Genomic DNA, 230686 nt, shown 5'->3' with positions numbered 1-230686 from the left:
GTGCAGTTCGGCTGAGCGGCCGGTGGTCCTGGCCGGAGCGTGGTCCGGACGGGACCCGGGGCGGGGCTCGCAGGCAGGGCTCGCCCTGTCCCGGTTGTCACTGGTTGCCGCCGGTTGCCTCCCCCGCGGAGGTCGCGGGGGGGTGGGCTTCGCGCGGAAGGCGCTGGATACGGCGTACCTCGGAATCGTCTGTGAATCCGTGTCCGTGGCAACCATCTGGCGGCGCCGTCCGTCTTCAAGGTGGGAGAGCGGTCACGGACGACGTTGTTCCGGCGCGAAGACGACGGTGTCGAACGCGACGGTGTCGAACGTGACGACGCCGAACGTAGTGGTGTCGAAGGCGATGGCGCCGAATGTGAGGCTGCCGAACGCGACGGCGCCGAACGCGAGGTGTCGTACGTGACGGGCGTCTCACGTACGTAGCGGTCGTACGGGTCCGTGAGTGCGTCGGCGGCGGCTGACGCTCCCGGCCTGACCTGCATATCTGTACGTTCTGACCGCTTTGGTCCTGTCGTGTGGTGCGACAGGGTACTGCATGATCAGAAAAATCCAGGTGCGGGTTGGGAATTCTGTCCTGATTCCAGTCGTTGTTTCCAGCAGATGCCGGGCACCCGGGAGGGTGAAGCCGGATGTCCAGGACCACCCGCAAGCCCACCACGCAAGGGAGCACGCATGGCAACCCGTGCCGTCGCCCGTCGTCAGTCCGCCACCGGCGGGACCGCCGGCGCGGCGCGCAGTGTTCGCGCCGGAGGCGGCGAAATCGCCGACCGCGACCTGGTCGGCATGTACCTCGACGAGATCGCGCGAACACCGTTGCTCGACGCCGCCAAGGAAGTCGAGTTGTCCCAGGTCATCGAAGCGGGTGTGTTCGCGCGGCAGATCCTCGACGGTGAGGCGGAGGCCGGGGCGGAGGCGTCCCGTGCGGAGTTGGAGGCGCTGTTCGCCGACAGCGAGCGCGCGAAGGACGTCTTCATCCGCTCGAACCTGAGGCTGGTCGTGGCCGTGGCGCGCCGGTATCCGCGCAGCGGTCTGCCCCTGCTCGACCTGATCCAGGAGGGCAACGCCGGTCTGGTGCGCGCGGTCGAGAAGTTCGACTACCGCAAGGGCTTCAAGTTCTCGACGTACGCCACCTGGTGGATCCGTCAGGCCATCACCCGTTCCATCGCCGACCAGTCACGCACGATCCGTCTTCCCGTCCATCTGGTCGAGGAGCTGGGCCGCATCCGTCGCGTGCAGCGCGAGTTCAACCGCGAGCACGGGCGCGAGCCGGAGCACGCGGAGATAGCCACCGAGCTCGGCACGACGCCCGAGCGCGTGGGCGACGTGCTGGACTGGGCACGCGACCCGGTCTCGCTGAACATGGCGGTGGACGACGAGGGCGAGACCCAGTTCGGCGACCTGCTCGAGGACACCTCGGCGGTCTCGCCTGAGCAGTCGGTCCTCACGCTGCTGCGCAGCGAGGAACTGGACGACCTGATCGGCCACCTCGACCAGCGCACCGCGTCCATCATCAAGATGCGGTACGGCATCGAGGACGGCCGGGAGCGGACGCTCACGGAGGTGGGCAAGGAGCACGGGCTCACGCGTGAGCGCATCCGTCAGATCGAGAAGCACGCCCTGCTCGAACTGAAGAAGCTGGCGCGCGACACCGGATTCGACGCGGCGGCGTAACGGCGGCGAGGTCGGCGGGGTGTGCGGGGCGTGTGCGGGGGCGGGGCGAGTGAGCGGGGTGAGCCGAGCGGGCGGGCCGGCTGGGCCGTACGGGTTCATTCGCCACGAGGGCGCCGGACCCGCTCTGCCCGGTCCGCACACGGGCACCACCGCCACGTTGGCCACAAGTCGACCAGACATGGCCATGTAAGGCCGCTTCAACCTGCTAGGCCCTGGGAACAAGACTTCAGGGTCCACGCTTCGGGCCCCGTCCGAGCGGCAGAAGCCAACAGAAGTACCCGGCGAGAACACCTGGCGGAAGCACACCGCAGTACCGAGCGGAAGCACACCGCGACATAGAGCGGAAGCACACCGCTCCCAAGAACCGAGTCCCGACGCACACCCCCCCCGCGCCGGGACTCTCCCAGAGTCGAGCTTCGGCGCCTCCCCCCCCCGGCGCCGGAGCTCGGCTCCTTTTTGCCCCGCGGGGACGGCGGACGGGGATCGGGGGCCTCAGCAGGACGAGGATCGAGGCGTCCGAGCAGGGGTGGGTCGAGCGCGGTGGATCTCCGGGCATCTCTGGGTATCTCCGGGCGGCATGAGAACGGGCCACCCCGAACCTGAACCCCGGGGTGACCCGACGGCAGATTGTGCCACAGCGACATAACCTGCCGTCGCCGATGGTCCACCGGGTGTCACCACCCCCGTGGCGCACGGCCGACCGTCAAGCGCCGTCAGTCTGCGGCACTCCCCCCGCCCGGCTCAGCCTCGCACCCAACACCCTTACGTAATCCACAAGTTCCGGGGGTTCCCGGACGGTGAAGTCGCAGTCGACCATCGCGATCCGCACCGCGAGCCAGTCCACCGAGTCGCTGGAGGAGGCCCGCAGACGGCAGCTGTGCTCGTCGATCGGCTCGGGCGTACCGACCCAGGCGGGCACACGTGCGGCCACGAACCCGACCGGGGCGGCGAAGACGACGTCGAACGTGTAGGTCTCCTGGCGCCGGTGCATCGACTGCCGCAGGAATTCGGCGGCGTCCCCGGCCGGCAGTTCGCGGGGCGTGAACCGCGCCCCCGTCGCGAAGGGCTCGGTCACCCGGTCGACGCGGAACGTCCGCCAGTCACCGCGGTCGAGGTCGTAGGCGACGAGATACCAGCGCCGGCCGGTGGAGACCAGCCGGTACGGCTCGGTCAGCCGCCGCGACGGTGTTCCGTCCCCGGAGCGGTAGGCGAACCGCAGCCGTTCCGGCCCCGCGATGGCCGACGCCATCACGGTCAGCGTCTCGGGCGCGATACTCGCCCCGTCTCCACTGGTCAGGGGGGTGGTGGCGGCCTGGAGTGTGGACACACGGCGGCGCAGCCGGGACGGCAGCACCTGCTCCAGTTTGGCCAGCGCCCGTACGGAGGCCTCGTCCACCCCCGCGACCGCGTGCCCGGCGCCGGCCCGCAGGCCCACCGCGATGGCCACGGCCTCCTCGTCGTCGAGGACGAGCGGGGGCATCGCCGTGCCCGCCACCAGCCGGTAGCCGCCGTCCGCGCCCTTGGTCGCCTGCACCGGATAGCCCAGCTCGCGCAGCCGGTCGACATCGCGGCGGACCGTACGACGTGACACCCCAAGACGCTCGGACAGCTCGCCGCCGGGCCACTCGCGGGGCGTCTGGAGCAGAGAGAGAAGCTGGAGAAGCCTGGCCGGTGTATCGGTCGTCATGGCTTCCAGGGTGCCGGAGAATTAGGTCATGATCTGACCTAATAGGCCTCTAGGTTTGTCACATGACCTCCACCGACACTCCTGAGACAGCTCTCGGCGGCCCCGCACCCGGCGCCATGGCCGACCGACGGCGCTGGCTCGCCCTCGCCATCGTGATGACCGCGGCCTTCATGGACCTGGTCGACGTCACGATCGTCAACATCGCGATCCCGTCGATCCAGCGGGACGCGGGCGCCACCTTCAGCCAGATCCAGTGGATCACCGCGGGATACGCGCTGGCCTTCGCCGCGGGACTCATCACCGGCGGGCGGCTCGGCGACATCCACGGCCGCAAGCGGCTCTTCCTCCTCGGTGTGGCAGGCTTCACCGTCGCCTCCGCGCTGTGCGGGTTCGCGGTGAACCCGGAGATGCTCGTCGCCTCCCGCATCCTTCAGGGCGCCATGGCCGCGATGATGGTGCCGCAGGTCCTGTCGATCGTGCACGCCACCTTCCCGGCGCACGAGCGCGGAAAGGTCTTCGGCCTCTTCGGCGCGATCGTCGGACTGGGCGCGGTCTCGGGCCCGCTCCTCGGCGCGCTGCTCACCGAGTGGAACCTGTTCGGCCTGGAATGGCGGCCGATCTTCCTCATCAACCTGCCGGTCGGCGTTGTCGCGCTGATCCTGGGCCGCCGCTTCATCAGCGAGTCCAAGGCCCCGCGGGCCCTCAAGCTCGACCTCGTCGGCGTCGCCCTCGTCACGCTCGGCCTGCTCATGCTGCTCTACCCGCTGACCCGCGGCCGCGAACTGGGCTGGCCGCTGTGGGGTTACGTGTCGATGGCCGGCTCCCTCGTGGTCTTCGCGGCGCTCGTGGCGTACGAGAAGCGGAAGGCGGCACGGGACGGTTCCCCGCTGGTCGAGCTGTCGCTGTTCAAGGTGAAGAGCTTCGCGGCGGGCATCGCCGTGCAGACCGTCTTCGGTGTCGCCCTCGGCATCTTCTTCCTGGTCTGGACGCTGTACATGCAGATCGGACTGGGCTGGAGCCCGCTGCATGCGGGGCTGACCGGAGTGCCGTTCTCGATCGCCGTCTCGGCGGCGGCGGGCATGTCCGTACAACTGCTGGTCCCGCGCTTCGGGCGCAAGGTGCTCCAGGCGGGCGCGCTGGTCATGGCGGTCGGTGTACTGCTCTACATCTGGGAGTCCGACCGGTACGGCATGGACATCGCCTCCTGGCAGATGGCCCTCCCGCTGGTCGTCATGGGGGCCGGCATGGGCTTCATCGTCGCGCCGCTGACGGACGCCGTGCTCTCGGAGGTTCCGCGTGAGCACTCGGGCTCGGCCTCGGGTCTGATCAACACCGTTCAGCAGATGGGCAACGCGCTCGGCCTCGGCCTGGTCTCGGTCCTCTTCTTCGGCGAGATCGGCGACCGCCTGACCCGCGTCCAGGTGGGCCCGGCCTTCGTGAACGCCTTCCAGCACGCGCTGGGCTGGGTCGCGGCCGTGCTGACCGTCATCTTCCTGCTGATGTTCGCCCTGCCGAAGCGGCCGGCCCAGCATGTGGAGGGAGCGCAGCCCGAGACGGACACCCAGGCCCTGAGCCAGGGTCGGGACCAGGATCGGTCCCAGGGCCTGGAGGAGAACGAGGGCCTGGAGGAGAACGAGGGGCAAGAGGTCGAGGACCGGGAAGGCAAGGTCCAGGAGGCCGAGGGCCAGGAGGGCACGGGCCGGAAGCCGGAGTTCGTGGGCCGGGGCTGATCCCTGCCCAGGCCCGCCGTCACCCGCGTGACGCGGAGGTCCGAACGGGAAGGGGCCCCGGCACCTCAGGTGCCGGGGCCCCTTCCCGTGCCGCGTCAGCCCAGTCGTGCCGCTCGTCGCTCCATCGCGTCCCGGGCCGCGTCCTCCGTCGCGTACACCTCGCACATGTGCCGCCGGTCCGGTGTGGCCGTGTGCTCGACCTCCCACAGGGAGATCTCCTGCCCGTCGCGCAGCAGGAACGCGTGCTCGTAGAGCGAGAAGCACAGCCCCGCCTGGCCCGCGCGGCAAGGGCGCCCGAAAGCCTGCGTGATCTGGTGCGCGAACGCCTCCCGGAGCAGCAGCGACGTGAGGTCGGCGCCCGGCCGGTCCGGATTCTCCGCGCGACGCAGGAGCCGGCGCGCGTGATCGGCGGAGCCGTCGGGAACGTAGGTGTGACGCGGCTCGGGGATCGACGACAACTGCACGAATACGGGCAGCTCGAAGTCCGGCGCGTCAGGCGGGAGCGGGAGCCGGGCCGTGGCGGTGCGCAGCTCCTCCTCGTCGACGTAGACCTCGTGCTGGGCGTCCTGACCGGTGGCCGTGTTGTGCACCAGCTCCCACAGGGTGACGGCGGAACCGTCGGCGAGCAGCCAGGTGTGTCGGTACGTCTCCCGGTGCAGCCCCGCGCTGTGGTGCGCGGAGTGCAGCGAACTGTCGTGCGCCAGAGCGCAGTCGAGCCGCCGTATGGCCTCGTCGGGCAGCTCGAACGAGTTCAGGGCGCGGCCCAGAAGTCGTTCGAGATGCTCCTCCGGAGACTCGGGCGACTCGGGTGGTTCGTACGCTGCTGTCTCGTACGGAACGCTCAAGGTTTCTCCCGGCGTTGCTGCATGTCACCTTGTGGGTGCATACCGTAGCCCCTCGGTCGGACATCATGTCCGCGAACCGAGAAAACGTACGGACGGAAAACGGGCGGCCCGCGCGGTGAGTTCCCGCGCGACCCGCAGATACGTCAAAAGGCCCTCGTCAGACGGCACTTCCAGTGGTCCACGCGTCCCGCGAAAGGTTCCGGCCGCCGCACCCATTGTCCGGCAAGGCGCCCTTGTCGCACCAGTTCCCGGCCGCTACGACATCCCCGGCCCGGCCTCTCCGTAAAGCCCTTCGTACGACGGCCACGCCCCGCCCGGACCGTCCACCGGCTCCGCCGCGCGCACCGCGCGCACGATCGCGCGGGTCACCAGATCCGCGCCGGCCGCGAGGATCTCGTTGAGCGCCAGGGGGTTGTCGGCGGCGAGGAGCCGGTCACCCGTGGCCAGCGCGAACACCGTGTCGCCGTCGTTCAGCAGGTGCACCGGCCGCACGGCACGCGCGATCCCGTCGTGCGCCGTACCCGCGAGCTTCTGCGCCTGCGCCCGAGTCAGACCGGCGTCGGTGGCGACGACGGCGAGCGTGGTGTTCAAAGGCGGCGGCGCGTTCCTCGCGGCGGCCTCCGCGAGCCGCAGCCGGGCGCTCTCGCGCACCGCGGCGGACGGACACGCGGTACGCCCCCGCGCCAACTCCCCGTACAGCGCCCCCGTTTCCGGCTCCACCACCGAGCCCACCGCGTTGGCCACCACCAGCGCCGCCACCGTGACACCGGACTCCAGCACGGCGCTCGCCGTCCCGACCCCGCCCTTGAGCCGCCCCACCACCGCCCCCGTGCCGGCGCCCACACACCCCTCGGGCACCGGTGCGCCCGGTGCGCTCGCGTCGGCCGCCTCGACCGCGGCCACCCCGGTGGAAGCGTCCGGCCGGGCCCGGAAGTCGCCCCCGCGCCCGAGATCGAAGACGCAGGCCGCCGGCACGACGGGTACGACGTGCGTCGGGTCGGGACCCACGCGCACCCCGCGCCCCCGCTCCTCCAGCCACGCCATCACGCCCGAAGCGGAGTCCAGCCCGTACGCGCTGCCCCCGGTCAGGACGACCGCCTCGACCTTCTGCACCAGGTTGCGCGGATCGAGCGCGTCCGTCTCCTTGGTGCCGGGCCCGCCTCCGCGCACGTCCACGGCGGCGATCGCACCGCCCTCGGGAGCGAGCACCACCGTCGTCCCCGTGAGCCAACCGTCCCCGCTGCGCGTCGCGTGCCCCACCCGCAGACCCGCGACATCTGTCAGAGCGTCAACTGTCATACGCCCAGTCTTCCCTCACCGCGGGCCCCGGCGTCCCCTCTCTACACGCTTCCAGCCGTTCCGGTCACCGCCTGCCGTGTCACCGTCCGCGTCGTCATCACCACCCCGACCACCACCGCGAGCGCGGAGACGATCCCCGCGGCCAGGACCGCCCAGTCGCCCAGGAAGGTGCACAGGATGACGAGCAGCGCGGTGGTCGGCAGTACGAGCTGCTGGGCGATGCCGACCTTGAAATGGCGGGAGTGCAGTCCCCAGACGGTGAGGAAGTACAGAGCGGTCGGCAGCGTCACCGCGGCGGACGCCGAGAGCGCCGAGATGTGCGCGGTGCCGACCGTCTGCTCCACCGCGACTTCGAGACCCGCACCGATCGCCGCGGCCGACGCGAAGATCAGATAGTGGCCGTAGCCCCACAGGAAGGCCTGCCCGCTGGACCGCAGATGGCCGTGGATCGGCACCACGAAGTAGATCCACCACGCGGAGAAAACGATCAGTAGGCCGCCCGCGGCGATGGGCAGCAGCTCGCCCAGGGCGTCGTGCTCGTCGACGGCCGACTTCACCGCGACCGTGGCGGCGGCGATCGTCTCGCCCAGCACGATGATCGTGAACAGCCCGTAGCGCTCGGCGATGTGGTGCGGATGCCAGGACGTGGTGAAGTCCTTCTCCGCGTACAGCGGGACGCACAGCTCGGCGACGGCCACCACCAGGAAGACCCAGGGGCGGCTGGCCTCCGGCGCGAACAGGAGGCCGAGCCAGCCGATCTGGCACAGCAGTACGCCGCCCGCGTACCGCAGTGCCGTCGTTCTCTCCGTCCCCTCCGTGGACCGGGCCACCCGAAGCCACTGCGCGATCATCGCGAACCGCATGATCGCGTAGCCCAGCCAGACGACGAGGAAGTCGTGGCTCCCGAACGCCTTGGACACCCCGGCCGCGAGGACCAGGACGCCGGCGATCTGTACCAGCGTGACCACCCGGTAGAGCACGTCGTCGTTGTCGTAGGCCGACGCGAACCAGCTGAAGTTCATCCACGCCCACCAGATCGCGAAGAAGATCATCGCGTAGTCGAGGATGCCCTGGCCCGCGTGCCCCTCCGCAACGGCGTGCACCAGCTCGCCGCCCGCCTGGGCGATGGCCACCACGAAACACAGGTCGAACAGGAGCTCCAGCGGCGAGGCGACCCGGTGCACCTCGTCGCGGCCGCGTGCGGTCATTCTGCGCAGCGGCCGGTGCCCCGCGGGCCGTGGTGACGATGCGGATTCCGGAGCGGAACGGGAGGTCATGGGGCCAAGCACAGCAGAAAAGTGCCGGAAATTCTTGTGAATGCCTTCACAAGCGACGCGGGTGGTGAAGGTCCGACGGGGTGCCGGGCGGCCTGGGCGCCGGGGAGGCGCGGCCGCCGTGGCCTCGAGGTGCCCGGGCCGGTCCGGGTGGGCCCTCACCCCTGCGGCGTACCCTGGGCCCATGAGTCCCGCCCCCGCCCCCGAACCGCGCGATCCGAAGCCTGCCCTGGTCTTCGACGATCCGCTGAACCAGCAGTCCTCGGACGATACGGACCGTGGGTGGGGCGAGCGGGCCGACAGCACCGGTGACAGTGCCGCCGACCTGAAGCGCTTCCTCGACGAGAAGCCGCCCCACCACATCTGAGCCCGTCCCGGGGTGTCCTCACCCCTGGGTCGGCCCACGGTCTCCGGGTGCCGGCGCCCGACGGGCTGCCGGGCGTGCGCACCCGGCCTCGGCGTCAGTACTCGCGGCGTCCCTGACCGCGCTGGGCGACCAGCTCGTCGCGGATCTCCTTCAGCACCTCCAGCTCGGACACCTCGATGATCTCCCTGGTGCCTTCCTTCGCCTTCTGGCGCGCCGCCTGCCGGGCCAGGAACTTGGCCATCGGCAGCACCATCAGGAAGTAGACGACGCTCGCGGTGATCACGAAGCTGAGCGCGGCACCGAGCACCGAGCCCCACATGATGTGGATGCCCGTGGCGTTCGCCCCGGTGCCCTTGCAGGGGGCCTCCAGGCAGGAGGTGTAGTTGTCGAGGTTCTTCGTGCCGACAGCGCCGACCAGCGGGTTGATGATGTCCTTCACCACGGCGTTGACGATGTTGGTGAAGGCGGCACCGATGACCACGGCGACAGCCAGGTCGATGACGTTGCCCCGCATGAGAAAGGCCTTGAAGCCCTCCCAGACGCCGGACTGCTTGTTTTCGCTCACTAGGAGGCCCCTCCGCACAGGTTGTGGAACAAACAGCTCCGCAACCTACGGCAGGGCATGACGGGCCTTGCGAACTGGGTAGCTCGAACGAGGCACTTGACACGGTTTCGGCGGTCATCGAAGTGTCACCGCCAGCCGTGATGTGGTGCCGGCGCCCGCCAGCCGCGCGGCCGTCGCGCGCGGAACCGAGAGGACGACCAGCGCTCCGGTGTCGGTGGTGCCGACGTCCGGAACCCCGGTGACACGCGCCCCGGCCGCGACCACCCGGACCTTGCCGCCGCTGTCCGCCGCGACCACGTCGACCCGGTCGCCGGGACGCAGCAGGCCGACCGTGGCGCCGTCCGCGATCCGGACCGGTGCCCGCACCGTCTCGACCGCGCCCGGTCCGCCCGCGCGAGAGGAAGCCGTGCCGGGGGCGGACGCGGTGGTCGCGGAGGGCGTGGACGCCGGGTGTCCGCGCGCCCGCCCGGCATCGCCCGGGCCGGCCGCCACGAGAGCGGCCGCCGTCATGGCCAGGCCGGCCGCGGCCGCGCGCCTCTTGTGCCACGTGAGGAGCCGCAGCCGTTGGCGCCCGCCGCGCACACGGACGGGCGCGAACTGCGGCACCTCGCACGTGGGAGGTGTGTCCGCGCCGGGCGGGCGAATGTACTGACAGGGCTGTGCCATGGTGACCACCACCTGTGACGAGGGACCGGCTTGCGATCCCACGATGAGGTCTCGCGGCGAAGCGCGCAGGCACCCGTGGACCACCCGGGGATTGTGGACAACTCCCTCACCCGAACGGGAGGTTTCGCCGCCCCACCTCCACCCAGGTCCCCGTCACCCCGGCCCGGCCCGGATCGTCACCTCGCCCCGGACCGTCACGTCACCCCGTCCCGGACCGTCACCCGACCCCACTCCACCCGGGCCCCGCCACCCCGTCCCTGTCACCCCACCTCACCCCGGCCCCGACACCCAACGGCCCGGACGGTCACCCCGTCCCGGACCCTGGGCGGCGCGGACGCCGCGGATGCCGCAGATGCAGCGGATGCCCTTAAGGCAGCTCGAAGCCGGGGTCCATCCCGCCCAGCGCCTTCGTGCACAGACAGTCCCGTGATCCGCTCGCCGGCAGCCCCGCGACCGCGTCGAAGAGCACCCCCCGCAGCCGGTCCACGTTCGCCGCGAACACCTTCAGCACGTCGTCGTGCGAGACGCCCTCGCCGGTCTCGGCGCCCGCGTCGAGGTCGGTGACCAGTGTCAACGACGTGTAGCAGAGCTCCAGTTCGCGGGCGAGCGCCGCCTCGGGGTGCCCGGTCATGCCGACCACCGACCAGCCCTGCGCCTGGTGCCAGAGGGATTCGGCCCGAGTGGAGAACCGCGGCCCCTCTATGACCACGAGCGTGCCGCCGTCGACCGCTTCCCAGTCACGTCCCCGCGCGGACTCAAGGGCGACCTGGCGGCCGACGGGGCAGTAAGGGTCGGCCAGCGACACGTGCACCACGTTCGGCATCGCGCCGCCCGGCAGCGGCAGCCCGTCGAAGTAGGACTGCGCCCGCGACTTCGTACGGTCCACGAACTGGTCCGGGACGAGCAGGGTCCCGGGCCCGTACTCGGGACGCAGTCCGCCCACGGCGCAGGGGCCGAGGATCTGGCGGGCGCCGACGGAGCGCAGTGCCCACAGGTTGGCCCGGTAGTTGATGCGGTGCGGCGGCAGATGGTGGCCGCGGCCGTGGCGGGGCAGGAAGGCGACCCGCCGGCCGGCGATCTCGCCGAGGAACAGGGAGTCGCTCGGCGGACCGTAAGGGGTGTCCACCCGCAGCTCGGTCACGTCGTCGAGGAAGGAGTAGAAGCCCGAGCCGCCGATGACGCCGATCTCGGCCGAGGCCGTCGACTGCTCCCCGGCCGGGGTCTGTGGGTTCTCCGTGTTCGCCATGAACGGCACCCTACGGGCTGCCCCGGATGGAAGAAGGCCGAAGCCCACCCGCCGGAAGAAGGCCGAAGCCCCCTACCGGAATGCGGACGAAGGCCGAAGCCCACCCGCCGGAAGCAGGCCGAAGGCCCGGTGGCGGACCAGGCCGAAGGTCGCGTGACGGAAGCGGTTCGAGATGGCCCCGTCGCGGAAGCGGACCGAAGCCCGGTCCCGTAGGAACGCCGAAGACCCCGTCGTCGTACGACGACGGGGTCCCGTGGAAACGAGTCCTGTGAGGCCTGACGGGGCCTTGTGGCGACGGCTGGCCGGGACGCGAGCCCCGGCGGACCGGGGAGCCTCAGGCGGCGGAGCTGCCTGCCGAACCGGTGCCCGACGACTTCGCGCCCGAGGACGACGACGAGGTGGACGCCGGCGACGAGGACTTCGCGTCCGAGGTCGAGGACGTGGACGGCTTCGACACCGGCGAGCTGCTCGACGAGGAGCCGCGGCTGTCGTTGCGGTAGAAGCCCGAGCCCTTGAAGACAATGCCGACGGCCGAGAACACCTTCTTCAGGCGGCCGTCGCAGTCGGGGCATACGGTCAGGGCGTCATCGGTGAACTTCTGCACCGCCTCGAGGCCTTCGCCGCACTCGGTGCACTGGTACTGGTAGGTCGGCACTTGTCTTCCTCCTGGCACTCTCACTCAGTGAGTGCTAACGACGGTCCATACTGACGTATTCCGCGAGATCAGTCCACTGTCACCGGCACGCGGTGACCGACGCCACGTGCGACGGCGCGGCTCGGGGCCACTGTGGCGAGGCGCGAACGCAGTGCGACGAGAGCCGCCAGAGCCAGCGCCGTACCGGCCATCGGCACCAGGAACCCGGCGCCGTCCCAGAGCCTGTCCTCCATCTGTCCCGCGACGGTGACGGCCGCCGCCTGGCCGAGCGCGACGGCTCCGGTGAGCCAGGTGAACGCCTCCGTGCGGGCGCCCCGCGGAACGAGGCTGTCGACCAGGGTGTAGCCGGTGATCAGGGCCGGAGCGATGCAGATGCCGACCACCAGGCCGAGGCCGGCGAGAAGGATCACCGAATTGGCGGCCCACAGCCCGGAGGCTGCCACCGCGAGGGCGGCGTACCCGATGACGAGCCGTCGCTGCGGGGCCGCCTTCCAGGCGACTGCGCCGCAGACGACGCCCGAGAGCATGTTGCCCGCCGCGAAGACCCCGTACAGGACACCGTTCAGGCCGGGCTCGCCGATCGACTCGCTGTACGCGGCCAGCGAGACCTGCATGCCGCCGAAGACGGTGCCGATGCCCAGGAAGGTCATGATCAGAACGCGTACCCCGGGGATCCGCAGGGCGGAACCGTGCTCCACGCGCGCGTGCCCGGCGGCGGCGACCGCGGGCTGTGTGCTCTTCTGCGCGGCGAACAGCAGACCGCCGACGAGGGTCAGTGACGCCTCGGTCAGCAGGCCCGCGGCGGGGGCGACGGCCGTGCACAGCGCGGTGGCGAGCAGGGGGCCGAAGACGAACGTCAGCTCGTCCGTGACGGACTCGAAGGCGGCCGCGGTCGGCATCAGGGGCGAGTCCTGGAGCTTGACGCCCCAGCGGGCCCGCACCATCGGGCCGACCTGCGGCACCGAGGCACCGGTCGGCACGGCGGCGGCGAAAAGCACCCACAGGGGGGCGTCCGCCAGCGCGAGCGCGGTCAGGGAGAAGCCGGCCAGGGCGTGCACGAGGACGCCGGGCAGCAGGACGGCCCGCTGTCCGTGCCGGTCGGCCAGACGCCCGGTGAGGGGCGCGACGAGGGCCATGGAGACACCGGTGACGGCCGCGACCGCGCCGGCCGCTCCGTACGAGCCGGTGGTGTGCTGCACGAGCAGCACGATGGAGATCGTCAGCATGGCGAACGGCTGACGGGCGGCGAAGCCGGGGAGCAGGAACGTCCAGGCGCCGCGGGTACGCAGCAGCTGTCCGTACCCAGGGCGGGAGGTGACCGTGGATGCCACGGCCCGTGCCTTTCTGCCGCCTGGTAGCGCGCCCGTGCGGGGGCGCCGAGAGCTGTCCTCTTGCGCGGATCTGCGGTAGATACCGGCGTCCACTGCGGAAGGACGTCACGGCCGCCATACGGTCGCGCCAGCTCTGCGTCAGGCAGAGTTGGTTCGATCAAGGTGTGCGTTCATCGTACAGGGGGTGGGTGCCGGTCCGGGCCTGTGAAAAGGAGCACTGTCCGGTCGTACGCCTGTGAACGCCTCTCGTTTTCCGCAATTTGTGTTCGATTTTTCGTCAGGGTCGCGGTCCGTGCTTCTTAAGAAGAGCGTCCGGCGTTTCGTAAGAGTCCGGCGGGAAGCCCGGCGGTCACTTCACAGACCCGTCCGGTGCTGTGTCCGGTGTTCCGTTCCGTCGCCGCCGATGCCCAGCCAGTCGGCGAGCTTGCCGCCCTGGCCCACCGCGCGAAGGCGTCTCTCGGTCGCGTCGCGGACCGGGTCGGTCGCCACGACCAGCAGTTCGTCGCCGAGCCGCAGTACCGTCGTCGGCATCGGTACGAAGGACTTCGCGTCGCGTACGACGAGGGTGACCGCCGCCCCCGGAGGCAGCCGCAGCTCGCCCACCTCGACACCGTGCATACGCGACCCCTTGGGGATCGCGACGGACAGCAGATGTCCTCGCAGCCGCTCCAGGGGTGCCGATTCGATGCCGAGGTCGGCGGCCCCGGCGGACTCCCCGAGCCGGAGCTTGCGGGCCAGCCAGGGCAGGGTGGGCCCCTGGATGAGGGTGTAGACGACGACCAGGACGAAGACGATGTTGAAGATCCGCTTGCTCTCGGAGATGCCGCTCACCATCGGGATCGTCGCCAGGATGATGGGCACGGCGCCGCGCAGTCCCGCCCAGGACAGCAGGGCCTGCTCCTGCCACGGGATGCGGAACGGGAGCAGGCTGGCGACCACGCTCAGCGGCCGCGCCACCATCGTCAGCACCAGGCCGATGACGAGGGCCGGGACGATGTCGTCACCCATCTCGTGCGGGGTGACCAGCAGGCCGAGCAGCACGAACATGCCGATCTGGGCGATCCAGCCGAGCCCCTCGGCGAAGCCGCGCGTGGCGGGCCAGTGGGGCAGCTTCGCGTTTCCGAGCACCATGGAGGCGAGGTAGACGGCGAGGAAGCCGCTGCCGTGGGCGAGCGCGCCGGCGGCGTAGGCGGAGACGGCGATCGCCATCACGGCGATGGGGTACAGGCCCGAGGCGGGCAGCGCGACGTGCCGCAGTCCGTACGCGCCCAGCCAGCCGACCGCGAGACCGATGGCGGCGCCGATGGTCAGCTCCAGCGCTATCTCGCCGATCAGGGTGTACCAGTGCTCCACCGGGCCCGCTGTGGAGAACGCGACGACCAGGATGACCACCGGGGCGTCGTTGAAGCCCGACTCGGCCTCCAGGATGCCCGTCACGCGCGAGGGGAGGGGGATCTTGCGCAGGACCGAGAAGACCGCCGCCGCGTCCGTCGACGAGACGACCGCCCCGATGATGAGCGCCTGGTGCCACTCGAGACCGATCAGATGGTGCGCGGCCGTGGCCGTGACGCCGACGCTCACCGCGACGCCCACCGTCGCCAGCGCGGAGGCAGCCGGCAGGGCCGGTCTGATCTCCTTCCACTTCGTGCCGAGACCGCCCTCGGCCAGGATCACGACCAGGGCCGCGTATCCGATGACCTGGGTCAGTTCGGCGTTGCTGAAATGGACGTCGCCGACTCCGTCCTGGCCGATCGCGACGCCTATCCCCAGATATACGAGCAGCGTGGGGAGCCCGCTGCGTGAGGAGATCCGGACCGCCGCCACCGCGAGGAGCAGGACGAGCGAGCACACGAGCAGGAGCTGGTTGAGGTGGTGGACAGTCAGGGGCTGTTCCTTTCTCGCCGATCCGGGTCCGCGGGCGGTATCCGGATCTGAGCACCGGAAGCCGGCCACTTCAGTGCAAGTACTTCGTTACCTTACCTAACTCTTGACGCTTTCTTGACGTTCCCGGAGGCAAGATCGAACGGTCGTGCTTCCCGGTTTCCTACTCCGCGTAAAGGCGCGGTTGGCCCTGCGCCTATGGTTGCCCCAGCACTCCAGGACCGCCTGCCGCTCGCGTTAGGACAGCAAGGACAGCGATGCCCCCCAACACCACCGCCTCTTCCGGCCAGCAGCCCGGCAAGTCCGGCAGGAAGAAGGGGCGCAAAGCCCGACTGTTCTTGATTGTCCTGGTTCTCGCCGTCATCGGAGGCATCGCCTTCGGCGGGTACTGGGGCGTCAGCACTGTGCGTGCCTCATTCCCGCAGACCAAGGGCTCCATCCGGCTCGACGGACTCTCGGGGCCCGTGACCGTGCAGCGCGACGGCAACGGGATCCCGCAGATCTACGCCTCGTCCGACGCGGACCTGTTCATGGCCCAGGGCTTCGTCCAGGCGCAGGACCGGTTCTACGAGATGGACGTGCGCCGCCACATGACATCGGGCCGGCTGTCCGAGATGTTCGGCGAGGGCCAGGTCAAGAACGACGAGTTCCTGCGCACGCTCGGCTGGGACCGGATCGCGAAGAAGGAGTACGACACCAAGCTGTCGGCCTCCACGAAGAAGTACCTCCAGGCGTACTCCGAGGGTGTCAACGCCTACCTGAAGGGCAAGAGCGGCGAGGACATCTCCCTGGAGTACGCCGCTCTCGGCTTCACCAACGACTACGAGCCGACCCGGTGGACCCCGGTCGACTCGGTCTCCTGGCTCAAGGCGATGGCGTGGGACCTGCGCGGCAACATGCAGGAGGAGATCGACCGCTCCCTGATGACGAGCCGGCTCGGCCCGAAGCAGATCGCGGACCTGTACCCGGAGTACCCGTACAGCCGGAACAAGACGATCGTCCGTGAGGGCGCGTACGACAGTGTCACCGGGACGTACAGCTCCTCGGACACCGCCTCGACGACCACGGCGGGCACGGGGCTCGCGGGCAACACCGCGGCGCCCTCCGGGTTCCAGAGCCAGCTCTCAGGGCTCTACAAGGTCCTCGACGGCCTGCCCACCGCCGTCGGCGTGAACGGCAACGGCATCGGCTCCAACTCCTGGGTCGTCGCCGGAAGCCACACCATCACCGGCAAGCCGCTGCTGGCGAACGACCCGCACCTGTCGGCGTCGCTGCCCTCGGTCTGGTACCAGATGGGCCTGCACTGCACCACGGTCTCCGCCAAGTGCCAGTACGACGTCACCGGCTACACCTTCGCGGGCATGCCCGGCGTGGTCATCGGCCACAACGCGGACATGGCCTGGGGCATGACCAACTCCGGGGTCGACGTCACCGACCTCTACCTGGAGAAGATCACCGGCGAGGGCTACGAGTACGACGGCAAGGTGCTGCCGTTCACGACCCGCAAGGAAACGATCAAGGTCGCGGGCGGTTCCGCCAAGACGATCGTCGTCCGGCAGACCCAGGACGGAATGCCGCTGCTCTCCGACCGTGACGACGAACTCGTCCAGGTCGGCAAGAAGGCGACGGTCGACGCCGGGGCGCCCGACCGCGGCGACGGCTACGCGATAGCACTGCGCTGGACCGCGCTGGACCCGGGCAACACCATGGACGCCGTCTTCGAGATGGACAAGGCGTCGAACTGGACCGAGTTCCGCAAGGCGGCCACCTCCTTCCAGGTGCCGTCCCAGAACCTGGTCTACGCCGACGGGGCCGGCGCGAGCGGCAACATCGGCTACCAGCTGCCCGGCAGGATCCCCACGCGCGCCAAGGGCGACGACGGCTCGCTGCCCTCGCCCGGCTGGAACTCCAAGTACCGCTGGACGGGCTACATCAAGCAGTCCGCGCTGCCGTACGAGTACAACCCCAAGCGCGGCTACATCGTGACCGCGAACCAGGCGGTCGTCGAGCCGGACAAGTACCCGTACACGCTCACCACGGACTGGGGCTACGGCACCCGCAGCCAGCGGATCACCGATCTGATCGAGGCGAAGACCAAGGGCGGCGCCAAGATCTCGACCGATGACATGCGCCAGATGCAGCTCGACAACAGCAGCGAGATCGCCAAGCTGATCGTGCCCAAGCTGCTCAAGATCGACGTGCCCGACAAGGACGTCCGCGACGCGCAGAAGCTTCTGGAGGGCTGGGACTACACCCAGGACGCCGACTCCGCCGCGGCCGCCTACTTCAACGCCACCTGGCGCAACATCCTGAAGCTCGCCTTCGGCAACAAGCTGCCCAAGGAACTGCGGGTCAAGGGGCAGTGCCTGTGGGTCGACCGCATCGACACCACCGGTCCCGCGGACGAGGACCAGATGGTGCGCGAGTGCGGCGAGCGCGAGCCGGACCAGGCGCAGCCGGACGGCGGCGACCGCTGGTTCGAGGTGATCCGCAAGATCATCGACGACGAGAACAACGACTGGTGGAAGCTGCCCAGGACGCGCACCCAGGACGCGACCACCACCCGGGACAAGCTGTTCAGCCGGGCCATGACGGACGCCCGCTGGGAGCTGACCGCCAAGCTCGGCAAGGACATCGACACCTGGAGCTGGGGCCGGCTGCACCGCCTGTTCCTGAAGAACCAGACGCTCGGTACCGAAGGCCCCGGCTTCCTCCAGTACATGCTCAACCGCGGCCCCTGGAACCTCAGCGGCGGCGAGGCGACGGTCAACGCGACCGGCTGGAACGCGGCGGGCGGCTACGGAGTGGTCTGGGTCCCCTCGATGCGGATGGTCGTCAACCTCGGGGACCTCGACAAGTCCAAGTGGATAAACCTCTCGGGCGCCTCGGGGCACGCCTACAGCGCGCACTACACCGACCAGACGGAGTTGTGGGCCAAGGGTGAGCTCCTGCCGTGGGCCTTCACCAAGAAGGCCGTCGACGACAGGACGAGCGACACCCTGGTCCTGAAGCCCTGACGCTTCGGCGGCCGGCGTTCTCGCCGGGCCCGACACCCTGAAGCCGGTGAAAGCGGCCCTCCACGCGTGCGTGGAGGGCCGCTTTCGTGTCAGCCGTCAGCCGTCAGCCGTCCGCCGTCGGGGTCCAGGTATGCCGTCCGCCGTTCGCCGCCTCCGTGCCTCAGCGGAAGCGGCGCACGCCGGAGGGCGTCACCACCGCGTGGACGGGCCGGTCGTGCGCTTCCTCCGGGACACGGTCCACGACCTCCGTGTCGTACAGGAGCACCACGAGCGCGGGGTCGGCGCCCGCGCGGTCCAGACGGGCCAGCACACGGTCGTACGAGCCTCCGCCGCGCCCCAGCCGCATACCGAGGGTGTCGACGGCGAGGCCGGGCAGCAGAACGGCGTCGGCGTCCTGGACGGCCTCAGGCCCCAGCCGCTCGCCCACGGGCTCCAAGAGGGCCATTTTCCCGCCGTGCCTGACCTCCGCGAGGGAGCCCGGCCCTGTGTACGCGCCCCAGTCCAGGTCGTTGTCCGGCAGCAGGACCGGCAGCAGGACACGCACCCCGCGCGCGCGGAGCGCGTCCAGGAGCGCGAGGGTGCCCGGTTCGCTCCCGACGGAGACATAGGCCGCCACCGTGCGGGCCTGTGCCAGTTCGGGCAGCTCCAGGGCGCGGACGGCGAGGGCGGCGGCGGTCTTCCGCACGTCACCGGCCGTCAACCCGTTTCTCACCGACAGGAATCCCCGCCGCAACGTTCGCTTGTCAGGCTCTGGTTCACGTCCGACGTGTCTCACAGTCGACTCCTGTAGTTCTCTTAATCCGTTCATATGACCGTGAATTGACCGGGAGCACAGATTCCGCACATAGCCACCGGTTATGGTTGCGGACATGACTGAGTCACACCCCAGGATCACCAAGGCTGTCATTCCCGCGGCAGGCCTCGGCACCCGGTTCCTGCCGGCCACCAAGGCCACTCCCAAGGAGATGCTGCCGGTCGTCGACAAGCCGGCGATCCAGTACGTGGTCGAAGAGGCCGTGTCGGCGGGTCTCGACGACGTCCTGATGATCACAGGCCGCAACAAGCGCCCCCTCGAAGACCACTTCGACCGCAACTACGAGCTGGAATCCGCCCTCCAGAAGAAGGGCGACGCGAGCCGGCTCGCCAAGGTCCAGGAGTCCAGCGACCTCGCGACCATGCACTACGTACGTCAGGGCGACCCCAGGGGCCTCGGTCACGCGGTCCTGTGTGCCGCCCCGCACGTCGGCCACGAGCCCTTCGCCGTACTCCTCGGCGACGACCTGATCGACCCCCGCGACCCTCTGCTGGCCCGCATGGTCGAGGTCCAGGAGCGGCACGGCGGCAGCGTCATCGCGCTCATGGAGGTCGCGCCCGAGCAGATCCACCTCTATGGATGCGCCGCCGTCGAGGAGACCGACGAGGGCGACCTGGTCAAGGTGACCGGCCTGGTCGAGAAGCCGGACGCGGCGGACGCGCCCAGCCGTTACGCCGTCATCGGACGTTACGTTCTCGACCCGCACATCTTCGACATACTGCGCAAGACCGAGCCGGGCCGCGGCGGCGAGATCCAGCTCACCGACGCCCTTCAGCAGCTCGCCGCGGACGAGAAGGTCGGCGGACCCGTGCACGGCGTCGTCTTCAAGGGCCGCCGCTATGACACCGGGGACCGCGGCGACTACCTGCGTGCCATTGTCAGACTCGCATGCGAACGTGAAGACCTGGGCCCGGACTTCCGGACCTGGCTCCGCAGTTACGTAGCCGAGGAGATGTAGGGACTTTGAGCAGCGCCGCGACCCGCACCACCGGCCAGGAACACCTCTGGTCGGTGGCCGACCACCTGGAGGACATCCTCACCACCGTCCGCCCCCTCGAACCCATCGAGCTCCAACTCCTCGACGCCCAGGGCTGCGTCCTGCTCGAGGACGTCACGGTGCCGGTCTCCCTGCCACCGTTCGACAACAGCTCGATGGACGGGTACGCGGTCCGGGTCGCGGACGTGGCGGGCGCGAGCGAGGAATACCCGGCGGTCCTGACGGTCGTCGGCGATGTCGCGGCCGGCCAGGCCGAACAGCCCTACGTGGGCCCCGGCCAGGCCGCCCGCATCATGACCGGCGCCCCGCTGCCGCCCGGCGCCGAAGCGGTCGTCCCCGTCGAGTGGACGGACGGCGGCCTCGGCGAGGGACCGGTCTCCAGGATGCGCGCGCACAGCGCGTCCCCCGAGGGTGCCTACGGACAGGTCCACGTCCACCGCCAGGCCGAGCCACGCGCGCACGTACGCGCCAAGGGCAGCGATGTGAAGGCGGGCGACCGCGCCCTCGAAGCCGGCACCGTCCTCGGCCCGCCGCAGATCGGCCTGCTCGCCGCGATCGGCCGCGGCACCGTGCGGGTGCACCCCCGCCCACGCGTGGTCGTCCTGTCCACCGGCAGTGAACTCATCCAGCCCGACGAGGAGTTGGGCACCGGCCAGATCTACGACTCCAACAGCTTCGCCCTCTGCGCGGCCGCCCGCGACGCGGGAGCCATCGCCTACCGCGTCGGCGCCGTCGCCGACGACGCCGAGACACTGCGCTCGACCATCGAGGACCAACTCGTCCGCGCCGACCTGCTCGTCACGACCGGCGGGGTGAGCGTCGGCGCCTACGACGTCGTCAAGGAAGCACTGTCGTCGGTCGCCGACGAGGACGAGGAGGGCGGCGGCATCGACTTCCGCACCCTCGCCATGCAGCCGGGCAAACCCCAGGGCTTCGGGTCCATCGGCCCCGACCACACACCGCTGCTCGCGCTCCCCGGCAACCCCGTGTCGTCCTACGTCTCCTTCGAGCTCTTCGTGCGCCCCGCCATCCGCACCCTGATGGGACTGACGGACGTCCACCGGCCCACGACCAGGGCGAAGCTCTCCGCGGACAAGGCGCTGACCTCGCCGAAGGGCCGTCGGCAGTTCCTGCGCGGGACGTACGCGGACGGCACCGTGACGCCCGTCGGCGGCGCCGGATCCCACCTGGTGGCGGCCCTCGCGCACGCCGACGCGCTGATCGTCGTCCCCGAGCACGACACCTCGGTCGAGCCCGGCGCCGAGGTCGAGGTGGTGCTCCTCGGCTGAACGGCCGGGCGCGGCCGGCGCCCGCCGGGGGCCTCACCGCGGGGTGCCAAGGTCGCGCGAGGGGCGCACAGCCCCTGACCGCGGGCGTAGTGGCGGGCGGACGGGCGGTAACGTGTCGCGCACACCAGGCCCACGCGCCGCACCGCGACGGGCCCTGACCGGGAGCGCCCACGCACATGACTGTTCCGTCCCGGGGGGAGACCTCCGGACCGCCCGCGCAGAACCGGCTGACACACATCGACGAGGCCGGCGCCGCGCGTATGGTCGACGTGTCCGCGAAGGACGTGACCGCCCGCACCGCGCGCGCGAGCGGCCGGGTCCTGGTCTCGCCGCGTGTCGTGGAACTGCTGCGCGGAGAGGGCGTCCCCAAGGGCGACGCCCTCGCCACCGCGCGCATCGCCGGGATCATGGGAGCCAAGCGCACGCCCGACCTGATCCCGCTGTGCCACCCGTTGTCGGTGTCCGGTGTCAAGATTGATCTGTCGGTCACGGACGACGCCGTCGAGATCCTCGCCACCGTCAAGACGACCGACCGCACGGGCGTCGAGATGGAAGCCCTCACCGCGGTCAGCGTGGCGGCCCTCACCGTGATCGACATGGTCAAGGCTGTCGACAAGGGGGCTGTCATCACGGACGTACGGGTGGAAGAGAAGACGGGCGGGAAATCGGGCGACTGGAGCCGGGCGTGAGCGGCGACACCGTCATCGGCGGGGCGCTCCCGGCGGACTACAGCGCGCTGGTCGTCACGGCCTCCAACCGAGCCGCCGCCGGTGTCTACGAGGACAAGGGCGGACCCCTGATCGCCGCGGGCCTCGCGGAATCCGGCTTCGCGGTCGACGGCCCCTGGGTCGTGCCCGACGGGGACCCCGTGGAGGAGGCGCTGCGCGCCGGAGTCGAGGCGGGCTACGACGTCATCGTCACCACCGGCGGTACGGGGATCTCACCCACCGACCGCACCCCCGAGGCCACCCTGCGCGTGCTCGACCACGAGATTCCCGGCATCCCGGAGGCCATCAGGGCGTTCGGCAGGGACAAGGTGCCCACCGCGGCGCTCTCGCGGGGACTCGCCGGAGTGGCCCGCGGGACGCTGATCGTCAACCTGCCGGGCTCCACCGGCGGGGTCAGGGACGGACTGGCCGTCCTGGAACCCCTCCTGATCCACGCCGTCGACCAGATCCGCGGCGGCGACCACCAGAGACCCAGCGGCAGTGGGGGTGCGAGCTGAACAGCCCGTCCTGGCCGGTCGAGCTGGTGGACGGCGATGTCGTCCTCCGGCCGATAAGGCTGCGCGACCAGCGGGCCTGGCGCGAGGTGAACCGGCGCAACCGCGACTGGCTGCGCCCCTGGGAGGCCACGATCCCGCCCCCCACCCCCAGCGGCCCGATAGCGCACCGGCCGACGTACCGGCAGATGGTCCGCCATCTGCGCGCCGAGGCCAACTCGGGCCGGATGCTGCCCTTCGTGATCGAGTACCAGGGCCGGCTCGTCGGTCAGCTCACGGTGGCCGGGATCACCTGGGGCTCGATGTGCTCCGGGCACATCGGCTACTGGGTGGACCAGTCGGTGGCCGGCCGCGGAGTGATGCCGACGGCAGTGGCGCTGGTGAGCGACCATTGCTTCCGCACCGTCGGACTGCACCGCATCGAAGTCTGTATTCGCCCCGAGAACGGGCCCAGCCGCAGGGTCGTGGAGAAACTCGGATTCCGCAAGGAAGGGCTGCGCCCGCGCTATCTCCACATCGACGGTGCCTGGCGGGACCATCTCGTCTTCGCGCTCACCGCGGAGGAAGTGCCCGAGGGGCTGCTCGCCCGCTGGCGCCGGAGGCGTTCGGCGCCGGACCGTTCGGGTCAGGTGGGATCGGAACAGTCCGGCCGGCAGAAGCCGGGGAAGTCGGGTAACGCCGGAAAATGAAATAGGTGTTCGAAAATGATCGGCGAGCGATCGCGTCAGGGCATTAAATTCGCGCTCGCGGTGGCCTGCTGATCGCATCGGTCGCAAAAAAAGCTCGAAATATCAGCCGGATCGTGCGACACACCGACTCAATTGGCAGATGGCCTCACACAAACCCCTCTACCGTGTGAGGCGTGAGCAGCAGCGGCCTCATCTACGCAGTCATTGTCGGGGCCTGGGCCGCCTACTTGGTGCCGATGTGGCTCCGTAGGCAGGACGAGCTGAACGAGGCTCGTCCGACGGAACGCTTCAGCACCGCCATCCGGCTGCTGTCCGGACGGTCGGGCATGGAGCGTCGATACGCCAAGGACCTGCGCGCGCGCTCCACCGAGGAGGAGGAGCCCAGCGCCGACCCGGACGGCGTCACCGATTCGGTGGACGTCCGGGCCTTCGCCGTATCCCCGCCCCGGCCCCAGGCGACGGACCGGCACCGTCCGCATGTACAGGAACGGGTGCAGGCGCCGGAACCGGTCCAGGCGGAACAGGAGTCCGCCGCACGTGCGGCCGGCAAGGAGAGCGGGGCGTACGCGACCTCGGGCGGCGCCCGGTCCGTACCGCACCAGTCGGGCACGCCCGCGCCGAGACCCGCGGCCAAGTCCGTGCCCCAGCAGGCCGTGCCGTCCACGCCCGGCGCCCGCCGGGTGGTCTCCGCGGAGGCCGCGGCGCGGGCCCGGCGTACCAAGGTCCTCGCGCGTCGGCGGCGTACGACGGTCCTGCTGTTCCTCGCCTTCACCCTCGGCGCGATCGTCGCGGCGGTGGGCGGGCTCACGTTCCTGTGGGCGCCCGCGGTGCCGGCCGTGATGCTGAGCTCGTACATCGTGCATCTGCGCGTCAAGGAGCGGCGGCGCTTCACCTACGTCATGGACCGACGCAGGGCCGAGGTCGCGGCGCAGCGGCTCCGGGAGCGGCAGCCCCGGCGACGGCCTTCCGTGGACCCCGCGGCGGATGAACCGGATGCGGGCTCCGTCCACGACACCGACCCCGGCCTCCTCGCCCTCGCCGCCGACCGCCGTGCCCTCGTCGAGCAGACCGACCACGCCGAGTGGGTCGACCAGCAGCGCGAACGCCAGTGCGGGCCGGCGCAGGGGGACAGCTGGGACCCGGTGCCGGTTCCCCTGCCGACCTATGTGACCGCGCCGGTCGCGCCCCGGGCGACGTCCAGCGTGGACCTGGGAGCTCCGGACGCGTGGAGTTCCGCGCGTTCCAGCGCGGCCGAACCGAGCGCGCCCGAGATGGAGCCGGCCGTCGACGAGGACCTCTCCGAGGGGCTCGACGGCGACGAGGCGGCGGACGACAGTCGCAGCGACGCCCGGCGGGCGGCGTCCGCGCGCCGGGCCCGTGAGCGCGGCCGGACACCCCTGTTCGATCAGTACGAGGACGGCGAACGTCCGCGTGCCGCCAACGAGTGACGGGTGGGGCGACGGGTGCTCGCTGCTGCCCGGCTGACCAGGCAGGAACGGATTACCGAGCACCTCGATCGGGATGCTAGAGTTTCACTCGTTGCAAGGGCCTGTGGCGCAGTCTGGTAGCGCACCTCGTTCGCATCGAGGGGGTCTGGGGTTCAAATCCCCACAGGTCCACCGCAGCCAAGAGGCCCGTTCCCACCAGTGGGAGCGGGCCTCTTGCCATGTCCGGAGCCGATGACGGCAACTCCCGCCGGTGGCCCCGGGCCTTCGGTCACCGCCCGACGGTGAGGGACCAGCGGATGCCCGTGGAGGCCGTCACGGTCACCGTCGCGTGGGCGTGGCTGTCGGCGTGGCGCCGGTCCAGGCGGTTGAGGATGCCGCTGACCTTTCCGGCGGCGCAGGTGAGCGGGAAGCTCAACCCGGTGGGGTCCACCGAGACGTTCAGCGTTCCCCGGCCCTCGCAGTTCACGGCGATCGACAGGGATCCGGGGCCGATTCCGCCGGGAACGTCGATCTCCGCGTTGCCGTGGGCGTTCGCGGTCCGGGCGACGACCTTTCCGTCGGGCAGGTCCGGAGCCTTGGTGACGGACTCGCCGGGCAGGTACTGAGTACGGTCGGAGGCCGGCGACGCCTTCGACGAGGACGCCGGCGACGAAGCCCGCGAGGACGCCGTGGCGGGCGCGGCGGAGTTGTTCCGGTCGGCGGTGCAGCCGGTCAGGGCCAGGGTCAGGGCCAGCGCGGCGGCCGGCCCCGCCACCGCCGCTGTCGCTCCCGGCCGGACGTACGGGAAAGGTCGGGTCGTGGACATCTGGTCGGCCTCCAGGCGCTCGGTCGTCGGGGCGGTGCCGGATGAACACCGCCCCGATGACTAGAGGGCTTTGGCGTAGCAGAGGCTCAGTTCGTGAAAGCGGTAGTAGCCGAATTTGGTGCACGGCTCATAGCCGCTCGACGCGTAGAGGGCGACCGCCTCGGGCTGCTTGGCGCCCGTCTCCAGGACCATGCGGGCGCGGCCGGCCGTGCGGGCGTCCTCTTCAAGCGCGGCCAGGATGCGCCGGGCGAGGCCGAGACCGCGGGCTTCGGGGGTCACGTACATGCGCTTGAGCTCGGCGTCTCCGTCCGAGTAGCCCTCGTCGTTCTCGTCCTGGGTGCGCCAGCCGCCGGTGGCCACCGGGCGGTCACCCTCGTCGTACGCGATCAGATAGAGGCCGAGCGGCGGGACGAACATCCGCGCGTCGAGATGCGTGGCGTCGCCGCCGTCGCCGTAGCGCACGGCGTATTCGGCCTGAACCTGGTCGTTGAGCTTCACGGCGTCGGGGTGGTCGAAGGTGACCGGACGGAAATGCATGCGTATTACCGTACATCTATGCGATAGCTGAAAGGGTGGGCGGGAAATGCCCGTGTCCGGCCGCGCCGACGGAGATCGAGTTCTGTGCGGCCGTACGGATTAAGTATCGTGCCCGGGTGCTGACTGTGACCTCTGTGAATGTGAACGGGCTCCGGGCCGCCGCGAAGAAGGGTTTCGTGGAGTGGCTCGCCGAGACCTCCGCTGACGTGCTGTGCCTCCAGGAGGTACGGGCTGAGCCCGGGCAGCTCCCCGAGGAGGTGCGCGCGCCCGGCGGATGGCACGTCGTCCACGCCCCCGCCGCCGCCAAGGGCCGCGCGGGTGTGTCCCTTTACACACGCCGCGAGCCCGACCGTGTTCGGATCGGCTTCGGGTCCGAGGAGTTCGACTCCACCGGGCGCTACGTCGAGGCGGACCTGCCCGGTGTCACCGTCGCGAGCCTCTATCTGCCCTCGGGCGAGGTCGGCACCGTGCGCCAGGACGAGAAGGTCCGGTTCATGGGCGAGTTCCTCACCTATCTGAAGGGGCTGAGGGAGCGGGCCGCCGCCGACGGGCGCGAGGTCGTCGTCTGCGGCGACTGGAACATCGCCCACCAGGAGGCCGACCTCAAGAACTGGCGCGCCAACAAGAAGAACTCCGGCTTCCTGCCCGAGGAACGGGAGTGGCTCGGCCGCGTCCTCGACCCGGACGACGGCGGATACACCGACGTCGTGCGCGCCCTGCACCCGGACACCGAGGGACCGTACACGTGGTGGTCGTACCGGGGGCGGGCCTTCGAGAACAACTCAGGTTGGAGGATCGACCTTCAGGTCGCCACGCCCGGGCTCGCGGGCAAGGCGGTCAAGGGGTTCGTGGAGCGCGCGGCGACCCACGAGGAGCGGTGGTCCGACCACGCGCCCGTCACGGTGGTCTACGAGCTCTGAGCGGACTTCGTCACGCCCCTGGTGCGGGGCGCCCCCGCTCCTCCCGGTGATCCCGTGGGTCCCGCTCCTCCCGAGGTTCCCGGTGATCCCGCAGCCGCCGGTCCATCGCCATCGACAGTTCCGCCTCCACCACGCTCTTCGCCAGGGGGCGCAGGCGCTGGAGGTCCTCGGGGGTGCGGTCCTCGGTGAGGACCAGGGTGGTGAAGAGTTCGGCCAGGGCCTCCGTGTGCTCGCGTACGCGGCGGGCCGCCGTCAGGACGTCCGCGAGCGGGATGCCCTCGCGGACCAGGGCGGCCGACACGTCGAGCAGACGGCGGCTGACGTGCACGATCTCGCCGCCGTCCGTGCCGAGATAACCGAGGTCGAGCGCCGCGGCGAGGTTCTCGCCGGTCGCCTGGCCCGCGAAGACGTCGGCCAGTTCCTCGGGGGAGAGGCGGACCGGGGTCTCCTCGGTGGGCTCGCCGAGGCCGAGCAGTTCGCCGACGTCGCGGCCGTGGTCGAAGGCCTCGGCGAGTTCCGCGATGCCGTTCAGGGTGTGGCCGCGTTCCAGCAGCGCCGAGATCGTGCGCAGCCGGGCCAGGTGGGTGTCGTCGTACCAGGCGATGCGGCCCTCGCGGCGGGGCGGCGGTATGAGCTTGCGCTCCCGGTAGAAGCGCAGGGTGCGCACGGTGATGCCGGCCTCCTCGGCCAGTTCCTCCATGCGGTACTCGCGGTGGCCGGTGTCCGGGGCGGAGCGGGTGGTGCCGGTGGGCGCCTTGGGGCGGACATTGCCGGTGGGTGGTGTGGGGAGGGTGGTGCCCGTGGGGGACTTGGGGCCGGCGGTGCCGGTGGGTGGTGTGGGGTCCGGCTCCGAGGCCGTGCCCGCCGGCGCGTCCGGCCGGCGCCTGCCGGACCTCCGCGTCGCCGTGCCCCCTGCTCGCGTCTCCGCGCCGCGCTTTCCTGATCCCTCGGCCACGTCCGCACCCTACGTCGTACCCCCGGTAACTTTCCCGGTCGCGACCCCTACCCATGAGTACGAAGCTGCTCTACCCTCCCGATTGTGCCAGTGTTCACTGGCGGGATCGGGCGGGCCAGGGAGGCGTCGGGATGACCGAGCACGAGCATGTACGGGTGGCGGTGATCGGATCCGGGTTCGGCGGGCTGGGCGCCGCCGTACGGCTTCGACGCGAGGGGATCACCGACTTCGTGGTCCTGGAACGGGCCGCAGGCGTCGGCGGCACCTGGCGCGACAACAGTTATCCCGGGTGCGCCTGCGACGTCCCCTCGCACCTGTACTCGTTCTCGTTCGCGCCCAACCCCGAATGGCCCCGCACCTTCTCCGGGCAGGAGCACATCCGCGCGTACCTGGAGCACGTGGCGGACGTCTTCGGGCTGCGTCCTCATCTGCGGTTCGACTCCGAGGTCAAGATGATGACCTGGGACACGGGCAGGCTCCACTGGCGCATCGAGACGAGTTCCGGGTTCCTGACCGCGGACGTCGTGGTGTCCGCGACCGGGCCGCTCTCCGACCCCAAGATCCCCTCGATCCCGGGGATCGACACCTTCCCCGGCAAGGTGTTCCACTCGGCCCGCTGGGACCACGACTATGATCTCCGCGGCAAGCGCGTCGCCATGATCGGCACCGGAGCCTCCGCCATCCAGATCGTGCCCGCGATCCAGCCGGACGTCGCCCGGCTGACCCTCTTCCAGCGGACCCCGCCGTGGGTGATGCCCCGGGTCGACCGCGCCGTCACCGGTGCCGAACGCTGGCTGCACCGGCGGCTGCCCTTCACGGCCCAGGCCAGGCGGGGACTGCTCTGGGGCATACGGGAACTCCAGGTACAGGCGTTCACCAAGCGGCCGAACGAGCTCGGCCTGGTCGAGCGGCTGGCCAAGCGGAACATCGCGCGCGCCGTCAAGGACCCGGAACTGCGCGGGAAGCTGACGCCCGACTACCGGATCGGCTGCAAGCGGATCCTGCTGTCGAACGCCTACTACCCGGCGCTCACCCGGCCGAACGTGGACGTGGTGGCCTCCGGGCTCGCCGGGATCGAGGGCTCCACGCTGATCGCCGCCGACGGCACGAGGACCGAAGCCGACGCGATCGTGTTCGGCACCGGCTTCCATGTCACCGACATGCCGATCGCCGACCGGGTCGTCGGCGCGGACGGCAGGACGCTCGCGCAGGCGTGGGAGACCGGCATGAAGTCGCTGCGCGGTGCCACGGCGGCCGGCTTCCCCAACTGGATGACGATCATCGGGCCGAACACCGGCCTCGGGAACTCCTCGATGATCCTGATGATCGAGTCCCAGCTGAACTACATGGCGGACTTCGTACGGCAGCTGGACGTTCTCGGGAGACGCGTGGCGCTCGACGCCCGCGCCGGCGCCGTGGACGCCTGGAACCACCGGGTCCAGGAACGCATGAAGCGCACGGTGTGGAACACCGGTGGCTGCACCAGCTGGTACCTGGACGCCAACGGTGTGAACACGACCGTGTGGCCCGGCACGACGACCGAGTTCCGGAGCGCGACGCGCCACGTCGACCTGGCGGAGTACGACGTGCTGCGCGCGACGGAACCCGCACCCGGAGAAGCGCCGGGAGCCGAGCCTGAGCCGCGTACGAGGAGCACCCGCAAGAAGAAGGTGGAGGCAGAGGCGTGAGCCGACTGACGTACGAGGCACACGAGGCGTACGCGCCTCCCGTGCCGGCGCGGGAACTGATCGCGCACTCCGCGGACGGCGCGCGACTGCACGTCGAGGTGCACGGTCCCGAGGACGCGCCCCCCGTCGTCCTCGCGCACGGCTGGACCTGCTCGACCGCCTTCTGGGCGGCCCAGATCCGGGACCTCGCCGCCGACCACCGGGTCATCGCGTACGACCAGCGCGGGCACGGACGCAGTCCCGCGAGCGACGCGTACAGCACCGAGGCGCTCGCCGACGACCTGGAGGCGGTGCTCGCGGCCACCCTCGCGCCGGGCGAGAAGGCCGTGCTCGCGGGCCACTCCATGGGCGGTATGACGCTGATGGCGGCCTCGGCGCGGCCACGGTTCCAGGAGCACGCGGCGGCGGCTCTGCTGTGCAGCACGGGCAGCACGCGCCTGGTCGAGGAGGCGCGGGTGCTGCCCTGGCGCGCCGGACGGCTCAGGACGCGTCTCACCGGCGCCGTGCTCGGCTCGCGGGCGCCGCTCGGGCCCGTCACGCCCGTCGCCCGGCGGATCCTCAAGTACGCGACCATGGGCCCCGGTTCGTCCCCCGCCATGGTGGAGGCGTGCGCCCGGATCGTGCACGCCTGTCCGCGTGCCGTGCGCCACGCCTGGTCGGCCGTGCTCGCCACACTCGATCTCGAAGCGGGTGTAAGGGAGTTGAAGGTGCCGACGGCGGTGATCGCGGGCGGCGTGGACCGGCTGACCCCGGTCGTGCACGCGCGCGCCCTCGTGGCGACGCTGCCGAACTGTGTCGGCAGTGTCGAGTTGCCGGGGCTCGGGCACATGACTCCGGTGGAGGCGCCGGACCTGGTGACCGCCCGGATCCGGGAACTCGTCCGCGAATACGCGGGCTCCGCCGGGGCGCGGAACCCCGCGGACGGCGCCGAGATCCTCGTAGGGACCGCGGAAGAGGGCGCTAATACCGCAGTTGTCGCAGAGATCGCAGAGATCGCAGAGATCAAGGAGGGCGCATGAGCAGGGTGAGCCTGGAAGGGCAGGTCGCCGTCGTCACGGGGGCCGCACGCGGTGTCGGCGAGCTCCTCGCGCGCAAGCTCTCCGCGCGCGGGGCGAAGGTCGCGCTGGTCGGGCTGGAGGCCGACGAGCTGAAGCGGGTCTCGGAGCGGCTGCGCGGCGAGAGCGACCACTGGTACGCCGACGTCACCGACCACGAGGCGATGGCGCGCGTGGCCGAGGAGGTCAAGGAGCGGTTCGGCAAGGTGGACATCGTCGTCGCGAACGCCGGTGTCGCGAGCGGCGGGCCCTTCATGGACTCCGACCCGGTCGCCTGGCGGCGGGTGATCGAGGTGAACCTGATCGGATCGGCGGTCACCGCGCGGGCGTTCCTGCCCGCGCTGACGGAGAGCCGTGGCTATCTGCTCCAGATCGCGTCGCTGGCCGCGATAACCCCGGCCCCCATGATGTCGGCGTACTGCGCCTCCAAGTCCGGTGTGGAGGCGTACGCGCACTGTCTGCGCGCGGAGGTCGGCCACCGGGGCGTTCGCGTCGGCGTCGGCTATCTGTCCTGGACCGACACCGACATGGTGCGGGGCGCCGATCAGGACGATGTGATGCGGGAGTTGCGGCAGCGGCTGCCGTGGCCGTCCAACAAGACGTATCCGCTGGGGCCGGCCGTCGACCGGATCGTGGCCGGGATCGAGCGCCGCTCCAGCCATGTGTACGCGCAGTGGTGGCTGCGCGGGATGCAGGGGATCCGGGGGTATCTGCCGGGCGTCATCGGGTCGGTCGGGCAGCGCGAGATGCGGCGGTTCGAACCGCGTCTCGGCGGTGTGCGGACGGGGCTGGTCGGGGCCGGCGGGGCGGCCGACGAGCAGGAGCGGAAGCCGGCGGCTCCATGAGGCGGCGGGAGGTGGCGGGAGGTGCCCCGGGCTGTTCCGAGGGTGCTCCCCGACCCGTCCCACCGGCGTGTCTCACGGTGAGTGACTGACCGAAATGCGTGCTCTGTTCCTGCGTGTCAGTCTGGTCGAGGCCCGGACAACCTCCCTTGTTCGTAAGGGAGGTCGAGGGCCGAATCCCTCACCGCAACAGGAGTGAATCCCATGAGCATGCAGGACCAGTTCAAGGACAAGGCCGAGCGGATGAAGCAGCAGCAGGGCAAGAAGAAGACGCGTCCCGAGGGCCGCCAGGACGAGGCACCCCGCCACGCCCCGGCCGGCCGCCAGGACCAGGCGCCCCGTCGCGCCCCGGCCGGCCGTCAGGACGAGACGTCCCGTCGTGCCCCGGCCGGCCGCGACAGCGAGATGCCGGACCCGGAGCGTGCTCAGCGGGAGGCCCAGGACCGCTTCGACCAGGACTACGACGCCTGATCGACGCACCTGCTCGGCATGAATGGGGCGCCCTCTTCATGGAGGGCGCCCCATCCTTGTGTCCGCGTCCTGTTGGTGCTGCCTGTGCCTGGTGCTGCGCCTGTGCCTGGGTCCGTGTCTGTGTCCGCGTCCGTGTCCGCGCCGTCGTGTCCGCGCCGTCGTGCCCGTGTCGTCGTGCCCGTGTCGTCGTGTTCGTGTCCGGCGGGGGTCAGTTCGCTCTCGGGGGGAGCTTCGGCCTTCTTCTGTCGGGCACGTCCGAGTGGTCCGGCGGGGAGGCGGCGGGGCGGGTGCGGAGCAGATCGAGGGAGAGCTGGACGGCGTCGTCCAGCTGGGCGTGGCGGCCCTCCGCCCAGTCGAGCGGGGTGCGCAGGATCTCCAGGTCCGGGGTGACGCCGTGGTTCTCGACGGACCAGCCGTACGCGTCGAACCAGGCGGCGTTCATGGGCACGGTGATGACCGTGCCGTCGCCGAGGCGGTGGCGGCCGGTCATGCCGACGACACCGCCCCAGGTGCGCTGCCCCACGACCGGGCCCAGTTCGAGCAGTTTGAAGGCGGCGGTGATCATGTCGCCGTCGGACGACGTCGCCTCGTCGGCCAGCGCCACCACGGGACCGCGCGGGGCGTTGGAGGCGTACGACACCGGCTGGGCGTCGCGGGTGAGATCCCAGCCCAGGATCGTGCGGGTCAGCTTCTCGACGACCAGTTCGCTGATGTGGCCGCCCGCGTTGCCCCGCACGTCGACGATGAGGGCGGGGCGCGACACCTCCATCCGCAGGTCGCGGTTGAACTGGGCCCAGCCGGAGCCGCCCATGTCCGGGATGTGTAGATAGCCGCAGTGTCCGCCGCTCAACTCCCGTACTACCTGGCGGCGTTTGGCCACCCAGTCCTGGTAGCGCAGCGGGCGTTCGTCGATCAGCGGGACCACGGCCACCCGGCGCGAGCGGCCCTCGCCCCCGGCCGGGGTGAAGGTCAGCTCCACCGTCGTGCCGCCCGCGCCCGCGAGCAGCGGATAGGGGCCGGTGACCGGGTCCACCGGGCGCCCGTCGACATGGGTCAGGACCGCGCCCTCGCGGATGCCGGTGCCGGCGAGCGGTGAGCGCGCCTTGGAGTCGGACGAGTCGCCGGGAAGGATCCGCTTGAGCGTCCAACAGCCGTCACGGCATACGAGGTTGGCGCCGAGCAGGCCCTGCCAGCGCTGGTAGTGGGGCGGGCCCTCGTTGCGGCGGGCCGGGCTCACGTACGCGTGGGAGGTGCCCAGTTCGCCGAGTAGCTCGCGCAGCAGGTCAGCGAACTCGTCGGGGGAGGAGACCCGTTCGACCAGGGGGCGGTACTGATCCAGGATCGCGGCCCAGTCGATGCCGCACATGTCCGGGTCCCAGTAGTAGGCGCGGATGATGCGTCCGGCCTCCGCGTACGCCTGGTGCCATTCGGCGGGCGGGTCCACCTCGTGCAGGATGCGGCGCAGGTCGATCCAGACGGTGGAGTCGCTGTCGCCGGACTCGGTGGACGGCACGGCACGCAGGTCGCCCTCGTCGACGACGACCAGCCGGGAACCGTCGCCGCTCACGGCGAACCAGTCCAGGTGGTCGACGAGTTCGGACTTCTTCGCCTTGGTGATGTTGAAGAACTCCAGGGTCGGACGGCCGGTCGTGTCGTCCGGGTTGGCGAACGTCTCGCCGAGCGCGCCGGAGATCGGCCAGCGCAGCCAGACCAGGCCGCCGCCCGAGACCGGGCGCAGCGCCGAGTACTTGGAGGCGGTGACCGGGAAGGGCGTCACCCGGCTCTCCAGGCCTTCGAGTTCGACGGTCGTCGTACTGCCGTCGCCGGGCCCCTCCTCGACCGGGTCGAGGCCACCGGCCGCGGGCCGCCCGTCCGGGTTCAGCGCGAACGGGGAGGGGGTGGCGGAGGACAGCGGGACGAGGTAGGGGCGGCAGCCGAGGGGGAAGGACAGGTCCCCGGTGTGCACGTCGTACACCGGGTCGAAGCCGCGCCAGGAGAGGAAGGCGAGATAGCGGCCGTCCCGGGTGAACACCGGATTCTCGTCCTCGAAGCGGCCGTTGGTGACGTCGACGATCAGCCGGTCCTTTATGCGCGCCATCTTGATCTGCCGCAGGGAGCGCCCGATCCCGGGGTGCGACCACGTCAGCCAGGCGCCGTCGGGGGAGAAGGCGAGGTCCGTCACCGGGCCGTTGATGGACTGGATGAGCTCGGTGACCTCGCCCGGCTCCGTCCGCGCGGCGTCGGCGGCCTCCGCCTCCGTGCCGTTCCCGCCCTCGCCCCCGTCCCCATTCCCGTCTCCGTCGGCGTCCCCGTCCCCATTCCCGGATCCGGGCTCGGACTGCGAGGTACCGCCGGACTCGGCATCCCCGTCGACGTCGTCGGACTCCTCGGACTCCTCGGACTCCTCGGGCCCGCCCGGCTCGTCGAGTCCGGCGAGTTCGAGCTCGGCCGCCTCGCCCGGCTCCTCCGTGGCGTCGAGCAGCAGCAGCCGTCCGTCGTTGGAGGCGATGGCGAGACGTTCGCCCTGTGGATCCGCCACCAGTTCCTGTACGCGGCCGAGCCGCCCGGAGGCGAGTCGGCGCGGCTCGCGGGCGCCGGTCGCGCGCGGCAGGTAGGCGATCTCGACGGCGTCCTCGCCGTCAGCGTCGGTGACGTAGGCGATCTGGCCGCCCGAGCCGAGCATCTCCGGAAGCCGGACCCGTACGCCCGGGGTGTCCGCGATGGTGCGGGCGGGGCCGTCGCGATGGGTGAGCCAGTACAGGCTGCCGCGTACGACGACGGCGCCGGCCCGGCCCGTCTCGTCCACGGAGATGCTGTCCACGTGCTGGGCGGCCGGCACCGGGTACGTACGCCGTCCCGCGCGCGGACCGCCCAGCTCGACGCCGAGGCGGCGGGGGACCGACTCGGGGGACAGGTTGTCGACGATCCACAGGTCGCCCGCGCACTGGTAGACGACCCGGGTGCCGTCCGAGGAGGCGTGCCGGGCGTAGAAGGCGTCGTGGTCGGTGTGACGGCGCAGGTCGGAGCCGTCGTACGAACACGAGTAGAGGTTCCCGATGCCCTCGTGGTCGGAGAGGAAGGCGATCCGGCCGCCGGCGAACATCGGGCAGGCGAGATGACCGCCGAGCTCGGCGACCAGTTGCCGGCCGTGCAGCCAGATGCGGCCCATGGCTCCGCCCCGGTAGCGCTTCCAGGCGGCCGGTTCGTGCGGTGGGGTGCCCGTGAGCAGCAGGGTCTTCCGCTCGCCGTCGACGTCGGCGACGCCGATGTCCGAGACCGGGCCCCAGGGCTGTTTGCGGCCGGGGTCGCCGTCGGTGGGGACGGAGTAGGCCCAGGTGAAATAGGAGAACGGCTGGCCGTGCGAGGCGACCGCGAGGATGTCGCCCTCGGGGGACCAGCCGCACACCTGGGTGTCGGCGCTGCCCCAGTAGGTGAGCCTGCGGCCCGGTCCGCCGTCCACCGGCGTCAGATGGATCTCCGGGACGAGGCTCCGCCAGCTCGTGTACGCGATCTGCCGGCCGTCGGGGGAGAAGCGGGGGTGGCCGGCCTTGGTCCGGTCGACGGTGAGCCGCCAGGCGCGTCCGCGGCCGTCGAGCGGGGCCAGCCACAGGTCGTCCTCGGTGACGAAGCACAGCCGGTCGCCGCTCAGATGCGGGAAGCGCAGATAGCCCGGGGAGTTCTCGTCGGTCGTCGCGTTCTCGTACTCGTGGCTCACCTCCCCATGCTTTTCCGCTGGAGTGACCCCGGCAACTCGTGGAACCGGGGGCGCGTTGTGGGACACGGGCGCGGGCGGGGATACGGGAGGTGCGTGTGGGGCGCGCTCAGGAACGTACGCGCCCCACCCGGGACCCCGGCCCACCCGACCCGGGACCCTCGGCCGCACCCGAACCTCGCCCCACTCGGGACCCAGGCCCCACGACTCGTGACCCCGGCCCCACCCGACCTCGCCCCACCCCACTCGGCGTGACCCAGCACACGTACGAAACGGTTTCGTTTCGCTGGTGTCGCGGGGTATCTTCAGGACATACGAATCCGTGTCGTTCGAAGCGGGAGAGGTGAGTGGGATGGCTGAAGCCGCAACGGTGCGACGCAGTCGGATCACACCCGAGCGTGAGGCCGAGCTCTACACGGCCGTGCTCGGCCTGCTTCGGGAGGTCGGCTACGACGCCCTCACGATGGACGCCGTCGCGGCCCGAACCCGTTCCAGCAAGGCCACCCTCTACCGCCAGTGGGGCGGCAAGGCCGAGCTCGTCGTGAAAGCGCTGCGGCACCAGAAGCCGCTGAAGTTCTCCGACATGGACACCGGGAGCCTGCGGGGCGACTTCCACGCACTGGCCCTGCGCCAGGACGACTGCCAGATGGAGCAGGACTCCGCGCTGATGCGGGGCCTGGCCATGGCGGCACACGGGAATCCGGATCTGCTGAAGGCGTTCCGCGAATGGCTGATCGAGCCCGAGCTCGAAGAACTGCGCCGGGTGCTCCAGCGCGGTGTCGACCGAGGTGAGATCCGTGCGGACAACCCGGCGATCGAGTACGTGATGCACATGCTCATCGGCGCCTTCGCCGCCCGCACCATGATCGACGAACTCCCGCCGACGCAGGCCTTCCTGCATTCGTATGTCGACGCCGTGGTCCTCCCCGCGCTCGGCGCCTGACGTCCCACTCCTACCCCTGCTCCACCCCGACGGATCTCCGTAGTCGCACCCGACGCGCGGATCTCCGTATTCGCACCTGACGCGCCGCTCACGTCGTCGGGCTGATCACCCCTGCCCCCACTCGGGTGGTCACACCAGCCCCTGCCCTTCCACGACCTGACCGGGAGTACGCCCTCGTGGCCACGTTCCTCTACAAACTCGGCCGACTCGCCTTCCGGCGACGGCATTTCGCCGCCCTGATATGGGTGGCGCTCCTGACCCTCGCCGGTGTCGGCGCCGCCTCCGCGCCCGTGGCGGGATCGTCCTCCTTCTCGATCCCCGGCACCGAGGCGCAGAAGGCCTTCGACCTGCTGGAGAGCCGCTTCCCCGGAATGAGCGCCGACGGGGCGACCGCACGGGTCGTCTTCAAGGCGCCCACCGGCGAGAAGATGGCGGACAAGGACAACAAGGCGACGGTCGAGCAGGCCGTCAAGGTGCTCGGCACCGGTTCCGAGGTCACCTCCGTCACCGATCCGTTCAAGGCGCACGCCGTGAGCAAGGACGGTTCGACCGCCTATGCCTCGGTGAAGTACAAGGTTTCCGGCATGGAGCTGAAGGACGCCTCGAAGGACGCCCTGAAGGCGGCCGCGCAGGACGCGCGGCACTCGGGACTGACCGTCGAGGTCGGCGGTGACGCGCTCCAGGCGACGCCCGAGACCGGATCCAGCGAGATCATCGGTATCGCGATAGCCGCGGTCGTCCTCGTCATCACCTTCGGTTCCCTGATCTCGGCCGGACTGCCGCTGCTGACCGCGCTGATCGGCGTCGGCATCGGCGTCTCGACGATCACCGCCCTCGCCAGCGCGCTCGACCTCGGCTCCACCACCTCCACCCTCGCGATGATGATCGGCCTCGCGGTCGGCATCGACTACGCCCTGTTCATCGTCTCCCGCTACCGGGCCGAGCTGGCCGAGGGCCGAGAACGCGAGGAGGCGGCCGGACGGGCCGTCGGCACGGCGGGCTCGGCCGTGGTCTTCGCGGGGCTGACCGTGGTGATCGCGCTGGTCGGGCTGTCGGTCGTCAACATCCCGATGCTGACGAAGATGGGTGTCGCCGCCGCGGGCACGGTCGCCATCGCCGTCCTCATCGCGCTGACGCTGATCCCCGCGCTGCTCGGATACGCGGGCCGCAGGGTCCTTCCAGCCGGCCGGAAGAGCAGGCTCTTCGGCGGTGGCCGCGCCGCCAAGAAGGCGGGCAAGCCCAACATGGGCACCCGCTGGGCGAGTTTCGTCGTCCGCCGCCCGCTCGCCGTGCTGCTGCTCGGCGTGGTCGGCCTCGGCGCGGCGGCGGTCCCGGCGGCCTCGCTCCAGCTGGGCCTGCCCGACGACGGCTCGCAGCCGACGTCCACCACCCAGCGCCGTGCCTACGACCTGCTCTCCGACGGCTTCGGGCCCGGCTTCAACGGCCCGCTGATGGTTGTCGTCGACGCGAAGGCGAGCGACGCTCCCAAGGCGGCGTTCAGCAAGGTGCACGACGAGATCAAGGACCTCAAGGGTGTCGTGAGCGTGAGCCCGGCGGCCCCCAACAAGGCCGGTGACACCGCGATGATCACGGTGATCGCCGACTCCAAGCCGTCCTCCGTGACGACCGAGAACCTCGTCCACACGATCCGTGGCGCGGGCGCCGGCATCAAGGCCGACACGGACGCGACGGTGCTCGTCACCGGCTCCACGGCCATGAACATCGACTTCTCGCAGAAGCTCAACGACGCGCTGATCCCGTATCTCGCGCTCGTGGTCGGCCTCGCGTTCCTGCTGCTGATCGTGGTGTTCCGCTCGATCCTCGTCCCGCTGAAGGCGGCGCTCGGCTTCCTGCTCAGCGTGATGGCGGCCCTCGGCGCGGTCGTCGCGGTGTTCCAGTGGGGCTGGCTGTCCGGACTGATGGGCGTCGAGCAGACCGGCCCGATCATGTCGATGATGCCGATCTTCATGGTGGGCGTCGTCTTCGGTCTGGCCATGGACTACGAGGTCTTCCTCGTGACGCGCATGCGGGAGGCGTACGTCCACGGCGAGAAGCCCGGCCAGGCGATCGTGACCGGGTTCAAGCACGGCGCGCGGGTCGTCACGGCGGCCGCGGTCATCATGATCGCCGTGTTCTCCGGGTTCATCGGCTCCAGCGAATCGATGATCAAGATGATCGGCTTCGGTCTCGCCATCGCCGTCTTCTTCGACGCGTTCGTCGTACGGATGGCACTCGTCCCGGCGGTGCTCGCGCTGCTCGGCAAGCGGGCCTGGTGGCTGCCGAAGTGGCTGGACCGCGTACTGCCGAACGTCGATGTCGAGGGCGAGGGGCTGCGCGCGCTCGACGAGAAGTCGCGCGAAGGGGACCACGACCGGAAACTGGTCGGCGTCTGATCCGCGTCTGAGCGGAGTTCGAGCGGATGCGGATCGGCGCGGAATCTTCCGCCGGTCCGCATCCGGTCTTCCGTCGGTCCGCGTCCGGTCTTCGGCCGGTCCGCGCCCGGTCCTCAGCCGGTCTTCGGCTTGGTTCAGTGAGCCACAGGGGTGGCGGCCATGTACGTACGACGGAGGAAGCGCATCAGCGCCTTCGTGTCGAGCTGCACGACCGCCACTCCTTGCGTCGAGTGGAACTCCAGGACGGCCTGGACGCGGCCGCACGGCCAGATGCGTATGTCGCCGCTGTTCACGGGGACGCGCAGGCCCCGCTCCAGCAGTTCGCGGTCGAAGGTCCATTCATGGGGGCCGGGCAGCGTGATGCACACCTGGCGGGGGTCCTCCTCCGGGTCGTACCGGAGGGCCACCGGGACGGCGCGGTGTTCGTCGTCGGCGGAGTCGGCGGTGTCCGTGACGATATGAGCGCGTGCGTACTGTTCGACAGCGTGCATAAACCGACTCCTTACACTGCGTCACCTATGTGGAGGATGTGAATCCCGTCACCATTCAAATGTCGCACATCTCGCGGAAACCGCTCTCCGGCCGTCCCTGACCCCCTCGGGTAACGCCTGCCCGGCCATGGCGCCCGCATGTGTGCGACAGCGGTCACAGCCGCCGGTGACGGTCCGGGCTCCGGGCCCCCCTCGCCGTGAAGTCCCTCCGCCTCTTCCGCCGAAGTGCTTCCGTGCGCCCGCCTGTCGCCCACTGTTCGCGTCTTCTTGCTCTTGCAAGTCGTTCGCAACAAGGCACTATCATCGGACGGTGCACGTTCCTGACGGATTCATCAATGCCCCGGTCTCCGCCGCCGCAGGCGTCTTCGCCGCGGGCGCCCTCGCCGTGAGCCTGCGAGGTGCCCGCCGTGAACTCGACGAGCGGACCGCGCCGCTCGCCGGTCTGGTCGCCGCCTTCATCTTCGCCGTGCAGATGCTGAACTTCCCGGTCGCCGCCGGGACCAGCGGACATCTGCTCGGCGGGGCCCTGGCCGCGATCCTCGTCGGCCCGTACACAGGCGTCCTCTGCGTCTCCGTCGTCCTGCTCATGCAGGGCATCCTCTTCGCGGACGGCGGCCTGACCGCGCTCGGCGTGAACATCACCGACATGGCGATCACCACCACGATCGTCGCGTACGCCGTCTTCCGCGGTCTGGTGAAGGTCCTGCCCCGCAGGCGGCGCTCGGTCACCGTCGCGTCCTTCGTGGCCGCCCTGCTCTCCGTTCCGGCCGCCGCCGTCGTCTTCACCCTCATCTACACGGCCGGCGGCACCACCGACGTCGCGGTCTCCAAGGTCGCCACGGCCATGGTCGGCGTCCACGTCCTCATCGGCATCGGCGAGGCCGTGATCACGGCGCTCACCGTCGGCGCCGTCGTCGCCGTACGGCCGGATCTCGTGTACGGCGCCCGCGGCCTCCAGCAGCGGCTCAAGCTGCGGGTGAACGGGGAACTCGTCGACGCCGCCACGGCCGCCCCCGTCGCGGCCCGCTCCTCGCACCGCAAGGTGTGGATCACCGGCCTGGTCACCTCCCTCGGCCTCGCCGGGTTCGTCAGCTTCTACGCCTCCGCGAGCCCCGACGGCCTGGAGAAGGTCGCCAAGGACAAGGGCATCGACACGAGGACCAAGGCGCACACCTCCGAGGACTCGCCGCTCGCCGGGTACGGGGTCAAGGACGTCTCCGACGCCCGCCTCTCCGGCGGTCTCGCCGGGGTGATCGGCGTCGGCGTAACCGTCGTCGCGGGCACCGGCGTCTTCTGGGCGGTCCGCAGACGCCGTACGGCCGACACCTCGCCCACGTCCACGTCCGTGCCGGAAGGCGTCTGACGTGGGGGCGGGCCACGCACACCGGTTGTACCGGCACGGGCATTCGCCGGTGCACGCCCTCCCGCCGCACACCAAGCTCGCCGCCGCCTTCGCCTTCGTCGTCGTGGTCGTCTCCACCCCGCGCGAGGCGATGTGGGCGTTCGCGCTGTACGCCGTGCTGCTGGCGGTGGTCGCCCACCAGGCCCGTGTACCGGCGGGCGTCCTGCTGAGACGGCTCCTGATCGAGATTCCGTTCGTCGCGTTCGCGGTGCTGATGCCGTTCGTGGCGGAGGGCGAGCGGGTGGACGTGCTGGGCATGTCCCTGAGCGTCAACGGACTCTGGGGCGCCTGGAACGTCCTCGCCAAGGGCACCCTCGGCGTCGCCGCCTCCGTCCTGCTGGCCACCACCACCGAACTGCGCGAACTGCTCCTCGGCCTGCAACGCCTGAAGCTCCCGCCGCTGCTCGTGCAGATCGCCTCCTTCATGATCCGCTACGGCGATGTCATCACGGACGAGATGCGCCGCATGCGGATCGCGCGGGAGTCCCGCGGCTTCGAGGCGAGCGGGGTGCGGCACTGGGGAGTGCTCGCGAAATCGGCGGGCGCCCTGTTCATCCGCTCCTACGAACGCGGGGAGCGCGTGCATCTGGCCATGGTGAGCCGGGGGTACGCCGGTTCCATACCCGTCATCGACGAGGTGACCGCGTCCCGGGCGCAGTGGTCGTACGCCCTCGCCCTGCCGCTCACCGCCCTTGCCGTATGCCTGTTGGGATGGACGCTGTGACGAGTACTGCCGGGACACCGAAGGAGAGGACCGGGGAGATGTCCGCGGGGACGACAGCCGAGACGAGTGCCGGGACGACGGCCGATACGGGTGCCGGGACGAGCGCTGCGACGAGTGCCGGGACGACCGCCTCGGGGACTGCGGGGACTGCGGCGACTGCGGGGGTGGCCGCGGGGAGCGATGCTGTCCCGGCCTCGCTGGAGGTCTCCGGCCTCGCGTTCGCCTACCCGGACGGGCACCAGGCCCTGTTCGGCGTGGACTTCCGGATCGGGCGCGGCGAGCGTGTCGCCCTGCTCGGCCCGAACGGCGCCGGCAAGACCACCCTCGTCCTGCACCTCAACGGCATCCTGACCGGCGGCGCCGGAACGGTGACGGTCGCCGGACTCCCGGTCGGCAAGCGGCACATGGCCGAGATCCGGCGCAGGGTCGGCATCGTCTTCCAGGACCCGGACGACCAGTTGTTCATGCCGACCGTGCGCGAGGACGTGGCCTTCGGGCCGGCCGCGGCGGGCATGAAGGGCGCCGAACTGGAGGAACGCGTCCGTACGGCGTTGGAGCGGGTCGGTATGGAGGCCTTCGCCGACCGTCCGCCGCACCATCTGTCCTTCGGGCAGCGGCGCCGGGTCGCCGTCGCGACGGTGCTGGCGATGGAGCCGGAGATCCTCGTCCTCGACGAGCCCTCCTCCAACCTCGACCCCGCCTCCCGGCGTGAACTCGCCGACATCCTGCGGTCGTTGGACGTCACCGTCCTCATGGTCACCCACGACCTGCCGTACGCCCTCGAACTGTGCCCCCGCTCCCTGATTCTCAGCGACGGCGTGATCGTCGCCGACGGCGGGACCGGCGGCCTCCTCTCGGACGACGAGCTCATGCGCGGCCATCGGCTGGAGCTGCCCTTCGGATTCGACCCGCGCTCCGTGACAATGGGGGCGTGACGAAACAAGAGGACGTCGCGCCGCCGGCCGGGTCGCTGCTGCTCGACGACCAGCTGTGCTTCGCGCTGTACGCCGCCCAGCGGGCCGTGACCGCCGCGTACCGCCCGCTGCTGGAGGAGCTCGGCCTCACCTACCCGCAGTACCTCGTCCTGCTGGTGCTGTGGGAGCGCGGCGAGACCACCGTCAAGGAACTGGGCGCCGCCCTGCACCTCGACTACGGCACGATGTCGCCGCTGCTCAAACGGCTGGAGTCGGCGGGGCTCGTACGCCGTGAGCGCTCGGCGGACGACGAACGCTCGGTCCGCGTCGCCCTCACCGGGCGCGGCGAGATGCTCAGGGAGCGCGCGGAGGAGGTGCCGCAGGCGCTGCTGACGGCGACCGGCCTGAGCGAGGCGGACGTCACGCGTCTGCGCGAGGAACTGTGGCGGCTGACGGAACGCGCGCAGGGCGCGGCGGCGCGCGGACGCTGAGATACCGCCCCGAGGGTTTCCGGACGGCATACCGGCCGGTACCTTGTGCACGATGCATTCGTGCACGATGCACTTGTGCGCGCACTTCTGTCTGCCCGCTCCGGGGGAGGTCCTGCCGTGATCGACGGCGCCGTTGTCGACACCCGTCCTACGAAGATCATGTATGTCGCCGAGGCGACCGCGCACGGCGGCCGGAGCGGCTATGTGACCAGCCAGGACGGGCAGCTCGAACTGAAGGTCGCGATGCCCCCGGCGCTGGGCGGCGACGGGAACGGCACGAACCCGGAGCAGCTGTTCGCGGCCGGATTCAGCGCCTGCTTCCACAACGCGCTCGTGCTGGTCGGCCGCCGCGCCGGCCTCGACCTCTCCGGGTCCACGGTCGCAGCCAAGGTCGGGATAGGCCCCAACAAGCAGCACGGCTACGGACTGGCGGTCGCCCTGAGCGTCTCGCTCCCCGTCCTGGACGAGGACGTGGCGGCCAAGCTCGTGGACGCGGCGCACGAGGTGTGCCCGTACTCGAACGCCACCCGCGGCAACATCGAGGTCACGATCCTGCTGGGCTAGAGGGCCTAGGAATCGAAGGCCGCGGACGTGTGTTGCACTCAGTGTTGGCAGTGGTGAGGCGACAGGGAGCGCGGGCGTGGACGTGAACGGCACAGTGGCCGAGGGCTTCGAACCGGTCAGGCAGGCGTTCGCCGCCAACTTCGCGGCGCTCGGGGACCGGGGCGCCGCCGTCACCGTGTACCGCGACGGGCACAAGGTCGTCGACCTGTGGGGCGGCACCCGTGACGTCGACGGCACGGAACCCTGGCAGCGCGGCACCGCGCAGATCGTGCGCTCGGCCACGAAGGGTGTCGCCGCCGCCGTACTCCTGCTGCTGGCCCAGCGCGGACAGCTCGACCTGGACGCGCCGGTCGGTGCCTACTGGCCCGAGTACAAGGCGCACGGCAAGGAACACACGCGCGTACGGCATCTGCTCGCGCACCGGGCCGGGGTCCCCGTCCTGGACCGTCCGCTCACCCCCGCCGAGGCCGCCGACCCCGACCTCGCGGCCGCGGCGGTGGCCGCGCAGACGCCCGTATGGGAGCCCGGAGCCGAGCACGGGTACCACGCGCAGACGTACAGCTGGCTGACCGGCGAGCTGGTCCGGCGCGTCACCGGGCGCACGATCGGCCGGTGGCTCGCGGAGGAACTGGCCGGGCCGCTGGACCTCGACCTGTGGATCGGGCTTCCGGAGGCGGCGGCCGGCCGGGTGGGCCGGGTCGCGCAGATCGAGGCACCGTCCACGCCCGGCGGCCTCAGGACCCGCCCCAAGCGGGCCGTCTCCGAGGCGTACGCCGACCCGGGCAGTCTCACCCGGCGCGCCTTCGCCGCGATCACCCCGATGCCCGACGAGAACGACCTCGCCTACCGCGCCGCCGTCCTCCCCGCCTCGAACGGCATCGCCACCGCCGACGGCCTCGCCCGCTTCTACGCCGCGCTGATCGGGGAGGTGGACGGCGTCCGGCTGTTCACGCCGGAGACGCTGTCGGCCGCGCGGACGCAGCAGTCCGCGGGACCCGACCGGGTCCTGGTCGTCAACACCCGGTTCGGCCTCGGCTACATGCTCCACGGCGGAGCTTCGCCGCTGCTCTCCCCGGGCTCCTTCGGCCACCCCGGCCGCGGCGGAGCCCTCGGCTTCGCCGACCCTGAGTCGGGTATCGCGTTCGGCTACGTCACCAACGGCTTCCGCAAGAGCGTGACGGCGGACGCACGCGCCCAGGCGCTGATACGGGCGGTCGGCGCCGCGATATCCGCGTAGGCGCTCGGCCCGCCCCCTGCCGGCCGGAGCCTGGACGTGTCGACGAACCCTTGGGAAGCGTCGGCGAAACCGTGGGAAGCACGACATGTCAGATGTGATCAATTTCTATGGACACTCGCAAGAATGATCACATAAGTTGTACTTCGATCGGCCGGTTCCGTTGACGCCTGACCAGCGTCGGACGGCGGGGCGGCCGAGCCTACGGAGGGAAATATCGCCTTCGCGACGGGTGCCGCCCCGAGGGCGCGGAGAAGATCGCAGCCGAGGGGCTGCGCCATGCCGTCGCGTTCAACCCGCCATCGCGTCCATCACGTGGCGTGAAGTCGGTGTGCCTTCTTCCGTGGTGTGCCCTCTTCCTGGGTGCGCCTTCCTCCGAGGCATGCCTTCTTCCGTGCGCCGACCCGTGAGACCAGAAGGACTGGAAATGTTCTCGTACCGAAGACACCTGACGGTCTTAGCCGTTCTGTGTACGACCGTGCTCGGCACCGGCTCCGCATGGGCCGCGTCGCCGTCACCACATGCCTCTTCGGCCCCAAGCTCTCCCGCGCCCCTTCCGTCCGCCGCGACGAGCTCCGCCACGCCGGCCGCGACGAAGGAGAGCCGGCCGGCCGCGCCGACGCGAAGCCCCTCCGCGACCGTCGCACCACCCGCGGTCCCGCCCCCGTCCGCAGGGCCGGCCGCGGGGCAGGAAGCCCAGGAGGCCGCCAAGTACTGGACGGCGCAGCGCATGGCGGACGCCAGGCCGCTGGACGCCCTCCGGTCGACGTCCTCCGCAGGCAAACAGGGGACGACGGCCGCGGCAGCCGTCCCCAAGGGCGCCATGTTCGGCGGGACCCGCCTCGTAGGAACGTTCTTCGGCTCCAGCAGCACGACCGGCACCAACTGGTCGTGCACCGGCAGTGTCATCGACACCCCGGCCAGGAACGTGATCCTCACCGCGGCGCACTGCGCGGTGGGGTACAGCGACAACTACATCTTCGTACCGAAGTTCACCAAGGGAGCGGGACCCGACCAGCAGCCCTACGGGATCTTCCACATCCAGCACATCTTCATCGACCCCCGCTACATACCGGACAAGCCCCACAGCTCGACCAAGAAGCCCTGGTCCGACCTGGACACCGCGTTCGCCCGCGTCTCCGCCAACCAGCGCGGGCAGCGGCTCCAGGACGCCGTGGGCGGCGGGCTGACCTTCACCCGGCCGTCCGGCTACGACAACAAGAACGTCACCGTCGTGGGCTATCCGGGCAAGGACCACAACGGCGACGGGCGAGCCATCAAGTGCACCGTGCCGACGACCCAACTCGCCGGTTTCCGCCAGATGTCGATGACCTGCGGCGGCTACTACGGCGGTGTTTCCGGGAGTCCGTGGATCACCGACTACCAGGACGACGCACGCACGGGCCATGTCATCGGCAACCTCGGCGGCTACAACGGCGGCGGCAATGACGCGAACGTCGACTACATCAGCTACGCCCCGGCGTTCGGAGCCGACGCGGCCAACCTCCTCGCCGATGCCGTCGCCAACCAGGATCCTCCGTCCAACCTGCCTCCCTACCACGGCATCCAGGCGAAGCTCCCCGGTGGAGCGGCCCTGTGGAAGCACGCGAAACTGCTGGCCTCGGGCGACTACACGGGCAACCACCGCGGCGACATGATCGTGGTCTGGTCCGACGGCGAGGTCACCCTGTACCCCGGTGACGGCAAGGGCGGATTCCTGGCCGAGACGCAGCTGAAGGCGCCCAACTCCACCTGGACACACGCGGAGACCATCACGGGCGGAGACTTCACCGGCGCCGATCTGTCCGACCTCATGGTGCGCTGGTCCGACGGCGAGGTCACCCTCTACCCGGATGTCAGCTCCGCCGGCATGGGCAAGGAAGTCCGGATGGCGCCCTCCGGATCCGTCTGGAAGAACGCGACCCAGATCTCGGCCGGGCAGTTCCACAACGGTAAGTACGCCACGGACCTGCTGGTTCGCTGGGTCGACGGCGAACTGACCCTCTACACCTATGTCGGCGCGGGCACCTTCGGAACCGAGAACCGTCTCCTGGCACCGAACGGCACCTGGAAGAACGCGACCTTGCTGACCAGCGGAAACTTCAGCGGCAACGGGAACTGGGACGTCCTCGTGCGCTGGGTGGACGGCGAACTCGACACCTATGTGGCCACCTCGGCCGCGGGACTCGGTGCCGAGGCCCGCATGCGTGACCCCGACGACCTGTGGACGCACGATCTGGTCATGACGGCGGGCAACTACACCCCCGACAATTCCAGCGACGACCTGATCGTCCGCTGGTCCGACGGCGAGACCACCCTGTACGCGGACACCACTCGTCAGAAGCTCGGTACCGAGAACACCCTCGTCTACCCCGGCACCTGACACTCCGGCAGCTTCACGAGCCGGCCTTTCGGCGAAACGAAACGAACGAACTCACACACTCTGGGGGAGTCATGCGAGCGACCACCGGTCTTGCCGCCGGACTGGCAGTGCTGACGGTGGGCCTGGTCGTGACGGCCTGTGGCACAGCCGCACAGCCGGACAGGGCCACTTCCACGATCGGCTCCGCGAGTCCGTCCGGGGCCTCCTCCCCGGGGAGGAATCCGGCCGGGTGCCGAACCGCTTCCTTGACGTGGACGCTGGTCCTGCTCCCGAAGGAGACCGGCAGCCGGCGCGACGCGCGACTGACCATCGCCAACAAAGCGCCGGAGACATGCCTGTTCGCCGGTTACCCGGGCTTCAGCGTCCACAACGGGAAGGCGAACAGCCTCGAGGGCGTCGGACACGGACATCCCGGGTCCTTCACCCTGCGCAGGGGAACGGGAGTGACGGTCGACCTCCACTACGCCCCCCGCGGCGCGAAGGGCGCGGGCGACTACTGCGTGGCGGAGAACGAGGCATTGGTCTCGGCACCGCACAACCCCGACCGTGACCGCGTGAACATCCCGGTCGTGGAGACGCACCACCGAGCCGCAGAGATCGACGCCTGCGGCGACTCCATTTCCATGTCGCCCCCGCGCTACACCGCGGCACCCGCGAGTGCCACGAGGTAGGGAGCCGTCCCCTTGGCGGTCGACTCAGCGGTCAACGGGGTTGCCGCCGGGCCGGCCGCGGCGACGAGCGGTGTCACGCGGTCGGCTCGCGCACATCCACCAGCGTGCCGTCCGCGTGCGCGATCAGGCTCTTCGGGTCCATCGGGAAGACGGTGAACGGGGCACCCGCCGAGGTCCACACCGTCTCGTGGCCGAGCAACGAACGGTCCACCAGGACACGGGTCTTCGTACGGTGCCCGAACGGCGGTACGGCGCCGGGACCGTACCCGGTCGACTCCCGCACGAGGCGGGCGCCGGCCCGGGTGAGCTTCCCGGCGCCCAGCTCCCGCCGTACGAGCTCCATGTCGACGTGTGCCGAGCCGTCCAGCAGCACCAGCACCGGCACCCCGTCCGCCGCGAAGAACAGCGACGTGCAGATCTGGCTCGGCTCGCAGCCGATCGCCGCGGCGGCCTCGGCGGTGGTGCGGGTCGCCTCGGGAAAGCGCCGGACCCGTCCGATCACCTCGTCGAGACCCAGCTCCCGCAGGGCCTCGGCGAAAAGGGGGTGGGGGCCGTCCACGACGGAGGACTGCTCCTCGCCGGCGTTCTCATCGGTGGCGTTCATGCACGCACGCTAGCCGTCGCTGTACGTCCCACGCGACCGGCCCCCGAGAGCCCGGTCGGTGTACGCCTCATGCGGCCGGCCCGGCAGTCCGGTCGGTGTACCCCACGCGACCGGCAGCCCGCTGCGCCGCCCGCCCCGGTCAGCCGCCGGAGCCGGCCTTCAGGAGGGCCGCCACGATCGGGCCCGCCGTGCTGCCGCCGTGGCCGCCTTCCTGGACGACGCCGGCGCCGGCCAGGTCGCCCTTCCACGCCGTGAACCAGCCGTTGGGCTGCTTCTGGTTGTCGACCTCCGCGGAGCCGGTCTTGGCGCCGAAGTCGGGGCCGAGGCCGGCCATGGCCTCGGCCGCGGTGCCGGCGGCGGCCGTGTACTGCATGACCTCGCGCAGCTGGGCGAGCGTGGTCGCGGACAGGGTGCGGGAGGCCGTGGCCAGCTTGCGGTGATCGACCGACGGGTCGACCAGGTACGGCTGGTGGAAGGTGCCGGACCGGACCGTGGAGGCGACGGACGCCATGTTCAGCGGGTTCATGCGGACCCCGCCCTGACCCATCAGGGAGGCGGCCATCTGGGCGGCGCTCTGCACCGGCACCGAGCCGTCCGTCGAGGGCACGCCGATGGCCCAGTTGTTCATGCTCAGGCCGAAGACCTGCTGGGCCTGATTGGTCAGGTCGTCGTCCTTCAGCTTCTTGGCCTGAGTGATGAAGGCCGTGTTGCAGGACCGCGCGAAGCTCGCCTTGAACGTGCCGTTCTTGATCTCGAAGTCGTTGTCGTTGTGGAACTTCCAGCCGCCGAAGGTGGCCGTCTTGGGGCAGGGGTGCGGCTTGTCGGGCGAGGCGAGGCCCTTCTCGAAGAGCATCGACGCCGTGATGACCTTCATCGTGGAGCCGGGCGCCAGCGAGCCCTGGAAGGCGGTGTTGAAGCCGTGGCCGGTGTTCGCGACGGCGAGGATCTCGCCCGTCGAGGGGCGCATCAGGACCACCGACGCCTTGGGCTTGGCGGCCACCAGGCGTTCGGCGTCAGCCTGGAGGGTCGGGCTGAGCGTCGTCTTCACGGTGCCGGGCGTGCCCGCGCTGAGTGTCACCAGGGTCTTGTCGGGGGTCTTCTGGGCACCCTTCGCCGCGGCCTTGCGGACCACGCGCAGTTCGATGCCCGCCTTGCCGCCGGCCGTCTTGCCGAACTTCTCGCGCAGCCCGTCGAGGACCGTGCCCAGGGAGGGGTACTTGGCGGCGGTCAGCTTGCCGCCGTGGCGGTCGAGGGCGGTGATGGGCGGGGTCCCGGAGTCTCCGGTCACCAGCCGGTCGCCGTCCTGGAGGTCGGGGTGGACGACGGAGGGCTTCCAGCCGACCAGCGCCACGCCGTCCTTGGCCCGGCGTACGACGGTGAGCTTCGAGGAGTACGCGAGCGGCTTGGTCAGGCCCCGGTAGGTCACGGTGGCCTTGACGGTGAAGGGGAGGTCGGCGCCTGAGCGCTTGCCGCCGGTCAGGGTCACGCCGCTGATGCGGGCGTCCTTGCCGAAGCCGGTCAGCGTGGTCGTGGCGGCGGCCGGGTCGTCGGTCGCCGCGGCCGCCCGGGAGACCTCGCCTCTCTGCCAGGCGTTCAGGAAGGCGGTGGACGCCATGGCGACCTCGGAGGCGGACAGCGGGCCCGTCTTGGCGGCCTTGCGGGTGGTGGCCGTGATCCCCTCGCCGGCCGCGGCCCCGCTGCCGTAGAGGCCGTAGGCGCCGAGCGCCCCGCCGACGACGGCCACGGCGATCACCCCGCCGAGTACGGCGGGCCGCTTCGTCTTCCGTCGCTCGGCGACGCGCCTTCTCTTGCCCACAGCCCTGTGTCCTCCGCCGTCCCCTGGTGCCCCGTGATGCCCCCGTGCCCCTCGCTCCTCAACGAGAGGCACCACCCTAGGGTCCCGTCCTGTGCGGAGCGACGTCAGCCGCCCGTTCGTAGCACAGCTGCGACGATCGGGCCCGCCGCCTGTCCGCCGTGACCGCCCTCCTGGGTCATCGCGGCGGCCGCCATGTCGTTGCGGTATCCGGTGAACCAGCTGTTGGACCTGGCCTGGCCGTCGACCTCGGCGGAGCCGGTCTTGGCGCCGATGCTGCCGCCGAGTCCCGCCATCACCTGGGCCGCGGTGCCGCTGACGGCCGTGCGGTTCATCATCGCGCGCAGCTGTGCGACCGTCCCGGCGGACAGGCCCTTGGCGGTGGCCAGTTCACGGCCGTCGAGGGCGCGCGGCACGATCACCGGCTGCCGGAAGGTGCCCGTCATCGCGGTGGCCGTCACCGACGCCATGTTCAGCGGGCTCATCTGGACCTGGCCCTGGCCGATCATGTTGGCCGCCGTGTCCGGGCCGCCGGAGGCGGGCACCGCGCCGTCGAAGGACTCGATGCCGGTCTTCCAGTTGTTCTGCCCGAGCCCGAAGCGCTGCTGGGCCTCGTTGGTCAGGGAGTCGACCTTCACGTCGTCCGCGTACTTCACGAAGGCGGTGTTGCACGAGCGGGCGAAGCTGTCCGAGAGCGTGGCGTTCAACTGCGGAGCCATGCCCGTGAGGTTGTGGAAGGTCTGGCTCTGCCAGGTCGCGGTGGGCGGGCAGGTCGCGGGACCGTTGGCCGTCGTGATGCCGTTGTCGATGAGGGTCGCCGCGCTGATGATCTTCATCGTGGAGCCGGGCGCGAGCTTGCCGAGGAAGGCCGCGTCGAAGCCGTCCGCGCGATGGTTGGCGACCGCGAGCACCTCCCCGGTGCTGGGCTTCACCGCCACCACGGAGGACTCCGCGAACCGTGTGACCGCCTTCTCCGCGGCGGCCTGCGCGCTCGCGCTGAGTGTCGTACGGACCTTGCCCGCCCGTCCCTCGGCGAGCGTGACCAGCGTCGTGTCGCCGCCGCTCTCGCTCGCGTGCCGGATCGACAGCTCGATACCGGGTGTGCCGCCCGCCTTGTCGCCGTACTTCTCCCGGAGAGCGTCCAGGATCGGCCCCAGGGACGGGTACTTCTCCTTCGTCAGGACAACGTTGTTCCGGTCCACGGCCTCGATCGCCGGACTCGCCGACTCACCCGTGACCAGGGTGTCCCCGTCCTTCAGCTCCGGGTGGACGACGGAGGGCTTCCAGTCGACCAGCGCCTTGCCGGTGGTCTCCCCGCGGACGACGGTCAGTTCGGAGTCGTACGCGAACGGCTTGTTCTTCCCGTCGTACGACACCGTCGCCTTGACGGAGAACGGCACCCTGGCCCCGGACGCGGCGCCCGGAGTGATGTGCACGCCCGTCAGATGCGCGTCGTCGCGGTAGCCGGCGAGCAGCCCCTCGGCGCTCGACGCGTAGTTCGTGTACGCGGCGGCCTTGGCCGCGTCGCCCTTCTCCCAGGCCGCGAAGAACGCGCCGCTGGCCTCCTTGACCTCGGCGCGGCTCGGCGGCCCGGTCTTCACCGGCGCTGGTCCGCCGGCTCCCGTTCCGCCGCTTCCGTCGATCGAGGTCACCACGTTGTAGGCGCCGTACCCGGCGCCGCCCACCACCACCGCGAACACGCTGCCTATGACGGCAGCCCTGGCCCCCTTGCGCATCGTGCGAATCCCTCCCCGTGAGCCCTTTCCCGAACTTCTGAACGCGTTCAGAAAGGCTGGCCCACATCGCACTGTAGGTGCGGACGGGACTCCTGGTGCAGACCTTCGCCGAATCGTTAGCCCAAACCAGAGAGACGCATCCATGAACATCGTTCACGGATGCGTCTCTCGGATTGTTCCGGCCAGTCGGTCCGGCCTAAACCCACGTATCCAGCCACATCCGTGACCGCCACTGGTCGATCGGGATCGCGGTGCCGGTGTACAGGGGCCAGAAGTAGATGAAGTTCCAGAGGATCAGCAGGACCAGGACGCCGGCTCCCGCCGCGCCGACGACGCGGCGGCGTTCTCCGGCCCCGGGTGGGCCGAGGATCGCGCCGATCATCATCGTGACGGCGAGACACAGGAACGGCACGAACACGACGGCGTAGAAGAAGAAGATCGTGCGCTCCTGGTACATGAACCAGGGGAGATAGCCGGCCGCGACGCCGCAGGTGATGGCGCCCGCCCGCCAGTCGCGGCGGAAGGCCCAGCGCCACAGCACGTAGGCGATCGCGAAGCAGGCGGCCCACCACAGCAGCGGTGTGCCGAGCGCCAGCACCTCACGGGCGCACTTGCCGCCCGCGTCGGCCGGGCAGCCGTCCTTGCCGGGCAGCGGGGACTCGTAGAAGTACGAGACCGGGCGGCCGAGGACGAGCCAGCTCCACGGATTGGACTGGTAGGTGTGCGGCGACGACAGCCCGACGTGGAACTTGTAGACCTCGTGCTCGTAGTGCCACAGGCTGCGCAGCCAGTCCGGGAGGACGGTCCAGTTGCCGCCCTTGCCGTCCGTCACGGCCCAGTTGCGGAAGTAGCCGCCCTTGCCGTTGTCCGGCGACAGGATCCAGCCGGTCCAGGAGACCAGGTACACGGCCAGGGCGACCGGGACCGTCGACAGGAACGTGAGGCCCGTGTCGTGCCGGAGCGAGGCCGTGTAGGGGTGGCGGGCGCCCGCCACCCGGCGCGAGGCCGCGTCCCACAGGGCCGCCATCACACAGAACGCGGCGAGGATGTACAGCCCGTTCCACTTGGTGCCGATGGCCAGGCCCAGCATCAGGCCCGCCGTCCAGCGCCAGGGCCGCCAGCCCAGACGGGTCGTCTCGGCGACGTGCGCGTCGGGGCGGACGAGACCGTTCTCGTCGGCCGGCAGCGCCGCCGCCAGCCTGGCCCGCGCCTTGTCCCGGTCGACGACCAGCGCGCCGAAGGCCGCCAGGACGAAGAACATCAGCACACCGTCGAGCAGCGAGGTGCGGCTCATCACGAAGTGCAGGCCGTCCACCGCCATCAGCGTGCCCGCGAGGCAGCCGAGGAACGTCGAACGGAACAGCCGGCGTCCGATCCGGCACAGCAGCAGCACCGACAGCGTGCCGAGCAGCGCCGTCATGAAGCGCCAGCCGAAGGGGTTGAAGCCGAACATCCACTCGCCGAGCCCGATGACGTACTTGCCGATCGGCGGGTGCACGACATAGGCGGCGTCGCTGGGGATCCGCACATGCCCGTTCTGCTGGAGGATCAGATCGTTGGCGTCCTTGGCCCAGTTGACCTCGTAGCCGCGGTGGAAGAGCGCCCAGGCGTCCTTCGCGTAATACGTCTCGTCGAATATCACCGCCTTCGGGCTGCCCAGGTTCCAGAACCGCAGCAACCCGGCGAGCAGGGTCACCAGGAGCGGGCCCGCCCAGCCCGACCAACGGTTGAAACGGTCGGCGACCTCCTGACGCACCCCGAGCGCGGCCCAGATCCCGGGGCCTGGCTTGGCATACGGCGGTACGAGCCGGTCGCGCACATCACTTCGGGGCGGCGCCGTGTAGCCGAATCGGCGCAGCCGCTGCTGCCACGACGGCCGCTGAGCGTCGGCGGCCTGGCCCTGCCCCTGCCGGGTGTCCGTGGAGGACGCGGTACTGGTCACCGCGCCATCGTAGGGAACAGGTCTGTGGGAGTCCCGTGCATGCCCCCTTCCGGTCGGATGAGCTTGCCGGGCCGCACCCCTGCGAGGATGGAACCGTGACAGGAATCCTTGTGTTGGCAGGCACCCCCATCGGCGACATCTCCGACGCGCCGCCACGGCTCGCCACGGAACTGACCAGGGCCGATGTCGTCGCAGCGGAGGACACCCGCAGGCTGCGACGGCTCACCCAGGCCCTCGGGGTCCAGCCGACGGGGCGGATCGTGTCGTACTTCGAGGGCAACGAGGCCGCCAGGACCCCGGAACTCGTCGAGGCGCTCGTCGGCGGGGCACGGGTCCTGCTCGTGACCGACGCCGGCATGCCGTCCGTGTCGGACCCCGGCTACCGGCTGGTCGCGGCCGCGGTCGAGAAGGACATCAAGGTCACCGCCGTACCAGGACCGTCCGCCGTGCTCACCGCGCTCGCGTTGTCCGGACTGCCCGTCGACCGCTTCTGCTTCGAGGGCTTCCTGCCCAGGAAGGCCGGCGAGCGTCTGTCGCGGCTGGGGGAGGTCGCCGAGGAGCGCCGGACGCTCGTCTACTTCGAGGCGCCCCACCGGCTCGACGACACCCTCGCCGCCATGGCCGAGGTCTTCGGCACCCAGCGGCGCGCCGCCGTCTGCCGCGAACTGACCAAGACGTACGAGGAGATCAAGCGCGGCCCGCTGGGCGAGCTGGCCGCCTGGGCCGCCGAGGGTGTCCGCGGCGAGATCACCGTCGTCGTCGAGGGCGCCCCCGAGAAGGGCGCCGAGGAACTGGACGCCGCCGAGCTGGTGCGCAGGGTGCAGGTGCGCGAGGAGGCGGGGGAGCGGCGCAAGGAGGCCATCGCCGCCGTCGCCGCCGAAGCGGGAATTCCCAAGCGGGACGTCTTCGATGCGGTCGTAGCGGCAAAGAATGCCGAACGAAGCGGCCCATAGAAGGGCAAAGGACTATCGTGGAAAGCAAAGATCAGGTCGCGTAACAGGAGCGTTCCGACAAGGAAAGGCCAAGACGACTCCAACACTCGACAGGCCGGATGCGTTCGCGCCGCGAGAAGCGTCCACTGGACGAAGGGACGTACCCGTCCCTCGCCTCCGGCGTATCGATGGAATTCAGGGGGAATTCCGTCGACGGAGGTGCTTGTCCAGCGGACAAGAGGAGCTGGCATGAGTGAGACCACAGGACGGACCGGCGGTATCGCCGCTGGGCAGGTCACCGAACAGACCAGGCATCGCGGCACGGCGACGGCCGTCGTTCACGAATCGTATTCATTCGCCTGCATGCGCTGCGGGCACGGCTGGGAACAGTCCTACGCGATCGAGCACCACCGTGACTCGGAGGGTGCCGAGTTCGTGATGTACGTGGCGAGCGGCGAGGTCGTGCCGTCGCCTCTCAGCCGGCCCACCTGCCTGAACTGCGACAGTCACGTGGTGCGCATCATGCGCGCCGGTCAGGTGTCCTCCGTCCGTGAATCCATGCGCTCCATGACGCAACACCACCGCCGTCCGGTACCGCGGCAGCCCGAGGACGGCCCGGAGGGGGAGACGCAGGCCGGGGCCTCCGACACCCCGAAGGAGCCGCACCACTGGCATCTTTCGGACCTGCTGCACCCGTTCCAGCACCGCCGGGCGGGCTGACCCCGGTGCGCGGGACCCACAGGACGGCCTCCCGGCTCCCCGCGAGGTGAGGCCGGGCGTGCCCCCTTCGTAGGATCGGGGCATGCCTTCCTCCGCTTCCGCCGACCCCGGCAAGAACGCCGCACCGCCGCTCCCCGAGCCCCTGCGCGTTCCCGTGGCCGACTCGCACACCCATCTCGACATGCAGTCCGGTACGGTCGGGGACGCCCTCGCCAAGGCCGCGTCGGTCGGGGTGACGACGGTCGTCCAGGTCGGCTGCGACGTGAAGGGCTCGCGCTGGGCGGCCGAGACCGCGGCCACGTACGACGCCGTCCACGCCACCGTCGCCCTGCACCCCAACGAGGCGCCCCGCATCGTGCTCGGCGATCCTGGGGGCACCTCCCAGCCCCCTGGGGCTGGGGGAGGCTGGTCCCGGCAAGGTGCCCGGAGGCCGGGCGGCGACGCGGCGCTGGACGACGCGCTCGCGGAGATCGACCGGCTCGCCGCCCTCCCGCACGTCAAGGGCGTCGGCGAGACCGGCCTCGACCACTTCCGCACCGGGCCCGAGGGCAAGGAGGCGCAGGAGCGCTCCTTCCGCGCCCACATCGAGATCGCCAAGCGGCACGGCAAGGCCCTGGTCATCCACGACCGCGACGCCCACGCCGACGTCCTGCGCGTCCTCGCGGAGGAGGGCGCCCCGGAGCGGACCGTCTTCCACTGCTACTCGGGCGACGCCGACATGGCCGCGGTCTGCGCCCGTGCCGGCTACTTCATGTCCTTCGCCGGCAACATGACCTTCAAGAACGCCCAGCCGCTGCGCGACGCGCTGGCCGTGGCCCCGCTCGAACTCGTCCTCGTCGAGACCGACGCGCCCTTCCTGACCCCGGCGCCGTACCGCGGACGGCCCAACGCGCCGTATCTCATTCCGGTCACGGTGCGTGCCATGGCCGCGGTGCGGGGGATCGACGAGGACACCCTGGCGACCTCGATCTCCGCCAACACCGCGCGCGCGTTCGATTACTGATCCGTAACGGTCCTGGGGGTTCTTCCCCGGTCGGGCCGGGCCCTCGGCGAGCGAGTGTCGCGACACAGCGTAGCCGCGTTGCTTGGGAGAGTGACGACCGCTCCGCTAGGTTCTGGTCGCCCGATCCGGAACCTGGAGCGTGTCGTCGTGAGCAGCTCGCGTTACGAGCCGTACAAGACGTACGGACCGACCGGTGGCGCCGAAGCCACCACCGTCGTCATCGGCGTCACCGGCGCCCCCACCGTGGCCGGTGTGCCCACCGCGACGGCCCCGCTCGGCACGGGCGCCCCACCAGGAGCGGTCGGTGCGCCCGGAGCGGTCGGGGAGTTCGGCACACCCGGCGCACCCGGCACACCCGGCGCACCCGGAGCCTTCGGGGCTTTCGGCGCGGTCGCCGAGCCAGGGGCGGTCGGCGCGACGCGGGCCGACCACGAGGGGTACGGCGGGTACGAGGCGTACGGCAGCCACGAGGCGTACGGCGGCCATGCGGTGTACGGCGGCCATGCGGTGTACGGCGGCCAAGAGGCGTACCACGGTCACGAAGAGTTCCGCGGTCACGGGGAGTACCTGAGGCACGGGACGTACGGCACCCACGAACCACAGGCGGACACGGGCCACCAGGCTTATGCCGCTCACCAGGCCTACGCCGGTCCTCAGGCCTATGCCGGTCCGGAGCCTGACTCCGGTCAGGCCTACGCCGGTCACCAGCCCCACGCCGGTCACCAGGAGCATGCCGGTGACCCGGGGCATGCCGGAGATCACCGGCCCCATGCCGGTCCTCAGCCTGACGCCGGTCCTCAGGCCTACGCCGGTCACCAGCCGCAGTCCGGTCATCAGGACCACGCCGGTCACCAGCCCCGCGACGGTCATTCGGCGTACCCCGGTCGTGGGTTCTTCTCGGGGCACGAGGGGTATTCCGGGCACGCGGAGTACCGGCCCGGGGAGGCGTACGGCGCGGTCGGCCCGGAGTCCGGGTTCCCGCTTCACGAGATGCCCCTCGCCGCGCCCGCGGCACCGGACACGCCCCCGGCCCCCCTGTACGGCGTACGCGGGACGCGCGGTGTGCCGGTGGCACCGGACGCGCCGACCGAGCCCCGGCTGCCCAGCCTCTCCCGTCCGCAGCCCGGCACCCCGGCCGGCGCGAACACCGGGAACGGCACCGGTCGGGCCGAGGCGCGTCGCGCGGCCAGGCGCAGGCGGGTTCCCGACCGCCCGGAGTCCCTGCGGCGACTGCTCCCGCAGGCCCTGGTGGTGGCCTTCCTGGCCGGCGGCACTTCCGCGTTCGTCGCCAGTGACAAGGCGATCGAGCTCAGCGTCGACGGCAGACCCCGCACCCTGCACACCTTCGCGGACGACGTGACGGAACTGCTCGCCGACGAAGGCGTGAAGGTGGGCCCGCACGACGTGGTGGCGCCGGCCCCCGGCACCACCCTGGCCGGCGGGGACGAGGTCGCGGTGCGCTACGGGCGCCCGGTGCACCTCACCATCGACGGGGAGCCGCGCCGGGTGTGGACGACGGCGCACACCGTGGAAGGGGCGCTCAGCCAGCTGGGGGTGCGCGCCGAGGGCGCCTACCTGTCGGCCTCGCGCTCCCGGCGCATCGGGCGCGAGGGGCTGGCCCTCGACGTACGCACCGAACGCGCGGTCACGATCATGGCCGACGGCCGGGCCCGGACGATCCGTACCAATGCCGCGAGCGTCGCGGAGGCCGTCCAGGAGGCCGGGGTCACCCTGCACGGGCAGGACATGACCTCCGTGCCGGCCGGGAGCTTCCCCCGGGACGGGCAGACGGTTACCGTCCTGCGCGTCACCGGGGCCAGGGAGGTCCGCGAGGAACGGATTCCGTTCGCGGTGCGGCGGGCCGACGACGCCTCGCTCCTCAAGGGGGTCGAGGTCGTGGAGCATCCGGGTCAGTACGGGGCGCGGCGCCTGACCTACACCCTGCGCGCGGTCAACGGGGTCAAGCAGAGACCCCGGCTCGTGCGGTCCGAGGTGGTGCGGCAGCCGCAGACCCGGATGGTCAGGGTCGGCACGAAGCCGCACCCCCCGTCCCACGGCGGCGCCGACCACCTGAACTGGAGGAGCCTCGCCGCGTGCGAGTCCGGCGGCCGGCCCGGCGCCGTCGACCCGTCCGGCAACTACGGCGGCCTCTACCAGTTCGACAACCACACCTGGCACACCCTGGGCGGCACCGGGCGCCCTCAGGACGCCCCGGCCGCGGAGCAGACCCGCAGGGCCAAGAAGCTGTACGTGCGCCGCGGGGCGACTCCCTGGCCGCACTGCGGGCCGCGGCTGCACGGCTGACGCGGCCACGGCGGGGCCGGGACCGAGCGCCCGACGCCGCCACAACGGGGCCGGGGCCGAACGGCTGAAGCCGCCACGGCGGGCGGGGACCGCTCGACCGACTCCGCCACCGCGGGCGGGGACCGCGCTGCTGACTCCGCCATGGCGGGCGGGCACTGCACGGCTGAAGCCGCCATGGCGGCGCCTCTGCACGGCCGACTCCGCCACCGTGGGCCGCGGCTGCACGGCCGGGGCCCGGCCCCCCGTACCCTTGGCTCGTGACCAGCCCCACCTCCGACGCACTCCTGGGCCCCGCAGAGATCCGCGAACTCGCGGCAGTTCTCGGCGTACGGCCCACCAAGCAGCGCGGCCAGAACTTTGTGATCGACGCGAACACGGTGCGCCGCATCGTGCGGACCGCGGAGGTGCGGCCCGACGACGTGGTCGTGGAGGTGGGCCCCGGCCTCGGCTCGCTGACGCTCGGCCTGCTGGAGACGGCGGACCGGGTCGTCGCCGTCGAGATCGACGACGTCCTCGCGAGCGCGCTCCCCGCGACCGTCGAGGCCCGCATGCCGGAGCGGGCCGACCGGTTCGCGCTGGTGCACTCGGACGCCATGCTGGTCAAGGAGCTGCCGGGCCCGCCGCCCACCGCGCTGGTCGCGAACCTCCCGTACAACGTCGCCGTGCCCGTCCTGCTGCACATGCTCGACACCTTCCCGACCATCGAGCGCACCCTCGTGATGGTCCAGGCGGAGGTCGCCGACCGGCTCGCCGCCGCGCCCGGCTCGAAGGTGTACGGCGTGCCGTCCGTGAAGGCGAACTGGTACGCCGAGGTCAAGCGGGCCGGCTCCATCGGCCGCAACGTCTTCTGGCCGGCGCCCAACGTCGACAGCGGTCTCGTGGCGCTCACCCGGCGCGCCGAGCCGATCAGCACGACGGCCACGAAGCGAGAGGTGTTCGCCGCGGTGGACGCCGCCTTCGCGCAGCGCCGCAAGACGCTGCGCGCCGCCCTCGCCGGGTGGGCCGGCTCCGCCCCCGCCGCCGAGGCCGCGCTCGTCGCCGCCGGGATCTCGCCGCAGGCCCGCGGGGAGTCGCTGACGGTCGAGGAGTTCGTCCGTATCGCGGAGAACCGCGGGGAGGCGAACGGCGGGGAGCTCAAGGGCGCCCGCCGGTACGCCGCCGAGGACGCGGAGGAGAGCGGCACCGCGGACGCCGCAGACGGCGGAACCGGGGACGCCACAGGGAACGCCTCCGGGAACGCCACCGAGAACGAGGAGTCGACCCAGCCGTGACGCAGACGGTGACGGTACGCGTCCCTGCCAAGGTCAACGTCCAGCTCGCGGTCGGCGGCGCACGCCCCGACGGCTTCCACGACCTGGCCAACGTGTTCCTCGCGGTCGGCCTGTACGACGAGGTGACGGTCACCCCGGCGGACGAACTGCGCGTCACCTGTGCGGGCCCCGACGCGGCCCAGGTGCCCCTCGACCGCACGAACCTCGCGGCCCGCGCCGCCCTGGAGCTCGCCCGCCGGTACGGCGTCGAGCCCGCCGTCCATGTGCACATCGACAAGGACATCCCCGTCGCGGGAGGCATGGCCGGAGGCAGCGCGGACGGCGCCGGCGCGCTGCTCGCCTGCGACACCCTGTGGGGCACGAACGCCTCGCGCGAGGAACTCCTCGACATCTGCGCCGAGCTGGGCAGCGATGTGCCGTTCTCCCTGGTGGGCGGGGCGGCGCTCGGCACCGGACGGGGCGAGCGGCTGCGTCCGCTGGAGGTCGGCGGCACCTTCCACTGGGTGTTCGCGATGGCCGAGCGCGGACTGTCGACCCCGGCGGTCTTCCGGGAGTTCGACCGGATGAACGAGGGCGTACGCGTCCCGGAGCCGGTCGCCTCGCAGGAGCTGCTTGACGCCCTGGCGAAGGGGGACGCCGGCACCCTCGCACGCACCGTCTCCAACGACCTCCAGCCCGCGGCCCTCTCCCTCTTCCCCGCTTTGGCCGAGACCCTCGCGGCGGGCCGGGCGGCCGGCGCGCTCGCCGAGCTCGTCTCCGGGTCGGGCCCGACCACGGCCTTCCTCGCGCCGGACGCGGAGACCGCGCGGGCCATCGGCCAGGTGCTCCTGGCTTCGGGCACCTGCCGGGCGGTCCGCGTCACGCGGTCCCCCGCGCCCGGAGCGACCGTGCTCGGCTGAGGGGACGGAGAACGCGGGGCGGGGGACGTCCGCCGCGCGGACTACCCTTGAGGGTCGATCGTCCCCCTTGTTCAGGAGAGAAATGGCCGTCAACCTGGTCAATGTCGAGTCCGTCAGCAAGGTGTACGGCACCCGTGCACTGCTCGACGGAGTCTCCCTCGGCGTCAGCGAGGGGGACCGCATCGGCGTGGTCGGCCGCAACGGCGACGGCAAGACCACCCTGATCCGCATGCTCGCCAAGCTGGAGGAGGCCGACACCGGCCGGGTCACGCACTCCGGCGGCCTGCACACCGGCGTGCTCACCCAGCACGACTCCCTCGACCCCACGGCCACCGTGCGCCACGAGGTCATCCGGGACATGGCCGACCACGAGTGGGCGGGGAACGCCAAGATCAGGGACGTACTGACGGGTCTCTTCGGTGGTCTCGACCTGCCGGGCTTCCCGCAGGGACTCGACACCGTGATCGGCCCGCTCTCCGGCGGTGAGCGCCGCCGCATCGCGCTGGCGAAGCTGCTCATCGAGGAGCAGGACCTGATCATCCTCGACGAGCCCACCAACCACCTGGACGTCGAGGGCATCGCCTGGCTGGCCCAGCACCTGCGCGAGCGCCGCTCCGCTCTCGTCTGCGTGACCCACGACCGGTGGTTCCTCGATCAGGTCTGCACCCAGATGTGGGACGTGCAGAAGGGCGCGGTCTACGAGTACGAGGGCGGCTACACCGACTACGTGTTCGCCCGGGCCGAGCGCGAGCGCATCGCCGCGACCGAAGAGGTCAAGCGGCAGAACCTGGTCCGCAAGGAGCTGGCCTGGCTGCGGCGCGGCGCCCCCGCCCGCACCTCCAAGCCGCGCTTCCGCGTCGAGGCCGCCAACGAACTGATCGCCGACGTGCCGCCGCCCCGTGACAAGAGCGAGCTGATGAAGTTCGCCAACTCCCGGCTCGGCAGGACCGTCTTCGAACTGGAGGACGTGACCGTGCAGGCCGGGCCCAAGGTGCTGCTCAAGCACCTGACCTGGCAGCTCGGCCCCGGTGACCGCGTCGGCCTGGTGGGCGTCAACGGCGCGGGCAAGACCTCGCTGCTGCGGGCCCTGGCCGAGGCCGCCCGCACCGAGGGCGAGAAGCAGCCCGCCGCCGGCCGGATCGTCACCGGCAAGACCGTCAAGCTCGCCTATCTCTCCCAGGAGGTCAGCGAGCTCGACCCGAACTGGCGTGTGCTCCAGGCCGTCCAGGCCGTCCGCGACCGCGTCGACCTCGGCAAGGGCCGCGAGATGACCGCGGGGCAGCTCTGCGAGACGTTCGGCTTCAACAAGGAGAAGCAGTGGACGCCGGTCGGGGACCTCAGCGGTGGTGAGCGCCGCCGGCTTCAGATCCTGCGTCTGCTGATGGACGAGCCCAACGTCCTCTTCCTCGACGAGCCGACGAACGACCTCGACATCGAGACCCTCACCCAGCTCGAGGACCTCCTCGACGGCTGGCCCGGCTCCATGATCGTGATCTCCCACGACCGCTTCTTCATCGAGCGCACCACGGACAACGTGTTCGCGCTCCTCGGCGACGGCGCCCTGCGGATGCTCCCGCGCGGGATCGACGAGTACCTGGAGCGGCGCAAGAAGATGGAGGAGGTGGCCGCGGCCGCCGTCCTCGCCGGCGCCCCGGCGCCGGGCAAGGTCGCCTCGGCCGCCGACGCCCGCGCCGCCAAGAAGGAACTCCAGAAGATCGAGCGGCAGTTGGACAAGATCTCCGAGAAGGAGACCAAGCTGCACGCCCAGATCGCCGACAACGCGACCGACTTCGGAAAGGTCGCCCAACTCGACGCGGAGCTGCGGGAGTTGGCGGGGGAGCGCGAGGAGCTCGAAATGCGCTGGCTGGAGCTGGCGGAAGACGCGTGACGGACGCGTGACCGACGCGGGACACGGAGGGGCAACCGCCCCTCGACGGACGGGCGGTGCCTCCCAGGACGCGGAGGCGCCGCCCGTCCGGCGTACTCGTCCGGCGTGCGCGACCCCTGCCGCGGGCGCGCAATTGACGCCAGGCGCCCCCGAGTTGCCGAAAGTGCTCCCGGTGGCGGCGGATCCGTGGTGGCGAACCCGCCTTGCGCGCCCGGCGTGAAGGGTCCGTGAAGACGCGTAACGGCGGCATCACAGCCCGGTCCTCCCTTGGGAACAGGGCGCGCACCGGCCCCCTGCCCGCGCCCCCCAAAGTGATAGAAAGAGCGGTCTGAGAACAGTCTGAGATCCATCGGACGAGGCGCGAATCCGGCGCCGCCGGTGGGGGGCCACATCAGTGAAGAGGGGGACGCGCTGATGAGTCAGCCGCCGAGTCAACCGCCGCAGGGCGGATTCGGAACACCGCAGGACCAGCCGCCGACGGGTGGTGCCGGCGCCTCGCCGGACCCGCGGTCGCAGGGTGGTTTCGGCGCACCCCGGGGGACGTCCCAGGGAACACCACCGGGCATGCCGCCGGGGGCGCCGCAGGCCGCTCCGCAGGACCCGCGTTCGCAGGGCGCGCCCCCGAACACGCCCCCCGCGCCGCAGGGCACGCCTCCTCCTCCCGCGCAGCCGCCCCAGGCGCCCGCGCCCCGGAACACCCCGCCCGTCGGGCCTCCGCAGCCGGGCTACGGGTACCCGCAGCAGCCCGGCCCCTACACCCAGCAGGGCCCGTACGGACAGCCGCAGCAGCCGGGTCCCTACGGTCAGCCCGGACCGTACGGGTACGCGCAGCAGCCGGGGTACGGCTATCCGCCGCAGGCGCCCTACCCGGGCGCACCCGGCGCCCCGCAGCCCGGCGGTCCCGGCGGGGGCTCGAAGAACCCGTTCAAGGGGAAGCCCGCGCTCGTCGTCGCCGCCGCGGTGGCGGGCCTGCTCGTCGTCGGCGGCACCGTCTGGGCCGTCACCGGCGGCGGTGACGGCAAGAAGCCCGTCGCGCAGCACAGCCCGGGCAACAGCCCCTCCGCGTCCGCGCCCGTCTCGGACGCTCCGGCCAACCCCGGTGACGGCAGCGGTGACGGCGGCCAGGAGAGCGACGACCTGAACGCCGGCCGCAAGGCGGGCGAGGCGAAGGTCCTCTGGTACAAGTCGGCACCGGACGCGCCCGGTTCGGGCGCCGACGCCCCCGGGATGTGGATCACCCCCAAGGTGGCCGTGAAGGCGGCGTACAAGCAGCTCTTCGCGTTCGGCGTGGCGGACGGCAAGCCTGCCTGGGACGCCCTGACGTTCCCGCAGAAGATCTGCGCGGCCACCCGGCAGAAGACGGCCGACGACAAGATCGTCATCGCCTACATGAGCGGCCCCGGCAGCAGCGCCAAGTGCAACCAGCTCCAGCAGATCGACCTGAACACCGGCGCCAAGGGCTGGAGCGGGACGGTCGCGGACGGCACCCTGTTCGACAGCACGCTCTCGGTCGAACTGTCCATCACCGGCAAGACGCTGACGGTCGGCCGCTCGATGTCGGGAACGGCGTACGACGTCGGCAGCGGCAAGAAGCTGTGGGACAAGCAGAAGTACGGCGCCGGCTGCTACCCGGCGGGATTCGCCGGCGGCTCCAAGCTGCTGGCCGTCTCGTCCTGCGGGGCCGGCAGCAGCACCGAGCACGACGAGGTGCAGGAACTGGACCCGGCCACCGGCAAGGCCCGGTGGACGACGAAGATCCCCAAGGGCTGGCGGGTCGGCCGTGCCTATTCCGTGGACCCGGTCGTGCTCTATCTGACCAACGACGCGAAGAAGACGGTGAGCATCACCGTGCTGAAGGACAACGGCACCGTGCGCTCGCAGCTCAAGAGCGACGACGGCTTCGCGCCCGAGTGCGGCTTCGCGATCCTCGACCGCGACCTGACGGGCTGCTTCGGCGCCGTCGCCGACGCCGACACGCTCTATCTGCCGACCGAGGCGAAGAGCGGCCCCAACGAGATCGTCGCGTTCAGCCTCGCGACCGGCAAGGAGAAGTGGCGCGTCAAGTCCCCCGCGGACGCGACGATGATGCCGATGAAGACGGACGGCACCCACCTCATCGCCTATGTCGAGGCGTCGTACGACGGAGGCGGCCGTGTCGTGTCGATCCCGACGGGCGGCGGGGGCCACACGCCGGTGAAGCTGCTCCAGAATCCGCACGGCACCGCGAACATCGAGTCCGGCTTCTACTCGAAGGCCGTCGACTACGTGGACGGACGCTTCTACATCTCCACGACCCGGCTGACGGGCAATGACCAGGCGAAGGAGAAGCTGATGCTGGCCTACGGCAAGTGACCGACGCCCCAGCCCCGTTCCGTCGCGCCCCGCACGCGCGCAGGCCCGCCGTCCCGACGCATTCCGAGGTATCCACGTCATGAGCCAGCCGCCCCCGCCGCCGAACGAGCCCCCGAAGGGCTTCGGCGCCCCCCAGGACCCCGCCCCGGGTCCGCAGCAGAATCCGGGCGGGGAGAACCCCGAGCCCGGCGGTTTCGGTGCCCCGCAGGACCCGCCGCCGCAGGGCTTCGGTGCCCCGCAGGACCCGGCCCCGCAGGGCTTCGGTGCCCCGCAGAACCCCGCCCCGCAGGGTTTCGGTGCTCCGCAGGGCCCGCCCCCGGGCGGTTTCGGCCCGCCCACACCGCCGCCCGCCGCCGCGGGCCCCGGTTACGGCTATCCCCAGACGCCCCCGCCCGCCGCCGCCGGCCCGGGCTACGGCTATCCCCAGCAGGCCCCGCCCGCGTCCCCGCAGCAGCCGTACGGCTATCCGCAGACGCCGCCCCCGGGCCAGCCGGGCTACGGCTACCCGGGCCAGCCGGCCCCGTACGGCTACCCGCAGCCGCCGACCATGCCGACGCAGCCGCAGGCTCCGCAGGGAGGTGGCGGCGGGCGCAAGCTCAACAGCCAGCTGCTCATCATCGTGGCCGCCGTGGTGGCCGTCGCGCTGATCGTCGGCGTCGGTGTCCTGTACTCGCAGTCGGGCAAGGGCGACAAGCACAACGCCGGGGGAACGAGCGGCGGCACCGGCGGCAAGGGCGGTGACGACAAGGGCGGTGACAAGAAGGGCAGCAACGGCAAGGAGAAGGTGCCGGCGAACACCGCTTCCTCGCTGCTGTTCCAGATCCCCGCGCCGGCCGTGCCCAAGGACATCACGAGCGTCGCCACGGCGGGCTCCTGGCTCACCGACAAGGTGTACGCCAAGACCGGCAACGCCGAGATCAACGGCTACGACCCGGCCACCGGCGCCAAGACCTGGACGCTGAAGCTCCCCGGTCCGGTCTGCCAGGCCAGCCGGCACAGCACCGACTCCGACCGCTCGGCGATCATCTACGAGCCGGCCATGCCCACCAAGGCGCAGCCCTCGCACGGTTGCACCCAGCTCGCCGCCATCGATCTCGACGCGGGCGTGAAACTGTGGACCCGGACGATCAAGTCCGGTGACCAGTCGATCAACCTCGAGAATGTGACGGTCAGCGGGAACACGGTCGCCGCGGGCAGCACGGGTGGCGGCGGTGCGTTCGACATCTCCACCGGCAAGCCGCTGTGGGCGCCGAAGACGGGCGACAGCTGCTACGACTCCGGCTACGGCGGCGGCGCCAAGCTGGTCGCGGTCCGCAAGTGCGGCGAGTACGGCAGTACGCGCCAGCTGCACATCCAGACCATCGACCCGAAGTCCGGGAAGGTGATCTCCGAGTACAAGATGTCGCCCGGCATCGAGTACGCCAGCGTCGTCTCCACCGACCCGCTGGTCGTGGCGGCCGACGTCGGCGACTCCGCGGGTGACGGCAGCGGCATCTCGGACTTCTTCTCCATCGACAACAAGACCGGCACGCTGCGGTCGAAGATCTCGGCGCCGGGCAAGACGTACGCGGCCCGCTGCGACGGCATCACCAGGATCGAGTACTGCTCCGGGATCGCCGTCGGCAACGACAAGCTGTACATCCCGACGGAGGAGCACGACGGCACCGGCGACTACAGCCGGACCAACGAGATCGTCGCCTTCGACCTGGCCACGGGCAAGCAGACCGGCCAGCGCGCGGACGCGGGGGACGGCTACACCATCACCCCGCTGCGCATGGACGGCACCAACGTCCTCGCCTACAAGCGGCCGCCGTACGACAAGGGCGGACAGATCGTCACCATCGACGGGACCTCCTTCAAGGAGTCGAAGCTGATGGAGAACCCGGCGACCCAGTCCACCCGTGACGCGGAGTCGAGCATGCTCCCGGACTACGCCGAGATCCTCTACGGCGCGGGCCGGCTGTACATGTCCCAGGTCTACGCGAACAAGCCGACCTCCGCGACGGACAAGGCGTACCTCGCGATCGCCTTCGGAACGAAGTGAATCGTCACCTTTCGAGTGAAACAGAAGTGATCATCTTCGAAAGAACACGGTGATCGTTCATCCGGATTGATTCGTCCGGGCCGAAACACCGTGTGCGGCCCCGTCCCTGTTCAGGGCCGGGGCCGCACGCGTACCCCGCATCACTTCCTATTGGGTGGGATTTCGATATTCCGGTGCACTTCTCGCCAGTAGGGGAAGCGCAACGTCGAACAAGCGTGTAGCTTCCGGGGGATGGAGAGCCGGGGGGCTCCTAATCCACGGGGAACCAGTGGGGATGCTTGGGGGGACTGGGGGGTTGCCTGATGGGAGTCCGGCTCATGGTGGTCGACGACCACCGACTGCTCGCCGAGGCGTTGGCCTCGGCTTTGAAGCTGCGCGGGCACCGGGTGCTCGCCGCGGCCGCACCCGCCGCGGGGGCGGCGGAGCTGGTGATCACACGGGCACCCGAGGTGTGCCTGATCGGCACGGCGACGCCGGCCGAGCCGGGGATCTTCGACCCGGTGGTAAGGATCAAGAAGGAGCGCCCGCAGGTGGCGGTCCTGGTGCTCGGCCCGGTACCGAACCCGCGCGGGATCGCCGCCGCGTTCGCCGCCGGTGCCTCCGGCTACGTACGCCATGACGAGCGCATCGAGGGCGTCGAGCGCGCGATCATGAAGGCGAGGGCGGGTGAGGCGGCGGTCGCCCCGCAGTTGCTCCAGGGCGCCTTCAGCGAACTGCTCAACCCCGCCGCCCAGCCCGACGACGAGGGTCAGCGGCTGCTCGAGATGCTCACACCCCGCGAGGTGGAGGTCCTGGTGCGGGTCGCCGAGGGCGAGGACACCCGGCTCATCGCGGCCGGCATGGGCATCGCCCCGTCCACGGCCCGCACCCATGTCCAGCGCGTCCTGATGAAACTGGGCGTGGGCTCGCGCCTCGAGGCGGCGGCACTCGCGGCCCGCACGGGCCTGCTGGACCGCGCGGGCCCGATCCCGGCGCAGGCACGGCACGGGAACATGGACGACGCCCGCTGAGGCGGAGGGGCCGGCGGGCTGCGGGCCGGGGCCCGCAGCCCTCACGGGCTTACGAGGTGGGGGGCTTCCCCTCCTCGAAGCTCGCGAAGTACGCGGCGGCCATGTCCTCGTCGCCGTGCCCGAGGGCGCCGGCGCGGCCGAAGCGTTCGGCCGCCGCCTCGGCGACGTCGAGCCGGACGCCGTGCTCCTGCCCTGCCGCCACGATCAGCCGGGCGTCCTTCTCTGCCGTGGTGACGGCGAAGCTGGCCGGGGAAAGCCGGTCCTGAAGGACGAGGGCGGCCTTGGCGTGCAGATAGCCCATGTCGAGCGGGCCGCCCTCGATGAGGCCGAAGAAGTCTTGCGGGTCAACGCCGAGGACCTTGGCCAGGGCCAGCACCTCGCCGGTCGCCACGGTGGCGGCGAGGACCCAGCTGTTGGCGACGAGCTTGAGCCGGGTGGCGCTGCCAGCCGAACCGTCCTCGCCGGTCCACACCGTACGGGCACCGACCGCGTCGAAGACGGGTGTCACCGTGTCGCGGGCCGCGCCCGGGCCTGCGGCGAGCACGGTCAGCTGTCCGGACTCGGCGGGTGCGCGTGTCCCGAGGACGGGCGCGTCGAAGAGGACGAGCCCGTGCGCGCCGGCGAATTCGGCGAGCTCGCCCAGCACCTCGGTCCCGACGGTCGTCGACTGCGCCCAGACGGCCCCGGCGGACAGTCCCGGTGCTGCCTGGCGCATGACGTCGAGGACCGACGGGCCGTCGTGGAGCATGGTCAGGACGACATCCGCGCCCCGCACGGCGTCCTCCGGGGTGTCCGCGATGTGCGCGCCGTCGGCGGCCAGTGGCTCGGCCTTGTCGCGGCTGCGGTTCCAGGCACGGACGTGATGCCCGGCCCGCGCGAGACTACGGGCCATCGCGGCCCCCATGATTCCGGTGCCGAGAACGCTGACGGTGAGTTTGTCGGTCATGGGGTCAGCCTTCCCCCTCGCCCGTCGTTCTCTCGCACGAGGCCCGGGATTCGGGGGAAAGCCCTCGGCGGCGGGGTGGTCCCGGGACCTGCCCTAGTAGCCGTCCCGGAGGATCTGCTGGGCCACCTTCGCGCGTGACTCGGCCAGTTCCTCGGTGATCCGGCGCTCCCGTTCGTCGTCGGCCAGGACGGCCGGGGGTTCGGCCTCTCCGATCAGCAGGCAGGCGCGGCGCAGATGGGTCGGCGGATGGGTCGCGTCGACGCTGTGGCCCCGCAGCGTGCTCGCCCGGCGCAACCGTTCGCGCTCCTGCTCGGGAACGGAGGCAAGGTCCGTGGCGAGACGCTCCCAGAGTCCGTCCGCCCAGGCGGCGGTCTGCTGTCTGCCGCGCGGGCCGTTCAGGGCGGCGCGGTTGACCTCGCGCTGGAGCGTGACGGCGGCCGAGTCCGAGATCAGCAACCGGTCCATGAGTTCCAGCGCGGCCGGAGTGGATCCCGCCCGGGCGGCCACACGGTCGGCGAGGTACTCGGCCCGCTGAGAGGCGCGCACGGTGAGCCCGTCCAGGAGCGTCAGCACGCCGCGGACGAGCAGCCGGGGCACGACGTAGAGCACGTTGAGGATCAGGGTGAGCGCGCCGGAATCGTCGAGGGGCTCATGATCGACCGGCTCGAAGTAGTAGTGCCAGGTGGTCAGCGAACGGTAGGCGGCGCCGACGACCAGACCGTGGCGGGTGTCTCCGTTGACGTAGTGGCCCATTTCGTGGCCCAGCAGGGCGATCCGCTGCTGCGGTGTGAGGACTTCCCACAGGGGGAGCCCCAGCGTCAGGAGCCGGCGCCCGCGTATGCCGTAGCTCCGTACGTTCGCGTTGATCTCGTCGTCGACGGCGATCGCGTCGACACCACGGGTGCCCGCGACGCGGGAGACCTCGTCGACGAGCGCGAAGAGTTCGGGCGCGTCGGCACGGTGCAGGACGGGCTTGTCCTGTGGCAGCCGGTGCAGCCGGGGCCGCAGCGACCACACGAGGGCGAGCAGGAAGACGCCGGGGAGCATTCCCCAGCCGCCCCATCCCCGGACGAGGAACCAGGCGCCGCCCGCGGTCAGGGCCACGGTCAGGCCGTGGACGGCGAGGGCGAGTGCGAAGGCGAGGACGGCCGAGGAGTCCCGTCGGGCCCGCAGGGCCTCACCGGCGTTCAGCTCGGCCAGCAGTCGCTCACCGTGCCGCCGCGCCTGGGCCCGCCGGGCCTTGGCGAGTCGGCCCTGCTTCTCCTCCGGCCGTTCGGGATCGACGTTCCAGTCGCAGACGGCGCACCACAGGACGAACCGGCCGTCCCCGTGGATCTCGGTCCCGCAGTCCGGGCACACCTGAACTCTTTCCGCTGCCGCGGTGTGCATCGTCGACTCTCCCCTGCCCCACGGCCCCTCCCCAGAGGCCGCCCGTTCATGACAGGGCGAAGCTGATCACAGGGAGGCGCCCTGGTAAACCCCCTGCTTTATACGAAGCAGCAGGTGAGCGAGGGGGCCGGGGGCGGTACTGAGCTGCGTGGCGGGGGTGTCGCTCTCACGGAGGTGAACGGCGCCGGGGGTGGCGGCGAGTTCGAGGCAGTTGTTGCCGTCGCCGCTGCCCGAGTAGGACGACTTCTGCCAGTTGCCGGGGGTGATCACGACGGGCCTCACGCTTCCTTCGTCATCCGGTGGATGAAGTCGCGCGAACGGGTGGGTTCGAGCGATACAGCCTCCACCATACGGAAGAGCGTTCGAAATGCGCCGAGTTGGGCCTCGGAGTCGATGAAGGCCGCGCCGTGGGGTGCGTCGCGTACCGCTGTGTCCAGCTTGGGTACGGCACCGCCCACGTACATCATCGCGTTCGTGGCACCGGCGAAGCCGTCGAGCTCGAAGGGGATGACGCGCACGGTGATGTGGTCCGCTTCCGAGAGTTCGAGGATGCGCGCGAGCTGGGCCCGGGCCGCTGCCCGGTCGCCGACTCTGATGCGCAGGGCCGCCTCATGGATCACCACCTCGTACGGGGTGGAGGTGGGACTCGCGATGACCACCTTGCGTTCCATTCGGTGCCTGACGCGCAACTCGATCTCTTCGAGCGGGAGTTCGGGCACCCGCAGGTCGAAAGCCGAAGGGCCGGAGTCCTTCCGTGGGCTCCGGCCCTGTGCGCGGGTGTTACTCGGCCGGCGAGGGGTTCTCCCCGGTCGGTGTCTCCGGGGCCGGTGGTGCCAGCGGGCGCAGCCACAGCCAGGCCAGGAAGAACAGGCCGAGGGCCAGCATGCCGAGGCCGGTCCAGAGGTTGATGTTGATGCCGCCCGCCTTGGCGAGGTCGGCGTCGGAGGCGGTGATGCCCGCGATGGTGACGATGATGCCGTAGATCACGAACAGGCCGCCGATGATGCGGCGGATGTCGAACAGGCGGGCCGCGGTCGCGGACTTCCCCTCGAGTTCCGACACCTCGCGTTGGACGTCGCGTTCCGAATGGTCGGACATGGTTTCTCTCTTCTCCCTCGTTGTGGCGGGCCGGAACTCGTCAGAACGAGAACGGGATGTAGCAGGCGGCCGCCAGGATCAGCGCGCCCCAGCCCAGCAGGGCGGGCCTGCGGTACCAGGCGTCGTCGCCCGCGGCCGGCGGCTCGGCCATGCCGGGGGACACCGTGCCGTAGACCAGGCCCTCGAGGTCCTCCGCCGGCTTGGGGGCGGTGAAGAGCGAGACCGCCACCATCACCACGGCACCGGCCACGAAGGCGACGATCGCGGAGACGAAGTTGGCGCCCTGGTCGGAGGGGAAGCCGATGACGCCCTGCTTGTAGAGGACGAAGTAGTTCACCATCGCGGCCGTCGTGCCGGCCAGCAGACCCCAGAAGCCCGACTTCACCGAAGCCCGCTTCCAGAACATGCCGACGATGAAGACCACGAACATCGGCACGTTGAAGAAGGAGAACAGCGTCTGGAGGTAGCTCATGATGTTGGAGAAGGACGAGGCCAGGAAGGCCGTGCCGATCGACGCCAGGACGCCGACCACCGTGATCAGCCGGCCGAAGCGGACGTAGTAGCCGTCCTCGCGGTCCTTCACCACGTACTTCGCCCAGATGTCCGTCGTGAACACCGTGTTGAAGGAGGAGACGTTGGCCGCCATGCCCGCCATGAACGCGGCCAGCAGACCGGTCACCGCGATGCCGAGGACACCGTTCGGCAGCAACTCCTGCATCAGATAAGGGATCGCGTCGTTGTACTGGAGGCCCGAGGCGCTCGTCCCGATCTTCGGGACCAGGACGGCTGCCACCAGGCCCGGGATCATTACCAGGAAGACGATGAAGATCTTCGGGTAGGCCGCGATGAGCGGAGTGCGCTGGGCGGCGGAGAGGTTCTTGGCCGACAGCGCGCGCTGCACCTCGGCGAAGTTCGTCGTCCAGTAGCCGAAGGACAGCACGAAGCCGAGACCGAGCACGATGGTCAGCCAGTTGGCGCCGAGCGGGTTGTCGCTGCCGATGCCCGTGCCGCCCCAGGCCGTCGTGAAGTTCGCGCCGTGCGTCTTGTCGAGGGAGTCGGTCAGACCGTTCCAGCCGCCCACCCGGTGCAGACCGAGCACGGCGATCGGGATCAGCGCCGCGAGGATCACGAAGAACTGGAGCACCTCGTTGTAGATCGCCGAGGAGAGACCGCCGAGGGTGATGTAGGCGAGGACGAAGAACCCGGCGACGACGATCGCCACCCACTGCGGCCAGCCGAGCAGCGCCTCGACCACGATCGCGAGCGAGTAGAGGTTGACGCCCGCGATGAGGACGGCGGCGAAGGCGAACAGGACCGAACTCAGCAGGTGCGCCCATTTGTCGAAGCGCAGGAGCAGGAACTCGGGCACCGAGCGGACCTTGGAGCCGTAGTAGAACGGCATCATCACCAGGCCCAGGAAGACCATCGCCGGGATGGCGCCGATCCAGTACCAGTGCACGGTGTAGACGCCGTACTGGGCGCTGTTGGCGGCCATGCCGAGGATCTCGGTGGCGCCCAGGTTGGCCGAGATGAAGGCCAGGCCGGTGATCCAGGCGGGCAGTGAGCGCCCGGACAGGAAGAAGTCGAGGCTCGTCCTGACCGAGCGCCTGGCCGCGAAGCCGATGCCGAGGACGACCACGAAGTAGATGCCGAGGATTGTGTAGTCGAGTGCGTTCGTGGGGAGTCGCAGCTCGACGGCGAGCAGAGTGCCCGGTTGGGGCGGATGTGTGGGGGACTGCATCAGAACTCGCTTCGTCGCATGAACCTATCGGACCGGAACCTATGCCTCCGCATTCAGGAAATGCGCCCTTTCGGTGGTGACCTTTGTTTGATTGTGACGTTGACTGTGGTGGTGGCTTGTGGTTTGTTGTGTTCGGTTATGTTTGAAGGTTTGATCGGGTGCTGATGGGGAGTCCGACTGTGAAGAAGACCTCGACCCGGCTCGCCGACGGTCGTGAGCTCATCTACTACGACGCGGGCGACGACCAGGTGCGCGACGCGGTGGACCGGCGCCCGCTCGATCCGACGGTCACCACCTCGGAGGTGCGCCGCGACCCGCTGCTCGGCGACTCGGTCGCGGTCGCCTCGCACCGGCAGGGGCGCATCTACCACCCCCCGGCGAACGAGTGCCCGCTGTGCCCGTCCTCGGGCGACCGGCTGAGCGAGATCCCCGACTCCTCGTACGACGTGGTCGTGTTCGAGAACCGCTTCCCCTCGCTGGCCGGCGACTCCGGCCGCTGCGAGGTCGTCTGCTTCACCTCCGACCACGACGCGTCCTTCAAGGACCTGACGGAGGCGCAGGCGGCCCTCGTCCTCGAGGCGTGGACGGACCGCACCGCCGAACTGTCCCATCTGCCCTCCGTCCAGCAGGTCTTCTGCTTCGAGAACCGTGGCGCCGAGATCGGTGTGACGCTCGGTCACCCGCACGGGCAGATCTACGGCTACCCCTTCACCACGCCCCGTACCGCACTGATGCTGCGCTCGCTCGCCGCGCACAAGGAGGCGACCGGCGGGGAGAATCTGTTCGACGAGGTCCTCGCACGGGAGATCGCGGACGGCTCGCGCGTCGTCCTGTCGAGCGAGCACTGGGTCGCCTTCGTCCCGTACGCCGCCCACTGGCCGTACGAGGTCCACCTCTACCCGCGCCGCCGGGTGCCGGACCTGCTCGGTCTCGACGAGGGCGCGCGCACAGAGTTCCCCCAGGTCTATCTGGAACTCTTGAGGCGCTTCGACCGGATCTTCGACGGGCCGGACGGTGGAGAGGAAGGGGCCGGCGAGCCGCCGACGCCGTACATCGCGGCGTGGCACCAGGCTCCCTTCGGCCCGCTGGAGGAGTTCGAGGGCGTCAACCGGGACGACTTCGCGCTCCACCTCGAGCTTTTCACCATTCGCCGTACTTCCGGCAAGCTGAAGTTCCTCGCGGGTTCCGAGTCCGGCATGAACGTGTTCATCAACGACGTGCCGCCGGAGACCGCGGCTCAGCGACTGCGAGAGGTAGCGAGTTCATGAGTGGGAAGTACTTGGTCACGGGTGGAGCCGGTTATGTGGGCAGCGTGGTCGCGCGCCACCTGGTCGAGGCGGGCCACGAGGTCACCGTCCTCGACAACCTCTCGACGGGCTTTCGCGACAGCGTTCCCGCCGGTGCCGCGTTCGTCGAGGGCGACATCCGTGACGCGGCCAAGTGGCTGGACCCCTCGTACGACGCCGTCCTGCACTTCGCCGCGTTCTCGCAGGTCGGCGAGTCCGTGGTGAAGCCCGAGAAGTACTGGGACAACAACGTCGGCGGCACCATGGCCCTGCTCGCCGCGATGCGCGACGCCGGAGTGCGCACACTGGTGTTCTCCTCCACCGCCGCGACGTACGGCGAACCCGAGACCACCCCGATCGTGGAGTCCGCGCCGACCCGGCCGACCAACCCCTACGGCGCCTCCAAGCTCGCCGTCGACCACATGATCACCGGCGAGGCGGCGGCGCACGGACTCGGCGCCGTCTCCCTGCGCTACTTCAACGTGGCCGGCGCCTACGGCGAGAGCGGTGAGCGGCACGACCCCGAGTCGCACCTGATCCCGCTCGTCCTCCAGGTCGCGCAGGGTCACCGCGACGCGATCTCCGTCTACGGCGACGACTACCCGACGCCGGACGGCACCTGCATCCGCGACTACATTCATGTCGCGGACCTCGCCGAGGCGCACCTGCTGGCCCTGCGGGCCGCGGCCCCCGGCGAGCACCTGATCTGCAACCTCGGCAACGGCAGCGGCTTCTCCGTCCGCGAGGTCATCGAGACGGTGCGCCGGGTGACCGGGCACCCGATCCCCGAGGTCATGGCACCGCGCCGCGCCGGGGACCCGGCGATCCTGGTCGCCTCGGCCGAGACCGCCCGGGAGCGGCTCGGCTGGAATCCGTCCCGCGCGGATCTCGCGGGGATCGTCGCGGACGCGTGGGAGTTCGCACAGAACGTAGCGAAGGGGTAACACGTGGAGCAGTCGGGGCTGGTGGGGGTACGTGAGGGCTTCGAGGAGCTGTACGGCGCCGCGCCCGAGGGCGTGTGGGCGGCGCCCGGCCGGGTCAACCTGATCGGCGAGTACACCGACTTCAACGAGGGGTTCGTGATGCCGCTCGCGCTGCCGCACACGGCGGTCGCGGCGGTGTCCCGCCGGTCCGACGGGGTGCTGCGGCTGCACTCGGCGGACATCGAAGGGCCCGTCGTCGAACTGCGCGTCGACGAACTGACGCCCCGGTCGGACACCGGCTGGGCCGCCTATCCGGCGGGAGTGGTGTGGGCGCTGCGCGAGGCGGGCCACACCGTCGGCGGCGCGGACATCCATCTGGCCTCGACGGTCCCCACCGGCGCCGGGCTGTCCTCCTCGGCGGCCCTGGAGGTCGTCACCGCCCTCGCCCTCGACGAGCTGTACGGGCTCGGGCTCACCCGGCCCGAGCTGGCACGGCTCGCCCAGCGCGCCGAGAACGACTTCGTGGGCGTCCCCTGCGGTGTCATGGACCAGACGGCGTCGGCGTGCTGCACCGAGGGCCACGCCCTGCACCTCGACTGCCGGGACCTGTCCATCCGCCAGATCCCCTTCGACCTCGCCTCCCAGGGCCTCGAACTCCTCGTCGTCGACACCCGGGTGAAGCACGCGCTCGGGGACGGGGCGTACGCCGAGCGGCGCGCGGGCTGCGAGGAGGGGGCGCGGCAGCTCGGTGTGTCCCATCTGCGCGATGTCGCGTACGAGGGGCTCGACGCGGCCCTCGCCCGCCTCTCCGACGAGCGGGTGCGCCGCTATGTCCGCCACGTCGTCTCCGACGACCACCGGGTGGACCTGGTCGTCGCCCTCCTCGACGCCGGTGATGTCCGGGCGATCGGGCCGGTCCTGACGGACGGCCACGCCTCGCTCCGCGACGATCTGCGGATCTCCTGTCCCGAGCTGGACCTCGCGGTCTTTGCGGCGAACTCCGCGGGGGCCCTCGGGGCACGGATGACGGGCGGGGGGTTCGGGGGGTCCGCGGTCGTGCTGGTGGAGTCGGCCGACATCGACGGTGTCACCAAGGCGCTGGTGGAGGCCTTCGCCGAGGCGGGCTTCACCGCTCCGCGGGTGTTTCCGGCTGTGCCTTCGGCCGGGGCCCGGCGGATCGGCTGAACTACGGTTTTTTCGCCCCCTCCGCCCCTCCCCCCTACTCGTCCCGTACCCGGGGGCGCTGCCCCCCGGACCCCCGCTCCTCAAACGCCGGAGGGGCTGGATTTTCAGGTGCCGGAGGGGCTGAGTCGTTTCGTCAGCGTGTACTCCGTGATCCCCGGCGGGTAGTCGGGGATCACGCACGCCACCTCGTACCCCCGCTTGCGGTAGAAGTCCGGGGCCTGGAAGTCCCAGGTCTCCACGCGGGCGGCGGTGCAGCCGCGTCCGCCCGCCGTCCGTTCGGCCTCGGTGAGCAGCAGACTGCCCAGGCCCGTGCCGCGGTGGCGGTCGTCGACCCACAGATAGGTGATGTGCAGCCAGGTCGTCCAGGTGTGGCCCACCAGGCCGCCGGCCAGTTCACCGTCCTCCCGCAAGGCCCACACGTGGAGCGGGAGTTCACGCTCACCTGGGGTCCCGCGCAGTGCGCGCAGCACCGGGGACGCCGCCGTGTTCGTGTCCAGCAGCCGCCTGCGGAGCAGATCCCGACGCTCCTTGTCGTCTTCTGTCTCGATACGAAACATACGGCTCACCATAAACGTGCTGGCCAACCAGTTCTGCAAATTGCCTTCCGCTCCCCGTCCCCAGCCGTACTCTGATGAACAGTGCCGGTGGGGGCCGGTGCTGATCAGGGGGCGAGACAGTCGGGTACGACGCCCGAAGTGGGGGTAGCACTTCCAGCACGGCGGCGGCCGTGCGGCGGAGGCACCCCGTTTTCCGGGTCGCAATCGGGCCCGGGATCACCTCGGGCGCCGTACCCGTACGGATCGTCCCCCGACAGTGGGGGTTTCTGTGGTTCGCATCCGAGTACTGGTCGTCGACGACCATCGCATCTTCGCCGAGTCTCTCGCCGCCGCGCTCGCGGCCGAGCCCGACGTCGACGTGTCCGCCGCCGGCAGCGGCCCGGCCGCGCTGCGCTGCCTGGAGCGCGCGGCGGCCGAGGGCCGCCGCTTCGACGTGCTGCTCGTCGACGCCGACCTGGGCGGCAACCTGCCCGGCATGCGTCCGGCGGTGCCCGTCCAGGAGAGCAACGAGGACGGCCTGGTCGACGGCATCTCGCTCGTCGCCGGCGTGCGTTCGGGCCAGCCGGGGGTGCGGACCGTCGTGCTGGCCGAGAAGGACGACCCGCGCCGGGCCGCTCTCGCGCTCCAGGCCGGGGCCTCGGGCTGGGTCGCCAAGGACTGTTCGCTGTCGCGGCTGCTCACCGTCATACGGGGGGTGCTGCGCGACGAGACCCATCTGCCGCCCGCCCTGCTCACCGGGGTGCTCCGGGAGCTCACCGCGGCGCGCAAGCACCGCACCGAGAGCGAGCGGCTCGTCGAGTCGCTGACGCCCCGCGAGCGCGAGGTGCTGCGGTGCATGGTCGCCGGGCTCGGGCGCAAGGCGGTGGCGGAGCGGCTGTTCCTGTCGCCGCACACCGTCCGCACCCATATGCAGAACGTCCTCGGCAAGCTCGGTGTGCACTCCACCCTCGCCGCCGTGGCCTTGGCCAGGCGGGCCGGGGTCGGTCCCGTCGACCTAGCCGGGGATGTTGTCGAACGGGGCGGTCAACTGGCGTAGCAGTCCGGCCAGTTCACCGCGCTGTGCCCGGCTGAGCTCGGCGAGGATCGCCCGCTCCTGGTCGAGCAGCCCGGCCAGTGCCTGGTCGGCCCGGTCGCACCCCTCGTCCGTGAGGCGTACGAGCACACCCCTGCGGTCGCTCGGGTCCGGGAGGCGTTCCACCAGACCCTTCTTGGTCAGACGGTCGATGCGGTTCGTCATCGTGCCCGAGGTGACCAGCGTCTGGGTCAGCAGCTGTCCGGGCGAGAGCTGATACGGGGATCCCGCGCGCCGCAGCGCCGTCAGGACGTCGAACTCCCAGGGCTCCAGGCTGTGCTCGGCGAAAGCGAGCCGGCGCGCACGGTCCAGGTGCCGGGCCAGCCTGCTCACCCGGCTGAGCACCTCGAGCGGTTCCACGTCGAGGTCCGGGCGCTCCCGGCGCCACGCAGCGACCAGCCGATCGACCTCGTCCTCCATGACGATCAGTGTAGTGGTTGTGTCGACATGAAGTCTCTTGATGTGGAGTCTCTCGATGGCGAGTCTCTTGACGTCGAGATAGTTTTCCTGTGAGTCTTGAGATCCGAACGGTCCGGTCACCGCCGCCCCCCTGTGCGGGTCCGCGACCTCCGCGGCGACCTTCGAGGAGGCCACCCATGGCTGCCGAATCCCCCACCCCCACCTGGGACCCCGGCCAGTACCTGCGCCACTCCCGGCACCGGGCCCGCCCCTTCGCCGACCTCCTCGCCCAGGTGAACGGCCTGCCGGGCGATCCCGCCCGCATCGCCGACCTCGGCTGCGGCCCCGGCAACGTCACCGCACAGCTCGCCGTCCGCTGGCCCGGCGCGTACATCACCGGCTACGACAACTCGGCCGACATGCTGGCCCGCACCGAGGAGCACGCCGGTCCCACGGCCGGCGGCGGACGGCTCGACTTCGCCCACGCCGACCTCACCGACTGGGCGCCCGCCGAGACGTACGACCTGATCACCTCGAACGCCGCTCTCCAGTGGGTGCCGGGACACCTGGAGTCGCTTCCCGGCTGGCTCGACGCCCTCGCGCCCGGCGGCACCCTCGCCTTCCAGATGCCCCGCAACACCGACGCCCCGCTGCACGTCCTGCTGCGCGAACTCGCCGCCTCCCCGCGCTGGAAGGGCCTCGTCGGCGACGCCCCGCGCCCCGCGGACTCGGTCCACGACCCGCTCGTCTACCTGGATCGGCTGGAGGGGCTCGGCTGCCGGACGGACGTATGGGAGACGACGTACATGCAACTGCTGACCGGTCCCGATCCCGTGCTCGACTGGGCGAAGGGGACCGCGATGCGGCCCGTGCTGACCGCCCTCGCGGACGACCCCGAGGCCGCCGACGCCTTCGTCGCCGCCTACCGTGACCTGCTGCGCGAGGCCTATCCCGCCAGGCCCTACGGCACGGTGCTGCCGTTTCGCCGGCTGTTCGCCGTGGCCCGCAAGGAGGCCTGATGCTCACCGCGCTCGACCATGTCCAGCTCGCCGCCCCGCCGGGCTCCGAGGACCGCCTCCGCGCGTACTACGTCGACGCCCTCGGGATGACCGAGACGCCCAAGCCGCCCGTCCTCGCCGGCCGCGGGGGCTGCTGGTTCCAGGCCGGGGACGTCCGGCTCCACCTCGGGATCGAGACCGCCTTCCGTCCCGCGAAGAAGGCCCACCCCGGACTGCGCGTCACCGGGATCGACGCCCTGGCCGCCCGGATCGCCGCCACCGGCGCCCCTGTCACCTGGGACGAGGACCTGCCCGGCCACCGGCGCTTCTTCTCCGAGGACCCGGCCGGCAACCGCCTCGAATTCCTGGAGCCGCTCCCGGCCCACGACTGAGCCGGGAGCACACCGGGCCCTCAGGCCTTGCGATGCCCGATCAGCCGCGGCTTCGGCTCCAGACCGTCCAGACCGTGCCAGGCCAGATTCACCAGATGCGCGGCCACCTCCGCCTTACGCGGCTTGCGGACGTCCAGCCACCACTGGCCCGTCAGCGCGACCATGCCCACCAGGGCCTGGGCGTACAGCGGAGCCAGCTTCGAGTCGAAGCCGCGGCTCTTGAACTCACGGCCCAGGATGTCCTCCACCTGGGTGGCGATGTCCGAGATCAGCGACGCGAACGAACCCGTCGACTGCGGGATGGGGGAGTCACGGACCAGGATGCGGAAACCGTCCGTGTACTCCTCGATGTAGTCCAGGAGGGCGAACGCCGCCTGCTCGCACAGTTCGCGCGGGTGGCCCGCCGTCAGCGAACCGGTCACCATGTCCAGCAGCCGGCGCATCTCCCGGTCCACCACCACCGCGTACAGGCCCTCCTTGCCGCCGAAGTGCTCGTAGACCACCGGCTTGGAGACACCGGCCTTGGCCGCGATCTCCTCCACCGACGTGCCCTCGAAGCCCTTGGCCGCGAACAGAGTGCGGCCGATCTCCAGCAGCTGCTGACGGCGCTCGGCGCCGGTCATGCGGGTGCGGCGCGCGCGCCGCGGCTTCTCGCTGCTGCTCGGGGTGCTGCTGGAGTCGGTCGCCACGCCGTCAATCATGCCGCTTCAGCGGTTTCCGTCTTGCGTCGGGAGCTGTTCCCGTCGTCGTTCCGACGGGAATCGATACGCGAGCGTGACGGCCAGCGCACGTCGTAGGCCCATCCGAGCTGCTCGCACCAGCGGATGATCCGCGCCGAGGAGTCGAGCTGGCCGCGGTCCACACCGTGCCGGGCGGACGTCGGGTCGGAGTGGTGGAGGTTGTGCCAGGACTCGCCGCACGAGAGCACCGCCAGCCACCACACGTTGCCCGAACGGTCACGGGACTTGAAGGGGCGCTTGCCGACCGCGTGGCAGATCGAGTTGATCGACCAGGTCACGTGGTGCAGCAGGGCCACCCGGACGAGGGATCCCCAGAAGAACCCGGTGAAGGCGCCCCACCACGACATCGTCACCAGACCGCCGATCAGTGGCGGCAGGGCGAGAGAGAGCAGGGTCCAGAGGAGGAACTGACGCGAGATCGCCCGGATCACCGGGTCATTGACCAGATCCGGCGCGTACTTCTCCTGAGAGGTCCGTTCTTCGTCGAACATCCATCCGATGTGTGCCCACCACAGGCCCTTCAGCAGCGCCGGGACCGTCTCGCCGTACTTCCACGGCGAATGCGGGTCACCCTCGGCGTCGGAGAACTTGTGGTGCTTGCGGTGATCGGCGACCCAGCGCACGAGCGGGCCCTCGACCGCCATGGATCCCGCGACCGCGACAGCGATCCGCAGCGGCTGCTTCGCCTTGAACGAGCCATGCGTGAAGTACCGGTGGTAACCGATCGTGACGCCGTGGCAGCCCAGGTAGTAGAAGAAGACCAGCAGACCGAGATCCAGCCAGCTCACCCCCCACCCCCAGGCCAGCGGCACCGCCGCGAGCAGCGCCAGGAACGGCACGACGATGAAAAGAAGAAGCGTGAGCTGTTCGAGTGACCCCTTCTTCTCGCCGCCGAGGGTCGCGGCGGGAGGCGAGGCGTCGTCGCTGTCCGCCCGCGGGGCGTCGTCGATCACTTCGGAACTCGTGGTCATGGGCGTCCCCTGTGGGGTTCGAGGGTGAGGAACGGCGGGGAAGAGTGTCCGGGGCGAACCCAGGGTCCACCCGTCGTCCGACGGGAATACCTACGGGTCCGTAACCTACGGCGTCGTAAGTATGTCAGCGCGTGGCCCGGCGGCAAGAGCCCGTGAGCCTGCGCGTCCGAGGGGACACCTATCCTTGGAGTCGGTCGGACAGCGCGGTCCGTTCTGATTTCTTCCCGGATGCCACCTCCCTGAGCGGCACCCGCCGCGCGCGGTCGCCACCCGGGTTCCCTCCCAGACGAGCTTCAGACGAGATTCCCCACTCTTCGGACGAGCTTCACCACTGCAAGGAGCCGCACCTGTGAGCAGTGCCGACGACCAGACCACGACGACCAGCAGCGAACTGCGCGCCGACATCCGCCGCCTGGGCGACCTGCTCGGCGAGACCCTCGTCCGGCAGGAGGGCCCTGAGCTCCTGGAACTGGTCGAGAAGGTCCGCCGCCTGACCCGCGAGGACGGTGAGGCCGCCGCCGAGCTGCTCCGCGGCACCGAGCTGGAGACCGCCGCCAAGCTGGTCCGCGCCTTCTCGACCTACTTCCACCTCGCCAACGTCACCGAGCAGGTGCACCGCGGCCGCGAGCTGCGCGCCAAGCGCGCCGCCGAGGGCAGCCTCCTCGCCCGGACGGCCGACCGGCTCAAGGACGCCGACCCCGAGCACCTGCGCCAGACGGTCAAGAACCTCAACGTCCGCCCCGTCTTCACCGCCCACCCCACGGAGGCGGCCCGGCGCTCGGTCCTCAACAAGCTGCGGCGCATCGCCGCACTCCTGGAGACCCCGGTCATCGAGGCCGACCGCCGCCGCCACGACACCCGCCTCGCCGAGAACATCGACCTGGTGTGGCAGACGGACGAACTCCGGGTCGTGCGCCCCGAGCCCGCCGACGAGGCACGCAACGCCATCTACTACCTCGACGAGCTGCACGCCGGCGCCGTCGGCGACGTCCTGGAGGACCTCACCGCCGAACTCGAACGCGTCGGCGTCGCCCTCCCGGACGACACCCGCCCGCTCACCTTCGGCACCTGGATCGGCGGCGACCGGGACGGCAACCCGAACGTCACCCCCGCCGTCACCTGGGACGTCCTGATCCTCCAGCACGAGCACGGGATCAACGACGCCCTGGAACTCATCGACGAGCTCCGCGGCTTCCTGTCGAACTCCATCCGCTACACCGGCGCGACCGAGGACCTCCTGGAGTCCCTCCAGAGCGACCTGGAGCTCCTGCCGGAGATCAGCCCCCGCTACAAGCGCCTCAACGCGGAGGAGCCCTACCGCCTCAAGGCCACCTGCATCCGGCAGAAGCTGGAGAACACCAAGCAGCGCCTGGCCAAGGGCACACCCCACGAGGACGGCCGCGACTACCTCGGCACCGCCGAACTGCTCCGCGACCTCACCCTCATCCAGACCTCGCTGCGCGAGCACCGCGGCGGCCTCATCGCCGACGGCCGGATGAACCGCACCATCCGCACCCTCGCCGCGTTCGGCCTCCAGCTCGCCACCATGGACGTACGCGAGCACGCGGACGCCCACCACCACGCCCTCGGCCAGCTCTTCGACCGCCTCGGCGAGGAGTCCTGGCGGTACGTGGACATGCCGCGCGACTACCGCGCCAAGCTCCTCGCCAAGGAACTGCGCTCCCGGCGCCCGCTCGGCCCGACCCCCGCGCCGCTCGACGCCGCCGGACAGAAGACCCTCGGCGTCTTCGAGACCGTCAAGCGGGCCCTGAAGATCTTCGGGCCCGAGGTCATCGAGTCGTACATCATCTCGATGTGCCAGGGCGCCGACGACGTCTTCGCCGCCGCCGTCCTCGCCCGCGAGGCCGGTCTCCTCGACCTGCACGCGGGCTGGGCCAAGATCGGCATCGTGCCCCTCCTGGAGACCACGGACGAGCTCAAGGCCGCGGACACGATCCTGGAGGACATGCTCTCCGACCCCTCGTACCGCCGCCTCGTGGCGCTGCGCGGGGACGTCCAGGAGGTCATGCTCGGCTACTCCGACTCCTCCAAGTTCGGCGGCATCACCACCTCGCAGTGGGAGATCCACCGCGCCCAGCGCCGGCTGCGCGACGTCGCCCACCGCTACGGCGTACGCCTGCGTCTCTTCCACGGCCGCGGCGGCACCGTCGGCCGCGGCGGCGGCCCCTCGCACGACGCGATCCTCGCGCAGCCCTGGGGCACCCTGGAGGGCGAGATCAAGGTGACCGAGCAGGGCGAGGTCATCTCCGACAAGTACCTGGTCCCCTCGCTCGCCCGCGAGAACCTCGAACTGACGGTCGCCGCCACTCTCCAGGCGTCCGCCCTGCACACCGCGCCCCGCCAGTCCGACGAGGCGCTGGCCCGCTGGGACGCGGCGATGGACGTCGTCTCCGACGCCGCCCACTCCGCCTACCGGCGGCTCGTCGAGGACCCGGACCTGCCGACGTACTTCCTCGCCTCCACGCCGGTCGACCAGCTCGCCGATCTGCACCTGGGCTCGCGGCCCTCCCGCCGCCCCGGCTCGGGTGTCTCGCTCGACGGCCTGCGCGCCATCCCGTGGGTCTTCGGCTGGACCCAGTCCCGGCAGATCGTGCCCGGCTGGTTCGGCGTCGGCTCGGGCCTCAAGGCACTGCGCGAAGCGGGCCTGGACACCGTGCTCGACGAGATGCACGAGCAGTGGCACTTCTTCCGGAACTTCCTCTCGAACGTCGAGATGACCCTCGCGAAGACCGACCTGCGCATCGCCGGCCACTACGTCGACACTCTCGTAGCGGACGAGCTCAAGCACGTGTTCGCCGCCATCGAGGCCGAACACGAGCTGACCGTGCGCGAGGTGCTGCGCATCACCGGCGGCGAGAAGCTGCTCGACACCAACCCGGTGCTCCAGCAGACCTTCGCCATCCGCGACGCCTACCTGGACCCGATCTCCTACCTCCAGGTCGCCCTCCTCAAGCGCCAGCGCGACGAGGCCGCCGCCGGGCAGACGCCGGACCCGCTGCTCTCGCGGGCCCTGCTCCTGACGGTCAACGGTGTGGCGGCGGGCCTGCGCAACACCGGCTGAGCAGACAGACATGAAGGCGCCCTTCGCCTCGTACTCCTGCGAGGCGAAGGGCGCCTTCATGTGTCTGTGCGGGTGCCTTACAGGGTTCCTCGGGGCTGTCCTACAGGACCAGGAACGTGGCCGTCAGCAGGGCGACCCCCGTGCCCGCCATCACCCAGGCCGCGCGAGTCCGCCGCAGGCCGCCCGCGACCACCACCGAGGCGAGCAGCAGCGCGCCCGCGAGCGGGATCCAGGCGTAGAGCAGGCCCGCCGGGCCGCTGCGGACGACCTCGTCGCTGCCGGGCTTCACCGTGACCGTGTACGTCCGGCCCTTCTCCACCGCCACCGACTGGTCGATGACGACCCGGGCCCGCGCCCGTGAACCGGGTGACACCGGCGTGTAAGGACCCGTGCAGACGTCCCCCGAGCACGACCGCACGGCGATCGTGCCCTGCTCCCGGCCCTTGCTCAGCAGCACGTGCTGCGCCGTGCCCCAGGAGGCCCAGACGCCCGCGATCAGGATGAGCCCGGTGACCACGCCCATCGCCGTGAGCTGTCCGAGACGCAGCGCCGCGTTCGCGCTCTGACGGGAGGTGACGGCACGCATGGCGGGGATCATTGGCCATGGCTGCGCGCCCGGTCAACTCCGGTGGTGGACAAATCGGCAGTTGTACGGGTACGGCGACCGTCCGGTCCTGAGGTCGCCCCGTCCTCAGGTCGTCCGGCCGAGGACGTCCGGCCCTGAGGTCGTCAGGCCCTCAGGCTCGCGGCCTTCGGGACGCGCCCGGCCGTTCCTCAGGAGTTGTACGTGCTCTGGGCCCGCTCCAGGCCCTCGATCACCAGAGACTCCACCGCGTCCGCCGCCCGGTCCACGAAGTAGTCAAGCTCCTTGCGCTCGGCCGAGGCGAAGTCCTTCAGCACGAAGTCCGCGACCTGCATACGGCCCGGCGGGCGCCCGATGCCGAACCGCACCCGGTGATACTCCGCGCCCATCGCCTTCGTCATGGACTTCAGCCCGTTGTGGCCGTTGTCGCCGCCGCCCAGCTTCAGCCGCAGCACGCCGTAGTCGATGTCGAGCTCGTCGTGGACCGCCACGATGTTCGCCGTCGGCACCTTGTAGAAGTCGCGCAGCGCTGTCACCGGGCCACCCGACAGGTTCATGTACGACATCGGCTTGGCCAGGATCACCCGGCGGTTCGCCGGACCGGGCGGCCCGATCCGCCCCTCGATCACCTGCGCCTGCGCCTTGCCCGCCCGCTTGAACTTGCCGCCGACCCGCTCCGCCAGCAGATCGGCCACCATGAAGCCCACGTTGTGCCGGTTCATGGCGTACTCGGGGCCCGGGTTGCCGAGGCCCACGATCAGCCAGGGCGCGTTGGCGTCGGTCGTCACGTCCGTGTCTCCCATGTGTCCTTGATACGCGGCAGCCGCCGCTCCCGACAGGAGCGGCGGCTGACACAGATGAAGATTCCCGGAGGGATCAGGCCTCGGCGGCCGCGTCGCCCTCGGCCGCGCCCTCGGCGGCCGGCTCCTCGGCCTGCGCGGCCAGGACCTGGACGACGACCGCGTCCTCGTCGATGGCCAGCGTGGTGCCCTTGGGGAGCTTGATGTCCTTGGCGTGAATGGAGGCACCGGCCTCCAGGCCCTCGATGGAGACGGTGACCGACTGCGGGATGTGGGTGGCCTCGGCCTCGACCGTCAGGGTGTTCAGCACGTTCTCGAGGATGAAGCTGCCCGGGGCCAGCTCGCCCTCGGTCTGCACGAAGACCTCGACGGTGACCTTCTCGCCGCGCTTCACGAGGAGCAGGTCGACGTGGTCGAGGGAGCCCTTGATGGCGTCACGCTGGACGGCCTTCGGGATCGCCAGCTCGGTCTTGCCCTCGATGTCCAGGGTGAGCAGGACGTTCGGGGTGCGCAGGGCGAGCAGCAGCTCGTGGCCCGGGAGCGTGATGTGGACCGGCTCGGTGCCGTGGCCGTAGACGACCGCGGGAACCTTGGCGTCACGGCGGATGCGGCGGGCGGCACCCTTGCCGAACTCGGTGCGGGTCTCGGCGGCGAGCTTGACCTCGGACATGTTCACTCCTCGTAGATCCTGGGGAAAAAGGTCACCCGGCCGAACATCGGCCTGCTACGAAGAGCGCGTCGATAACGGACCGCCGCACACAAAAGTGCGGCCTCCCTCGCCGAGCAACTGTGACAGCTTACGGGGCGGGGAGGCCGTACATGAAATCGATCTAGGCGACCGACGGGGGTGAGGTCTAGTGCTCCTCGAACAGGCTCGTGACCGAGCCGTCCTCGAAGACCTCACGCACCGCGTCCGCGATCGTCGGGGCGATGGAGAGCACCGTGATCTTGTCGAGCTCCAGCTCGCCCGGGGTCGGCAGGGTGTCCGTGAAGATGAACTCGCTGACCTTGGAGTTCTTCAGACGGTCGGCCGCCGGGCCGGAGAGCACGCCGTGCGTGGCCGTCACGATGACGTCCTCCGCACCGTGCGCGAAGAGCGCGTCGGCGGCGGCGCAGATGGTGCCACCGGTGTCGATCATGTCGTCGACGAGCACGCAGACGCGGCCCTTCACGTCACCGACCACCTCGTGGACGGTGACCTTGTGGGCGACGTCCTTGTCGCGGCGCTTGTGCACGATGGCCAGCGGAGCGTCGAGACGGTCGCACCAGCGGTCGGCGACCCGCACCCGGCCGGCGTCCGGGGAGACGACGGTGAGCTTGGACTTGTCGACCTTGGCGCCCACGTAGTCCGCGAGGATCGGCAGCGCGAACAGGTGGTCCACGGGGCCGTCGAAGAAGCCCTGGATCTGGTCCGTGTGCAGATCGACCGTGAGGATGCGGTCCGCTCCGGCCGTCTTCATCAGGTCCGCGATCAGACGCGCCGAGATCGGTTCACGTCCGCGGTGCTTCTTGTCCTGGCGGGCGTAACCGTAGAAGGGCACGATCACGGTGATGCTCCGGGCGGAGGCCCGCTTCAGAGCGTCGATCATGATCAGCTGCTCCATGATCCACTTGTTGATGGGAGCCGTGTGGCTCTGCATCAGGAAGCAGTCGGCGCCGCGAGCGGACTCCTGGTAGCGGATGTAGATCTCGCCGTTTGCGAAGTCGAAGGCCTTCGTCGGGACGACCCCGACACCCAGCTTGTGGGCGACCTCCTGGGCAAGCTCGGGGTGGGCGCGGCCGGAGAAGAACATCATCTTCTTCTTGCCGGTCGTCTTGATCCCGGTCACAGCACTGTCTCCTCGGAGGTCATCTCAGTGGGCGCGAGAGGTCTTCTCAACTGGGTTGCGAGAGGGCTTCTCAGCTGGGGTGCGGGTGTGCATCTATCACGGTACGCCGTCCCGGACGTGCCGCTTTCCGGTCAGCTTTCGCCGTCCGGTTCCCGGGAAGCGGTCTCCGCGGCCTTCGCGGCGGCGCTTCCGGGACGCTTGCGGGCCACCCAGCCCTCGATATTCCGCTGCTGGCCACGGGCCACGGCCAGCGAACCGGGGGGCACGTCCTTGGTGATCACGGAGCCCGCCGCGGTGTACGCGCCGTCCCCGACCGTGACAGGAGCCACAAACATGTTGTCCGAACCCGTACGGCAGTGCGAGCCGATCGTCGTGTGGTGCTTGTCCTGCCCGTCGTAGTTCACGAACACACTCGCGGCACCGATGTTCGAGTACTCGCCGATGGTCGCGTCGCCCACGTACGACAGGTGCGGGATCTTCGTCCCCTCGCCGATCGTCGCGTTCTTCGTCTCGACGTACGTGCCGACCTTGGCCTTCAGGCCGATCCGCGTGCCCGGACGCAGATACGCGAACGGACCCACCGACGCCTGCGGCCCCACCTCGGAGTCGGTGGCCACCGTGTTGTCGACCCGGGCGCCGGCGCCCACTCTCGTGTTCTTCAGCCGGCAGTTGGGTCCGACCTCGGCGCCCTCGGCGACATGCGTGGCGCCCTGGAGCTGCGTCCCGGGGTGCACGATCGCGTCCTGCTCGAAGGTGACCGTCACATCGATCCAGGTCGTCGCGGGGTCCACGACACTGACACCGGCCAGCATGGCCCTCGTGAGCAGGCGGTCGTTCAGGATGCGGCGGGCCTCGGCGAGCTGGACCCGGTTGTTGATGCCGGCGATCTCGCGGTGGTCGGCGGCCACGGCCGCGCCCACGCGGTGCCCGGCCTCGCGCAGGATGCCGAGGACGTCCGTCAGGTACTCCTCGCCCTGGCTGTTGTCCGTCCGCACCTTGCCGAGCGCGTCGGCGAGCAGCCTGCCGTCGAAGGCGAAGACGCCCGAGTTGATCTCGCGGATCGCGCGCTGCGAGTCGCTCGCGTCCTTGTGCTCGACGATCGCGGTGACCGCGCCGCCGGCGCCGTCCCGCACGATGCGGCCGTAGCCGGTGGCGTCGGGGACCTCGGCGGTCAGCACGGTGACGGCGTTGCCGTCGGCGCCGTGGGCCGAGGCCAGCGCGAGCAGGGTCTCGCCGCTGAGCAGCGGGGTGTCGCCGCAGACCACGACGACCGTGCCGTCCACGCCGCCGCCGAGCTCTTCGAGGGCCATCCGTACCGCGTGCCCGGTGCCGTTCTGTTCGGCCTGCACCGCCGTCCGGACGCCGGGGTCGATCTCCGCGAGGTGCGCGACGACCTTCTCGCGGGCGTGCCCCACGACGACGACCAGGTTCTCAGGGTCCAACTCGCGTGCGGCGGCCAGTACATGACCGACGAGGGAGCGTCCGCAGATGTCGTGCAGAACCTTGGGTGTGGCCGATTTCATACGGGTGCCCTCACCCGCTGCGAGTACGACGACGGCTGCCGGGCGACTGGAGCTCACGGGACTGCCCTTCGGCTTCGGATGACGGGGGGTGCGACATCCGCAGGATACCGGGGCGAATCAGGAGGCAAGTGGGAGAGGGCCCTGACGGCACTGTCGGTGGCCGGATCGACCGAGGCTCCCCCGCCAGGACTCGAACCCGGACAGATGGCACCAAAAGCCACAGTGCTGCCAATTACACCACGGGGGAATTGACCCAATCGAACCGGACATTTGGTCAGCTCGTCGAGTCGGCACCCAACACTATGCCGTACCCGGTGCCCTCCGTGCGACGGTACAACTCGGCGTTCCCCGAGCGGCAGATGACCGGGCGGTCCCGGCGTGTGTCCGCGGTGTTCGCGGAGGTCGGGTGTTTGCGTTCCTGCGCTTGCGGCGGCGGGCCCGGCGCGGGGGCCCACGGTGCTCCGGAGGCCGGTGATTCCCGGCGGGGACTGGTGTAGGCCAGTCGGCGAAACTCACCGGAAATGGTTCGGGGTGCAACCGTAGGCTGGAGCCATGACCACGACGGGGGAAGAGCACACCGGGGCCGGGACAGGGCCGTGGTGGTGGGTCGGATGGCGTAGCGCCGTACTGGACGTGGGGCTCGCCCTGGTGTCCGCGTTCGAGTGCGGCAGCGAGGGGGTCCGCTTCGCGCACGACGCGGGACTGCCCGCTCCGGTGGGTGTCGCCTTCGGGGCGATCGCGGGGTCCGTGCTGCTGATGCGGCGGAAGTGGCCGATCGCGGTCGTCCTGGTGTCCATCGCGATCACACCCGCCCAGATGGGGTTCCTGATGGGACTCGTCGGGCTCTACACGCTCGCCGCGTCCGAGCTGCCCCGGCGCATCACCGCGGCGCTGGCCGGGATGTCCTTCGCCGGCATGCTGATCGTCACGTTCGTCCGGGCGCAGCAGAGCGTGACGCGCGGGGATGTGCCGATGGGGAACTGGCTGGTCCCCTTCGCCTCCATCACGACGGCGATCGGGATGACCGCGCCGCCCGTGCTGCTCGGGCTGTACATGGGGGCCAGGCGGCGGCTGATGGAGAGCCTGCGGGAGCGGGCGGACTCGCTGGAGCGGGAGCTCCAGCTGCTCGCCGAGCGGGCCGAGGAGCGGGCGGAGTGGGCGCGCAACGAGGAGCGCACCCGGATCGCGCGGGAGATGCACGACGTGGTCGCGCACCGGGTCTCCCTGATGGTCGTGCACGCGGCCGCGCTCCAGGCCGTCGCCCGCAAGGATCCCGAGAAGGCCGTGAAGAACGCCGCCCTGGTGGGGGACATGGGGCGGCAGGCGCTCACGGAGCTGCGGGAGATGCTGGGCGTGCTGCGTACGGGGGACGGGCTGGACCGGCGGGTGCCTGCGGTGCCGCTGGCGGCGGTGGGGGCCGCGGCGGCCGCGGCTGCTTCGCGGGCGGCGGGCGACTCCGGGGCCGTCGAGGGGCCGGGTCTGGCCGAGATCGACGAGCTCATCGGGCAGTCGGCGGCGGCCGGGATGGTCGTGGCCCTGTCGGTCGAGGGGGACCTGCGCGCGTACGCCCGTGAGATCGAGCAGACCGCCTACCGGGTGGTGCAGGAGGCGCTGACGAACGTCCACAAGCACGCGGCGGGCGCCAAGACGTATGTCCGGCTGGCGCATCGGGTGTCCGAGATCGCGATGCAGGTGGAGAACGAGTGTCCGCCGGAGGTGGGGGTGGGGTCCGCCGTGGGGTTGCCCAGCGGGGGGAACGGGCTGCTGGGGATGAAGGAGCGGGTGGCCGCTCTGGGGGGTGTGTTCGTGTCGGGGCCCACCGATGCGGGGGGATTCCGGGTGTCGGCGGTGATCCCCGCGTAGCTCGCCTCTGGCGTTTCGCGGGTTCTCTCCGGTGGGGGGCGGGGCTGTGCCGGTGCATCAGCCCGTCGCCGTCGGGTGAGGCGTGAGCGTCGGTGGCGACGGGCATCGATGTACCGGCACAGCCCCTTGTGCCGGATCTCGGCTGCGGGTGGACCGTGGCTCGGGTGCGGGGGTGGGTTTCAGCCCCTCCGGCGTTCGAGGAGCGGGGGCTGGGGCGGAGGGGGCGGAGTAAGGGCTGGTCAGGTGGTGGTCAGGCGGGCGGGGGCCGTGCCGGTGAGCAGGGTCGTCAGGGCCGCGTCGATGTGGGGGCCCAGGTACCAGTCGCCGGTGTGGTCGAGGGTGTAGACGCGGCCCTCGGCGTCGATGGCGAGCAGCGCGTGGGAGTCGGGCTCCTCGCCCAGCGGGCAGACCTCGGTGTCGAGCGCGCGGCCGAGATCGCCGAGGGTACGGGCCATGTGCAGCCCGTGCAGAGGGTCGAGATGGAGCCGGGCGGGAGCGAGCCGGCGCCCGGGCCCCGCGGCGCCGAGCCGCAGCCCCCCGAACTCCGCCCACGCCTCGACCGCCGCCGGGAACACGGCGTGCCGGTGCCCGGCCGGCGACGCGTGTCCGCGCAGCTCGTCGGCCCAGTACTCGGCCTGCTTTATGTCCCAGCGCCCGGGCTGCCATCCCGCCGAACGCAGTACGGCGTCCACGGGTTCGGGGAAACGTGACGTGGGTCCCCCCTGCCCGGGAGGGGAGAAGCGGCTGGAGGAGGAGCGTTCGGAGTGCATCTGCCCTTCGTTCGTCGAGGGATGGGACATCGGCGTCGCGGGACGCCGTCATGCGTACGTGTTCGGGGAAGAGGGAGTTCAGGCGTTCGGTTCCGCCGGGTCGACGACCCGTACGCCGAAGTGGTCGCTCAGCGCGGTGCAGGAGCGGCAGGGTGCCGCGAAGCTGCCGTGCAGCGGGTCGCCGTCCTCGCGGATGCGGCGCGCGGTGAGTTTGGCGCCCTTGAGGACCCTGCGGGCCTCGCCGTTGGTCATCGGCTTGCGGGCGGCCCGCTTGCTGCGTTCGGCGTCGGCGGTGGCGATCTGCCGGGAGATCAGGATGGCCTCGGCGCAGCGGCCGGTGAAGCGGTCGCGCTGCGCGTTCGTGAGGGTGTCGAGGAAGTCCTGGACCAGCGGGTGAAGAGCGGGTGGCTGGTCGCCGCGCGCGGCCGTGCCGGTGAGCGTGGCGCCGCGGACGGAGAGGGCGGCGGCGACGGTGGGGAGTATGCCGTCGCGGCGGTACAGCAGGGCGGGCGCGTGCAGCGTCTCGGCGCTGCTCCAGCCCACCCGGGGGTCCCCGGACGTGCCCGTATGCGTCGCGTTCATGATCGTCTTTCCCTCCCGTGCATCCCCCGGTGCGGAGACAGACTGCCAAATGCCGTGGCGGGAGCGGTAGCTGGGGCGCCGCGACACGCCAGGTCTTCGGCATACGGTCACTGCGGGGTGACGGCTGGTCACGGAACCGGAGGCCCGGTGACCGGGGTCGTACAACCGAATAGGCTGTCGACATCCGCGCTCCATCCAGCTATTGAAGACGCCGCAACAGGGGGCAACCGCCATGACGACAGGTCGGCTCGGGCTGGGGGCACCTCCCAGCGGCGAGGAGGCTGGGGGCCAAGCCGTGCCGCCGAACGCGGCCTACGCCGGGCAGGTCGTGCACTTCCCGGATCCGGTCCGGGCGGCGCGCCATCCCAGAGGTGTGCGCATCGACGAGCGCGGCTATCCCGACTTCTCGCTCTACGCGCGTGCGGCAGCGGAGATCGCCGAGCCCCCGGAGGGCTTCGGGGTCGACGAGTTGAGGCTGACGGACTACGTCTCCGCGAACGCCGCTCTAGCCGCGTCCGGGCACGATCTGTGGGACACGATTCCCCCGGTGGCGACTCCGCACGGCTGGACGTGGCACCACGTGGCGGGCACCCGGCGGCTGGAGTTGGTGCCGGTCGAGGTGAAGGCGCTGCTGCGGCACCATGGTGGTGTCGCGACCGCCGCCGTCGACCATTCCAAGCGCGGGACGCGGCCGTTGCAGGAGACGCGGCCCGCCCACTTCGGGCTGCCGAAGTCGTCGGTCGCGGTGACCGAGCAGCAGGTGCTGGCGGTCGAGGAGGACCTCGGCTACCGGCTGCCCGGTGCCTACCGGTCGTTCCTGAAGGCCGCGGGCGGCTGCGCGCCGGCCGGTGCCGCGCTCGACGCCGAGCTCGGACTGCTGGTGGACCAGCCGCTGTTCACCGTGCGCGACGAGGCCGCGGTCAACGACCTGGTCTACGTCAACAAGTGTCTGCGCGACCATCTGACCAAGGACTACCTGGGTGTCGGGTTCGTGCAGGGCGGCCTGCTGGCCGTGAAGGTGAAGGGCGACCGGATCGGTTCGGTCTGGTTCTGCGCGTTCGACGACGCCCGTGACCAGGACGCGTGGCCGGCGGACGAGCGGGTACGGCGGCTGCTGCTGCCGTGCGGTGACGACTTCGACCAGTTCCTGTCCCGGCTGGCGGGAAATCCGCCGGAGTTGGAGACGGTGGCGAATCTGATGGTGGACGGCGGCTTCGCTCACGCCGTGCCCGTCTCCTCGGTGTCTTCGGTGGGGGAGTGACGTTGCGATGGTGACCTTCGCGCAGGCGCAGGAGCGCGCGGAAGAGTGGATCAACGGGGATGTGGCCGGGTACCAGCACCGCGAGGTGCGGGTGCGCGAGTTCGAACTCGGCTTCGTCGTATGGGCGGAGGACCGTGCCGACGGGCCGCGTTCCGACGGGGGCGCGCAGCGGCTCGTCATCGCGCGGGACAGCGGCGAGGCGACCCTGTGGCCCGCGCTGCCGGTGGGTGAGGTCATCCGCCGGTACGAGGAGGAGTACGGGGTGCCCGCCGGGGCCCCGGAACCGGCGCCGGCGCCCGCGGCCCGGGTCGATCTGAACCAGACGTCGTTCCTGCTGAGTCCTCCGGAGTGGTTGCAGGAGGCCGCGGACAGGATGGGGATCCCGGACCGGCGTGCCGGGTCGGGCGCGTTGGGGGGGTCGGGGTCGTCCGGCTCCGATGGATCCCATTCCGACGGGTCTCATTCCGACGGTTCCGGATCCGGTTCCGGTTCCCGTTCGGTCGCGGCCGCTTCGACGGGCGGGTCCGGGAACGGCTCCGCCGGGGGCGGGAGTTCGCTGTCGGGTGCTTCGGGTGCTTCGGGTGCTTCGGGTGCTTCGGGTGCTTCGGGTGCTTCGGGGGACTCCGGGGGGCACGGAGCCGGGGTGGTGCCGGGGGTGCACGCCGCTTCGCCGGTCGCCGCGCCGGGTGCGCCGCCGGTTCCCGCCGGGGCCACGCCGTGGCCGGCCGCCGCCACCGACGACGACCTCCCCGGTCCGCGGGACGTGCGGCCGGACCTTCCCGCCGACGCGACCCCGTGGGCGGGAACGGACACGAACGCCGATCCCGGGGACGACCGTTCCGTACCGCTGCCCGCGACCGTGTTCGCTCCGCCGCTGACGGACTTCGACGACTCGCGTACGCCGCCGCCCGTGGCCGCGTACGACCAGACCGCCCTGATGGCCGGCGGCAGCCGGCTCCCGCGCACGACGGTGTCGCCGGTGGCCGGCGCGCCGAACTCCCCCGCGCCGTCGGGTCCTTCGCACGGCCAGGGCCAGGGCTTGCCCGGCGCCTCGGCCTACGGTTATCCGCAGGGTCCTGACGCGGGCCACGGCACTCCGCCGCCCGGCGCACCCGGTGCGCCCGTTTCGGGTGGCCCGCAGGGAACGCCGCCTCCGGGCGCGCCCGCGTACGGCTTCCCGCACGGTCCGGGTGCCGGGCCTGGCACACCGCCGTCCCCGGCCGTCCACGGCACCCCGCCGTCCGCCGCGCCGTCGAGGCCGCTGCCCCCGAACGCCGGTGACATCGCCGACGCCGCGACCAGCAAGGCGCAGCCGCCCCGCGCGGCGCGCGGCGCCTCCGCCGGAACTCCGCATCCGCCGAGCGCCCCGGGGGTTCCGGGCGCTCGACCGGGCAGTACGCCTCCGCCGTCCGGACCGATCGCCCCTGGTGCGCCCGCGGGCGGCTATGTGCCGACGCAGCTCGTCTCGCAGCTCGGGCCCGACGGGCCCGTGGGGTTGCCCGGGACGCCCCCGCCGCCCGGCGCCACGCCCCCTCCGGGCGGGGTCCACCACGCCGCGACGATGCTGGCGGGACCCGCGGTGGGCGGTCCCGGCGCGCCGCAGCCGCCGGGTGCCCCCGGGGCGCCCGGTGCTCCCTGGCAGCAGCCCGGTCCCGGTGCGCCGGTTCCGCCGGGCGCCACGCCCGCGGGCGGAGCGCACCACGCCGCGACGATGCTGGCGGGACCCGCAGTGGGCGGTCCCGGTGCTCCGCAGCCGCCGGGCGCGCCCGGTGTTCCCGGTGGCACGCCCTCCGGTGAGGTGCACCACGCGGCGACGATGTTCGCCCCTCCGGCCGGGGGCCCGGGCACTCCGCCGCCTCCGCAGGCACCCGGTATGCCGCAGGGTGCCCCTCAGCCGCTGCCCGGACAGCCGATGCCGGGGCAGCCGATGCCGGGGCAGCCGATGCCGGGCGGGCCGCCGGCGTACGGCTATCCGCAGGCGGGGCAGCCGACCGTCGGGCCCGGCTATCAGGCCGTGCTGCGCTACCGGGCCCAGGACGGGTCCGAGCAGCAGCTCATCCGGCGGTCCGCGCCGGGTACACCGCACCCGGAGTGGCAGATCCTGCACGAGCTGCGCGCGATGAACGTGCCGCCGCAGCAGGTGCTGGAGCTGCACACGGAGCTGGAGTCGTGTGAGCTGCCGGGCGCGTACTGCGCACGGATGATCAGGGAGACCTTCCCGCAGGCACGGATCACGAGCATCGCGCCGTACGGCACGGACCACGCGAGCCGGCAGCAGGGAATGCACCAGCTTCTCGCGCACCAGGGTGAGTTGCACCAGGTCGCGGACGGCCCGGCGCGTCCGGCGCCGATGCGGGCGCCGATTCCGCCGGTACAGCCCGCGCAGCCGATCCCGCCGGAGGCGATCGCGCAGGAGATGGCGGCGGCGTTCGGGCCGGGGGTGTTCCGCTTCGACCAGGCCGCCGTGTCGCGGCAGGGTGTGCCGCCGATCGTGGCGCACACGTTGGTCGTGGCCGGGCTGCCGGTCGACATGGGGCCGTTCTTCTGGGCGCAGGCCCAGCCGGGCCGTCCGGTGCCCACCCTCGCCGAACTGGCGCAGGAGCGCGGGGTGCAGGCGTCCCATGACGCGGGCTCGTACCTCGTCATGGGCAGTGACTTCGGCAAGGCGATCTGCGTCCAGTACGGCACGGCGAACATCGTCGCCGTGCCGGTGGAGGCGGGTCCCGGGGGTGCTCCGGTGCCGCCGCAGTTCGTGAACACGGGGCTGCCCGAGTTCGCGCGCTGTCTCGCGCTGCTCGGGCGGATGTGGCGGCTGCGGTTCGGCCTCAACCAGGAGCAGGCGGGCCGCTGGACCGTCGACTTCCAGGCCCAGCTCGCCGCGCTCGACCCGGCGGCTCTGGGTTCCCCGGAGAGCTGGTGGTCGGTCCTGCTCGAGGAGATGTGGGACGGACTGCTCTAGCCACGGCTCGCCGGACGAGCGGCGGGGACAGGCAGCACGACGATGGTACGGATGAGGCGCTCGGCCCGGGTCAGGGGCCGGGCGCCTCGTTCGTTCGTGCCGGGCCTGGGACCTCAAATGTCACGCCCGTGACCCGTCTTCGTCCGAACGGGCGGGCGGAGTGTCGCGTTATGAACACTTCCGCGTGATCCATCAAGATGTGCGCGAAATCGTCTTTTCGTGTGTGTCGGGCGGAGAGGGGTCCAAGGATGAGCAGCACACCGGTGTCGTCGTGCGGTTTCGTGGCAGTACGGGGGCGTGGCTACCGTCCCGAACAGGTCGATAGGTACGCCGCTGCACTCTCCCGGGACCGGGACGCCGCCTGGGAACGGGCCGCCCGGCTCACCGTGCTGGAGAAGGACATGCAGGCCGGGGCCGAGCGCCTGCGGGAGGCCGTGACACGGCTCGCCCCGCAGACGTACGAGGAGCTCGGCGAGCGGGCGCGGCGGATCTTCGAGCTCGGCGAGGAGGAGGCCGAGGCCCTGCGGGAGGAGGCCAGGCGGGAAGCCCGCGCGGAGGCCGAGGTGGCCGAGGCGGTGGGGCGCGAGGTGCGGGAGGCCGCGGGGGTGTACGCGGGCGAGGTACGCGTCGAGGCGGAGGAGTGGGCTCTTCGGCGGCTGCTCGACGCGCGTGCCGAGGCCGACGAGGTACGGGTCTCCGCGCGACGGGACGTGAAGGAGAACCGGGGGGAGGTGCTCACGGTGCTGCGCGAGGTGCGGCGGCGGACGGAGGTCCTGGTCGGCGGGCAGGACGCGGAGCACGCCGCGCGGTGGGCGGAGTTCGAGCGGGCCGGGGCCGAGCGCGAGGCCGACTGCGAGGCGGGCCGGCTCGAACGCGAGGCTCGCGCCGGGGAGTCGCTCGCCCGGGCCGAACGGGAACTCGCCGAGGCGCGGGAGTGGGACCGGCACCAGCAGGAGGACGCGGCGGCGCGTGCCGCCGGGCTGGTCGCCGAGGCCCGGGTCAGCGAGGAGCGGATCGCCCGGGAGACCGATCGGGTGCTGCGTGAGCACGGGGAGCGGTGGGAGCACGTACGGGCCCACATGGACCACGTACGCAGCAGTCTCACGTCCCTCACGGGGCGGGCTGCCGCGGAGTAGCCCTTCCAGGACGAGTAGCCCTTCCAGGGCGGGAAGGGCGGGGCTTGCGGGAAGGGCTGGAAGGGCGGGAAGCCCCGCTCCGCGGTGCTTCCTCGCCGCTCCGCGGTCCCGGGCTTCCGCCGCTCCGCGGCAGGCTTCCCACCCACCTACCCGTCTCGGTCCGTCCCACCGCCCCGCTTCACCGCCCCTTGCGTATCGCCCCCGCCAGGATCCACCCCTCCACCGCCTCGTACTGCCTGCGCTGCTCCTCCGCCTTGCGCCGGCCCGAGGCCACCGTTCCGAGCCAGCCGTAGGCGAACCCCAGCGGGATCGACACGATGCCGGTCGTGGTGAACGGGAACCAGTTGAAGTCGGCGTCGGGGAACGCGGCGGTGGGGGAGCCGGAGACGAGGTTGGTGCCGGGCATGAGGACGAGGACCGTGAGGGTGCCGCCGATGAGGGTGGCGAGCAGGCCCGCGCGGGTGTAGCGGCGCCAGAAGAGGCTGTAGACGAGCGCGGGCGCGATCGCGGAGGCGCCGATGCAGAAGGACAGGGTGACCAGGGGTTGCAGGCTGTGGTGCTGGGCGAGGGTGGACAGCAGGATGGCCGGCGCCCCCACGGCCAGCGCCGAGATGCGGGCGAGGAGCATCTCGCGGCGCGGGGAGAGCTCGTCGCCCCGGCGCCGGCCGCGGAAGAGCTTGCTGTGGGCGAACAGGTCGTGGGCGAGGGAGTTGGCGCAGGCCAGGATCATCCCGGCGACGGACGCGAGCAGGGTCAGGAAGATCGCTGTCGTCACGGTGGTGAACAGGAGGGTCTCGGCGGTGGAGACGGAGGTGCCGAAGGCGGCCCGGGAGCCCAGCAGATAGGCCGTGTTGCCCTGGGGGTCGGCCGCCGCGATGGCGTCGCGGCCGATCATGGCCGTGGCGCCGAAGCCGATGACGCTGACGATCAGGACGAACAGGGCCACGCAGGGCACCGCCCAGGACAGCGACCTGCGCACCTGACGGGCGCTGTCCGCCGTGTACATGCGCATGGTGATGTGAGGGAGGCAGGCGCCGCCGAGGACGACCGTCAGCTCCGAGGTGATCATGTCCAGGCGAGGGCTGGCGCCGCCCGTGAACTGGAGGCCGGAGCGGAGGTAGGCGTCGCCCACGCCGCTGTTGCCGGCGGCCGCGGCCAGCAGGGTGCCGGGGTTCCAGTCGAAGCGCTGGAGGACGAGCACGGCGACCACGGTGCCCGAACCGAGCAGCATCACGATCTTGAGGATCTGGATGAGGGCGGTGCCCTTCATGCCGCCGATCGCCGCGTAGCTGATCATCAGCGCGCCGAGGCCGATGATGCAGCCGGTCTTGAGGGAGTCGGCGGAGAAGCCGAGGATGAACGCCAGCAGGTCGCCCGCGCCCGCCAGTTGGACGAGCATCAGCGGCAGCAGCGCCACGATGGTCACCGCGCAGGCCGTGTTGCGGACGGCGCGGCCCGGCGTGCGGCGCGCGAGCGCGTCGCCCATGGTGAACCGCCCCGCGTTGCGCAGGGGTTCGGCCAGCAGGAACATCAGCAGCATCAGGGACAGGGCCGTGCTCAGGGCGAGGACCACGCCGTCGTAGCCGGCCAGGGCGATGACGCCGCCGGTGCCGAGCACGCTCGCGGCGGAGATGTAGTCCCCGGCGATGGCGAGGCCGTTGCGCATCGGTGAGAGCGATCCGTAGCCGGTGTAGAACTCGTCCAGGTCGTCTCGGTCCGGGCCGGTCATCACGCACAGCAGCAGGGTGACGGTGGCGACGGCCGTGAACGCCACGAGCGACATGGTCTGCGCGGACGTGGTGAATCCCGTCATCGTGCCGTCTCCCGTTTCGCGTCGAGTTCGCTCTGTCTGCGGATCCGGTCCGCGATCGGGTCGAGCCGCCGGCGCGCGGAGTGCTCGTACAGGGCGATGGCCAGGCAGGTGACAGGGACCTGGAGCAGGCCGAGCAGCAGGCCGGTCGACAGTCCGCCGGACACCGTGCTCGTCATCAGTGACGGCGCGAAGGCCGAGAGGAGGAGGAAGAGGGTGAAGTAGCCGAGGGCGGTGAGGGACGCGACGCGGCGCTGGCGGCGGTAGGCGCCGCGCAGGAGCCTGATGTCGCTGTGCTGCCCGAGGGGCCGTTGGCGGGGCATCCGCCGTTGCGGGGGCTCGGCCGGCCGGGGCCGGGGCTGCCAGGGGTAGGTCAGCCGGGTGGGGTCCGGGGCCGGGTCGGACGGCGGATGACCGAGGTGTCCGGGGTCGTCCGTGTAGGGCAGGTACGGCTGGTACAGGGGGGCTCGCGGGGACGGAGGAGGGGGCGGCGGGTATGGGCCTTGGGGCGGCTGTTGCTGACGGGGCCTTGGGTGTTCGGGGGACGAGAACGCGTCGGGCATCCCGGTTCTCCTTGCGTGGCTCGGGTCCGGGGCGGGACCGCAGGGAGCGGGGGGTGAGCAGCGCGCACGCTACTCGTAGGTAGCGGGGCGGCGCGACCGTTTCGCCGAACTGGGCGGTCGGTACGCGCTTACTTCGGTGACCTGGGGTGTTACCCGCGTTTACCTGTGAAGTTCCGCTGGAGCCGCCCTGGAGATTCTCCGGTCTTCACGTGGCCGAGGCGGTTGTCCCGGTTGCCCAGGGTCCCGCTCGCCCGCTCGCCCGGTGTCGCGGTCGCCCGGTGTCCCAGGGTTCCGCCCGCCCGGGGTCCCGGTCACCCAGTGTCCCCTCGTGCGCGGATCCCTTCCCCCTGCATCTGTTCGCCGGCGCCGGCTTCCCGCTTGAACCTCACGCCGGGGGAGGGTGGAGGCTGCTTGGACCCCGGGGTGGACCCGACCCCGAGGAGTTGTCCACCGGAGGGTGGAGAACCCCTAGGGGGACCTCCGTACCAGGGGTCGGGGAGGGTTCGTCCCGCCGGAGGAGGAGACGGGCCGAAGCCGTTCTTAACCTGGTCATACGTCGTCGGGAGCGCGTCCGGGTCGTGCGGACCGCACCCACGGGGGTGGGGTTTTCCCCAGCAGAAGACGGGGCCGTGCACCAGCGCGTACGACCCCTTCCCGACACCAGACTTGACGATGTGGCCGGCACACCGCGTCCGAACAGCGCGGACCGTCGCGGCCCGTCGAACCCGCTCGCAGACTTTCGCAGCCCGGCAGGTCCCCCTGCCGGCCGACTTAGGAGACATACCGTGACATCGGCTGTAAGCATTCCCAGGCACGAGGGCACTGGAGGGCGTACGGCCGTCGCCGCGCGGGCGCGGCAGGTCGTCAAGGCGTACGGGTCGGGAGAGACCCGCGTCGTCGCCCTCGACCAGGTCGACGTGGACATCGCACGGGGCCGGTTCACCGCGATCATGGGCCCCTCGGGCTCCGGCAAGTCCACCCTGATGCACTGCCTCGCCGGGCTCGACACCGTCACCTCCGGCCAGATCTTCCTCGACGAGACCGAGATCACCGGGCTCAAGGACAAGAGGCTGACCCAGCTGCGCCGGGACCGGATCGGTTTCATCTTCCAGGCCTTCAACCTGCTGCCGACGCTGAACGCCCTGGAGAACATCACGCTCCCCATGGACATCGCGGGCCGCAAGCCCGACCGGGCCTGGCTGAACCAGGTCGTGGACACCGTCGGGCTCAAGGACCGGCTCAAGCACCGCCCGAACCAGCTCTCCGGCGGCCAGCAGCAGCGCGTCGCGGTGGCGCGGGCACTGGCGGCCCGCCCGGAGATCATCTTCGGGGACGAGCCGACCGGAAACCTGGACTCCCGGGCCGGCGCCGAGGTGCTCGGCTTCCTGCGGCGCTCGGTGGACGACCTGGGCCAGACCATCGTGATGGTCACGCACGACCCGGTCGCGGCCTCGTACGCGGACCGCGTGCTGTATCTCGCGGACGGCAGGATCGTCGACGAGATGCACCAGCCGACGGCCGACCAGGTCCTGGACCGGATGAAGGACTTCGACTCGCGCGGGCGGACGTCATGACCGTCCTCAAGACCTCGATGCGCAACTTCTTCGCGCACAAGGGACGCATGGCGCTGTCCGCCGTGGCCGTCCTGCTCTCGGTGGCCTTCGTCTGCGGCACGCTCGTGTTCACCGACACGATGAACACGACGTTCGACAAGCTCTTCGCGGCCACCGCCTCCGACGTGACGGTGCTGCCGAAGGCCGCAAAGAACGACGACACCCCGCAGAACGGCAAGCCCGAGTCGGTGCCGGCCTCCGTGGTCGCCCGGACGCAGCGGACGGACGGCGTCAAGTCCGCCGAGGGCGCGGTCAGTTCGCTGGGTGTGACCGTCGTCGACAGCCACAACAAGAACATGGGTTCCACCACCGGCGCCCCGACCATCGCGGGCAACTGGGGCCACAACGACCTGCGTTCCACGGAGATCACCTCCGGCCGCGCCCCACGCGGACCCACCGAGGTGATGGTCGACGTCGACACCGCCGCCAAGCACCACCTCAAGATGGGCGACGAACTGCGCACGATCGCCGTCACCGGCGACTTCAAGGCGAGGATCGTGGGGATCGCCAGTTTCAAGGTGACCAACCCCGGTGCCGCAGTGGTCTGGTTCGACACCGCAACCGCCCAGCGCGAACTGCTCGGCTCCACCGGCCGGTTCACCCAGATCAACGTCACCGCCGCACCGGGCGTCTCCGACGCGCACCTCAAGCAGAACGTCTCCGCCGCGCTCCACGGGTCGTACAAGGTCCAGACGCAGAAGGAGAACTCCGACGAGAACCGCCAGGGCGTCGGCCAGTTCATGAACGTCATCAAGTACGCCATGCTCGGCTTCGCCGGGATCGCGTTCCTGGTCGGCATCTTCCTGATCATCAACACCTTCTCGATGCTGGTCGCCCAGCGCACCCGCGAGATCGGTCTGATGCGCGCCATCGGCTCCTCCCGCAAGCAGGTCAACCGGTCGGTGCTGGTCGAGGCGCTGCTGCTCGGCCTCATCGGCTCGGTCCTCGGCGTCGCCGCGGGCGTCGGCCTCGCGGTCGGCCTGATGAAACTCATGTCGTCGATGGGCATGGACCTCTCGACCCGTGACCTGACCGTCAAGGCGGCCACCCCCGTCATCGGCATGGTCCTCGGCGTCGTCGTCACCGTCCTCGCCGCCTATCTGCCGGCCCGGCGCGCCGGGAAGGTCTCCCCGATGGCCGCGCTGCGCGACGCCGGCACCCCGGCCGACGGCAGGGCCGGTCTCATCCGCGGACTGATCGGCCTGGCCCTGACCGGCGCCGGAGCGTTCGCTCTCTACACGGCGGCCACCGCGGACAAGGCGAGCGACGGCTCCCTGGTCCTCGGCGCGGGCATCGTCCTCACCCTGATCGGCTTCGTCATCGTCGGCCCGCTGCTCGCGGGCGGCGTCGTCCGGGTCCTCAGCGCCGTACTGCTGCGGATGTTCGGCCCCGTCGGCCGGCTCGCCGAACGCAACGCGCTGCGCAACCCGCGCCGTACCGGCGCCACCGGCGCGGCCCTGATGATCGGCCTGGCGCTGGTCGCCTGCCTGTCCGTGGTCGGCTCCTCCATGGTGGCCTCGGCGACCGACGAGCTCGACAGGTCGGTCGGCGCGGACTTCATCGTCCAGGGCCAGCAGCGGATCGTCCCGCAGGCCGAGAAGGCCATGGAGACGAGCCCCGGCCTGGACCACGTCACCCGCTACAAGGACCTCGCGGCGAAGGTGACCTCGCCCGACGGGCAGGTCGACGACTCCGGGATCACCGCCGCCGACCCGTCGTACGCCCAGGACCTGCGGCGCAAGACGACCGCCGGTGACCTGGCGGCGGCCTACGGCGAGAACGCCATGTCGGTGGGCTCGAAGTACGCCGAGAAGCACGGTGTGCGGGTCGGCGACACCCTCAGCGTCGCCTTCAAGGACGGCGCCACGGCGAAGCTCAAGGTCGCGGCCGTCACGGACGACGACGTGGCCATCGACCACGAGGTCCGGTACACCAGCATCGAGACGATGAAGAAGTACCTGCCCGCCGACCGGATCCCGCCGAACGAGATCATGTTCGCCAAGGCCAAGCCCGGCCAGGAGAAGCAGGCGTACGCGGCCCTGAAGAAGTCCATGGAGCCGTACCCGCAGTACCAGGTCCGCGACCAGACGGACTACAAGCAGGAGCTCAAGGACCAGGTGGGCCAGCTCCTGAACATGGTCTACGGCCTGCTGGGCCTGGCGATCGTGGTCGCGATCCTCGGTGTGGTGAACACCCTGGCGCTGTCGGTCGTCGAGCGCACCCGCGAGATCGGCCTGATGCGCGCCATCGGCCTCTCCCGCCGTCAGCTGCGCCGGATGATCCGGCTGGAGTCGGTCGTCATCGCCCTGTTCGGCGCACTCCTCGGCCTCGGCCTCGGAATGAGCTGGGGCGCGACCGCCCAGAAGCTTCTCGCCCTGGAAGGCCTGAAGGTTCTGGAGATCCCCTGGCCGACCATCATCGGGGTCTTCATCGGCTCGGCCTTCGTGGGCCTGTTCGCCGCCCTGATCCCGGCGTTCCGGGCGGGCCGGATGAACGTACTGAACGCGATCGCCACCGACTAGGACAGGTGACCGGTCCTGTCCCAGGACAGGCCAGGTCATCGTCGGACGGTCGCACCGAGCCACCGCATACGGGGGTTGCGGGGGAACGGGCCCGGTCCCGGGGAGTCACTTCCTCGGAACCGGGCCCTACGACGTTTCCGGCATCGTTCCTGGATCAGCCCGGGGCCGTCGGGGGCCGTCGGGGGCTGGGGCCCTCGGTGGACGGTCACGCGCGAGCGGGCCCGGAGTCGTAGGCTGGTTAACCCCGGCCCGTCCCACGTGTCGGGCGTCTCGCGTTGCCCACTCCCCGGGATGGAAGCCCTTCATGAGCCTGCACGGTCTGCTCGACGCCGTCGTCAAGGACGCCGCCCTCACGGAGGCGGTGAAGGCCGCCGCCGACGGCAACCGGACGCATGTCGACCTGGTCGGCCCACCGGCGGCGCGCCCGTTCGCCGTCGCCGCGCTCGCCCGCGAGACCGGCCGTACGGTCCTGGCGGTGACGGCCACCGGCCGCGAGGCCGAGGACCTGGCCGCCGCCCTGCGCTCCCTGCTCCCGCCGGACGGCGTGGCCGAGTACCCGTCCTGGGAGACGCTGCCGCACGAGCGGCTCTCGCCCCGCTCGGACACCGTCGGCAGGCGCCTCGCCATCCTGCGGCGCCTCGCCCACCCGCGCCCCGACGACCCCGAGACCGGCCCGGTGTCCGTCGTCGTGGCCCCCATCCGCTCGGTCCTCCAGCCGCAGGTCAAGGGCCTGGGCGACCTGGAACCCGTCGTCCTGCGCACCGGTGTGAGCGCCGACCTGGGCGAGACCGTCGAGGCTCTCGCGGCAGCCGCGTACTCCCGCGTCGAACTCGTGGAGAGGCGCGGCGAGTTCGCCGTCCGCGGCGGCATCCTCGACGTCTTCCCGCCGACCGAGGAACACCCGCTGCGGGTGGAGTTCTGGGGCGACGACGTCGAGGAGATCCGCTACTTCAAGGTCGCGGACCAGCGCTCGCTGGAGGTCGCCGAGCACGGGCTGTGGGCCCCGCCGTGCCGCGAGCTGCTGCTCACGGAGGACGTACGGGCGAGGGCCGCTGCCCTCGCCGAGGCCCACCCGGAGCTGGGCGAACTCCTCGGCAAGATCGCCGAGGGCATCGCCGTGGAGGGCATGGAATCGCTCGCCCCTGTCCTCGTGGACGACATGGAACTGCTCCTCGACGTCCTTCCCGAGGGCGCGATGACCGTCGTGTGCGACCCGGAGCGGGTACGGACACGGGCCGCGGACCTGGTGGCGACCTCGCAGGAGTTCCTCCAGGCGTCCTGGGCGGCGACGGCCGGGGGCGGTGAGGCTCCCATCGACGTCGGCGCGGCCTCCCTGTGGTCCATCGCGGACGTACGGGACCGGGCCCGCGAGCTGGACATGATGTGGTGGTCGGTGTCGCCGTTCGCCGCCGACGGGGAACTCTCCGACTTCGCCCCGGGCGCGGCGGGGGACACCCTCAAGCTGGGCATGCACGCCCCGGAGACCTACCGCGGCGACACCGCCCGCGCGCTCGCCGACACCAAGGGCTGGCTGGCCGACGGCTGGCACACGGTCTACGTCACCGAGGCGCACGGCCCGGCGGCCCGCACCGTCGAGGTGCTCGGCGGCGAGGGCATCGCCGCCCGCCTGGAGACCGACCTCACCGGGATCGGCCCCTCCGTCGTGCACGTGGCGTGCGGCTCCATCGACTATGGCTTCGTCGACCCGGCGCTCCGGCTCGCCGTCCTGACCGAGACCGACATCTCCGGCCAGAAGGCGGCGGGCAAGGACGGCGCCCGGATGCCGGCCCGGCGCCGCAAGACGATCGACCCGCTGACCCTGGAGACCGGCGACTACATCGTGCACGAACAGCACGGTGTCGGCCGCTACATCGAGATGGTGCAGCGCACCGTTCAGACCGCGACCCGCGAGTACCTGGTCGTCGAGTACGCCCCCGCCAAGCGCGGCCAGCCCGGCGACCGCCTCTACATCCCCACCGACCAGCTGGAGCAGATCACCAAGTACGTCGGCGGCGAGGCCCCCACGCTGCACCGCCTCGGCGGCGCCGACTGGACCAAGACCAAGGCCCGCGCGAAGAAGGCGGTCAAGGAGATCGCCGCGGACCTGATCAAGCTGTACTCGGCGCGCATGGCGGCCCCGGGCCACGCGTTCGGCGCCGACACGCCCTGGCAGCGCGAGCTGGAGGACGCGTTCCCGTACGCGGAGACGCCCGACCAGCTCACCACGATCGCCGAGGTCAAGGAGGACATGGAGAAGACGGTCCCGATGGACCGTCTGATCTGCGGCGACGTCGGCTACGGCAAGACGGAGATCGCGGTCCGCGCCGCGTTCAAGGCGGTCCAGGACGGCAAGCAGGTCGCGGTCCTGGTCCCCACGACCCTGCTGGTGCAGCAGCACTTCGGCACGTTCTCCGAGCGCTACTCGCAGTTCCCGGTCAACGTCCGCGCCCTGTCCCGCTTCCAGACGGACACCGAGGCCAAGGCGGTCCTCGAAGGGCTGCGCGAGGGCTCGGTGGACCTCGTCATCGGCACCCACCGGCTGTTCTCCTCCGAGACCAAGTTCAAGGACCTGGGCCTGGTCATCGTCGACGAGGAGCAGCGCTTCGGCGTCGAGCACAAGGAGCAGCTGAAGAAGCTCCGCGCCAACGTCGACGTCCTGACGATGTCCGCCACCCCCATTCCCCGTACGCTCGAAATGGCCGTGACGGGCATCCGGGAGATGTCCACGATCACCACCCCGCCCGAGGAGCGGCACCCGGTGCTGACCTTCGTCGGCCCCTACGAGGAGAAGCAGATCGGCGCGGCGATCCGCCGTGAACTGCTGCGCGAGGGCCAGGTCTTCTACATCCACAACCGGGTCGAGTCCATCGACCGCGCGACCGCCCGCCTCAGGGAGATCGTCCCGGAGGCGCGGATCGCCACGGCCCACGGCCAGATGTCGGAGACGGCGCTGGAGCAGGTGGTCGTGGACTTCTGGGAGAACAAGTTCGACGTGCTGGTCTCCACGACGATCGTCGAGTCGGGCATCGACATCTCGAACGCGAACACGCTGATCGTGGAGCGCGGCGACAACTTCGGCCTCTCCCAGCTCCACCAGCTGCGCGGCCGGGTCGGCCGAGGCCGGGAACGCGGCTACGCCTACTTCCTGTACCCGCCGGAGAAGCCCCTCACGGAGACGGCCCACGAGCGGCTCGCGACCATCGCCCAGCACACCGAGATGGGCGCGGGCATGTACGTGGCGATGAAGGACCTGGAGATCCGCGGCGCGGGCAATCTGCTCGGCGGCGAGCAGTCGGGCCACATCGCTGGCGTCGGCTTCGACCTGTACGTACGCATGGTGGGCGAGGCTGTCGCGGACTACCGCGCCTTCCTGGAGGGCGGGGTGGAGGAGGAGCCGCCGCTGGAGGTCAAGGTCGAGCTTCCGGTCGACGCGCACGTCCCGCACGAGTACGCGCCGGGCGAGCGGCTGCGCCTCCAGGCGTACCGCTCCATCGCCTCCGCGAACACGGAGGAGGACGTCAGGGCCGTACGCGAGGAACTCGTCGACCGCTACGGCAAGCTCCCGGAGCCGGTCGAGAACCTGCTCCTGGTGGCGGGCCTGCGGATGCTCGCGCGCGCCTGCGGGGTGGGCGAGATCGTCCTCCAGGGCAACAACATCCGCTTCGCGCCCGTGGAGTTGAGGGAATCGCAGGAGCTGCGCCTCAAGCGCCTGTATCCGGGGACCGTCATCAAACCGACGGCCCACCAGATCCTCGTCCCGCGCCCGAAGACCGCGAAGGTCGGCGGAACGCCGCTGGTGGGCCGGGAACTGCTGGGCTGGACCGGTGAGTTCCTGGCTTCGGTGCTGGGGTCCTAGGAAGTCCTGGGGCCTGTCTCGCAGTTCCCGTTCCGCCCCTGCGGGCGACGGCGCGAATTGTCGGACGGGCCCCGGCGGCACGCGGCCTGGAAGCGGCCGGGATTCACCGAGTTCCCCGCGTTCTCCGAGTCCCCCGCACTCCCCGCGTCCCCCGCACTCCCCGCGTTCTCCGCGTTCTCCGCACTCTCCGCACGGCAACGACCCCGGCCCCATCCGGCGTGGATGCCGCGATGGGGCCGGCAGGGCGAGATGGCCCTCGGATGGTTCCGGCTATTGCTGTCCGGGCTGGTCGCGGTCCATTCCCATCGCGCCTTCGGCCTTCCGCTGCGCGTCGTCGACCTTGTCCGAGTACTTGTCGCCGGTCTTTTTGTTGACCTGCTTCTCCGCGGTGTCGGACATGTCCGATGCCTTGTCCTGCGCCGCCTTGTTGTGCTTGAACTTGTCGAAGATGCCCATCCAGAGCTCCTTCCGGGGGACTCACGACCGACGATACGCCCGGCGTGCGCCTATTGCCCATTGATGCCTGGTATGGCCGGGGAATGCCGGCCGTTACCTTGGGCAGACGGGAATCACGTCCGATCTGGGCGGACCCGGGGAGGCGAAGGGGAGGGGCGCTGTGCTGCGTCTGAGGGGTGGGGCGGCTGCCGCCGCGGTGGCCGTGTTCGTCATCGGTGCCGGAGTCAGTGGCTGCAAGAAGGACGCCATCGGTTCGGCGGGACCGCAGGAGACGGCGGCCGGCGGCGGCGGTGCCGCCTACGCGGCCGTGGACTCGCTGGCAGTCAAGGGGCGCGCGCCCAAGACCGGGTACAGCAGGGAACGGTTCGGCACGGCCTGGGCCGACACCGACGCGAACCGCTGCGACACCCGTGACGACATCCTCAAGCGGGACCTGAAGGAAGTGAAGTTCAGCGACGGCAGGTGCAGGGTGTCCGGCGGGGTGCTCGGACCCGATCCGTACGGCGGCAAGGACGTCACCTTCGTCCGTGGGCGCAGCCTGGTCGACATCGACCACCTCGTCGCCCTCTCGGACGCCTGGCAGACGGGCGCGAAGTACTGGGACGCGAGCAAGCGGATAGCGCTGGCCAACGACCCGCTGAACCTCCGCGCCGTCGGCGCGAGCGCCAACCGCAGCAAGGGCGACGGCGACACCGCGACCTGGCTCCCGCCGAACAAGGCGTACCGCTGCACGTACGTCGCCGCGCAGGTGGCGGTGAAGAAGAAGTACGGCCTGTGGGTCACCAGTGCCGAGAAGGCGGCCATGAAGAAGGTGCTGGGCGGCTGCCCCGCCCAGAAGCTCCCCTCGGGCGGCAACGCGACCGAGGCACCGAAGAGGTTCCACGCGAACTGACGCGAGGGGCGGGCGCCCCGCCGGTGCCGGGCCGGTGACGCGTCCCGCACCGGCACGAAGCCGTACGGGGCGAGCCGTACCCGCCCCGCGCGACGGCCACCGGTACCGGCGGACTCAGCCCAGTTCGGCCGCGGCCGACTCGTACTGTGCCGCCTGTTTCGGGGTGAGGTAGCGGGAGACGCGTACGAGCACCGAGCCGTGGACGTAGTCGTATTCGGCCAGGGCCGGGGAGGACTCGGCCACGCCGCGGAGGTACGCCGCGCGTGCCCCGGCGTCCGCGGCGTCGGCGAACACCTCGATGGCGCCGCCGCGTTCGACGGCTCCCGGGTCCGCGCCGGTGACCTGCGAAGCCTGTACCCAGCTGTCCGAGAACGTGACCTTGGACGTGTACTCGTCGGGGCGCCCGAGCAGGTGGTTGGGGTCGTTCTCCACGGTGACGGCTCCCGTGAGAGTCGCTGTCCCCACCCGTGCTGCCATGGTCCGGAACGCGGTGCGCGCCGCGAGCCGGCCGTCCGCGCGCGTGCTCGCCCTCGCGGGTTCGTGCGCGTCGGCCGGGGAGTTCGAGGGTGCGTTGCCGCACGCGGTCAAGAGGGTCAGGAGGGCGACGACGGGCGCGACGGCCGACGCGGCGGTGGAGGTGGTTCTGTGCATGCGGGAGATGCTGGCGTTCAGGCCGTCGTGGTGTGTCTGTGTGGCGGAGCTGTTACGGGGTGTTCCCATGGGCCGGGTCGTGTTCGACTCGCTTCGTGGAAATCGTCAGCAACAACCGCGACACGGTGCGGAGTTCGTCGTCCGGGTGGTTCTGGCCCGAGAACGGGGAGTCGGTCAGCAGGCGCTTCGGGGAGGAGACGTAGGAAATCAGGGTGGGGTGGAGTTCCTTCGGGGAACGGCCTGTCGTGGCGAGGGCTTTGAGGGCGCTGAGGCCCGCCGGGGTGGTGCCGACCAGGCCGGCCAGGACGGGGACGGCGCGGTCCGGGGAACCGGTGATCCAGTGGTGGGCCTCGGCGGCCGCCTTGCGGGTCCAGTCGTAGCCGGCCCCCAGCAGGGGCTCGATGAGAGGGAGCAGCGGGGCGGCGGCGCTGCCCATCGGCTCCAGGCCGCTCAGGTACCAGTGGGTCTGGCCCTTGGTGGACGACAGCAGTGCCTCGTAGGTGCGCAGCGCCGTGTCGGGGTCGCCCGTCAGCTGGTAGTGGGCCACGGCCGCCGACGCCCTCAGCGAGGCGTCGTTGCCCTGCGCGGCTTCGAGCAGCAGGCCGGTGATCTCCGGAGTGCGTATGCCGTTGGAGCCGAGTTGGCGGGCGGCGACGATGGCCGCGCGACGGGTCCTGAGGCAGTCGGCCAGTTCGGGCTGGGCCGCCCGGGCGGCGGTGCCGAACGGGGCCAGGGCCTGGACCAGGGCGATGCCGTCGTTCCCGGTGGCGCCCGCGGCCAGCTCGCGGCGGATCACGGGTATCAGCCGGTCGGCCGCCTCCGGGAAGCGTGTTGCCGCCGCCGCGAGCAGGCGGGCGGAGGGGCGCTTCAGCACCAGCTCCAGGGCGCGGGGGTCGCGCGAGTGCACCAGGGCGAGGAGCGCGGGCCCGGCGTTCTCGTCGTCGCCGACCGCGTACCGGTGGAGACCGTCCCGGAGGGCGGCTTCCGGCTCGGGCAGACCCTCGATCCAGTAGCCGATCGTGCGGAGCAGGGCGGTGGCGTTGCTGTGATGGGGCAGTGCGGCCAGCGACAGGTCCAGGACCTCGCGCTCGCGGTCCCGCCACTTCCCGGCGATCTCCTGGGCCAGCCAGGAGCCGCGTGAGCCGATGTCCCCGGCCGCGATCCAGCGGGCGGCCACCGTGAGGCCGGCGTCCGGATCCTGGGTGAGTAGGCGGGTGAGCCGCTCGTTCTGGGTGCTGGTGTCGGACCACGGGTAGTCGTCGTCCCCGGGGTCGGGTTCGGCGCCGTCCTCGGCGAAGACCTCAACGATTTCGGGCGCGTAGGGCGGCCCCAGCCGTTCGGCGGCCGACTGGGCCGCGGCGAGCCGCACCTCGGGCAGCGGGCTGTCCAGCGGTTCCAGCACCCGGCCGAACCGGTTCAGGACCACCAGCGCGTCCGCCCGTACCGCCGGGACGGGATCGCCGGCGTAGAGCGCGTCGATCCGCTCGACGGCCAGGACCCACAGCTTGTACGGGAGCAGGTCGGCCACGGACGCGACCGTCCGGAGCGCCGCCCGGCGCACCCCGCGCTCGGTGTCCCCGAGGCAGGGCAGCAGCTGAGGGAGCACCGCGCAGAGTTCCGCGCAGACCGCGGCGCTGTCGCTGCCGGGCCGGCGCGGCGATCGGACGGCGGAGGAGTCGTGGTCGGCGAGGACCGCGAGGAGCATCAGCAGTTCTTCGCGCTTCCGCGGCGCGTGCAGCGCGGCGTGGGCGAGGAAGGGGACGGCGGGGGCCGACGCCTGGTAGATCGTGCCCTGGTGGTGGATGTTGCCGTAGAGCTCGTGGACCGCCTCGTCGGCGGCTTCCTCGTCGTCCTCGTAGAGCGCCCTGATCAGCTCGGGCACGTCCTCGGCGGGGCCGTAGGCGTGGGTCAGGTCGGACCACCGGACGTCGTCCAGCTCGGCCGGAGATCTCATGCGCGTGCTCCTCGACTGATCAGGTGCGCCGACCCTATCGACTGCCTCCGACACCGCCCCGAACCACACCGGCGCCGCCGCGGCAGGCGACGTTCGCCGTGCGGGAGTCGTGCGGGAGCGGTGCGGGAGCGGTGCCCGGCAGGGTGAACTCCCGGGCCCGCGTCGTGTCGGTGGTTCGGGCTCCGCGTGGCGACGGCCCGGGAGGACGGCCCTCGGGAGGACACGTTCGCCCGGGCGTCGTCGAGCCGGCGGAGCGTCAGCTGCCCAGCTTGTCCAGGTCGAGGATCGTCCCGGCCGGCTTGGCGGCGCCGACCGGCTTGTCGTACTCGCTGAAGGTGATCGTGCCCGGGTCCTTGGCGGAGGTGCTGTCGACCCGCAGCAGGTAGGGCTTGCCCTCGGTGGCGACGTACAGCGTGTACCGGTCCTTGCCGTCCTTCTCGTGCAGGACGATCGCGGGGACCCCGTCGAGGGTCGTCGTCTTTCCGCGCGTGGCATCGGAGTTGACGTTCTTCGCGTCGGCGAGCACGGTGCCGAGGTCGCAGACGCCCGCGATGTCCTTGGCGTCGGAGCCGGTCGCGGCCATCTTGGTCCACTTGCCGGCCAGCATGCTCACGACGCCGTCGGTCTCGGCCTTGGAGTCGCCGCTGCCGCTCTGGGCGCGCAGGAACGCCTCGTCGTACTTCATGTAGAGGGTGTTGCCGGTCTTGATGAGATCGGCCTTGCCCTGGCCTTTCATGTTCATCGTGCCGGCGCAGTCACCCTTCTTGTCGAGTGCCATGTCGATCCCGATGGTGCCGCCGCCCTGCTCGTCGGGAACGTCGCCCTTCATCCGGAGCGAGTTGGCACCCGTGGTGGCCTTGACGGCGCGGTTGGCGATCTGGCCCCCGGACAGCCCGACGAACGGGCCCTTCGGCTTGCTGTCCGCCTTGGTCTCGCCGGACAGGCAGCCGGTGAGGCCCGCGGTGGCCGCGGCGGCGAGGCAGAGGGCGGCAAGTGCGGTGCGACGCATGAGAGTTCCTTGGTCTGGTGTCGGTTGATGGAGTGTGGGGGGAGCTGTCTTCGTGCCCGCGCGCCTTCATGGTGGCGCTGCATCAGGGGCGGGGCGCGACGGTGTCAGGCTGACTTTTTCCAGTCCCCGCAGCCCGCGGTCTTGAAGTAGCCGTCGCCGGCGCCGATGGTGACGACGGCGGTGCCGGTGACGTTGTTGTTGGCGATGACGGAGTTCATGGAGTGCGTGGCGTCCTTGTCGCGCTCCCAGTAGCAGGAGTCGTCGGCGTTGCCGGTGGAGCGGTAGGTGCCGGGGGCGATGTCCGCGCCGACTCTGTACATGCCGCCGTCGCCCTTCATCCGCGTCGCGGGCGAACCGGAGGCCTTCGCGCCGACGGCCTCCCAGTCCTCGCAGTTGCTCGTCCTGAAGAGCTTGTCGCTCGCCTCGACGGTCACGTAACTGGCGCCGGTGACGTTGTCGTTGGCCAGCAGGGAGCTCATCTCGCCCGAGGCGTCCTTGGCCCGCTCCCAGTAGCACATGCCGTCGGTGTTGCCCGTGGTCCGGTAGGTGCCGGGCTTGATGTCGCTGCCCACCCGGAAGTCGCCGTCCCCCTGGAAGGCGGCCTTCTTCGCGGCCTTGCCGGACGTGCCGCTCTTCTTGCTGTCGGCCTTCTCGGCGTCCGCCTTCTTGGTGTCCGCCGTCTTGCCGGACTCGTGCCGGGCGGAGGAGGACGTGTCCTTGGCCTTGTCGCCGGAACCGCTGTTTCCGCTGTTCCCGTGGTTGCCCGCGTTCGCCGATACGACGCCGATGACGACGATGCCGACCACGGCCCCCAGCCCCACCTTGGCCTTGATGCCCATGACTGCGCCCTCCCCAGGGTGTGAACAGATTGCTCGAACATGCACGGCATCCGGTTCGCTCCGGCGGCTTGCCCGTTCGATGGGTCAATAAGAGCAGAGCGTGTGAACCGAGTCAACACGATTCACAAAGATGAACGTGTACATGAGCGTGAAGGGGTGGATCACGCATTCGTCGGTATGCTCGGCGTCACAGGCAAGGGCGGTGGGCCGGAGACGTCATGAGCGGCATGGCCGCAGGGGCGTCACAGAGGCCACCGACCAGAACGAGGGGAGCCGGGCGGGTGCAGCACAACGCGACAGAGGTGACCGCCGCCGGAATCGCCCGGCTCGCGGGAGTCGGCCGGGCGGCCGTCAGCAACTGGCGCCGCCGGCACGCCGACTTCCCCAAACCGGTCGGCGGTACCGAGGCCAGCCCCACCTTCGCGCTCGCCGAGGTCGAGGCCTGGCTGCGCGACCAGGGCAAACTCGCCGAGGTCCCACTGCGCGAGCGCGTCTGGCAGCAGGTCGCCGGCCACCCCGAAGGCCCCGTCACCGCACTCGTCCACGCCGGATGCGTGCTCCTGCTCATCAACGACCGCCCCACCGACTGGCTGGAGGTCAGCGCGGGCTCCGACGAGCGCCTCGCCGCCCTGCTGCCCGCCGCCCTCGACCAGGTGATCGCCCCACGCTTCGGCGCTCCGCGCGAGCGCGCCGTGAACACCCCCACCGGTCCCGAGCTGCTCACCTCCGCGGCCCTGCTGCGCGGGGCGGCCGAACTCGCCGCGGACCGGGGCGCCCGGCAGGCGTACGAGTTCCTGCTGGGGCGGCACCTCGACGCCAACCCGCGCCAGTACACGCTCACCCCGGGCGACCTCGCCACGCTGATGGCCGGCCTCGCGGGACCGGCGCGCACCGTACTCGATCCGGCCTGCGGCACCGGCGCGCTGCTGCGCGCCGTGGCGGCCGGGCCCGACCAGGAGCTCTACGGCCAGGACAGCGCCCCCGATCTCGCCGCGCTCTGCGGACTGCGGCTCGCGATCCAGGGGAAGGCCGCCGTCCGCACCGCCGCCGGGGACAGTCTGCGCGCGGACGCGCACAGCACGCTCAAGGCCGATGCCGTCGTGTGCCACCCGCCGTTCAACGAGCGCAACTGGGGGCACGACGAACTCGCCTACGACGCCCGCTGGGAGTACGGGTTCCCGGCCCGGACGGAATCCGAACTGGCCTGGGTGCAGCACGCGCTGGCGCATCTGAAGGACGGCGGCAGCGCCGTCGTCCTCATGCCGCCGGCCGCCGCCTCGCGCCGCTCGGGCCGCCGGGTCCGCGCCGACCTGCTGCGCCGCGGCGCGTTGCGTGCCGTGATCGCCCTTCCGGTCGGCGCGGCGCCCCCTTACAACATCCCGCTGCACATCTGGGTGCTGCGGCGCCCCGAGAAGGCGCCCGCGCAGCCGGAGCTGCTGCTCGTCGACACCGGCGCGTCGGCCGGGGAGGGCCGCGGCTTCGACTGGGCGGCCGTGCGCAGCGCGGTGCTCGACGCGTGGCGGCCCTTCGAGCGGACCGGCAGCGCTCGCGAGGAGCCGGGGTTCAGCAGGTCGGTTCCGGTCATCGAACTCCTCGACGACGATGTCGACCTGGCCCCGGCACGCCATCTTCCGCCGGACGCCGCCCCGGGCGGGTCCGAGCAGCTCGCGCGGGTCCGCGATCACCTGGGCGACACCTTGCGCCTCACCTCCGATCTCACGCCCCCCGAGGCGCGGCGCAGCTCCCCGGTGCGCTGGCCGCTCATCACCGTGGGCGAACTCGCGCGCGGGGGAGCCCTGCTGCTGCGTACGGGCGGTAACACCGCACCCGCGCGCGCGGCGGTGCTCGCCGACCACGACGTGCTGGCCGGAACCGCGCCGTCCGGGAACCTTCCCGAAGGCGACGAGGAAGCCGTGCTGGTCGAAACGGGTGACGTCGTGGTCCCCGTCCTCGGAGGCGGTTCGGTGGCGCGGGTGGTCGACGAAGACACGGCGGGCGCCGTCCTCGGGCGCAACCTCACGCTCCTGCGCCCCGACCCGGCCGCCCTGGACCCGTGGTTCCTGGCGGGCTTCCTGCGCGGCACCGCGAACAACCGGCAGGCCAGCAGCTACGCGTCCACGGCCACCCGGCTCGACGTCCGGCGCCTGCAACTGCCCCGGCTCGCACTGGAGGACCAGCACCGCTACGGGGAACGCTTCCGCGCGCTCGCCGAGTTCGAGGACGCGCTGCGGAGGGCCGGGCGGCTCGGGGAGCAGCTCGTGCGCGGTATGTACGACGGCCTGACGGACGGAACGGTCACGCCGGACTGACGGAACGGGCAAGCCGGACTGACCCAACGGGCACGCAGGGCGGACGGAACAGGCACGCCGGGCGGAAGGGATGGTCACGCCGGGCGGACGGAACGGCCACGGGGGACCCATGGAACGGGAACTTCCTCCAGGGGTCTCCGAAGCCCGTCGTGACACGTGAAGTGATCAGCGTGGCAACGGTTCGGTACAACCCGGGACCGGTTGTCCTCGTCGGCCTATACGCTCGGACTTCCAACTCGTACGTCCGTCCCCAACCGGCCTCCGGGAGCAAGCATGCAAGGCCACGGCCAGGCGCAGCCGGTGAGAACTCCACCCCCCGTCGGGTGGCTGGTCTTCCTGCGCGTGTTCTTCGTGGTGATCTCGGTGTTCAGTTTCGGCCTGCTCGGCTGGGTGATGATGCTGCGCCTGGCGATCGTGACCAGGAAGTCCCTCGACTGGGGGCTGTTCGCGGCCACGACGGCCGCCGAGGTGTTCGGGATCGTCCTGCTCGGCACCGAGGGGGGCGACGAGATCCACACCCCGGGCGGCTGGACGGGCCTGATCCTGCTTCTGGGTTCCCTGGTGCTCTCGATCGCCTACTACCTCGCCGCGGACATCCGTCACTTCCACCAGCTCCGCTACGCGGCGTACGTCCCGCAGCAGCCCTCGGGGCCGGCGTACGGCTATCCGCAGCCGTCGCCGTACACCGCCGCGACCGTTCCGCAGCACCAGAGCCCCCTGGCCACGCCGGTGCCCTCGATGCCCCGGCCGCCGATCCCCCAACCGCCGGTGTCCCGGCCGTCGGTGCCGCCCGTATCGCCGCCCCAGCGGCCGGCGCCCGCGCGGATCGATCAGGTGCGCGCCGAGCTGGACGAGCTCAGCGACTACCTGCGCAAGCGCGACGGCCGGCCCGACGACAGCGGGGACGGCTGGTGAGCGTGGCGACGAGCCGGGTGATCGCGGACCGCTACGAACTGTCCACACTCATCGGGCAGGGCGGCATGGGCCAGGTCTGGACCGCCTACGACAAGCGCCTGGACCGGCGTGTCGCGGTCAAGCTGCTGCGCCCGGACAAGGTCGCGGGCCAGGAGGCCGACGAGCTGCGCCGCCGCTTCGTGCGCGAGTGCAGGGTGACCGCGCAGGTGGACCACCCCGGTCTGGTCACGGTCCACGACGCGGGCAGCGCGGGCGACGAGCTGTTCCTCGTCATGCAGTACGTCGACGGGGCGGACCTCTCGGACCATCTCGCCGAGCACGACCCGTACCCGTGGCAGTGGGCCGTCGCGGTCGCGGCCCAGCTGTGTGCCGTGCTGAGCGCGGTGCACGCCGTTCCGATCGTGCACCGCGACCTCAAGCCGAGGAACGTGATGGTCAAGCAGGACGGCACGGTGACCGTCCTCGACCTGGGCGTCGCGTCCGTCATGGACACCGACACCACGCGCCTGACGCACACCGGCTCACCCATCGGCAGTCCCGCCTACATGGCCCCCGAGCAGGCGATGGGCGGCGCGGTCGGCCCGTACACCGACCTGTACGCGCTCGGTGTGCTGCTGCACGAACTCCTCAGCGGCGACGTGCCGTTCTCCGGCTCGACCGCGCTCGGCGTGCTGCACCGGCACCTGTACGAGCCGCCGCTCCCGGTGCGCCGGCTGCGCCCCGAGGTGCCGCCCGCGCTGGAGGACCTCGTACTGCGCCTGCTCTCCAAGGATCCTCAGCACCGGCCGGCGTCCGCGCAGGAGACGTACGAGCATCTGCTCCCGCTGCTGCCGTCGCCCGGTACGCCCACCGGGGCCCCGCTGGATCCCACGCGGCCCTTCCTGCGCCCGCACGCCCCGTGGCCGGACCGGGCGCGGACGCCCGCGCCCCAGCCGCAGGCGGCGCCCGTCGTGGAGCGGCCCGATGTCGCGGGCGCGGTCGACGAGGTCAAGCGGCTCCTGGGCGAGGGGCGCATCACGCAGGCCGTGGACATCCTCGGCGCGATCCTCCCGGCGGCGGCCGACGAGCACGGGGAGCACTCACCCGTCGTGCGTACGCTGCGCAAGCAGTACGCGGCCACGCTGATGGACGACGGACAGTACCGGCGGGCGCTTCCCGAACTGCGCCGTCTCGCCGAGGAGCGCGCGGCCGAGGCGGGCCAGGCGGACCCGCAGTCCCTGCGCTTCCGCTACGAGGCGGCCCAGTGCCTGGAGCAGCTCGGCGAACCCGCCGCCGCGCTGGCCGAGTACCGCGCCCTGCTGCCGTACTACGAGAACCGGTACGTCGCCGGGGACCCGGAGATCTCCCTCGAAGTCCGCCGCAGGATGGGCCACCTGCTGCTCGCCCTCGGGGACCGCGCCGCCGCCCACGACACCCTGGCCAGGCTCCTGCACGACGTGGAACTGCTGCGGGGTTCCGGGCACCCGATGGCGACGGAGATCCGGCGGACGCTCCAGTGGCTGGGCCAGGTGCGGGGCTGAGGCTCCCGCGCCCGACGCTCAGTCCCGCTTCGGCCGCAGGGCGGCTATGAGGGCGCAGAGCTGACGCGGCCCGGTGGCGATGACCGTCTCCGGGGAGTCGCTCTCACGCAGGAGGACAGCTCCGGTTGGGGTCGTGGCCACGTAGACGCAGGAGGACGCTTCCTGGCTGTACGTGGACTTCTGCCAGTTCAGGTCGTGCATCGACGGGCTCCTTCAGAGGTCTTTGGCTAGTCGGGTGATGAAGTCGCGGGACTCGGCCTGGGGGAGCGCGGCCCGCTGCATGTGGTCCAGAACCAGGTGGTGGCGCTCCAACTGGGCAGGAGTATCGATGAGTTCGGCGCCGTGGTCGGTGTCCAGCTGGACGGTGTCGAGCTGATGGACCGGGCCGTGGAAGTAGTCGATGCCCTGGCCGGAGGTGTGGAACGGGCCGTTGGCGAACGGGATCACAGCGATCGTGACGTGGCCGAGTTCGCTCATGTCGTTGAGATGGCGGAGCTGGGCTCTGACCGTTCCGGGGGCGCCGAAACGCATACGCAGGGCGGCTTCGTGAATGATCGCGGTGTACGGCTGGGGTTGTTCGCGGTGCAGGATCGCCTGGCGCTTGACGCGGTGCGAGACGCGGTGCTCGACCTCGTGGGGCTTGAGCGGTGGCACGGTGTGGCCGAACAGGGCGCGGGCGTGGTCCGCGGTCTGGAGCAGGCCAGGGATGTTGATGACGTTGGCCACTCGCAGTGCGAGAGCGTGGTGTTCGACCTCGGTGAGATCCAGCATCCGGGGCGAGAGGATCTCGCGGTACTCCTCCCACCAGCCCCGCCGACGCTCGCCGGTCATCGCCGTGAGGGCGTCGATCAGGGGCTCGTCGGTGCAGTCGTAGTGGCGGGCCAGGGAGCGCACGCGGTCCGCGCTGACGCCGTAGCGGCCGGCCTCGATGTTGCTCACGCGTGACTGCGTGGCGCCCAGCAGTGCGGCGGCCTGCGTGGCGGACAGGTCCGCGCGTTCGCGCAGTCTCCGCAGCTCGACACCCAGTCTCCGGCGTCGCGCGGTGGGCAGTGGGCTCGGCTGCGGCATGAGCGGCGACTTCCCGTTCGTACGTATGGCGCGTGGGTCACCCACACGAAGGTATTAGGGACTGCATTCCCTGTTACTCATGGAATGTATTCCATGAACCGGTCTACGGTGGGCGTCAAGCCGCCCAACTGGCCCCGCCGATAAGCCGGAAGCGCACCGCGTTGCCCAACATCCGTACGCATGCGTACGTTCCGCGCGACATGCCACCGCCCGGCCGGACCAGTGGAGTGAACCGGAGTACCCCCACCGCAGGAGGCGTTCATGGTCACCGTATCCCCGCAGAAGTCCGATGCGTCCCCCTCTTGGGCGTACGCCCTACAGTTGCCGCACGATCCGCTCGCGCCGCGCGTCGCGCGGGTCACGCTCAGGGCGGTTCTCGGCGGGCACGGAATGGCGGGCATCGCCGACGCGGCCGAGTTGCTGGTCTCGGAACTCGTCACGAACGCCTACCGGCACTCCGGCGGCCCCGCGACCCTCCGGCTCAGGGCCCTCGGCGGTGGCCGGCTGCGGATCAGCGTCTGGGACGCCGACCCGTGCATCCCGCCCCCGTTCGACAGGCGGCACGGCGGGCTCGGACCCGTGCCGGCCGGAGCGGACGGCGGACGCGGGCTCTTCCTCGTATGCCACTACGCGGACGCCTGGGGCGGACACCCGCTCGGTGACGAGCTGTTCGGCCGGAACGGGAAGCTGCTGTGGTGCGAGGTGGGGCCGCCGTGGAAGGCGGCCCCGGAACGCGTCAGCGCGTGACCGGCAGGGCCCCGGCGAACACGTGGCCGTCGGCGCGGGTCTGGACCGGGAAGTCGACCTTGAGCGCGCCCTCCTGGCCCTCGACGGTCAGGTGGGTGACCGTCTTGAGGCCGAGGAACGCCTTCTTGGGCGCGGTCGCGGTGACGTACGGGCGGGCGATGTTCATCAGCAGCTTGCCCGGCCTGCCGCCCCGGTTGCCGTCGAAGAACAGGATCCGCTGGTTCGTCAGGACGACGTAGACCGCACGCGGGCGGACCGTCGCCATCACCATGCCCAGGGTCAGCACGCCGACCACGATCGCCGTGAGGGCCTGCTTGCGCACCGAGACCGTGCCTATGGAGGCAAGGCTCGTGAGTTCGACCTGCTCGCCCGGGAGCAGCAAGGGGGCCGAGGTCTCCAGCAGTTGTCTGTTGCGGCGTGCGTTCATGGCCATGGGACGGGCTCCTGTGATGGATCAGCGGTGAGTGGGGTGGGCGGGGCCGCTCCGGCTGCCGCTCCGGCCGCCGTCGGTCCCCTGTCCGCCGGTCCCCCTGCCCACCGGACCCGGCCCGCCCCCTCGTTGGCCCGAGGATTGTTTCAAGCCAGGGAAGACCTGAAAGAGTACTTCGTGCAAGATGCACTCAAGTTGAGGTCATGGGGGAGTCAAGATCGCTCACGGGAAGGTCAAGTGGGCGTTCGTACGCGCCTTTGACCCGGAGACCACTGACCACGCGGAGGGCCACTGCGGCCGACTGGGGGCGTCATGGTCCCGTCGGCGGTCACACGTGCGCGTGTTCGCCCTTCAGGGAGGTCACGATCCGGGCGGCCAGCTTCCTCGCCGTGGCCGCGCCGTTGTCGTGTCCGTCCGTGGACATCACCGTGACGACGTCCGTTCCCGACCGGGCGGCGATCAGGGTCGATCCGTTCTGCCAGGCGCTGTCGGTCAGCGTGATCGTGTAGGCGGCGTCACCGAGACCGGTGGTGTCGGCACCGGTGACCTTCACATCGGTGTGCGTGTCCGAGTCGGGGTAGCTCGCGCAGGTGGCGGCGGCCTTCTTCAGATGCGCCAGCACCGTGGCCGCGGTCGTGCCGCGATAGGTGTCGACCTCCTGGGCGATGTCCTCCGACGTGGCCTTGCTGACGTAGTCGTTCTGGGCGAAGGCGACCCCCGAGTCGCCGGTGATCGCTATCCAGCTGGTGCCGCCGAGAAGAGTGCAGTCGGGCTTCGCCGCCGGGGAGGAGCTCGGGTCGGCGTACTCGGTGCCGGAGTCCCGCGCGCCCTTCGGGTCGACCGCGAAACCGGTGGCGAAGAAGGACGCGGGCGCCAGCGCCTTCTTCAGCCGCGCGCCGGTCAGCAGACCGGCGTCGGGGTCCTTGGACGGCTTGTCCGCGGTGGCGGAGGAGGACGAGGTGCCGGTCGCGGAGGCGCAGGCCGTCAGGGCCAGCGGCAGCACGGCGGCGGCGAGCAGTGCCCGAGCCGCGCGGGAGGGGTGGCGCATGGAGATCTTCGATGTCCTTCGATGCGGGGTCCGGATGGGCGAGTACCCGTCCGGGCAGGGCCTTCGGCCCCGGCGGACTCTGAGCGCGTACCGCGGACGCACAGCCCTGTCCGTGCCTGGGCGGTGTCCGCGTCGGGCCGTCCGCGTCGGGCCGAGCCTGCGCTGAACGACGGGGAGGCGGTTGCCGCGGTTCCGGGAACTCGCCTGTTTTTGTCGTGCCTTGAGGGAATCTTGTGATGAATGAGGTGAAGGGTTTCCCGAGTTACGGGTGTCATGGGTTAGCGTGCGATCCGCTCCCGGCGCAGGGGACCGGCGCCCCTTCGCGGGCCGGCCGGAGAAGAGCGCCGCATCCGGGACCGCTTGTCCCTGTTGCCGATCGTCCACTTGTCGTCCCGAGTCTCACGGGTATCCGGGCTCTGTTCCGGGTGTCCTGATGTGCATGTCATGAATGGGGTGGGGAATGTCCAGCCATCGGATGTCCAGGAAGGGCCGCTACATAGCCTGGGCGACGGCGGGCGCCGCCGTGGTCGCGGGAGCCGGGATCGCGGCACAGGAATCGATGGCGGCGACCACCTGGCCCGCCCAGAAGACCTTCACCGGCCGCGCCTTCGACACCTGCACCGCGCCCTCGCTCACCGCGATGAAGGCCTGGCACACCGGCTTCTACGGAGCCGCCGCCGTGTACATCGGCGGCAAGAACCGCGGCTGCGGCCAGCCCAACCTCACCGCGTCCTGGGTGAAGTCGGTCAGCACCCTGGGCTGGAAGCTCGTCCCGCTGTACGTCGGCGCCCAGCCGTCCTGCCAGACCGGCAGCAGCCCCGAGAAGCTCACCGCCTCGACCGCCGCCTCCATGGGCGCCACCGACGGAGCGGACGCCGTCGCCAAGGCCGCCGCCCTCGGCATGAAGGCCGGCAGCCCGGTCTACCTCGACATGGAGTCGTACGACCTCACGAACAAGGCCTGCAACGACGCCGTGCTCACGTACGTGCGCGCCTTCGACAAGGCCCTGCGCGCCAAGACGTACCGCTCCGGCTACTACGGCTTCACCAGCTCCAGCGCCAAGGCCATCGCGACCGCGGCCGACAAGACGGATCTGCCGGGCAACCTCTGGTACGCGCTGTGGGACAAGACCAACACCACGACCACCGACTGGCCTTGGGGCGCCACCCAGTTCACCGGTCACAGCCGCGCCCACCAGTACATGGTCAACAGCAAGGAGACCATCGGCGGCGTCACGCTCACCGTGGACCGCGACGCCTGGGACGCGCCGGTCGCCATCACCGGCTGACGCGCGGACGATCGCGGGAGGGGACGGCCACGGCCGGTCGACCGGACGACCGGCCTGCCGTCGTCACCCGTACGGACGGAGCACGGCCGTTCCCTGAGGCGGGGAACCCCCGGCGGTGCCTGAAGTCGTCGTGAATCGTTGGTCGAATGGCTGGCCGAGAGGCGGGCCACTGCCTACCATCGATCACCGCAAGACTTTGTGCACCGTCGCACAATCTCCTCGGGAGGCTTCCTTGCACCGCCGCCGTCGCACCGCGCTCGTCCTCTCCGCCGCGATCGTCGCAGCGGCCCCCGTGCTCACCGGCTGTGGCAGCGATGCCCATCCGGGCGCGGCGGCCGTCGTCGGCGACAGCCGGATCACCGTCTCGCAACTGGAGGGCCGGGTCGACGAGGTGCGCTCGGCGCAGCGGGCCGCCAGCAAGGACGACGCCCAGTACGCGCAGGTCGTCGCGAGCACCGGCACCCTCACCCGCGACACCCTGCACGGCATGGTCCTGGACCGGGTCCTGGACCGGGCGGCCAAGAACGCCGGCGTGACCGTCACCCGCAAGGACTCCCAGCAGATGCGCTCGGCCCTCGAACAGCAGGCGGGCGGCTCGAAGGCGCTGGAGACGGCCTGGCTGTCGAACTACGGAGTGGCGCCCAAGCGCCTCGACGACAGCCTGCGCACCGAGATCGAGGCCCGCAAGCTCGCCGCCGCGCTCGGTGTCGACATGAACACCACCGACGGCAAGGCCGCCTTCTGGAAGGCGATGTCCACCGCCTCCAAGCAGCTGCACGTCGACCTGAACCCGCGCTACGGCGCCTGGGACGTCCAGAAGAGCAGCCGCGTCGAGGCGAAGACGCCGTGGCTGCGTGAGGTCTCCGCGGCGGCGGCGCAGCAGCAGCCCGCGTAACCCGTCGGGGAGGGGCCGCTGGGCCGGTGGACCGGCGGCCTCCTCCGGGGGGCCTGTGGACAACCCCGGGGGTGTCGGCGGGGTGGGTTACGTTCGGGGGGTGAACGCAACCAGTGAACCGACGGGGGCCGCTCAGGACAGTGAGCGGACCGCAGCCGATGTGACGGCCGGAGGCGACGGCGGCGCCGGCCGTGTCGTCCTGCTCACCACCAGCCACCGTGTCGCACCCGGTCTGCTGTCCTGGCAGGCCTGGCAGGCGCTGCACGGTGCCGACCGGGTGCTGTGCTCGGACGGCGCGCACCCGCAGGTGCCGTATCTGCGCGAGGCCGGCATCGGGGTCGACGAGGAGTCCCCGACCGCCCGGGAACTGGTCGACGCGTGCGCGGGCGGCCGCACGGTGGTCGTGGTCGCCACCGGCGAGGGCGAATCCCGGCTCACCGACGGTCTGGCCGGCCTCGCGGGCTCCGGCCGCATACGGATGCCCGACCTGGAGCTGCTGCCCGCCTCGTACGACCTGCCGGGAGCCCGGCTGCTCGACCTCGTCCAGGTGATGGACCGCATCCGGGCCGAGTGCCCCTGGTCGTCCCGCCAGACGCACGAAGGCCTGGCGAAGTACGGCCTGGAGGAGGCGTACGAGCTCGTCGAGGCCATCGAGGAAGGTGACCGGGACGAGCTGCGGGAGGAACTCGGTGACGTCCTGCTCCAGGTCGTGTTCCACTCCCGGATCGCCGAGGACGACCAGGAGGCCCCGTTCTCGATCGACGACGTGGCCGGCGGGATCGTCGCCAAGCTGATCCACCGCCACCCCCATGTCTTCGGCGACGAGACGGCCACCACGCCCGAGGAGGTCAAGGAGCACTGGCTGCGCACCAAGGCCGAGGAGAAGCGGCGCACCTCCGTCACCCAGGGCGTCCCGCTCGGCCAGCCGGGCCTCGCGCTGTCGGCGAAGCTGTCGTCCCGGGCGCGTACGGCGGGACTCGACGTCCCGCTGCCCGCGGGCGAGGGCGTGGGGTACGAACTGCTGGCGATGGCCGTCCGGGCCGAGGCCGAGGGCGTGGACCCCGAGGCGGCACTGCGGGCGGCGGCCCGCACATACCGTGACGCGATCCGCGGGGCGGAGGGCTTCACGGAAGCGGGCCGCGACGCCGAGGGCCAGATGCACGACGGCGAGGGCGAGGACGAGGGCGAGGGCAAGGACGAGGGCAAGGACGAGGACGGGGCCTAGGGCCGCGACGGGCAGCGGGCAGCGGGCGACGGGCCGGCACGACGAGGGCTGGGCGGGAGCACGGCGAGCACGGCGAGTGCGGGGCGGGGGCCGGGCGGGGGTGGTCTCCGCCGACGCCGTACGCGCCGGACCCCCTTCCGATCGCCGGGCATCCGGAGGGGAGCAGTCTCCCCACGTGACCCTGCGGCCAGGGGGCCGTCCGCTGTCGGCCCTGCGGCCAGAGGGTGTGCCGTCCTCTGCCGGCCCCGCTGACGGGAGGGGGCCGTCTCCCGTGCGCACTGCGAGCATGGGACCGCCGCTTCCTGCCGATACCGTCGGGGAGTGACCGAGCACGAAGCCTCCTCCAGCGCCGCCCCCGAACTCTTCACCTGGGAGTTCGCCACCGATCCCTATCCGGCCTACGCCTGGCTCAGGGAGCACGCGCCCGTGCACCGGACCCGGCTGCCCAGCGGCGTGGAGGCCTGGCTCGTCACGCGGTACGCCGACGCCAAGGCGACGCTCGCCGACCAGCGGCTGTCCAAGAATCCCGCGCATCACGACGGGCCCGAGCACGCGAAGGGCCGGACCGGGATTCCCGGGGAGCGCAAGGCCGAGCTGATGACGCATCTGCTGAACATCGACCCGCCGGACCACACCCGGCTGCGGCGGCTCGTCAGCAAGGCGTTCACGCCCCGGCGCGTCGCCGAATTCGCCCCGCGGGTGCAGGAGCTGACGGATCAGCTCATCGCCGGGTTCGAGGGCAGGGGTTCCGCCGACCTGATCCACGAGTTCGCCTTCCCGCTCCCCATCTACGCCATCTGCGACCTGCTCGGCGTCCCGCGCGAGGACCAGGACGACTTCCGGGACTGGGCGGGCATGATGATCCGGCACGGCGGCGGGCCGAGGGGCGGGGTCGCCCGGTCCGTGAAGAAGATGCGCGGATATCTCGCCGAGCTCATCCACCGCAAGCGCGAGGCGCTGACCGCGGAGCCCGCGCCCGGCGAGGACCTCATCTCCGGGCTCATCCGCGCCTCCGACCACGGCGAGCACCTCACCGAGAACGAGGCCGCCGCGATGGCCTTCATCCTGCTCTTCGCCGGGTTCGAGACCACGGTCAACCTCATCGGGAACGGGATGCACGCCCTGCTCACCCACCCCGGGCAGCGGGAGCGCCTTCAGACCTCCCTCGCGGCCGGGGAGAGCGGGCTGCTGGAGACGGGTGTCGAGGAACTCCTGCGCTACGACGGGCCCGTGGAGCTGGCCACGTGGCGGTTCGCGACCGAGGACGTGCGGATCGGCGGACAGGACATCGCGGCCGGCGACCCCGTGCTCGTGGTCCTCGCGGCGGCGGACCGTGACCCCGAACGCTTCGAAGAGCCGGACACGCTCGATCTTTCACGACGTGACCTTCAGCACTTGGGTTACGGCCACGGCATCCACTACTGCCTGGGCGCGCCGCTCGCCCGGCTGGAGGGGCAGACCGCGCTGGGTACGCTCCTCAACCGTCTTCCCGACCTGCAACTCGCTGGAGAATCGGCTGATTTGCGCTGGCGCGGAGGGCTCATTATGCGCGGATTGCGCACGCTTCCGGTGGAGTTCACCCCGGTCAAATAGGCCTTGATCGGTTCATCGCCGACCCTTCGGCGCCGCGGCCGAAGGGGCTCTTCCGCATACCGGAAAAGGCCTCTTCGGGGCTACCGGAACGTGACGGTCCATCAAATCTGTGATCTTCGCGTGATCTGTACTGCATCGACTTGTAACCAGCGATCGACTGCGACTACGTTCACCCATCAACGCGGCGCCTCTGCTTCTCACTTAGCAGGAGCCGCGGTGCTCCCCGCTGTCACTCGAAAGGCTTGCGCATGCTCTCCGGGAACGGCCGTCACCGTCGCCCTCGTCAGGCCCCGGCGCTCATCGTCGCCGCGGGAGTGACCGGATCTGCGATCGTCATTCCGCTGCTCGCCGCGACGAGTGCCAGCGCGGCCGACGGGACCACCTGGGACCGGGTGGCGCAGTGCGAGAGCGGTGGCGCGTGGAGCGCCGACCAGGGCAACGGGTACTACGGCGGCCTTCAGCTCGACCAGGACAACTGGGAGACGTACGGCGGTCTCGAGTACGCGCAGACGGCCGACCAGGCCAGCCGCTCGCAGCAGATAGCCGTCGCCGAGAAGGTGCTCGCCGACCAGGGTCTCAAGGCCTGGCCGACCTGCGGGCCGCTCTCCGGGCTCAGCAAGGGCTCGGGCGAGGTCAGCGTCGACACGGGTCTGGCCGCCGACTCGTCGAACGGCGAGGGCGACTTGGGTTCATACATTTCATCCGGTTTGGCGACTTCGCCCAGCTCGTCCCCTTCGACCGGTTCGTCCGCTTCGGGTGACTCGTCGGGCGCGGCCGACAGCACCCCGACCCCCAGCGCCTCGCAGAGTTCCGACGGCTCGGGTGCGACGACCGGCAAGAGTGACGAATCGGCCAAACCGGGTCAGAAGGAAGCCTCTTCGAGCGCTTCCGAGACTCCGGACTCCGGTGGGCGGCACCGCGGCGGGAAGGCCGCGGAGACCGCGACCGGCGGTGGCGCCGACAGCTCGGCCGGCCGGCATGCCGCGAGCGTGGAGAGCGACACCGTCGACGACTCGTACGCCGCGAAGGTCCTTGGCAGTCTCTGGGACTCTTCCGACAGCCCTGGCGCCCAGGACGATTGGGGCAACCTGTCCGCCGTGGACCCGGGTGCGGCCGACAGCGGTCCCGGCCTCGTCGTCCCTGGTCGGAGCATTGCCGTCGTCGCCGAAACGGCCTAGTGGCAGCGGGAGTTCGCGTCACGTTTCGCTGCGGAATGTCCGGTTTGGTGCGAGTGAGACATGAGTCTCAGAAGCCCTGATCGTCTTTGAAATTCCGCCTATGGACTGCTTACGGTCGTGACCGCTCGCCACAGCGGGCTCCGACGGTCGCAACGCCGAATCCTGCCAACGGCCGTACGGGAACAGTCGTCGCGTCATGCGCCGTAGGCAGGAGCGGGGGACCCAAGGTAAGTGCCGGGCCCGGGAGTCGAGAGGCATCCGGGAACGGCTTGGGGTGAAGCCGCGTGCCGAGTGTCCTGGAGACGGGAACGAAGGCGCGTGGCCGGGCAACTACACCGGCCCGAACCCGACAGCTCACCTCGCAGGCGTCGGTGAGGGGATCTCTCCATGCTGTTCTCCAGCAAGGGCAAGCACCGCCGCCCGAACAAGGCCACCCGCGTCGCCACGCTCGCCGGTGTCACCGGTGTCGCCATCGCCGCCCCGCTGATGGCGGCCGGCAACGCCTCCGCCGCCACCACCTCCGAGTGGGACGCCGTCGCCCAGTGCGAGTCCGGCGGCAACTGGTCGATCAACACCGGCAACGGCTACTACGGCGGCCTCCAGTTCTCGACCTCCACCTGGGCCGCGTACGGCGGCACCGCCTACGCCTCGACCGCCGACCAGGCCTCGAAGTCGCAGCAGATCGCCATCGGCGAGAAGGTCCTCGCCGCGCAAGGCAAGGGCGCCTGGCCGACCTGCGGCACCGGCCTGTCGAGCACCCCGAACGACGGCGGCGCGGCCCCGGCGGCCCCGTCCGCCTCCGCCCCCGCCTCCACCTCCTCCTCGAGCGGCTCGCAGAGCGCCCCCGCCACCCGTACGACGGAGCAGCACGCCGCCCGTTCCGCGGAGCGCCCCGCCGTCCAGAAGACCGTCACCACGCCGACCGGCAAGAAGGTCAAGAAGGGTGACGGCGAGTACAAGGTCGTCAAGGGTGACAGCCTCAGCTCCATCGCCGAGAAGAAGCACGTCAAGGGCGGCTGGCAGAAGCTGTTCAAGCTGAACAAGGGCATCGTCTCCGACGCCGACTTCATCTACCCGGGCCAGCAGCTGCACCTCCACTGAGCGGTGCGGCACGCCGGCTGACCTGGCCGCCTTCGGCGGAGGGCGGTCCCGATCCCGGCGCGCGCCGCACGGCTCCGCCGGTCCGTGGCCCCCTCGCACGGCCGGCGCCGCACGGCTTCGGCCGAACCGCGGCTTCCTCGCACGGCCTCCGCATCCGAGGCCGGGTGAGGCCCCCCGTCCCCACGGGCTCCCCGCTCCGGCGCGTGTTCCCCCGCACGCGCCGGAGCGGGGTTTTTTATTTCTTTTTTTGTTCCGTTCAGGAACAATATGTAGGCTCAGTTCCGCTCAAGGGGTGGTCGATCGCTGGCCGATCCCCGTGAGCCGGTTAGGCTCATCCCGCGGGGCTGCCGGCCCCGCGTACCCGCGTCACATCCCATATAAGGAGATGCTCGTGCCGTCCATCGACGTCGTCGTAGCCCGGGAAATCCTGGACTCCCGAGGCAACCCCACGGTCGAGGTCGAGGTCGGCCTCGACGACGGCAGCACGGGTCGTGCCGCCGTTCCCTCCGGTGCCTCCACCGGAGCCTTCGAGGCCATCGAGCTTCGCGACGGTGACCCCAACCGCTACCACGGCAAGGGTGTCGAGAAGGCCGTCCTCGCCGTCATCGAGCAGATCGGCCCGGAGCTCGTCGGCTACGACGCCACCGAGCAGCGTCTGATCGACCAGGCGATGTTCGACCTGGACGCCACCGACAACAAGGGCTCGCTCGGCGCCAACGCCATCCTCGGCGTCTCGCTCGCCGTCGCGCACGCCGCCTCCGAGGCGTCCGACCTGCCGCTCTTCCGCTACCTGGGCGGCCCGAACGCGCACCTGCTGCCCGTTCCGATGATGAACATCCTGAACGGCGGCTCGCACGCCGACTCCAACGTGGACATCCAGGAGTTCATGATCGCCCCGATCGGCGCGGAGTCCTTCTCCGAGGCCCTGCGCTGGGGCGCCGAGGTCTACCACACCCTCAAGAAGGTGCTGAAGACCAAGGGTCTGTCCACCGGCCTCGGCGACGAGGGCGGCTTCGCCCCGAACCTGGAGTCCAACCGCGCCGCCCTCGACCTCATCGTCGAGGCCATCAAGCAGGCCGGTTACATCCCCGGCGAGCAGATCGCGCTCGCGCTCGACGTCGCCGCGTCCGAGTTCTACAAGGACGGCAAGTACGAGTTCGAGGGCAAGTCCCGCTCGGCCGCCGAGATGACCGAGTACTACGAGGAGCTCGTCTCCGCGTACCCGCTCATCTCCATCGAGGACCCGCTGTACGAGGACGACTGGGCCGGCTGGAAGGTCATCACCGACAAGCTGGGCGACAAGGTCCAGATCGTCGGCGACGACCTCTTCGTCACCAACCCGGAGCGTCTGGCCCGCGGCATCGAGGAGGGCTCCGCCAACGCCCTGCTCGTCAAGGTCAACCAGATCGGTTCGCTGACCGAGACCCTGGACGCCGTCGAGCTGGCCCAGCGCAACGGCTTCAAGTGCATGATGTCCCACCGCTCCGGCGAGACCGAGGACGTCACCATCGCCGACCTCGCGGTCGCGGTGAACTGTGGTCAGATCAAGACCGGCGCCCCGGCCCGCTCGGACCGTGTCGCCAAGTACAACCAGCTGCTGCGCATCGAGGAGATCCTCGACGACGCCGCGGTGTACGCCGGCCGCTCGGCGTTCCCCCGCTTCAAGGGCTGAGCCCGCACGGCCCATCGTTTGAAGCACTGAGCCCGCACGGCTCAGGATGCGTCCTCCGTACGTCCCCGTACCCGGTCCCGTACCGTGTGCGGGGACGTACGCACGTGACGGGCCCGCTCGGCGGGCCGGTACTGGGGAGGCGGGACTCATGGCCGTGAAGGACCGGGACCGGTTCTCCACCTCGACCAGGCTGAAGCTGCTCGGCGAGCAGACGGCGGCCAGGGTCTACCGCTCCCAGACCAAGCGGCAGGCGCGCCGCTCCCGGCTGACCGGCCGGGCCGCGCTGCTCGCCATGGTCCTGTGCTCCCTGATCGTCGCCCTCGCGTACCCGATGCGGCAGTACGTCTCCCAGCGCGCCCAGATCGGTGATCTGGAGCGGCAGCGGGAGCAGGCCCGCCAGCGGGTCGAGCAGCTGCGCGACCTCAAGGCGCGCTGGCAGGACGACGCGTTCGCCAAGCAGCAGATCCGGCAGCGGCTGCACTATGTGATGCCGGGCGAGACCGGTTACGTCGTGATCGACCCGGACGCCGCGAAGCAGGCCCGTGCCGAACGGGGCACCGCCGACCGCCCCTGGTACACCAATGTCTGGGACGGCGTGGACAAATCCGACGCCGCCGACCACTGACGACCCATGAACTGACCAGAAAGACACGTGACTCACGGCATGGAAACGCCACCGCCCACCACCCCGCGCACCGAGCCCACCGACGCCGACGTCGAGGCCTTCAAGCAGCAGCTCGGCCGGCCGCCGCGTGGGCTGCGCGCGATCGTGCACCGTTGCCCCTGCGGTCAGCCGGACGTCGTGGAGACGGCGCCCCGCCTCCCCGACGGGACGCCGTTCCCGACCACGTACTACCTGACGTGCCCGCGGGCCGCGTCCGCGATCGGGACGCTGGAGGCGAACGGGGTCATGAAGGAGATGACCGACCGGCTGGCCACCGACCCCGAGCTGGCCGCGGCCTACCGCGCAGCCCACGAGGACTACATCGCGCGCCGTGACGCCATCGAGGTGCTCGAGGGCTTCCCGAGCGCGGGCGGCATGCCCGACCGGGTGAAGTGCCTGCACGTCCTGGTGGGGCACTCGCTGGCCGCCGGTCCCGGCGTCAACCCGCTCGGCGACGAGGCCATCGCGATGCTGCCCGAGTGGTGGCGCAAGGGCGCGTGCGTGACGCTCCCCGGCGCGCCGGCCGGCGAGGGACCGCAGAAGGAGATGGCCGAGGACGGCACGGACCGCCTCGCCGTCGAGCCGGCCGACGAGGACGAGCGGTGACCCGCGTCGCCGCCGTCGACTGCGGTACGAACTCCATCCGCCTCCTGATCGCCGACGCGCACCCGCACACCGGCGAACTCACCGACCTGGACCGGCGGATGACCATCGTCCGGCTGGGCCAGGGCGTCGACCGCACCGGCCGGCTCGCCCCCGAGGCGCTGGAGCGGACCTTCGCCGCCTGCCGCGACTACGCGGCGGCCATCAAGGACCACGGCGCCGAGCGGCTCCGCTTCGTCGCCACCTCCGCCTCCCGGGACGCCGAGAACCGGGACGAGTTCGTGCGCGGGGTGCTGGACATCCTCGGCGTCGAGCCCGAGGTCATCACCGGGGACCAGGAGGCCGAGTTCTCCTTCACCGGCGCGACCAGGGAGCTGGCCGGGCGCGCCGACCTCGCCACGCCCTACCTGGTGGTGGACATCGGCGGCGGCTCGACCGAGTTCGTCGTCGGAGCCGACCGGGTGCACGCGGCACGCTCCGTGGACATCGGCTGCGTACGGATGACCGAGCGTCACCTCGTCCGCGACGGCGTCGTCACCGACCCGCCCACGGCGGAGCAGGTCGCGGCCATGCGCGCCGACATCGAGGCCGCCCTCGACCTCGCCGAGGAGACGGTCCCGCTGCGCGAGGCGAAGACCCTGGTGGGGCTCGCGGGCTCGGTCACCACGATCGCGGCGATCGCGCTGGACCTCCAGGAGTACGACTCCGAGCGGATCCACCACTCCCGGGTCTCCCTCGCGCGCGTCCGCGAGATCACCGAGTGGCTGCTGCGCTCCACCCACGCCGAACGTGCGGCGATCGGCTCGATGCACCCGGGCCGGGTGGACGTGATCGGGGCCGGCGCTCTCGTGCTGCTCTCGATCATGGAGCGGACCGGCGCGGAGGAGGTCGTGGTCAGCGAGCACGACATCCTCGACGGCATCGCGTTCAAGGTGGCGGAGGACGCCGAGGCCGGCAGGTCGGCCGACGCGCGCTGACGCGTCGGGAGCCGACCCCGGACGGCCCCGGTACCCCTTTTCCGGGGGCCGGGGCGGCCGCGCCCTCCAGTGGCCGCACAGGGCTTCGGACGCCGGGTCCGGCGGCGGCACGCGGGCGTGGCACAGGTCTCGTTCACTACTGATCAGTAGCCTCGGCTGAGCGGGTCGGATAACGTATGAGCGTGTCCGAGGGGGTCCCGGAACACCTCCGGAGAGGCCCCGTCGAGAAAGTTCGTGAAGTTCTTCACAAGGAAAAAGGCCCTGTCGGGCGACGAAGGGGCCACTTGGACCCTTTCGCGGGCTCCGGGCGGTCCGGCAGCATGCTCGGCAGAGCGTTGCGGCCACGTTTCGGGGCCGTGAAACACGGGTGCGGTCCGCTGGGCCGAACGGGTTGGGCCGCAGCTCACGCGGTGTTGACAACGGTACGAACCGTACGGTGGTCCACACCCGCCGCCATGGCCTCGATCACGAGGGCGGCGGAGTGTAGCAGAGCCCCTGCCCAAGCTTGTGAAGGGGCGCACGAGCGACCCCCCTGAACCAGGTGGATACTCGATGGCATGAGCACCACGGAGCGTCCCAGGATCCTCGTAGTAGGCGGTGGGTACGTAGGCCTGTACGCAGCTCGGCGCATCCTCAAGCAGATGCGCTACGGAGAGGCGACCGTCACGGTCGTCGACCCCCGGTCGTACATGACCTACCAGCCCTTCCTCCCCGAAGCCGCCGCCGGCAGCATCTCGCCGCGGCACGTCGTCGTCCCGCTGCGGCGTGTACTTCCCAAGGCGGAGGTGCTCACCGGCCGGGTCACCACCATCGACCAGGACCGCAAGGTCGCCACGGTCGCCCCCCTCGTGGGCGAGGCGTACGAGCTGCCTTTCGACTACCTCGTCATCGCGATGGGCGCGGTCTCCCGCACCTTCCCGATCCCCGGCCTCGCCGAGCAGGGCATCGGCATGAAGGGCATCGAGGAGGCCATCGGCCTGCGGAACCACGTTCTCGAGCAGCTCGACAAGGCCGACTCCACCACGGACGAGGACGTCCGCCGCAAGGCGCTGACCTTCGTCTTCGTGGGTGGCGGCTTCGCCGGCGCCGAGACGATCGGTGAAGTCGAGGACATGGCCCGCGACGCGGCCAAGTACTACAGCAGCGTGACCCGCGAGGACATGCGCTTCGTCCTCGTCGACGCCGCGGACAAGATCCTTCCCGAGGTCGGCCCCAAGCTCGGCCTGTACGGCAAGGAGCACCTGGAGAGCCGCGGTGTGGAGATCTACCTCTCCACCTCGATGGACTCCTGCGTCGACGGCCACGTGGTGCTGAAGAACGGCCTCGAGGTCGACTCCAACACGATCGTCTGGACGGCCGGCGTCAAGCCGAACCCCGTTCTCTCCCGCTTCGGTCTGCCGCTCGGCCCGCGTGGCCACGTGGACACCCGGACCACGCTCCAGGTGCAGGGCACGGACTACATCTGGGCCGCGGGCGACAACGCCCAGGTGCCGGACGTCGCCGCCCGCAAGGCCGGCGTCGAGAACGCCTGGTGCCCGCCGAACGCGCAGCACGCGCTGCGTCAGGCCAAGATCCTCGGCGACAACGTGATCTCCGGCATGCGGGGCTTCCCGCAGAAGGAGTACTCGCACGCCAACAAGGGCGCCGTGGCCGGCCTCGGTCTGCACAAGGGCGTCGCGATGATCGTCGTGGGCAAGACGAAGATCAAGCTCAAGGGCCGTCTCGCCTGGTACATGCACCGCGGCTACCACGGTCTGGCCATGCCGACCTGGAACCGCAAGATCCGCATCTTCGCGGACTGGACGCTCGGGATGTTCCTCAAGCGCGAGGTCGTCTCCCTGGGTGCCATGGAGACTCCGCGCGAGGAGTTCTACGAGGCCGCCAAGCCGGCTCCGGCCGCCCCGGCGACCGCTGTGAAGACCGAGGAGAAGGCCAAGGCCTCCTGACCCTCCGGTCACCGAACGTCCCGAAGGGGCCGCCCGCCATCCGTGGTGCGGGCGGCCCCTTCGGCGTTTCTCCGCCGCGCGACCCGGCGCGACCGGACGCGTACGGCACGCCCTCGGCGCCCCTCGTGAAGTGTGGTGCGTACACACATTTTGCGAATCTGTGTCGTGGAAGCGGGACTGCGCGCTGAGCGGGTAGATGTTTACCGGGTGTCGGAGCGTTCGGGAGTGCTGTCTCGGAGGTGTACGCCATGCAGGACGCCGCGCCGCGGCTCAGAAGTCTTGTCGAACAATTGCTGGGAGCCCCGCTCCCGTTGCGCGTCCGCGCCTGGGACGGTTCGGAGGCGGGTCCGCCCTCGGCCCCGGCGCTCGTCGTGCGCAACCGGCGGGCCGTGCGCCGACTGTTGTGGAAGCCGGGCGAGTTGGGACTCGCCAGGGCCTGGGTCTCCGGCGACCTGGGCGTCGAGGGCGACCTGTTCACCGCCCTTGACCTGATCTCCGGGCTCCTCTGGGACCGGGCCGAGGACGCGCGCGGGCTCGGGGCGGCGCTGCGTGACCCCGAGGCGCGCGCCGCGGTCCGCGGGCTGGTGAGGATGTCCGGGCTGCCGCTGCCGCCCGCCCCGCCCGCCGAGGAGGTGCGCCGCCACCGCCACCTGCACACCAGGCGAACCGACCGGAGCGCCATCAGCCACCACTACGACGTCGGCAACGACTTCTACGAGCTCGTCCTCGGCCCGTCGATGGTCTACTCGTGCGCCTACTGGGAGGAAGGCTCCACCCTGGAGGAGGCCCAGCGCGACAAGCTCGGACTCGTCGCCCGGAAGCTGGCCCTGAAGCCCGGTCGGCGGCTCCTCGACGTCGGCTGCGGCTGGGGCTCGATGGCCGTGCACGCCGCCCGCGAGCACGGCGCGAACGTGGTCGGGGTGACGCTGTCGCAGGAACAGGCCGCGTACGCCCGTAAACGGGTCGCGGACGAGGGCCTGACCGACCGGGTGGAGATCAGGGTGCAGGACTACCGTGACGTCGCCGACGGGCCCTACGACGCGATCTCCTCCATCGGCATGGCCGAGCACGTCGGCGCCGAGCGCTACCTGGAGTACGCCGAGGTGCTCAGCGACCTCCTCGAACCCGGCGGGCGGCTGCTCAACCACCAGATCGCCCGGCGCCCGCAGCGCGACGAATCGTCGTACTCCGTGGACGAGTTCATCGACGCCTATGTGTTCCCCGACGGTGAACTCGCGCCCGTCGGGACGACCGTGACCCAGCTCGAACGGGCCGGGTTCGAGGTGCGTGACGTCGAGGCACTTCGCGAGCACTACGGGCTCACCCTGCGCCGCTGGGTCGCCAATCTGGAGAACGGATGGTCCCGCGCCGTCCGGCTCACCGGGGTCGGCCGGGCCCGCGTCTGGCGCCTGTACATGGCGGCCAGCGCGGTGGCCTTCGAACGCAACCAGATCGGCGTCAACCAGATCCTGGCGGTGAAGACCCCGGGCGGGACCGGAACGTCCGGGGCCGGCGCGACCGGGATGCCGCTGCGGGCGAGAACCTGGAACTGACGCGCTCCGGGCGGCGGCGCGACGCACGCGGAGGGGGTCCCGTTCCGGACGGAACGGGACCCCCTCTCATGTTCTCCGGGGCCGCCGCCGCGGCCCGTTCACCGTGCCGGCTACTCGGACTTGATCGCCGCCAGCATGTTCAGACGGGCCGCCCGGCGGGCCGGCCAGAGCGCGGCCAGGACGCCGACCGTCGCCGCCAGCAGCAGGAAGAGCGCCATCCGGCCCCAGGGCAGGACGAGTTCGTACGTCGGCATCTTGCTGCCCAGCAGTTCACCTGCGGCCCAGCCGAAGAACACACCGAGACCGACGCCGAGTACACCGCCGAAGAGCGAGATGACCAGGGACTCCAGACGGACCATCCGCTTGATGCCCTTGCGGTCCAGGCCGATCGCGCGGAGCATCCCGATCTCCTGCGAGCGCTCGAAGACCGACATCGCCAGGGTGTTGATGACACCGAGGACGGCGACGATCACGGCCATCGCCAGCAGGCCGTAGAGCATGTTCAGCATCAGCGTGAACATCTTCGCGATGTCGTTGGAGATGTCCTGCTTGTCCTGGACCTTGATGGCGGGGTTGTCGCCGAGGGCCTTCTCCAGCCGGTCCTTGGCCGCGGCCGAGGCGCCGCCCGCCGTCTTCACCATGACCTGCATGTCGGAGGCGTCGCGCTGGTGCGGGGAGAGCGTGGCGGTGTCGAGCATGATGCCCCGGATCATCTCGTTGGCCTCGTACACCCCGGCGACGGTCAGGCTCTCCTTGGCGCCGTCCTCGTAGGAGACCCGGAATCCGGAACCGGCCTTCCAGCCGTGGGACTTGGCGGTGTCCGAGTCGACCACGACCCGGGTGCCGCCGACCTTGAAGGAGCCGTCGGTGACGTCGAGTTCGGTGAGCCTGCCGATGGCCGCGCCGTTGACGCCGGTCAGGAACTCCGTCTGCCGGTCGATGCGGGAGGGCGCGTTGCGCAGCGGGCTGACATCGGTGACCCCGCCGGCCGCGGCGAGCTTCCTCTCGACGTCCGGGGAGAGGGAGTTGCCGTTCGCCATCGACACGACGTAGTCCGCCCTGATCGCCGAACCGGCCATCTTGTCGATCGACTTCTGAAGGCTGCCCGCCATCACCGTCATGCCGGTGATCAGTGTGAGACCGATCATCAGCGCCGAGGCGGTGGCGGCCGTACGGCGCGGGTTGCGCACCGAGTTCTGCCGGGCGAGCGTGCCGGAGATCCCGAAGATCCGCAGGACGGGGGCGGCCGCGGCGATCAGCGGGCGGGACAGCAGCGGGGTCAGGACGAAGACGCCGACGATGAGCAGCACCGCGCCGACCCCCATCGGGGCCTGGCCGTCCGAGCCGTCCATCGTCGTGGCGTACAGGACCACGGCGACACCCGCGGCTGAGAGCAGGGCGCCGATCGAGTTCCGCAGGACCAGGGACTTCGTCGTGGCCTTCGCGTGGACGCTGCTCATCGCGGCGACCGGCGGGATCTTCGCGGCACGCCGGCCCGGCAGCCACGCGGCCAGCATCGTGACGAGGACGCCGACGAGCAGTGCCGTGGCGACGGTTCCCGGCGAGACGACCAGGGGTCCGTCCGGCACCGTGGCTCCGAGCGTGCCCATCAGCGAGCGCATCGCCGCGCCGATGCCGATGCCCGCGGCGAGCCCGCCGACGGCCGCGACCGCGCCGACCACGAACGCCTCGATCAGCACCGACCGGGTGACCTGGCGTCGGGACGCGCCGACCGCGCGCAGCAGGGCCAGCTCCTTGGTGCGCTGGGCGACCAGCATGGTGAAGGTGTTGGCGATGATGAAGGTGCCGACGAACAGCGCGATCCCTGCGAAGACCAGCAGGCCCGTCTTCATGCCGCTCATCGCCGCGGAGATCTGCTCGGCCTGGTCGTCGGCGAGCTGCCGGCCGGTGACGGTGGAGGCGGTGTCCTTCGGCACGACGGCGTCGATCGCCTCGCGCAGCGCGCTCTGGCTGGTGCCCGGCGCGGCCTTCACGTCGATCTCGTCGAAGGAGCCGGCCGAGTGGAACAGCTTCTGCGCGGTCGCCGTGTCGAACAGGGCGAGGCTGCCGCCCGCGGCCACGTTGCCGTCGTCGGTGCTGAAGATGCCGGCGACGACGGGCTCGAGGACGGGGCCGTCGACCGACAGGCGTACGGTGTCGCCGACCTTGTAGCCGGTCCGCTTCGCGGTCTCGGTGTCGATGGCGATCTCGCCGCTGCCGTGCGGCGCGTGTCCGGCCGTCAGGGGATAGCGGGGGTCCTTGTCGCCCCAGAAGTTGCCGCCCTGCGACTGGAAGCCGCCGCCGACGAGCTTGCCGTTCTTGTCGGCGATGGCGGTGAAGCCGTTCACCACCCCGATCGCGGAGGCGGCTCCGGGCACTCCGGCCGCCTTGTCGAGCAGGGGCCGCGTCAGCTTGTGCGTTCTGCCGACGGTGTCGCCCGTGTCCGCCGCGCTCTCGGGGTGGATGGCGACGTCGACCTGGTCGAAGCCCTTGGCGGAGCTCTTCTGGTAGGCGTCCGAGATGGTGTTGGTGAAGACCAGGGTCCCCGAGACGAACGCGACGCCGAGCAGGACGGCGAGCACGGTCATCAGGAGCCTGGCCTTGTGCGCGAATACGTTGCGCAAGGCGGTACGGAACATGGGTCTTCTCAGTCCAGGAGTTCGCGGGAGGCGCGGGAGGGCGCGGAGAGCCACGGGCCGGCGCGCGGGAGGCGCGGGAGGCAGGGGCGGGCACGGCGGTCGTACGCGGAGGCACGGGAGGCCGTGTGCGGAGGTGCGGGAGGGCCCCGGTGCGCGTGCGCCGGGTGGGGGCCGAGGGGCAGGCGGGGGAGCCGGAGCGCCGGGGTGACCGTTGTGGCGGTCCGGCGGGGTGTCGGCCGGCGATCCGGCATGGTGTCAGCTGGTTCGGCCCTTGCCGTCGAAGCGCTTCATCCGGTCGAGGACCGAATCGGCGGTCGGCTCGTGGACCTCGTCGACGATCCGTCCGTCGGCGAGGAAGACGACCCGGTCCGCGTAGGCGGCGGCCACCGGGTCGTGCGTGACCATCACCACGGTCTGGCCCAGCTCCCGCACGGAGTTGCGCAGGAAGCCGAGGACCTCGGCGCCCGAGCGTGAGTCGAGGTTCCCGGTCGGCTCGTCGCCGAAGATGATGTCGGGGCGGGAGGCGAGGGCGCGGGCGACGGCGACGCGCTGCTGCTGGCCGCCGGAGAGCTGGGAGGGTCGGTGGCTCAGCCGGTCCGCCAGGCCGATCATCTTGATGACGGTGTCCAGCCACTCCTTGTCTGGCTTGCGGCCCGCGATGTCCATCGGGAGCGTGATGTTCTCCAGGGCACTGAGCGTCGGCAGCAGGTTGAACGCCTGGAAGATGAAGCCGATCTTGTCCCGGCGCAGCTTGGTGAGCTGCTTGTCCTTCAGGGAGCCGAGCTCGGTGTCGCCGATGCGCGCCGAGCCGGAGGAGAAGGTGTCGAGGCCCGCCACACAGTGCATCAGCGTGGACTTGCCCGACCCCGAGGGGCCCATGATCGCGGTGAACTCGGCCTGCCGGAAGTCGACGGTGACCCGGTCGAGCGCGACCACCTGGGTCTCGCCCTGTCCGTAGACCTTCGACAGTTCCGTGGCGCGGGCTGCGACCGCGGTGCTTGTGCCGGCGAGGGGGGTGGTGGTCACGGGAGGGTGCTCCTGTCGGGACGAGGACGTTGCTGGGGACGTGTTCCATCGTCCGTGCCGATCCACGGGATGTAGTCACCCGCTGTTCCGGTTCCGGGGCAGTCTCGGGTCGGACCGGGGGCGGGCCGTGTCATACCTGGGGATGACGGAGCTCCCTGAGAGCCGTCCGGGTCGGGTGCCGGACGGACCGTCGCGAGCCCCTTCGTGAGCGCCCGGCGGGGCCGCTCGGGCCGGACGGCCGGGAGGTGTTCGGCACCCCTCGCCCGGATGGCACGACGGGCCCGCCGACCCCTCTCGGGCAGGGCGCCGCCGACGCCGGGGGAGCGCGCGCCGAGCGTTCGCGCTCCCGGGAGTACGGGCGGGACCTGGCCCGAGGCTCGTTGTGATCGTGTTCGGACGGTGAAATTCCGTCAATCCGCGTACGCGGGCCCAGCGCGTCCGGGAGGCTGTTGGCAAGTGCTGACGGCCTGTGCGGCGTGCTGATGCACCCTCAGACGCCAATAAAATAAGACAACATCGGTTCGCACGCCCGCTGTTCGGGTGACGCGCCCCGATAGGCTCGGAACCTCGATGCGGAGCCCATGGTCTGCCCGGATGGTGGAATGCAGACACGGCGAGCTTAAACCTCGCTGCCCCTCGCGGGCGTACCGGTTCAAGTCCGGTTCCGGGCACTTCGCGCACCTGTGGCGCGGGACGCGGGCCACAGTCGGATCACTCCGGGCGTGGCCCGCCGGCTGCACCCGCGGCCTCTGTCCGCCCTCTCCTTGACACTCCGTCGGCCCCGGTCCGGGCCGCTCCTCCCCCTCTTCTCGCGCGCGCCCGGGCGTGACGCTGAGTGCTCACAGCGCTCGACCGTTGACAGTGGTTTCCCGGCGGCGGAGACTCACCGGAACGTTGAGTGAAGGAAATTTCACTGAACGAACACGGGAAGGAAGGTGGGTCGATGCGTACCACCGTGGGGATCGTGGGGGCCGGGCCCGCCGGGCTGGTGCTGGCGCGGCTGCTGCATCGCGCCGGGATCGAGTCCGTCGTCCTGGAGAGCCGGGACCGGGCCTACGCGGAACAGCGGCAGCGGGCCGGGATCCTGGAGCAGGGGACCGTGGACGTGCTGCGGGCCGCCGGGGCCGGGGAGCGGATGGACCGGGAGGGGCTGCGGCACGACGGGATCGAGCTGCGGTACGCGGGCGAGCGGCACCGGATCGACTTCCCGGCGCTCACCGGCGGGCGCTCGGTGATGGTGTACGCGCAGACCGAGGTGTGCAAGGACCTCATCGCGCTCCAGATCGAGGAGGGCGGGCCGCTGCTGTTCGGGGCCGAGGCGCTGGCCGTCGAGGGGGCCGAGGGCGACCGGCCCCGGGTGCGCTTCCGGCATGAGGGGCGCGAGGACGTGCTCGAGTGCGACTACGTCGTGGGCTGCGACGGCTTTCGGGGCGTCACCCGCGAGGCCGTGCCCGCCGAGCTCTCCCGCACGTTCGAGCGCTCGTACCCCTTCGGCTGGCTCGGCATCCTCGCCGACGTCCTGCCCTCGCACGACGAGCTCGTCTACGCCCGCCACGACCGGGGTTTCGCCCTGCTCAGCATGCGTTCGCCCACCGTCTCCCGCCTCTACCTCCAGGTGCCCGGGGGAACGGACGCCGGCGCGTGGAGCGACGAGGAGATCTGGGACGAGCTGGACGTCCGGCTGGAGACCGCCGACGACTGGCGGCTGCGCCGGGGCCCCATCACCTCCAAGTCCGTGACCCCCATGAGGAGTTACGTCCACGAGCCGATGCGGCACGGACGGCTGTTCCTCGCCGGGGACGCCGCCCACATCGTGCCGCCGACCGGCGCCAAGGGCCTCAACCTCGCGGTCGGCGACGTCGTCACCTTCGCCCGGGCCCTGATCCGCCTCAGGGACACCGGATCGGCGGAGTGGCTCGACGCCTACTCCGACACCTGTCTGCGCCGGGTCTGGCAGGCCGAGCGGTTCTCGTACGACATGACCGCACTGCTGCACAGCGACCCCGCCGCGAGCCCCTTCGAGGACCGTGTCCGGCAGGCCCGCCTGGAGCGGATCGCGAACTCACCTGCGGCCGCGGCGGACCTGGCGCAGGGCTACACGGGTTTCCCTCTGGGCGAACCGCAGGAATAGGGCGGGATCAAGGCGGCTTGAGAGGGCATGTGATCTCCGTGGCACCGGTTCCCCCGGAGCCGTGTCACGGCTTAGTACCAGTACGGGCGTGCGAGGGGACACACGCGTACGGTGGCACAACGAGGGAAAGATCCTCCCCAAGCACTAGGGTCATTCCTTTGCCTACCTATTACTCTTGAGCCCAAGGCCGCTCAGGGTGGCCATGGAGGAGTGAAATGAGGAGCAGTAACCCGGTCTTCTCGCGACGGGGGTTCAGCCGCGACAACGGCTACGCGGGCTTCAACGCGGCGCCGCAGGCCGGGGGACCCGCTGTCGGCACGCAGGGGAACCCGTACGCCCAGCAGGGCGGCAACCCCTACGCGCAGAACCCGTACGCACAGCAGGGCCTTCAGCAGGGCGCTCCGCCGCAGGCCCCGGTCACCACCGGCCGTATGACGATGGACGACGTCGTCGTGCGCTCGGCCATGACGCTCGGCACCGTCGTCGTCGGCGCCATCCTGGCCTGGGCGTTGCTGCCCGTCTCCAGCACGAGCTACGGCCTGGCCGTCGGCTCCGGACTGGTCGCCTTCGTGCTCGCGATCGTGCAGTCCTTCAAGCGTGCCGCCTCGCCCGCGCTGATCATCGGCTACGCCGCCTTCGAAGGCGTCTTCCTCGGTGTCATCAGCGAGATGTACAACACGCAGTGGCACGGCGCCCCCTTCCAGGCCGTGCTCGGCACCATGGCGGTCGCCGGAGCCACCCTGCTCGTCTACAAGGCGGGCTGGATCCGGGTCACCGCCCGGTACGCGCGTATCGGCATGACCATCGCCATCGCCTTCATCGCCGTCATGGCGGTGAACCTGCTCCTGGTCGTCTTCGGCATCGCCCCTGACGGCGGACTGCGCAGCAGCGGCCCGCTGGGCGCGGTCGTCGGCATCCTGGCGATCCTGATCGGCGCGTTCTTCCTGACCCTCGACTTCAAGCAGATCGAGGACGGCATCACCTACGGTGCGCCGAAGGAAGAGGCCTGGCTGGCCGCGTTCGGCCTGACCATGACCCTCGTGTGGATCTACGTCGAGATGCTGCGCCTGGTCGCCATCTTCAGCGGCAGGGACTAGCGGCGCCGGCGGCCGGACAGGCCGTCAGCCGACCTGAATGAAGGGCCCGCGAACCACCAGTTCGCGGGCCCTTCGTCATGGGTGCGTGTCGTCACGTGCGTGTCGTCGGTTGCCTGGTGTCTCGGTGGTGCGCGCTCACAGCAGTTTGCGCGCGGCCCTCCTCAGGTCGTACTCGTGAATGATCGCTTTGGCGTGGCCGTACGCGAGGTCGTGCTCGGCGCGGAGCCAGCTGACCTTCTCCTCGAAGCGGAAGAGGGCGGGGCCTTCGTCCACGGTGCGAAGCCAGTCGGAGATCTCACGACCGGTGCAATGGGGGATGCGGGCGAGCAGGTTGCGATGGGTCTCCTCGGAGAAGACTTGGGACATCGGCGCCTCCGAACGCAAAGGGGATGTAAGCCGGTCCTTCACGCCACCGTGCCTGAGGGTTGGGTTGTTGGCAACAGTCCCGCCGCTGCGCGTAGTCTCGCGGCGTGCTGGATACGACGCCGTTGACCCGAGCCGTGGACCATTTCGCCGACCGGTTGCGGGCCGCTCCGCAGAGCCGCCTGCAACGCAGTGCCGCGGCCGAGGCACTGGGGCTGGCCAGGGAGTTCGCTCTGCGCACCCAGCGGGTCGAGGACCCGTCGGGGGAGCCCCGGGAGATGCCCGACGCCGGGATGTTCGCCGCCGCCGACCAAATCACGGTCGCCGCGCACGACTTGGCCCTCGTGCTGAGGAACGACGAGGAACTGGCCGAAGCGGTCACGCTCGTGGCCGAGGCGCAGAAACGCGCCGGGGTCTGACCTCTCGGTCGACTCCGGCGCGCGGGGTGTCGTGCGGCCCGCCCCCTGGGGGCGGACGCTACAGCGACGCTATGACGCGGTCCGCCAGGATGTAGACGTTCTCCTCGCCGAAGGCGAAGGTCAGGGCGTACGCGCCCGAGACGCCGGAACCGCCCAGCAGGACCGGTGTCTGGCCGGCCGCCAGGGCGGCGGCGAGCCGCTGCGCGGTGTCGCGGTGGCCGGGGGTCATGCACAGGGTCGTGCCGTCGGCGAAGACGTAGACGTCGAGGGTGCCGAGCGGACCGGGGCGGACGTCCGCCAGTTCCGTACGGGACTCGGCGAGCTCCTCCAGGCGGGTCACCGTGCGTTCGTGGTCGTTGACCACCGGTGACTGGACGGGAACGAAGTCCGGGTGCGAGGGGTGACGGCGGCGGGCCGCGGCCAGTTCCGGGGAGTCGCCCGTGGTATCGGTCTGGAGGAACTCCTCCAGGTCCGCACCTGTCTCCGCCGCCGGCTCCAGGTGGTCGAGACCCACGAAGTCGGAGTGGCGCGGCAGGAACAGCTCGGTGTCGGGCAGCCCGAGCAGCGAGGGCGCGTCGGAGGCGTCACGCGCCTCCTGGGCGGCCCAGAAGGCCCGCGCCTCGGCGAGCTCCCGCTCCCGCTCCTCGGCCAGCGCCTCGGCCACGGCCGTGCGTATCTCGTCCGCGTCGGCGGATCCGCGCGCCGCGGGTACGAGAGCCCGCGCCATACCGGCACGGCTGGCGACGAGTTCGCTGTGCAGGGCTGCAACCTGCCGACGCACGCCCCGCAGGGTGCGCAGAACGGCGACGCCCACGGCCGCACTTGCGGCGGTGGTGAGCAGCAGAGCAATCGGCATGGCGCTCACTGACGTACTCCCGGTTCAAAGTCGGCCCCCGACTTCCTACATCAGCTTGAAGGGCGAACCATCAAACTGTCAGTGCGTAACGTCACGAATAGGACAGGACTTTGGGCCCCAGGTTTAGCCGTGCACGCATCTGACCTGCGGGAATACCCATCCGAGGGGACATAGGTCACATCTTGGAAGGGATTGGATCACAAATCGGCCCAGAGGCCCGGTGGTTCCGGGCTTCTGGGCCGATTCGTTCACGCTGGGTTCAAAACCCGTCACAGGAACGGGTCGCCGTGGTCAGCTGAGGCGCTCGATGACCATCGCCATGCCCTGGCCGCCACCGACGCACATGGTCTCCAGGCCGAACTGCTTGTCGTGGAACTGGAGGCCGTTGATGAGGGTGCCGGTGATGCGGGCGCCGGTCATGCCGAAGGGGTGGCCGACGGCGATGGCGCCGCCGTTCACGTTCAGCTTGTCCAGCGGGATGCCGAGGTCGCGGGCGCTCGGGATCACCTGGGCGGCGAAGGCCTCGTTGATCTCGAACAGGTCGATGTCGTCGACGGTCAGGCCGGCGCGGCTCAGCGCCTGCTTGCTGGCCTCCACCGGGCCGAGGCCCATGATCTCGGGGGAGAGGCCGGTGACACCGGTCGACACGATGCGGGCGAGCGGGGTCAGGCCGAGCTCGCGGGCCTTCGTGTCGGACATGATCACGAGGGCGGCGGCGCCGTCGTTCAGCGGGCAGCAGTTGGCCGCGGTGACCAGGCCGTCGGGGCGGAAGACCGGCTTGAGGCCCTGGACGCCCTCCAGCGTCACGCCGGCGCGCGGACCGTCGTCCTTGCTGACCACCGTTCCGTCCGGGGTCGTGATCGGGGTGATCTCGCGCTCCCAGAAGCCGTTCTTGACGGCTTCCTCGGCGAGGTTCTGCGAGCGCACGCCGAACTCGTCCATGTCCTGGCGGGTGACGCCCTTGAGGCGGGCCAGGTTCTCGGCGGTCTGGCCCATCGCGATGTACGCGTCCGGGATCAGGCCGTCCTCGCGCGGGTCGTGCCAGGTCGAACCCTCCGACTGTGCGACCTCGAGCGTGCGGGCCTCGGCGTCGGCGAAGAGGGGGTTGTGGGTCTCGGGCATGCCGTCGGAGGTGCCCTTGACGGAACGCGACACCATCTCGACGCCCGCCGAGATGAAGACGTCGCCCTCGCCCGCCTTGATGGCGTGCAGGGCCATGCGGGAGGTCTGGAGCGAGGAGGAACAGTAACGGGTGATCGTGCAGCCCGGGAGGTGGTCCATTCCCATCTGCACGGCCACGATGCGGCCGAGGTTGTGGCCCTGCTCGCCGCCGGGGAGGCCACAGCCGAGCATCAGGTCTTCGATGAGCTTCGGGTCCAGCTCGGGGACCTTGGCGAGGGCGGCCTGGATGATCGTGGCGGTCAGGTCGTCGGGGCGCACGTCCTTCAGAGAGCCTTTGAAGGCGCGGCCGATCGGGGAGCGGGCGGCTGAGACGATCACGGCTTCGGGCATCACGGCTCCATTGGCGTACGGGAAGTGTGCAGGGCTGCTTGGGAAGTTACCCGTACGTACCGTCGAGGTCACCGGTGTGGGGGTGTGACACCGGACGCACTTTTCTAAGCGCTTGCTTTTCTCTGGCGGGGGCGCCTTGGGGGTGTGCTTCCCCGGCCGGGGTGAGGAGGTGCCCCCGCGCGCGGGGGTGGCCGCCCCCGCGGCTCCGTCCCGGACCCCGCTCCGCAAACGCCGGAGGGGCTGAAATCTCTCGCCGGCGGGGTGGATTCGTCGCCGGAGGGACTGCAACTCTCGCCGGCGGCACCTGGTCTCGCGGGCGAGGCGAGACACCCAGGGGCGCGGGGAACCGCGCGGCCGGCCCCCACGCGCCCGCAGCCGGGTACGGACCGCCCGGACGGGGCTCGGAGATCGGTGCCGGGCGGGGCCAGACGCCTGGGGCCCGCCCCCGGAGGGATCCGTGGGAGGTCAGTTGGTCGGGGTTGGGGCCGGGTCCGTTGCCGGGAGGCGTTGGCGGCGGCGGCGCTTCAGGAGGGCCCAGGGGCCGCGCGGGCCGGTGGGCATGGCGGCGGTCACCTCGGTGCCGGGCTCGGACGCGGCCTCCGCGGCCGCCCGCGCGACCGGAAGGAACCCCTCGTTGCGCGAGACGTCCGGCCGCTCCTCCTCGGCCGGCCAGAGGCCGAGCGCGGCGCAGACCGTCGGAAGCAGGGCCATGGCCGCCGTGGCGTACCCCTCGGCCGATGGGTGGTAGTGGTCCGGGCCGAACAGCTCGCGCGGGTTCGCCGCGAACTCGGGGCCCAGCAGGTCGCCGAGGGACACCGTACGGCCGCCCTGCTCGACGGTCCCGATCGTCTGGGCGGCGGCGAGCTGCCGCGAGGCCCGCCGGGCCAGCCAGCGCAGCGGCTGCTGGACCTCCTCGACCGTGCCCAGGTCGGGACACGTGCCGACGACCACCTCCGCGCCGGCGGTGCGCAGCCGTCGTACCGCCGCGGACAGATGACGGACGGAGCGCGTCGGCGGCATCCGGTGCGTCACGTCGTTCGCGCCGATCATGATCACGCAGACGTCGGGCAGCCGGGAGGTGTCCGTGAGGGCGAGCGCGACCTGCCGGTCCAGGTCGTCGGACTGGGCGCCGGGCAGCGCCACATTGCACAGCTCCACCGGCCGCTCGGCCACCGCCGCGAGCCCGGAGGACAGCAGCGCCCCCGGCGTCTGGCGGGCCCGGCGCACTCCCTGGCCGGCGGCCGTCGAGTCGCCGAGCATCGTCAGCCGCAGCGGGGGTTCACCGGCGGGGGCGCCGGTGTAGTCGTACCCGTAGAGACCGTCCGCGCGCGGGGCGTAGGGAGCGTGTCCGTTGCCCACATGGCGCTTGACCAACTGCACCTCGGCCAGCACCAGACCGACCGCCGCCGCCCCCACCAGCCCGACGCCGCCCCCGCCGTACGCCGCGCCCGCGGCGATCCGCCGGGCCACCCTCGCCCTCGACATACTCGACATTCCTCGCCGCCACCTCCTGTAGCCGTACAACCACTGCTTGCCCCGAAGAGCGGGTGGGCCAATCTCAACCGAGAGTGAACGGCTGCTCAGGGCCGTAGGCTGACGTGACCATTCCTGTTGAAAACGCAGCTCCGGAGACAACGGTGCAATTCCACGACTCGATGATCAGTCTCGTCGGCAACACCCCGCTGGTGAGACTCAACAGCGTGACCGCGGGGATCCAGGCGACGGTCCTGGCGAAGGTCGAGTACTTCAACCCCGGCGGATCCGTGAAGGACCGCATCGCCCTGCGCATGATCGAGGCCGCGGAGGAGAGCGGCGCGCTCAAGCCCGGCGGCACGATCGTCGAGCCGACCAGCGGTAACACCGGTGTGGGCCTCGCCATCGTGGCGCAGCAGAAGGGGTACCACTGCATCTTCGTGTGCCCCGACAAGGTCTCCACCGACAAGATCAACGTGATGCGCGCCTACGGCGCCGACGTCGTGGTCTGCCCCACCGCGGTCGACCCGGAGCACCCGGACTCGTACTACAACGTCTCCGACCGGCTGGTCCGGGAGACGCCGGGGGCCTGGAAGCCCGACCAGTACTCCAACCCGAACAACCCGCTCTCGCACTATCACTCGACCGGCCCCGAGCTGTGGGAGCAGACGGAGGGGAAGATCACCCACTTCGTCGCGGGCGTGGGCACCGGCGGCACGATCTCCGGCACCGGCCGGTATCTGAAGGACGCCAGCGACGGCAAGGTGCAGGTCGTCGGCGCCGACCCCGAGGGGTCCGTGTACTCCGGCGGCTCCGGCCGGCCCTACCTCGTCGAGGGCGTCGGTGAGGACTTCTGGCCGACCGCGTACGACCGTACGGTCGCGGACGAGATCGTCGCCGTGTCCGACAAGGACTCCTTCCAGATGACGCGAAGGCTCGCCAAGGAGGAGGGCCTGCTCGTCGGCGGCTCCTGCGGCATGGCCGTGGTCGCCGCGCTGCGGGTCGCGGAGCGCCTCGGCCCCGACGACGTCGTGGTCGTCCTGCTCCCCGACAGCGGACGCGGCTACCTCAGCAAGATCTTCAACGACGAGTGGATGGCCGACTACGGCTTCCTGGAGGACACCGGCCCGAGCGCCCGGGTCGCCGACGTGCTGAACGACAAGGCGGGCGCCTCGATCCCCTCGCTGGTGCACATGCACCCGGAGGAGACCGTCGGCGAGGCCATCGAGGTGCTGCGCGAGTACGGCGTCTCGCAGATGCCGATCGTCAAGCCGGGCGCCGGTCACCCGGACGTGATGGCCGCCGAGGTCATCGGGTCGGTCGTGGAGCGCGAGCTCCTGGACGCGCTGTTCACCAAGCGGGCCTCCCTGGACGACCCGCTGGAGAAGCACATGTCGTCTCCGCTGCCGCAGGTCGGCTCCGGTGAGCCCGTCGCGGACCTGATGTCCGTGCTCGGCGGCGCCGACGCGGCGATCGTGCTCGTCGAGGGCAAGCCCACCGGAGTCGTCAGCCGGCAGGACCTGCTCTCCTTCCTGGCCAAGGGCGGCGTCAGGGCCTGACCGCTCCCGGCCCCCGGAGACTCCCGGGGGCCGGGGACGCCGGTCGGGGCCGGGGATGTCGGCCAGGGCGGGCGCCTGGTGACTTCTCCGGACGGACGGGTGCCGGGCGAGGGCGGTGCCGGGCACACATCGTCCGGCTGACCTGGGCCGCCGCGGGATTTTTGTTCGAAGTGCCGGATCCGTGTGGATCTTCCGGCTCCGGCCGGGGTGAACTTCGCGGAAGTGGTACGAGCGCGTCACGTCCGCGCAGCACCCGCTTAACACGGGTCCGGCACATTGGTGGGTGTCGGCAGGGCGGGAGCGGCTCCCCGCCCGGCCGGCGCAGAACGGCGCCAAGGACCTCCGGAGCGGCTCCCGGACCTCCATGGACGCCTAGGACGCACAGCCCGGTCCTGACCCGGCTCGCGTCCCCCGCGGGGACCGCCGTCGTCCCGCCCCCCTTCACCGGGGGTGCGGCGGTCCCCGCGCAATACGTCGAAGGGCCCGGCACTCACCCCGAGTGCCGGGCCCTTTCGTATGCCGTACGGGGCCGTGCGGCACCTGGATCCCGCCCGGTGACGTCCCGCTCCCGGTGTCGCTTTCCGGCGGCTACTCCTCCCAGTCCGACTCCGGCCGGGACCTGCGGCGGCCGAAGAAGCCGGGGGAGAGGCGGGCCGCCTGGACCACGTTCACGCCGACGATGCCGGCCCAGGCGACGAGCAGGCCGGGCAGATGCGCGATTCCGCCGCCGATCGCGGAGAGCGGCACCGCGAGGACGAGCGAGACGATCGCGAAGCCGAAACGCTCGCCCCAGGAGTCGGACGACTGGGGGGAGCGCGTGCCCCGCGCCGCCACCATCTGCTGTTCGGCGAGCCGACGGCGCACCCGGCGGTCGACGGCGCCGTCGAGGTGCTGTTCGACCTTCTCCAGGAAGGAGTCGACCAGCGCGGACTCGTACTCCTCGCCCAGTTCCCTGCGCGCGTGCAGGGTGGCGTCGAGTTCCTTCTTCAGCTCCGCGTCGTCATGGCGGGCGTTCATACCGGTCATGTCCATCACGTTAGACAGCCGGAGCGCGCGTGGCACTGGGGACAGCCCCCCTGTTGCGGCTGGGCCGAGCCCCCGCAAGACGCCCCTTGCCCGGTCTGCATATCGTCATGCAGAGTTCTCGGTACCTGAATAGAAGGGTGGGTGCGTGATGTCGTCCGGGACCGTGGACACGTCGTGTGCGGTGACGCCCCCGGTGGCGGCCGTCGCGCTCGTCGTCCTGGACGGCCGCAGCACGGGTGTCGACGACGTCGTACGGCTCGCGGACGGGACCGCGCGGCCCGTTCCCGGCACGGACGCGATGAAGCGGGCCGAGGAGTCCTGGTGTGCCGCCCGGCGGATCGCCGCCACCGGCCGCGTCTACGGCCGCTCCACCGGCGTCGGCGCCAACCGGAACGAGGGCGTGCCTTCCGAGGCGGCCGCCGGCCATGGCCTGCGCCTGCTGCGCAGCCACGCCGGGGCCATCGGCGAGGAACTGCCTGCCAGGCAGGTCCGGGCGATGCTCGCGGTCCGCGCGAACCAGCTCCTCGCGGGCGGCGCGGGACTGCGGCCCACCGTCGTGACGGCCCTGTGCGAGGCGCTGGAGAGCGGCGCGTACCCGGTCGTCAACGAGCTCGGCTCGGTCGGTACCGGGGACATCGCCGCCCTGGCCCAGGTGGGCCTGGCCCTCGCGGGCGAGCACCCGTGGAGGGGCCTGGGCACGCCGTCCGGTGAGGGGGTGGCTCCCGAGCCTCTGGCACTCGACAACAACGACGCCCTCGCGCTCATCAGCAGCAACGCGCTCACCCTCGGACAGTCCGTCCTCGCCCTGCACGAGCTGCGCGGGCTGATCGGCGCGACCCAGGTCGTCGCGGCCCTGTCTCTGCTGGCGGTCGACGGGTCCCACGAGGCCTACGCGGCGCCCGTGCACGCCGCCAGGCCGCACCGGGGGTCGGTCGAAGTGGCGCGCCGGATGCGGGAGTTGATCGGCGCGGCGGACCGGCCCACGCCACCGCTCGGGCGGATCCAGGACCCGTACGGCTTCCGCTGCCTGCCGCAGATCCACGGCCCCGCGCACGACGCGGCGGACGCGCTGGAGATGGTCCTCTCGGTGGAGATCAACGCCGCCGCGGAGAACCCGCTCATCTCCCCCGAGGACATGGCCGCCTATCACCACGGCGGCTTCTACCAGGCCCAACTCGCCTTGGCCCTGGATCACTTCAGGCTCGCGGTCACCCAGGTGGCACGCCTGTCCACGTCCCGCCTGTCCACCCTCAACGAACCCGCCTACACCCGGCTGCGCCCCTTCCTCGCCGACCACGAACCCGCGGCCTCGGGAGTGATGATCCTGGAGTACGCCGCCGGTGCCGCACTCGGTGACCTGCGGGCCTTCTCCGCGCCCGCCTCGCTCGGTCACGCTGTACTCTCCCGGGGCGTCGAGGAACAGGCGAGCTTCGCCTCGCTCGCCGCACGCCAGACGCTGCGCGCGTGCGGTGCGTACCGTCTCGTCGTCGGCTGCGAACTGGTCGCCGCGGTGCGGGCGCTGCGCCAGCGCGACCTGCGGCCCGACCCGGAGCTGCCGGCCGGGCGGGCACTTGAGCTGGCCGAGGCGGTGCTCGACGCGGAGCAGGCCGACCGGCCGCTCACGGACGATGTGACGGCGGCCGCCGCACTGCTCGACCGGTTCACGGACATCTGGAGGGGGAGCACGTCATGAGCACGGGCAGCGACACGGCCGGAGGCGCCGACAGGAACGGGGACGGCAGCGGGGCCGTGGGGGCCGGAGGGACTACGGGAGCCGGCGGGACGACGGGGGACGGCGCCGTGGAGCGCGACACGAGTGTGGGCGACAGCCCCGCCGGACGGCTCCAGACCCTCTTCGAGGGACGCCGGCTCACCCCGACCCAGCGCCGCATCGCCCACAGCATGGTGCGCAGCGCCGCCGACGTGCCGTTCCTGTCCAGTGTCGAACTCGCCGAACTCGCCGGAGTCAGCCAGCCCTCCGTCACCCGCTTCGCGGTCGCGCTCGGCTTCGACGGCTACCCGGCGCTGCGCAAGCACCTGCGCGAGGTCGCGCCCGCCGAACCGGCCGCCGACACCGCCTCGTACAACGAGTACCAGCAGGCCGTCGAGGCCGAGATCGAGAACCTGCGCCACCTCGCCGCCGTGCTCGCCGATCCGCGCCCGGTCGCGCGGGCGGGGCGCCTGCTGGCCGCGTCCCGTCCGCTGCCCGTCCTCGGGCTGCGCGCCGCCGCCTCCCAGGCCTACGGCTTCGCCTACTTCGCCGCCAAGGTGCACCCCGACGTCCGGCTGCTGCACGAGGGCGGCACGATGCTCCAGGACCGTATCGACGCGGCCGTCCGGGCCGGGGCCACGGCCCTGCTGTGCTTCGCGCTGCCCCGCCACCCGCGCGAGGTCGTCGACGCCCTCGCCTACGCGAAGGAGGCCGGGCTGACGGTCGTCACGGTCGCGGACTCGGCGTTCGCGCCGGTGGCGAAGGTGTCCGACCTGCTGCTCCCCGCCGCCGTCGGCACCGGCCTCGCGTTCGACACGGCGTGCGCGCCGATGCTGCTCGGCCGCGTGCTGCTGGAGGCCATGTGCGACGACCTGCCGGACGCGCAGGCACGGCTGGAGCAGTTCGACGCGCGGGCCGCCGTACGGGGACTGTTCGTGGAGTAGGCGTCGCTCCGGGCGCCGGAGCGGTCGTTCCGGCGTTTCTCAGACGCGTCTCACCTTCCGTGGCTAGCCTGCGCGCCCAGGGCACACGGGCGTCACGGCGGTCGGCGTGCCCGTGGACGTGGCTGTGCGGGGACGGGAGGCGGATCGTGGCGCGCGGAGGACAGGGACTGGCCCGGGTGGCCGTCGTGGTGCGGGCGGGAGCGGTACCGCTGTGGTGGTGCGGGGTGTTCGCCGCCGGGATCGGAGTGCTGCTTCCCGGGCTGACCGGGCGCAGGATCGGCGTCATGGCGGGGGCCGCGCTGTTTCTCGTCGCGGCGCCCGTGGTGGCGTACTGGCGCGGGAAGCGGTACGACGCCCTGGTCCGCTCGGCCGACCGCGCCGGCAAGCACGATGTGCTCCAGGACCGTGCCATGACCCTTCGCAACTGGCGCCGGGGTCACCGCTGGTGGCTGCTGCTCGCCTTCGCCGCCGCGCTGGCCGGCTCGTTCGCGGTGCCCGCCGCGGGCGGCATGCTGCTCGCCGGCGCGGGCGTCGGACTGTGGCTGAAGGCCGGCCGGCTCGGCCGCCTGGAGCGTGCCGGACAGGCGCTGATCTGGGTGCGTGTCGACTGGCTCGGCCCGCGCGCGGGTGCTCCCGTGGGCAAGCCGGTCCGGGCCGTGCGGGCCACCGGAGTGGCGGCGGGTGACGCCGCACCCGGTGGGGCGCGGCGTCACTGACCGGAACGGACGTCGCCCGACGGGCGAACGTCGGCTGTCGGTGCGAACGTCGACTGTCGGGTACTAGACCTCGAGGTCGTTCTCGATCCGCTTGAGCTGGTGCCGGGCCATCGCCAGGTTGGCCCGCTTCTGGTCGAGGACCAGGTACAGGAACAGGCCGTTCCCGCCGCGGCCCTTCATCAGCCGGATCAGGTGGTACTGGTCGGAGAGCGTGATCAGGATGTCCTCGATGTCGCCCTTCAGGCCCAGGTGTTCCATCGTGCGCAGTTTGGCGCGGACGACGTCGGTGTTGCCGGCGGCCGCGACGGTGAGGTCGAAGCTCTTGCTGCCGCCGATGGTGCCCAGCGCCATTCCGCTGGTGTAGTCGACGAGGGCGGCTCCGGTCGCACCCTCGATGGACGCCAGAGCCTCTTTGAGGGCGGTCTCGGTGTTCGTCATGATGTGGTGCTCCTTCAGCTCTCTGATGTTCTCGGGTGGTTGGTGGCAGGGCTGGATGTGGTACGCGGGGTGGGACCGCGCGGGGTGCGCGTGCGTGACGAGGGCTTCGCGGAGGGCTTGGCCGGTTCGGCGGCCGGCTCGCCCCGGGCGGTGGCGGCGTCGACGAGTTCGCCGATCCGGGTGCCGGAGCGCCGCCCCTCCAGGTGCAGTCGGCCGACGTTGACCCGGTCCTGGGCGAGCAGCGTCAGCACGGCGGAGCCGCCCGCCGCGTACGTCGCGACATACCCGTGGACGCCGCGCACCAGCAGTTCGCGCAGGTCGCCGTGGCCGGTGGACTCGGCCATGCGGATGGCGACCCCCAGGGCGGCCGCGGTGAGCGCGGCCAGGCCGTCCGGCTCGACGCCGGGTGTGTCGTGGGCGAGGACGAGACCGTCGGCGCTGGCCGCGAGTGCTCCGGTCAGCTGGGGCACCCTGGCCCTCAACCGATGGAGTTCGTCCAGGACTTCGGCCTCCGCCGCCATCAGCAGTCTCCTCTCGGCACGCTGTCGTAGCGCGCGGATCACAAGGCCTCCCGCGGGGTTGGGACTCACAAGGCCTCCAGCGCGTCTCTGAGTCGTCGCAGCAGCGCGACGTCGGGATCGGTGGAGGTCTGGGTGAGCACGCTGGGCGGGGGGAGCGGCTGCGGTTCGGGCGCGGCCGTCACGAGTCCGGCGGCGGCGAGCCGGCGCAGGTCGACGAGCGTGTGGAAGGCGGGCCGCCCCAGCGCGAGGGACACCTCCGCCGCCGTGCGGACGCCGTCCACCCGGTCGAGGACGGCCCCCTGGCGCACCGGGACTGCCGGCCCCGCGGCGAGCGGGGCGCGCCGCAGTGGCGCGGTGTCGGTCGCCGGGTCGGGCCAGATCCGGTGCAGGAGTTCACGCCGGCGCACCGTCTCGCGCTCCAGCGCGGCGACCGGGACCGGGCGGAGCGGGCCGAACCAGTGCGCGGCGCCGTACCGGAAGCGGCTCGGGGTGCTGCTCGGCCCGAGGACGAAGTACGCGGCGTCGTAGAGGGAGCCGAGGTGGCACAGCTCGAGCGCGCCCTCCGCGATCCGCCCGCTGTCGATCAGGAACCGGCCGACCCTGCGGCGCGCCCCGGCGGCGGCGACCGCCTCCCGCCACACCTCGGGGGCCAGTACGCCGTGGACGGAGAACAGTACGTCGAGGCCGGGGGTGGCCGGGCTCTCGGCGTGCACCACCTCGCCGTCGGCGAGATAGAGGGTGCCGCGCTCACGGATGAGGACACCGGTGGCCCGCTCCTCGGCGAGCCGGCTGAGCATCGGGGAGACGCCGCCGACGGTGCCCTGCGCCGTGTCCCGTATCGGGAGCCGGGGCGGGGGAGGTGTCCTGACGGTGGTCATACGAGCACCAGCCGTCCGGCCATCTCGCCCAGCCGGATGCGGGCCAGGGCGAGATTGCCGTCCGAGCGGGCCAGCCACAGATGCAGGAACACGCTGCTGTCGAAGGCGGTCCGGACGAACCGCAGGACGTGGTAGCTGTCGCGGTTGCTGATGATCAGGTCTTCGATCGGGGTCTCCTGGTCGGACCACTCGGACCAGTCGGAGCCGCCCTTGGGAGCGAACGAGCGGTTCTCCGCGGCGAGCCGGGCCAGCTCGGCGGCCTCCGCCGCGGTCGTCTCGTGGTCGTCGCCCGGAGCGTCGCCGACCGTGCCCAGAGCCAGGCCGCTGGTCCAGTCGACCACCGAGGCGCCCCGGGCACCTGGCAGTGTCATGGCCTCCAGCAGGCACTCGTCGATACCGGGCACCGTGTCTCCCTCCCGCCAAAGGGTTCGGCCGAGTGACGCCGAAGTTACGCACTGTGTGCACGGGAAGGGAGTGATCCGGCATTTTCCTGTGGAAAATGCCCGCGGTGACTAAGGTGGGTCAACTGACCACATTCTCTGGCGGCCTCAAACCCTCCGAGGTCGGTTTGTGCTGCCCAGGACCGGTGTGGCGGGGGCGCACATGGGTGCGATCGGGCGCCCGGCGCTTTCAGTGCGCCCCGGTGTCCGCCGGTGTCGCCGACGCCCGCCGGTCGGTGCGGTGCCGTCGGCCGGCGCTCGTCGGTCGGTGTCGGTCGGCCGGTGCCGCCCTTCTTGGATTCGCCCCCTCCGCCCCTTCCCGGGGCTCCGCCCCGGATCGCTCCTCGAACGCCGGAGGGGCTGGATTTGTCAGTCGGCCGGAGGGGCTGGATCTTCCCCGGTTCTACAGGTCGGTGAGTGAGCGGGTGTGGGGGCCGCCTGATTCGGTGACGATCTCGGCGAGGGTCTGGGGGGTCCGCACGACCGCGAAGCGGGTGGCTCCCGGGTCGCCTTCGGCCGGGGCGAAGCCGTAGACGCCGGGGCGGGCCAGGGAGTTGTAGGCGTAGTGGTGGGCGAAGCAGTACGCGCCGGTGTCCAGCGCGGCCACGTGGTCGCCCGGTTCGAGCAGGGGCAGCGGGCGGCCCTTCGCGAGCAGGTCGCCCGCGAAGCAGGCCGGGCCCGCGACGTCCTGGACGACGTCCGGCCCCGGCTTCGGGCGGCCCTTCGCGTCGTACGCGGCGATCCGCAGCGGCCACGACCCCGGCGCGTACACCGTGCGCGTCGCCACCTGCACCCCGGCGTGGGTGACCGCGACCGCCCGGCCCCCGGCGGACTTCGTGTACTCCACCCGCGCCAGCACCGTTCCGTGCTTGGCCAGCAGCGACCGCCCGAACTCGGTGACCAGTCCGTACCGCCCGTCGAACAGTCCCGGCGCCGCCTCCGCGAGTAGCCGCGCGTACCGCGCGTACGTCGGTTCCATGGCGTCGGAGCCGAAGTCGACGGGCAGCCCGCCGCCGATGTCGACCGTGTCGACCTGCCGTCGCCCGGCATGCCGGTTGATCTCCTCCGCCAGCTCGTACGTCTCCGCCACACCCTGCGCCATCAGCGTGAGAGGCATGCCCTGCGAGCCCGAGTGCACGTGCAGCCGGGTCAGCCACGGACGGTCGGCGTACGCCCGCACGATCCACGCGCGGGCCCCCTCGTCCCGCAGCGCGACGCCGAACTTGGAGGTCGTCGTCGCCGTGGACAGTGCCTCGATCGAACCCCCGCCGACCTGCGGGTTCACCCGGATTCCGATGGGGGAGGCGGTGGCGGCGGAGCGGACGAGGGCGTCGATGCGGTCCAGCTCCTGCGGGCTGTCCGCGTTGACCGCGACGCCGAGCCCCAGCGCCTCGCGCAGTTCGGCGGGCGTCTTCGCCGGCGAGTCCAGCACGGTCCGCTCCGGCGGGATTCCCGCCGCGGCGGCGAGCGCGAGCTCTCCGGGGCTCGCCACCTCCGCGCCGATGCCCTGCTCGCGCAGCAGCCGCAGGACGGGCACGAGGGGTGTCGCCTTCACCGCGAAGGCGTGCAGTACCGGAGTGCCGGGAGCGGTGATCGCGTCGAAGGCGGTGTGCAGCGCGGCGGCCGAGGCCCGGATGCCGGTCGCGTCGAGGAGCGCGACGACGGGACGGTCCGCGGTGAGGAGCCCCTGTTCCAGGGCGGCCCGCACGGCGTCGTCCCGCCGCGGGACCCGCGTCGCGTCCGAAGTCTCCGCCGAAGTCATCGCGGCCCCGCCCGCCCTGTCGTCCGCCCGGTCCCCTGCCCTGTCCATGTCTGCGCCCATGCGTCCCAGCCAAACATCCGGCAGGAGCGCGTGCGGGACCGCGCGCCTATTGACTAGCTCTATTCAACAAGTCAGGATGTGAATATCTATAGCAACAGTCCGCTAGGAGGCAGACCATGTCAGGACCCCGCCCCGTCCGAGCGCCGCGCGGTACGGAACTGAGCACCCTGGGATGGCAGCAGGAAGCCGCCCTGCGGATGCTCCAGAACAACCTCGACCCCGAGGTCGCCGAGCACCCCGACAAGCTCGTCGTCTACGGCGGCACCGGCAAGGCCGCCCGTGACTGGCGCTCCTACGACGCCATGGTCCGCACCCTGCGCACCCTCAAGCAGGACGAGACCATGCTGGTCCAGTCCGGCCGCCCCGTCGGCGTCATGCAGACCCACGAGTGGGCCCCGCGCGTCCTGATCGCCAACTCCAACCTGGTCGGCGACTGGGCCAACTGGGAGGAGTTCCGGCGCCTGGAGCAGCTGGGTCTGACCATGTACGGCCAGATGACCGCCGGTTCCTGGATCTACATCGGCACCCAGGGCATCCTCCAGGGCACCTACGAGACCTTCTCCGCCGTCGCCGCGAAGAAGTTCAACGGCACCCTCGCCGGCACCATCACGCTGACCGCCGGACTCGGCGGCATGGGCGGCGCCCAGCCGCTCGCCGTGACGATGAACGACGGCGTCGCGATCTGCATCGACGTGGACCCGCGCGCCATCGAGCGCCGCATCGAGCACCGCTACCTGGACGTGAAGGCCGACAACCTGCGCCACGCCCTGGAGCTCGCGGTGGAGGCCCGTGACGCCCGCAGGCCGCTCTCCATCGGCCTGCTCGGCAACGCGGCCGAGCTCCTCCCGCAGATGCTCGCGGAAGGCGCCCCCATCGACATCGTGACCGACCAGACCTCGGCCCACGACCCGCTCGCCTACCTCCCCGTCGGCATCGACTTCGACGACATGGCCGACGCGGCCGCCAAGGACCCGGCGGGCTTCACCACCCGCGCCCGTGAGTCCATGGCCACACACGTCGAGGCCATGGTCGGCTTCATGGACGCGGGCGCCGAGGTCTTCGACTACGGCAACTCCATCCGCGGTGAGGCCCAGCTCGCCGGGTACGACCGCGCCTTCGCCTTCCCCGGCTTCGTCCCCGCCTACATCCGCCCCCTCTTCTCCGAGGGCAAGGGCCCCTTCCGCTGGGCGGCCCTGTCCGGCGAGGCCTCCGACATCCACAAGACGGACAAGGCGATCCTCGACCTGTTCCCGGAGAACGAGTCCCTGCACCGCTGGATCAAGCTGGCCCGCGAGCGCGTCCACTTCCAGGGCCTGCCCGCCCGCATCTGCTGGCTCGGCTACGGCGAGCGCGACAAGGCCGGTGAGCGCTTCAACGACATGGTGGCCTCCGGCGAACTCGCCGCCCCCCTCGCCATCGGCCGCGACCACCTCGACTGCGGCTCCGTCGCCTCCCCGTACCGCGAGACCGAGGCCATGCTCGACGGCTCCGACGCGATCGCCGACTGGCCGCTGCTGAACGCCATGGTCAACGTCGCCTCCGGCGCCTCCTGGGTCTCCATCCACCACGGCGGCGGTGTCGGCATGGGCCGCTCCATCCACGCGGGCCAGGTCTCCGTCGCCGACGGCACCAAGCTCGCCGGCGAGAAGATCCGCCGCGTCCTGACGAACGACCCCGGCATGGGCGTCATCCGTCACGTCGACGCCGGCTACGACATCGCCGAGTCCGTCGCGGACGAGCGCGGTGTGCGCATCCCGATGCGCGAAGGTCACGAGGGCGGCACCGCGTGACGTTCCACAGCATGTGGGCGGAGCTGCTGCCGATCGGCCGCAGTTCCGCCTCCGGCGGCTACCGCCGGTTCGCCTGGACCGGGGCCGACACCGAGTGCCGGGCCTGGTTCCGGCAGCAGGCCGAGTCCCGCGGGCTCACCTACGAGCTCGACCGCAACGGCAACCAGTGGGCCTGGCTCGGCGACCCCGCCGCGGGAGACGCCGTGGTCACCGGGTCGCACCTGGACTCCGTCCCGGACGGCGGCGCCTTCGACGGCCCCCTCGGCGTCGTCTCCTCCTTCGCCGCGCTCGACGAACTCCGCGTCCGCGGCGTGCAGTTCACCAAGCCGCTCGCCATCGTCAACTTCGGCGACGAGGAGGGCGCCCGGTTCGGGCTCGCCTGCGTCGGCTCCCGGCTGGCCGCCGGACAGCTCACCGTCGAGCAGGCGCACCGGCTCACCGACGCCGACGGCATCACCCTGCCGCAGGCCATGGAGCGCGCCGGGTACGACGCCGGCGCCATCGGACCCGACCCCGAGCGGCTCGGCCGGATCGGCGCCTTCGTCGAACTGCACGTCGAGCAGGGCCGCGCCCTCGACATCGGCGGCGACCAGGTCGGCATCGCCAGCGCCATCTGGCCGCACGGCCGCTGGCGCTTCGACTTCCGCGGCGAGGCCAACCACGCCGGCACGACCCGGCTCGTGGACCGCCACGACCCGATGCTGCCCTACGCCGAGACCGTCCTCGCCGCCCGCCGCGAGGCCCGGCTCGCGGGCGCCGTCGCCACCTTCGGCAAGATCGCCGTCGAGCCCAACGGGGTGAACGCCATCCCCTCCCTCGTACGCGGCTGGCTCGACTCCCGCGCCGCCGACCAGGCGACCCTCGACACGGTCGTCACCGGCGTCGAGAAGGCGGCCCGCGAGTACGCCGAGGCACAGGGCGTCGAACTCGACGTGATCCGTGAGTCGTTCACCCCCGTCGTCGAGTTCGAGCACGCCCTGCGCGACGAACTCGCCCGCATCCTGGGCAAGGATCGGGAAGCCGTCCTCAACGTCCCCGTTCTCGGAACCGGGGCCGGACACGACGCCGGAATCCTCTCCGGAACCGTCCCGACCGCCATGCTGTTCGTACGCAACCCCACGGGCATCTCGCACTCCCCGGCCGAGTACGCCGCCGAGGACGACTGCGTGGCCGGGGTGACCGCACTCGCCGACGTACTCGAAGGGCTGGCCTCCAGGTGACGCAGACGTACTGGCTGGAACACGCCTGGCTCGACACCAACGTCGAGCCGGGCGTCGCCGTGACCGTGTCCGCCGGCGGCTCCGGGGCCGATGCCGACGGCCGTGTCACCGACGTCCGCACCGGCGTCGCCACCCCGCCCCCGGGCGCCGAGATCCTGCGCGGACTCACCCTCCCCGGCCTCGCCAACGCCCACTCGCACGCCTTCCACCGCGCCCTGCGCGGCACCGTCCAGGTCGGCTCCGGCACCTTCTGGACCTGGCGCGAGATCATGTACTCCTTCGCGGACCGGCTGACCCCGGAGACCTACCACGCGCTGGCCCGCGCGGTGTACGCGGAGATGGCGCTCGCCGGAGTCACCGCCGTCGGCGAGTTCCACTACGTGCACCACGCCCACGACGGCACCCCGTACACCGACCCCAACGCCATGGGCGAGGCGCTCATCGCCGCCGCCGCGGACGCCGGGATCCGCATCACCCTGCTCGACACGGCCTACCTCTCCGCCGGCTTCGGGCAGCCGCCCAACCCCCACCAGCGGCGCTTCTCCGACGGCACCGCCGACGCCTGGGCGGAACGCTCTTCACTTCTCAAGGACCGGGATCACGCACGGATCGGCGCGGCGATCCACTCCGTACGGGCCGTGCCCGCCGGACAACTCGCCACCGTGGCCCGCTGGGCCGAGGAGCGGCGCGCCCCGCTCCACGTCCACCTGTCCGAGCAGACGGCGGAGAACGAGGCATGCCTGGCCGCGCACGGCCGCACGCCCACCCGGCTGCTCGCCGACCACGGCGTCCTCGGACCACGCACCACCGGCGTCCACAACACGCACCTCACCGACGAGGACATCTCCCTGCTCGGCGGCTCGGGCACCGGCACCTGCATGTGCCCGACCACCGAACGCGACCTCGCCGACGGCATCGGCCCCGCCGTCGCCCTCCAGGGCGCGGGCTCACCCCTCTCGCTCGGCTCCGACAGCCACGCCGTCATCGACCTCCTCGAAGAGGCCCGCGCGATGGAGCTGAACGAACGGCTGCGCACCCGCACCCGCGGTCACTGGACGGCCGCCGCCCTGCTGCGCGCCGCCTCCGCCGACGGCCACGCGGCCCTCGGCTGGGACGACGCGGGCAGCATCGAGACGGGCGCGCTCGCCGACTTCACGACGATCGCCCTCGACTCGGTCAGAACAGCGGGACCGCTGCCACGCCTCGGCGCCGAGACAGCCGTATTCGCGGCCACGGCCGCCGACGTCCGGCACACGGTCGTGGCGGGCCGGCACGTCGTGCGCGACGGCGCGCACACCCTCGTCCCCGATGTGCCGGCAGCGCTCGCGGACGCCGTCCAGGCGCTGCGCTCCTGACTCTTGGGCGGGCGGGAGCACCCGCGCGCCCGACGCCCCCCGCCAGCTGTCCCGCCACCCCTGAGGACGCCATGAGCAGCACGACCGTCATCACCAACATCGCCAGTCTGGTCACCAACGATCCCTCCCAAGGTGACGGATCCCCGCTCGGTCTGATCCAGGACGCGGCCGTCGTCATCGAAGGCGACCGCGTCGCGTGGACCGGTGAATCAAGCAAAGCACCCGCCACTGACAACCGGGTCGACGCCGGCGGCCGCGCGGTGATCCCGGGCTTCGTCGACTCCCACTCGCACCTGGTCTTCGCCGGTGACCGCACCCAGGAGTTCAACGCCCGTATGTCCGGCCGCGCGTACAGCGCGGGCGGCATCCGCACCACCGTCGCCGCCACCCGCGCCGCCTCCGACGAGGAACTGGAGCGCAACCTCACCCGCTACCTGCGCGAGGCACTCCGCCAGGGCACCACGACCTTCGAGACCAAGTCGGGCTACGGCCTGACCGTCCAGGACGAGGCCCGCGCGCTGCGCATCGCCGCCTCGCACACCGACGAGGTCACCTACCTCGGCGCGCACATCGTCTCCCCCGACTACGCCGACGACCCGGCCGGCTATGTCGCCCTGGTGACCGGCGAGATGCTCGACGCCTGTGCCCCGTACGCCCGTTGGGTGGACGTCTTCTGCGAGAAGGGCGCCTTCGACGGCGACCAGGCGCGGGCGATCCTGACGGCAGGCAAGGCCAAGGGCCTGCACCCGCGCGTGCACGCCAACCAGCTCTCGTACGGCCCCGGAGTCCAGCTCGCCGTCGAGCTGGACGCGGCGAGCGCCGACCACTGCACCCACCTGACGGACGCGGACGTCGACGCCCTCGCGAGCGGCGACACCGTGGCGACCCTGCTGCCCGGCGCCGAGTTCTCCACCCGCGCCGAGTGGCCGAACGCCCGCAGGCTCATCGACGCCGGTGTCACCGTGGCCCTGTCCACCGACTGCAACCCCGGTTCGTCCTTCACGTCGTCCGTGCCCTTCTGCGTCGCGCTCGCGGTGCGGGACATGCGGATGACCCCGGACGAGGCCGTGTGGTCGGCGACGGCGGGAGGCGCGCGGGCACTGCGCCGGGACGACGTCGGCCGGATCGCGCCGGGTGCCTACGCCGATCTGGCCCTGCTGGACGCCCCCAGCCACGTCCACCTCGCCTACCGCCCCGGCGTTCCGCTGGTCACCGGCGTCTGGCGGCGCGGCGTCCGCGAGATCTGAGAACCCTGCGGGCCGGAGCCCGCCAGGTGGTTCCCGTCAGGCGGTGCCCACGCGCCAGCGCTGGCCCGTGCCCCCGTTCAGCGGCACCAGGGACAGCCCGGCGTCGCCGTCCGGTGTCACGGCCGTCTCGATGGCCACGGCCGGGCGGATCACGCCGTCCCCGTCGACGCTGAACCGGAGGTTGTCGCCGTGGTCGCCGTCGAGCGAGGAGCACTCCCAGATGCCCACGCCCTTGTCGACGGAGCCCCGGCTGTCCAGACAGAAACCGTCGTCGGCCGCCGACCGGAGGGAACCGCTGCCGGTGTCGACGCGCCAGCGCTGGGTGGCGGAGGAGGTACAGGGCGCCGTGACGACATCGGTGCCCTTCTCCAGGTCGCCGTCGCGGATGTCCAGACACAGACCCGAGGCGACGTTCACCACCTGGGCGTAGGCGGTGCCCGGCGGGCGGAGTGCGACGGTCGGGGACGGCTTCGGGCTCGGTGACCGCGGCGGCGCCGACGTGCGGGTGGGGGAGGGTGACGCCGAGGTCGCCGAGGGCGAGGCCGAGGGGGCGGAGGCCGACGGGGTGACCGGGACCGTGGCCGTGACGGTCACTGCGGGCGGCCCCGACGGCGTGCCGACCGAACCCGCCGCGCCCGTGGACGGGGTCCCGCCCGAGGACAGCAGAAGGAACAGGACCGGCGCCAGAACCACGCCGAGCGCCGCGGCCGAGGTCAGGACGACCCGGCGGGACGGCGGCCAGGGCGGCACCGGCGCCCGCGGGCGGGCGGGGGGCCCGGGCGGGACGGGCGCCGCCCTCGGTACGTCGTTCGTGACGTAGGCCGTGCCCGCCCAGGGCAGCAGGCCCTCGGCCAGGGCGGAGCGCGGATGGTCGCGCAGGGCGGTCAGTTCCTCGTAGGCGGCCGAGCAGTGCGCGCAGCGCGCCATATGGGTGTTGAGGTCGGTGCTCGAGCGGGGATTGTCGGGCCGCACCGACTCCTCGATCAGCCGGCGGAAGTCCCCGCAGCGCGGATCGTCCGAGGCGGCCAGCCGGTACTTCAGGCAGGCCTGGCCGAGGGACTGGAGCGCCTGGGCGGTGCCGTAGGTGACGTCCTCGGTGGTGAGGCCGAGGAGCACCGCCGTCCGTTCCACGGGCTCGCGCTCCACGACCGCGTACCAGATGAGGCCCTGGGCGCGGGACGGGAGCGACTGGAAGGCGGGGAGCAGGGACGGGACGGGACCGTCGGGGCCGGTCGTGCCGAGGACGAGGAGCAGCGCGGGGTCGAGGCCCGCGGCCCGCTGGTCCCGGGCCCATGAGGCGGCCAACCGTCCGGTCAGCAGCAGGAGTCGGTGCCGCCAGGGGACGTTGGGGTCGATGCCGCGTGCCGTCTCGCGGGCCGCGAGGGTGAAGGTCTGCGCGGCGAGCTGCCCGGCCCCGGACTCGCCGGTGGTGCACAGCCGGGCGTAGGAGAGGACCGAGGGGCGATGGCGCGCGCGGAGTTCCTGGAGAGCCGTGTACGCGGTGGAGGTCCCGGCGCGCAGCAGCTCGGTCAGCCGTACGTCGGACGCCCCCGCGGGCTGTCCGTCCCCCTCGGCCGAGGTGTCTCTGTCGGCCGGGTCGCCCTGCGCCATGTTCGTCCGCCTCCCCGCACCCGGTGCGTGCTCGTCCCGTCCTGACGTACCGGCCAGTTTGGGGTGCCCATGGTGACGGGATCGGCCTTTTGGGGCAAGAGTTGTCGAAGAAGAGACGGAGCGGTCCGGCGCCGTCGGCGCCGGACCGCTCCGATGTGCGGCCTCGCGGGCCGCGAAGTCCTGTCACTCCTCGACGGTCAGGCCTTTCCGGAGTCGCACGAGGGTGCGCGACAGCAGCCGGGAGACATGCATCTGGGAGATGCCGAGTTCGTCGCCGATCTCGGACTGGGTCATGTTCGCCACGAACCGCAGCGAGAGGATCTGCCGGTCGCGCTGCGGGAGTTCCGCGATGAGCGGCTTGAGGGACTCCACGTACTCGATGCCCTCGAGTCCGTTGTCCTCGTAGCCGATGCGGTCCGCGAGCGCGCCCTCGGAGTCGTCCTCCTCGGGCTGGGCGTCCAGCGAACTGGCCGTGTAGGCGTTCGATGCGGCCATGCCCTCGACGACCTCGTCGCGGCTGATGCCGAGCCGTTCCGCGAGCTCGTTCACGGTCGGCGCGCGGTCGAGGCGCTGGGCCAGTTCGTCGCCGGCCTTGGCCAGGTCGAGCCGGAGTTCCTGGAGCCTGCGGGGCACCCGCACCGACCAGGAGGTGTCACGGAAGAAGCGCTTGATCTCGCCGATGATCGTCGGCATCGCGAAGGTGGGGAACTCGACGCCGCGGCTCAGTTCGAAGCGGTCGATCGCCTTGATCAGGCCGATGGTGCCGACCTGGATGATGTCCTCCATCGGCTCGCTGCGGGAGCGGAAGCGGGAGGCGGCGAACTTCACGAGCGCGAGGTTGAGTTCGACGAGCGTGTTGCGGACGTACGCGTAGTCGTGCGTGCCCTCTTCGAGGGACACCAGCCGCGCGAAGAGCGTCTTGGACAGAGCCCGTGCGTCCACCGGCCCCACCTCGGCGTACGGGGGGATCTCGGGAAGTCCGGCGAGTCCGTCGGTTCCGTCGGTTCCGGTTACGTCGACGTGCTCCGGGGTACCCGGAGAAGGTGCCGACGTCGCCGTCAGGGTCTGCGATGCGTCGAGCCGGGGTGACATGTGTCCTCCATCGTTCTCGGCATATGGCCGCCGAAGCCAATACGTGCAGTGCGGTGTGCGGCGCCTCCAAAGCCGGCCGGGTCGGATAGGTGTCTCTACTAGCCCTATCCGGTTTCCCGAACTCACCGCAAGTGTCATCTGTGGTGAAATGTCCATTTTCATGGGGTTGTTCGGGTGTCGGGTGCCGTAGAGAAGGCGTAGTGTTCGAGTGCGTACGTCAATAGTCGCGACACTCGGGAGAGAGACGGCATGGACCGCGGGACGGTCGGCAGCGCACAGTCTGGCCGGCTTCTTGTCGAAGTGCGGGAAGAGGGCGCGAGCGCCGTCGTGACCCCCGCGGGTGAGCTCGATCACCACACGGCCGATTTGTTGCGTGAGCCACTCGAAGGGTGCCTCGAAAAGGGGTACGCGCGACTGGTCATCGACTGCTCCCGGCTGGAGTTCTGTGACTCCACCGGGCTCAACGTGCTGCTCGGCGCCCGGCTGAAGGCCGAGGCCGCGGGCGGCGGGGTGCATCTGGCCGCGATGCAGCCGGTGGTGGCGCGAGTCTTTGAGATCACCGGGGCGGAGGCCGTCTTCACCGTTCACGACACACTCGAAGCGGCCCTGTCCGGCTGAGCCGGGGCCGACGGCCGCGTCGCCGTCCGAGTCCCGGCTGTCCCTGTGTGACCGGCGCGTTACCCGCGTCACAGGTTCCGTGCCGAATAAGTGGGTGTTCGCGCGGTTCCGTCGGGCAGGAGACATTCTGGATGGGCCGGTGGTCCAGGAGCCGGCGGCCGGAGCGGCGGAAGTTGTTGATCCACAGACGGTGAAAGCCGTTGATCCATCCGTACTGAGTACTGCGTACTGAGTCTTGAATCGTGAACCGGTGAATCGGTGAGGTGAAGCGCTGATGAGCACCACCCGGCCTTGCTCGCCGGGCGACCGCGGCCCGGAGCCGGGCGACGGCGGCGCTTCCGCGGTGTCCGCGCGGAGCGCGACGCCCGTCGTCGGCGCCTCTCCGGCGGGCGCGACGCCCGTCGACAGCGTCTCCTCGGCCCCCGTCGGCCGCCAGGCACGCGCCCTGAACCTCGAAGGTGAGAGCGGAGTCGTTCCGCTCGCCCGCGACTTCGCCCGGCAGGCGCTGTACGCCTGGGGCTGGCTGCCCGCGGCGAGCGCCGACCGGCGGGCGGCCGCCGAGGACGTCCTGCTGGTCGTCTCCGAGCTGGTCACCAACGCCTGTCTGCACGCCGAGGGCCCGGACGAACTCCGGATCTCCTGCGACAACAAGGTGCTGCGCATCGAGGTCTCCGACCGGGGATCAGGCCAGCCGGCCCCGCGCACCCCGCACCGCGCCGGCCGTCCCGGCGGCCACGGCATGTTCATCGTGCAGCGGCTCTGCCTGGACTGGGGGGTCGTACGGATGCCCGGAGTCGCGGGCAAGACCGTATGGGCGGAACTGGGCGCACCCGCGTAGCTTCACCTGTCCGGCGTACCCGGGTCGGCCGGGCTTTCCTCGGCCGGCCCATCTGCCTGTCCTGGGCAGGCCACGCGACTCGGTTCAGGCTCACCTGCTTGCCCTGGGCGGGCCATGCGACTCGGTTCAGGCCCGCATGCGCGCTCTTGGCCGGTCACGCGATCCGGGTCAGGTTCACCGGTTCGCCCTTGGACGGTCACGCGAACCGCCCGCTCTCCGGGCAGCCCTTCGAACTGCCCCTCGGCCGGCGGCCTTTGGTTACCGGCGGTTCGAACCCTCCTTCGTGCGTCACGTGATGCGCGCCGGATCCCCACGGATCCGGCGCGCACTTTGTCTTCCCTCCACAAGTCCCCGGGCGTACCTTGACGGCCGATCTGATGTTCCGTCAGGAAATCGGCGAGGACGCCGTCAGGAATGAGGGGCAGGCCCGTGTCGTACCGGACGTACCAGAAACGAACCGCCGCGCTCGCGTTCGCCGCGGCCCTGGCCGGCTCGGCGGTGCTGATGGCCGCCCCCGCGGCCCAGGCCGACGTGGTGGACGTCAACTACCAGTGCAAGACGCCGATCGGCGACAAGAGCGCCGTCTCTCCCATCGACATCAAGGGCGTCAAGAGCGGCAGCTCCTACAAGCTCACCATGTCCTGGCAGAAGGGCGTGTCCTCCAGCCCGGTCGAACTGGGCAAGGGTGCGATGACACCGAGCGCCGTCATCAAGGTGGGCGGCGCGGACAGCGGCACGGTGGCGGTCAGCGGTGCTGCCAACGCGGCCGCCATTCCCGCCAACACCCCGATAAAAATCAATGACTTGAGCGGGACCTACACGCCGAAGAAGTCCGGCAAGGTCACCTTCACCGCGGGCGTCCTCACCATCAAGGCACTCGGCACCACGACCACGTGCTCGCCCTCGAACAGTCCGGGTCCCTCGCTGACCCTCGACGTCACGGCGGCGGGCGGTTCGGGCTCGTCGACCTCGGGTTCGTCCGGTTCCTCGGGTTCCTCGGGTTCCTCGGGTTCCAGCGGGTCCCAGAGCGGCTCCGGCGGTTCCCTCCCGCAGACCGGCCCCGAGGACTCCGTGGTCGCCCTCGGCACCCTCGGCGGAACGGTCCTGCTGGCCGGGGCGGCGGGTGTGCTGTGGCTGACGCGCAGGCATCAGGCGGTACGCCGCTGACCGCCCGCCCCACGACCTGGAGCCGCCGCATGCCGTACGCACTCCCCGCTGCCCGCGTGCTGGGCCTGACCCTGTTGCTGCTGAGCGCGGCACCGACGGCCCTGGCCGCCGAGGGCTGGTCCGTCGTGCCGGCCGCGGGCGAAGCGGCCGACGGGCGGCCCTCCGTCTACGCGGAGGGCGCGCCCGGTACGGTCCTCCAGGACGCGGTGTCCGTGCTCAACCCGGGCCCGCGGCCCCTCACACTCCGGCTGCGCGGCGCCGACGCGGACAACACCGCCGACGGCGCCTTCACCGTCCGCGAACGTCCGGCGGACGAGGGCGCCTGGATCGCCTTCGCCGGGCACGCCGACGGCCGCCGGACCGCCGTGCGGGAGCTGTCCCTGCGAGTGCCGGCGCACACCCGCGCCGACGTGCCGTTCACCATCGGCGTCCCGGCCGGTGCGGCGCCCGGCGACCATCCCGGCGCGATCGTCGCGAGCGGCGAGGGACGGGTCTCGGCGGTCCGGGTCCAGCTCCGGGTGCCGGGACCGGCGCTGTCGGCGCTGACCGTCGAGCACGTCAGGGTGGGCGGCGGGCGGATCTCGTACGAGCTGGTCAACCGCGGCACCACGGTCCTCGCCCCTCGACTCGCCGTGCATGTCGGCGGGGCCTTCGGCACCCTGCTCGACCGGGGCCCGCGCGCCCTGCGCGTCGAGCTTCTGCCGGGCCGCCGCGTCACGCTCCACGAGGCGTGGACCGACCCGCCGGCGCTCGACGCGGCGGACGTGCGGCTGACGGTGACGGCGGCGGGCGGTGTGCGCTCGACGGCGACCGCGGCGGTCCGGTTCGTGCCGTGGGGGGCGGTGGCCGGGGCGGGAGGCGCCCTGGCGGCGCTGGGCGCCCTGTTCGCCGTACGGCGGCGGAGGCCGGCCGGGGTGCGTCGGCCATGGCGTCGCGGGCGCCGGGTGCGGGACGACGGGGCCAATGAACAGCCCCGCACGGAGGTCGAGTTGACGGGAGCGGTGTCGTGAGCGTCCTGGGCGGCAAGATACGGGCGGCGGCGCTGGGGGCGGTGCTGGCACTCGTCCTGGTCCCGTCGGCGGTGACGGCGTCGGCGTTCGGGGCGTCCGCCGCCGGGAAGCCGAGCGTCACCCTGTCCAAGTCCGAGGCGGGAACGGGTGGTTCGGTCACCGTGACCGGCGGCGGCTGGCGGCCCGGGACGCTGCTGATGATGCTGATCTGCGGGCAGTCCGTACCCTCGCGCGGGGTGATCGGCGGCACCAACTCCTGTGCCAACGCCGACGGACGGGCCGTCACCACCGACGCCAAGGGCGGCTTCAGCAGGAAGCTGCCGGTGGTCGAGCCGCCCAAGCCCTGTCCCTGCGTGGTGCACGTCGCCACCGTCACCGGCGAGAAGGCCGAGGCCGACGCCGTCTTCATGGTGGCAGGTCACGCGGTCGCGCCGCTGCCGAAGGAGGAGAGCGGCGGCCGGGTCGCGGTGCTGACCGACCCCCGGCTCGACGGATCGAGCGGTCTGCTGACCTGGTTCGGCTCGCCCCCTTCGCGCACCCTCGTCCTCACCGTCGGCAACGTCGGCACCGCCCCCGTGAAGGACCCCCTCTTCCAGGTCGGCACCGCCCACGGGGTGTTCGCCCCGCAGTGGGAGGAGCAGCAGTGGCGCGGCACCATCGCGCCCGGCCACAAGGCGCAGATCAGAATCCCGGTCGAGCTGTCGGCCGGGGCGCACGGCGACTACACGATCTCGCTGAAGTACGGCGGGAAGGTGCTCGCCGAGCAGCCGTGGGGCGTGGGCCGCCCCTGGGGCGTCACCGTCTTCTGGATCCTGCTCTGCGTGGTCGTCCCGGCCGCGGTGTTCCGGGCCGGCATGGCCGTGGTGGACCGGGCGCGCCCCCGCAGGGCGGCCGGGCGGGCCGGCCGCCACCGGGGCCTGCGGCCGGGCGAGCTCACCCTGCGCATGCCCTGGGCGAACGCCCCCCGGACACCGGCGGACGCCTCGGCCTCCCCGGGCCGGGCCCTGCCCTGGTTCACCGCGGACAACGATCCGGGGACCGGGGCGAACATCCAGCTCTCCGCACCGCAAGAGAACGGTCCGACGACGCAGACGAGAAAGGGGCATACGTGAGCAGCCAACGGAGAGTGCCGCAGGCCCGCGGCCGCAGGGCGGGCGCGGCCGGGGTCGCGCTGATGCTCGGCGGTGCGGGCATCCTGCTGGGGGTGGCCGCCGTCCCGGCGCAGGCCGCCGAGGTGTCGTACAAGACGGAATGCATTCCGCCCTCGATCTCCGGGCTGCCGCCCGTGGAGGGCGTTACGAAGGTGGAGATCACGGCTCCCGCCGAGGCGAAGGTGGGCGACGAGGTCACCATCACCTGGAAGTTCGCCCAGGCCGCCTCGAAGAACCCCGACGTCCTCGACCTCGACAAGGACACCGTCAAGCCCACCGGCACCCTGAAGGCGGGCGGCGCGCAGACGGCCGACATCGCGATGGAGGGGCCGCGCACGAATCCCGCGATCCCCAAGAACAGTGACATGAAGCTGTCCGACATGACGGGCAAGCTGAAACTGACAGCGGCGGGCGATGTCACGCTCACCCCGGACGCGTACGACATCAATGTCAGCAAGCCGATCTCCACCGACACCAAGTGCACGCCCAAGGAGGCGGTGAACCCCTCGGCGACCATCAAGGTGACCGCCGGTGGCGGGACGGGCGGCACGCCGACTCCGACACCCACGCCGACTCCGACGCCGAGTCCGACGTCGCCGAGCGGATCGGCCACCCCGTCGCCGAGTGGCAGCGGGACCGACGGGGGCGGTGACACCGCCGGTTCCGGCAGCGGGCAGACCGACTTCACGGGCAAGGAGGTCTCCGTCCCCTACGCCTGCAAGACGCCCATCGGGGACAAGAACGCCACCTCTCCCGTGCAGATCAACGCCAAGAAGAACGGCGGCAGTTACGACCTCACCGTGCAGTTCAAGAAGTCGGTGATGGACAGCCCGGCCGACATTCCCGCCGACTCGGTCAAGCCGTCGATGGAGGTGGTTCTCGGCGGCGCGGACAAGGGCACCGTGCATGTCGCGGGTCCGGCCAACTCCGCGCCGATCAAGACCGGCGACCCGATCGAGGTCCCCGACCTGACGGGCACCTACAAGCCGGGCGCGACCGGTTCGTCGACCCTGTCCCCCGGTGTGCTGACGGTGATGGCCCTGGGCACGACGACGACCTGCACCCCCACCAGGTCGGGGGTCTCCCTGACCCTGGACACCTCGGAGCAGGCGAGCGGCGCCTCGGGCGGCGGATCCTCCGGCTCCGGATCGGCGGGCACCTCGTCCAGTGGGGGCCTGGCGGAGACCGGCTCCGACAGCCACAGCGCGCTGGAGGCGCTCGGACTGGTGGCGGGCACGGTCATCCTGCTGGGCGGCGCGGTCTTCACCTTCCTGCCGGGCCGCCGGACCCGGTGACCGGCACGCGCTGATCCCCCGCCGCGGATCCCGGTCAGGTCCCGGCCGCCCGGGGAAACGGCGAGGGGCCGCCGCACCGAACGGTGCGGCGGCCCCTCGCTCTGCTCCGGAACCGACGTCAGTGGACGTCGCCCATGAGCGCCTTGACCTTCTTGCGGTACATCCACACCGCGACACCGGCGATCACGGCGAGCGTGGCCTCCAGGGCGACGATGCCCGTCTTGTTGAGGTCGACGTTGGCGATGGAGAGCAGACCGGTCGTGGCGTCACCGGCGGTGACGGCCAGGAACCAGACACCCATCATCTGGGAGGCGTACCTCGCCGGAGCCATCTTCGTCGTGACGGAGAGGCCGACCGGGGAGAGCAGCAGCTCACCGACGGTCTGCACGAAGTAGATCGCCACCAGCCACATCGCGGCCGCCTTGTGACCGCCCTCGGCGATCGTCAGCGGGGCCAGGAAGAGGAAGAACGACGCACCGATCAGGATCAGACCGGAGGCGAACTTCGTCGCCGTGCTCGGCTCCTTGCCGCGCTTGTTCAGCCACAGCCAGGCCCAGGCGAAGACCGGGGCCAGCGCCATGATCATGACCGGGTTGACCGACTGGTACCAGGAGACCGGGAACTCCCAGCCGAAGATCGTGTTCTTCGCCGACTCGTCAGCGAAGATCGACATGGTCGATCCGCCCTGGTCGTAGATCATCCAGAACACGGCCGCGGCCACGAAGAACCAGATGTACGCGGACATCTTCGACTGGTCGGCACGGTCCAGGGACTTGTCCCGCTTGATGCGCCCGATGACCAAGACCGGGATGATCAGACCGGCGATCGTGATCGGGACCAGCAGCCAGTTCAGCGTGTAGTGGCCCGAGAAGCCGACGATCGAGTAGAAGACGACGGCGACAGCGGCCCACAGCGCGGACTTGCGCAGCGTGGAGGACTTCTCCTCGGCCGTCAGAGGCGTGGGGACCTCGTGCGAGCGGGCGCTGAGGTGACGGCCGCCGAGCAGGTACTGGATGAGACCCAGCGCCATGCCGAGCGCGGCCAGGGCGAAGCCCAGGTGCCAGTTCACGTTCTCGCCGACGGTGCCGATGATCAGCGGAGCGGCGAAGGCGCCGAGGTTGATGCCGACGTAGAACAGCGTGAAGCCACCGTCACGGCGCGCGTCGTCCGGGCCGTTGTACAGGTGGCCCACCATCGTGGAGATGTTGGCCTTCAGCAGACCGGAACCGATCGCCACGAGGCCGAGGCCCGCGTAGAAGGTGCCGGAGGAGGGCAGAGCCAGCGTGAGGTGGCCCAGCATGATGATCACGCCCGCGACGGCGACCGTCTTGCGGGGGCCGAGGACACGGTCGGCGAACCAGCCGCCCGGCAGGGCGAGCAGGTACACCAGGGAGAGGTACACCGAGTAGATCGCGGTCGCGGTGGCCGCGCTGAGGTGCAGGCCGCCCGGTGCGACCAGGTACAGCGGGAGCAGTGCCTTCATCCCGTAGTAGGAGAAGCGCTCCCACATCTCGGTCATGAAGAGAGTGGCCAGTCCGCGGGGGTGGCCGAAGAAGGTCTTCTCGGAGGATCCGGAGATTCCCGGAGTCGCCGAGTCCTTCGTCAGGCTGGACGCCATGGTCGATCCTTGCTGGTCGGGACGCGCTGTTGGGGGGTCCCCGCGCTCAGGTGGAAACGAGAGCTCGGGGGAATTGCGCGCCCATGGGGGGCGGCCGGCACCGGCGGGGTCCGGCGTCCTTCCCCACGCCCATGGGGAGTCCGCCCCGGACTACCGGAGCGGCGGACGGCGACCACCGGGATCCACGCCCGTCACGCGTCAGCGTGTCCGGGCCCGGCCACAGGTCTTTCCTTCAAAGCTGGCTGACACCAGCTCGCACACAGAAGGGACCTTCAGCATCGAGTTCGCGCCAAAGGTCCCGAGGTGGTGCATCAGGCGTTCGGTCACCATACGACATCACAATGCCCAATATGGAAGGACTTGAGATATGGATCACAGGCGATCGTGGAACCGCGACGATCATTCGAAGGTGTTGTCCAGGATCTCATCCCGAACACGCAGGTAAGAAACACCCGGACGGCGGGTGTGAATCCCGGAGGCGGATCACTGCCCGGGCGTGCTCCACGGCGGACTACCATCACCCCATGACCCGTGTACTGCTCGCCGAGGACGACGCGTCCATCTCGGAGCCGCTGGCCCGTGCCCTGCGCCGGGAGGGTTACGAGGTCGAAGTCCGCGAGGACGGACCCACCGCGCTCGACGCCGGAATGCAGGGCGGCGTCGATCTGGTCGTCCTGGACCTCGGACTGCCCGGCATGGACGGCCTGGAAGTCGCCCGCCGGCTTCGCGCCGAGGGCCACACCGTGCCCATCCTCATCCTCACCGCGCGCGCCGACGAGGTGGACACCGTCGTCGGCCTCGACGCAGGCGCCGACGACTACGTCACCAAGCCGTTCCGGCTCGCGGAACTCCTCGCCCGGGTACGGGCGCTGCTGCGGCGCGGCGCCGCCGAGCCCCAGCAGCCGCCCGCCACCCACGGCGTACGCATCGACGTCGAGTCGCACCGCGCCTGGATGGGCGAGGAGGAACTCCAGCTCACGGCGAAGGAGTTCGACCTCCTGCGGGTCCTGGTCCGGGACGCGGGCCGTGTCGTCACCCGCGACCAGCTCATGCGCGAGGTCTGGGACACCACGTGGTGGTCCTCCACCAAGACCCTCGACATGCACATCTCCTGGCTCCGCAAGAAGCTCGGCGACGACGCCGCGAACCCTCGCTACATCGCGACGGTACGAGGCGTCGGCTTCCGCTTCGAGAAGAGCTGAGGCTTCGCCTTTTCTCTCCGAGGAGAGCCGGGGAGTCGGCTTCTTCTTCGACGAGAGCTGAGGTCGCTGCTTCCGCTTCGAGGCGAGCCGGGACCCGCCGGAGCGCACGTCCCGGGAACTCCAGGCCTTTCGGCGGCCGAGGTCCCGGGACGCCGGACGTCCTGGAACACCCGACGTCCCGGAACATCTGAGGCTCGGCCGGTCCGGGAGGTGGGGGAAACCCGCGCCGCCGGGCCGGAGCCCCGCTCGGGCCGGAGCGGGGAGCGTGCACACTGGTCCCGGTACAGCCATCTGCCCGGAGGGCCCCGTGCGTCGCCGTCTGATCCAGTCCACCCTCGCCGTCGTCCTCGTGGTGATCGCCGTCTTCGGCGTCTCCCTCGTCATCGTCGAGACCCGCACGATCAGCAACAGCGCCCAGGAGCGCGTGGACTCCGAGGCGCTGCGCCTGGCCAGCGTCGTGGACAGCCGCATCCTCGGCGACGAGAACATCACCCCCGAGACGTTCAAGAACCAGGTCACCGACCGGCGCTACGCCGTGATCAGGATTCCGGGCCGCGATCCCATCGAGGTCGGCAACCAGCCCACCGGCGACGTCATCCAGTACACGGCCAAGGGCGAGTCGGGCGAGACCGTCACCGTCCAGGAGCCCCGTTCCTCGGTGACCAAGGAGGTCGGCCGCACCCTCCTGGTCATCGGCGCCGTCGCCCTGCTCGCGATCATCGCCGCCGTCCTTCTCGCCGTACGCCAGGCCAACCGCCTCGCCTCCCCGCTCACCGACCTCGCCGAGACGGCGGAACGGCTCGGTTCGGGCGACCCCCGCCCACGCCACAAGCGCTACGGCGTCCCCGAGCTCGACCGGGTCGCCGACGTGCTGGACGGCAGCGCCGAGCGCATCGGCCGGATGCTTACCGCCGAACGCCGGCTCGCCGCCGACGCCTCCCACCAGCTGCGGACACCGCTGACGGCGCTGTCCATGCGTCTGGAGGAGATCACCCTCACCGACGACCCCGACACGGTGAAGGAGGAGGCGACGATCGCGCTGACGCAGGTGGAGCGCCTCACGGACGTGGTCGAGCGCCTGCTGACCAACGCCCGCGACCCGCGCACCGGCTCCGCCGTCTCCTTCGACCTCGACGAGGTCATCAAGCAGCAGCTGGAGGAATGGCGCCCCGCCTACCGCAGCGCCGGCCGCGCGATCGTCAGCTCCGGCAAACGCCATCTCCAGGCGGTGGGCACCCCGGGCGCGGTCGCCCAGGTCCTCGCGGCACTGATCGAGAACTCCCTCATGCACGGCGGCGGCACCGTCGCGCTGCGCACCCGCGTGACCGGCAACCAGGCCGTCATCGAGGTCACCGACGAGGGCCCCGGCGTCCCCGCCGACCTCGGCGCCCGCATCTTCGAGCGCACCATCAGCGGACGCAACTCCACCGGCATCGGTCTCGCCGTCGCCCGCGACCTCGCGGAGGCCGACGGAGGACGTCTGGAAATGCTCCAGGCCCAGCCGCCGGTCTTCGGCATGTTCCTGTCCCGCACCCCGCACAAGCGCCAGCCCCGGCTCCCGGAGGACGACGAGGGGCGCACGGTCAGGTAGGCGAGCGCACGGTCGGGCAGGGGAGGAGCGCACGGTCCGATCATGCAGGGGAGCGCACGGTCGGACCGGGGCGCGCGAGCCTGGCCGGGACGAGGTCGGACCGGGGCGCGCGGAGCCGGGCAGATGTGGTCGGCCCGCGCCGGACCGGCCCGCTCAGTTCACGCGGGCCCGCGGACGGCGGGTCTCGGACCCGGGCTCCTCGTCCAGGAACGATTCGGCGCTGGCCACCGCCTCCCGGGCCGGAAGCGTCTGGAACACCCAGGTGCGGTAGGACCAGAAGCGGAAGAGCGTCGCCACGCCGATGCCGAGGAACTTGAAGACGTTGCTCTGGAGCGGACTGTCCCAGCCGAAGCCGTACGTCGCCACGTACAGCACACCGTTCTCGATGACCAGGCCCACCGCGCTGAACAGCAGGAACAGCGTCAGCTCCTTGGTGCGCCCGCCCTTGTCACGGTCCCGGTAGGTGAAGTAGCGGAACCCGACGTAGTTGAAGACGATCGACACGACCGTGGCGATGACACTGGCCCGCACGACCTGGAGGCCCGTGAGATGGCGTACGAGGTTGAACACGAGCAGGTTGACGAGCAGCCCCGCACCACCCACCGCGCCGAACTTGGCGACCTCGCGAAAGAGCAGGTCGAAGCGCTGCCGAACCGCGCTGCGGGGCCCTTCTTGAGGCCCCGATGAAGCACTGCCCATGGTGTCGCCAGCCCCTGTCGGTGGGTCTTGTCGTCTGCCGCGCCGGTGAACGCGCGGTGGAATACGCCAACCAGCCCATGCTAACCAGCCCCTCCGCGCGGTGCTTGTGCATGTGCTCACAGGTAAGAAAAGACGCGGTCACCGGCAGGGAAAATCGGGCGTATCACCGCGGAAACCGGCCACTGTGGCGCGGCCGATACTCTTGGAGCGTGACGTTCCCGGTAGTCGGCATGGTCGGCGGGGGTCAGCTCGCTCGTATGACACACGAGGCGGGCATCCCGCTCGGCATCAAGTTCAAGCTCCTCAGTGACACTCCGCAGGAGTCCGCGGCGCAGGTCGTAGGCGAGGTCGTCGTCGGCGACTACCGCGACCTCGACACGCTGCGCGACTTCGCGCGGGGCTGTGACGTGATCACCTTCGATCACGAGCACGTCCCGACCGAGCATCTGCGGGCCCTGGAGGCCGACGGCATCCCCGTCCGGCCCGGCCCCGACGCGCTCGTGCACGCCCAGGACAAGGGCGTGATGCGCGCGAAGCTCGACGAGATCGGTGTGCCGTGCCCTCGGCACCGCATCGTGACCGACGTCGAGGACGTGGCCGCCTTCGCGGCGGAGGGCCTTGCCGAAGGGGCGGAGGGTGACGGCTTCCCGATCATCCTGAAGACCGTCCGCGGCGGCTACGACGGCAAGGGCGTCTGGTTCGTCCGCTCCCTGGATGAGGCCGCCGACCCGTTCCGCGCGGGCGTTCCCGTCCTCGCCGAGGAGAAGGTCGACTTCGCGCGGGAGCTCGCGGCGAACGTCGTCCGCTCCCCGCACGGCCAGGCCGTCGCCTACCCCGTCGTCGAGTCCCAGCAGGTCGGCGGCGTCTGCGACACCGTGATCGCCCCGGCACCCGGCATCGCCGAGGAGCTGGCCCTCGCGGCCCAGGAACTGGCGCTGCGCATCGCCAAGGAACTCGGCGTCGTCGGGCACCTGGCCGTCGAGCTGTTCGAGACCCGTGACGGACGCATCCTCGTCAACGAACTGGCCATGCGCCCGCACAACTCGGGCCACTGGACCCAGGACGGCGCGATCACCTCGCAGTTCGCCAACCACGTCCGCGCGGTCCTCGACCTCCCGCTCGGGGACCCGCGTCCGCGCGCCCGGTGGACGGTCATGGCGAACGTCCTCGGCGGCGACTTCCCCGACATGTACTCCGCGTACCTGCACTGCATGGCCCGCGACCCGCAGTTGAAGATCCACATGTACGGCAAGGACGTGAAGCCCGGTCGTAAGGTCGGCCATGTCAACACCTACGGCGACGACCTGGACGACGTCCTCGATCGCGCCCGGCACGCAGCCGGCTACCTGAGAGGCACGATCACCGAATGAGCCCCGTTGTAGGCATCGTCATGGGTTCGGACTCCGACTGGCCGGTCATGGAGGCCGCGGCCCAGGCGCTGGACGAGTTCGAGATCCCCTACGAGGTGGATGTCGTCTCCGCGCACCGCATGCCGCACGAGATGATCGCGTACGGCGAGCAGGCCGCGGAGCGCGGGCTCAAGGCGATCATCGCGGGCGCCGGCGGCGCGGCCCACCTGCCGGGGATGCTGGCGTCCGTCACCCCGCTGCCCGTCATCGGTGTGCCCGTCCCGCTGAAGTACCTCGACGGCATGGACTCGCTGCTCTCCATCGTGCAGATGCCGGCCGGCGTGCCCGTGGCGACCGTCTCCGTGGGCGGCGCCCGCAACGCCGGTCTGCTGGCCGCCCGGATGCTCGCCGCCCACGACGAGGAACTCCTCGGCCGGATGCGGGAGTTCCAGCAGGAGCTGAACGACCAGGCCACCGAGAAGGGCAAGCGGCTGCGCGCCAAGGTCGAGGGCGCCGGCGGCGGCTTCGGCTTCGGGAAGTGACGCGGATGACCTCCTCCTCCCTGCCCTCGATCGACCGTGCCCGGGCTCTGCTGGACGAGTTCCCCGTCGTGGACGGGCACAACGACCTCCCGTACGCCCTGCGGGAACAGGTCCGCTACGACCTCGGCGCCCGTGACATCGCCGTCGACCAGAGCGCCCATCTGCACACGGACCTGGCCCGGCTGCGCGCGGGCGGCGTCGGCGCCCAGTACTGGTCGGTGTACGTCCGCTCGGACCTGCCGGGCGCCCTCACCGCGACGCTGGAACAGATCGACTGCGTACGGCAGTTGATCGACCGCTACCCGGCGGACCTGCGGGCCGCGCTGACCGCCGCCGACATGGAGGCGGCCCGTGCCGAGGGCCGTATCGCCTCCCTCATGGGCGCGGAGGGCGGTCACTCGATCGACAACTCCCTCGCCGCCCTGCGGGGGTTGTACGCGCTCGGCGTGCGCTACATGACCCTCACCCACAACGACAACATCGCGTGGGCGGACTCCGCGACGGACTCTCCCGTGGTGGGCGGCCTGTCGTCCTTCGGCCGCGAGGTCGTACGGGAGATGAACCGCGAGGGCATGCTCGTGGACCTCTCGCACGTGGCCGCGACGACCATGCGCGACGCGCTCGACACCTCCGTCGCGCCGGTGATCTTCTCCCACTCCTCGGCCCGCGCCGTGTGCGACCACCCGCGCAACATCCCGGACGACGTGCTGGAGCGGCTGTCCGTCAACGGGGGAGTGGCGATGGTGACGTTCGTGCCGAAGTTCGTCCTCCAGGCGGCGGTCGAGTGGACGGCCGCGGCCGACGAGAACATGCGCGCCAACGGTTTCCACCACCTCGACACCACCGCCGAGGGCATGAAGGTCCACCGTGCCTTCGAGGAGGACAACCCGCGCCCCGTCGCCACGGTGTCGACGGTCGCCGACCACCTCGACCACATGCGCGAGGTCGCCGGCATCGACCACCTCGGTATCGGCGGTGACTACGACGGCACGGCGTTCACCCCGGCCGGACTCGACGACGTCTCCGGCTATCCGAACCTGATCGCCGAACTCCTCGACCGCGGCTGGTCGTCCACGGACGTGGCCAAGCTGACCTGGAAGAACTCGGTGCGCGTGCTGGGCGCGGCGGAGGACGTGGCCCGCGACCTCCAGTCCCGGCGGGCGCCGTCGAACGCGACGCTGGAACAGCTGGACGGCTGAGGACCCGGCCCACGCCGCTCACGGAGCCTCGGCTCCGCGTCCCCCGAAGGCGCCCGAGCCCACCGCCCGGGCGCCTTCGGCGTATGCAGGACTCGCCCGCGCGGGTCTCTTCGGCACGCGTCGGAGGCCGACCGCCGCGGCACTTTCGGCGCGCGTCGGCGGCCGACCTCCGCGACACTTTCGGTGCGCGTCGGGGGTCGACCGTTGCGGCTTTTTCGGCGCGCGTCCGGGGGCGACCGCTGCGGAATCTTCGGAATGTGTCCGGGGTTCGGGGGCCGACCGCTGCGGGGTCTTCGGAATGTGTCCGGGGCTCCGGGGCCGAGCGCCGGCGCACCTTCGGAATCGGCCGGGGCTCCGGGGACGACCGCTCGGGGGCTTTTCGCGAGTGTCCCGGACGACCCGCTCCGGTGCCTAGGCCGCGCGTCCGGGCTCGCTCCCCCGAACGCCGCACCCACCAGGAAGCACCACGACCCCCGTGCCACGGTGGCGGTACCGCGATCACCGCTGCTCACACCCCGGAGCCCGTCATGGCAGACCTCCAGGACGAACTGCACACCACCGCCGAGGTGGGAGAGCTCGAAGCGTCCGCTGCCTGGACCGACGCCGGCGCGCTGCTCTCCGGAACCCGCCTCGGAGGCGACCCCCGTGTCCTCGCCGGCTCCGGCTCGCCCGACCTCGCCCCGGTGACGGGCAACGGCCCCGACCCGCTGGCACGGGCTCGTGCCTTCCTGGCCGGCAACCCCGTCGCCGACGGCTACAGCGGGCTGCCGTGGGCGCTGCGCCATCTGCCCTGGTTCGATCTGGAGCTGGGCGAGAGCGCCGTGGACACGGATCTGCCGCGACTGCGCGAGGGGCACGTGGGCGCCCTGTTCTGGTCGCTGCACCTGCCGAAGGGTCTCGCCGCGGACCGGGCCGTCGGCGCCACCCTGGAGCAGTTCGACCTGGTCAAGACGGTGATCCAGGCACACCCCGAGGGCCTTCGGATGGCACGCGGCGCGGGTGAGGTCGCCGACGCCCGCAACTGCGGCCGGGTCGCCGTCGTCCTCGGCCCCGCCGGAGCGGCCGCGCTCGGCGACTCGCTCGGCATCCTGCGCGCCCTGCACGCGCTCGGCCTGCGCGTCCTCACCCTCACCGGCGCCTCATGGGCCGGCGAGACGGGTCTGACCCGGTTCGGCGAGGAGGTGCTGCGCGAGATGAACCGGCTCGGTGTCCTCGCCGACCTCTCCGGCTCCTCGGACGCCACCCTCGCCCGTGTCCTCGCCGCCTCCAAGGCCCCGGTCCTGTTCACCCGCTCGGCCGCCCGCGCGCTGCGCCCCCACCCGTCGAACCTCTCCGACGAGGTCCTGGTCGAACTGGGTGCCGCCAAGGGCCTGTGCATGGTCCCGCTGACCGCCGAGCAGACCGGCCCGTCCGTCCGCGACGTCGCCGATCACCTCGACCACGTCCGTACGCTCGCCGGGGCGGAATGCGTCGGCCTCTCGGGCACGTACGACTCCGGGACCGCCCACCCGCAGGACCTCGCCGACGCCTCCTGCTATCCGCATCTGATCGCGGAGCTCATCACCCGCGGCTGGTCCGCGTCCGACCTCGCCCTGCTCACCTGGGGCAATGTCCAGCGCGTCCTGCGCGGCGCGGACTTCACCGCCCGCGCCGCGCAGCAACGCCGGCAGCCGTCCTCCGCGAGGATCGCCGACCTGGACGGCTGACCGCCGGCGGGCGCGTTCAGCAGGCGCAGAGGCAGAACGGGTGCCCGGCCGGGTCGGCGTACACCCGGAACGAGCGCGACGACCTGTCCTCGGTGTCCAGCGGGGTCGCGCCGAGTTCCAGCACGCCCTTCTCCGCCACGTCCAGGTCCTCGACGGCCAGGTCCAGGTGGAACTGCTGCGAGCCGTCGGGCGAGGGCCAGCGCGGCGGCACGTACCCGGGAGCGGCCTGGAACGCCAGCTTGCGGCCGCCGGGCACGTCCAGGTCGATCCAGTCGGTCTCCTCCGTGATGGTGCCGCCCAGCACCCCCGCGTAGAACTCGGCCAGCGCGCGCGGGTCGGGACAGTCCAGGACGACGACGTCCAGTTTGGCGAGAGCCATGACTTCCTCCGTGGGATCTCCGGCAACACCGATGCGTTACCTGCAAACCGCTCTTAGGAGTAACGGTTACTGCATGCTCCCGCATTGGAGGTAACGTCGCAAGCATGAATGACCGAGCGCCCGCACCCGGCGGCCTGACCCTGGTCCAGGCCCTGGTGAACACCCTGGACATCGAGTCGGGCGCCGACTCCCTGGACACGCCCGAGGGCCTGGCCCGCTTCGGACTGGCGGCGGGCGAGGCGGAGGGGGCGCGTGAGCTGCGCGAGTCGCTGCGGGCGGTGTGCCTGGCGCACGCGGGTCATCCGGCGCACCGGGAGGTGACCCCGCTCGGGCTGCTTCTCGCCCGCGCGCCCCTGCGGGTGACGCTGGACGAGGACGGTGGCGCCGCCCGGCTGGTCCCCGCCGTCGACGGGACCTCCCCGGTCGCCGCCTCGGCCGCACCGGCGGCTTCCACGGCCCCCCTGGCCCCCCTGGCCTTCCGGGTCGCCGCCGCGATCGCCGAGTCCCTGATCGAGGGCACCTGGCCGCGACTGAAGGCCTGCGAGGCCCCGACCTGCCATTGGGCGTACTACGACCGATCGCCCGCGGGCCGTGGCCGCTGGTGCTCGATGTCGGTGTGCGGGGCGCGCGCCAAGATGCGCCGCTACCGCGCCAAGTAGCCCCCTGGAAGCGGTAGATCCTGCGGGCGAGGGCACCCGGAGCCGGACGGAGTCCGGTGGTCTCCGGCCATCGCACAGCGAAGTGGTGCAGAATGCAACCGGCGCCGGTCCGGCCGACTGAGCCTCGGCCGGACCGGCGTCACCCGCCGCGGTCCGGGCCGGCGCCCCGCCGGCGCCGGGGCCAGGGAGCGGCCTCCCGGACGGCGCCCGCCGGTGAGAGGGCTCAGGCGGTGGGGCGGCCCATCGCCCGGTACGTCCAGCCGGCCCGGCGCCACGTCTCCGGGTCCAGCGCGTTGCGCCCGTCCAGCAGCACCCGGGACGTGACCGCCTCGCCCAGCACCGCCGCGTCCAGCTCGCGGAACTCGCGCCACTCCGTCAGGTGCAGGACGACATCGGCCCCCCGTACGGCCTCCGCGGCGGAGTCGGCGTACCCGAGCGTCGGGAAGAGCCGCTTGGCGTTCGCCATGCCCTTCGGGTCGTAGACCGTGACCTGACCGCCCTGGAGGTGGATCTGCCCGGCGACGTTCAGGGCCGGCGAGTCACGTACGTCGTCCGAGTCCGGCTTGAAGGTCGCGCCGAGCACGGCGACCCGCTTGCCGAGGAAGGAACCGCCCCCGAGCGCGTCGCGGGCCATCTCCACCATCTGTCCGCGGCGCCGCATGTTGATGGAGTCGATCTCGCGCAGGAAGGTCAGCGCCTGGTCGGCGCCCAGCTCACCCGCGCGAGCCATGAAGGCGCGGATGTCCTTGGGCAGACAGCCGCCGCCGAAGCCGATCCCGGCCCGCAGGAACTTCTTCCCGATCCGGTCGTCGTGGCCTATGGCCTCGGCCAGCTTGGCGACATCGCCGCCGGCGGCCTCGCAGACCTCGGCCATCGCGTTGATGAAGGAGATCTTGGTGGCGAGGAAGGAGTTCGCGGACGTCTTCACCAGCTCGGCGGTCGGGAAGTCGGTCACGACGAAGGGCGTGCCCTCGGAGACCGGCGTCACATAGACCTCGCGCAGCAGCTTCTCGGAGCGCTCGCCGCGCACGCCGACCACGATCCGGTCGGGGTGCAGCGTGTCGTTCACGGCGAAGCCCTCGCGCAGGAACTCCGGGTTCCAGGCCAGCTCCGCGTCCTCGCCCGCGGGCGCGAGCTCGGCCAGCCTGGCGGCCAGCCGCTCCGCCGAGCCGACCGGCACGGTGGATTTGCCCACGACGAGGGCGGGACCGTGCAGATGCGGCGCCAGAGCCTCGAAGGCCGCGTCGACGTACGACATGTCACAGGCGTACTCGCCGTGCTTCTGGGGTGTGTTCACGCAGACGAAGTGCACGTCGCCGAAGGCGCCGACCTCGGCCCAGTCCATGGTGAAGCGGAGCCGGCCCGTGGAGCCCTCGATCCCGGCCACGTGCTTGCGCAGCAGCTCTTCGAGACCGGGCTCGAACATCGGGACCTCGCCCCGCTGGAGCATCTCGATCTTCTCAGGCACGACATCGAGCCCGAGGACCTCGAAGCCGAGCTCGGCCATGGCCGCGGCGTGGGTGGCGCCGAGGTAGCCGGTGCCGATCACGGTGATCTTGAGGGCCATGGGTGCTCCTGAGGTGTGCGGCGCGTAGGTGCGCGCCTGAGCATAGTCGGGGCTTCCGGGAGCGCTTTCACGGGCGGTTTTCCCCCTGTCGCCAAGGTCACGTATCCGTCCCGCGGGCAAGCGCTTTAAAATTGTGTTACTTAACGGTAGTTAGCGTCGCCAGCACAGCATCCCTTGGAGCGTGAGAGACCTTGGCCGGATCGGCTGATTTCGACCTGTACCGCCCGTCCGAGGAGCACGACATGCTCCGGGACGCGATCCGTTCGCTGGCCGAGGCGAAAATCGCGCCGTTCGCGGCCGCGGTGGACGAGGAAGCCCGCTTCCCGCAAGAGGCCCTGGACGCCCTGGTCGCGAACGACCTGCACGCCGTGCACGTCCCCGAGGAGTACGGCGGCGCCGGCGCCGACGCCCTCGCCACGGTCATCGTGATCGAGGAGGTGGCCCGCGTCTGCGTGTCCTCCTCCCTGATCCCCGCCGTGAACAAGCTGGGCTCGCTGCCGGTGATCCTCTCCGGCTCCGAGGACCTGAAGAAGAGGTACCTGGACCCGCTCGCCAAGGGCGACGGAATGTTCTCGTACTGCCTCTCCGAGCCGGACGCCGGTTCGGACGCGGCCGGTATGAAGACGAAGGCCGTCCGCGACGGCGACTTCTGGGTGCTGAACGGCGTCAAGCGCTGGATCACCAACGCGGGCGTCTCCGAGTACTACACGGTGATGGCGGTGACCGACCCGACGAAGCGCTCCAAGGGCATCAGCGCGTTCGTCGTGGAGAAGTCCGACGAGGGCGTCTCCTTCGGCGCCCCGGAGCGCAAGCTCGGCATCAAGGGCAGCCCGACCCGCGAGGTCTACCTCGACAACGTTCGCATCCCCGCCGACCGCATGATCGGCGAGGAGGGCACCGGCTTCGCGACCGCCATGAAGACCCTGGACCACACCCGCATCACCATCGCGGCCCAGGCTCTCGGTGTCGCCCAGGGCGCCCTCGACTACGCCAAGGGCTACGTCCAGGAGCGCAAGCAGTTCGGCAAGCCGATCGCCGACTTCCAGGGCATCCAGTTCATGCTCGCCGACATGGCCATGAAGATCGAGGCCGCCCGCCAGCTCACGTACGCGGCCGCCGCCAAGTCGGAGCGCGGCGACAAGGACCTCACCTTCATGGGCGCCGCCGCCAAGTGCTTCGCCTCGGACGTCGCCATGGAGGTCACCACGGACGCCGTCCAGCTCCTCGGCGGCTACGGCTACACCCGCGACTACCCGGTCGAGCGCATGATGCGCGACGCGAAGATCACCCAGATCTACGAGGGCACGAACCAGGTTCAGCGGATCGTGATGGCGCGGAACCTGCCGTAGTACGACGCAGTACGACGCCCGCGGGCAGAGGTGAGAGGCACCCTGGGTGCCTCTCACCTTTCGCGTTCCCGGCGGTCGGTCCTTTCGCGTACGGACCCACGTGAGCCCGAATCCGTAGGCGCTGTCCATCTGCTCCTGACCGGGCGCCGCGGGGTGCCGGTGAGCCGGCGCACCTCGCGGCCGAACCGTGAGGACCCTCTCCGCGGGCCCGGCCGGGGCGATGGCGCAGCCGGAAGAGCTCGCGCCGCTCCAGGTACATCCGGACCTGCCGCCGTCGGGGAGAGCGGTAGGTGTCACGAGTTCATGCGCGGAGCGTGTCCGCTGGAGTACTCTCTGTGCCTTCGGTCGCGCGTCTGGTGCGCGTGAACCGGCGGGGGCCCGGCGGCACGTGACACGGGTGGGGATCCATGGCCGCCCCGGCACGCCCTCGCGTCCGTCGTGTTGTGGGGGTGGGCATGCCGTCAGGCGCCCTGATGGACCGTCATGTGATTGCGCAGAGCATCGAGCGGCTCGCGGAGCGGCCGGCGCTCGGAACCCGGAAGGAAGAACTGACCGCGCTCGCGGCGGCGTTGCGCGACCAGGATGTCACCGGTCTCGACCCGTGGTCCGAACTCGATCTCCTCGCTTCGTACGCCCGCCCCGAGAGCCTTCGGGCGGCAGACGTCCGGGGCGGCGAGCATCCGCTCTGGTCCTACGCCGAGGGAGTCCTGGGCGCGCTGGTCTTCGTACCGCTGATGCTCACCTGGTACGGGCTGACGCGGGCGTCGAGCGCGTACGGGGCGCTGACCGGCGCGGACCCGGGGGCCGCCGCCCGGCCCTTCCTCCAGCTGTGGCAGTCCGGTTTCGAGGGGCACCTCACCGGCGCCTTCACGTTCGGCCATGTGGCGATGAGCGCCACCGTCGCCATCGCGCTGCTCTTCGTACTGGTGCTGGTGCACGGCCTGCGGCGGTCCGCCGTCGCCCGCCGGGAGGAGGCCGCCGACCGCGGCTCCGAGGAGCTGATGGCGGCGCTCGTCCCGGCGCTGACCCGCGCCCAGCTCGTTCTGAACGGACAGCGCTCGAGTTCCCCGCAGCGCTTCGCGGCCGAACTCACCGAGGCCGCCGCGACGCTCAGGCGGCTGGGCGACAAGGCGGTCCGGGTCCAGAAGGACCTGACGTCGGCGGCCTCGGTCGTCGGCGACGCGGTCGGGAGCGCCGAACGCAGGCTGGCCGGGGTCGACACCTCCGTCAAGCCGCTGGAGGTCGCGGTGGGCCGGGTCGAGGCCGCCGTCAGCGACGGCGGAGAGCGGCTCCGCAAGGCGCTCGACGAGGTCCGCGACGCCGGCGGCGAGGTGCGGCTCGCGGTGCAGGGCGCCGGTGACCGGGTCGAGGACTCCGTCACCGTGCTGGCCGCCTCCCAGCGGGCCTACGCGACCGGCATCGAGGTGACGTCGGACATCTCGGCCCAACTCCTCGGCCGGTTCGGCGAGGTGGCGGAGGGCACGGCCCGCGCGGTCGAGGAGTCCCAGCACACGGTACGTGAACTGAACACCCAGAGCGCCGCGTTGATGGCTGTCGCCGACGAATTCGGCCGCCTGGTGACCGAGTTGCGCGCGGACCGGCGGGCACATGCCGGCCTGACGGACCAGGTGGGCCAGGCGGCTCAGACGGACCGGGCCGGGTCGGCGGGCGGCCCCGTCCACGGGCACAGCCGTTCCGCCGACGCGGGCCATGCTCCCTCCGTCGACGCGGGGCACGCTCCCGCGGACCGGACCGACGTTCCCGGCGCCCGGTTCGGTTCACCGGTGGAGCAGGCCGACGATCCCGCCGACCGGTTCGACGCTCCCGGGGACATGCGCGACAACCCTGTCGACCAGCCCGGTGCTCCCGCTGACCGGCCCGGTGCTCCCGCCGACCGCTTCGGGCCTCCCGTCGATGGGGCCGGCCGCGGCGGTCCCCGGCCGAAGGACCCTCGGCGTGAGCCTCCGCAGCTGCCTCCCGCGTCCCTGACCGAGGCCCGATGAGGCGGGGTGACCGGGGCGAGGTGAAGCGCGGGGGAAGGTTCCAGCCGCTGCACATGGCGGGCTGGCTGTTCGCGGACATGCTGCTCGTCCTCGCCCTGGTGGCGATGGGGGACCAGGGCGACCCGCAGGCCGCCGACAAGCGTTCCGCCTCCTCGTCCTCCGCCACGGCCGCCGGGAGGAAGTCCCGGCACACCGGCCCGCGGGCGGTGGTCCGCACACCGGTCAAGGTTGCTGTCGACGCGCCCGCCGGCGACGACGCGGGCATCGTGCGGGCACTGCGCGCCGCGACGGCGCACTACCGGGGCCGGCAGGCCGCCTTCGTGCTGACCTTCGGACGTCACACCGACCCGGGCGCCGGAGGCCGGTACGCCCACGAGGTCAACGCCCTGCTGGAGAAGGCCCGTCCGGACATGTTCCGCGCCGCCACCACCCGCGACTTCTGGAAAGGCGGAGCCTCCCCGGGCCACGCCGACATCGAGATCTACTTCTACACGTACTGACCCGGAGGTACGAGACCTTGCAGATCCTGCCCTTCTACCTGCTCTGCGACGAGTCCGGGTCGATGATCGGCGAGCCGATCGACGCCATCAACGGCGCGCTCCCTGACCTGCATCACGAGATCAGCACCAACCCGACCGTCGCCGACAAGACACGCTTCTGCCTGATCGGCTTCTCCGGCACCGCCACCGTGCTGCAACCGCTCGTCGACCTCAGTGACATCGACTCCGTCCCCGCGCTCGCCGCAGGCGGACTCACCTCGTACGGCGACGCGTTCCGCACCCTGCTGCGCTGCGTCGAGGCCGATGTGGCGGCGCTGAAGGCGGAGGGCCACGAGGTGTACCGGCCCGTGGTCTTCTTCCTCTCCGACGGCATTCCCACCGACCCGGACTGGGACCAGGCGTACAAGGAGATCACCCAGTCGCGGTTCTGCCCGAAGATCATCGCCTTCGGCATCGGTGAGGCGCAGGAGTCGACGATCGCCCAGGTCGCGAACTTCCGGGCGTTCATGCAGAAGGACTCCTCGGTGTCGCCGGCCCAGGCGCTGCGCGAGTTCGCCTCCAGCCTCACCCGGTCGATCGTCCGCTCCGCCGGGAGCATCGGCGCCGACGGCGGCAACGGATTCACGCTGGCTGTGGACGACACCGTGCCCGGCTTCTCCATCGTCTCTCTCGACAAGCTGTGAGGTCGCACCGATGGGGAACGACATGAACGCCGCCGGACCGTCCCGGACGGACCCGTACCAGCCCGACGGCCCGTACCAGCCCGACGACCTGCACAGGACCGACCTCCGCGGGACCGACCTGCGCAAGCCCGAAGCGCGGGAGCCGGACGGGAGCCGGCCGGACACGAGACAGCCGGACCCGGGGCACCCCGAAGACCGCCGACACGACGTGTGGCGAACCGAGTTGAGCTGGCCGGACGCGCGGGAGCCCGACCCGCTGGACGCGACCTGGCAGAGCGTCGACCAGTTCTTCAACGACCAGCCCGAACCCGACACCCCCGTCGCCGCGGCCGGCCCGTCCGCCGCACCGCACCCACCCCTGTCCTACGGGCGGGTCCCACAGCCTTCACCCTCGTCCCCGGCGTCCCCCTCGTCCGGGCCGACGTTCTCCCGGACCGGCCTCGCGTCCGAGGAGCCGGTCGCGCGGATCGGCGCCGTCCCGGTGCTCGGGGCGCCGCGCCACTCCGGCCCCAAGCCGCCGCTGTACGCCGCGGAACCCCGGGAGCTCCCCTCGGTCCGGGAGGACCCGACCGCGGCGCTGACGCCCGACATGGTGGTGGACGGCGCCGGCTACGGAGCCCTGACGGTGCGGGCGGCGTCGGTACGCGGCGACTCGCACCGCTACCAGGGCGAGCCGCGCCAGGACTCCCTGGCCGTGGTGCGCCTCGGGGCACCCGGCCCGGACGGGCTGCTGCTGCTCGCCGTGGCGGACGGAGTGGGATCGGCGGCCCGCTCGCACATCGGCTCCCAGGAGGCCTGCCGGCTCGCCGCGATGGAGCTGGACGGCGTGTCCGCGGAACTCTCGGAAGCCCTGCGCGCGGGCGACCGGCCGGGGTTCGCGGCACTGGCGGACACCGCCGTGGGCCGGGTGGCGACCCTGCTCGCGCACCGCGCCCGCGAACACGGCGACGACCCCGCCGCGTACGCCACCACCCTGCGCGCCCTGCTCGTCCCGCTCGACCCCCGCGTGCGCGTCCGCGGCTTCCTGGCCGTCGGCGACGGCGGCACCGCGCTGCTGCGCGCCGGGGAGTGGAACCTCTCCCTCACGGACCCCGAGCACGAAGGCGACGGAATGATCGACACCCGTACCGCCGCGCTGCCGCACGGCCACCGCGCCCGCGCCCTGCTCCTCGCCCCGGCCCTGCCGGGCGACGTCCTCGTGCTGTGCACGGACGGTCTGTCCACGCCGCTCGCCGGGGACGCGGGAATGCGGGACTTCCTGGCGTCCGGATGGGGGCGGGAGTCCGCCCCGGCCCCGGCCGACTTCCTGTGGCAGGTGCAGTACCGGGTGAAGTCGTACGACGACGACCGCACCGCCGTCGTCCTGTGGGAGGCCGGGCCGTGAGCGCCGACGACGGCGCCGACGTGGCGCTCGGCTCGCTCACCCTCGGCGCCCGCGTCGGCGACGGCGGCCAGGGGGAGGTGCACGACCTCGTCGGCCCCGGCCGGCTGCTGTACAAGAGCTATCGCGAGCCGGGGAAGGCCGACGGCACGGAACTGGCGGCGCTCGTGGCCCTGCGGCAGGGGCTCACCGCGGCCGACCGCGAGCGCCTTGACCGGGAGACGGCGTGGCCACTGTGCCGGGTCATGGACGGCGGCAGGGCGACCGGCTTCCTGATGCGCCGGGCGCCGGACGCCATGACCTGGCAGACCTTGCGCGGCGAGGCCCGGCTGACCGACCTGTCCTATCTGCTCCGGCCGCCGAGGCCGGCCTGGCAGGGCGTCGCGCAGCCGTCGACCGCCGAGCGGTTCGCGCTGGTCGTCGCCGTCCTCGGGCTCTTCCGATGGCTGCACACCCTCGGACTGGTCGTCGGTGACGTGTCCCACGCGAACGTGCTGTGGACCGTCCGGCCCGCACCGGCCCCGTATCTCCTGGACTGCGACGGCGTACGCATGGCCGGGCGGCCCCCGGTCCTGGAACAGGCGGACACCCCCGACTGGCACGACCCCCTGGCTGCCGCCGGCACCGCCACGGTGGACAGCGACCGTTACAAGGCGGCCCTGTTGGTGGGCCGTGTCGTGAGCCAGGACGCGTACGTGACACCCGGCAAGCCGCTGCGGCCGCTGTCCGGTGTGCTCGACGACCGGCGGGCCGACGCCGTCCGGGGCCTCTGGGAGGAGGCGTCGGGCCCCCGTGGCACCCGCCCGCACCTGGCCCAGTGGTGCGCCGCTCTGGCGGGCCGGGACACCATCCGCCTCATGGCCGCGGAACCGGCCCCGAGGCCCGTCGTCGACCGCTCGAAGTTCGACGGCCCCCGTACCCGGGGCCGCATCACCCTACGCAACTGACCCACCGCCACCGTGAGTCACGGTGGCGGTGGGTCAGTGGGGCGGCGGGCCGCCGGCCTCGGGTGAGGCCCGGCCCGCCGGACAGCGGGCGGGGACGGGTCAGTTGCCCGACACCGTGACCTTCTCGTCGTTCTTGAGCTCGTTCACCAGCGTCTTCATCTTCGTCTTGTCCCAGACGAGGTTGCCGCCGACGGAACCGGAGATCGGCATGTTCATGGACTTGCCGTCGCCGCTGGTGACGCCCTTCATGGCCCAGAACATGTCGCCCAGGTCCCACAGGCTCATGTCCTTGTCGACGACCAGGGAGTCGAGGCCGGCGCCCATCGTCGGGTAGAGCTTGAAGGGGTTCAGGACCGTCGAGGGGGTCGCGACCTGGTGGGCCAGGGCGGACAGGAACTTCTGCTGGTTCTTCGTCCGCTGAAGGTCCGAGGCGGCGAAGGCGTGCCGGGTGCGGACGAAGGCGAGGGCCTGCTCGCCGTTCAGCGTCTGCTTGCCCGCCTTGAAGTCGGCGCCGGAGTACTTGTCCTTGAAGCCCTGGTCGAGGGTCATGTCGACACCGCCGACCGCGTCGACGATGCCCGCGAACCCGGCGAAGCCGATCTCCACGTAGTGGTCGATGTGCAGGCCGGTGTTGTACTCGATGGTCCTGACCAGGAGCGTCGGGCCGTCGAAGGCGTAGGCGGCGTTCAGCTTGTTCTGGCCGAGCGGGCCCTTGATCTTGCCGGACTCGGAGCCCTGGAACTTCGGGATCGTGACGTTCGAGTCACGCGGCAGCGACAGCAGCGTGGAGCCGTTGCTGCCGGTGTGCAGGATCATCATCGAGTCCGTGCGCTTGCCCTCGGCGGAGCCGGTGTGCAGCTTCTTCTTGTCCGCGGCGGTCAGGCCGGCGCGGCTGTCGGAGCCGACGATCAGATAGTTGGTGCCCTGGCCGGTCTCCGGCCTGTCTATGACCTTGGAGAGATCCACGTCACGGTGGAGCTTGGAGTCCGCCCAGAAGTACGTGCCGACGGAGACCACGACCAGCGCGGTGACCAGCGTGATCGCGGTCCACTTGATCCGGCGCCGCCAGTTCGGCGCGGGGCGCCGCGGGTACGCGCCGCCGTCGCTGGGGCCCTGCGGACCGCCGGGCCCGTCGGGGCTGCCGTACACCTGCCCGGAGCTGTAGCCGGAGTCGTACCCGTTGTCGTAGCCCTGGCCCTCGTCGTAGCCCTGACCGTCGACGTACGAGGGCTGCCGGGGCACCCCGGCGCCGTACGGCGGCGCGCCCTGGCCCGGAGCGGGTGCGGCCGGTCCACGGCGGACCTGGCGCATGACGCGGGCGCTCTCAGGCTGTGCGCCTGCGCTGCCGCGTCCGTAGCGGTTGCCGCCGCCGTTGCGGTTGTCGTCGGACCATCCCTCGGGCCAATCGTTCATGCGGACCAGTGTGCAGCTCCCTGCCAGGTGTCTTACAAGAGAGCAGGGAGATCTGGGTCACGCCTGTAGCAGAGCTGATGCAAAGAGACCGCCGCACGCCCGGCATAAGGTGGAGGACATGACAGACCAGGCCCTCAACCCGGAAAGCGACATCCCGGGCAAGCCGACCTCAGCGTCCAGGACCACCCTCAGCCACATCATGACCCACAACGACACGAACCTTCTGGGGTCGGTGCACGGTGGCGTGATCATGAAGCTCGTCGACGACGCGGCGGGCGCGGTGGCGGGGCGGCACTCCGGCGGGCCCGCCGTCACCGCCTCGATGGACGAGATGGCCTTCCTCGAACCCGTCCGCGTGGGCGACCTCGTCCATGTGAAGGCCCAGGTCAACTGGACCGGACGAACCTCGATGGAGGTGGGCGTGCGGGTCCTGGCCGAGCGCTGGAACGAGTCCACCGCGGCGCAGCAGGTCGGTTCGGCCTATCTCGTCTTCGCCGCCGTCGACGGCGACGGCAAGCCCCGCAAGGTGCCGCCGGTGATCACCGAGACCGAGCGTGACGAGCGTCGCTTCCAGGAGGCGCAGATCCGCCGCACCCACCGCCTCGCCCGCCGCCGAGCGATCATGGAACTCCGCGAGAGGCGCGCGGCGGAAGGCCTCGACGACTGAGCGCCGAAGGGCCTCTGCGGCCGGCCGCCGGAGTCAGGGGCACACCACCTGGTCTCCCGTCACCACCCCGGACCCGCCCTGCGCGGCGGGATCCTCGGCCCGTACCCGGGTCACCTGCCTGAAGTCGGCGCCGGCGATCACCTTCAGCAGCGGGCCCTGCCCGGGGACCGCCCGCAGCTCGGCACCGGGCAGCGCGGCCGCGAGGGACTTCGCCGAACGGTCCCAGCGGGGGTCGTACGTGACGACGGTGCGCCGGACCGTGGAGTCCGGGGCCGACGTGGGCCGGCCCGTCGTCCGGAACCCGGCGGCCGCGAGCGCGCCGTCGACCTTCTTGCCGAGCCCCGTCGAGGCGGTCCCGTTCTCGATCTGGACCCGGATCTGCTGCGGGGCCACCGCGACCTTCACGGCCTGGGGCCGCGGGGCCCGGCGCGTCGCGAGCGGATGGTCGTCGCGCACCGCCTCGAAGAGCTTCCGCGCCTTCGGCTCGTCCCATTTCAGGGTCGAGCCGACGCCCTTGACGGCATAGGCCATCTGTCCGATCGGCACGGTCGTGAACTCGGACGAGGACGGGGAGAAGTTCCGCATCGCCCGGCCCAGGTCCAGCAGCTCGTCCGTGCCGAACCCCTTGTCGGCCCGTACCGAGCCGAGCACCGCCCGGGTCACGTCCCGGAATTTCATCGGGTTCAGCAGCACCCCGGACGACGTGGCCCGGGAGACGAGCGCCGCCAGGAAGCGCTGCTGGCGCTTCATCCGGCCGAGGTCGGAGGAGCCGTCGGTGTGCCGGGCCCGTACGTACTGAAGGGCCTGCCCGCCGCCGAGCAGATGCGAGCCGGCCGTCAGGTCAAGGCCGGTGTAGCGGTCCTTCAGGGGCTGAGCGGTGCAGATACGGACTCCGCCGAGCACGTCGACCGTCTTCATGAAGCTGGTGAAGTCGACCTCCAGATAGTGGTCGATCTTCACATGGGTCATGTTCTCGACGGTCCGCACGGTCAGGGTCGGGCCGCCCTCCGCGTACGCAGCGTTCAGTTTGAGGGGGTGGGGGCCGTGCCGCTGTCCGGTGACCTCGTCGGTGTGCGCGGGTGCCTCGGCGTAGGAGTCGCGGGGCAGGCTGACGATGGTGGCGCGGTCCTGGTCCTCCGAGATGTGCACGATCATGACGGTGTCGGTGCAGTGACAGGGTGCCCCGCCGAGCCGGTACTTCCGCCGCTCCGCCTCGGTGATCTTCTCCCGGCCGTCGGTGCCGACCAGCAGCAGATTCATGCCGTGACCGGCTTCGGGCCGGTTCTTCATGTCCTTGAACGGGTCGACCCGGGCGATGTCGGCGTCCAGGCCGCTCAGCACCGCGTGCCCGATGCCCGCCGAGGCGAGGACCACCACGGAGACCGTGGTCAGCGCCCGCATGGCCCAGCGCGGCCTCCTGCGCCGTACGGGACGTACGGGACGTCCGTCGGAGCGCCGGACGGGCCTTCGCGCGGGGGACGGCTGCGGAGGGCGCTGAGGGCGGACGGGGGAGCGGGGCGGCGTGGGCAAGGGAACACCTCCGCGAGGCTGGACGGGGGAGGGAAGCGTTCCGCGGGGCCGGACGAGCCGCGTTCCGCTGGGCGTGGGGATCCGTGAGCACGGTAGGCCCATACGATCTGCGGCCCGGTCCTTACGCCGGGCGGCGCGCGACCGTGTCCCCCGTTCGCGGTAACGTGAGCTCCGATGAGCGAGAAGTCTGACGTGCGGTCCTCCGCCGTTTCTGTGATCATGCCCGTCCTCAACGAGGAGCGGCATCTGCGCGGGGCCGTCCAAGCGATCCTGGCGCAGGAGTACGACGGCGAGATGGAGGTCGTGATCGCCATCGGTCCCTCCACGGACCGGACCGACGAGATCGCGGCCGAACTCGTCCGTGAGGACCCGAGGGTCCATACGGTGCCGAACCCGACCGGCCGCACGCCCGCGGCGCTGAACGCCGCGATCAAGGCGTCCCGGCACCCCGTCGTCGTGCGCGTCGACGGGCACGGCATGCTCTCCCCGAACTACATCGCCACCGCCGTACGGCTCCTGGAGGAGACCGGCGCGCAGAACGTCGGCGGCATCATGCACGCCGAGGGCGAGAACGACTGGGAGCACGCCGTCGCCGCCGCCATGACGTCGAAGATCGGCGTGGGCAACGCGGCCTTCCACACGGGCGGCGAGGCGGGCCCGGCCGAGACCGTGTTTCTCGGGGTGTTCCGGCGCGAGGCGCTGGAGCAGCAGGGCGGCTACAACGAGGAGTTCATCCGCGCCCAGGACTGGGAGCTGAACTTCCGCATCCGTGAGGCCGGCGGACTGATCTGGTTCTCGCCCGAGCTGAAGGTCTCCTACCGGCCGCGCCCGTCCGTCAAGGCGCTGGCCAAGCAGTACAAGGACTACGGGCGCTGGCGGCACGTCGTCGCCCGCTACCACGAGGGCTCCATCAACCTGCGCTACCTCGCCCCGCCGGCCGCCGTCTGCGCGATCGCCGCCGGTGTGGTCGTCGGGGTGGCGCTGACCCCCTGGGGCTTCGTCGTCCCGGCCGGCTATCTCGCGGCGATAGGGCTCGGCTCGCTGCCCGCGGGCAAGGGGCTGCCGGCGAAGGCCAGGATCCAGATCCCCGTCGCCCTCGCGACGATGCACATGTCGTGGGGCTGGGGCTTCCTCACCAGCCCGAAGGCGCTGGCCAGGAAGGTCATCGCGTCCCGGCGTCCCGCGGTGCTCAGCGGCGCCAACTGATCCTGTCCGTAGACGAGTCGGGCCCCTCTCGCATGCGAGAGGGGCCCGACTCGCCGTTTGCCGCCGGCCGGTTCTACGACCAGGTGTAGTCCGGGTCGACGTGCATGCAGGCGCCGGTGTCCGAGCCCTTGTCGAGCTTGGCGGACGCGGGCGTCGAGTCGTCGTCCTCGGGTGCCTTGTAGGTCGTGCCGTCGCGCCAGTCGGCGCCGACGATCAGCGTGATCCCGGAGACGTCCGCGGACTTCTCCACCGCGTGGGTCGACATCCCGAGGGCCTTGGCGACCCGCAGGGCGTCACCCTCCAGATCGGCGCTCGGATAGCGGATCACCGTGGTCGCCTCGGTGGTCGCCGTCGACGGGTCGGCCTTCGACTGCGTGAACCCCTTGCCGACGAGCAGGGCGCTCACCGCGCTCGCGCGTCCGGGCACCGGGGCCAGCACGCCGGTACGGGTGCCGTTCTGCACCTGCACCGCGATCCTGTCGTCCGCTGCGGCCGGGTCGGACGAGGTCTTCTCCGCGGTCTTTTTCTTGTCCTTGCCGTCCAGCGCGATGTCCTCGCGCAGCAGCCGCCAGACCTTGTCGGCGTCGGTCGGCTTGGGCAGCACCCGGTTGCCGTCGCTGGAGTACACCCACGGCATGGTGGTCATGGTGATGCGCTTGGTCGGGACCTTCTTCAGCTCGTTGCTCAGGTCGTAGAGCTTGGTGACCGTGCCCAGGCCCTGGTCGACGGTCAGCGCGCTGGTGGCCGTCTCCGCGAGGCCGCGCAGCTTGCCCGGGTTGCTCAGCGTGGCGTTCTCGCGCAGCTGGCGCACCATCGAGTTCATGTACTGGTGCTGGGCCTTGGTCCGGCCGATGTCGCTGCCGTCCTCGAAGCCGTACCGCGTGCGCAGCCATTGCAGGGCCTGCTTGCCCTTGACGGACGTCGTGCCCTCCTCCAGCTTCAGCCCGGAACCGTGACCGGTGGAGGTGTGCGAGTAGACGTTGGCGTCCACGCACACGGGGACACCACCGATCGCGTCGGCCATCGAGACCACACCCGCGAAGTCGACCATGATGAAGTGGTCGATGTGGATGTCGGTCATCTTCTCCCAGGTCGCGACCGTGCAGCCGGGGCCGCCGCGGCCCAGCGAGTCGTTCGTCATCGTCAGCGACGTGCTCGCGGCGTAGGTCTTCCCGGTTTTCGGGTCGGTGCAGTTGGGTATCTGGAGCAGGGTGTCGCGCGGCATGCTCACGACCGACATGTTGGTGCGGTCCGCGGACAGGTGGAGCAGCATCTGGACGTCCGCGCGGGGCGGTGTGTCGAAGGTGTCCTTCGCGCCGCCGAGCTTCTGGTTCTCGGTGGAGTTCCGGGCGTCCGAGCCGATCAGGAGAATGTTCAGCGGGGTCTGGCCCGCCGCGTTCGGTTTCGACCTGGCGGCGCGGTCCTTCGCGTCGCCGATGTTCAGGTCGTCCTTCTTGAGGTTGCCGTTCAGGTGCCGGTAGTAGAGGTAGCCGGCACCGGCGGTGCCGAGTATCAGGACCGAGAGCACCATCGCCGACCAGCGAAGTATTCGACGTCTGCGGCGGGGGCGGCCCTTGGCCGTGTGCCGTCCGTCGTCTTCCCCGCCGTGCGGACCCCGGTCCCGCGGGCCGGGCGGCGCCGTGCCGTCGGCCGGACGAGCGCCGTCACCGTCGGGGCGGGCGCGGTCCGCCGTCTGAACGGACTCACCGCCCTCGTCGTACATACTGTCGTCCCAGCCCAGTTCGCCGGCTCGCGGGACACGTGGTCGTGCTCCCTCCCCACGCACACTGCTTTGCGCCATCTCCCAGCCTCTCCCCACCCTGCGCCTGACAAACGGGTCCGTCGAACGTCCGGCCGGACGAATCCGAGCCCGGCCGGACGCTGCTCGCGTCCTCTAGGACGCTTGACGGACCCGTTAGGTCACTTCGCGCACACCGTTTTGTCCGCCGTGGACTTCTCCACGTCCGGCGCCTTCGTCGCAGCGGTCAAAGGCACTCCGGCGCCCTTGAAGTCCTTGCCCAGGGTCAGCACGATCGCGGGCAGCCCCTGTGAGTTCTTCTCGCTCTTGCCGGGCTTCATCGCCGAACCCGACAGCCCCATGAGATCCGCCAGCTTGCGTGCCTGGTCGGCCTGGTCGGGTGAGTACTCCAGGGTCGTCTTGCTCAGCGGTGTGTCGGCGTTGCCCAGTTGGCTGGACTTGAGCACGCCCTCATCATTCTGTAGCCAGTTAAGAGTTTCCTGTGCGGAGCCCGCCTCGGCGCCGCCGTTGTAGATGTCGACGCGGATGTCGGACGCGGCGGAACGGGAGCCCTTGAGCCGGGCGGCCTCCGCGGCCTTCGCCTTCTTGGCCTTCTGCTTCACGGCGGTGAAGGAGACGTCGTTCTTGATGGCGTCGAAGACCGGCTGGGCCGTCGTCGGGTTGACCACGACGGTGGCGTGAACCTTCTCGGCCGGGTTGTCGATCACCGGAACCGTGGTGAAGGTGATGTTCTTCGGCGGCACCTTCTTCAGCTCCAGGGCCATGTCCTTGAGCGTGCTGACGCTGCCGATGCCGGTGTCCACGGTGAGTGCCTTGGTGGCGGCCTCGGCCAGTTTGATCAGCTTGGTGGGGCTGGTGAGGGTGTCGCTGGAGCTCATCTTGCGCATCAGGGACCCGATGAACTGCTGCTGCACTTTGATGCGGTCGAGGTCGCCCGCGTTGCCGAAGCTGTGCCGGGTGCGGACGAACGCGAGGGCCTGCTCGCCCGCGATGGTGTGCTTTCCGGCGGAGAGCTTGAGGTGCGAGTTGGCGTCGTCGACGTTCTTGGCGAGACACACGTCGACACCGCCGACCGCGGTGGTCAGCGTCTTGACGGCGTTGAAGTCGGCCATCATGAAGTGGTCGACGCTGATGCCGGTGACCGCCTTGACGGTGTCCATCGTGCAGCCCGGGTTCCGGTCGCCCTGGCCGAGGCTCGTGTTGAAACGGACGTTGTCCGTGCCCTTGATGACTTCCTCGGTGCCGTCCGCCCGCTTCGTCCTGCACTCGGGGATGTTGACGATGAGGTCGCGCGGGATGCTCAGCGCGGTCGCGTTCGTCCGGTCCTTGGAGACGTGCAGCAGGATGTTCGTGTCGGCGTGCCCGACGCTGTTCTTGTCGCCGTATCCCGTGTTGCCCGCACCGGTGCGCTTGTCGGTGCCGATGATGAGGAGGTTGAACGCCTCGTCCTTGCTGAAGCCGCTCTTGCCCGAACTGCCGACGTCCGTCGTGGTGACGTTGCCCTCGAGGTGCTTGAGGTAGGCGTACGCGGCGCCCGAGGCGGCCACCAGGACCAGCGCCATGGTGCCGCCGGTCCAGAGCAGTATCTTCTTCGTCTTCGACTTCTTGGGCGGCTTGTTGCGCCCGCGCCGCCGCCCCGGAAGAGGCTCCGGCGGCTCGGCGCGCCGGCGGCGCGGCCCCGGCACATCGGGGCCTGGCGCCTCACGGTCCCGTCCTGGTGCGTCACGGTCCCGGCCCGGTGCCGCGCGGTCCCGGCCCGGCGCGCTCCGGGTGCGTGCCGCCGCCGAGGGTGCGCCCCTCCGCGGTCGCGGCACTCCCGATTGCGCTCCGGAAGGAGGCAGTCGCAGTTCGTATTCACCGGTGTTCGGGTTGAGCACCCATTGGTCTGCGGGGTCGATGTCGTCCGCCCGCCCACGGCCTTGCGCGTCCACGGTTGTCTGAATCCTCCGTCGGGGCCACGCGGCGCCTTTTCCCCCTCAAAAGGCGCTCGGGTCTCGGTCAAACAGTGCTCGACCCCCAGGACGGACCTCGTGGCCGGGTGCACCGGATCGCTCACACTATCCGCCCAGTTCAGCGTCCAGCGACGGCCGTGACAAATTCGATGTCCCTACAACCGGGCAATCCGCCCCATTCTCCGAGACTTCTTAGCTCAGCTGTTCCCCGCCTTGGCGCGCGCTTTACCCGCAGGCGTCCTGCGCGGCCGTGTTCCCGCGGAAAGTCGGAGCGGGATCGGGTGTACCGGAGAGGAGGGCAACGCCTATTGCCGTCGACATTCCGTCGCCGTTCGACTCCTCTTCGTAGTCGGGCGAGGAGTTCCCGTACAGACTTACGGAATGCGGCGACTGCCCTTGGGCCGGCCGCCGCGGCGGTTCCTTCGTGACGACGACGGGCCTGTCCGCGCGCAGCCGCGCGAAGAGCCGGGCCGCCGCGGGCTCCACGAGCTGATCGCGGTTGGCGTCGAGGACGTAGGACCTCCGGGGCACGGTCAGGAACTGGATGTTCTCGGTGGGGATGTCGCGCATTCCGCGGGCCAGGTCGTACAGGCCGCGCAGGCTCGCGAGCCCCGGGTCGGTGGTGAGCGACGAGGTGGCCGCGTCCAGCACCGGATACAGCTTCGCCGGGTTGAGCAGGACGTCGTCGCTGCGCACCTTGCTGATCAGTGCGCCGAGGAACTTCTGCTGGCGGTCCATGCGGTCGGTGTCGCTGCCGTTGCCGATGCTCTTGCGGGCGCGGACATAGCCGAGCGCCTGCTCGCCGTCGAGCACCACCTTGCCCGCGGGCAGCCTCAGCTTCGCCGCCTTGTCGTTGATCGGCTTCCTCAGGCACACCTCGACGCCGTCCACCGCGTCGACCATGTCCTTGAAGCCGTGGAAGTCCACCACCATGTGATGGTCGACGCGGATGTTCGTGAGCTTCTCGACGGTACGGATCGTGCAGGCCGAACCGCCCACCTGGAAGGCGTAGTTGAACATCGCGAACATGGGGCGGGTGCGGGTCCCGCCGGGGCGCCGGCAGCCCGGTACGTCCACCATCAGGTCGCGGGGCAGTGACATGGCGGTCGCACTGCGCCGGTTCGCCGAGAGGTGCAGCAGGATCGTGGTGTCGGAGCGCTCCGTCCCCGAGTCGTGGCCGTACTTCTTGTTCCCGGCCCCCGAGCGCGAGTCGGACCCGATCAGCAGGATGTTCTGCGCGTCGCGGACCAGCGCCGTGGGCCGTTCCTTCTCGTAGCGGGCGAGCTCGGCCGCCGCGTCGTTGTCGGCCGTGATGTTCCCGTTCAGCTTCACGTACGCGGCCCAGCCGACCGCCACCGCGCCCACGACCACCACGGCCACCCCGGTCGCCGTCCGGCGCAGCCAGCGCCGTCGCCGGCGTACGGACCCGGCGCCGGTGGGCGACGCTCCCGGCCCGGGTTCCCCGGGGCCCCCGGAGGGCGTGCCCGCGGTGTCGCTCACGTCGGGACCACCACCCCTCATGGCGTACGAGCATGTCGGACTGCTCCTACGACCATGTCCCGGCGCGGCGGGCGAGGGGGGCCGGTGATGGGCCGAACGGGGGACGCGCCCTGCGCCCTGCGAGACGCCCCCAGGGGCGACAGGTGACCGTTTCCCGCCGCGGCACCAGGGCCACCTGACGCCGCCGGGCCGCCCTTCGGGCGACGACGCGAACCGCCGGGCAGGCCCTAGCGAGCCGTCGCGGTCACCCGTTCACTCTCGATCCGCCGGGCGAGCGCGTCCTCGTCCAGCCGGCCGAGATTGCGGCACAGCACCACGGACCCGCCGGTGGCGAGCGGCGCGTACAGACCCGCGGCCACACCCTCCCAGGTGTCGTACGAGAGCGCCGACAGGATGCGTGAACCGGGCCCCGTCAGATCCAGCCCGGGGGCGTCGGCGCGAGCCTGCTCCACCACCTCCGCGCCCGTGTACGCGGCCCCGGCGACGATCAGCGCCCGCTCCTCCGGGTCGACCGGCGCGTACGGCGCGAAACGGTCGCCCTGGCTGGGCACCTCGACGGCGTAGTCGGCGTAACCCGCGGGCGGCGTCGGGAAGCGCCGGCCGAGCGGCGCGAGCGAGAGGGCGATCCGCTCACCGGAACAGGCGAGCCCGGCGTCGAACCGGCCGGGGCCCGCGACGACGTGGTCCGCGGCCGACGGGTCGCCGCCCAGATCCGCGACGACTCCCACCGAGGAGCAGGCGAGCAGCCACACCGCCGTCTGCCAGTGCGCGGGCAGCAGCAGCGCGACCCGCTCGCCCGGCTCGGCGGACATCTCGCCCTGGAGCAGGTTGGCGGTCTTGGCCACCCAATTGGCGAAGGTGGCCACGGACAATTCGACCCGTTCGCCCGTCTCGTCGTCGTAGAAGGTCACCAAAGGACGCGCGGGGTCCTCGGAGAGCGCGGATCGCAGCAGGTCGGCAGGGGTGCGGTCGGTGGCTTTCACGCGCGCAAGCGTACGCGGGGGCGCCGCGCGGGACGGATCGAGCGCACCACCGGTTCGGCGGAGCGGGTCCCGACGGCCCGTCAATTCCGCGATGGACAGATATGTATGACTATGTTCAGGATCAGGAGCATGCGTGGATTCCTTGCTTCCTCGGTCGGCGTCAGCTGCGCGGCAGCTCTCGCCCTTCCGCTCGCCCTGCCCGCCACCCCGGCCCAGGCCGGGCCGTCGACGGTGACGTCGGAGGCCGCCGCCCCCGGCAGCACCCAGTCCCTGGCCCTCGTCCCGCTCACCCGCAGACGCTCCCTCGGCCCGAGCGCACAGACGCAGGGCCTCGCCCGCCGGAACGTACGGCCCTTCTCCCTGGTCGGCGTGATCTGGGACGACCCGGCCAGTGAGCTGAACGGCCGGGTCCAGGTCCGCACCCGTGCCACCGGCACCGGCGACTGGTCGCGCTGGCAGGACGTCGAGACCCACAACGACGAGCACGCCCCCGACCCGGACACCGCCGAGAGCGCCTCGCACCGGGTCCACGGTTCCACCGCCCCCCTGTGGGTGGGGGACTCCGACGGTGTCGAAGTCCGCGTCGAGGCGGAGCGGACGGCGAGGGCGGCGGCCGACGGCCTGGAGGAGGGCACTCCTAAGGACCCCGAGGAAAGACGCGCGGCCGTCCCGGCGGCCGCGCCGCTGCCCGGCGGCCTGCGCCTCGAACTCGTCGATCCCGGTGGAGATCCCCCGGCCCCGGACGCCCGGACGGCCGGACGGGCCGGGGGAGCACCCTCGGGCCTGCGCGCCAGGAGCGTGCACGCGGGCGTACCGGAGGGCGAGGGCGGCACGGCGGCCACCAGGATCCCCGCGCTCTCCCGGGAGGAGACGGAGCGTACGTACTTCCCCGACGGCACGGCCCAGATGCGCATGGCGCCGTACATCGGCCCGCGGCCCAGCATCATCACGCGCCGAGGCTGGGGCGCGAACGAGAATCTGCGCGAGCGCGGCTTCCTCTACACGAAATCGGTCAAGGCGGCCTTCGTGCACCACACGGCGTCGGGCAACAAGTACAGCTGCTCGCAGGCGCCTTCGGTCATCCGCAGTATCTACCGCTATCACGTGGTGAGCAGCGGCTGGCGTGACATCGGCTACAACTTCCTCGTCGACAAATGCGGGAACATCTACGAGGGCCGGGCCGGAGGCGTCGCAAAGGCGGTCATGGGCGCCCACACCCGCGGCTTCAACACGAACAGCATGGGCATCGCCGTGATCGGCAGTTTCGGCACCACGAAGCCGACCGACGCCACGCTCAAGGCCATCTCCCGCCTCACGGCATGGAAACTCGGTCTGTACGGTGCCGATCCGCGTGGCAAGACATACCTGAAGTCGGCCGGTGGCAATCTCTACCGAAAAGGAAAGAACGTACGACTGAATGTGATCTCCGGCCATCGGGACGGATTCGCCACGGAGTGCCCCGGACGGCTTCTCTACGGCAAGCTCGGCACGGCCAGGACGACGGCGGCCCGCTACCAGGGCCGCTAGACGCCGGACAGTCACCCGCGACGGCCCGGCCGGCGGCGGATCGGCCGGGCCGGCAGGGATCACCCGAAGTCATGGCGGAGGCCCGTCGAAGGACACCGCACGGCCATCGAGGGCGCCACCGAACGGTCTGCATACACTGGCCGGCCGAAAGACAGTTCGGCCGGTCCCGGCAGGAAGCAGAGACGACAGGTGACAGAAGCGATCCTCCTGGTCGGCGGCAGAGGCACCCGGCTGCGCCCGCTCACGGTGCGCACGCCCAAGCCGATGGTTCCGGCGGCCGGGGTCCCCTTTCTCACGCACCAGCTGGCGCGGGCGCGCGCGGCGGGCGTCGAGCACATCGTGCTGGCGACCTCCTACCTCGCCGAGGTCTTCGAGCCCTACTTCGGCGACGGCTCCTCGCTGGGCCTCCACATCGAGTACGTCACCGAGGAGGAGCCGCTGGGCACCGGCGGCGCCATCCGCAACGTGGCGTCCCGGCTGCGCTCGGGCCCCGACGACCCGGTCCTGATCTTCAACGGCGACATCCTCACGGGCCTGGACATCCCGGCGCTGGTGACGACCCACGAGACGACCGGCGCGGACGTCTCCCTCCACCTCACCCGTGTGGAGGACCCCCGCGCCTTCGGCCTGGTCCCCACCGACGCCACCGGGCGCGTCACCGCCTTCCTCGAGAAGCCGCAGAGCCCAGAGGAGATCGTCACCGACCAGATCAACGCGGGGGCGTACGTCTTCCGCCGCTCGGTCATCGACACGATCCCCGCGGGCCGCCCGGTCTCGGTCGAGCGCGAGACCTTCCCGGAGCTCCTGGCCACCGGGGCCCACCTCCAGGGCATGGTGGACTCCACCTACTGGCTGGACCTGGGCACCCCTCAGGCCTTCGTCCGCGGCTCGGCCGACCTGGTGCTCGGCCGGGCTCCGTCGCCCGCCGTCCCCGGCCGCTGCGGCGACCGCCTGGTCCTGCCCACGGCCACGGTGGCACCCGACGCCAAGCTCACCGGCGGCACGGTGATCGGCGAGGGCGCCCGCATCGGCGAGGGCGCCCGGATCACCGGCAGCACCGTCCTGGCCGGCGCGGTCGTCGAGCCCGGAGCCGTCGTCACCGACTCCTTCGTCGGAGCCGGCGCCCGCATCGGCGAACGCACCGTCCTGACCGGCACGGTCATCGGCGACGGCGCGGTCGTCGGCCCCGACAACGAACTCCGCGACGGAGTACGAGTCTGGTGCGACGCCCGGATCCCAGCAGCAACGCTCCGCTTCTCGTCGGACCAGTAACTCCCCCCGCCGGAGGGGCAAGCCCCGCCCCTCCGGCGGATCCTTTCGGCCGAGGGGCAGATTTCAGCCCCTCCGGCGTTTGAGGAGCGGGGTCTGGGGCGGAGCCCCAGGTACGGGACGGGCAGGGGCGGAGGGGGCGAAATCCAGTCCGCGCGGAGGAACGGCCGACGGACACGGACGTGGCGGACACGGACGTGGCGGGCGCAAGACGGGGTCGGGCGTAAGACAAGGCCGGGCGAGGCACCGGGAAGGCGAGACGCCAGGCTAGAGCAGCCCGATATCCGTACGAGGCATCTTCGGCACCCGCCGAGGCGGCGTCCGCCCCGCCAGCAGAATCAGCCGAGCGGCCCGATGCCGCTGCCCCGCATAGGGCTCCAGCAACTCCAGCATGACGGAGTCGTCCGCGTCCCGGTCCCCGGCCAGCGCGTACCCCACGATCCCCGGCAGATGCAGATCCCCGACGGTCACGGAATCCGCCGAACCATGACTGCGCTGCACGACCTCCGCGGAGGTCCACGGCCCGATACCGGACACCAGCTCCAGCCGCCGCCGCGCCTGTACGGGCTCGAACCCGACGGCCTCCTCCAGCCGCGCCGCGACCCGAACGGCCCGCAGGATCGTGCCGGCCCGCTTGTCGTCGACCCCGGCCCGGTGCCACTCCCAGGACGGGATCAGGGCCCAGGTCCGGGGCGCCGGCATGACGAACATCCGCTCGGGAGCGGGCCCCGGCGCGGGCTCCCCGAACTTCCGGACGAGCAGCCGCCACGCCCGGACCGCCTCGTCGGTGGTGACCTTCTGCTCCAGGACGGACGGGATCAGGGACTCCATCACGAGCCCGGTCCGCACCAGCCTCAGACCGGGCCGCCGGTGCCGGGCGAGCGCGACCAGCCGGTGCCGTGGCTCGAAGGCGCCGGGATCGTCGGCGGCGCCGAGCAGCTCGGGGAGCCGGTCGAGGAGCCATTCGGCGCCGGGCCCCCAGGCCTCGCCCCGGGCCGCTCCGCCGTGCGGAGAGACCCGCAGTGTTCCGGGCCCGGCGGGCGTACGGCTGGTGCGCCACACGGAACCGTCGGACGTCGTACGGAACGTCGGATCGCCCGGTCCGCGCCGCAGCGGCCCGAGCACGAGCCCGAGATCGAGCGGCCCGTCGGGCGTCCAGGTGCGGACGTGTCCGGGCCCTGCCGTCTGGCGGGGCACCGCACCCGGCACACCGCCGGGCACCGCGACATGCCCGCCGCGCACGGTCGTACGCGTCGGTCGGGGAGCGAAACGTCCAGACAAGAGTCAGGTCCTAGAGATGCGCGGGCTGTCCTACGAGAGTAGGCGCTCCCCCCACCCCACCAGCCCCGAACACCCACACCCCACCCCAACCAGCGCGCATGCGCGGGAAGGGCCCCCGCCCGGTCGAAGCAGCGCCCGCGACCGACCCAAGGGCACCCCACGACCGACGGAAGGGCGCCCCGCCCGCCCGGAGCAGCGCTCACGACCGGCGCAAGGTCACCCGCGACCGACGGGAAAGGCGCCCCCGCCAGGCCGAGCAGCGCTCACGACCGACGCAAGGGCACCCACCACCGCCCGCAAAGGCGCCCCCGCCCGATCACCGCACGGCGATGAAGGCCGCCGCCTCCCGCTCGGGCCGGGTTCTCGGCTCCTCCGCCGCGTGTCCGACGGCCACGGCCCCCATCGGGTCCCAGTCGTCCGGCAGCTCCAGCGCCTCGCGTACGACGTCACGGCAGAACATCGTCGACGACACCCACGCGGAGCCCAGCCGCTCACCGGCCAGCGCGACCAGGAAGTTCTGCACGCCAGCCCCGGTGGCGACCACGAACATCTCGCGCTCGGCGCCGTCCCGCCGTGCGTCGCCGTACGTGTGCGACCCGTCCATGACCAGACACGGCACCACGAGGTACGGCGCGGCGCGCAGCACGTCACCCCGGCGGACCCGCTTGGCGATGGACTCCTCGCTCTTGCCGTCGCGCCGCAGATCCGCGATCCAGGCGTCCCGCATGGCGTCGAGCAGCCGAGTCCGCGACTCCTCCGACTCCAGGAGCACGAACCGCCAGGGCGTGGTGTGGTGCGGCGCGGGCGCGGTCACCGCCGCCGCGACCGCACGGCGTACGGCGCCGGGGTCGACGGGCTCGTCGGTGAAGGCCCGTACCGTACGCCGCTGGGTCACGGCCTCTCGTACGGCCTCCGAGGTGCCGAGACGGAACATGTCGTCACGCGCGTCGCGCACCATCGCCCGCGCCCCCGTGCCGTCCCCCTCGGCCACGAGGTGCGCCAGCCCGCGCACCACGGCGACGGGCAGCCCGGAGGACTTGCCCTTGACCAGGTCACCGGCGGCGGCGAGCTCGTCGGCCGTCGCGACGACGGTCGCGCTCAGCGGATTGCCGTGCGCGTCGGTGAGACCGCGCAGGTCGTCCAGCACCTGGACGCCCGCGGCGCCGATGGCGACGTCGGTGAGCCCGGTGCGCCAGGGCCGCCCGAACGTGTCCGTGATCACGACGCCGACGTCGACCCCGAGGGCGTCCCGCAGCCCCGCGCGGATCGCCCGCGCGGAGGCGTCGGGGTCCTCGGGCAGCAACAGCACGGTCCCGGCGGGGGTGTTGGAGGCGTCGACCCCGGCGGCCGCCATCACGAGACCCTGCCGGTTCTCGACGATCCGCAGCGCGCCGCGCCGCGCCACGACCCGGACGGTCTCGGCGTCGATGGCGGCCTCCCGGTCGGCGGCCTCGACGATCCGCCCCTCGGCCTTCGACACGATCTTGGAGGTGACGAGCAGCACGTCCCCGTCCACGAGTCCGGGCTCGGCTGCCGCGAGGAGCTTCGCCAGGTCGTCCCCCGGCCGTACCTCGGGAAGCCCGTCCAGCGCCCAGACCCGGTAGCCCGTGCCGTACGGCCGCTCCCGGTGCTCCCCGCCGGCATGTCCTCCCGCGTGCTCCGCGTCGCCGGGCCCCGCCGTGTCCAGGATGCTCACGACGTCCGCACCTCCTCCGCCAGGGCCAGCGCTTCCCGCGCCATCCGTGCCGTCGCGTCGAGGTCGGACATCATCAGCGGTACGGCCCGGCAGCGGATGCCGGCCGTCTCGACGCGCTCCACGGCAGAGGCGTCGACCGTGTCGACGAGCCAGCCGTCCAGGAGGCCCGAGCCGTAGTGCTCGGCGACCGCGGCGGCGGTGGACTCGACGCCCACCGCGGCCAGGACCTTGTCGGCCATGCCGCGCACGGGCGCGTCACCGACGATGGGGGAGAGGCCGACGACCGGGACGCCCGCCTCGGCGATGGCCTCGCGGATGCCGGGCACGGCGAGGATGGTGCCGACGGAGACCACGGGGTTGGACGGCGGGAAGAGGATGACGTCCGCCTCCGCGATGGCCTCCAGCACCCCGGGAGCGGGCTTCGCCTGCTCGGCGCCGACCGGCACGATCGCCTCGGCCGGCACGGAGGCCCGCAGCCGGACCCAGTACTCCTGGAAATGGATCACCTTGCGCTCGCCCGCGGCCCCGGCGGGGTCGCCCTCCGGCAGCGTGACGGCGACATGGGTCTCGACACGGTCGTCGGACATGGGGATGAGGCGCACGCCCGGCTTCCACCGGTCGCACAGCGCCTCCGTGACGGCGCTGAGCGGATAGCCCGCGCCGATCATCTGCGTCCGCACGATGTGCGTCGCGAAGTCGCGGTCGCCGAGCCCGAACCACTCGGGTCCGATTCCGTACGCCGCGAGCTCCTCCTTCAGGCGGAAGGTCTCGTCGGCCCGCCCCCAGCCCTGCTCCTCGTTGATGCCGCCGCCGAGCGTGTACATCACCGTGTCGAGGTCCGGGCAGACCTTCAGCCCGAAGAGGTGGATGTCGTCGCCGGTGTTGCCGATGACCGTGATGTCCGCGTCCGGCACGGCCCGCTGGAGACCACGCAGGAACCGTGCACCACCGATGCCGCCTGCCAGAACCACAATGCGCATGGGGTTCAGTCTCGCAGGCGGCTACGACAACGTGTCAGCCGGTTACGGGACCCCGGTGACCGCAGGCCGCTCGACGGAGCGAACGCGTCACACGGTTTCGGCGACCGCGCAACGTGCGGAGTGCATCGGCATCTCGGTGAGACCCGGGTAATAGACGTGCAGGCTGACGGCCGGTTCGAGCGAGTCGTTGACGACCTCGTGGACGTAGCCGGGCGCGAACACCCGCTGTGCGCCGGAGCCCAGGGCGCGCGTGCCCCGCTCGGTGTGCTCGGTCAGCGCGCCGTCCAGGACGGTCAGTACGCCGGAGGAGCCGCCGTGGTCGTGCGGTCCACTGCCCTGCCCGGGCACCCAGGACAGGAGCCACACCTCGTAGCCGGGTCCCGTGCGCAGCCGGTGGTACCAGCGCGAGGCGGCGTCGTAGCGGACGAGGTGTTCCCACTGGGAGCGGTCGGCGGCGATGGAGCGCGCCAGGCCGGCGAACTCGGCCACGGTGGAGGGGTGTTCGCGCGGCGGCTGGAGCAGGTGCGGGACTTCGAGGATGTCGCCGGCGATCTGGAGGTCGCTGTCGCTGTTCATGGATGCGGTGGTTCCTCGGCGGGTGAGTGCTGGGGTGTCGCTGGCCGTTTCCGCCCGGGTCGCGAGCGGGGATTCCGCCCTGGGGAGCGGGGAGAGCCCTGGTGCGGGCGGTGGCCCCGGTGAGGGGCGGGGATTCGCCTCAGTGGCGGCGAGGCAGCCGGAGCGCGGTAGGGCTCAACAGCTGGAACAGCAACAACAGCTACAGCGCGCGCGGGCAGCACCGAGGGACTCCGCGGTGCGGGTCGAGGTGAGTGCCAAGTGCGCGAACATGCCCACAAGAACACCGGTTCACACCTCGACTGTCAACTGCATGTCCGGTATGTGGAAGATGTTTCACCTCATCCGGTTCATCTGGCAGGCGAAAGGTTTGTTCAGTGGGCTCCCCGGACACATGGCGCACAACCGGGTGAACAAACCTCACCGCGGACCCGTGATCCAAATGTGATCCGATTCGCATCGGGGTCTGCGGCGGAACGAGATCGAACGCCTGGTCGTCCTCCTCTGTGAGGGGCGGGCGTCTGACCTGGACCTCTTGGGCTGTCAGGGTTTATGCCGATTTGAACACTTTCCGCATAGCCTTGGTTCCGCAGAGTGAATAAGGGGCCCAATAGCAGATCTCGGCTTGACTGGCCCGGATCGGCACACTTGTAATTTCACTCGTGTCGTTCAGCCGGAATCGGTGACGGCAGCATCACGGGGACGCGAAAGACAGACGAGGGGCGCACATGACCGAGCTGGTGCAGCAACTGCTGGTCGACGACGCGGACGAGGAACTCGGCTGGCAGGAGCGCGCGCTGTGCGCCCAGACCGACCCCGAGTCGTTCTTCCCGGAGAAGGGCGGCTCCACCCGCGAGGCCAAGAAGGTCTGCCTCGCCTGCGAGGTCCGCTCCGAGTGCCTCGAATACGCGCTCGCCAACGACGAACGGTTCGGCATCTGGGGCGGTCTGTCCGAACGGGAACGGCGCCGTCTGAAGAAGGCCGCCGTCTGAAAGCGGTCGCGCGGAGAAGCGGACTCGGAACACCGGTCCGCACCCGCGGGTGCCACCGACCAAACGGCACACACTCTTACGTAAGGAACGGCCCGTCGCACGTGGGTTATCCACAGGCGGCGGGCCGCCGTCATTCCCAGCCGTTAGTGTGGGCCCTCGTCCGAGACGTCCCGCTGTCCCCGCCGGACACAGACGTCCACCGCAGTCCATCGAACCGGGGCCCGTACCTCGATGTCCGTGCACAGCCTTTCGGCAGCCAGTAACGACGCCGCTGCCGCCCCTGAGTTCCCGCGCCATGTAGTGACCGCGGTGCTCGTCTCCCACGACGGCGCCCGCTGGCTGCCGCAGGCGCTCGCCGGGCTGCTCGGCCAGGACCGCCCCGTGCAGAACGCGGTGGCGGCCGACACCGGCAGCGCGGACGAATCCGCCCAGCTGCTCACCGAGGCGCTCGGCGCCGACCGCGTGCTGCACCTGGCCCGGCGCACCGGCTTCGGCCAGGCCGTCGAGGAGGTGTCGCGCACCGCCCCCGAGCTGACCCCGGACGACCTGCCCTACCTCAAGCGTCCGAGCGGCTGGGACCCCGTCACCCGCAGCTGGCGCGACGACACCTACGACCTGCCCGACCTCCCGCACGGCGAGCCCGAGCAGTGGCTCTGGCTGCTGCACGACGACAGCGCCCCGGAGCCCGACGCCCTGGCGCAGATGCTGCGCGTCGTGGAGAACGAGCAGGAGCTCGGCCAGGACGTGGCCGTCGTCGGCCCCAAGCTCCGCGGCTGGTACGACCGCAGAGCGCTCCTCGAAGTCGGCGTCACCATCGCCAACTCGGGCCGCCGCTGGACCGGTCTGGACCGACGCGAGCAGGACCAGGGACAGCACGACCACGTCCACCCCGTCCTGTCCGTGTCCACTGCCGGAATGCTCATCCGCCGCGAGGTCTTCGAGGAGCTCGGCGGCTTCGACCGCCGGCTGCCCCTCATGCGCGACGACGTCGACCTGTGCTGGCGGGCCCAGGCCGCGGGCCACCGGGTCCTCGTCGCCCCCGAAGCCGTCGTACGGCACGCCGAGGCGTCCTCCCGCGAGCGCCGCGCCGTCGACTGCGTGGGCCGCACCGCCGCGTCCCCGCACAGGGTCGACAAAGCGGGCGCCGTCTACACCCTCCTCGTCAACGCCCGTACCGCGCAGCTCCCCTGGATCCTGATCCGCCTCGTCCTCGGCACCCTTGTCCGCACGGTCGCGTACCTCGTGGGCAAGGTCCCCGGACAGGCCGTCGACGAGATCCGCGGCCTCCTCAGCGTCCTGCTGCGCCCCGAGCGGATCATCGCCGGGCGGAACAGGCGAGGCCGCCCGCAGGTCGACAAGGGCGAGCTGCGCCCCCTCTTCCCGCCCCCGGGCGCCACCGTGCGGGCCACCTTCGAGCAGTTCGCCGGCAATCTGACGAGCGGCTCCGACGCCGAGCTCACCACGGGCGCCGGACGCCACGGAGGCGCCGTCGAGTCCGGCCCCGGCGGTGACGACGGAGACTTCCTGGAGATCGAGCAGTTCTCCCGGATCAAGCGCATCGCGCGCAACCCCGGCCCGATGCTCTTCCTGGTGCTCCTGTTCGTCTCGCTCCTCGCGTGCCGTCAGCTGCTCGGCGGCGGGGCCCTCGCGGGCGGCGCGCTGCTGCCCGCCCCGGCCGACGCCTCCGAACTGTGGGCGCGTTACCTCGACGGCTGGCATCCGGTCGGCGCGGGCTCCACCGGGTCCGCCCCGCCCTACCTCGCGCTCGTCGCGCTGCTGGCCTCCGTGCTCCTCGGCTCCGCCGGGCTCGCGGTCACCGTCCTCCTCGTCGGATCCGTGCCGCTGGCCGGCTTCGCTGCGTACTTCGCCTCGCGCCCCCTGGTCGAGTCCCGCCTCCTGCGCGCCTGGGCGTCCGTCGCCTACGCCTTCCTGCCCGCCGCCACCGGCGCGCTCGCCGGCGGCCGCATCGGCACCGCCGTCCTCGCGATCCTGCTGCCGCTCATCGCGCGCGCGGGCATCGCGGCGAGCGGCCTCGCGAACGGCTCCCGGTCCCGCGGCAGCTGGCGCGCGACCTGGGCGTACGCCCTGCTGCTGACCTTCACCACGGCCTTCACCCCGATCGTGTGGCCCATCGCGCTGGTCCTCGGCGTCGCTCTCCTCGTGGTGCGCCGCAGGGAGATCCCCGCCTACGGCCTGCGATTCCTGGCCCAGCTCGGCACTCCGCTGCTGGTCCTCGCCCCCTGGTCGCTGACCCTGCTGCCGTTCGGCTTCTTCAAGCAGGCCGGCCTGGACTACGGCACCGGCGCGGCCTCCGCGCTCGACCTGCTCAGCGCCGGCCCCGGCGGGCCCGGCACCGTCAGCGGACTGATGCTCTTCGGCATCGTGCTCGCCGCGCTCGCCGCCCTGCTGCGCTCCGAGCGCCAGGCGGGGATCCGGACCGCCTGGGTCATCGCCGTCGTGGCACTCGTCTTCGCCGCCCTGTCCAACCGCTCCACCTGGGCGGGACCCGCGACCCTCGTGTACGGCCTCGCGCTGCTCGCCGCCGCCGCCGTCGGCTCCGACGGGGCACGCGCGCGCGTGGCCGAGCAGAGCTTCGGCTGGCGTCAGCCGGTGGCCGCGCTCATCGCCTTCGCCTGCGCCGCGGGTCCGCTGCTCGTCGCCGCCGGATGGATCATCCGCGGCGCCGATGGGCCCGTGGAGCGCCGCGACCCGGTGCAGGTGCCCGCGTTCGTCGCCGAGGAGAGCGGCACCCGCGACCAGGCCCGCACCCTCGTCCTCGACAGCCCTTCGGCCGCCAAGGTCGGCTACGTCCTCGTCCGAGGCTCCGGCGCCCGTCTCGGGGACGCCGAACTCGCCTCGACGGGCGGGGAGAACAAGAAGCTCGACAAGGTCGTCGCCAACCTCGTGGCGGGGTCCGGCGCCGACCAGGCCGACGAACTCGGCGGCTTCGCCGTGCGCTACGTCCTGGTCCGCAAGGGCGCGCCGCGCGAGGTGAGCCGCGTCCTGGACGCCACCACGGGCCTGTCCCGGCTGAGCCAGCAGGACGGCAGCGCCCTGTGGCGCGTCGACCAGCAGGTCTCACGTGCCGCGATCGTTCCCGCGTCCGGCGCCCCTGAGGCCATCGCCGCCGGCCCTGTCGAGGTGCACACCACGATTCCCACCGGCTCCGACGGCCGCGTCCTGCGCCTGGCCGACAGCGCCGACCCCGGCTGGACGGCGGCCCTGGACGGCAGGCCGCTCACCCGTACCACGGTCGACGGCTGGGCCCAGGGGTTCCAGCTGCCCGCCGGAGGCGGCAGGCTGGACATCACCTTCGACGCGCCCCTGAGCCACACGGCCTGGCTGTGGGCCCAGGGTGCCCTCGCCCTCGTGCTCGTGGTGCTCGCCCTCCCCGGGCGGCGCCGGGACGTCGACGACGACCTCCCCGAGGAGGAGCAGCAGCCCGTGACCGCGGAGGACATGACCGGCGACGGCCGTCGTGCCCGCCGTCTGCGCGCCCAGGCCGAGGCCGAGGCGGAGTCCGGGCAGCAGGACGAGGACCCGGACCTCGACGGCGGGTTCCCCGTCGGCACGGGCGAGGACGAGGACGAGGACCAGGAGGTCCCGGCCGTCTCCGTCCCGCATCAGCAGTCGTACGGCGAATGGGACAGCCCGAGCTACGCGAACGCCGAGTACGACACCTACGGCGGCGAGCGGTACGAGGGTCGGCCGGGGTACCCGGCGGAGACCTACGAGCAGCCCTACCAGCCGGATGCCTACCAGGGCGGCCAGTACGACCCGTACGCCTACGGAGGCACGGCGGCGTACGACCAGAACTACGGCCAGGGCTACGACGCGAACGGCAGACCCTTCGATTCCCGGGGCCAGGGCTACGAGACGGGCGAGCAGGGCTACGACCCGGCGTACGACCCCACGCGGCCGCACGGCAACGACAGTGAGCGCCCCGACGGGAGCCATCAGTGAACCGCACCACCCTGTCCCTGATCGCCGCTGCGACCGCGCTCGCCGCCGTCACCGGGTTCGCGACCCTCAAGCCGCCCGGCACCACCGGCAGCAGCACGGCCGCCGCGGCGGCGCGGCTGCCCGTGGAGCGGACCAGCCTGCTGTGCCCGCAGCCGAGCACCTCCGACATCGCGGACACCGTGTACACGTCCTTCACGCCCGTCGTGGAGGGCGCGAGCTCCGGCGGAAAGGCTCAACTCCAGTCCGCCACCCAGGAGTCGGCCGACGGGACCGGCTCGGCCGGCGGCAAGAAGAGCGGCACCAAGACGGCCAAGTCCGCCAAGCCCGTCGTCCAGCCCAAGGAGCCAGGCAAACCGGCGGCCGGCGACATCTCGGGCGCCGACGCTCCCGCGCTCGTCGGCCTCGCGTCGGGCAAGTTCGCGCCCGGCTGGACGGTCCAGGAGACCACCGAGGTCGCCGCGGGCGCCGGACGAGGCCTGCTCGGCACCAACTGCACCGCGCCCGACACCGAGTTCTGGTTCCCGGGCGCCAGCACCGCGGCCCAGCGCACCGATTATGTGCACCTGACGAACCCGGACGACGCGGCGGCGGTCGTCGACATCGATCTGTACGGCAAGGACGGCACCCTCAAGTCCACGGTGGCCGACGGGATCACGGTCCAGGCGCACGCCAGCGAACCGATCCTGCTGAACACGCTCGCCGGCGATCCGCAGAACGACCTCACCGTGCACGTGAAGGTCCGCAGCGGCCGGGTCGGGGCCGCCGTACAGGCACTGGACGCCAAGAACGGCGGCGACTGGCTGGCCGCCTCCACCGACCCGGCGGACAGTCTCGTCATGCCGGGCATCCCCAAGGACGCCACCTCCGTGCGCCTGGTCGTCTTCGCGCCGGGTGACACGGACGCCGACCTGAAGGTCCGGCTCGCCTCCCCCTCGGGGACCATCACCCCGGCGGGCAACGAGACGCTGCACGTGAAGGCCGGCATGACCTCCGCCGTCGACCTCGGGGACGTCACCCGGGGCGAGGCGGGCTCCCTGGTGCTCACCCCCACCGGCACGTCCGTGCCGGTCGTCGCCGCCCTGCGGGTGGTGCGCGGCAAGGGCGCCGGCCAGGAGACCGCGTTCATCCCGGCCACCGCTCCGATCGGTGCTCGCGCGACGGTCGCCGACAACACCGCCAAGGGGTCCACGCTCGCCGTGACCGCGCCCGGCGGGGGAGCCACGGTCAAGGTCACCGCGTCCGCGGGCAGCGGGGGCGGTACGGCCGTCTCGAAGACGTTCACCATCAAGGGCGGGACCACCCAGAACGTCGAGGCACCCGTCCCGAGCGGTCTCAAGGGCACGTACGCCCTCACCGTCGAGACGGTCTCCGGGGGCCCGGTCTACGCCTCCCGGATGCTCTCGGCGACCCAGGAGGGCGTCGCCGGCTTCACCATCCAGAACCTCCCGGACGACCGCGGGACGGTCTCGGTGCCGAACGCCGAACAGGACCTCTCGGTGCTGCTCAAGCAGTGATCAGGGCCCGGTGATCCGGATCCGGACCGGCACCGGGTCCGACCGGCACCGGTTCCGACCGGCACCCGGTCCGCAGCCACCCGGTCCGAACGGCACTGACGGCCCTGGCAGGGGCGGCCCCGCGAGGGGCCGCTCTCACTCCTCGTCGTAGCGCGGGTCGACCGTCTCCGGCGTCAGGCCCAGCAGTTCCGCGACCTGTTCCACGACGACCTCGTGCACCAGGGCGGCGCGCTCGTCGCGTCCCTTGGTGCGGATCTCGATCGGGCGGCGGTAGACGACCACGCGCGCCGGATGCCCCTCGCGCGCCGCGATCGTGCCGCCCAGCGGCACGGCCTCGTCGCTCCAGCCCTCGCCCGAGCGTTCCAGGCGCGGGACTTCGATGACCATGAAGTCGATGTCCGCGAGCTGCGGCCAGCGTCGCTCCAGCCGTTCCACGGAGTCCTGCACGAGGTCGGCGAAGACCTCGGCACGGCTCGCCGCGAGCGGTACCTGGGGCGGCGCCACGGGGCCGCGCATGCCCCTGCCGTGACGGTCACGTCGACGGGGACCGGCTGCTGCGGCGCGGGGTGGTACGGGGTTGTCCATCACTGACGAAGAGTAGTCCCCGCCCGGCCCGGCCGCCCGGCCCCACGCGCCGGTCGCCCACGGGCGGGCGGACTGCCGGCCGCCGGTACGGCCTGTCTTCCGGATGGCGCCCGATGGCCGTTCCGGTCAGGATTCAGCTCGATTCCGTATCTCTCCAAGACCGTATCTGACATGGCAATTGACATGATTCGCACCAAGTGGTGACCGGATTCAGGTGTGTTCGGTATCCCGGCACCCGATGTCGCCCCAGGTCAGGGTCCGATGCCCCGGAGACCGTGTGGGGCGTCTCACAGGACGACACGGTGGGATGACCTGGGGGAGAGTCGTCGCGGCCCGCTCAAGAGTGCGGTACCGTCCAACATCGTGAGCCTTGTACGTCGCTGTTCGCGCACCGCTTGCGGCCGTCCCGCCGTCGCGACGCTGACGTACGTCTACGCCGACTCGACCGCGGTCCTCGGCCCGCTCGCCACCTACGCCGAACCCCACTGCTACGACCTGTGCGCCCAGCACGCCGAGCGCCTCACCGCGCCGCGCGGCTGGGAGGTCGTCCGCCTCGCCGACTCCTCCGGTCCCGCGCGTCCCAGCGGCGACGATCTGGAGGCCCTGGCGAACGCTGTGCGCGAGGCGGCCCGTCCGCAAAAGCGCGCGACGGAGGCCGGCGGCAGCGCCCGCTCGGTGGACCCGATGGAGGTCGCGCGCCGCGGCCACCTGCGGATCCTGCGCTCGCCCGACAACTGAGCGGCGCTCCAGCGCCCGCACGCGGTTCTCCACGCCACGCTCTCCCCGCCGCCCGCCCTGCCTGTCCATCGAAACCCCGGCGCGCCCGACTGGCCCTGTGACGGCCTCGCCGGCCGCCCGCCTCACCCACGGCATGCCCCGGCCCGGGCAGTTCTCCAGCGCCGCTCAGGACGCCGGGCCCGGCCTCCTCCCCAACCTGTGGACCACCGTCAACACCGCCCGGTGTACCGGATGGCGGCCCGCACACCCGGCACTTCGGTATCCCGGGCACCCGGCCGCCGCCCGCGGAGTCGCCCTCGCCGCAGTCCAGTTCGCCGCCTCGAACCGGGCCTCGGCCCAACTCGCCCGCACCGAAGCCTCGTTCGCGGGCGTCGTCGTCCTCGTCGCCGTACCGCACGGGCACGGCGGGGAACTCGGGGAGCGGCACCCGCACCGCGAACTCGCGCGCGCCCGCGCCCCGTACGCCCGGAGCTCGTCGGACCTCTTCCGGATGCCGCCCTGAGCAGGGACGCGCCCCGCCCGGGCCGGGGCACCGCCCGCCGTCGGCCGGACGGGTAGTTTGGGGTGACCGAAGTGGACTCCTGGAGGGTTGGCCGTGACTGCTGATCTGTCGCAGCTCGTGAAGGCGTACGACGTACGCGGGGTGGTCCCGGACCAGTGGGACGAGCCGCTCGCCGAGCTGTTCGGCGCCGCCTTCGTCCAGGTGACCGGAGCGGACGCCATCGTGATCGGGCACGACATGCGGCCCTCGTCCCCCGGTCTGTCCCGCGCCTTCGCGCGCGGCGCGGCGGCCCACGGGGTCGACGTCACCGAGATCGGCCTGTGCTCCACGGACCAGCTCTACTACGCCTCGGGCGCGCTCGGCCTGCCCGGCGCCATGTTCACCGCCTCGCACAACCCCGCCCAGTACAACGGCATCAAGATGTGCCGGGCCGGCGCGGCCCCCGTCGGCCAGGACACCGGCCTCGCCGAGATCCGCCGGCTCGCCGAGACCTGGCTCGACTCCGGCGCCCCCGCCTCGGACGCCACGCCCGGAACGATCACGCGGCGGGACACGTTGGACGACTACGCGGCGTACCTCCGCTCGCTCGTCGACCTGACCTCGATCCGCCCCCTGAAGGTCGTCGTCGACGCGGGCAACGGCATGGGCGGACACACGGTGCCGACCGTGTTCTCCGGTCTGCCGCTGGAACTCGTCCCGATGTACTTCGAACTGGACGGCACCTTCCCGAACCACGAGGCCAACCCGCTCGACCCGGCGAACATCGTGGACCTCCGGAAGCGCGTCCGCGAGGAGGGCGCCGACCTCGGCCTCGCCTTCGACGGAGACGCCGACCGCTGCTTCGTCGTGGACGAGCGGGGCGAGCCCGTCTCCCCGTCCGCGATCACCGCGCTGGTCGCCGCCCGCGAACTGGCCAGGAACGGCGGCGGCACGGTCATCCACAACCTCATCACCTCCTGGTCCGTCCCGGAGGTCGTCCGCGAGCACGGCGGCACGCCGGTCCGCACCCGGGTCGGCCACTCCTTCATCAAGGCCGAGATGGCCGCCGTGGGCGCGATCTTCGGCGGCGAGCACTCCGCGCACTACTACTTCCGCGACTTCTGGAACGCCGACACCGGCATGCTGGCCGCCCTCCACGTCCTCGCCGCCCTCGGTGGCCAGGACGGCCCGCTCTCCGGGCTCGTCGCGGAGTACGACCGCTACGTGGGCTCAGGCGAGATCAACTCCGAGGTCGACGACCAGGCGGCCCGCCTCGCCGCCGTCAGGACCGCCTACGAGGGCCGCGAGGGTGTCGTCCTCGACGAGCTCGACGGCCTGACGGTCACCCTCGAGGACGCGTGGTTCAACGTCCGCCCCTCCAACACCGAGCCCCTCCTCCGCCTCAACGCCGAGGCCCGCGACGAGGCGACGATGGCAAGGATCCGGGACGAGGTACTGAACATCATCAGAGCCTGAGCCCCGCCGGGCGGGCCGGGTCGGCCCGGCACCCGCGACCTCCGGCCCGCCGATCCCGTCGCACACAGCCACGTCGGCCTGATCGGCATGGTCGCCCTGACCGGCTTGCTCGGCCTGACCGGGTCGCTCGGCCTGGCCGGCCTGACCGCCCTGACGGGCTTGCTCGGTCCGGTTGGCCCGGCCGGTCTGACCGGCATGGTCGGCCGGACGCGGTCACGAGAGGACGGACGCGGGCGCCGACGGGAGTGCCCACGGGGGCGTCCACGGCGGTGCCCACGGGAGTGCCGACGTGGGTGCCCACGGGGGTGCCGGCCGCGGAGGCCGACGTACCCGCTTCGCGCGCCTACGAACCGTGGGCGCGCCCCGGCACCCGGCTTCCCGCAGCGGTACCCTGACCAGGCCGCATCCACCGTTTCGGAAGGACACCCCATGCCGCTCGAAGCCGGCCTCCTGGAGATCCTCGCCTGCCCGGCCTGCCATGCCCCTCTGGAGGAGCAGGACACCGAGCTGATCTGCACGGGAGCGGAGTGCGGCCTCGCCTACCCGGTCCGCGACGGTATCCCCGTACTCCTGGTCGACGAGGCCCGGCGCCCCGCGTAACCGACGCGTCCGCCTCGCGCACGGTGGCACCGCGACCGCCGCACGCGAGGCGCCGGCGGCGGCGCCCCGCCCGCGGGCACGCCGACGGCGTGGCAGGCACGAGAACGAGCCACGACGAGCCACGACACCCGACGACGAGCGACGGCACCGCCGCACGGACGACGGCGGCGAGGCCGTCCCGATCGGCGGCCGGCGCACATCCCGGCCGGCACCCGGTCCGACAAAGCGCCGCTCGGCACCTCGCGCGAGCGACCCCGTGCAAGCGACCCCGGCGGCTCACGCGCAAGCGCCCCCCGGCGATCGGAGGCTACCGACCCCATGCTCGACGAATCGCTCCTCGACGATCCCGACGCGCTCACCCGGGCCGACCGGCGGGCCCTGCTCCGCGGCGCCGCCGAGGCCGGCGCCCGGGTGCGCACCGCGGTCCGGCACGCCACCGAGGCCGGCATCTCCGAGCTGAATCCGGACGGCCGCCCGCGCGCCGTCATGATCGCGGGCCCCGGCATGGCCGCCACCGGCGTCGCCGAACTGCTCGGCACCCTCGCCGGAGCGAGCTGCCCCCTCACCCGGATCAGTCCCACGGGCGTCGCCCCCGCCGGCGGCGCCCTGCGCTGGGACCTGCCCGGCTGGGCGGGCCCCGTCGACCTCCTGCTGGTCGCCACGCCCGACGGCAGCGAACCCGGCCTGGAACTGCTCATCGAGCAGGCCTACCGGCGCGGCAGCACCGTCGCCGCCGTCGCCCCCGCAGGTTCCCTCCTCGCCGAGTGGGTGCAGGCCAGCCACGGCCTCTTCGTCCCCATGGCCACCGCCCCGCACGACCACGAACAACCCCTGGGCGCCTCGGCACCCGGCGTGCTCTGGGCGCTGCTCACACCGCTGCTCGCCCTCCTCGACCGCACCGGCCTGGTCTCGGCCCCGCCGCAGGCGCTCCAGAAGGTCGCCGACCGCCTCGACCGCGTCGCCGAGCGCTGCGGTCCCGCCATCGCGGCCTACAGCAACCCGGCCAAGACGCTCGCCGTCGAACTGGCCGACGCGCTCCCGGTGATCTGGACGGAGGGCACCTCGGCGGGCCCGGCCGGCCGCCGCTTCACCGCCGCGCTCGCCGAACTCGCGGGCCGCCCCGCGCTCACCGCCGAACTCCCCGAGGCGCTCGCCTCGCACAGCGTGCTGCTCGCGGGCGCGCTCGCCGCCGGCGCGGACCCCGAGGACTTCTTCCGGGACCGGGTCGCGGAGGCGCAGGCGCTGCACGCGCGCGTGGTGCTGCTCCGCGACCGTCCCATCGGCGGGATCAGTGCCGCCCCCGCCGCCCGCGAACTCGCCCTCAGCCACGACACCGCGATCAGCGAACTCGAACCCGAGGAGGGCGGCGAACTGGAGACCCTCGCCGAACTGATCGCCATCACGGATTTCGCCGCCGTTTACCTGGCGCTCGCTTCGGGGGCCTGATCTTGGGCGGGAGCTCGCGCCCGGCGCCCGCCGCCGGACCCCGCGACCGGCACCGCTGACACCACGCTTCCCGACAGCGCCCGCACGGAGCGGGCCGCGCCGCGCACGTATGGAGACGAAGACACCGATGGACCGCCTCGACAACACCGTCCGCCCGTACGCCTGGGGCTCGACCACCGCCATTCCCCGGCTGCTCGGTGTGGAGCCGACCGGCGAACCGCAGGCGGAGATGTGGATGGGCGCCCACCCGGGCGCGCCCTCGCGCACAGTGCGCGGTCCGCTCAACGAGGTGATCGCCGAGGACCCGGACAAGGAACTCGGCCGCGCCGCCGTCGCCAGGTTCGGCCCCGGGCTCCCGTTCCTGCTGAAGCTCCTCGCCGCCGGCGCCCCGCTCTCCGTCCAGGTGCACCCCGACCTCGAACAGGCGCGGGAGGGCTACGAGGACGAGGAGAGCAGGAGTGTCCCGATCGACGCCCCGCACCGCAACTACAAGGACGCCAACCACAAGCCCGAACTGATCTGCGCGCTCACCGAGTTCGACGGCCTGTGCGGCTTCCGCGCCCCCGAGGAGACCGCCGAACTCCTCGCCGCCCTCGGCGTCGACTCCCTGAAGCCCTACGTCGACCTGCTGCGCGCCCACCCGGAGGAGGCGGCGCTGCGCGAGGTCCTCACGGCCGTGCTGAGCGCCGACCCCGAGGACATGGCCCGTACGGTCGCCGAGACCACGGAGGCCTGCGCCCGCCTCGGCGGCGACTACGCCCCGTACGCCGGTCTCGCCCACCACTTCCCGGGCGACCCCGGCGTCATCGCCGCGATGCTCCTGAACCACGTCAGGCTCCAGCCCGGCGAGGCACTGTTCCTCGGCGCGGGCATCCCGCACGCGTACCTGAACGGCCTCGGCGTCGAGATCATGGCCAACAGCGACAACGTCCTGCGCTGCGGTCTTACGCCCAAGCACGTCGACGTCCCCGAACTCCTGCGCGTGGTCCGGTTCGAGGCGGGCGACCCCGGTGTCCTGCGCCCCGAGGCGTCCCCCGACGGCGAAGAGGTCTACGCGACGCCCATCGACGAGTTCCGCCTCTCCCGTTACGTCGTCGCCGAGGGCGCCGTTCCGCGCGACCTCACCCGCGAGACCCCGCAGATCCTGCTCTGCACCTCGGGTTCCGTACGAGCCGACGGCATCGACCTGACCCCCGGCACCTCGGTGTTCGTACCGGCCGGCGAAAAGGCCGAAGTGTCCGGGTCCGGCACGATCTTCCGTGCGACAGTGGTCGCCTGACGGGACGACTGCACCGACCTGAGGCGCGTCGCCCCCGGACCGGGCTGCAAGAATGGCCCACCGCAAAGGGCGGGCAAAGCCCGGACCGGGGGTACGAGGGTACGAACGGGGTCCGGACGGCGTACGAAGGGACAGCAGGAGCAGATGAGCGCTTCAGGCGGCACCAAAGCGATCGTGGCGGCACTCGGCGCCAACCTCGCGATCGCGGTATCGAAGTTCGTGGCGTTCGCGTTCAGCGGCTCCTCCTCGATGCTCGCCGAGGGCGTCCACTCGCTCGCCGACTCCGGCAACCAGGCCCTGCTCCTGATCGGCGGCAAGAAGGCCCAGCGCGAGGCGACCCCGCAACACCCGTTCGGTTACGGCCGCGAGCGCTACATCTACGCCTTCCTCGTCTCGATCGTCCTGTTCTCGGTCGGTGGCATGTTCGCCGTCTACGAGGGCTACGAGAAGATCAAGCACCCGCACCAGATCGAGCACTGGTACTGGCCGGTCGGCGTCCTGCTGTTCGCGATCGTCGCCGAGGGCTTCTCGTTCCGTACGGCCATCAAGGAGTCCAACGAGCTGCGCGGCTCGCACTCCTGGTCCCAGTTCATCCGCCGCGCCAAGGCCCCCGAGCTGCCGGTCGTCCTCCTGGAGGACTTCGGCGCGCTCATCGGTCTCGTCCTCGCGCTCGGCGGCGTCGGCCTCGCGCTCCTCACGGACGACGGCGTCTGGGACGGCATCGGCACGGTCTGCATCGGTGTCCTGCTCATCATGATCGCCCTGGTACTCGCCGCCGAGACCAAGTCGCTCCTGCTCGGCGAGTCGGCGGGCCCGGAGGACACTGCGAAGATCGAGGCGGCGATGGTCGACGGCGCCACCGTCACCGGCATCATCCACATGCGCACGCTCCACCTCGGTCCCGAGGAACTGCTGGTCGCCGCGAAGATCGCCGTCCAGCACGACGACACGGCCGCCCAGGTGGCCAGGGCGATCGACGCCGCCGAGGCCCGCATCCGCGCCGCCGTCCCGATCGCCCGGGTGATCTACCTGGAGCCGGACATCTACAGCGACGCCGCGGCGGCCAAGGGCCCGGACCCCGCCGCCACCCCCGGCGGGCCGACACCGTCGCCGGCCGACCACTGACACCACCCACCCTTCGCTCGTACGGCCTCGGGGCCCGCCCGAGATCTCGGGCGGGCCCCGAGGCCGTTTCTCCAGGTCCGGCCAGGTCGATCCCGTCCGCGCTTCCCCTGAACTTCCCCCGAACTTCCGCCCGTCTCCCGCGCCGCCCCTCCGTCCAGCATCTCCATCGAGCTTCTCCGCTCAGGCCGAAGGACCCCCTCGCGTCCAGAGGCGGACTGGGGAGGGACACGCCCACCGGTGTAGCTTGGTGACTGAGCCAGACGTCGCTGCTGATGGCGGTCGGGCGGTCCCACCGCGGACCGGCCGAGGGAGAGAGGGCCTCCGACGGACTGCGCTGCGCGCACCGGGCACATCCGTGTCCTGCCGAGGCATGTCTATGCCCCGTCGGGTACGCGTTCGTGCCGACGCCGCGCAGAACAGCCCTATCCACCTCGCCCCTATACCGAGGAGCAGCTCGTCATGACGACTGTCGACAACCGACAGGACTTCAAGGTCGCCGACCTCTCCCTGGCCGACTTCGGCCGCAAGGAGATCATCCTCGCCGAGCACGAGATGCCCGGCCTGATGTCGATCCGCAAGGAGTACGCCGAGACGCAGCCCCTCGCGGGCGCCCGCGTCACCGGCTCCCTGCACATGACGGTGCAGACCGCCGTCCTCATCGAGACCCTGGTCGCCCTGGGTGCCGATGTCCGCTGGGCCTCCTGCAACATCTTCTCCACCCAGGACCACGCAGCCGCCGCCATCGCGGTCGGCCCGAACGGCACGCCGGAGAACCCCCAGGGCGTCCCGGTCTTCGCCTGGAAGGGCGAGACCCTGGAGGAGTACTGGTGGTGCACGGAGCAGGCGCTGACCTGGCCGAACACCCCCACCGGCGGCCCGAACATGATCCTGGACGACGGCGGTGACGCCACCCTCCTCGTCCACAACGGTGTCCAGTACGAGAAGGACGGCAAGGTCCCCTCGGTCGACACCGCCGAGAACGACGAGCACCGCGTCATCCTCGAACTCCTCAACCGCACGATCACCAACGGTTCGCAGAAGTGGACCCAGCTCGCCTCGGAGATCCGCGGCGTGACCGAGGAGACCACGACCGGCGTCCACCGCCTGTACGAGATGTACCGCGACGGCACCCTCCTGTTCCCGGCGATCAACGTCAACGACGCCGTCACCAAGTCGAAGTTCGACAACAAGTACGGCTGCCGCCACTCCCTGATCGACGGCATCAACCGCGCCACCGACACCCTGATCGGCGGCAAGACCGCCGTCGTCTGCGGCTACGGCGACGTGGGCAAGGGCTGCGCGGAGTCCCTGCGCGGCCAGGGCGCCCGAGTGATCATCACCGAGATCGACCCGATCTGCGCCCTTCAGGCGGCGATGGACGGCTACCAGGTCACGACCCTCGACGAGGTCATCGACAAGGCCGACATCTTCGTCACCACGACGGGCAACAAGGACATCATCATGGCCTCGGACATGGCCAAGATGAAGCACCAGGCGATCGTCGGCAACATCGGTCACTTCGACAACGAGATCGACATGGCCGGCCTCGCGAAGATCCCCGGCATCGTCAAGGACGAGGTCAAGCCGCAGGTCCACACCTGGAAGTTCCCCGACGGCAAGGTGCTCATCCTTCTGTCGGAGGGCCGCCTGCTGAACCTGGGCAACGCGACCGGCCACCCGTCCTTCGTGATGTCCAACTCGTTCGCGGACCAGACCCTGGCCCAGATCGAGCTGTTCACCAAGCCCGAGGAGTACCCGACCGACGTCTACGTGCTGCCCAAGCACCTCGACGAGAAGGTCGCCCGTCTCCACCTCGACGCGCTCGGCGTGAAGCTGACGACGCTGCGCCCCGAGCAGGCCTCGTACATCGGTGTCGAGGTCGAGGGCCCGTACAAGTCGGACCACTACCGCTACTGAGCACACCCGCCGAGCAGCGGTACCACCGCTCGGCGTCCGGATGTCAGCAGGCCCTCGCCGTCCCGGCGGGGGCCTGTCCCCGATGAGGACCTGAACGCCCATGCCCCGCGGCCGCTATTCGCTCCATGATCCGCACGATCACACCCCTCTCGCCGACGAACACTTCCACTGCGCGCCCGGCCCCTCCGGCTGGCGCTATGTCTCCCAGCTCACCACCCCGTCCGGCACCGCGCCGGACGGTCTCCCCGAGCCCGGAACGGCGACGGTCACCGGCTCCGTCGATCTCGCCCTCGACGATCTGGGCCGCCCCATCCGCCTCGAACTGCACGCGGCGGGCTGGCAGGTGAAGGGCGCCGCCCTCGACGGTGTGACCTGGGTCCGCACCGACCCCACCGGGACCGAGGCCACCGAAGGCAATGTGCCCGCCCACGCCTTCACCGGTACCTCCCCCGCCTTCCTCGTCGCCACCGCCCGCCTCCTTCGCCTCACCCCTTCCGCCACCCCTGCCGCGACCCGTGTCCGCCTCGTCGCCTTCACCGACCCGGTCCTCGCCCCGCGCACCCTCGACCAGTCCTGGGCCTTGATCGCAAGCGAAACGCACGCCACTGACAACGGTCCGCTGACCGTGGACGAATACCAGGTCACAGCGCTGGACACCGGTGAACAGCACGCCGTGCACCTCGCGGGAGACGTGGTGCTCGCGGCCCCCGGCATCGAACTGGAGCACCTCGAATCACCCCCGTCGGTGTTCACCTGACGGCCCACCTGACGGCGGTGCCGGTCCGTTCGCAGCCGCAGCCGCAGCCGCAGCCGCAGCGGCCGCTGATCCGGAGCCGAGCCGACGGCGAGGCCGGCTAGGCGGGCGGCGCGAAGCCGGTCGACGGACGTTCGCCCTGTCCCGCCTGCTCGCCCGCGCCGGCCGGGCCGACCCACGGCGAGGACGGCTGCGGCGCCACGGCCTGCTGAGCCGCGTCCGGATACCCGGCGGGGACCGGCGGGGCGGCGGGAACGCCGGGCGCCGGGTGGAAGGAGTGGCCGTCGGGAGCGCCGGGCTGGTGGGTGTGGCCGGCGGGAGAGCTGGGCCGGAACGGGTGGCCGACAGGGGCGCCGGGCTGGAACGGGTAGCCGGGGGGAGGGCTCGGCTGGGCGAAGGGATGACCGCCGGGTACCGGGGACGTGAAACCGCCAGTCGCGGCACCGAAGGTCCGACGGGCCTCCCGGGTCTGGCGCTCGTGCACGACAGCCGCCAGATACGCGCCCGCCGGCACCCCTTGCGGCGCGGGAGTTCCGGTACGAGCGGCGAGATCCACGGCGAGCCGTTCCGCCATCGCCCCACCGATCTGCGGATCCAGCTGCCGCATCCGCGTCAGGTACTGGCGGACGGCCAGCCACAGTCCGTCCGGTACGGCGGACAGATCGAGCTCCGCGAACCGCCCCGCCAGCCAGGGCGGCGGCGCGGGAACGTACGGCATACGCCCCTCGGGAATCCGCTCCCGCACGACAAGGGTCCCCGCGAACACGTCACCGAGCCGCCGCCCGCGCTCCGACACCAGCGAGGCGATGCACGCGACGATCCCGAACGTCATCAGAATCTCGACCACCCCCACGGCACCGCGCACCAGAGCGTGCCGGAAGCGGATCGGACCGCCGTCGTCCCGCACCACCCGCAGCCCGCACGCCAGTTTCCCCAGAGAGCGGCCATGACTGAGCGTCTCGACGGCGATCGGACCACCGACCAGAACCAGCAGGAAGCTCGCGATCGAGACGGCGATCTGAGCCGCGTCGTCCAGCGCGGCAGTCGCGGCGACCAGACCGATGGTCACGACGATGTAGACCACCACCGCCACGGCCAGGTCGAGCAGCACGGCAAGCGCCCGGCTCGGCAGTTTCGCGGGCCGCAGCTCCAGTGCCACTGCCTCGCCCGTCACCAGCTCACTCACGCCCGCCGCCCTTCCCCTGACCTGCCCCGACAACCGCCAGTCTGCCAAGCTGAGGGCACATCGCGCCCCAGTAGGACAAGCTGACATCCATGATGGGCCCCCGTTGCGCAGCGAGGAGCAGGCAAACCGATGGACCTCGACGTCTTCGTCTCCGCCCACCGTGCCGAGTGGGACAGACTCGACGCCCTGCTGCGCCGTCAGCGCCGTCTGAACGGGGCGGAGGCCGATGAGCTCGTCACCCTGTACCAGCGAACCGCAACCCATCTCTCGCTGATCCAATCCAGTGCCCCGGATCCCCAGCTGACCGGGCGCCTCAGCCAGCTCGTGGCACGCGCGCGTAGTGCCGTGACGGGCACCCGCCGGGCCTCCTGGCGTGACGTCACCCGATTCCTGACGCACGGATTCCCCGCGGCCGTCTATCGCTCCCGACACTGGTGGGTGCCCACGGCGCTCCTGTCCACGGCGATAGCCGCTCTCCTCGGGTGGTGGATCGGCACCCATCCCGAGGTCCAGGCCGCGATCGCCGCCCCCGGTGAACTGCGTTCCCTCACTCGTCCCGGCGGTGAGTACGAGACCTACTACTCCAGCCATCCCGCAGCAGCGTTCGCGGCTCAGGTGTGGACGAACAACGCCGAGGCCGCGGCCATGTGCCTGGTACTGGGTGTCTTCCTGGGCCTGCCGGTCCTCTGGATCCTCTTCGAGAACATGCTCAACCTGGGCGTCGGCATCGGCCTGATGTCATCGGCCGGCCGTCTCGACACCTTCCTCGGGCTCGTCCTCCCGCACGGCCTGCTGGAACTGACCGCCGTCTTCGTCGCCGCGGGCACGGGACTGAAGCTGGGCTGGACCGTGATCGACCCGGGCCCCCGATCCCGCCGGACGGCACTCGCTGAAGAGGGCCGCGCCGCGCTGGGGATGGCAATCGGTCTGGCGCTGATCCTCTTCGTCTCAGGCGCCATCGAAGGCTTCGTCACGCCGTCGGGCCTCCCGACGTGGGCCCGCATCGGCATCGGAATCGGCGCTGAGCTGGCCTTTCTCACGTACGTATATGTCCTCGGCGGTCGCGCGGCACGCTCCGGCGAGACCGGTGACGTCTCGGCATCCGAGCGCAGCGCCACTCTCCCGACGGCCGCCTGATGTGCGCGCACCCCCGCTGACCTGCTAGCCTTCTCGTTACCCCAGAAAACTCGTTGACACGGGTCGCTCGGGGAGGTAGATTCGAACAGTTGCCTAGAACTGGACACGTCCGGTGGCGGCGGTTAGAGTCGGCTCGCTTCTCAAAGCAATCGACACGTCGATTCAGAAGAAGCCCCTCCTGATGATTCAGAAATGGTCGCCGGTCAATCCGGCCCACAGATTCTGATAAAGTCGGAGTCGCTGAAAAGGGGAACGCGAGAGCGGATTACCTTGAAAGCACCGAGGAAATCAGGCCCGAAAGGATCTGATAGAGTCGGACTCGCCGGAAAGGGAAACGCGAAAGCGAATTACCTGGAAAGCACCGAGGAAATCGGATACGGAAACGGTCTGATAGAGTCGGAAACGCAAGACCGAAGGGAAGCGCCCGGAG

191 protein-coding genes, 3 tRNA genes, 1 pseudogene and 1 riboswitch (1 of these 196 cut by a window edge) are annotated in these 230686 nt (G+C 71.3%); of the genes and pseudogenes, 116 read left to right on the top strand and 79 right to left on the bottom strand.

Features of this window, described 5'->3' with window-relative positions:
• A protein-coding gene (locus ABZV42_RS00975; RefSeq protein WP_356050575.1) for a class III extradiol ring-cleavage dioxygenase crosses the window boundary here: on the top strand, positions 1-15 show its final stretch. It extends 801 nt beyond the left edge of the window; only the last 15 of its 816 coding nucleotides appear in the window; the start codon falls outside the window, past its left edge; it ends in the stop codon at positions 13-15.
• 657 nt (positions 16-672) lie between these two features.
• On the top strand, positions 673-1671 hold the full coding sequence (locus ABZV42_RS00970) for a sigma-70 family RNA polymerase sigma factor (protein ID WP_355982081.1): 999 nt from the start codon (positions 673-675) through the stop codon (positions 1669-1671).
• 703 nt (positions 1672-2374) lie between these two features.
• Here the strand turns inward: ABZV42_RS00970 and ABZV42_RS00965 are convergent.
• Positions 2375-3358, bottom strand: a complete 984-nt coding sequence (locus ABZV42_RS00965; protein WP_355982083.1) for a WYL domain-containing protein — start codon at positions 3356-3358, stop codon at positions 2375-2377.
• Between the two features lie 62 nt (positions 3359-3420).
• On the opposite strand from ABZV42_RS00965, the gene ABZV42_RS00960 reads away from it, so the two are divergent.
• Positions 3421-5088: an MFS transporter gene (locus ABZV42_RS00960; protein ID WP_355982085.1), complete on the top strand. Its 1668-nt coding sequence runs from the start codon at positions 3421-3423 to the stop codon at positions 5086-5088.
• Positions 5089-5183: 95 nt separating this feature from the next.
• Here the strand turns inward: ABZV42_RS00960 and ABZV42_RS00955 are convergent, their stop codons facing one another.
• From ABZV42_RS00955 to ABZV42_RS00945, 3 genes are all read right to left on the bottom strand, one after another.
• Positions 5184-5933 carry a DUF6227 family protein gene (locus ABZV42_RS00955; protein WP_355982087.1) on the bottom strand — a complete coding sequence of 250 codons (750 nt, stop codon included), beginning with the start codon at positions 5931-5933 and terminating at the stop codon, positions 5184-5186.
• 255 nt (positions 5934-6188) lie between these two features.
• On the bottom strand, positions 6189-7232 hold the full coding sequence (locus ABZV42_RS00950; protein ID WP_355982089.1) for a P1 family peptidase: 1044 nt from the start codon (positions 7230-7232) through the stop codon (positions 6189-6191).
• A gap of 41 nt (positions 7233-7273) precedes the next feature.
• Positions 7274-8509, bottom strand: a complete 1236-nt coding sequence (locus ABZV42_RS00945; RefSeq protein WP_355982091.1) for a low temperature requirement protein A — start codon at positions 8507-8509, stop codon at positions 7274-7276.
• A 181-nt stretch (positions 8510-8690) separates the two neighbouring features.
• On the opposite strand from ABZV42_RS00945, the gene ABZV42_RS00940 reads away from it, so the two are divergent.
• Positions 8691-8873 (top strand): hypothetical protein, encoded by a 183-nt coding sequence (locus ABZV42_RS00940; RefSeq protein WP_355759474.1) that lies wholly within the window; start codon positions 8691-8693, stop codon positions 8871-8873.
• Positions 8874-8967: 94 nt separating this feature from the next.
• Here ABZV42_RS00940 and mscL read toward each other — a convergent pair whose 3' ends face one another.
• The 6 genes from mscL to ABZV42_RS00910 form a co-directional block, all read right to left on the bottom strand.
• The gene (gene mscL / locus ABZV42_RS00935) at positions 8968-9438 is read right to left on the bottom strand and encodes a large conductance mechanosensitive channel protein MscL (protein ID WP_356050574.1); all 471 of its coding nucleotides are present in this window, start codon (positions 9436-9438) and stop codon (positions 8968-8970) included.
• Between the two features lie 114 nt (positions 9439-9552).
• Positions 9553-10104 (bottom strand): hypothetical protein, encoded by a 552-nt coding sequence (locus ABZV42_RS00930; protein WP_356050573.1) that lies wholly within the window; start codon positions 10102-10104, stop codon positions 9553-9555.
• Positions 10105-10471: 367 nt separating this feature from the next.
• Complete coding sequence (locus ABZV42_RS00925; protein WP_355982097.1) at positions 10472-11350, bottom strand: S-methyl-5'-thioadenosine phosphorylase; 879 nt, start codon at positions 11348-11350, stop codon at positions 10472-10474.
• Between the two features lie 334 nt (positions 11351-11684).
• The gene (locus tag ABZV42_RS00920) at positions 11685-12005 is read right to left on the bottom strand and encodes an FmdB family zinc ribbon protein (RefSeq protein WP_355982099.1); all 321 of its coding nucleotides are present in this window, start codon (positions 12003-12005) and stop codon (positions 11685-11687) included.
• A 68-nt stretch (positions 12006-12073) separates the two neighbouring features.
• The gene (locus tag ABZV42_RS00915; protein ID WP_355982101.1) at positions 12074-13336 is read right to left on the bottom strand and encodes an MFS transporter; all 1263 of its coding nucleotides are present in this window, start codon (positions 13334-13336) and stop codon (positions 12074-12076) included.
• A 354-nt stretch (positions 13337-13690) separates the two neighbouring features.
• Positions 13691-15220 (bottom strand): potassium/proton antiporter, encoded by a 1530-nt coding sequence (locus tag ABZV42_RS00910; RefSeq protein ID WP_356050701.1) that lies wholly within the window; start codon positions 15218-15220, stop codon positions 13691-13693.
• A gap of 254 nt (positions 15221-15474) precedes the next feature.
• On the opposite strand from ABZV42_RS00910, the gene ABZV42_RS00905 reads away from it, so the two are divergent.
• Positions 15475-18234 (top strand): penicillin acylase family protein, encoded by a 2760-nt coding sequence (locus ABZV42_RS00905; protein ID WP_355982103.1) that lies wholly within the window; start codon positions 15475-15477, stop codon positions 18232-18234.
• Positions 18235-18394: 160 nt separating this feature from the next.
• Here ABZV42_RS00905 and ABZV42_RS00900 read toward each other — a convergent pair whose 3' ends face one another.
• Positions 18395-19009, bottom strand: a complete 615-nt coding sequence (locus ABZV42_RS00900; RefSeq protein ID WP_356050572.1) for a 5-formyltetrahydrofolate cyclo-ligase — start codon at positions 19007-19009, stop codon at positions 18395-18397.
• Between the two features lie 94 nt (positions 19010-19103).
• Between ABZV42_RS00900 and galU the strand changes: the two genes are divergently transcribed.
• From galU to ABZV42_RS00865, 7 genes are all read left to right on the top strand, one after another.
• Complete coding sequence (galU, locus tag ABZV42_RS00895; protein ID WP_355982107.1) at positions 19104-20006, top strand: UTP--glucose-1-phosphate uridylyltransferase GalU; 903 nt, start codon at positions 19104-19106, stop codon at positions 20004-20006.
• Between the two features lie 5 nt (positions 20007-20011).
• Complete coding sequence (gene glp, locus ABZV42_RS00890) at positions 20012-21334, top strand: gephyrin-like molybdotransferase Glp (RefSeq protein WP_355982109.1); 1323 nt, start codon at positions 20012-20014, stop codon at positions 21332-21334.
• A 176-nt stretch (positions 21335-21510) separates the two neighbouring features.
• On the top strand, positions 21511-22023 hold the full coding sequence (gene moaC / locus ABZV42_RS00885) for a cyclic pyranopterin monophosphate synthase MoaC (RefSeq protein WP_355982111.1): 513 nt from the start codon (positions 21511-21513) through the stop codon (positions 22021-22023).
• Positions 22020-22559, top strand: coding sequence for a MogA/MoaB family molybdenum cofactor biosynthesis protein (locus tag ABZV42_RS00880; protein ID WP_355982113.1), 540 nt, complete (start codon positions 22020-22022; stop codon positions 22557-22559). Before moaC ends, ABZV42_RS00880 begins: the two co-directional genes overlap by 4 nt.
• A gap of 23 nt (positions 22560-22582) precedes the next feature.
• Complete coding sequence (locus ABZV42_RS00875) at positions 22583-23245, top strand: GNAT family protein (RefSeq protein ID WP_356050700.1); 663 nt, start codon at positions 22583-22585, stop codon at positions 23243-23245.
• A gap of 173 nt (positions 23246-23418) precedes the next feature.
• Entirely contained in the window at positions 23419-24693 is a 1275-nt protein-coding gene (gene glpR / locus ABZV42_RS00870; protein WP_356050571.1) for a gephyrin-like molybdotransferase receptor GlpR, read from the top strand.
• Between the two features lie 97 nt (positions 24694-24790).
• Positions 24791-24864: transfer RNA gene (locus tag ABZV42_RS00865), tRNA-Ala, on the top strand.
• Positions 24865-24961: 97 nt separating this feature from the next.
• On the opposite strand, the gene ABZV42_RS00860 is transcribed toward ABZV42_RS00865, so the two are convergent.
• Positions 24962-25498, bottom strand: coding sequence for a hypothetical protein (locus ABZV42_RS00860; protein ID WP_356050570.1), 537 nt, complete (start codon positions 25496-25498; stop codon positions 24962-24964).
• A gap of 60 nt (positions 25499-25558) precedes the next feature.
• On the bottom strand, positions 25559-26035 hold the full coding sequence (locus ABZV42_RS00855) for a GNAT family N-acetyltransferase (protein ID WP_355982119.1): 477 nt from the start codon (positions 26033-26035) through the stop codon (positions 25559-25561).
• Between the two features lie 116 nt (positions 26036-26151).
• Between ABZV42_RS00855 and ABZV42_RS00850 the strand changes: the two genes are divergently transcribed.
• Positions 26152-26955 carry an exodeoxyribonuclease III gene (locus tag ABZV42_RS00850; RefSeq protein ID WP_355982121.1) on the top strand — a complete coding sequence of 268 codons (804 nt, stop codon included), beginning with the start codon at positions 26152-26154 and terminating at the stop codon, positions 26953-26955.
• Positions 26956-26965: 10 nt separating this feature from the next.
• On the opposite strand, the gene ABZV42_RS00845 is transcribed toward ABZV42_RS00850, so the two are convergent.
• Complete coding sequence (locus ABZV42_RS00845) at positions 26966-27655, bottom strand: MerR family transcriptional regulator (RefSeq protein ID WP_355982325.1); 690 nt, start codon at positions 27653-27655, stop codon at positions 26966-26968.
• Positions 27656-28041: 386 nt separating this feature from the next.
• Here ABZV42_RS00845 and ABZV42_RS00840 point away from each other — a divergent pair, with 386 nt between their 5' ends.
• The 4 genes from ABZV42_RS00840 to ABZV42_RS00825 all read left to right on the top strand — a co-directional run bounded on the left by ABZV42_RS00840 (position 28042) and on the right by ABZV42_RS00825 (position 31966).
• Positions 28042-29598, top strand: coding sequence for an NAD(P)/FAD-dependent oxidoreductase (locus ABZV42_RS00840; protein WP_355982123.1), 1557 nt, complete (start codon positions 28042-28044; stop codon positions 29596-29598).
• Positions 29595-30617, top strand: a complete 1023-nt coding sequence (locus ABZV42_RS00835; RefSeq protein ID WP_355982125.1) for an alpha/beta hydrolase — start codon at positions 29595-29597, stop codon at positions 30615-30617. The genes ABZV42_RS00840 and ABZV42_RS00835 overlap by 4 nt, the downstream gene beginning before the upstream one ends.
• Positions 30614-31498 carry an SDR family oxidoreductase gene (locus tag ABZV42_RS00830; protein WP_355982127.1) on the top strand — a complete coding sequence of 295 codons (885 nt, stop codon included), beginning with the start codon at positions 30614-30616 and terminating at the stop codon, positions 31496-31498. Before ABZV42_RS00835 ends, ABZV42_RS00830 begins: the two co-directional genes overlap by 4 nt.
• A 201-nt stretch (positions 31499-31699) precedes the next feature.
• Positions 31700-31966, top strand: a complete 267-nt coding sequence (locus ABZV42_RS00825; RefSeq protein WP_355982129.1) for a hypothetical protein — start codon at positions 31700-31702, stop codon at positions 31964-31966.
• A 208-nt stretch (positions 31967-32174) separates the two neighbouring features.
• Here ABZV42_RS00825 and ABZV42_RS00820 read toward each other — a convergent pair whose 3' ends face one another.
• A complete protein-coding gene (locus tag ABZV42_RS00820) occupies positions 32175-35681 on the bottom strand; it encodes a S41 family peptidase (protein ID WP_356050569.1) in 3507 nt (1168 codons plus the stop codon).
• Between the two features lie 349 nt (positions 35682-36030).
• Here ABZV42_RS00820 and ABZV42_RS00815 point away from each other — a divergent pair, with 349 nt between their 5' ends.
• Both ABZV42_RS00815 and ABZV42_RS00810 read left to right on the top strand, forming a co-directional pair.
• The gene (locus ABZV42_RS00815) at positions 36031-36621 is read left to right on the top strand and encodes a TetR/AcrR family transcriptional regulator (RefSeq protein WP_355982133.1); all 591 of its coding nucleotides are present in this window, start codon (positions 36031-36033) and stop codon (positions 36619-36621) included.
• 176 nt (positions 36622-36797) lie between these two features.
• Entirely contained in the window at positions 36798-39014 is a 2217-nt protein-coding gene (locus tag ABZV42_RS00810) for an MMPL family transporter (RefSeq protein ID WP_355982135.1), read from the top strand.
• Between the two features lie 134 nt (positions 39015-39148).
• Here ABZV42_RS00810 and ABZV42_RS00805 read toward each other — a convergent pair whose 3' ends face one another.
• Entirely contained in the window at positions 39149-39505 is a 357-nt protein-coding gene (locus ABZV42_RS00805; protein WP_355982137.1) for an SsgA family sporulation/cell division regulator, read from the bottom strand.
• A gap of 310 nt (positions 39506-39815) precedes the next feature.
• On the opposite strand from ABZV42_RS00805, the gene ABZV42_RS00800 reads away from it, so the two are divergent.
• From ABZV42_RS00800 to ABZV42_RS00765, 8 genes are all read left to right on the top strand, one after another.
• Entirely contained in the window at positions 39816-40868 is a 1053-nt protein-coding gene (locus tag ABZV42_RS00800; protein WP_356050568.1) for an energy-coupling factor ABC transporter permease, read from the top strand.
• A gap of 1 nt (position 40869) precedes the next feature.
• Positions 40870-41631: a cobalt ECF transporter T component CbiQ gene (gene cbiQ, locus ABZV42_RS00795; protein ID WP_356050567.1), complete on the top strand. Its 762-nt coding sequence runs from the start codon at positions 40870-40872 to the stop codon at positions 41629-41631.
• Positions 41632-41795: 164 nt separating this feature from the next.
• Positions 41796-42566 carry an ABC transporter ATP-binding protein gene (locus ABZV42_RS00790; protein WP_355982327.1) on the top strand — a complete coding sequence of 257 codons (771 nt, stop codon included), beginning with the start codon at positions 41796-41798 and terminating at the stop codon, positions 42564-42566.
• Positions 42563-43036 carry a MarR family transcriptional regulator gene (locus tag ABZV42_RS00785; protein WP_355982143.1) on the top strand — a complete coding sequence of 158 codons (474 nt, stop codon included), beginning with the start codon at positions 42563-42565 and terminating at the stop codon, positions 43034-43036. Before ABZV42_RS00790 ends, ABZV42_RS00785 begins: the two co-directional genes overlap by 4 nt.
• Positions 43037-43195: 159 nt before the next feature.
• Entirely contained in the window at positions 43196-43600 is a 405-nt protein-coding gene (locus ABZV42_RS00780) for an organic hydroperoxide resistance protein (protein ID WP_355982329.1), read from the top strand.
• Between the two features lie 76 nt (positions 43601-43676).
• Positions 43677-44837, top strand: coding sequence for a serine hydrolase domain-containing protein (locus ABZV42_RS00775; protein WP_355982145.1), 1161 nt, complete (start codon positions 43677-43679; stop codon positions 44835-44837).
• A 727-nt stretch (positions 44838-45564) separates the two neighbouring features.
• A complete protein-coding gene (locus ABZV42_RS00770; protein ID WP_356050566.1) occupies positions 45565-47217 on the top strand; it encodes a trypsin-like serine protease in 1653 nt (550 codons plus the stop codon).
• A 71-nt stretch (positions 47218-47288) separates the two neighbouring features.
• A complete protein-coding gene (locus ABZV42_RS00765) occupies positions 47289-47888 on the top strand; it encodes a DUF4232 domain-containing protein (protein ID WP_356050565.1) in 600 nt (199 codons plus the stop codon).
• Positions 47889-47961: 73 nt separating this feature from the next.
• Here ABZV42_RS00765 and ABZV42_RS00760 read toward each other — a convergent pair whose 3' ends face one another.
• From ABZV42_RS00760 to ABZV42_RS00745, 4 genes are all read right to left on the bottom strand, one after another.
• Positions 47962-48492: a YbaK/EbsC family protein gene (locus ABZV42_RS00760; protein ID WP_355982150.1), complete on the bottom strand. Its 531-nt coding sequence runs from the start codon at positions 48490-48492 to the stop codon at positions 47962-47964.
• Between the two features lie 139 nt (positions 48493-48631).
• Positions 48632-50308, bottom strand: coding sequence for a penicillin-binding transpeptidase domain-containing protein (locus tag ABZV42_RS00755; protein WP_356050564.1), 1677 nt, complete (start codon positions 50306-50308; stop codon positions 48632-48634).
• A gap of 104 nt (positions 50309-50412) precedes the next feature.
• Positions 50413-52041 (bottom strand): penicillin-binding transpeptidase domain-containing protein, encoded by a 1629-nt coding sequence (locus ABZV42_RS00750; protein ID WP_356050563.1) that lies wholly within the window; start codon positions 52039-52041, stop codon positions 50413-50415.
• Between the two features lie 196 nt (positions 52042-52237).
• Positions 52238-53983, bottom strand: a complete 1746-nt coding sequence (locus tag ABZV42_RS00745; protein ID WP_356050562.1) for a phospholipid carrier-dependent glycosyltransferase — start codon at positions 53981-53983, stop codon at positions 52238-52240.
• Positions 53984-54078: 95 nt separating this feature from the next.
• On the opposite strand from ABZV42_RS00745, the gene rsmI reads away from it, so the two are divergent.
• The 10 genes from rsmI (at position 54079) to ABZV42_RS00695 (ending at position 68406) form a co-directional block, all read left to right on the top strand.
• On the top strand, positions 54079-54936 hold the full coding sequence (rsmI, locus tag ABZV42_RS00740; protein ID WP_356050561.1) for a 16S rRNA (cytidine(1402)-2'-O)-methyltransferase: 858 nt from the start codon (positions 54079-54081) through the stop codon (positions 54934-54936).
• A 228-nt stretch (positions 54937-55164) separates the two neighbouring features.
• A complete protein-coding gene (locus ABZV42_RS00735; protein ID WP_356050560.1) occupies positions 55165-55635 on the top strand; it encodes a hypothetical protein in 471 nt (156 codons plus the stop codon).
• Positions 55636-55717: 82 nt separating this feature from the next.
• Complete coding sequence (locus ABZV42_RS00730) at positions 55718-56638, top strand: TatD family hydrolase (protein WP_356050559.1); 921 nt, start codon at positions 55718-55720, stop codon at positions 56636-56638.
• A 990-nt stretch (positions 56639-57628) separates the two neighbouring features.
• Positions 57629-58942, top strand: a complete 1314-nt coding sequence (locus ABZV42_RS00725) for a ubiquitin-like domain-containing protein (protein WP_355982331.1) — start codon at positions 57629-57631, stop codon at positions 58940-58942.
• 257 nt (positions 58943-59199) lie between these two features.
• Positions 59200-60213, top strand: coding sequence for a 16S rRNA (adenine(1518)-N(6)/adenine(1519)-N(6))-dimethyltransferase RsmA (rsmA, locus tag ABZV42_RS00720; protein ID WP_356050558.1), 1014 nt, complete (start codon positions 59200-59202; stop codon positions 60211-60213).
• Positions 60210-61112, top strand: a complete 903-nt coding sequence (locus ABZV42_RS00715; protein ID WP_356050557.1) for a 4-(cytidine 5'-diphospho)-2-C-methyl-D-erythritol kinase — start codon at positions 60210-60212, stop codon at positions 61110-61112. Before rsmA ends, ABZV42_RS00715 begins: the two co-directional genes overlap by 4 nt.
• Positions 61113-61194: 82 nt before the next feature.
• The gene (locus ABZV42_RS00710; RefSeq protein ID WP_355982168.1) at positions 61195-63000 is read left to right on the top strand and encodes an ABC-F family ATP-binding cassette domain-containing protein; all 1806 of its coding nucleotides are present in this window, start codon (positions 61195-61197) and stop codon (positions 62998-63000) included.
• 414 nt (positions 63001-63414) lie between these two features.
• Positions 63415-65352, top strand: a complete 1938-nt coding sequence (locus ABZV42_RS00705; RefSeq protein WP_355982170.1) for a PQQ-binding-like beta-propeller repeat protein — start codon at positions 63415-63417, stop codon at positions 65350-65352.
• 79 nt (positions 65353-65431) lie between these two features.
• Positions 65432-67396: a PQQ-binding-like beta-propeller repeat protein gene (locus tag ABZV42_RS00700; RefSeq protein ID WP_356050556.1), complete on the top strand. Its 1965-nt coding sequence runs from the start codon at positions 65432-65434 to the stop codon at positions 67394-67396.
• Between the two features lie 302 nt (positions 67397-67698).
• Positions 67699-68406, top strand: a complete 708-nt coding sequence (locus ABZV42_RS00695) for a response regulator transcription factor (protein ID WP_355982174.1) — start codon at positions 67699-67701, stop codon at positions 68404-68406.
• Between the two features lie 49 nt (positions 68407-68455).
• Here ABZV42_RS00695 and ABZV42_RS00690 read toward each other — a convergent pair whose 3' ends face one another.
• The 6 genes and pseudogenes from ABZV42_RS00690 to ABZV42_RS00665 form a co-directional block, all read right to left on the bottom strand.
• Entirely contained in the window at positions 68456-69352 is an 897-nt protein-coding gene (locus ABZV42_RS00690; RefSeq protein WP_355982176.1) for an NAD(P)-dependent oxidoreductase, read from the bottom strand.
• A gap of 93 nt (positions 69353-69445) precedes the next feature.
• Entirely contained in the window at positions 69446-70741 is a 1296-nt protein-coding gene (locus ABZV42_RS00685; RefSeq protein ID WP_356050555.1) for a M48 family metallopeptidase, read from the bottom strand.
• 66 nt (positions 70742-70807) lie between these two features.
• Positions 70808-71011, bottom strand: coding sequence for a DUF397 domain-containing protein (locus tag ABZV42_RS00680; RefSeq protein WP_356050554.1), 204 nt, complete (start codon positions 71009-71011; stop codon positions 70808-70810).
• An 8-nt stretch (positions 71012-71019) separates the two neighbouring features.
• Positions 71020-71463, bottom strand: a pseudogene (locus tag ABZV42_RS00675) (Scr1 family TA system antitoxin-like transcriptional regulator); the annotation flags it as partial.
• Between the two features lie 58 nt (positions 71464-71521).
• Positions 71522-71839 (bottom strand): hypothetical protein, encoded by a 318-nt coding sequence (locus tag ABZV42_RS00670; RefSeq protein WP_355982182.1) that lies wholly within the window; start codon positions 71837-71839, stop codon positions 71522-71524.
• Between the two features lie 40 nt (positions 71840-71879).
• Positions 71880-73580, bottom strand: coding sequence for a sodium:solute symporter family protein (locus ABZV42_RS00665; protein WP_355982184.1), 1701 nt, complete (start codon positions 73578-73580; stop codon positions 71880-71882).
• Positions 73581-73759: 179 nt separating this feature from the next.
• Between ABZV42_RS00665 and galT the strand changes: the two genes are divergently transcribed.
• From galT to galK, 3 genes are read left to right on the top strand one after another with little or no spacing between them, the layout of a single operon-like run.
• The gene (gene galT / locus ABZV42_RS00660; RefSeq protein ID WP_355982186.1) at positions 73760-74848 is read left to right on the top strand and encodes a galactose-1-phosphate uridylyltransferase; all 1089 of its coding nucleotides are present in this window, start codon (positions 73760-73762) and stop codon (positions 74846-74848) included.
• On the top strand, positions 74845-75810 hold the full coding sequence (gene galE, locus ABZV42_RS00655) for a UDP-glucose 4-epimerase GalE (protein WP_355982188.1): 966 nt from the start codon (positions 74845-74847) through the stop codon (positions 75808-75810). The genes galT and galE overlap by 4 nt, the downstream gene beginning before the upstream one ends.
• 21 nt (positions 75811-75831) lie before the next feature.
• The gene (gene galK / locus ABZV42_RS00650) at positions 75832-76974 is read left to right on the top strand and encodes a galactokinase (RefSeq protein ID WP_355982333.1); all 1143 of its coding nucleotides are present in this window, start codon (positions 75832-75834) and stop codon (positions 76972-76974) included.
• A gap of 104 nt (positions 76975-77078) precedes the next feature.
• On the opposite strand, the gene ABZV42_RS00645 is transcribed toward galK, so the two are convergent.
• Positions 77079-77543: a GNAT family N-acetyltransferase gene (locus ABZV42_RS00645; RefSeq protein WP_355982335.1), complete on the bottom strand. Its 465-nt coding sequence runs from the start codon at positions 77541-77543 to the stop codon at positions 77079-77081.
• A gap of 256 nt (positions 77544-77799) precedes the next feature.
• Between ABZV42_RS00645 and ABZV42_RS00640 the strand changes: the two genes are divergently transcribed.
• Positions 77800-78567, top strand: coding sequence for a response regulator transcription factor (locus tag ABZV42_RS00640; RefSeq protein ID WP_355982190.1), 768 nt, complete (start codon positions 77800-77802; stop codon positions 78565-78567).
• On the opposite strand, the gene ABZV42_RS00635 is transcribed toward ABZV42_RS00640, so the two are convergent.
• On the bottom strand, positions 78526-79023 hold the full coding sequence (locus tag ABZV42_RS00635) for a MarR family transcriptional regulator (protein ID WP_261703948.1): 498 nt from the start codon (positions 79021-79023) through the stop codon (positions 78526-78528). The genes ABZV42_RS00640 and ABZV42_RS00635 overlap by 42 nt on opposite strands.
• Before the next feature lie 176 nt (positions 79024-79199).
• On the opposite strand from ABZV42_RS00635, the gene ABZV42_RS00630 reads away from it, so the two are divergent.
• On the top strand, positions 79200-80021 hold the full coding sequence (locus ABZV42_RS00630; protein WP_356050553.1) for a trans-aconitate 2-methyltransferase: 822 nt from the start codon (positions 79200-79202) through the stop codon (positions 80019-80021).
• Complete coding sequence (locus ABZV42_RS00625) at positions 80021-80392, top strand: VOC family protein (RefSeq protein ID WP_355982194.1); 372 nt, start codon at positions 80021-80023, stop codon at positions 80390-80392. The genes ABZV42_RS00630 and ABZV42_RS00625 overlap by 1 nt, the downstream gene beginning before the upstream one ends.
• A 20-nt stretch (positions 80393-80412) precedes the next feature.
• Here the strand turns inward: ABZV42_RS00625 and ABZV42_RS00620 are convergent, their stop codons facing one another.
• Together ABZV42_RS00620 and ABZV42_RS00615 are read right to left on the bottom strand one after the other, a co-directional pair.
• The gene (locus ABZV42_RS00620; protein ID WP_328555094.1) at positions 80413-81093 is read right to left on the bottom strand and encodes a TetR/AcrR family transcriptional regulator; all 681 of its coding nucleotides are present in this window, start codon (positions 81091-81093) and stop codon (positions 80413-80415) included.
• The gene (locus tag ABZV42_RS00615) at positions 81090-82103 is read right to left on the bottom strand and encodes a fatty acid desaturase (protein ID WP_355982196.1); all 1014 of its coding nucleotides are present in this window, start codon (positions 82101-82103) and stop codon (positions 81090-81092) included. The genes ABZV42_RS00620 and ABZV42_RS00615 overlap by 4 nt, the downstream gene beginning before the upstream one ends.
• Before the next feature lie 349 nt (positions 82104-82452).
• On the opposite strand from ABZV42_RS00615, the gene ppc reads away from it, so the two are divergent.
• On the top strand, positions 82453-85185 hold the full coding sequence (ppc, locus tag ABZV42_RS00610) for a phosphoenolpyruvate carboxylase (protein ID WP_355982198.1): 2733 nt from the start codon (positions 82453-82455) through the stop codon (positions 85183-85185).
• 100 nt (positions 85186-85285) lie between these two features.
• Here ppc and ABZV42_RS00605 read toward each other — a convergent pair whose 3' ends face one another.
• From ABZV42_RS00605 to ABZV42_RS00580, 6 genes are all read right to left on the bottom strand, one after another.
• On the bottom strand, positions 85286-85783 hold the full coding sequence (locus ABZV42_RS00605) for a hypothetical protein (RefSeq protein WP_355982201.1): 498 nt from the start codon (positions 85781-85783) through the stop codon (positions 85286-85288).
• 176 nt (positions 85784-85959) lie between these two features.
• Entirely contained in the window at positions 85960-86571 is a 612-nt protein-coding gene (gene pth / locus ABZV42_RS00600) for an aminoacyl-tRNA hydrolase (RefSeq protein ID WP_355982204.1), read from the bottom strand.
• A gap of 73 nt (positions 86572-86644) precedes the next feature.
• Positions 86645-87238, bottom strand: coding sequence for a 50S ribosomal protein L25/general stress protein Ctc (locus ABZV42_RS00595; protein ID WP_355982206.1), 594 nt, complete (start codon positions 87236-87238; stop codon positions 86645-86647).
• 184 nt (positions 87239-87422) lie between these two features.
• The gene (locus tag ABZV42_RS00590; protein WP_355982208.1) at positions 87423-88397 is read right to left on the bottom strand and encodes a ribose-phosphate diphosphokinase; all 975 of its coding nucleotides are present in this window, start codon (positions 88395-88397) and stop codon (positions 87423-87425) included.
• A gap of 131 nt (positions 88398-88528) precedes the next feature.
• Positions 88529-89977 (bottom strand): bifunctional UDP-N-acetylglucosamine diphosphorylase/glucosamine-1-phosphate N-acetyltransferase GlmU, encoded by a 1449-nt coding sequence (gene glmU, locus ABZV42_RS00585; protein ID WP_355982210.1) that lies wholly within the window; start codon positions 89975-89977, stop codon positions 88529-88531.
• Positions 89978-90095: 118 nt separating this feature from the next.
• Positions 90096-90167, bottom strand: a tRNA-Gln gene (locus ABZV42_RS00580).
• Between the two features lie 305 nt (positions 90168-90472).
• Between ABZV42_RS00580 and ABZV42_RS00575 the strand changes: the two genes are divergently transcribed.
• Positions 90473-91783 (top strand): histidine kinase, encoded by a 1311-nt coding sequence (locus ABZV42_RS00575; RefSeq protein WP_355982213.1) that lies wholly within the window; start codon positions 90473-90475, stop codon positions 91781-91783.
• Between the two features lie 239 nt (positions 91784-92022).
• Here ABZV42_RS00575 and ABZV42_RS00570 read toward each other — a convergent pair whose 3' ends face one another.
• Positions 92023-92553 carry an SUKH-3 domain-containing protein gene (locus ABZV42_RS00570; RefSeq protein WP_356050552.1) on the bottom strand — a complete coding sequence of 177 codons (531 nt, stop codon included), beginning with the start codon at positions 92551-92553 and terminating at the stop codon, positions 92023-92025.
• Positions 92554-92631: 78 nt separating this feature from the next.
• Entirely contained in the window at positions 92632-93135 is a 504-nt protein-coding gene (locus tag ABZV42_RS00565; RefSeq protein ID WP_356050551.1) for a YwqJ-related putative deaminase, read from the bottom strand.
• 232 nt (positions 93136-93367) lie between these two features.
• On the opposite strand from ABZV42_RS00565, the gene ABZV42_RS00560 reads away from it, so the two are divergent.
• The 3 genes from ABZV42_RS00560 to ABZV42_RS00550 all read left to right on the top strand — a co-directional run bounded on the left by ABZV42_RS00560 (position 93368) and on the right by ABZV42_RS00550 (position 98491).
• Entirely contained in the window at positions 93368-94396 is a 1029-nt protein-coding gene (locus ABZV42_RS00560) for an SMI1/KNR4 family protein (protein ID WP_355982219.1), read from the top strand.
• Between the two features lie 7 nt (positions 94397-94403).
• Positions 94404-97355 (top strand): SUKH-4 family immunity protein, encoded by a 2952-nt coding sequence (locus tag ABZV42_RS00555; RefSeq protein WP_356050550.1) that lies wholly within the window; start codon positions 94404-94406, stop codon positions 97353-97355.
• A 248-nt stretch (positions 97356-97603) separates the two neighbouring features.
• Positions 97604-98491, top strand: coding sequence for a cellulose-binding protein (locus tag ABZV42_RS00550; protein WP_356050549.1), 888 nt, complete (start codon positions 97604-97606; stop codon positions 98489-98491).
• Positions 98492-98669: 178 nt separating this feature from the next.
• Here the strand turns inward: ABZV42_RS00550 and ABZV42_RS00545 are convergent, their stop codons facing one another.
• Both ABZV42_RS00545 and ABZV42_RS00540 read right to left on the bottom strand, forming a co-directional pair.
• A complete protein-coding gene (locus ABZV42_RS00545; RefSeq protein ID WP_355982225.1) occupies positions 98670-100304 on the bottom strand; it encodes a cation acetate symporter in 1635 nt (544 codons plus the stop codon).
• Positions 100301-100678 carry a DUF485 domain-containing protein gene (locus tag ABZV42_RS00540; RefSeq protein ID WP_356050699.1) on the bottom strand — a complete coding sequence of 126 codons (378 nt, stop codon included), beginning with the start codon at positions 100676-100678 and terminating at the stop codon, positions 100301-100303. The genes ABZV42_RS00545 and ABZV42_RS00540 overlap by 4 nt, the downstream gene beginning before the upstream one ends.
• 971 nt (positions 100679-101649) lie before the next feature.
• Here ABZV42_RS00540 and ABZV42_RS00535 point away from each other — a divergent pair.
• From ABZV42_RS00535 to mfd, 3 genes are all read left to right on the top strand, one after another.
• Positions 101650-102438: an ABC transporter ATP-binding protein gene (locus tag ABZV42_RS00535; protein ID WP_355982227.1), complete on the top strand. Its 789-nt coding sequence runs from the start codon at positions 101650-101652 to the stop codon at positions 102436-102438.
• Complete coding sequence (locus ABZV42_RS00530) at positions 102435-104999, top strand: FtsX-like permease family protein (RefSeq protein ID WP_355982229.1); 2565 nt, start codon at positions 102435-102437, stop codon at positions 104997-104999. Before ABZV42_RS00535 ends, ABZV42_RS00530 begins: the two co-directional genes overlap by 4 nt.
• A gap of 304 nt (positions 105000-105303) precedes the next feature.
• Complete coding sequence (mfd, locus tag ABZV42_RS00525) at positions 105304-108855, top strand: transcription-repair coupling factor (RefSeq protein WP_356050548.1); 3552 nt, start codon at positions 105304-105306, stop codon at positions 108853-108855.
• A 270-nt stretch (positions 108856-109125) separates the two neighbouring features.
• On the opposite strand, the gene ABZV42_RS00520 is transcribed toward mfd, so the two are convergent.
• Positions 109126-109311, bottom strand: coding sequence for an Rv0909 family putative TA system antitoxin (locus ABZV42_RS00520; protein WP_355982232.1), 186 nt, complete (start codon positions 109309-109311; stop codon positions 109126-109128).
• A gap of 160 nt (positions 109312-109471) precedes the next feature.
• On the opposite strand from ABZV42_RS00520, the gene ABZV42_RS00515 reads away from it, so the two are divergent.
• The gene (locus ABZV42_RS00515; protein WP_355982234.1) at positions 109472-110203 is read left to right on the top strand and encodes an HNH endonuclease family protein; all 732 of its coding nucleotides are present in this window, start codon (positions 109472-109474) and stop codon (positions 110201-110203) included.
• Between the two features lie 114 nt (positions 110204-110317).
• On the opposite strand, the gene ABZV42_RS00510 is transcribed toward ABZV42_RS00515, so the two are convergent.
• The 4 genes from ABZV42_RS00510 to ABZV42_RS00495 form a co-directional block, all read right to left on the bottom strand.
• Complete coding sequence (locus ABZV42_RS00510; protein ID WP_355982236.1) at positions 110318-110854, bottom strand: hypothetical protein; 537 nt, start codon at positions 110852-110854, stop codon at positions 110318-110320.
• A 52-nt stretch (positions 110855-110906) separates the two neighbouring features.
• Positions 110907-112808 (bottom strand): hypothetical protein, encoded by a 1902-nt coding sequence (locus ABZV42_RS00505; protein WP_355982238.1) that lies wholly within the window; start codon positions 112806-112808, stop codon positions 110907-110909.
• Between the two features lie 256 nt (positions 112809-113064).
• On the bottom strand, positions 113065-113817 hold the full coding sequence (locus ABZV42_RS00500; RefSeq protein ID WP_355982240.1) for a hypothetical protein: 753 nt from the start codon (positions 113815-113817) through the stop codon (positions 113065-113067).
• Between the two features lie 104 nt (positions 113818-113921).
• The gene (locus ABZV42_RS00495) at positions 113922-114656 is read right to left on the bottom strand and encodes a hypothetical protein (protein ID WP_355982242.1); all 735 of its coding nucleotides are present in this window, start codon (positions 114654-114656) and stop codon (positions 113922-113924) included.
• A 281-nt stretch (positions 114657-114937) separates the two neighbouring features.
• On the opposite strand from ABZV42_RS00495, the gene ABZV42_RS00490 reads away from it, so the two are divergent.
• The 3 genes from ABZV42_RS00490 to ABZV42_RS00480 all read left to right on the top strand — a co-directional run bounded on the left by ABZV42_RS00490 (position 114938) and on the right by ABZV42_RS00480 (position 119400).
• Entirely contained in the window at positions 114938-116965 is a 2028-nt protein-coding gene (locus ABZV42_RS00490; protein ID WP_356050547.1) for an N-6 DNA methylase, read from the top strand.
• A gap of 300 nt (positions 116966-117265) precedes the next feature.
• Positions 117266-117880 (top strand): hypothetical protein, encoded by a 615-nt coding sequence (locus ABZV42_RS00485; protein WP_355982246.1) that lies wholly within the window; start codon positions 117266-117268, stop codon positions 117878-117880.
• A gap of 38 nt (positions 117881-117918) precedes the next feature.
• Complete coding sequence (locus ABZV42_RS00480) at positions 117919-119400, top strand: serine/threonine-protein kinase (RefSeq protein ID WP_355982339.1); 1482 nt, start codon at positions 117919-117921, stop codon at positions 119398-119400.
• Between the two features lie 18 nt (positions 119401-119418).
• Here the strand turns inward: ABZV42_RS00480 and ABZV42_RS00475 are convergent, their stop codons facing one another.
• Positions 119419-119601, bottom strand: a complete 183-nt coding sequence (locus tag ABZV42_RS00475) for a DUF397 domain-containing protein (RefSeq protein WP_355982248.1) — start codon at positions 119599-119601, stop codon at positions 119419-119421.
• Positions 119602-119613: 12 nt separating this feature from the next.
• Positions 119614-120468: a helix-turn-helix transcriptional regulator gene (locus ABZV42_RS00470; RefSeq protein ID WP_355982250.1), complete on the bottom strand. Its 855-nt coding sequence runs from the start codon at positions 120466-120468 to the stop codon at positions 119614-119616.
• 261 nt (positions 120469-120729) lie between these two features.
• Between ABZV42_RS00470 and ABZV42_RS00465 the strand changes: the two genes are divergently transcribed.
• Entirely contained in the window at positions 120730-121215 is a 486-nt protein-coding gene (locus ABZV42_RS00465; RefSeq protein ID WP_355982252.1) for an ATP-binding protein, read from the top strand.
• On the opposite strand, the gene ABZV42_RS00460 is transcribed toward ABZV42_RS00465, so the two are convergent.
• Positions 121205-121648: a hypothetical protein gene (locus ABZV42_RS00460; RefSeq protein ID WP_355982254.1), complete on the bottom strand. Its 444-nt coding sequence runs from the start codon at positions 121646-121648 to the stop codon at positions 121205-121207. The two genes, ABZV42_RS00465 and ABZV42_RS00460, sit on opposite strands and share 11 nt — an antisense overlap.
• 325 nt (positions 121649-121973) lie before the next feature.
• Entirely contained in the window at positions 121974-122693 is a 720-nt protein-coding gene (locus ABZV42_RS00455) for a hypothetical protein (RefSeq protein ID WP_355982256.1), read from the bottom strand.
• 460 nt (positions 122694-123153) lie between these two features.
• Here ABZV42_RS00455 and ABZV42_RS00450 point away from each other — a divergent pair, with 460 nt between their 5' ends.
• From ABZV42_RS00450 to ABZV42_RS00395, 12 genes are all read left to right on the top strand, one after another.
• The gene (locus ABZV42_RS00450) at positions 123154-123981 is read left to right on the top strand and encodes a glycoside hydrolase domain-containing protein (protein ID WP_355982258.1); all 828 of its coding nucleotides are present in this window, start codon (positions 123154-123156) and stop codon (positions 123979-123981) included.
• 232 nt (positions 123982-124213) lie between these two features.
• Positions 124214-124876: a SurA N-terminal domain-containing protein gene (locus ABZV42_RS00445; RefSeq protein ID WP_355982260.1), complete on the top strand. Its 663-nt coding sequence runs from the start codon at positions 124214-124216 to the stop codon at positions 124874-124876.
• Positions 124877-124976: 100 nt separating this feature from the next.
• The gene (locus ABZV42_RS00440) at positions 124977-126101 is read left to right on the top strand and encodes a nucleoside triphosphate pyrophosphohydrolase (protein ID WP_356050546.1); all 1125 of its coding nucleotides are present in this window, start codon (positions 124977-124979) and stop codon (positions 126099-126101) included.
• 321 nt (positions 126102-126422) lie between these two features.
• Positions 126423-127694, top strand: a complete 1272-nt coding sequence (locus tag ABZV42_RS00435) for a cytochrome P450 (protein ID WP_355982264.1) — start codon at positions 126423-126425, stop codon at positions 127692-127694.
• Positions 127695-128008: 314 nt separating this feature from the next.
• Positions 128009-128872, top strand: a complete 864-nt coding sequence (locus tag ABZV42_RS00430; protein WP_356050545.1) for a transglycosylase family protein — start codon at positions 128009-128011, stop codon at positions 128870-128872.
• Positions 128873-129061: 189 nt separating this feature from the next.
• Positions 129062-129255: riboswitch (cyclic di-AMP (ydaO/yuaA leader) on the top strand.
• Between the two features lie 4 nt (positions 129256-129259).
• A complete protein-coding gene (locus tag ABZV42_RS00425) occupies positions 129260-129973 on the top strand; it encodes a transglycosylase family protein (protein WP_356050544.1) in 714 nt (237 codons plus the stop codon).
• A 385-nt stretch (positions 129974-130358) separates the two neighbouring features.
• A complete protein-coding gene (gene eno, locus ABZV42_RS00420) occupies positions 130359-131645 on the top strand; it encodes a phosphopyruvate hydratase (protein ID WP_355982270.1) in 1287 nt (428 codons plus the stop codon).
• 148 nt (positions 131646-131793) lie between these two features.
• Positions 131794-132270, top strand: coding sequence for a septum formation initiator family protein (locus ABZV42_RS00415; protein WP_355982272.1), 477 nt, complete (start codon positions 131794-131796; stop codon positions 132268-132270).
• A 39-nt stretch (positions 132271-132309) separates the two neighbouring features.
• On the top strand, positions 132310-132915 hold the full coding sequence (locus ABZV42_RS00410) for a DUF501 domain-containing protein (protein WP_355982274.1): 606 nt from the start codon (positions 132310-132312) through the stop codon (positions 132913-132915).
• Positions 132912-133889, top strand: a complete 978-nt coding sequence (locus ABZV42_RS00405) for a Ppx/GppA phosphatase family protein (RefSeq protein WP_356050543.1) — start codon at positions 132912-132914, stop codon at positions 133887-133889. Before ABZV42_RS00410 ends, ABZV42_RS00405 begins: the two co-directional genes overlap by 4 nt.
• Positions 133890-134446: 557 nt before the next feature.
• Entirely contained in the window at positions 134447-135835 is a 1389-nt protein-coding gene (locus ABZV42_RS00400) for an NAD(P)/FAD-dependent oxidoreductase (RefSeq protein ID WP_355982278.1), read from the top strand.
• A gap of 248 nt (positions 135836-136083) precedes the next feature.
• The gene (locus ABZV42_RS00395) at positions 136084-137388 is read left to right on the top strand and encodes a class I SAM-dependent methyltransferase (protein ID WP_355982280.1); all 1305 of its coding nucleotides are present in this window, start codon (positions 136084-136086) and stop codon (positions 137386-137388) included.
• 110 nt (positions 137389-137498) lie between these two features.
• On the opposite strand, the gene ABZV42_RS00390 is transcribed toward ABZV42_RS00395, so the two are convergent.
• Complete coding sequence (locus tag ABZV42_RS00390) at positions 137499-140027, bottom strand: FtsX-like permease family protein (protein ID WP_356050542.1); 2529 nt, start codon at positions 140025-140027, stop codon at positions 137499-137501.
• 255 nt (positions 140028-140282) lie between these two features.
• Entirely contained in the window at positions 140283-141053 is a 771-nt protein-coding gene (locus ABZV42_RS00385) for an ABC transporter ATP-binding protein (RefSeq protein WP_355982284.1), read from the bottom strand.
• A gap of 588 nt (positions 141054-141641) precedes the next feature.
• Between ABZV42_RS00385 and ABZV42_RS00380 the strand changes: the two genes are divergently transcribed.
• The 3 genes from ABZV42_RS00380 to ABZV42_RS00370 all read left to right on the top strand — a co-directional run bounded on the left by ABZV42_RS00380 (position 141642) and on the right by ABZV42_RS00370 (position 144281).
• Positions 141642-141724: transfer RNA gene (locus ABZV42_RS00380), tRNA-Leu, on the top strand.
• Positions 141725-141996: 272 nt separating this feature from the next.
• Entirely contained in the window at positions 141997-143184 is a 1188-nt protein-coding gene (locus tag ABZV42_RS00375; protein WP_355982286.1) for a 4-hydroxybenzoate 3-monooxygenase, read from the top strand.
• A gap of 215 nt (positions 143185-143399) precedes the next feature.
• Positions 143400-144281, top strand: a complete 882-nt coding sequence (locus tag ABZV42_RS00370) for a Bax inhibitor-1/YccA family protein (RefSeq protein ID WP_355982288.1) — start codon at positions 143400-143402, stop codon at positions 144279-144281.
• Positions 144282-144416: 135 nt separating this feature from the next.
• Here the strand turns inward: ABZV42_RS00370 and ABZV42_RS00365 are convergent, their stop codons facing one another.
• Complete coding sequence (locus ABZV42_RS00365) at positions 144417-144647, bottom strand: DUF4287 domain-containing protein (protein WP_103550712.1); 231 nt, start codon at positions 144645-144647, stop codon at positions 144417-144419.
• 104 nt (positions 144648-144751) lie between these two features.
• On the opposite strand from ABZV42_RS00365, the gene ABZV42_RS00360 reads away from it, so the two are divergent.
• Entirely contained in the window at positions 144752-145063 is a 312-nt protein-coding gene (locus ABZV42_RS00360) for a hypothetical protein (RefSeq protein WP_355982290.1), read from the top strand.
• Positions 145064-145121: 58 nt separating this feature from the next.
• On the opposite strand, the gene ABZV42_RS00355 is transcribed toward ABZV42_RS00360, so the two are convergent.
• The 3 genes from ABZV42_RS00355 to ABZV42_RS00345 all read right to left on the bottom strand — a co-directional run bounded on the left by ABZV42_RS00355 (position 145122) and on the right by ABZV42_RS00345 (position 148925).
• A complete protein-coding gene (locus ABZV42_RS00355; RefSeq protein ID WP_355982292.1) occupies positions 145122-145928 on the bottom strand; it encodes a hypothetical protein in 807 nt (268 codons plus the stop codon).
• 282 nt (positions 145929-146210) lie between these two features.
• Positions 146211-147431: an acetyl-CoA C-acetyltransferase gene (locus tag ABZV42_RS00350; protein WP_355982294.1), complete on the bottom strand. Its 1221-nt coding sequence runs from the start codon at positions 147429-147431 to the stop codon at positions 146211-146213.
• Positions 147432-147896: 465 nt separating this feature from the next.
• Complete coding sequence (locus ABZV42_RS00345; protein WP_355982296.1) at positions 147897-148925, bottom strand: SGNH/GDSL hydrolase family protein; 1029 nt, start codon at positions 148923-148925, stop codon at positions 147897-147899.
• 143 nt (positions 148926-149068) lie between these two features.
• Here ABZV42_RS00345 and ABZV42_RS00340 point away from each other — a divergent pair, with 143 nt between their 5' ends.
• Positions 149069-150463 carry a cystathionine beta-synthase gene (locus tag ABZV42_RS00340; protein WP_355982298.1) on the top strand — a complete coding sequence of 465 codons (1395 nt, stop codon included), beginning with the start codon at positions 149069-149071 and terminating at the stop codon, positions 150461-150463.
• 588 nt (positions 150464-151051) lie between these two features.
• Here the strand turns inward: ABZV42_RS00340 and ABZV42_RS00335 are convergent.
• Complete coding sequence (locus ABZV42_RS00335) at positions 151052-151489, bottom strand: hypothetical protein (protein WP_355982300.1); 438 nt, start codon at positions 151487-151489, stop codon at positions 151052-151054.
• Between the two features lie 148 nt (positions 151490-151637).
• Here ABZV42_RS00335 and ABZV42_RS00330 point away from each other — a divergent pair, with 148 nt between their 5' ends.
• The 3 genes from ABZV42_RS00330 to ABZV42_RS00320 all read left to right on the top strand — a co-directional run bounded on the left by ABZV42_RS00330 (position 151638) and on the right by ABZV42_RS00320 (position 154860).
• Positions 151638-153182 (top strand): aromatic amino acid ammonia-lyase, encoded by a 1545-nt coding sequence (locus ABZV42_RS00330; RefSeq protein WP_356050541.1) that lies wholly within the window; start codon positions 151638-151640, stop codon positions 153180-153182.
• A complete protein-coding gene (locus ABZV42_RS00325; RefSeq protein WP_356050540.1) occupies positions 153179-154144 on the top strand; it encodes a MurR/RpiR family transcriptional regulator in 966 nt (321 codons plus the stop codon). Before ABZV42_RS00330 ends, ABZV42_RS00325 begins: the two co-directional genes overlap by 4 nt.
• 146 nt (positions 154145-154290) lie before the next feature.
• Positions 154291-154860 (top strand): hypothetical protein, encoded by a 570-nt coding sequence (locus ABZV42_RS00320; RefSeq protein ID WP_355982306.1) that lies wholly within the window; start codon positions 154291-154293, stop codon positions 154858-154860.
• A gap of 63 nt (positions 154861-154923) precedes the next feature.
• Here the strand turns inward: ABZV42_RS00320 and ABZV42_RS00315 are convergent, their stop codons facing one another.
• From ABZV42_RS00315 to ABZV42_RS00295, 5 genes are all read right to left on the bottom strand, one after another.
• The gene (locus ABZV42_RS00315) at positions 154924-155298 is read right to left on the bottom strand and encodes a hypothetical protein (RefSeq protein WP_339129766.1); all 375 of its coding nucleotides are present in this window, start codon (positions 155296-155298) and stop codon (positions 154924-154926) included.
• A gap of 14 nt (positions 155299-155312) precedes the next feature.
• Positions 155313-155819 (bottom strand): roadblock/LC7 domain-containing protein, encoded by a 507-nt coding sequence (locus ABZV42_RS00310; RefSeq protein WP_355982307.1) that lies wholly within the window; start codon positions 155817-155819, stop codon positions 155313-155315.
• A gap of 65 nt (positions 155820-155884) precedes the next feature.
• Complete coding sequence (locus ABZV42_RS00305; protein ID WP_355982309.1) at positions 155885-156697, bottom strand: transcriptional regulator; 813 nt, start codon at positions 156695-156697, stop codon at positions 155885-155887.
• Complete coding sequence (locus tag ABZV42_RS00300) at positions 156694-157101, bottom strand: hypothetical protein (RefSeq protein ID WP_037628227.1); 408 nt, start codon at positions 157099-157101, stop codon at positions 156694-156696. Before ABZV42_RS00300 ends, ABZV42_RS00305 begins: the two co-directional genes overlap by 4 nt.
• Before the next feature lie 439 nt (positions 157102-157540).
• A complete protein-coding gene (locus tag ABZV42_RS00295; RefSeq protein WP_356050698.1) occupies positions 157541-158899 on the bottom strand; it encodes a diaminopimelate decarboxylase in 1359 nt (452 codons plus the stop codon).
• Between the two features lie 176 nt (positions 158900-159075).
• On the opposite strand from ABZV42_RS00295, the gene hutU reads away from it, so the two are divergent.
• From hutU to hutI, 4 genes are all read left to right on the top strand, one after another.
• The gene (gene hutU, locus ABZV42_RS00290; RefSeq protein WP_355982311.1) at positions 159076-160749 is read left to right on the top strand and encodes a urocanate hydratase; all 1674 of its coding nucleotides are present in this window, start codon (positions 159076-159078) and stop codon (positions 160747-160749) included.
• The gene (locus ABZV42_RS00285; RefSeq protein ID WP_355982313.1) at positions 160746-161969 is read left to right on the top strand and encodes an allantoate amidohydrolase; all 1224 of its coding nucleotides are present in this window, start codon (positions 160746-160748) and stop codon (positions 161967-161969) included. Before hutU ends, ABZV42_RS00285 begins: the two co-directional genes overlap by 4 nt.
• On the top strand, positions 161966-163324 hold the full coding sequence (locus tag ABZV42_RS00280; protein WP_355982315.1) for a formimidoylglutamate deiminase: 1359 nt from the start codon (positions 161966-161968) through the stop codon (positions 163322-163324). The genes ABZV42_RS00285 and ABZV42_RS00280 overlap by 4 nt, the downstream gene beginning before the upstream one ends.
• A 71-nt stretch (positions 163325-163395) precedes the next feature.
• Positions 163396-164571 carry an imidazolonepropionase gene (hutI, locus tag ABZV42_RS00275; protein ID WP_355982317.1) on the top strand — a complete coding sequence of 392 codons (1176 nt, stop codon included), beginning with the start codon at positions 163396-163398 and terminating at the stop codon, positions 164569-164571.
• 36 nt (positions 164572-164607) lie between these two features.
• On the opposite strand, the gene ABZV42_RS00270 is transcribed toward hutI, so the two are convergent.
• Positions 164608-166182 (bottom strand): RICIN domain-containing protein, encoded by a 1575-nt coding sequence (locus ABZV42_RS00270; RefSeq protein WP_356050539.1) that lies wholly within the window; start codon positions 166180-166182, stop codon positions 164608-164610.
• 183 nt (positions 166183-166365) lie between these two features.
• Positions 166366-167274, bottom strand: a complete 909-nt coding sequence (locus tag ABZV42_RS00265; RefSeq protein WP_355989913.1) for an RNA polymerase sigma factor SigF — start codon at positions 167272-167274, stop codon at positions 166366-166368.
• Positions 167275-167523: 249 nt separating this feature from the next.
• On the opposite strand from ABZV42_RS00265, the gene ABZV42_RS00260 reads away from it, so the two are divergent.
• The 6 genes from ABZV42_RS00260 to ABZV42_RS00235 all read left to right on the top strand — a co-directional run bounded on the left by ABZV42_RS00260 (position 167524) and on the right by ABZV42_RS00235 (position 173353).
• Positions 167524-167892 (top strand): STAS domain-containing protein, encoded by a 369-nt coding sequence (locus ABZV42_RS00260; protein ID WP_355989910.1) that lies wholly within the window; start codon positions 167524-167526, stop codon positions 167890-167892.
• Between the two features lie 274 nt (positions 167893-168166).
• Entirely contained in the window at positions 168167-168730 is a 564-nt protein-coding gene (locus tag ABZV42_RS00255) for an ATP-binding protein (protein WP_356050538.1), read from the top strand.
• A gap of 414 nt (positions 168731-169144) precedes the next feature.
• Entirely contained in the window at positions 169145-169897 is a 753-nt protein-coding gene (locus tag ABZV42_RS00250; RefSeq protein WP_356050537.1) for an LPXTG cell wall anchor domain-containing protein, read from the top strand.
• 29 nt (positions 169898-169926) lie between these two features.
• Positions 169927-170907 (top strand): hypothetical protein, encoded by a 981-nt coding sequence (locus tag ABZV42_RS00245; RefSeq protein WP_356050536.1) that lies wholly within the window; start codon positions 169927-169929, stop codon positions 170905-170907.
• 5 nt (positions 170908-170912) lie between these two features.
• Positions 170913-172019 carry a hypothetical protein gene (locus ABZV42_RS00240; RefSeq protein WP_356050697.1) on the top strand — a complete coding sequence of 369 codons (1107 nt, stop codon included), beginning with the start codon at positions 170913-170915 and terminating at the stop codon, positions 172017-172019.
• Between the two features lie 62 nt (positions 172020-172081).
• Positions 172082-173353, top strand: a complete 1272-nt coding sequence (locus ABZV42_RS00235; RefSeq protein WP_355989915.1) for a hypothetical protein — start codon at positions 172082-172084, stop codon at positions 173351-173353.
• A gap of 118 nt (positions 173354-173471) precedes the next feature.
• Here the strand turns inward: ABZV42_RS00235 and ABZV42_RS00230 are convergent, their stop codons facing one another.
• Positions 173472-174971 carry an oligopeptide:H+ symporter gene (locus ABZV42_RS00230; RefSeq protein ID WP_355989900.1) on the bottom strand — a complete coding sequence of 500 codons (1500 nt, stop codon included), beginning with the start codon at positions 174969-174971 and terminating at the stop codon, positions 173472-173474.
• 524 nt (positions 174972-175495) lie between these two features.
• On the opposite strand from ABZV42_RS00230, the gene ABZV42_RS00225 reads away from it, so the two are divergent.
• Positions 175496-176173, top strand: a complete 678-nt coding sequence (locus tag ABZV42_RS00225) for a response regulator transcription factor (protein ID WP_235457590.1) — start codon at positions 175496-175498, stop codon at positions 176171-176173.
• Between the two features lie 307 nt (positions 176174-176480).
• Positions 176481-177764 (top strand): ATP-binding protein, encoded by a 1284-nt coding sequence (locus tag ABZV42_RS00220; RefSeq protein WP_355989898.1) that lies wholly within the window; start codon positions 176481-176483, stop codon positions 177762-177764.
• A gap of 153 nt (positions 177765-177917) precedes the next feature.
• On the opposite strand, the gene ABZV42_RS00215 is transcribed toward ABZV42_RS00220, so the two are convergent.
• Positions 177918-178463, bottom strand: coding sequence for a GtrA family protein (locus ABZV42_RS00215; RefSeq protein WP_355989896.1), 546 nt, complete (start codon positions 178461-178463; stop codon positions 177918-177920).
• A 209-nt stretch (positions 178464-178672) separates the two neighbouring features.
• Here ABZV42_RS00215 and ABZV42_RS00210 point away from each other — a divergent pair, with 209 nt between their 5' ends.
• The 4 genes from ABZV42_RS00210 to ABZV42_RS00195 all read left to right on the top strand — a co-directional run bounded on the left by ABZV42_RS00210 (position 178673) and on the right by ABZV42_RS00195 (position 183259).
• The gene (locus ABZV42_RS00210; RefSeq protein ID WP_355989894.1) at positions 178673-179833 is read left to right on the top strand and encodes a 5-(carboxyamino)imidazole ribonucleotide synthase; all 1161 of its coding nucleotides are present in this window, start codon (positions 178673-178675) and stop codon (positions 179831-179833) included.
• Positions 179830-180354 (top strand): 5-(carboxyamino)imidazole ribonucleotide mutase, encoded by a 525-nt coding sequence (gene purE, locus ABZV42_RS00205; RefSeq protein WP_266759502.1) that lies wholly within the window; start codon positions 179830-179832, stop codon positions 180352-180354. Before ABZV42_RS00210 ends, purE begins: the two co-directional genes overlap by 4 nt.
• A gap of 20 nt (positions 180355-180374) precedes the next feature.
• Positions 180375-181553 (top strand): dipeptidase, encoded by a 1179-nt coding sequence (locus tag ABZV42_RS00200; RefSeq protein ID WP_356050696.1) that lies wholly within the window; start codon positions 180375-180377, stop codon positions 181551-181553.
• 527 nt (positions 181554-182080) lie between these two features.
• A complete protein-coding gene (locus ABZV42_RS00195; RefSeq protein WP_355989888.1) occupies positions 182081-183259 on the top strand; it encodes a dipeptidase in 1179 nt (392 codons plus the stop codon).
• 16 nt (positions 183260-183275) lie between these two features.
• Here ABZV42_RS00195 and ABZV42_RS00190 read toward each other — a convergent pair whose 3' ends face one another.
• A complete protein-coding gene (locus ABZV42_RS00190; RefSeq protein WP_356050535.1) occupies positions 183276-183638 on the bottom strand; it encodes a VOC family protein in 363 nt (120 codons plus the stop codon).
• Between the two features lie 104 nt (positions 183639-183742).
• On the opposite strand from ABZV42_RS00190, the gene ABZV42_RS00185 reads away from it, so the two are divergent.
• On the top strand, positions 183743-184297 hold the full coding sequence (locus tag ABZV42_RS00185; protein WP_355989883.1) for a CGNR zinc finger domain-containing protein: 555 nt from the start codon (positions 183743-183745) through the stop codon (positions 184295-184297).
• Positions 184298-184520: 223 nt separating this feature from the next.
• On the opposite strand, the gene ABZV42_RS00180 is transcribed toward ABZV42_RS00185, so the two are convergent.
• Positions 184521-185864, bottom strand: coding sequence for a UDP-glucose/GDP-mannose dehydrogenase family protein (locus tag ABZV42_RS00180; protein ID WP_355989880.1), 1344 nt, complete (start codon positions 185862-185864; stop codon positions 184521-184523).
• A 191-nt stretch (positions 185865-186055) separates the two neighbouring features.
• Between ABZV42_RS00180 and ABZV42_RS00175 the strand changes: the two genes are divergently transcribed.
• The 6 genes from ABZV42_RS00175 to ABZV42_RS00150 all read left to right on the top strand — a co-directional run bounded on the left by ABZV42_RS00175 (position 186056) and on the right by ABZV42_RS00150 (position 192727).
• Positions 186056-187213, top strand: coding sequence for an acyl-CoA dehydrogenase (locus tag ABZV42_RS00175; RefSeq protein WP_355989878.1), 1158 nt, complete (start codon positions 186056-186058; stop codon positions 187211-187213).
• A gap of 455 nt (positions 187214-187668) precedes the next feature.
• Complete coding sequence (locus ABZV42_RS00170) at positions 187669-189216, top strand: methyl-accepting chemotaxis protein (protein WP_356050534.1); 1548 nt, start codon at positions 187669-187671, stop codon at positions 189214-189216.
• Entirely contained in the window at positions 189213-189716 is a 504-nt protein-coding gene (locus ABZV42_RS00165; protein ID WP_355989874.1) for a hypothetical protein, read from the top strand. The genes ABZV42_RS00170 and ABZV42_RS00165 overlap by 4 nt, the downstream gene beginning before the upstream one ends.
• Before the next feature lie 17 nt (positions 189717-189733).
• Positions 189734-190399 (top strand): VWA domain-containing protein, encoded by a 666-nt coding sequence (locus ABZV42_RS00160; RefSeq protein ID WP_355989871.1) that lies wholly within the window; start codon positions 189734-189736, stop codon positions 190397-190399.
• A 10-nt stretch (positions 190400-190409) separates the two neighbouring features.
• Complete coding sequence (locus ABZV42_RS00155; RefSeq protein WP_356050533.1) at positions 190410-191783, top strand: PP2C family serine/threonine-protein phosphatase; 1374 nt, start codon at positions 190410-190412, stop codon at positions 191781-191783.
• The gene (locus tag ABZV42_RS00150) at positions 191780-192727 is read left to right on the top strand and encodes a hypothetical protein (RefSeq protein ID WP_356050532.1); all 948 of its coding nucleotides are present in this window, start codon (positions 191780-191782) and stop codon (positions 192725-192727) included. The genes ABZV42_RS00155 and ABZV42_RS00150 overlap by 4 nt, the downstream gene beginning before the upstream one ends.
• A 99-nt stretch (positions 192728-192826) precedes the next feature.
• Here ABZV42_RS00150 and ABZV42_RS00145 read toward each other — a convergent pair whose 3' ends face one another.
• Positions 192827-194140 carry an LCP family protein gene (locus ABZV42_RS00145; protein ID WP_355989862.1) on the bottom strand — a complete coding sequence of 438 codons (1314 nt, stop codon included), beginning with the start codon at positions 194138-194140 and terminating at the stop codon, positions 192827-192829.
• 118 nt (positions 194141-194258) lie between these two features.
• Here ABZV42_RS00145 and ABZV42_RS00140 point away from each other — a divergent pair, with 118 nt between their 5' ends.
• The gene (locus ABZV42_RS00140) at positions 194259-194807 is read left to right on the top strand and encodes an acyl-CoA thioesterase (RefSeq protein ID WP_355989859.1); all 549 of its coding nucleotides are present in this window, start codon (positions 194259-194261) and stop codon (positions 194805-194807) included.
• Positions 194808-194840: 33 nt separating this feature from the next.
• Here ABZV42_RS00140 and ABZV42_RS00135 read toward each other — a convergent pair whose 3' ends face one another.
• The gene (locus ABZV42_RS00135) at positions 194841-196208 is read right to left on the bottom strand and encodes an LCP family protein (protein ID WP_356050531.1); all 1368 of its coding nucleotides are present in this window, start codon (positions 196206-196208) and stop codon (positions 194841-194843) included.
• A gap of 303 nt (positions 196209-196511) precedes the next feature.
• Between ABZV42_RS00135 and ABZV42_RS00130 the strand changes: the two genes are divergently transcribed.
• Entirely contained in the window at positions 196512-197543 is a 1032-nt protein-coding gene (locus ABZV42_RS00130; protein WP_355989854.1) for a glycosyltransferase family 2 protein, read from the top strand.
• Between the two features lie 73 nt (positions 197544-197616).
• Here ABZV42_RS00130 and ABZV42_RS00125 read toward each other — a convergent pair whose 3' ends face one another.
• The 4 genes from ABZV42_RS00125 to ABZV42_RS00110 form a co-directional block, all read right to left on the bottom strand.
• Positions 197617-199344, bottom strand: a complete 1728-nt coding sequence (locus tag ABZV42_RS00125) for an LCP family protein (protein ID WP_355989776.1) — start codon at positions 199342-199344, stop codon at positions 197617-197619.
• Positions 199345-199463: 119 nt separating this feature from the next.
• On the bottom strand, positions 199464-201233 hold the full coding sequence (locus tag ABZV42_RS00120; protein ID WP_355989774.1) for an LCP family protein: 1770 nt from the start codon (positions 201231-201233) through the stop codon (positions 199464-199466).
• A 246-nt stretch (positions 201234-201479) separates the two neighbouring features.
• Complete coding sequence (locus tag ABZV42_RS00115; RefSeq protein WP_355989772.1) at positions 201480-202775, bottom strand: LCP family protein; 1296 nt, start codon at positions 202773-202775, stop codon at positions 201480-201482.
• A 206-nt stretch (positions 202776-202981) separates the two neighbouring features.
• Positions 202982-203737: a TIGR03089 family protein gene (locus tag ABZV42_RS00110; protein ID WP_355989770.1), complete on the bottom strand. Its 756-nt coding sequence runs from the start codon at positions 203735-203737 to the stop codon at positions 202982-202984.
• A 129-nt stretch (positions 203738-203866) separates the two neighbouring features.
• Between ABZV42_RS00110 and ABZV42_RS00105 the strand changes: the two genes are divergently transcribed.
• On the top strand, positions 203867-205264 hold the full coding sequence (locus ABZV42_RS00105; RefSeq protein ID WP_355989768.1) for a peptidoglycan recognition protein: 1398 nt from the start codon (positions 203867-203869) through the stop codon (positions 205262-205264).
• Positions 205265-205453: 189 nt separating this feature from the next.
• Positions 205454-206536, top strand: a complete 1083-nt coding sequence (locus ABZV42_RS00100) for an NDP-sugar synthase (RefSeq protein WP_356050530.1) — start codon at positions 205454-205456, stop codon at positions 206534-206536.
• Between the two features lie 264 nt (positions 206537-206800).
• Here ABZV42_RS00100 and ABZV42_RS00095 read toward each other — a convergent pair whose 3' ends face one another.
• From ABZV42_RS00095 to ABZV42_RS00080, 4 genes are all read right to left on the bottom strand, one after another.
• On the bottom strand, positions 206801-207814 hold the full coding sequence (locus ABZV42_RS00095) for a DNA-3-methyladenine glycosylase 2 family protein (protein ID WP_356050529.1): 1014 nt from the start codon (positions 207812-207814) through the stop codon (positions 206801-206803).
• Between the two features lie 316 nt (positions 207815-208130).
• Positions 208131-209510: a coenzyme F420-0:L-glutamate ligase gene (locus ABZV42_RS00090; RefSeq protein WP_356050528.1), complete on the bottom strand. Its 1380-nt coding sequence runs from the start codon at positions 209508-209510 to the stop codon at positions 208131-208133.
• Positions 209507-210490: a 2-phospho-L-lactate transferase gene (gene cofD, locus ABZV42_RS00085; RefSeq protein WP_355989760.1), complete on the bottom strand. Its 984-nt coding sequence runs from the start codon at positions 210488-210490 to the stop codon at positions 209507-209509. Before cofD ends, ABZV42_RS00090 begins: the two co-directional genes overlap by 4 nt.
• A gap of 87 nt (positions 210491-210577) precedes the next feature.
• Positions 210578-211066, bottom strand: a complete 489-nt coding sequence (locus ABZV42_RS00080; RefSeq protein WP_355989758.1) for a cysteine dioxygenase family protein — start codon at positions 211064-211066, stop codon at positions 210578-210580.
• A 725-nt stretch (positions 211067-211791) separates the two neighbouring features.
• Between ABZV42_RS00080 and ABZV42_RS00075 the strand changes: the two genes are divergently transcribed.
• The 3 genes from ABZV42_RS00075 to ABZV42_RS00065 all read left to right on the top strand — a co-directional run bounded on the left by ABZV42_RS00075 (position 211792) and on the right by ABZV42_RS00065 (position 217532).
• On the top strand, positions 211792-212055 hold the full coding sequence (locus ABZV42_RS00075; protein WP_003975777.1) for a WhiB family transcriptional regulator: 264 nt from the start codon (positions 211792-211794) through the stop codon (positions 212053-212055).
• Positions 212056-212286: 231 nt separating this feature from the next.
• Positions 212287-216018: a glycosyltransferase gene (locus tag ABZV42_RS00070; RefSeq protein ID WP_355989757.1), complete on the top strand. Its 3732-nt coding sequence runs from the start codon at positions 212287-212289 to the stop codon at positions 216016-216018.
• The gene (locus tag ABZV42_RS00065) at positions 216015-217532 is read left to right on the top strand and encodes a DUF5719 family protein (RefSeq protein WP_356050527.1); all 1518 of its coding nucleotides are present in this window, start codon (positions 216015-216017) and stop codon (positions 217530-217532) included. The genes ABZV42_RS00070 and ABZV42_RS00065 overlap by 4 nt, the downstream gene beginning before the upstream one ends.
• Positions 217533-217667: 135 nt before the next feature.
• Here the strand turns inward: ABZV42_RS00065 and ABZV42_RS00060 are convergent, their stop codons facing one another.
• A complete protein-coding gene (locus ABZV42_RS00060) occupies positions 217668-218117 on the bottom strand; it encodes a metallopeptidase family protein (RefSeq protein WP_355989778.1) in 450 nt (149 codons plus the stop codon).
• 261 nt (positions 218118-218378) lie between these two features.
• On the opposite strand from ABZV42_RS00060, the gene ABZV42_RS00055 reads away from it, so the two are divergent.
• The 9 genes from ABZV42_RS00055 (at position 218379) to ABZV42_RS00015 (ending at position 227936) form a co-directional block, all read left to right on the top strand.
• Complete coding sequence (locus ABZV42_RS00055; RefSeq protein ID WP_356050526.1) at positions 218379-218855, top strand: DUF3499 domain-containing protein; 477 nt, start codon at positions 218379-218381, stop codon at positions 218853-218855.
• A gap of 97 nt (positions 218856-218952) precedes the next feature.
• Positions 218953-219357 carry a hypothetical protein gene (locus ABZV42_RS00050; protein WP_356050525.1) on the top strand — a complete coding sequence of 135 codons (405 nt, stop codon included), beginning with the start codon at positions 218953-218955 and terminating at the stop codon, positions 219355-219357.
• A 93-nt stretch (positions 219358-219450) separates the two neighbouring features.
• Entirely contained in the window at positions 219451-220812 is a 1362-nt protein-coding gene (locus ABZV42_RS00045; protein ID WP_355989751.1) for a phosphomannomutase/phosphoglucomutase, read from the top strand.
• 429 nt (positions 220813-221241) lie between these two features.
• Positions 221242-221412 (top strand): Trm112 family protein, encoded by a 171-nt coding sequence (locus ABZV42_RS00040; protein ID WP_355989749.1) that lies wholly within the window; start codon positions 221242-221244, stop codon positions 221410-221412.
• A 318-nt stretch (positions 221413-221730) separates the two neighbouring features.
• Positions 221731-222858 (top strand): SIS domain-containing protein, encoded by a 1128-nt coding sequence (locus ABZV42_RS00035; RefSeq protein ID WP_355989748.1) that lies wholly within the window; start codon positions 221731-221733, stop codon positions 222856-222858.
• Positions 222859-222985: 127 nt separating this feature from the next.
• Positions 222986-224137, top strand: a complete 1152-nt coding sequence (manA, locus tag ABZV42_RS00030) for a mannose-6-phosphate isomerase, class I (RefSeq protein ID WP_356050524.1) — start codon at positions 222986-222988, stop codon at positions 224135-224137.
• 144 nt (positions 224138-224281) lie between these two features.
• The gene (locus ABZV42_RS00025) at positions 224282-225262 is read left to right on the top strand and encodes a cation diffusion facilitator family transporter (RefSeq protein WP_355989744.1); all 981 of its coding nucleotides are present in this window, start codon (positions 224282-224284) and stop codon (positions 225260-225262) included.
• A gap of 459 nt (positions 225263-225721) precedes the next feature.
• The gene (ahcY, locus tag ABZV42_RS00020) at positions 225722-227179 is read left to right on the top strand and encodes an adenosylhomocysteinase (protein WP_355989742.1); all 1458 of its coding nucleotides are present in this window, start codon (positions 225722-225724) and stop codon (positions 227177-227179) included.
• A 100-nt stretch (positions 227180-227279) separates the two neighbouring features.
• Positions 227280-227936, top strand: coding sequence for a hypothetical protein (locus ABZV42_RS00015; RefSeq protein ID WP_355989740.1), 657 nt, complete (start codon positions 227280-227282; stop codon positions 227934-227936).
• Between the two features lie 97 nt (positions 227937-228033).
• On the opposite strand, the gene ABZV42_RS00010 is transcribed toward ABZV42_RS00015, so the two are convergent.
• On the bottom strand, positions 228034-229119 hold the full coding sequence (locus ABZV42_RS00010; protein ID WP_356050523.1) for an RDD family protein: 1086 nt from the start codon (positions 229117-229119) through the stop codon (positions 228034-228036).
• A gap of 129 nt (positions 229120-229248) precedes the next feature.
• Here ABZV42_RS00010 and ABZV42_RS00005 point away from each other — a divergent pair, with 129 nt between their 5' ends.
• Positions 229249-230256, top strand: coding sequence for a stage II sporulation protein M (locus tag ABZV42_RS00005; RefSeq protein ID WP_355989736.1), 1008 nt, complete (start codon positions 229249-229251; stop codon positions 230254-230256).
• Positions 230257-230686 lie beyond the last annotated feature (430 nt).

The sequence above is a fragment of the Streptomyces sp. NPDC005281 genome, from assembly GCF_040607495.1.
GTDB lineage: Bacteria > Actinomycetota > Actinomycetes > Streptomycetales > Streptomycetaceae > Streptomyces.
This window is presented reverse-complemented; position numbering and strand designations above follow the sequence as displayed.

What these genes read in the sequence shown, in the direction of transcription:
- ABZV42_RS00815 (WP_355982133.1), top strand. Translation starts at nt 36,031, where the DNA reads ATGGCTGAAGCCGCAACGGTGCGACGCAGTCGGATCACACCCGAGCGT.
- ABZV42_RS00615 (WP_355982196.1), bottom strand. Translation starts at nt 82,103, where the DNA reads ATGACCACGAGTTCCGAAGTGATCGACGACGCCCCGCGGGCGGACAGC.
- galU (WP_355982107.1), top strand. Translation starts at nt 19,104, where the DNA reads ATGACTGAGTCACACCCCAGGATCACCAAGGCTGTCATTCCCGCGGCA.
- ABZV42_RS00570 (WP_356050552.1), bottom strand. Translation starts at nt 92,553, where the DNA reads ATGCACTCCGAACGCTCCTCCTCCAGCCGCTTCTCCCCTCCCGGGCAG.
- ABZV42_RS00225 (WP_235457590.1), top strand. Translation starts at nt 175,496, where the DNA reads ATGACCCGTGTACTGCTCGCCGAGGACGACGCGTCCATCTCGGAGCCG.
- ABZV42_RS00330 (WP_356050541.1), top strand. Translation starts at nt 151,638, where the DNA reads ATGTCGTCCGGGACCGTGGACACGTCGTGTGCGGTGACGCCCCCGGTG.
- ABZV42_RS00510 (WP_355982236.1), bottom strand. Translation starts at nt 110,854, where the DNA reads ATGCACAGAACCACCTCCACCGCCGCGTCGGCCGTCGCGCCCGTCGTC.
- ABZV42_RS00765 (WP_356050565.1), top strand. Translation starts at nt 47,289, where the DNA reads ATGCGAGCGACCACCGGTCTTGCCGCCGGACTGGCAGTGCTGACGGTG.
- ABZV42_RS00375 (WP_355982286.1), top strand. Translation starts at nt 141,997, where the DNA reads ATGCGTACCACCGTGGGGATCGTGGGGGCCGGGCCCGCCGGGCTGGTG.
- ABZV42_RS00040 (WP_355989749.1), top strand. Translation starts at nt 221,242, where the DNA reads ATGCCGCTCGAAGCCGGCCTCCTGGAGATCCTCGCCTGCCCGGCCTGC.
- ABZV42_RS00140 (WP_355989859.1), top strand. Translation starts at nt 194,259, where the DNA reads ATGACAGACCAGGCCCTCAACCCGGAAAGCGACATCCCGGGCAAGCCG.
- ABZV42_RS00530 (WP_355982229.1), top strand. Translation starts at nt 102,435, where the DNA reads ATGACCGTCCTCAAGACCTCGATGCGCAACTTCTTCGCGCACAAGGGA.
- ABZV42_RS00695 (WP_355982174.1), top strand. Translation starts at nt 67,699, where the DNA reads ATGGGAGTCCGGCTCATGGTGGTCGACGACCACCGACTGCTCGCCGAG.
- ABZV42_RS00575 (WP_355982213.1), top strand. Translation starts at nt 90,473, where the DNA reads ATGACCACGACGGGGGAAGAGCACACCGGGGCCGGGACAGGGCCGTGG.
- ABZV42_RS00500 (WP_355982240.1), bottom strand. Translation starts at nt 113,817, where the DNA reads ATGCGTCGCACCGCACTTGCCGCCCTCTGCCTCGCCGCCGCGGCCACC.
- ABZV42_RS00645 (WP_355982335.1), bottom strand. Translation starts at nt 77,543, where the DNA reads ATGGTGAGCCGTATGTTTCGTATCGAGACAGAAGACGACAAGGAGCGT.
- ABZV42_RS00560 (WP_355982219.1), top strand. Translation starts at nt 93,368, where the DNA reads ATGACGACAGGTCGGCTCGGGCTGGGGGCACCTCCCAGCGGCGAGGAG.
- ABZV42_RS00470 (WP_355982250.1), bottom strand. Translation starts at nt 120,468, where the DNA reads ATGCCGCAGCCGAGCCCACTGCCCACCGCGCGACGCCGGAGACTGGGT.
- ABZV42_RS00115 (WP_355989772.1), bottom strand. Translation starts at nt 202,775, where the DNA reads ATGAGGGGTGGTGGTCCCGACGTGAGCGACACCGCGGGCACGCCCTCC.
- ABZV42_RS00735 (WP_356050560.1), top strand. Translation starts at nt 55,165, where the DNA reads ATGAGTGAGACCACAGGACGGACCGGCGGTATCGCCGCTGGGCAGGTC.
- moaC (WP_355982111.1), top strand. Translation starts at nt 21,511, where the DNA reads ATGACTGTTCCGTCCCGGGGGGAGACCTCCGGACCGCCCGCGCAGAAC.
- ABZV42_RS00315 (WP_339129766.1), bottom strand. Translation starts at nt 155,298, where the DNA reads ATGACGAACACCGAGACCGCCCTCAAAGAGGCTCTGGCGTCCATCGAG.
- ABZV42_RS00425 (WP_356050544.1), top strand. Translation starts at nt 129,260, where the DNA reads ATGCTGTTCTCCAGCAAGGGCAAGCACCGCCGCCCGAACAAGGCCACC.
- ahcY (WP_355989742.1), top strand. Translation starts at nt 225,722, where the DNA reads ATGACGACTGTCGACAACCGACAGGACTTCAAGGTCGCCGACCTCTCC.
- ABZV42_RS00070 (WP_355989757.1), top strand. Translation starts at nt 212,287, where the DNA reads ATGTCCGTGCACAGCCTTTCGGCAGCCAGTAACGACGCCGCTGCCGCC.
- ABZV42_RS00700 (WP_356050556.1), top strand. Translation starts at nt 65,432, where the DNA reads ATGAGCCAGCCGCCCCCGCCGCCGAACGAGCCCCCGAAGGGCTTCGGC.
- ABZV42_RS00750 (WP_356050563.1), bottom strand. Translation starts at nt 52,041, where the DNA reads ATGCGCAAGGGGGCCAGGGCTGCCGTCATAGGCAGCGTGTTCGCGGTG.
- ABZV42_RS00130 (WP_355989854.1), top strand. Translation starts at nt 196,512, where the DNA reads ATGAGCGAGAAGTCTGACGTGCGGTCCTCCGCCGTTTCTGTGATCATG.
- ABZV42_RS00005 (WP_355989736.1), top strand. Translation starts at nt 229,249, where the DNA reads ATGGACCTCGACGTCTTCGTCTCCGCCCACCGTGCCGAGTGGGACAGA.
- ABZV42_RS00825 (WP_355982129.1), top strand. Translation starts at nt 31,700, where the DNA reads ATGAGCATGCAGGACCAGTTCAAGGACAAGGCCGAGCGGATGAAGCAG.
- ABZV42_RS00760 (WP_355982150.1), bottom strand. Translation starts at nt 48,492, where the DNA reads ATGAACGCCACCGATGAGAACGCCGGCGAGGAGCAGTCCTCCGTCGTG.
- ABZV42_RS00725 (WP_355982331.1), top strand. Translation starts at nt 57,629, where the DNA reads ATGCCCCTCGCCGCGCCCGCGGCACCGGACACGCCCCCGGCCCCCCTG.
- ABZV42_RS00245 (WP_356050536.1), top strand. Translation starts at nt 169,927, where the DNA reads ATGCCGTACGCACTCCCCGCTGCCCGCGTGCTGGGCCTGACCCTGTTG.
- ABZV42_RS00215 (WP_355989896.1), bottom strand. Translation starts at nt 178,463, where the DNA reads ATGGGCAGTGCTTCATCGGGGCCTCAAGAAGGGCCCCGCAGCGCGGTT.
- ABZV42_RS00195 (WP_355989888.1), top strand. Translation starts at nt 182,081, where the DNA reads ATGGCAGACCTCCAGGACGAACTGCACACCACCGCCGAGGTGGGAGAG.
- ABZV42_RS00060 (WP_355989778.1), bottom strand. Translation starts at nt 218,117, where the DNA reads ATGGACAACCCCGTACCACCCCGCGCCGCAGCAGCCGGTCCCCGTCGA.
- ABZV42_RS00015 (WP_355989740.1), top strand. Translation starts at nt 227,280, where the DNA reads ATGCCCCGCGGCCGCTATTCGCTCCATGATCCGCACGATCACACCCCT.
- ABZV42_RS00710 (WP_355982168.1), top strand. Translation starts at nt 61,195, where the DNA reads ATGGCCGTCAACCTGGTCAATGTCGAGTCCGTCAGCAAGGTGTACGGC.
- ABZV42_RS00250 (WP_356050537.1), top strand. Translation starts at nt 169,145, where the DNA reads ATGAGGGGCAGGCCCGTGTCGTACCGGACGTACCAGAAACGAACCGCC.
- ABZV42_RS00805 (WP_355982137.1), bottom strand. Translation starts at nt 39,505, where the DNA reads ATGCACGCTGTCGAACAGTACGCACGCGCTCATATCGTCACGGACACC.
- ABZV42_RS00395 (WP_355982280.1), top strand. Translation starts at nt 136,084, where the DNA reads ATGCAGGACGCCGCGCCGCGGCTCAGAAGTCTTGTCGAACAATTGCTG.
- ABZV42_RS00625 (WP_355982194.1), top strand. Translation starts at nt 80,021, where the DNA reads ATGCTCACCGCGCTCGACCATGTCCAGCTCGCCGCCCCGCCGGGCTCC.
- ABZV42_RS00605 (WP_355982201.1), bottom strand. Translation starts at nt 85,783, where the DNA reads ATGATCCCCGCCATGCGTGCCGTCACCTCCCGTCAGAGCGCGAACGCG.
- ABZV42_RS00925 (WP_355982097.1), bottom strand. Translation starts at nt 11,350, where the DNA reads ATGGCGAACACGGAGAACCCACAGACCCCGGCCGGGGAGCAGTCGACG.
- eno (WP_355982270.1), top strand. Translation starts at nt 130,359, where the DNA reads ATGCTCGTGCCGTCCATCGACGTCGTCGTAGCCCGGGAAATCCTGGAC.
- ABZV42_RS00855 (WP_355982119.1), bottom strand. Translation starts at nt 26,035, where the DNA reads ATGCATTTCCGTCCGGTCACCTTCGACCACCCCGACGCCGTGAAGCTC.
- ABZV42_RS00455 (WP_355982256.1), bottom strand. Translation starts at nt 122,693, where the DNA reads ATGCGCCACCCCTCCCGCGCGGCTCGGGCACTGCTCGCCGCCGCCGTG.
- ABZV42_RS00940 (WP_355759474.1), top strand. Translation starts at nt 8,691, where the DNA reads ATGAGTCCCGCCCCCGCCCCCGAACCGCGCGATCCGAAGCCTGCCCTG.
- ABZV42_RS00550 (WP_356050549.1), top strand. Translation starts at nt 97,604, where the DNA reads ATGAGCAGCACACCGGTGTCGTCGTGCGGTTTCGTGGCAGTACGGGGG.
- hutI (WP_355982317.1), top strand. Translation starts at nt 163,396, where the DNA reads ATGAGCAGCACGACCGTCATCACCAACATCGCCAGTCTGGTCACCAAC.
- ABZV42_RS00705 (WP_355982170.1), top strand. Translation starts at nt 63,415, where the DNA reads ATGAGTCAGCCGCCGAGTCAACCGCCGCAGGGCGGATTCGGAACACCG.
- ABZV42_RS00390 (WP_356050542.1), bottom strand. Translation starts at nt 140,027, where the DNA reads ATGTTCCGTACCGCCTTGCGCAACGTATTCGCGCACAAGGCCAGGCTC.
- ABZV42_RS00075 (WP_003975777.1), top strand. Translation starts at nt 211,792, where the DNA reads ATGACCGAGCTGGTGCAGCAACTGCTGGTCGACGACGCGGACGAGGAA.
- ABZV42_RS00170 (WP_356050534.1), top strand. Translation starts at nt 187,669, where the DNA reads ATGCCGTCAGGCGCCCTGATGGACCGTCATGTGATTGCGCAGAGCATC.
- ABZV42_RS00860 (WP_356050570.1), bottom strand. Translation starts at nt 25,498, where the DNA reads ATGTCCACGACCCGACCTTTCCCGTACGTCCGGCCGGGAGCGACAGCG.
- ABZV42_RS00310 (WP_355982307.1), bottom strand. Translation starts at nt 155,819, where the DNA reads ATGGCGGCGGAGGCCGAAGTCCTGGACGAACTCCATCGGTTGAGGGCC.
- ABZV42_RS00630 (WP_356050553.1), top strand. Translation starts at nt 79,200, where the DNA reads ATGGCTGCCGAATCCCCCACCCCCACCTGGGACCCCGGCCAGTACCTG.
- ABZV42_RS00080 (WP_355989758.1), bottom strand. Translation starts at nt 211,066, where the DNA reads ATGAACAGCGACAGCGACCTCCAGATCGCCGGCGACATCCTCGAAGTC.
- ABZV42_RS00105 (WP_355989768.1), top strand. Translation starts at nt 203,867, where the DNA reads ATGCGTGGATTCCTTGCTTCCTCGGTCGGCGTCAGCTGCGCGGCAGCT.
- ABZV42_RS00270 (WP_356050539.1), bottom strand. Translation starts at nt 166,182, where the DNA reads ATGGCGCAGGGCGACCCGGCCGACAGAGACACCTCGGCCGAGGGGGAC.
- ABZV42_RS00465 (WP_355982252.1), top strand. Translation starts at nt 120,730, where the DNA reads ATGGTCACCGTATCCCCGCAGAAGTCCGATGCGTCCCCCTCTTGGGCG.
- ABZV42_RS00370 (WP_355982288.1), top strand. Translation starts at nt 143,400, where the DNA reads ATGAGGAGCAGTAACCCGGTCTTCTCGCGACGGGGGTTCAGCCGCGAC.
- ABZV42_RS00035 (WP_355989748.1), top strand. Translation starts at nt 221,731, where the DNA reads ATGCTCGACGAATCGCTCCTCGACGATCCCGACGCGCTCACCCGGGCC.
- ABZV42_RS00180 (WP_355989880.1), bottom strand. Translation starts at nt 185,864, where the DNA reads ATGGCCCTCAAGATCACCGTGATCGGCACCGGCTACCTCGGCGCCACC.
- ABZV42_RS00495 (WP_355982242.1), bottom strand. Translation starts at nt 114,656, where the DNA reads ATGGGCATCAAGGCCAAGGTGGGGCTGGGGGCCGTGGTCGGCATCGTC.
- ABZV42_RS00545 (WP_355982225.1), bottom strand. Translation starts at nt 100,304, where the DNA reads ATGACGGGATTCACCACGTCCGCGCAGACCATGTCGCTCGTGGCGTTC.
- ABZV42_RS00230 (WP_355989900.1), bottom strand. Translation starts at nt 174,971, where the DNA reads ATGGCGTCCAGCCTGACGAAGGACTCGGCGACTCCGGGAATCTCCGGA.
- manA (WP_356050524.1), top strand. Translation starts at nt 222,986, where the DNA reads ATGGACCGCCTCGACAACACCGTCCGCCCGTACGCCTGGGGCTCGACC.
- ABZV42_RS00155 (WP_356050533.1), top strand. Translation starts at nt 190,410, where the DNA reads ATGGGGAACGACATGAACGCCGCCGGACCGTCCCGGACGGACCCGTAC.
- ABZV42_RS00025 (WP_355989744.1), top strand. Translation starts at nt 224,282, where the DNA reads ATGAGCGCTTCAGGCGGCACCAAAGCGATCGTGGCGGCACTCGGCGCC.
- ABZV42_RS00415 (WP_355982272.1), top strand. Translation starts at nt 131,794, where the DNA reads ATGGCCGTGAAGGACCGGGACCGGTTCTCCACCTCGACCAGGCTGAAG.
- ABZV42_RS00125 (WP_355989776.1), bottom strand. Translation starts at nt 199,344, where the DNA reads ATGGCGCAAAGCAGTGTGCGTGGGGAGGGAGCACGACCACGTGTCCCG.
- ABZV42_RS00635 (WP_261703948.1), bottom strand. Translation starts at nt 79,023, where the DNA reads ATGGAGGACGAGGTCGATCGGCTGGTCGCTGCGTGGCGCCGGGAGCGC.
- ABZV42_RS00905 (WP_355982103.1), top strand. Translation starts at nt 15,475, where the DNA reads ATGCCCCCCAACACCACCGCCTCTTCCGGCCAGCAGCCCGGCAAGTCC.
- ABZV42_RS00365 (WP_103550712.1), bottom strand. Translation starts at nt 144,647, where the DNA reads ATGTCCCAAGTCTTCTCCGAGGAGACCCATCGCAACCTGCTCGCCCGC.
- ABZV42_RS00595 (WP_355982206.1), bottom strand. Translation starts at nt 87,238, where the DNA reads ATGTCCGAGGTCAAGCTCGCCGCCGAGACCCGCACCGAGTTCGGCAAG.
- ABZV42_RS00295 (WP_356050698.1), bottom strand. Translation starts at nt 158,899, where the DNA reads ATGACTTCGGCGGAGACTTCGGACGCGACGCGGGTCCCGCGGCGGGAC.
- ABZV42_RS00965 (WP_355982083.1), bottom strand. Translation starts at nt 3,358, where the DNA reads ATGACGACCGATACACCGGCCAGGCTTCTCCAGCTTCTCTCTCTGCTC.
- purE (WP_266759502.1), top strand. Translation starts at nt 179,830, where the DNA reads ATGAGCCCCGTTGTAGGCATCGTCATGGGTTCGGACTCCGACTGGCCG.
- ABZV42_RS00350 (WP_355982294.1), bottom strand. Translation starts at nt 147,431, where the DNA reads ATGCCCGAAGCCGTGATCGTCTCAGCCGCCCGCTCCCCGATCGGCCGC.
- ABZV42_RS00055 (WP_356050526.1), top strand. Translation starts at nt 218,379, where the DNA reads ATGCCCCGGAGACCGTGTGGGGCGTCTCACAGGACGACACGGTGGGAT.
- ABZV42_RS00520 (WP_355982232.1), bottom strand. Translation starts at nt 109,311, where the DNA reads ATGGGCATCTTCGACAAGTTCAAGCACAACAAGGCGGCGCAGGACAAG.
- ABZV42_RS00505 (WP_355982238.1), bottom strand. Translation starts at nt 112,808, where the DNA reads ATGAGATCTCCGGCCGAGCTGGACGACGTCCGGTGGTCCGACCTGACC.
- ABZV42_RS00345 (WP_355982296.1), bottom strand. Translation starts at nt 148,925, where the DNA reads ATGTCGAGTATGTCGAGGGCGAGGGTGGCCCGGCGGATCGCCGCGGGC.
- ABZV42_RS00135 (WP_356050531.1), bottom strand. Translation starts at nt 196,208, where the DNA reads ATGCGGGCGCTGACCACGGTCTCCGTGGTGGTCCTCGCCTCGGCGGGC.
- pth (WP_355982204.1), bottom strand. Translation starts at nt 86,571, where the DNA reads ATGGGAGACACGGACGTGACGACCGACGCCAACGCGCCCTGGCTGATC.
- ABZV42_RS00235 (WP_355989915.1), top strand. Translation starts at nt 172,082, where the DNA reads ATGCTCGGCGGTGCGGGCATCCTGCTGGGGGTGGCCGCCGTCCCGGCG.
- ABZV42_RS00730 (WP_356050559.1), top strand. Translation starts at nt 55,718, where the DNA reads ATGCCTTCCTCCGCTTCCGCCGACCCCGGCAAGAACGCCGCACCGCCG.
- ABZV42_RS00930 (WP_356050573.1), bottom strand. Translation starts at nt 10,104, where the DNA reads ATGGCACAGCCCTGTCAGTACATTCGCCCGCCCGGCGCGGACACACCT.
- ABZV42_RS00780 (WP_355982329.1), top strand. Translation starts at nt 43,196, where the DNA reads ATGTATGTCGCCGAGGCGACCGCGCACGGCGGCCGGAGCGGCTATGTG.
- ABZV42_RS00260 (WP_355989910.1), top strand. Translation starts at nt 167,524, where the DNA reads ATGGACCGCGGGACGGTCGGCAGCGCACAGTCTGGCCGGCTTCTTGTC.
- ABZV42_RS00145 (WP_355989862.1), bottom strand. Translation starts at nt 194,140, where the DNA reads ATGAACGATTGGCCCGAGGGATGGTCCGACGACAACCGCAACGGCGGC.
- ABZV42_RS00410 (WP_355982274.1), top strand. Translation starts at nt 132,310, where the DNA reads ATGGAAACGCCACCGCCCACCACCCCGCGCACCGAGCCCACCGACGCC.
- galE (WP_355982188.1), top strand. Translation starts at nt 74,845, where the DNA reads ATGAGTGGGAAGTACTTGGTCACGGGTGGAGCCGGTTATGTGGGCAGC.
- ABZV42_RS00325 (WP_356050540.1), top strand. Translation starts at nt 153,179, where the DNA reads ATGAGCACGGGCAGCGACACGGCCGGAGGCGCCGACAGGAACGGGGAC.
- ABZV42_RS00840 (WP_355982123.1), top strand. Translation starts at nt 28,042, where the DNA reads ATGACCGAGCACGAGCATGTACGGGTGGCGGTGATCGGATCCGGGTTC.
- ABZV42_RS00565 (WP_356050551.1), bottom strand. Translation starts at nt 93,135, where the DNA reads ATGAACGCGACGCATACGGGCACGTCCGGGGACCCCCGGGTGGGCTGG.
- ABZV42_RS00555 (WP_356050550.1), top strand. Translation starts at nt 94,404, where the DNA reads ATGGTGACCTTCGCGCAGGCGCAGGAGCGCGCGGAAGAGTGGATCAAC.
- ABZV42_RS00665 (WP_355982184.1), bottom strand. Translation starts at nt 73,580, where the DNA reads ATGCAGTCCCCCACACATCCGCCCCAACCGGGCACTCTGCTCGCCGTC.
- ABZV42_RS00185 (WP_355989883.1), top strand. Translation starts at nt 183,743, where the DNA reads ATGAATGACCGAGCGCCCGCACCCGGCGGCCTGACCCTGGTCCAGGCC.
- ABZV42_RS00945 (WP_355982091.1), bottom strand. Translation starts at nt 8,509, where the DNA reads ATGACCTCCCGTTCCGCTCCGGAATCCGCATCGTCACCACGGCCCGCG.
- ABZV42_RS00305 (WP_355982309.1), bottom strand. Translation starts at nt 156,697, where the DNA reads ATGACCACCGTCAGGACACCTCCCCCGCCCCGGCTCCCGATACGGGAC.
- ABZV42_RS00450 (WP_355982258.1), top strand. Translation starts at nt 123,154, where the DNA reads ATGTCCAGCCATCGGATGTCCAGGAAGGGCCGCTACATAGCCTGGGCG.
- ABZV42_RS00335 (WP_355982300.1), bottom strand. Translation starts at nt 151,489, where the DNA reads ATGACCGGTATGAACGCCCGCCATGACGACGCGGAGCTGAAGAAGGAA.
- ABZV42_RS00255 (WP_356050538.1), top strand. Translation starts at nt 168,167, where the DNA reads ATGAGCACCACCCGGCCTTGCTCGCCGGGCGACCGCGGCCCGGAGCCG.
- ABZV42_RS00400 (WP_355982278.1), top strand. Translation starts at nt 134,447, where the DNA reads ATGAGCACCACGGAGCGTCCCAGGATCCTCGTAGTAGGCGGTGGGTAC.
- ABZV42_RS00770 (WP_356050566.1), top strand. Translation starts at nt 45,565, where the DNA reads ATGGCGGACGCCAGGCCGCTGGACGCCCTCCGGTCGACGTCCTCCGCA.
- ABZV42_RS00960 (WP_355982085.1), top strand. Translation starts at nt 3,421, where the DNA reads ATGACCTCCACCGACACTCCTGAGACAGCTCTCGGCGGCCCCGCACCC.
- mfd (WP_356050548.1), top strand. Translation starts at nt 105,304, where the DNA reads ATGAGCCTGCACGGTCTGCTCGACGCCGTCGTCAAGGACGCCGCCCTC.
- cofD (WP_355989760.1), bottom strand. Translation starts at nt 210,490, where the DNA reads ATGCGCATTGTGGTTCTGGCAGGCGGCATCGGTGGTGCACGGTTCCTG.
- ABZV42_RS00165 (WP_355989874.1), top strand. Translation starts at nt 189,213, where the DNA reads ATGAGGCGGGGTGACCGGGGCGAGGTGAAGCGCGGGGGAAGGTTCCAG.
- ABZV42_RS00460 (WP_355982254.1), bottom strand. Translation starts at nt 121,648, where the DNA reads ATGGCCATGAACGCACGCCGCAACAGACAACTGCTGGAGACCTCGGCC.
- ABZV42_RS00950 (WP_355982089.1), bottom strand. Translation starts at nt 7,232, where the DNA reads ATGACAGTTGACGCTCTGACAGATGTCGCGGGTCTGCGGGTGGGGCAC.
- ABZV42_RS00620 (WP_328555094.1), bottom strand. Translation starts at nt 81,093, where the DNA reads ATGATTGACGGCGTGGCGACCGACTCCAGCAGCACCCCGAGCAGCAGC.
- ABZV42_RS00265 (WP_355989913.1), bottom strand. Translation starts at nt 167,274, where the DNA reads ATGTCACCCCGGCTCGACGCATCGCAGACCCTGACGGCGACGTCGGCA.
- ABZV42_RS00190 (WP_356050535.1), bottom strand. Translation starts at nt 183,638, where the DNA reads ATGGCTCTCGCCAAACTGGACGTCGTCGTCCTGGACTGTCCCGACCCG.
- hutU (WP_355982311.1), top strand. Translation starts at nt 159,076, where the DNA reads ATGTCAGGACCCCGCCCCGTCCGAGCGCCGCGCGGTACGGAACTGAGC.
- ABZV42_RS00830 (WP_355982127.1), top strand. Translation starts at nt 30,614, where the DNA reads ATGAGCAGGGTGAGCCTGGAAGGGCAGGTCGCCGTCGTCACGGGGGCC.
- ABZV42_RS00970 (WP_355982081.1), top strand. Translation starts at nt 673, where the DNA reads ATGGCAACCCGTGCCGTCGCCCGTCGTCAGTCCGCCACCGGCGGGACC.
- ABZV42_RS00690 (WP_355982176.1), bottom strand. Translation starts at nt 69,352, where the DNA reads ATGACCGACAAACTCACCGTCAGCGTTCTCGGCACCGGAATCATGGGG.
- ABZV42_RS00475 (WP_355982248.1), bottom strand. Translation starts at nt 119,601, where the DNA reads ATGCACGACCTGAACTGGCAGAAGTCCACGTACAGCCAGGAAGCGTCC.
- ABZV42_RS00670 (WP_355982182.1), bottom strand. Translation starts at nt 71,839, where the DNA reads ATGTCCGACCATTCGGAACGCGACGTCCAACGCGAGGTGTCGGAACTC.
- ABZV42_RS00685 (WP_356050555.1), bottom strand. Translation starts at nt 70,741, where the DNA reads ATGCACACCGCGGCAGCGGAAAGAGTTCAGGTGTGCCCGGACTGCGGG.
- ABZV42_RS00845 (WP_355982325.1), bottom strand. Translation starts at nt 27,655, where the DNA reads ATGGAGGAACTGGCCGAGGAGGCCGGCATCACCGTGCGCACCCTGCGC.